The sequence below is a fragment of the Roseburia sp. TF10-5 genome, from assembly GCF_003462365.1.
GTDB classification, from domain to species: Bacteria; Bacillota; Clostridia; order Lachnospirales; family Lachnospiraceae; genus Roseburia; species Roseburia faecis.
This window is the reverse complement of the sequence record NZ_QTYW01000004.1, coordinates 1-230,686: the sequence shown is the minus strand read 5'-3', so window position 1 is coordinate 230,686 and position 230,686 is coordinate 1. Positions and strand designations below refer to the sequence as shown.

The following is a 230,686-nucleotide window of genomic DNA, read 5'->3' as shown; positions in this document are numbered from 1 at the left end:
CATCGGGCTGTGTACCGGCATCAGACGCGGAATCAGCTCCGGTATATATTTTTCCACATAGGTGACTACTGCCGGACACGGCTGGGAAATGCCCCCGAAAAATTTGTGTTCCGTAATGTATTTCAGATATCCCCAGGTTGTGATATCCGCACCGAACGATACACTGCAGATATGGTTGACTCCCTTACTCTTTAAATATCCCAGCACACGCTGGTATTCTTTGGGATAATTTGCCAGAAATGCCGGTGCCAGTATCACGGAAATTTTCTTTCCCGATGCAAGGTCTTCAAAGAAGCGGTCCGTATCATCATAATAGTCTCTCGCTTCATGTGGGCAGACATCAAAGCATTCCCCACATGCAATACATTTGTCCGGGTCTACCGTTACATAACCTTCCTGCGTTGCAATATTTGCCGTAAGTACAGGACAGCCCCGCACGCATTTGTTGCATCCGGTGCATAAATCATTTGTGTAAATCAGTTCCATAAACGCACTCCTTATTATGATTTTTGTATAAACCCCACCCCTATATGCTTATAATTTTATTACTTTTTACCATATTTGTCCAGTGTAACCTTGCTTTTTCCGTTATTTTTATCAAAACACAAATGGTTGTCTATGATTTTTTGCAGACTGGATTTATATTTTTTTCCCATTTTGGATATATACACACCGATAGATCGCACTATACTAGGATACAAAGAACTATTTTCACCAATTCGGAGGTTTTCCATGAAAAAAGCAGCTGTTATCCATGATCTGTCCGGTTTCGGAAAGTGTTCGCTCACGGCAGCGATTCCGGTATTATCCGCGCTGGGCGTGCAGTGTTGTCCGGTTGCAACAGCCGTACTGACCGGCCAGACCGGTTATCCCTGTTATCACTGTACCGATCTGACCGCTATGTTACCGGACTATATCGATGCCTGGGGGAAAAATAACGCACATTTTGATGCCATCTACAGCGGATTTCTGACCGGGGCGAAACAGATTTCGCAGGTGCTTGATTTCATCCGCTATTTTCGGGAAGAACATACGCTTCTTCTGGTTGACCCTGTTATGGGGGATGACGGAAATGCTTATCCGTTTTTTACTCCGGGGCTGTTAAATGGAATGAAAGAACTGACGCTTGAAGCAGACGTGATCACACCGAATCTGACGGAAGCCTGTCTGCTGGCAGACATCCCGGAAGATGCCTTACTTCATTGCAGGACAAACACGGATCTGCTAAAACTGGCAGAAGATGTGGCCCAGCGTCTGCAAAAAAAGGTACCACACCCCCAGGATGTCGTGATCACCGGTGTCAAATGCCGTGGCGAGAAACATCCCGTCATTTATAATATTGCTGCCACTGCAAATGGAATTTACCGGCACGAATCGCCGTTTTTTGACCGGAGTTTTTCCGGAACCGGGGATCTGTTTGCCTCTGTATTGTGTGGCTGCCGCACAAAGGGCATGTGCACGGAAGATGCGATTCTGCTTGCAGGGAAATTCTTATCCCACAGTATCGGGGATACCATGAAAGAAAATACACCGGGACGCGATGGCGTTAATTTCGAGAAATTTCTTATTGACCTGATTGCAGATTCAAACGTGTAAAAAATGGGAAACCCGGAAACGAATTTCGCAATTGACTAATCCATACGATAGAAAGAAGGAATTGTTATGGCAAAAATTTTATATGTGTATAATGATCAGGTATATGCAAATATCACAAATAAATGTGACTGCAACTGTACGTTCTGTATCCGTAAACAGTTTGATGGTGTGGGCGATGCGGATACCCTCTGGCACAAAGCAGAGCCTTCTTTAAGTGAAATTATTGCCGCAATTGATGCCTTTGATTTCACCGGCTACAAAGAATTTGTTTTCTGTGGCTATGGGGAACCGACCTGTGCACTGGAGAATCTGATCGCCAGTGCCAGATATGTCAAAGAAAAAACAGGTCTCCCGATCCGTGTCAATTCCAATGGTCTGGGAAACCTGTATTATAAACGTGACATTGTACCACAGCTGGCAGAAGTGGTAGACAGTATCTCCATCAGCTTAAATGAGGCAACTGCAGAAAAGTATGAAAAAGTAACCCGCCCATCCTTCCCTCATGCTTATGAGGCAATGCTTGATTTTGCAGAGGAATGCGGAAAACTTATCCCACACACCCAGCTGTCAATCGTGGATATTCTTCCGGAAGAAGACATTAAGGCGTGTCAGCGCATCGCTGACAGCCGCGGTGTCCATCTGAAAGTACGTCCATGGGAGCACAGTGCATAAAGAAGTTATCGGTTACTGTTCTCATGCTTACCTGTGAACACCAACGGCATTACAGCCCCAGCACATCAAGAAGGATCTGTTCATCTTTCTTTTGTTTCTGTGGATGCTGTAATTCCGCATCTGCCAGACGGGTACGGATATTCTGCATCCGCTGATCCAGATCTGCACTGATCTGTGCACATTCGCTCAGTTCCTGTGCCAGACGCTCGGTTTCATCTGCCGGAACATTCTTTTTGTACCGCACTTTGTGCTCCAGACTCGCCCAGAAATCCATGGCAATGGTGCGAAGCTGTACTTCAACTTTCATTTCCCGTTTCTCATTCTGTAAAAAAATCGGCACTGCAACGATCAGATGCAGGCTGCGGTATCCGTTTTCCTTCGGATGCTTGATATAATCTTTCTGTTCGATCAGACGGATATCATCCTGCTGAAGCAGGCAGTCCGCCAGCAGATAGATATCTTCCGGGAAAGAGCACACAACCCGGATTCCTGCTATATCATTGATGTTCTGTTCAATCGCCGAAAGCGTCAACGGAATATTTTTCCGGCGCACTTTGCGCACGATTCCGTCCAGCGATTTCACACGTGTCTTGATGGACTCGATCGGATTACGGTCATATTCCAGCGAAAATTGTTCGTTTAACACTTTAAACTTCGTTTCTACTTCCATGATTGCGCACTTGTAATATGCCATCAGCGTATCCAGCGGTTTTGTATTTTCCTGCACAAAATCCAAAAATTCATCAGACATCAGACGATTACGGACAAGGTTTTCCGCTGCCTGCTGCAGCTGCGCATTTACTACTTTACTTAATTCGTTCATATCTATTTCCTCTTTTTCTCCTGTAATTTTCTATATAAATAATTGTGAAATTCTTAGTTCCGGCGGACTCCCGTGTGGTGGCTCCGGCTGCGGCCTCTCCGATACGCACTCAATATCCAGAATCAAGAATTTGCAGAAAGTGACTGCGTGACTCCTTTGATGATTTGTGTTCGTTCAAGTTTCGACAGCGGCGCGGTTTGTGTCCGTCTGCCAAGGACGCGTCCGAAGGATTTCGTGTCTGCCTTAGCGGAGTGCTTCAAAATACTGTGCCCGCGGGTCGTGTTTGCGACCACATTTATTTAAGGTCATTCAAAAAAGTCCGTAGGGAGACATAACCGGGAGCGGGCGCCATAAAATTTTTGAAGTGCTCCGCTTAGGCAGACTAGAAATTCTGAGCGCATCCTTGGCAGACGGACACAAACCGCGCCGCTGTCGAAACATTGCCCGTACACAAAATTAGAGCCACGCAATCACTTTCGCAAATTCTAAGATTCTGTCTAATTCGTGCGTATCGGAGAGGCCGCAGCCGGAGCCACCACACGGGAGTCCGCCGGAGCACAAACTTTCCCAATTGTTTTAAATAAAAAGAACTTCACGGAAATAAATTTCCATGAAGCTCTCCGCACATGGACTTTCCTGTCTGGTTTCCACATGCCTATATTATAATGGATTCATCCGCAAAACGGAATAAATAAAGTCTGAACTTTTTCCGAATTTTATCTTAATCCTTGAACAGATCAGTAGAATAATAACGGTCTCCGCTGTCCGGAAGAAGGGCAACTACAGTCTTTCCCTTAAACTCCGGTCTTTTTGCCACTTCGATGGCTGCCTTTAATGCCGCTCCGGAAGAAATACCTACCAGCACGCCTTCCTCTTTTGCAATATATTTGGAATACTCGAAAGAGTCTTCATTGGAAACCGGGATTACTTCATCATAAACCTTGGTATCGAGTGTGTTTGGAATAAATCCGGCTCCGATACCCTGGATCTTATGTGGACCTGCCTTTCCGGTAGACAATACTGCAGATGTCTCTGGCTCTACGGCAACGATCTTTACATCCGGGTTTTTGGATTTTAAATACTCACCAACACCTGTGATGGTTCCGCCTGTACCGACACCGGCTACGAATGCATCGACTTTTCCATCCGTATCTTCCCAGATCTCCGGTCCGGTTGTCTTCTTGTGTGCTGCCGGGTTTGCAGGGTTCTCAAACTGCTCCGGAATGAAGCTGTCTGCGATCTCTTTGTGAAGTTCCTCTGCCTTTGCGATGGCTCCCTTCATACCCTTGCTTCCATCGGAAAGAACAAGTTCTGCACCATATGCCTTGATGATGTTGCGACGCTCAATACTCATGGTCTCCGGAAGAACGATGATCAGGCGGTATCCCTTTGCTGCTGCGATTGCCGCAAGTCCGATACCTGTGTTTCCGGATGTCGGCTCGATAATGGTGGAGCCCGGTTTTAATTTTCCGTCCTTCTCTGCCTGCTCAATCATCTCTTTTGCAATACGGTCCTTAACAGATCCTGCCGGGTTAAAGTACTCCAGCTTTGCAAGAAGTCTTGCCTCAAGGCCAAACTTCTTCTCGATGTGTTTGAACTCTACCAGTGGTGTGTGTCCGATCAGTTCCAATGTTCCTTCATAAATATTTGCCATTTTATTATCCTCCAATTTACTCTCTCTGATTTAATCCCTTATTTTCATACTTCTTTAGTAGGAATTATCTGTTGTTATGAATATACACCCTTTCCCAAACGCTGTCAACTACTTTTTACGATATTATTTTATACCTCTAAAAAAATACACGACACTCCTTATATTTTACTCCGCTTTGCCACAATTAAGACTCCAAAATTTTAACAGAGCCAGAAACTGCACAAAATTCGTAAAGTATTCTATAAGAAGCATCGTGTATTTTTATCTATATGTGTATAAAAAACCTTCCGACTTTATCACTCTTCATCCTCATCGTCATCATCGTCCGCATCCTCACCGAGCAAAGCCTCTTTTAAAGTTCTCCAGCCAAGGACTGCACACTTCACACGCGCCGGCATATGCGCGATATCGCGGAGTGCCGATGCCTCCTCAAGAGAATCAATCTCCTCCTCGCTGGCATCGCCTTTGATCATTTTCATAAAGATTTTCCCCATCCGCAGGGCCTCTTCTTTTTTCTTTCCGACAATCATGCCAAGCATGATATCTGCGGAAGCCTGGGAAATCGCGCATCCATCCCCGACAAATGCACCATCGGTAATCGTGTCGCCATCCGTCTTTAATTTCAGGAAAATATCATCCCCACAGCTCGGGTTGACACCCTCAAGCACAATATCCGCATCCGGCAGATCATGTTTAAACTCCGGGCGCACGTTGTGCTCGGTTAAGATTTCATTATAAAAACTTCTATTTTCCATATCCCATTCGCTCCCTTATACTTGCGATGCCTGCTACAAATTTGTCGGCTTCTTCTTCGGTATTGTAAAACATAAAGCTTGCCCTGGTGGCGGAGCTGATGCCCAGATAATTAAGCAGCGGCTGCGCACAGTGATGTCCGGCACGCACACAGATGCCATCGGCGATTAAAATCTCGCTCACATCGTGTGGATGCACGTCATCAATTGTAAATGTAAGAATTCCGGTGTGTTCTTCGACCCGGTCGGATCCAAGTACATGCACATGTGGAAGTTCTTTCAATCCGTCAAACGCACGCTTTGTCACAGCAAGTTCCCGCTCCTGCATCACATCAAAGCCAACAGACTGTGCATATTTTATGGCAGCATGCAGTGCTATGGCACCGGCAGCATTTACGGTTCCCGCCTCAAACTTGTGCGGAAGTTCTGCGTATTTTGCACTCTCACGGGTGACCGAATCGATCATTTCACCTCCAGAAAGAAATGGCGGCATCTTCTTTAACAATTTTTTCTTTCCATATAACACACCAATTCCCATCGGTCCGAAAATTTTATGTCCGGAAAATGCAAAGAAGTCTGCATCCAGATCCTGCACATTGACCGGCATATGCGGGGTGCTCTGTGCCCCGTCCACAACGATCACGGCATCTTTTTCATGCGCCATGGCCGCGATCTCTTTGATTGGATTGATCCTCCCAAGGACATTGGAAACCTGTGTGATTGCGACGATCTTCGTCTTTTCTGTAATCTGTTCCCGCACCTGATCCAGATCGAGAGATCCATCCGGGCGGCACTCGATAAACCGCAGTTTTGCTCCTGTCTGTCGGGCGACCATCTGCCATGGCAGAAGATTGCTGTGGTGCTCCATGATGGAGACAAGAATTTCGTCCCCTTCTTTTACATTGGTTAAACCATAACTGTACGCTACAAGGTTCATACTCTCGGTCGTGTTTCTTGTAAAAATAATTTCCCGCGCGGATTTGGCTCCGATAAAATCACGCACACCTTTTCTGGCATTTTCATACAGCTCGGTTGCCTCCACACTCAGCGGATAATTTCCACGCAGTGGATTTGCATTGTGTTTCAGGTAAAAATCGCGTTCTGCGTCAATGACACACTGTGGGCGCTGGGAAGTTGCGGCATTGTCGATATAGACCCATTTCTTTCCATCGCCCGCTCCTGCTTCGATTTCCGAAAGCAGCGGAAAGTCCTTGCGATAATCGGTCATGTTACACCTCCCCAAGTTCTTCATCGATCATTTTGGCGAAGCTCTCATCTTTTATGATCGCTTTCAGACGATCAATGTTGGCTCGTGCCATAATATTCTCGGCATGTTCTTTGTCGATGCCGCGGCTGGCAAAATAAAACATCGTATCCTCATCAAGTTCGCCGATGGTTGCGCCGTGATTTCCCACGACATTTTCCTCGGAGCATAAGATGACCGGAACGGTTTTATTTTCTACATCTTCTCCGAGCATCAGCACATTTTCCAGCTCATTTCCCACAGAATCGGAAGACCCGGTCTTAAAGTCGATCGTTCCACGGAAGATTTTCTTTGCCCCGTCACGCAAGGCACCTCCCACATTGATTTCACTTTCGGTATGTTTTCCAAAATGGTTGACCACTTCGTTCATGTCTATAATATGCGTATGTTGCCCGATATATCCGATATCGCTCTTAAAACTGCTGCCATCCCCATTTAAGTTGATGGTCGTATCGGAATAGATATCCCCTTTTCCGAGGTATACCTGCACCAGTTCCACACGCGCATTTTTTGCACATTCTCCCTGAATCTGATTGTAGACCAGAGAACTTTCCTGTGTATGCTGCAATTGTATGAGACGCACCGTTGCATTTTCCTCGACGGTCACGTTTGTCTTTACCGCAAGTTTTTCTGCTGTCTGATAATCCATAAATACAGTCACCTGCTTGTCTGCCGGTGCTGTAATGTTAATCGTTTTGCTGCTGTATGCGCTCTCTCCGGTAATGGAAAAACGCACTTCTTTTGCAGCACCAGCAGTCACGGTTTCCTCCGGAAGTTCTGTTGTATGTTCTTTGTCCCACGGAAGCTTGGTCTCGTTGACATGTAACCAATACCAGGTCTTCGATGGAAGTTTATTGATTGTCATTTCTGTCATTGTTCTCCTCCTAACCTATGCTTCCCTTCATCTCCAGCCGGATCAGGTTGTTCATCTCAACCGCGTACTCAACCGGAAGTTCCTTGGATACGTTGTCTGCAAATCCGCTGACTAAAAGTGCCCGGGCATCTTCTTCCGTCATGCCTCGTGACATCAGGTAAAAGACAGCATCGTCGCTGATGCTTCCGATCTTTGCCTCATGTCCCACGGCTGCATCTTTGGTACGGATGTCCATGGCCGGAATCGTATCCGAACGCGACTCGGAATCAAGCATCAGGGACTGACAGGATACTGCTGATTTTGATCCTTTGGCATCCTTTGCCACAACCACGCTGCTTCGGAAGGTACTGATTCCGCCGTCCTTGCTGATGGAACGGGTATTCATATAGGAGCTGGTGTTTGGTGCTGCGTGTACCACTTTGGCACCGGTATCCAGGTTCTGTCCGTGTCCGGCAAATGTGACACCGGTGAATTCCATTTTGGCACCCTCCCCCTTTAAAACGCTCATCGGATACAGGCAGCCCACATGGGAACCAAACGATCCGGAAACCCACTCGATCGTTCCGCCTTCCTCAACGGAGGCACGCTTGGTATTCAGGTTGTACATATTCTTGGACCAGTTCTCGATGGTGGAATAACGAAGCTTTGCATTTTTTTTGACGAACAGCTCCACGCAGCCTGCATGCAGGTTTGCTACGTTATATTTCGGAGCAGAACATCCCTCGATGAAATGAAGGCTTGCGCCCTCGTCCACGATGATCAGTGTATGCTCAAACTGACCGGCTCCTTTGGCATTCAACCGGAAATAAGACTGCAGCGGAATGGACACGTGCACGCCCTTTGGCACATAGACGAACGAACCACCGGACCATACGGCTCCGTGCAGTGCTGCAAACTTATGGTCATGCGGGGTGACAAGTTTCATGAAATACTTGTGTACCATGTCCGCATATTCTCCTTTTAAGGCACTTTCCATATCGGTGTAGACAACGCCCTGTGCGGCAACCTCGTCTTTGACATTGTGATATACCAGCTCGGAATCGTACTGGGCACCGACACCGGCTAAGGATTTCCGCTCGGCCTGCGGGATTCCCAGACGCTCAAATGTCTCTTTGATGTCTTCCGGCACATCCTTCCAGGATGCCTGCATTTTGGAATGTGGACGGACATAGGTGGCAATGTGATCCATGTCCAGTCCCTCAATTGACGGTCCCCAGTCCGGAACCGGCATCTCATTGTAAATCTGTAAGGACTCCAGTCGGAACTGCTGCATCCATGCCGGATCGCCCTTTTCTTTGGAAAGCTGCTCCACGATCTGTGGGGTCAGACCTTCTTTCATTCTGTATGCATCTTTTTCCTCATCGCGGATATCATAGATGCTGCGGTCGATATCTTCTACCTGACTCTTTTCTCTCATTTCGCACGCACCTTTCTTACTGTTCAAATTCCTCAAAACCGTTTTCGTTGATCTCATCTACTAAGGAAGCATCTCCGTTCTTTACGACTTTTCCTTCATCCATAACGTGGGTGACATCCACATGCAACGACTCTAAGATTCGTGTGCTGTGGGTGATAATCAGAAGGCTTCCTTTGCATTTTTCTTTGTAAAGCTGGATGCCCTTTGATACGGTACGGACGGCATCCACATCCAGTCCGGAGTCGGTCTCGTCAAGGATTGCAAGCTTTGGCTCTAACATAAGCATCTGCAAAATCTCTGCTTTTTTCTTCTCACCACCGGAAAAGCCGACATTTAAATCACGTTCTGCATAGGACTCGTCCATGGAAAGAAGTTTCATGGTCTCGGTCAGTTTTTTCTTGAAATCCCACAGACGGACACGCTTTCCGGTCTTCTGCTCGAGTGCATTACGGATAAATGCGCTCAATGTCACCCCCGGAACTTCCAGCGGATTCTGGAAGGAGAGGAAGATTCCCTTTTTGGCACGCTCATTCACCGGCATCTCTGTGATGTCCTCTCCGTCAAAGAAAATCTGTCCGGATGTGATGGCATATTTCGGATGCCCGGTGATGGCATAGCCCAGGGTGGATTTTCCGGTTCCGTTCGGTCCCATCAGAACATGCACTTCGTCTTTTCCAACTTCTAAATTTACTCCGTGTAATATTTCTTTATCTTCAACGTTTACGTGCAGATCTTTGATCTCTAATAAATTTTTTTCAGACATTTGTATTTCCTCCATATAAAACATGTTGTTTAACTTTCACAGGAATGTGTCTTCTGTGAAATCATATCCTCAAGGGTATGCTTCTCAAGGTAATCATTGATCACAGCTTCCAGTCCCTGCCAGAACGGAAGTGTGGTACACTCTGCGGTGCTCTCGCACTTTTTCCCACCTTCACACAGGCACGCCACCGGAGCTAAATTTCCTTCGATCAGTTGAAGGATCTCAATTACTTTATATTCCGACGGTTGTTTGATCAGACGGTAACCGCCACCCTTTCCGCTGGCACTCTCAAGCATCTTCCCTTTTGTCAGTATGGTCATAATACTTTCAAGATATTTCAGGGAAATGCCCTGCCTTGTGGCAATTTCTTTGACCGGAATGAATTCTCCGGAATTGTGCTGCGCAAGATCGACCATCACACGCAGTGCATATCTGCTTTTTGCGGATATCATCATATCGTTTTACCACCTCGTTTCATGAAATACGACCGCAGCGTATTCCGTGAGTTCTACGGTGTGATTATAAGCCCCACTCCCCTACTATGTAAATAGGGGAATGTGAAAAATCATGTTTTTCTTCCAATACAAATTGCTGTTTAACTGTGTGGTCTGGGATCTTTTGTTTTTCAGAGGGACGGATTTGCGGGGGATTGTTCTAAATATAAGTTTTTTCGATGCGACGGAAGAAGGGGGGACATTCTCTTTCTCCAGAAAAATTTACAAGTCAGCGCCGATGTTGATTTCAGGTTGATTTGACAAAGGTTTTACTTTTATGCTATTAACGTTACATGATGGAACTACGGCGCAGTTGTAAATTTGTTCTTCCGAAAGAAATGACCCCCTTCTTCCTGTAGATAGGAAAACTATAAGTAAAAGAATGATGTCCGCAAATCCTGTCTTTGGAACAAACATAAAGGCACCAGAACCTGCAGTTAAAGGGACGCCTCAAAAGCAGCTACGAATGCCATGAACTGGAATAAGTATAAAAATACCCTGTTAAATCACTTGATGATAAGACCTGGTCTCTATAGATGAAAAATTAAAGTATTAGGTGACGGTTTTCCAAAATTTTTATGCATGAAATCAGGAAATGTCACCTATATAGTAAAAATTGCTTCTCCACATACCGGTTTTTTCGAAAAAGTGGTATCTGGAGAAGCAATTTTTGATCTATAGAGACTTTCCGGTATCTGAATGTTAAATTTTCAATATATAGGTACCACAATGGTATCTTTTACATGAATTTTATTGGTATAGATACCACGATGGCATCTTTTACTGAATTTTATTGATATAGGTATCACGATGATCTTTCCTATGAATTTTGATTATATAGAACTCGTCCTTTATTTATAATTTGATAATACCCATTCATATAAATACTTCAATAGAACTATTGTTTCACAAAATACCATCAATGAAATTTCCATCTATAATTTCTGGTGCGCAAAAAACGGTATTTTCTATAAAATGAAAAAAGACCCACGAATCTCTCATGAGTCTTTCTCCATTTTAGTTTTTTTGCAAAATTTATTTATTTTTTACAGTGACTTTGCACTTATTTGTGATACCGTTAGATTTTACAGTAATGGTAACTTTTCCTGCTTTCTTTGCCTTGATCACACCCTTGGAAGATACGGCTGCGATCTTAGTATTCGAAGATTTGTAAGTTACTTTTCCAATGCTTCCCTTTACGCTTAACTTCGCAGTCTTACCTTTTTTCAGGGTTACTGTCTTTTTGTTTAAGGTTGGATTTTTAACGGTAATTTTTACCTGTCCACTTACACCGTTGTTAGTTGCGGTGATGATAACAGAGCCTTTCTTTACAGCGGTAACTTTACCGTTGGCATCTACTTTGGCTACCTTCGGGTTGCTGCTGGTGTAGGTTGTAATTCCGCTTCCGGATACGACATTTGCAAGGATATTGGTCTTACCCTTTACGTACAGTGTGGTATTTTCACTGACAACTGCAACTTTTGTGTCACGCTTGATATAGCTGATGGAAGAACCGTCCGGAGTCTCAAAAGTAAGGATGGTTGCCTCACCTTTCTTTGTGATGGCGTACTTGCTGGCCTTTGTAAGATCCTCTCTGTCGGTTGAGATGTATACACCACTGCTTGCATCTTCTTTTCCATCATTGTCATATGCATAAAATGTAAATGGACTCTCGGTATATGTTCCGGTTCCATTCGGATCAAAATACGTCACTCCGGTTCCGTCCGCTTTCAGTTCACAATACATTTTTGCGTTTTTATACTGCGGATTGCTGGCATATGCGGACATATCTGCATCCCAGACACCTGCTAAAACGCTCTGCTGTGCTGCGGTATCTGCATTCTTCATTTCTGCAAGATTTTCGGTACAGAATAAAGCGATGCAGTTTTGGATCATCTGCTCGTTTTTCTCTGTCAGTGCACTCTTTAAGATACCGGAGCCTACCCAGTTTGCATATTTTCCGGTGTTGAGTTTTAACAGTTCTGTCAGATCGCTGCCGTAACGGAATTCAATGTGATAGGTTGTTGCCGGAGTATCCGGGCAGAGGAATACATACTTAAACTCATCCTCGTTTTTGTCTGTGCTCTGGAATACATAACCTTCCATCACACCGCTGAGTGCATCTTTTTTCAAAAACTTATACGTATGGGAAACTTTTTTGCTGTCGCTTGTGGTAAATTCTACTTTGCCACCGTCCTGGAAAGAAACTTCCTTTACATCATTGATAAATCCACAGTAAAATGTATTTGGATCTGCTTTGTCACCGTAGGTCGTAGAACCCACGGAAGCCTTCAGCGTCTTTACGGCTTCTGCTGCAGCACTTCCTCCGACAACGGCTGCTGCGTCATCGTTCCAATACTTATTGTATTTTACATCAAATAATGCATCCTTGAACAACTGGATGTAATCGCCTTTTACTGCGGTAAATAATTTATCCGCCTTGGAGCTGTCGGACTCCTCTGTCGGGATCGTTGGTACACTTGTGTTGGTGCCTGCCGCCATAACCGGTGCTGCAGATGTTCCTGCTACCGTAATGGACAATAACAGTGCGAGTAATGCTTTGCGCATCTTTTTCATAATTCTTCTCCTTTCAAAGTTCCGCAGTTAGTCTGTTGTAACTGCTGTTAGTCTGTTTATTTTATGATAGTCTTTTCCCTATGTTATGTCAAGAAGGCAAAACAAAAATGGATATCATGTAAAAAAGGAGAGATACAAAATCATGATCTCTCCAAGAATTTTTATTTGGTTTCAATTGTTCCACCGCACAGCACATGATCGTCCTGATAAAAGACAGCAGCCTGGCCAGGCGTCATGGCACGCTGCGGTTCGTCAAACTGTGCCAACAGTGTTCCGTCCGGCTGCGGATACAGCGTACACGGTGCACCTGCATGCGAGTAGCGGATTTTACCGATAGCCTTGACCGGCCCGGTCAACTTTTCTTCTGCCATATAATTGATATTATCCACATGACAGTCACGAGAAAACAGGCTTTCGGACTTGCAAAGCACGACTTCGTTTGTCTGCGGACGAAGTTCCTTGACAAAAATAGGCGTAGATGAAGAAATGCCAAGACCCTTGCGCTGCCCGATCGTGTAATGAATCAGCCCGCGGTGCTGTCCCATAATGTTTCCTTCTTCATCGACAAAATTACCCGGTTTGCTTTCTTTTCCGGTCTCCTGTGTAATAAAAGAGGCATAATCATGATCCGGTACAAAACAGATATCCTGACTATCATGCTTTGTGGCAACCGGAAGCCCGATCTCCTCTGCGATCTGGCGGATATGAGGCTTATCATAATCTCCCACCGGCATCAGGGTACGGGAAAGCTGATCCTGTGTCAGATTGTAAAGTGCGTAGGTCTGATCCTTCGCCGCTGTAACGGAATTGCGGATCGTATAGCGGCCATTCGGCAGCTGCATGATACGCGCATAGTGTCCTGTGGCAATATAATCCGCACCAATCTCCAGTGATCGATGAAGCAGTGACTCCCACTTGACATAACGGTTGCAGGCGATACACGGATTTGGTGTACGCGCTTTTTCGTATTCTGACACAAAATAATCAATGACATATTTGTGGAAATCTTCCTTAAAATTCATCACATAATAAGGAATTTCCAGACGCTCCGCCACGCGGCGGGCATCCTCCACTGCAGAAAGTCCACAGCAGCCACCTTCCTGTGACTGCACAAAGACATCCTCATCCTGCCAGATCTGCATAGTGACACCGATTACATCGTATCCCTGTTCTTTTAACAGATAGGCCGCCACGGAGGAATCCACACCTCCGGACATGCCGACAACTACTTTTTCTTTCATTTAATACTCCTCTTCCGGAGCCTCTTCCTTCTCACTGATATCGTTGACCGGGCGCTCTAATCCCTCGATCTTGATATTGTGTTTCTCTGCATAATCCCATAAAGCAGCATGAATTGCTTCCTCTGCCAGCAGGGAGCAATGCACCTTCACTGGTGGAAGTCCGTCGAGTGCTTCCATAACGGCCTTGTTGGTTACCTGCAGTGCTTCCTGGATCGTCTTACCCTTTACAAGCTCGGTTGCCATACTGCTGGTTGCCACTGCTGCACCGCAGCCGAAAGTTTTAAATTTTGCCTCCTGGATGATGCCATTGTCATCAATATCCAGGTACATACGCATGATGTCTCCGCACTTTGCATTTCCAACAGTGCCAACACCACTTGGGTTCTCAATCTCTCCTACGTTTCTTGGGTTATTAAAATGGTCCATTACCTTTTCGCTGTACATTTTGTTTCTCTCCTTCTGCAAAATATTCTATCCGTTTTTCCGCACAAAATCCTCATACAGAGGAGACATGCTGCGCAGACGTTCGATAATTGCCTTCAATTTATCTACCGTATAATCAATCTCTTCCATGGTTGTCTTCTCGGAAAGTGTCAGACGAAGACTTCCATGTGCAATCTCGTGTGGCAGTCCGATTGCTAAAAGCACGTGTGACGGATCTAATGATCCGGATGTGCAGGCGCTTCCGCTGCTGCCACAAATGCCCGCCTGATCGAGAAGAATCAGCATGGATTCTCCCTCGATAAAACGGAAACAGAAGTTTGCATTATTTGGAAGACGGTCGGTACGGTCTCCGTTTAAGCGGGTGTACGGGATCTCTGCAAGCACACGCTCGATCAGATGATCACGCAGTTTTACTTCATACTCCGTGTTCTTTTCCATATTGGCAACTGCAAGTTCCGCTGCTTTTCCAATTCCAACGATACCCGGAACATTGTGTGTTCCGGCACGGCGCTGACGTTCCTGTGCACCTCCGTGAATGAAAGAACGGATCTTTACGCCTTTGCGGATATACATGACTCCGATTCCCTTTGGTCCGTTGATCTTGTGACCGCTGGCACTGAGCATGTCGATATTCATCTCATCCACGTTGATCGGCACATGTGCAAATGCCTGTACCGCATCGGTATGGAACAATACCCCGTGTTTCTTTGCAATCGCACCGATTTCCTTCAGTGGCTCGATGGTTCCGATCTCGTTGTTTGCTGCCATGACAGAGATGAGAATTGTATCCGGACGAATGGCTGCCTCAAGCTCGTCCAGCTTAATCTTACCATTTTCATCCACACCGACATAAGTCACTTCAAATCCGTGCAATTCCAGCCACTGTGCTGTGTGCAGGATCGCATGGTGCTCGATCGCGGATGTGATAATGTGCTTTCCCTTGCTGCTGTATGCCTCTGCGGTTGCTTTGAGTGCCCAGTTATCGGACTCGCTTCCGCCTCCGGTGAAATAAATTTCCTCGGTCTTTGCCCCGATCACATCTGCGATCTGCTTTCTTGCTTTTGCAACCGCACGCTCCGACTCTCCTGCAAAGCTGTAAATAGCTGCCGGATTACCGTAATGCTCCGTAAAATACGGGAGCATCGCATCAAGGACTTCCGGGTATACCTGTGTGGTAGCCGCATTGTCCAGATAGATTAATTTACTCATACTCTTCCTACTTTCTTCTTTGTTATATTACATAATCCCCATTTTTTTCTCTCTGCCAGTCAACCAGATCCTGCAATGTGATATGATCCACAACACTGCAGATGGCATCATTAATCTTTTTCCAGAGAATCAGGGTAACACAGTCTTCCCGTTTCTCACAGTTGACGTCGTCTCCCTCATCGAGACATGCAACCGGTGCCAGCGATCCCTCGGTCAGGCGGAGAATCATTCCAACGGTATACTCCTCCGGTGCTTTACGCAACAGATATCCCCCCTGTGCTCCACGCACACTGCGCACATAACCGGCGCGGTTCAATACGGAAATAATCTGCTCCAGATATTTGTCGGAAATCTCCTGACGTCTTGCAACATCTTTTAAACTGATCGGCGCTCCTGTGTTGTTCAATGCCAGATCCAGCATCAGTCTCATGGCATATCTGCCTTTTGTTGAAATCTTCATGATAATATATCTCTTCTTTCTTAAAAAAATGTACAGCATTTAAAACTTAGTATTCCTACTAAGTTACTATACATTGGTAAGATAAATTTGTCAATCTATTATCAATCGATATTTTTCCTGCTTTCTTTGCGCATTTGTTTCTGGCGGTACATATTCTGATCGGCAAGTGACAGATACTCATCTATAGTCTCTTCTCCCCCCGCAAACGTCAGCTCTACACCGATACTGATCATAATGTTTTCCTTGGTCAGCCGGCTCTGCACACGATCCGTGTACTGTTGTGCCTTTTTGGAAGTCGCATATGGGAAAAATCCGATGAACTCATCGCCTCCGTATCTGCATACATATCCCTGTTCCGGGCATTCTTCCTCAAGAACCTGTGCAATTCTTATCAGTACCTGATCTCCAAATTCATGTCCATATGTGTCATTCACAGATTTAAAATCATCCGCATCCACAAAGACAAGCGCACATGCTATTCCCTTTTCCTGATACTTTGCAAATGCCGGACGGATAATGTCCGTATACGCAATCCGGTTACAGATACCGGTCAGCGGGTCCCTGTTGTACAGCATCTGGAGTTTGTTTGCTGCATTCTCCAGCTGTTTTTGCTTAAACTGCGTTTCCAGTGTCTTTACAATCGTGCTGTGAATGTCATAATAATATGGATTATCATACAGAAAGCGTCCGTTTTTCATTACCAGATAACCAACCGACTGTTCCCGGAAATGAATCGGGGTAAACAGATAGGCATTCTGGCTTCCTGTTTCTTCCAGATGGCGGTTCAGTTCCCCGACACTGGCAAATGCCATTCTCTTATGGTTCTCAAATCCATCTGCCACCACAAGATTCTTTTCATCATAGCCTTCCACCGGAAAATCCGTATCCTCATCGGCCGCAAACAGCTTGCGGTCCACCACAAAATATACCCCGTCACATCTCAGTTTCTGGAAATAGTCAACAATATATTCAAAAATTTCCCGGAAACCATTGCACCTTGCCATCTGCGCTTCCAATTCCACGAGAAGGGAATCATCCTCATCTTTTTTGACTGCGGCGACAATCTTTTCCTTTATATATTCACGGTAATTTACCATGCCGTTATTCGGACAGCCACAACTTTCTCCGTAAATACAGGTAACCGGAATATAATTGCGTTCTTCCACCGGTTTTCCTTCCCAGATACGGAGCAGTACATCCACACAAAGCTTTCCGATCTCCTCCCGGTCCTGAAATACAGTCGTAATCTGCGGACGGAAATAGGCTGCCTTATCCAGATTATCAAAGCCCGTCACCAGAAAATCGTCCGGTACGCGGTACCCCCACTGTTCTGCCTCTGCACAGATTCCTGCCGCAATATTGTCATTTGCACAGACAAACACATCTGGAAGTTTCGAGCCGCTATGGACATACTCCCGCATATAGTTCACGCCTGTCTCATAGTCGTAATCCCCACATAAAATCGGATTGTCATCCAATGTCATTCCATATTTTTTCAGGCATTCGCAGTACGCAGCAACACGTTCAAAATTTCCGAAAGCATCTTCCGGGCCTCCGGCAAAAACAAATCTGCGGCATCCATGCACTTCGTATAAATGTGTCATAAGTTCACGGATCGGACGCCGGTTATCTGCGCCTACATAATAAAATCCGCTGATATACCAGTCCAGGGAAAGAACCGGAACCCCGCAATTCTGCAGGCGTTCTACAATCTTTTCTTTTTGCCGGACATCCACAATATTGCTTCCATCCAGTATAATTCCATCAAACGCTGACAGATCCGGCAGATTATAAATATTATATTCGCCCGTATTATGCAATGCATCTTTGCTCCAATTGCCATAACAATTGTACTGATACAAAGCAATATCCTCATCCAGTTCGCGAATTCTCCGAATGATTCCATCTACCCAGGCATACGTGATCATCCGGCGCCAGCCGTCTGATATCAATGCTATTTTTTTCAATTGTCCTCCCCCATATACCAATTCATGCCGATATGTTTAATTTATCACAAAAAACCAAAGGCTTCAATGCTGTTCTATACAAAAAACATGTATCCTTTGTGATTTTTCACTTTTTATGATATGATAGGAGTCTAGACTTTAGAAAAGAGGATATTTTATGGCAAAAGGAACTGCTGGGAAAAACTATTGGGCACTTCTTTTGATGATTCTCGCAGGTGTTGTACTGGGTGGCTTTATCGGTCAGCTTAGTGCCGGTGTTCCGGCTCTCCGCTGGCTGAATTACGGACAGACCTTTGGTCTTTCCAACCCACTGGTACTTGATCTGGGAATTCTGGTGCTCACATTTGGATTAACCATAAAAATAACGATCGCCGGCATCATCGGAATTGTGCTGGCGATCCTGATTTACCGATTTCTGTAACAGGTGCTTATTTCAGGAACCGCTCGAGACTGCGCATATGCTCCTTCATCGTCTCCCGTCCCATACGGTAGGCGGCAAGGAGTCTCTGCCGGTCTCTTTCTACTTTGCTGACTTCTATCTTTTTGGGCGGACGAATGACAAACAATTCCCCACGTTCTTCTTTTTCCCTGATATATTCCAGTTCTTCGTTGTAATGCTCATGCCGGTGTTCCATGGCATCAATCATCGCCGGATACCTGCGAAGCGATACTTTCGCCAGCGGCATCAGCTGATTCTTTTTTTTCACATAATCCCGCGGCTGCGTCAGAACCACTACCGTTTTATCAAACCCCAGTTCCTGCATTTTCTGCACCGGAATGGAATCTGCTACACCTCCATCAAGCAATTCATATCCATCCACGCAGACCGGCTTTGACACAATCGGCATGGATGCCGATGCTCTCATCCATTCCATTTCTTTCTTATCACACCGATCCACTTTTTTGTAAAGAGCTTTCCCGGTTTTGGCATCTGTCACCACCACGTAAAAATCCATCGGATTCTTGCGGTAAGTCTCATAATCAAACGGATCAAGATGCTCCGGGATATCATGATAACAGAACTGTTCCCCGAACATATCCCCTGTTTTCAAAAATGTACGCAGTCCCGCATACTGCGGTTTATTACAGTACGCTGCATTGTAACGAATGACGCGTCCCGGCTGATTGGACTTATAATTACAGCCAAACACAGCTCCTGCAGATACTCCCATTGCTCCGTCAAATATAATCTGATGCTCCATCATCACGTCGATGACTCCGGCGGTGAACATTCCGCGCATGGCTCCGCCTTCCATGACCAGTCCTTTTTTCATCATCGGATCCCTTCTTTAAATAAGCAATACTTTTTGATTCTATCATCTGTTTTGTATTCTAGCTTTCTTTCTCCATGATTTCAAGGGGCGAAACCATGATTCTACCTTAACATTTCCTTATTTTTACATAATCCCGCTTTCTTCTGCCCAAACTAATAAATATTTGTAGAGGAAAAGGAGTATGCCCTATGTATGGTTCACTATTTTATGTATTGCCCATTCTGGCAGTAATTGCAAAAACTGTTTTCCGCGCAGTCCTTCCCTTGCTGATCGGCTGTATGATTGCCTATGTAGTTAATATCCTTATGTGTTTTTACGAAAAAGGGTATGCAAGAATATGCCGTATGGCAGCCATTGCGCCCTTACAGCGTCCCCTATGTATGACACTCTCCTACCTTTCGCTTGTGCTTGTGATCCTGATCTTATGGTGGATGATCGTTCCTCAGCTGTTATCCTGCATCCGGATCATCGCAACCGATTTCCCCCAGGTTTTAGAATTACTGTGTGAGTGGGCAAACGAACATCTGCAAATGGATCTTGGCATGGGAAACGAAATCCGGGCATGGATGAATGAACCCTTTTGCTGGGATACACTGATTGCAAAAATCCCCCGTCTGGCAAAAGGCATGAAAACTTCCCTGGAGAAACTTGGCAGCTGGCTTTTAATTTTTCTGCCGGGACTGATGTTTTCTTTTTATCTGCTTGCTGCCAAAGAATCCCTCTTACGGATGGGCAGTTCCCTGATCGACCGGTGTTTCGGTGTTTTCCAAGGGAAAAAAATACGTTATGTACTGACGGTTCTCAATCAGTCCTTCCATCATTTTCTGGCAGGACAGACCATAGAGGCAGTAATCCTCGGTATGCTTTGTACCATCGGCATGTGGATTCTTCGGCTTCCCTATGCTGCCATGATCGGTTGTCTGGTAGGTGTAACCGCACTGCTACCGGTCATCGGAGCTTATATCGGTGCCGCAGCCGGTGCGTGTATGCTTCTTACGGTTTCCCCGGTAAAAGCACTGGTATTTCTTATCTTTTTAACAATTCTCCAGCAGATCGAAGGCAATTTTATCTATCCCCGTGTGGTCGGACATTCCATCGGGCTGCCCGGCATCTGGGTACTTGCCGCAGTCATTGTCGGCGGTGGGGCATTCGGTATCTGGGGAATCCTGTTTGCCGTGCCACTTGCAGCAGCCATCTACCGGCTGCTCCGTCCCTCAATCAATTAAAGCCGTGCAGCAACGCTGCACGGCTTCTTAAAAATAAGCAGAAATCAAATAGAGCTTACGCTCTCTGTGTTTTTTAAACTAAATGGAACCAGTTCATGTGTGGCCGGTTTGTTGAGATCAATCATGCCAAACAACAGATCGATACTTTTTCTGGCAATCTTTTCATACCCCTGACAAACCGTCACAATCTTTGGATTATAATAATCTGCAAGAAGTGTTCCGTCAAATCCGATCACCGAGATATCCTCCGGTACCCGCAGACCCGCATCAAAAATTGCGCGCATGGCACCAACTGCCATCACATCACTCATGGCAAAAACCGCTGTAATGGATCTTTTGGAAGCCAGCATCCGGTTCATGGCATTGTATGCACTCTCATATGAGAACCGCGCTACCGCATAACTTTCTTCCTCAAATTCACAGCCATGTTTTATAAAGCTGCGCTTCGCTCCTGCTTTACGGTATTTACTTGGGGAAGATAATGCCATATCTCCCCCGATAACAGCAATATCGCGATGTCCGTGATCAAACAGATAATCAACCGCCATCTCCGCAGCTGCCATATCATCTGTTGAAACAGATGCAAGATTCCGAAATCCCAGTTTATCCGCCCGATCTGTCACCAGCACACACGGAACATTGACCAGTTCAAATTCTTCATGAAAGTACTGTATATTACCTCCAAGGAACAAAATCCCCATTGGCTTATGTTCCCTGCACATCCGCACAGCCTCTTTCACTTCATCTGCATCTTCATCCAGATAATGCACCCGCAGGGAATAATCCGATCCCTCGATAGTATCCTGAATTACCTCTATGATATTTGTAAACAGCATATTCGAAGTACCTTTTACGAGAATCAGAATACTCTGGCTCACGGTCTGTTTTAAATGCTTGGCATTGTTATTTGGTACAAACTGGTAAGCTTCCACAATTCGCATAATGCGGTCACGGGCTTCTTCGCTGACATCTCTTCTTCCATTCAGGACACGGGAAACCGTACTGACAGAATATCCTGCCTCTTTCGCAATATCTACAATTGTCATTCCTTCACCTCGTATATACAGACGAAATGTCTATTTTCTAGCCCTTGACAGCACCTGCAAGAACTCCTTCTATTATATATTTCTGGCACGCAATATAAAAGATAATAATTGGCAGAATTGCAAGAACAAGTACCGCCATCATGGCACCCCAGTCGATCTGTCCATGACTCTGTTTCAGGAACTGGATTGCGATCGGAATGGTTTTATACTTATTAATATTCAACACCAGACTCGGCAGAAGGTAATCATTCCATACCCACATCGCCTCAAGGATTGCTACCGTTACCGTCGTTGGCTTTAAAATTGGAAAAACCACCTTAAAAAAGGTCTGTAATGGTGTACATCCATCAATCATTGCAGCTTCTTCAATTTCCAGGGAAATTCCCTTTACAAAGCCGGTAAACATGAAAACGGCCAGCCCCGCTCCAAATCCCAGATATACAACAATAATTCCAAGAGGATTGGACAGATGTAAAAGGTTTGCAAATTTTGATAACGTAAACATTACCATCTGGAATGGAACAATCATGGAAAACAGACACAGTACATAAATTGTTTTCGTCACTTTTGTATGGACTCTGGTAATATACCATGCACACATGGAGCAGCAGATAATAATCAATGCAACCGACCCTACTGTAATAAACAGGGAAATCCCAAAACTGTTCCAGAAATTTGTCTTACGGATACCGTTGGAATAGTTCAGCCAGCCACAGAATGCACGTTCAACACCATGGATAAATTTATCCCAGCCAGCGGAAAGCGGCTCTGTTCCAAGTGTAAACGGATGTCTGAAAATAAAGGCTTTTCTTTTAAAGGAATTTAAAAGGACTACCAGAATTGGTGCAATCCATAAAATGCTGATAACCGTAAATGCCAGTGTCCAGATCCAGCCATGTTTTGCCTGACGGACAGCACTTACCTGATTGTTATTCTTTTTAGCCATTAGTCCTGCACCTCCTTGCTTGTGGTCAGTTTATTCTGAATCAGCGCAATAACTGCAACCAGAATAAAGAAGATAACCGCTTTGGCCTGACCAACGCCCTGCCATCCGGTCGTGCCGTACATTGTGTCATAAATATTTAATGCCAGAAGCTGTGACATCTTAGCCGGATTACCACCGGTCAGAGCGAAGTTCTGATCAAATAACTTAAATCCATTGGTCAGCGTCAGGAATGTACAAATGGTGATCGTCGGCATCAGCATCGGAAGTGTTACATGCCGGAGCAGCTGCCAGGAATTTGCACCATCAATCTTTGCCGCCTCGATTAATTCTCCCGGAATATTCTGGATTCCTGCAATATAGATAATCATCATATATCCGATCTGCTGCCAGCATACTACAATAATCATACCCCAGAACGCATACCACTGTGTGGATACGATTGTCTTGGAGAAATTGGATAATACGCTGTTAAAAATCATCAGCCAGATATAACTGAGTACGATACCACCAATCAGGTTTGGCAGGAAAAATACGGTACGGAAAAGATTGGTACCCCTGATGCCTTTGGTAAGTGCCATCGCAATGAGAAATGAAATCACATTGATGATCAGCACCGATACAACCGTAAATAACGCTGTATACCATAATGAATGAATAAATGTTGTGTCTAACTTTCCGTTTACAAAAAAGATTCTCGAATAGTTCTGTAACCCTTTCCATTTCCAGTCTGTAACGGTTGTGAACTTACAAAAAGATAAGAAAATTCCATATACAAACGGTACAATAAATCCAATTGCAAATGCAATCATTGTCGGAAGCAGAAAAATCGGGAAATATTTTTTAATTGCTTTTTCCATAATACATTCCTTTCACTAACTGCAGCCCCTGCCAGTACCAGCCTGCACTGCAGGTGCTTCTTTAAAAAAAGGAGTAAGCGGCATGCCACTTACCCCTTTTCCCATCATCTTTGATTACTGTGCATCATCTTCATGGGCGATCTTCCACTGATTTGCCCATCCATCAACAAATGCGGTCTTTACAGCATCCCACTCACCTTCACCTGCGGTATAGGCAGTCAGGGCAGAAACAACATCCGCTCTCCAGTCATCTACGTTTGGAGTAGCATTGAAGCTCCATGCTACAGATGTTTTTCCGTCAGTCATTAACTTGTTTGCAGCCTGTGCAAATGCATTCTTTGTCTCGTAATCACCTGTAAATGTATCATATGGAGCAGTAAGTCCCATCTGATTTGTAATGGCATCACGTCCCTCGTCAGAAGTGATTACCCAGTTTAAGAACTCAAGTGTTGCATCAATATCTTCCTGAGATGCCTTTGCGTTCACTGCCCAGTAGTTCTCAGTACCAACACAAAGTCCTTCATTCTCATCATCTACACCAAAGTAAATTGGCATCATGGATAAGTCATCTGCTGTAACGGCATATCCGTTTTCCTCGTTTGTTAACGGAGAGAACTCCCAGTCACCATTCTGGTAGAAGACTGCCTCTCCCATACCAAACTCAGACTCTGCATTTAATGCACCGGAATTTAATGTCTTAGGATCTGCTGCGGAATCAGATACATACATATCCCATACGTTTTTGAAGTTATCAAGATAAGTTCCCTTAATGGACTCTTCCCCGGCTGTAAGGTCACATCCATCATCCTTGAACTCATAGTACAGTGGCATATTTGCAAGATGTCCGGAAAATCTCCAGGAAGATCCGTCATCCAGTCCTGCGGAAGCAAATGCCTCTGTCAGGTCAGTTCCAAGTTCCTTATTGATGTCATCAATACGGGAATTGATGTCATCTGCAACTTTCTTTAAAGTATCAAAGTTGTTAATCTCATCTACCGAAGAAACTACAGCACCATCCATGCCACAGTATCCTTCCAGAATTGTCTTGTTGTAGATCAGACCGTAGCACTCATAGCAGTTTGCAATGGCAGCTACCTTATCATCATAGTTGATTACAAGAGACTTATCTGTCAAGTGCTTGTAAAGTTCAGAGTCCTTCAGATCATATGTATAATCGTTCCATGTCTGTGCTGCGGAAGAATTTCCTACATTAAAGATGGTAGGTGCATCCGACTTTGCCATCTCGGACTGTAATGTTGTGTTGTACTGTCCGTCTGCTGCGGTAAGCACATTTACCTCTACACCTGTCTGATCGGTATAGGTCTCTGCCAGATTCTGCCAGGCTTCGTCTGTCTCTGGTTTAAAGTTTAACATGTAAACCTTTCCGGAACTCTTGCTGGTCTTGTCTCCACCCTGTGTGGATGTGCCGCCCTTATCGCTTCCGCATCCTGCGAATGCTGTGACAACCATTGCGGCAACCATTAATGCTGATACAATTTTCTTTTTCATATTTTCACCCTCCTGAAATAAATACGTTCGTAGCGTTACCGTCCATACGGCAACCCCTGGTTGAAAACGTTCACGGCAATGTTTCCGGTAACGTTTTCAGTAAGCAGAGTATACACCTTTTTTGCACGGTTCCGCAAGTGTTATTCTCATTTTTGTGAAATAAGTAGGTTTTTCTTTCTGTTTTTCATGCATATTGCACAATATATTTTTCTTTGCTTGACATATATAGGCTATCGATATATATTCCATGTATAGGCAGTCTATAATATGTGTATCTGGAGAACTTCCGGCTCTGGCGGGATTGCGGGCACTGGCTCCTGCATGCGGCTCCTGCGCCCGCAATCCAGCCAGAATACAAAGTCCTGCCAGACCACAAATTATCAAACACTTAAAGGAGGTTTATATACCATGAGTATTGACAAAAATCTCGTACAGGGAAGCATGGCACTTCTGCTGCTGCGCCTTCTGGAAACCAAAGACATGTACGGCTACGAAATGATTGAAGCACTTCGCAGCAAATCCAACAACGTCTTTGAACTGAAAGCCGGCACCCTGTACCCACTGCTTCACTCCCTGGAGAGCAAGGGCTATGTGCGGTCCTATGAGGATGCTTCTTCCGGGAAAAAACGCAGATATTACCAGCTGACAGAAGCCGGCCGGCATCATTCTTCCGAAAAAAAACAGGAATGGATGACCTATCAGGCTGCTGTAAGCAATGTGTTAAGTTTTGAAGGAGGAATCTGATATGGAGGAAAAAGAATATCTGCAGACCCTGGGCGAACAGATTTTAAACCCACATGCACGTACCCATGTGCTGGAAGAAATTCAGGAACACATTGACGAACAGATGCAGGATTATATAGATACAGGAATGTCTCCGGACGCAGCAGAAAAAGAAGCTGTCCGGCAGATGGGAGACCCGGTTGCAGCCGGCACGGAATTAAACCGGATCCACCGTCCCCGGTTTCCGGGTGTTTTGTTCGGCATTGCGGTGGCTCTTACATTATCCGGAATTTTCATGCAATATATCCTGTATGGTTCTGAACCACTTAACACCACCTATTCCAACACCGTGTTTATGCAGCATGCCGTTTTCTATCAGGTGATTGGCTTCGGCATTATTCTGTTTGGGATGTTCAGCAATTACATGTGTTTATCAAAATACAGCTGGTTTTTATACGGTCTGTTTTTGGGATTCGCGCTGCTCGCCTGCTTCTTTCCGGGCACGTTCTCTTTCTGGCAGACCCGTACCTTTAGCTATTATCTGTGTCTGCTGTATCCACTGTCCTATGCACTGCTGCTATACTCCAACCGGAAAAAAGGATGGAAAACCATTGTCTGGCTACATGTGCTGTCACTCCTGTTTTTCGGAGCGATCCTAAGCCACACCAGTGGTTTTGTATGGCCGCCGGTTCTGGCATTTGTTTTTCTGTCCGTCCTGCTGTCCGGAATCTGTATCCAAAAAAGGATTCTGCCCGGTTCCAAAAAGGTTCTCTGGTGCTGGACACTTCTTCCTTATATCGGAATCGCAGCTTTGGCAGGCAGCCTGTTTTTACGTCCGCAAACCTATCTGTATGACCGCCTGTTGACTGCACTCGGACTGCAGCATACTGACGACGGACCTGGCTTTACGAGACTTGCCCTGCAGTATGAACAGACACGTTTTTCCCTGTTCGGTGGAAGTTCTGTCAGTGACCGTCTTCCACGGGAAGAACTTTACTCTACCTATCTGCTGCACAGTATTTTTCTGTGGTTCGGCATTGCGGCCGGCATTTTAATCATCGCTGCACTTGCCTTTTTTGCGCTGTACAGCATGCACTGTGCGCTGCGGCAGAGCAACCGTCTGGCAATGCTGCTTGGTACTGCTGCCAGCGGAGTCCTTCTCCTTGAGCTGTTCAACTATGTACTGACGAACTTTGGCATCAATCTGTTTTATACCGCCTCTGTTCCGTTCTTATCTTACGGACTTACTGGCACAGTTGCCAATTCCATTCTGGTGGGGATTCTGCTGGGGATCATCCGGAACCGGAATGTGTTGTATGAAAAAGAATCCGGCCCAGCCGTGATTCCGGATACTGGAACGGTTTAAACAGCAAACGGCATAGCCTGTGATCCCTGCAATATGTACTGAATCACAGCTATGCCGTTTTTATCTTGTTTTATTTCCGTAGTAAAAGAAAAATCGGGTGAGCTGGCGGCTTCTTTGCCACCGGATCATCCGATTTTAGTATCTGCCTGTTACAAATCGCAGGAAGGATACCGGTTTGCGTCCGTAGCTCTTCGTCCGTTTCACGTAATCCTTGTAATACTGAACTACCTGAGCAAAGGACATGGTTGGATCGATTGCATACATCATCGATACACCTCCTTTTTTATTTTGGTGTGCGCCCTTCTCAATTATCTTATGTCATATGGGCTGATATGTTCGAAATGATTTTCTCATTTCTTGTATACATTATAACACCGTCTTTGGTAGTATTCAACAAAAATAACGTAAAATTTTTGTGCAAATCACATATTGCTTTTGTAAATATTGCTCATAAATAAATGTTCCCGCAACAATTCTTTCTGCGTCCTCTCTGCTGTCCAGAAAATATTATTGCCTGTGATTACAGCTTTTAGTGCAATTGGTTCCACACCCGCCTTTTTATATTCTGCCAGAAATGCATCCACCTGATCCGAATTCATTTCCGAAAAAATCAGCATTTCTGCCGGAAATTCCGGACCGTCATATTTTTTTGCCTCTCTGGTAAATCCCTGTATCTGCGCCAGCGTGCCCAGTTTCTGGGAATAATCCTTGCGGGCAACATCTATGATACGAATGCCTAATGTCCTGCATACATTCTGAATCACTGCGTATTTATCCCGGTTTATACGAAAAAGTAATATTGTCTGTGCCATAATTTTCTCCCTGCTGATCCGCTGCCTTACCTGTGTCTGTTTTCATCAGACTCCAAACTCCCTGTAATCCTCCGGCAAAAAACGATGGTAAATGATATGGATTCCCTCATCCTTAAAACAATAATAATAGGGATCTTCCTCATCCTCCGCAAACCGGAACATCCAGTCGAATTCCCCATTTTCGATCTTCTGACATTCCACATGGGACGAATGTTTACAGAACAGTTCCCGGATCTCCTGCATGGTACAGCCATGCCTGCCAACCAGTTCCACCAGTTCCCGGATAAATTCATCCGGCTTTTCATGCTCATGGACATATACACTTCCCTGTTCCGGAATATAAAAACAGAAACGCTCTTTTTTTGCCGTCACACCTACATCCCCGAGTTTTTCCTGCCAGGTTTCCGGCAGATGCTGCAGGCGATGAAGCATTTGTTCTTCTCCCTCCTGCACGTCAAAAAAGTGATTCAGAGAGGACAGGGGATAGTATAACCGGATGGCTTCTTTTCGAAATCCCAGTTTTGCCTGTTCCTCTTTGATCGTGTCCGTCAGACTTTTTTCCAGCCGCTCGTATCCCATCCTGTCCTCCTGTATCTATAGCTGCATGATAAAATCTGCTTTACCGATCCTGCAGCAGAATCTGCCGTGTCTTGGGATCATCCGGCGGCAGATTGCAGTGCAGGACATGAAATCCTCCGGTCTGTGACCCTTCAATCACATTGATTGCCCCATTGTAGAGTCTTGTCTTTCCGGTTCCGATCTCATGATTCGTAAGCCCTGCCAGAAGCACATTGATTGCCGCTCCATGGGATACCGCAGCCACTGCCTGATGCCCCGTTGCCGCAAGAAGCTCTATCGCACGCTCCATGCGTTTCTGCACATCGGCAAACGGCTCCATTCCTTCGACATGGTCGCCTGCCGCAAGTGCAAAATACTCTTTTTTATCTTTTACCAGTTGTCCGGAAAACGGACCAAGATCCCGCTCAATCAGCTCCTGCATCGGCTCTACACCGTCTCTGCTTAACCCGATCTGTGCAGCAATCTCCTCCCCTGTGCAGTGTGCACGTTTCAGTGGGCTTGTATACACAGCTTCTATCCCCAGTCCCTGCAGCGTCTGCCCACAGCGCACGGCCTGTGCAATTCCTGCCGCATTCAGTTCTATATCTTCCCTTCCCTGAAAACGGTTGATATGATTCCAGTCCGTTTCTCCGTGCCTGATTAAATATATTTTCATTTTTTATGTTTACCAGCCTCAAAAAATTTCTTTGTCTCATATACAACCACACCATTTAAAGCAAACAGCGCAATCATATTCGGCAGTGCCATCAGACCATTGAAAATATCGGCAATCGTCCAGACAGCACTTACCGTCATATACGGTCCGATAAATACTGCCAGAATATAAATCCAGCGGAACACCATTACTTTTTTCATATTTCCACCGGTCAGATATTCCAGACATCTCTCACTGTAATAATCCCATCCAAGAATCGTTGTAAAGGCAAAAAATACCAGACACATCATCAGGACAAAAGAAGATACCACATGAGGGAACGGAAGTCCGTTCTGGAACGCATATGTAGTAACCTGAACGCCCTCGAGTCCATCCACCTGCCATGCTCCGGTCAGTACAATGGAAAGTCCGGTCAGTGTACAGATCACAATCGTGTCAATAAATGTACCTGTCATGCTGACAAGTCCCTGACGCACCGGCTCATGTGTCTGTGCTGCTGCCGCTGCGATCGGCGCACTACCAAGTCCTGCCTCGTTTGAGAAAATGCCCCTTGCAACACCGTTTTGCATGGCAACAAACATACTGCCTACCACACCACCGGTGACTGCACGCGGATGAAATGCGCCCTGCACAACCGTAACAACCGCTGCAGGGACTTTTGTAATATTACAGATAATTAAAATCAATGCAAATACAAAATATGCAACCGCCATAAACGGAACAACAATCTGGCTGACACTTGCTATACGCTTGATTCCGCCAATCAGCACGGCACCCACACAAAATGCAAGGATCAGGGAAGCGATTACAACCGTCCAGGAATAAGTTCCGATTCCCGGAATTGCCACGGTATGAACCTTATTCGGGTCAAAAAAGTTCTGGATGGCACTGGCTATACCGTTCACCTGGCTGAATGTTCCGATTCCGAACAGACCTACACAGACTCCAAAAAAGGCAAAAATCTTTGCAAGCCATTTCCATTTCGATCCCATTCCCTGTTCAATATAGTAGAACGGACCACCCAGACTGTGTCCGTCTTTGTCAACTACACGGTATTTGATGGCAAGTAATCCTTCGGAAAATTTTGTTGCCATTCCGAAAAATGCCGCCACAATCATCCAGAACAATGCCCCCGGGCCGCCTGCGCATACCGCAGTTGCCACGCCGACAATGTTTCCCGTACCGATCGTCGCACTCAGTGCCGTACATAACGCCGCAAAACTGGAAATTTCTCCCTTGCCGCCCTCTTCATTTTTGATCATCCACTTGAGTGCCAGCGGAAGCCTGCGCATCTGCAGGACTCCCAGACGCACGGTCAGTAAGATACCACCGCAGAGAATCAATACCATAAGCGGAACTCCCCAGACGAAGTTGTCCACGGTCTTTAAAAATGCATTGATTGTTGTCCACATAATTTTTCTCCTTATTTTCCTTTTTCAAAAGGCTTTTCCTGCGTACAAATGTGCTTTGTACGCGCACATTAAAAATTATACGCAAAACAGGAAACAAGTGCAAGAAAAAAATCATTTTTGTCGGTGAAAACATAAAATTCTGTTGCTATTTTAAATCAGAAAAAATATACTATAAGAAAAACAGATCAGATTTAAGGGGGAATTTTCCATGAAAACATTCATCGGCACAGGTGTGGGACAGCCGGAAGCTGCCGTGCATCAGGCAGTACAGGGACTTACATCCCCAAGTGCAATTCTTTTTATGGCTTCTTATGAACATTTCAAAGAAACTGCCTCACGCTTAAAAGAACTTTTTCCGGATACTCCGTGTATCGGAACGATCGGAACCAAACTCGTAAACGGACAGGTGAATGATTCCGGTCTTGCGGTTCTTGGATTTTTTTCTGATGTGAAGATCCGCTGTGGTATCATCACCGAAGCCAGCCGTTGTCCGGTTGCGGGCACAACGCAGCTTCTGAAGCAGATTGCAGAGATTTCTCCCGGCACAGACGATACGGTATGCGTGGAATATTGTACCGGCTCCGAAGAAAAGCTGGTAACCACGTTTACATCCTGTCTGGAAACAAAGGGCATCCATCTGGCAGGAGGCACCGTTTTCGGTGTCCCGGACGGCAAACCTCCGGTCGTTGCATATAACGGAGAATTATATGAAGATGCCTGCGTCTATGCACTGATCAAAAATACAACCGGAAAAATACGTGTATACAAAGAAAACATCTATGAAAAAACATCGGTTCAGAGTCACTTTGCCACAAAAGTCGATGTGTCCCGTAAAGCACTCATCGAACTTGACGGCAGACCCGCCGCAGACGTATACAGCGCAGAACTTGGCATTCCCCGTGATAAAATCGTTGACAACGTACTGGTCAATCCTATGGGACGTGCGGTGGGCAATCAGGTTTTTATCTCTTCCATGAACGGAATGGATACAGACGGCACACTGACCAACTACAAACGAATCAATAAAAACGACTGCATTTATTTCTTAAGCCTCGGTGACTACAAAGCAACAGAACAGCAGACACGCCAGCAGATCCAGCAGGACGCATCCCATATTTCCCTGGTTTTATCCATTGACTGTATCTACCGGTATCTGCTCTACGAAAAAGAGGGATATTTTTCTACATATGCAAAAGACATGGCAGTTCTCGGACCACACCTTGGCATTGTCGGCGGTGGCGAACAGTATAATAACCAGCATGTAAACCAGACGATGGTCTGCGTGGTATTTGAATAGGAGGAACTTTTTATGTTTGGAAAAAAGAAAACCACAGGAGCCGCAACACCTGTTCCACAGGTTTCCAATAAAAAGAAAGTAGAAGATTATCTGACATCCATGTCTTTTCTCAGCCATTTTGTCATTGACAAAAAGGAATCTCTCGTTGAAGAAGAGATCAAGACCGTGCGTGAGATTGATAAAGTAAAAGACTCTTACACCGATGTCATTGAACACAATGCCTCGATCCGCGAAGCTGTTGATTCCCTTCAAAAAGAATTCGGAAAAATCGGAGAAATTTCCGGCCAATTTACGGATGTAATCACCGATGTGACCAGCGTATCCGATGATGCCATGCAGGATATCCGTGATCTGAAAGAAAGCTCTGCCAAAGTGGAAACGCAGTTCGCAGAGATTCATAAAATCTACGATGAGTTTCAGGCTCGCTTTGATGAAATCCGTGCTACCATGCAAAACATTGTCGGCATCGCAAACCAGACCAACCTGCTGGCATTAAATGCTTCCATCGAAGCGGCTCGTGCCGGTGAACACGGAAAAGGATTTGCCGTTGTTGCAGATGAAGTCACAAAACTTTCGATCGGCATCAAAGAACTGGTGGGTGATGTAAACAAAAGTATGGAAGGTTTGCAGACAAGCTCCGAAAATCTGACCCATTCTCTGCTGGATGTACGGGATGCACTGGATGCTTCCCGCACACAGATGGACACAACCGAAAATATCTTTTCCCATATCAATGATTCTGTGTCCGGCGTAGAAAATGTTCACCGCGGCATCAATGAGGTTGTGGAAAACTGCAGCGGACAGGTGGATCAGCTCCGGGAAGACATGGAAGCCCATGAAACCCGTTATGCCCAGGTTCAGTCCGATATTGACGGCTTAAAGAGCCTGATGACAGAAAAGGGATTTATCTATGAGGACATTTCCAATATGATGGAACAGGCTGATCCATTGATCGAAAATATCAAAACGGAATTAAACAAATAAATCTCATTATTCCCCATCTTCTGCCCAGAGCCGTGCGCACCGCACGGCTCTCTGCCATCCCCTGAGCAGCTTTTTGCGCTCCCCTGAGTCCATTACCGGTTCAAACCTTCGTCCCAGCTGCCAGTTTTCCCGGATTTCATCCCTGTCTTTCCAGTAACCTGCCGCAAGTCCTGCCAGATATGCCGCTCCGAGTGCTGTTGTCTCAATACATTCCGGTCGAAGTACTGCCGCATCAATGATATCTGCCTGAAACTGTACAAGCATGTTATTTGCACTGGCTCCTCCGTCCACACGCAGACCATTCAGCGTCACGCCGGCATCCTCTTCCATGGCGTGAATGACATCTTTCGCCTGATAGGCAATAGACTCTAATGTCGCACGGATAAAATGTTCCTTTTTGCATCCCCGTGTCAGCCCAACAATCGTTCCGCGCGCATACGGATTCCAATACGGTGCCCCCATGCCGGCAAATGCAGGAACAATATAAACACCATTGGAATCCGGGACTCTCTTGGCATATTCCTCGGACTGTCCTGCGGTACGGATCATACGCATCCCGTCCCTCAGCCACTGGATGGCCGCCCCTGCCACAAAAACACTTCCCTCAAGTGCATATTCCACTTCCCCTGCAGTACCCGCAGCAATGGTCGTAAGCAGTCCATGTCTGGAAATGATTGGTTCCTTTCCGGTATGCATCAAAAGAAAACAACCGGTTCCATAGGTATTTTTTACATCCCCTTTTTCAAAACAGCACTGTCCGAACAATGCTGCCTGCTGGTCTCCTGCCACACCCATCACAGGAATTTTACCGCCAAAAATCTGCTCCTGTGTCTCTCCGAAGAAACCACTCGACGGCCGCACTTCCGGCAGCATTTCTTTGGGAATGCGAAACAGCTCTAATATCTCTTCCTCCCAGCAGCATCTGTGTATGTCAAACAACATGGTTCTTGCCGCATTCGTATAATCCGTGACATGCACCGCCCCTTTGGTCAGATTCCAGATCAGCCATGTATCCACCGTGCCAAACAAGAGTTCCCCTTTTTCTGCAGCATCGCGCGCGCCTTTCACATGATCAAGAATCCATGCGATCTTGCTTGCGGAAAAATAAGCATCCGGCACCAGGCCTGTCCGCTTCTGCAGCATCGGTCCATATCCTTTTTCTTTCAGTTCATCAATCTGTTCTGCCGTGCGCCGGCACTGCCAGACGATCGCATTGTATACGGGTTCCCCGGTCTTTTTATCCCAGACGATTGTGGTTTCGCGCTGGTTTGTGATGCCAATAGCACGGATATTTTTGGATGATGCCCCGATATTCGCCATTGCCTCTATGGCAACCGACATCTGGGAGGACCAGATTTCCCTCGGATTCTGCTCTACCCAGCCCGGCTGCGGGTAAATCTGTGTAAATTCTTTCTGTGCCATCGTGACGATTTTTCCTGCATGATCAAACAGGATACAGCGGGAACTTGTCGTTCCCTGATCCAGTGCCATAATATATTCTTTCATAATCTGTAATCCCCCATATGATTTTCCTGTAGCTTTTCTTTTTTCTATTTTACTGCATATTCCCATTTATCACCAGTTCATTTTCTCGTCAATTGTGGTTTTAACAACATATTTTCCATTTGCTTTCTGATAAATTACTTCTTGCTTACAAAATAAAATCAAAGGAGTATCTTATTATGGAACATAAAATGTTTTGCTATCAGTGTCAGGAAACCGCAGGATGCAGCGGCTGTACCCAGATGGGTGTCTGCGGCAAAAAGCCGGAAGTAGCAGCTATGCAGGATCTGCTCGTCTATGTGAGCAAGGGATTATCCGCGGTCACAACCCAGCTGCGCAAAGAAGGAACAAAGGTTTCAGAAGAAACCAACCACTTGATCACCTGGAATCTGTTTACCACCATCACAAATGCCAACTTTGACAATGAGGCGATCATCGCACGGATTCATAACACTCTGTCCGTGCGCCGCACACTCATTTTACAGGTAAAAGATACCTCAGGTCTGCCGGAAGCTGCTTTCTGGGATATAAAAACAAAAGATGGCTCTGACGCATCGGATGATGTGCTCTTTGCCAAGGCAAAAGAGGCAGGGGTTCTCTCCACAAAAGACGAGGACATCCGCAGTCTGCGTGAACTGATCACTTACGGATTAAAAGGTTTGTCCGCTTACTCCAAGCACGCCAATGTACTGCTTTCGGATGATCCGGAAATTGATGCCTTCCTGCAGCGGGCACTCGCTGCAACACTGGATGATTCCCTCACAGCCGATGACCTGGTCGCACTCACACTGGAAACCGGAAACTATGGTGTCAGAGGCATGGCGATGCTCGATACTGCAAATACCAGTGCCTATGGCAATCCTGAAATTACCAGAGTGAATATCGGTGTGGGAAAAAATCCGGGAATTCTTGTCTCCGGTCATGATTTAAAAGATCTGGAAATGCTTCTGGAACAGACACAAGGAACCGGTGTAGATGTGTATACACACTCAGAAATGCTTCCTGCCCACTACTACCCGGCATTCAAAAAATATCCGAACTTTATCGGAAATTACGGAAATGCATGGTGGAAACAAAAAGAAGAATTTGAACGTTTCCACGGACCAATTCTGATGACGACCAACTGTATTGTTCCACCAAAGGACAGCTACAAAGACCGGCTGTACACCACCGGTGCTGCCGGCTATCCGGGATGCACACACATTGATGGCGAAATCGGTGCACAGAAGGATTTCTCGGCACTGATCGAACAGGCGAAACACTGTTCTGCTCCGGAAGAACTCGAGCACGGTGAAATCATTGGTGGCTTTGCCCACAATCAGGTACTTGCACTTGCCAGCCAGATTGTTGAGGCCGTCAACTCCGGCGCGATCAAAAAATTTGTCGTCATGGCAGGATGCGATGGACGGGCAAACTCCCGCAATTACTATACAGATTTTGCCAGAGCACTTCCAAAAGATGCGGTTATTTTGACTGCCGGCTGTGCCAAATACAAATATAATAAACTGAATCTCGGCGATATCAACGGAATACCGCGTGTCCTTGATGCCGGACAGTGTAACGATTCCTACTCTCTGGCTGTGATTGCCCTGAAACTGAAGGAAGTATTCGGTCTCGATGATATCAACGATCTGCCGATTGTCTACAACATTGCATGGTATGAGCAAAAAGCAGTGATTGTGCTGCTGGCACTGTTGGCACTGGGTGTAAAAAATATCCACCTGGGACCGACCCTTCCGGCATTCCTTTCCCCGAATGTGGCAAAGATCCTCACGGACACGTTTGGCATTGCCGGAATTGGTACCGTAGAAGATGATTTAAAACTGTTTTTTGGCAAATAATCCACAAAGTCTGTTTTTTGTCTGTTTTCCTTTGACAAACGGTATTTATGAGAGGTATGATTATTATACAATTTAACGATTTTGCATATTTGGCAGAAGGAGAACATTACATGAACGAAAAACAGTATTTACGAGCCAACAAGCGGGTATTTCTCGCTGTCACCATTATCTTTGCCTATATCACGCTGACCATGCTTGCTGCACTGGCGGCCAGCCACGGTGACCACTTTGTCCGGATTGTGATCCAGTGTATGGTTTCGGTCGGTGTGATTATCATTTCCGCATTGGGCTATCTGACCCGAAAGGAGACGCACACCTGTGCCATCATCCTGACAACCGCCATGATGGTCGGTTATGCAGCTGTTGCTTTACTAAATACCACGGAAGGGACATGGGCTTACGCGCTTCCCCTCGTTATTGCCGCCATGGTTTATCTGGATGAACGGCTTATGAAAATAATAAACAGCGTATTTCTGCTTGTAAATATCGTCCGTCTGCTGCTCGGTTTTGGCTCTCACGCATCTGCTGCACTGCCCAACAAGGTGCTGGCACTGTTTGTCCTGCTCCTTGTTGCATACGCTTCTATCAGTATTACACGGATGCTTGTATTTTTCTTTGATGAAAACATGACTGAGATTACAGAAGCTGCGGATAAGCAGAAGAAAAACCATGATCAGATGCTTCTCGTTGCCGAAAATATTTCCCGGCATTTTGGCGAAGCAATGACTGTGCTTGACAGTTTGGAAAACAGTATTGAGGTCAGCCACAGTTCTATTCAGGAAATTGCAGACAGCACCGAAAGCACCGCCGAAGCCATCCAGAAACAGGCGGTTATGTGTTCCAATATCCAAGGCAACACCGATGCGGCAGAAGCCGGCATCCACCAGATGATTAAAGCCGCACATGAAACAGATGCTACCGTAAAATCCGGTGCACAGGTCGTCCTGGAATTAAAGGAACAGGCACAGAACGTGGAAGAAGCCAGCAATGTCACGGTACAGGTCATCCAGAGCCTGACTTCAAAAGTCGAGGATGTCCAGAACTTTGTCGGATCCATTATTGAAATTTCCAACCAGACAAATCTGCTTGCCTTAAATGCTTCCATTGAGGCTGCGCGTGCCGGGGAAGCCGGAAAAGGGTTTGCTGTGGTGGCCGATGAAATCCGCCAGCTTTCCGAACAGACAAAAAATGCCTCTGCCAACATTACAGAAATTATCAACAAATTAAACGATGACACAAAACGTGCCAACGAAAGTATCGAAAACTCAGTTGCTTCCGTAGAAAAGCAGAACGAACTGATTGAAAATACACGGGAGAAATTCGGCAATGTCGGTGAAACCGTTGAACACCTGATGGAAGATATCCATACGGCAGAAGAAAATATCCAGAAAATCCTTGATTCCACCAATGTAATTTCCGATAATATTACCCACCTCTCTGCCACCGGTGAGGAAGTGGCTGCCTCTTCCACCGAAGGGCTGCGTATGGCAGATTCCACGGTGGACAATATGAAGGGCTGTAAAAAAGTTCTGGAGAATATTTACATACTTGCAGAAGATATGAAAGATTCCGTAGAGCACGAAAAACTCGGATAACTCTGTCTGCCAAAAAGCCGGACGCTGTTTACACAACGTCCGGCTTTTTATTGTTTACAGAAAATACAAAAGTGACAGGCAAACGGCCATGCCAAGGAATGCCATCCGGTACAACAGCACATTCGCACACCGGATATCTTCCGGTTTCACCGGACGCAGGGCATCCCCTATCGTCGGTTTCTTTACAGTCTTTCCAAAATAACTGGCATCCCCTGCCAGCTGGATGCCAAGGCTTCCCGCACAGGCACTCTCGGTCTGCGCAGAATTCGGGCTGGCATGTTTCCGGCTGTCCCTTCTCCAGATCTTCCATGCCCCGATCCCGCTAAAACGCTTCCCCGGAAGGAAGCTTGCCACGATCATAAGCAGTGCCGCCACGCGGGATGGGATGAAATTTACCACATCATCCAGCTTTGCCGCAAATCTTCCAAAATACAAGTTCTTTTCATTCTTATATCCCACCATGGAATCCATGGTATTCACCGCCTTATAGGCAAATCCAAGCACCGGTCCGCCGACTGCCAGATAAATCATCGGCGCAATCACACCGTCGGATGCATTTTCCGCAACGGTCTCAATTGCTGCCTTTGCCACACCTGTTTCATCCAGTTGTTCCGTATCACGCCCAACGATCATGGACACTGCCTTTCGCGCTGCCGGCAGATTCTGCTTTTGCAGCTGCTCATATACCTTCATGCTTTCCACTTTCAGACACTTTGTAGCAAGAATCTGATAGGTCATAATGGCTTCCACGGCACAGCCAATCGCCGGATGCAGCCCGTATGCCCCCTCAAGGATAACGGCGGTTACACCGGTTGTCCATGCGATAACAATCACAACCATCGCAAACCCGCGCAGAAATTTTTTTGTGTCTGACAGTTCCTTTTTATTCAGTTTTTCCAGTGATGCGATCAGATTACCAATCAGACGGATCGGATGGGGCAGCCAGTGCGGATCGCCAAACAACAGATCCAGCACAAACCCAAGAAACATCGCAAAGAAATGATAACTCATACTTTTTCTTTTAACTCCATTTTATTCTCTTGTAAAGACAGGCGCAGATGATAGCCCTCGGCATTTTTTACCTGATACGAAAAATAATCACCGCCACAGTAGTGCGAAAGCAGCGCCATGATCGTACCCCCGTGAACCACAGCCGCCACCGGAAGCGGCTCCTGTATCATACCGTTGTCTTCCGTTTCCTGGCACTTTGGACACGCTCTGTATGCCAGCTGCTGCCGGATCTGTTCCATAACCAGCTCCATCCCATCCACACATCTTGCGATAAAAGCCTCCCGGCTCTCACCTCCCGGAAATGCCAACGTTCCACCACTGTCAATCCATGCCTGATAGCGCGGATCTCCATTCAGCTGTGCATAATTCTTTCCTTCAAATTCTCCAAAATCCATTTCTCGCCATGGATCAATTTCGATCTGTGGAATTTGCGGAAATAAAATTTCTGCGGTCTGCCGGCAGCGAAGCATGGGACTTACAAATACATATGGCATATCCCATGTCCTGCATACCTGTGCCCATTGGTCTTTTCTTTTCTCCAGCTGCTGTCTGCCGTCCTCCGAAAGCGGTTCATCCGTCTGTCTGCCAATATACCGGTGTTCTACATTTCCCGGCGTCATTCCATGCCGGATCAGATACAGTTCTATTTGATTCTCTGTCCAATTCCACATACAATCCGTTCCACCCTTTCTGCTTTTGCTGCAATTTCACAGAGCAGCCGTCCCAGCCGCTCACGATATTCCCGCTCGAACGAATCCAGCGGCACAATTCCGCTGCCTACTTCATCGCAGATAATTACTGTATCCGGATGTTTTTCCAGATAAGCCATACTTTCTGCTTCCGGGGATGGAGACTTCGGGGCACTTTCCTGCAATTTCTCTCGAAACCATTCTTCAAAATTGTCCCAGATCCGTGCTTCCGCGATGCCCCGCACCTGTGTTACATATACTTTTTTCCCCTGAGCAGTGCCGCCAATGTATAATTCCATTAATGTACTCCCTATTGCTTGATATTTTATATTACCACGTTTCGACAAATTTATCTATTTATGCTATACTCCTTTTGTTTTCGCTCCCATTCTGGCAACAGAAGGGAGATATATTTTGTGGATTCTATCGTTTCATTCTTTGTTTCTGTCGTGGCAGGTATAGTCACCTATTATATCTGCAAATGATTAGACAGTAAACATTAGCGGCAATTAACCTGAATGGATGCTCGACCATACAAAATGAGAAGAACCCCCAGTAGCGGCAACTACTGGGGGTTCGTTTTTGGTGTACTTGTAAAAGTATCGCCTCATTCTTTGTTGATTGCATTATATCATACACAATCACCAATTTCAAGTATACCCCAATTCATCATCCTTTTTGCACCAGTAGCGCGACTTTTTCAAATCAACACTGACACGGCTGCCGCCACCGCCATTGCCCCCTCACACAGCGTCAGAAAATATCCCGCCGTATCTCCGGTGATTCCGCCAAATTCCCTGTAACTGCGCCAGCGATAGTAACCGAACACTGCAAATGCCGCCGCCACCGCCAGAATTCCCGCCAGAAGCGAAAGCCAGAGCATAAACAGTACACACAACAACGTCTGTGCATAAAGTGCCCCTTTTACCCCACGCTCATGTGCGGTACTCGCAAAATGATAGAGCATCCCATCCGTTTTTGCGGAACGGAAGGAGACCACGCTCAGGCCACTCAGACAGCGGGACAGGAAAAATCCACAGCAAAACACTTCCAGCGCACGGTAATCCACAACCTGGGAAAGGGCCGCCACATAAATCAACCCGAATTCCGCCAGCTTGATCACGGAAAAAGCTCCAATGTGGGAATCCTTTAAAATTTCCAGTTTTCGCTCTCTGGGCTGATACGAATGCAATGCATCCATGGTATCCATAAACCCATCCACATGGAAGCCCCCGGTGATAATAAGCGGGAGCGCAGCTGATATCAGAATAAATGCAAGCGTACTGATTCCCAATAACGCAGACAACCGAAACCATCCCCAGAGGATAGCACCGATCACTGCCCCGATCCACGGAAAAAAGCACATGCTGTAACGCATGTCTTCTTCTTTCCACACAAATTGTGGCATCGGAATTTTTGAATAGGTGGAAAACGCCACCGCGATTCCTCTAATGATGTGCATAACCTGCTTCCTTTCTCTCTTTTACCGGAACCGGAATACCTACAACGACTTCGGTCACCGTATCCGCCAACGCCGCTACTCCCGTATTGATGCGTCCGAGTGCACGGATATATGCCTGCGTTGTCGCATCATAGGAAATGCCATCCTCAAACACGTTATTACTGACGATCACCAACTCGTCCACTTTTGTGGAAAGGTTTTTGATTCCCTGCAATATGTGTCCGACAACCACATCTTCCGAAACGATGTCCGCACCGGAAAACATCTCATTTGCAACCAGATTGGACATACATTCCAGCAGGGCACAGCGAGGACGTTCCGTAACATTTTGCCCTGCGCGATCCGGTGGTTCCATGGCTTGCTGTGCTCTTTTCGAAAAATCTACTTCCCCGATATCCCGCGGCTGTTCAATCGTAACAAATCCTTTTCCCGCGCGAAGTCTCCGGTGTCTTGCAACTTTTTTTCCGCCCTCCGCATCGTACACCTGCATGGTTGCGATATAATATTTATTCGTTTTTCCATCCAGCAGATGCTCTGCGTAAGCCGATTTTCCGCTGCCGCTTCCGCCCAAAACCAAGGTGATCATTCTGTTTCCCCATACCGCTCGTACTGCGCAATTTCCATCGTATCAAATGTTGTCTGATCCTCATAGAGTGCCAGCGCCAGATCCAGAAGGGAAAACAGCATCACGGCCCCTGTGCCTTCCCCAAGCCCCAGTCCTGCATCAATAACCGGATGAAGTTTCAATTCCTCCGCGATCCATTTTGCCGCGGGTTCCTTGCTCAGATGGCTCGGCAGAACAAATTCCCGCACACCCGGCACGATCCGCTCCGCCACCAGTGCCGCGACCGATGAGATCAGCCCATCCAGAACGACCGGCACATGATACAGTGCTCCGCCGATGCATACACCTGCCATTCCCGCGATATCCAGACCGCCGAATGCCGCCAGCATGGAAAGTGCATGCGCTGACCGGATCTCTTTTTCATATTTCTCCAGTGCCTGCGCAATGACCTGCTGCTTGCGCAACAGCCCCGCGTCGTTTAATCCGGCACCACGTCCGGTCACTTCTTCTGCTGTGCGTCCGGTCAGTGCCGCCACAAGCATGCTGCTCGTCGTCGTATTTCCGATTCCCATCTCTCCGGTACCGATCAGCTGATAGCCTTTGTCTTTGCACTCCCGGACCAGATCAATTCCCACAGACAATGCCTGCAACGCTTCTTCCTCTGTCATTGCAGGTTCCTGCAGAAAATCGCGCGTGCCCTGCATCACTTTGCAGTCGCGCACCCCCGGCAGCGTTTCTTTTGTGTTGATTCCAATATCGACCGGGATCACATCCACACCGGCGCGGCGCGCCATTTTGCCAACCGAGCTCGCCTGCTGCCCCATGAATCCTGCAACCACCGCGGTCACTTCCTGTCCGGACTGGCTGACCCCTTCTGCGACAATACCGTTGTCTGCGCACATGGTGAGGATCACTTTTTTTTCAATGGAAAGGCTGCTGCTTCCTGTGATTGCGCCGATCTGCGCAAACATTGTCTCAAACTGCCCCAGACCATCCAGCGGTTTGGCAATTTTGTCCCAGCTTGCTTTTACCTGCGCGTAGATCTGTGCGTCCGGTGGAATGATTTTAAGTTTCTCCATTTCTTTTCCTGTAATCAAATATTTTCTCCTGTTGCAATTGTAAATTGCGCAAATGCAATTCCCTGTTTCTTGCTTCTTTCAGCCATGAAATGTATGATAAGAAAAAGGAGGTGCTGATATGAATAAAACCAAAATTGATAATCAAACTATCGCTCACATTCTTCTTGATTTAAGACAAAAACATCATCTTTCCCAGGAACAGCTTGCTCAAACATTAGGCGTTACTCGTCAGGCCGTATCGCGATGGGAAATGGGAATCTCTGTTCCAAACATCCATACCCTGCTCTTAATCAGTGAGCAATTCCATGTTCCAATTGACACAATGCTCAAAAAACCAGATGCTTCAGCAGAAAACCAAAATAAAATCCAAAATCCTGCTAAAAGAACTCCCTTTATTTTTATGACCATAACCGGAATTTTCCTGTTGTGTGTGCTTCCTTTTCTGGGTCAATGGGAACAATTCAAATATATGGATCTCTATGGTCGTGCATATGCCGATTCCTATCACTATATTTTCGAATACCCACTGTCCATTCTTCTGGTATTATCCATTGTCCTGATTTGTGTCGGGATCTATAACATTGTAAAAATCAAGAGGAAATCCGGCTCTCCTGCAAAATAGAGTATACATACTCCATATCCAGATGCTCCCGCAATCCCTGTGCGAGCTTGTCATACTGCTGTTCCTTAAATGCATGATAATCACCGCCAGCCTCCGGTTTCCATGACACCCTTTTTTTGTCGGCCAATGCCTGTACTATGCGCACGGCAATGTCTCCATCGTCAAAAATGCCGTGCACATAACTGCCGTATACGCCGGGTGCTTCGCTGCCTTTTTCCATGCGCTGCACCCCGTCGGTTCTGCCATCTGCCAGCTGTACCAGTGGCGTCTGATGTTCCCCGGTAGAAACCGTTGTCTTTCCCATATGAATCTCATAGCCGGAAAATTCCAATCCGGAAAGTGTGGAAAAAATACCGGTTACATTCTCAAATTTTCCACGTGTCTGCGTACGCATTTTTTCCGGCATCAGGGTCGTGTCGGTGTCGATCAGTTCCATACCACGCAGGGGTAGTGCCCCGTCGCGCTTTATGCGCTCCACGGCAATTGTATCCGGCTCATGAGAAATTGCTTCGCAATGAGCCGGATAGAGCGGTTCGCATAGCGAATTCTCATTCTCTACCCCATGTGGGTCCGAAATGGTACGCCCCAGCATCTGATAGCCACCGCAGATCCCCCAGACCGGGATATGCACCGCCAGCTTTTTGACCGCGGCTTCCAGACCGTTCTGCCGCATCCAGCGCAGATCACCCATCGTATTTTTGCTGCCCGGCAGAAAAATCATATCCGGCTGTCCCAGTTCCTGCACCGAAGAAACATAGCGCACGGACACACCCTCCAGCCGTTCAAACACGTTAAAATCCGTAAAATTGGAGATCCGTGGAAAACGGATCACTGCCAGATCTATCACGCCTACATCATGGTTGTCCAACTGACCGCTCAGACTGTCCTCATCCTCAATGGAAAGATGCATATATGGAACTACTCCGGCAACCTTCACGCCGCCGCGTTCCTCCAGCATCTCCACTCCCGGATCAAGGATTGTCTTATCCCCGCGGAATTTATTAATAATCAGACCCTTCACACGGGCTTTTTCATCCTCTTCTAAAAGCATCAAAGTTCCCAAAAGCTGCGCAAACACGCCGCCACGGTCGATATCCCCCACCAGAAGCACCGGTGCATCGACCAGTTTTGCCAGCCCCATATTGACAATATCATCCGATTTCAGATTGATCTCTGCCGGGCTTCCCGCCCCTTCCATCACAATAATGTCTGCCTGCTTTTCCAACTCCGAAAAAGCCTCGCAGATCGTCGGAACCAGCTTTTTCTTATACGCAAAATAATCCCGCGCCCGCATATTTCCGAGCACCTCACCCTTTACGATCACCTGTGATCCGACATCATTGGTCGGTTTCAACAGGATGGGATTCATAAGCACGGAAGGCTTCACACCCGCCGCTTCCGCCTGCATGACCTGCGCGCGCCCCATCTCCAGACCGTCTTCGGTGATGTAGGAGTTGAGTGCCATATTCTGTGATTTAAACGGTACCACGCGATAGCCATCCTGCGCAAAAATACGGCAAAGTCCTGCAACGATCAGGCTTTTTCCGGCATTTGACATCGTGCCCTGCACCATGATTACTTTTGCCATGTTTGTTTCCTTCCTGCTAACCAGCAATCACAACCCTGCAATCCTTCTTGAAGCATGCAATTCCATATTTGATAAAATTACGCATTCCGTCCTGCTTCAGCTTATCGACATATGATTTTTCTTCCATCTGTTTCAAAGCTTCGGCACATGCAGCATCCAGATCTCCATTCCCGGCATATTTCAGTTCTATCACAATTCCTGTTCTGTTGTTCGGCACCTCAACAAGAATATCGCTGTAGCCGGTTCCTGACTCTGCATTTGACTTTATAAGCCAGTTTGCTTTATATCCCAAAAGCCCAAGTAAAATGCCATGGTAAAAATTTTCTTTCTTTTCCTTTGCAACTGCTGTATCACGTATACTTATGGTATTCCAAAGATATTCTCCAAAGAGCTGCTCTATTTTTTCTGTATTTTTTTCTAAAAACGCATTGCAGAATTCTTCCAGTCTCTTACCGTCATTCGCGGACGTATCCCGGAACCATTCCCTGATTTTCTTGATAAAAAGATTTTTTATCTCTTTATTTGGAATTGCCAAACGTATCTTTCCATCCGCTGTACGCCCCTGTTTTGTCAGATATCCGGTCGTAAAAAGTACGCTCCACAGATTTCCAATGTTTTTATCAAGCTCATCATACGTAAGTTCCTGTGAAAGTTCCTTTTCAATACACTCTCCCGCGATCAGACGCTCAATTTCATCCTTGGTCTGCACATCCGCCTTATCAATCAATCTGCGGACGATCGCATTCCCACTCGAATTAGACCAGTAATCCTGTGGTTCAACCGTTTGATCATAGTTAAGTTCATCCACATAATTTATGACATCCCATGGACAGTACACATCCGCATTTCCAAAGTGATAGCCATCATACCATTCCTTTGTTTCCGGAAAATGTGAAGCCAGACCATACGACGCAAGAAGGTTTTTTACCTCATCATCTGTGAATCCAAACTGTTCATCAAATCTGGAATCCATAATAGAAAGTACCTTAAAATTATTCAATCCTGTAAATATACTTTCCTTCGATACTCGCAGACATCCCGTCAGAAATGCAAACTGTAAATAATCATTCGTCTTTAATGCCTGACCAAAAAGACCTCTGATCAGAGAAACCATTTCACGATAATATCCATTCTGATATGCTTTATCCAGAGGAACATCATACTCATCTATGATAATTACTACCTTTTTCCCGTGATGCTTATATAAAAGCTGTGACAGTTTACGGATGCTGTCTTCTATATTCTCATCCGTACCTGTAAGCATTTTAGCGAAATATGCCTTATCCTCGTCCGTAAGTGCATCACTTGTTTTGAGATAATAATGCCGGTCCATTTCATTGGCAAGAATCGTGCCGAGCATCCTCTTCGCATCCGCAAATGTCAGCCCCTCCACCCCTTTGAGCGTGAGAAATATCACTGGATACTTTCCCATGTACGCATCGCATAGTTCTTTATTCTTTGCAATATATAAGCCTTCAAACAGTGAAACATCTGCACCGATTTCAAAAAAACTTTTCAGCATGCTCATATTCAATGTCTTGCCAAAACGTCGCGGACGGGTGAACAGTGTTACTTCCCCCCAATTCATCAGAATCTGTTCTATAAGATTTGTCTTGTCAATATAATAAAATCCGTTCCTGCGTATTTTTTCAAAACTGTCAATTCCTACCGGTAATTTCAAAGTATTTACCATATGAACCTCCAACAAACAGATCATTTTGCCATATTTACATATAGTATAACTGATTGACAAGGTAATTACAATTTCCTTTCATTAAACGGTCACCGAAATACACTGTCATGATTTACTCTCCATTCCAAAAACATTTTCTTGAAAAGATCCCCATGTTCCGTTAAGATAATATTGTAACGAAAAACAATATATCAGGGAGGTAGTTATGAACTATACAATTGAAGGAGCACCAATGCCTGTCGTCATCTGTAACTTAGAGGGCGGCGAAACCATGCTTACGGAGAAGGGCGCAATGTCGTGGATGTCCCCAAATATGAAAATGGAAACCACAACAGGCGGTGGAATCGGAAAAATGTTCGGTCGTGCTTTTTCCGGTGAAAGCATGTTTATCAACCGCTACACCGCGCAGGGCGGCACCGGACTGATCGCATTTGCATCCAGCTTTCCCGGAGATATCCGTGCATTTGAAATCGCACCGGGGCAGGAGATTATCGCCCAGAAAAGTGCCTTTCTCGCATCAACTGCAGGCATGGAAATGTCTGTTTTTTTCCAAAAACGCATTGCCGGCGGTCTCTTCGGTGGAGAAGGATTTATCATGCAGCGTCTGTCTGGAAACGGCACCGTCTTTCTCGAATTTGACGGACACATCAAAGAATATGAACTTGCACCGGGACAACAGATTGTCGTTGATACCGGATATCTCGCGGCAATGACCGCCGGATGTACCATCGATATCCAGACTGTACCGGGTGTAAAGAATATGCTCTTTGGTGGGGAAGGGATCTTTAATACCGTTATCACCGGACCGGGACGTGTATGGCTGCAGAGCATGCCGGTTGCACAGCTCGCCGGAGCGATCAGCCCGTTTATTCCAAATAAAAATTAATCATTTTCGAAAAAATCCCGGAGCCGTTTCCCATGCTCCGGGATTTCATTTTATATCATTTTTCAAATTTTCCGAATCTCAAAACTGTTTTTTCCACGGGTTTTTACCTCATATAATACACTGTCTGCTTCCTTAAACAGTTTTTCATAAGGAACTTTCTCCGTCATATACACAGCACCCAGACTGAATCTGTTTTGACACCTCATTGTCATAATCCGAATACGACTGGTACTTCACCTCAATACCAGGATATTTCTTGTTAAACCCATCCAGGTACTGCTGCATATCCTGCTGGGAGATATTGGATGCTACCGAAATCGTTCCCCTGATTTCGTTTTTCTGCGCAGCATGTGCCACACTTCCAAAGTCTGCCGGAAACTGTAACAGCACAAGCAGCGTCAAAAGCACCGCCACCATACGCTTTTTCTTCCACTTTTTCGTCTTTCTCATCCTTCTTTTGCAGCCTTACCGCGCTTCATATGCCCTGGATACACGCTTATACTCTGCCGGTTCCGTAATCTGTTCCACAACGATATCTCCGTCTTCCGCATCACGGTATCGATACAGATACACACCTTCCTGAATCTCATCCTCCTCTATGAGAGACACTGCCATATAGTGCTTCTCTTCAACGGTAAAAGTATCCATGATGGCAAACTCTTTTTCCGTCCCATCCGAAACCGGAATACGGATTACTTCATACTCTTCCATAATATCTCTCCTTTATCGTGGCACTTTCGTAAACAGTGCAAATGCATTTTCCCGTGTGGTCTGCTCGACTTCCTCCACAGAAACGCCTTTGATCTCCGCAATTTTAGCAATCACATACGGAATATTACGTGAATCATTGCGCGTTCCCCGGTGTGGTTCCGGTGCCATATACGGGCAGTCGGTTTCGAGCACGATGCTCGAAAGAGGAATCATTTCCACGGTCTTTACCAGCTTTTTGGCATTTTTAAAAGTCACAACGCCGCCTACACCGATGAAATATCCCATCTTTACATATTCCTGTGCCATCTCCGGCGAATAGGAATAACAGTGGATCACGCCCTTTATGCCATCCTCATATGCCTTTTCCATGATCTTCATGGTATCCTCTGCTGCATCCCTGGAATGAATGATCACCGGAAGATCTGCCTGTTGTGCCAGTGCAAGCTGCCGTACAAACCAATACCTCTGCTTCGCCTGTATCTCCGGTTCCTTATCCCAGTAATAATCCAGTCCGATCTCACCCACGGCAACTGTCTTTTGCAGCGTTGTCTGCTGTCTGAGCCATGCATAAGTGTCCTCATTTAAATCATCCACGTCACTGGGATGTACGCCCACCGCAGCATAAAGAAAAGGGTATTCCTGCGCCAGCGAAAGTGTTGTCTTTGTCGTCGCAATGGAAGACCCTACATTAATCACCGGTGAAATGCCGCGCTGCGGTAAATCCGCAAGCAGCATCTCCCGGTCCGTATCAAATTTTGCATCATCGTAATGTGCATGTGTCTCAAAAATCATAAGAAGTGCCTTTCTATCAGATCAAGTTCCTCCATGATGATACAGTTCGGAAGTGTATCCGAAGCCACCATGCCCCGCACCTGGGCATAATCCATCCAGCGCACACTCTCAATTTCTTCGGTCTGCAGTTCAAATTCCTCTGCTTCCCGATCCAGCCAGAGCAGATAAACATTTGAAATCTGGTGATCATGAAATGGCTGTCTGTGAAATTCGCTGTCAACATCCTTATGCACCTGTCCGCAATAAATCAGATCCGACTCCTGCACTGTCACATTTAATTCTTCTTTCAACTCCCGAATTGCTGAAGGAATGTAATCATCCCCTGCCGGTATATGTCCGGCACTGGAAATATCATAGCAGCCCGGAAATGAATCTTTCTGCATACATCTCTTCTGTAATAAAAGCTGAATCCGTCCGTTCCTGTTGCGGGCAATCCAGACATGGGATGTGCGGTGCCGTACCCCTTCCCGGTGGGCCTCCGCGCGTTCTACGGTTTCACCGGTTGGTGTGCCGGTCTCATCTACAACATCAAGGATTTCCATATTTATGCCTCCTATTTCTACTTATCCGCCCCAGCCACTTACATGCGTCTAACAGATCTCAGCACCGCTTGGCATCGGTTTCTCCGGTGTCATCAGAGAAAGTGTACCGTTTTCATCCTCTGCACACAGCAGCATGCCCTCGGACAATACTCCGGCAAGTTTTGCCGGCTTTAAGTTCACAAGAACCATAACCTTCTTGCCAACCATCTCTTCCGGTGTGTAATCTTTACGGATACCGGATACAATCTGCTTTACAGTGTTTCCGATTTTTACCTGAGAGCAAAGCAGCTTCTTTGACTTTGCAACTGCCTCACAGGAGAGAATCTCTCCCACCTGGAACTGCATCTTCGTAAAATCATCAAATGTGATCTCTTCCTTCGGATCCATATCAATCACTGCTTCATCTGCTGTCTCTCCGCCATTTAATGCTTTCTGCTCTTTTTCATACTCTTCCTTCTGCTTTGCCTGAATGGCATCCACCTTTGGCTGGATCTCTTTTGCGTCAATTCTTGCAAAAAGGATCTCCGGGGCATCGGTTACTTTTGTTCCATCCGGATACAGGCCAAACTGATTGAGTTCATCAAAATCACGCAATGATGTCGATAGCTGTGCCACAATTTTTTCTGCGGTTTCCGGAAGGAACGGGTGCAGAAGACTTGCGCCAATCGTGATGGACTCGGTCAGATTGTAAAGAACCTCTGCCAGACGGTCTTTCTGTGCCTCGTCTTTTGCCAGTACCCACGGGGTTGTCTCATCAATATATTTATTGCAACGGCGGAACAGTGCAAATACTTCGGAAATTGCATCTGCCACACGAAGTTTTGCCATCTTCCCGGCAATACGGTCACGGGTTGCTGTCACAACAGCTTTCAGATCTGCATCCACTTCACCGGTGACTCCTGTGGATGTTACCACACCGCCAAAATATTTATTGCTCATGGAAACGGTACGGTTTACCAGATTTCCAAGAATATTTGCCAGATCAGAGTTGAAACGCTCAATGACCAGATCCCAGGTAATCACGCCATCATTCTCAAACGGCATCTCATGCAATACAAAATAGCGGGTAGCATCTACGCCAAACAGATCTACCATGTCATCCGCATAGATTACATTTCCCTTGGATTTGCTCATCTTATCCCCGCCCTGAAGCAGCCACGGGTGTCCAAATACCTGCTTTGGCAGTGGCAGATCCAGCGCCATCAGAAAGATTGGCCAGTAAATGGTATGGAAACGGACAATATCTTTTCCGATCAGATGCAGATCAGCCGGCCACAGCTTCTTAAACTGATCTGTGGAACCATCCGGATCATATCCAATCTTTGTGATATAGTTTGTCAGTGCATCCAGCCAGACATATACGACATGTTTCGGATCAAAATCTACCGGAATTCCCCAGCTGAAACTGGTACGTGATACGCACAGATCCTGCAGTCCCGGAAGCAGAAAGTTATTCATCATCTCATTCTTACGGGAAACCGGCTGAATGAAGTCCGGATGGGTATTGATATAATCAATGAGCCGGTCTGCATATTTACTCATCTTAAAGAAATAAGCTTCTTCTTTGGCAGGCTGCACTTCCCGTCCACAGTCCGGACATTTGCCGTCTACAAGCTGGGATTCTGTCCAGAAAGACTCACAAGGTGTACAATACATTCCCTCATAAGATCCCTTATAAATATCACCCTGATCATAAAGCTTTTTAAAAATCTTCTTTACACATTTCTCATGATCCTCATCCGTGGTACGGACAAAGTTATCATAAGAAGAATTCACAAGATCCCAGATCCGCTTTACCTCACCGGAAACCTGATCTACAAATTCTTTCGGTGAAATATCTGCTGCCTCTGCTTTTTCCTGAATCTTTTGTCCGTGTTCATCAGTTCCGGTCTGAAAATAGACATCATAGCCTTCGGCTCTCTTATAACGCGCAATTGCATCCGCAAGAATAATCTCGTACGTGTTTCCGATATGCGGCTTACCTGAAGTATAGGCAATCGCGGTTGTCATATAAAACTTCCCTTTATTTTCTGCCATGTCCTTGGCCTCCTTATCTCACATTCGCTCTCCCCATTTTACCGAATTCCACGCCATTTGTAAAGTATCCCCTATTCGTCCGTTTTTCTGTTTATTCAAGAATATTTTCTTATATTCCAAGAATTTCTTGCTGACCTGTTTTTCCGTAGACTAATATGCTTTTATCCAGTTTTTTCCAGTACAAAACTGCCAAAGATAAATGAGAAGGAGCACCAACATGAAAAATATACAAATCGGGGCAGCCTTAAAAACGATGCGAAAAAATCGTGGCTGGACGATCCATGACGTAGTTGTACAGCTGAATGACCTGTACAATATCGCAGTCGCCGAAAAAACCGTGTACGGATGGGAAAGCGATCAGGCCTATCCCCGCACGGAAACATTGCTGCTGCTCTGTGAACTGTATCAGAGTGACGCATTCACCGGAAATCTCCTGCACATTCCTGCAGACAAATCCTTCCCGATCACTGCAGATGAACGGCATGTCATCGAAATGTATCGCCGGCATCCGGAACTACAAAGCGCTGTAAAACGCGTGCTTGATGTTCCCGTCAAAAAACCTTCTGCAAATTAAAGTCCTGATATCCTGTCCCCTGTAAAAACTATTTTCCAAAATTCATCCTGTCACAGAAGTTTCTATCTCATACAGATATAAATCACATAAACCACATATAAAACCAGCATCACAATACCTTCTTTTCTGCTGATTTTTTCTTTTGTCCATGCAAACCCCCAGATCAACAGGCTCAAAACAATCAAAATCATAATATCTATGATGTTTTCCATCAAGAACGGCATCGGACTGATAACTCCCGCCAGACCAAGTACAAACAGAATATTAAAAATATTGGAGCCGATCGCATTTCCAAGTGCCATATCCACTTCATTTTTGCGGGCTGCAACAACAGATGTCACAAGTTCCGGAAGCGAGGTTCCAATTGAAACAATGGTCAGTCCTACCAGCGTCTGGCTCATTCCAATTTTCAATGCAATATTGCTGGCACTGTCTACAACGACATCCCCGCCAATCACAATACCAGCTACACCAACCACAAGGAACAACAGGCTTTTTGGCATCGACATTACTTTCTGTGCCTCTGCCGCTTCAATCTCTTCACTTTGCGGTTGCCCGCCTTCTTTTCCTGCTTTCAATGCCATACGAATCATTGTTCCGATAAATATGGCAAAAAACACCAGAAATACAGCACTGTCAAAACGTCCCAGTTTCATTCCCACACCACCGAGTACCAGAAGCAGCAACGCTGCAAACACGGAATATGGGAAATCACGTTTCAATGTAGCTTTCTGTACAGCAACCGGAGTCATTATGGCACAAAAACCGATGACCACCATCATATTAAAAATATTAGACCCGACCACATTACTGATTGCCAGCGTATTCTTATGCTGGATTGCTGCAACAACAGAAACCGCAGTCTCCGGAAGTGAGGTTCCCATGGCAACAATCGTCAGGCCAATAATGATGGCCGGAACATGAAACCGTTTTGCAATGCTGGAACTTCCCTCCACAAAAACATCTGCCCCTTTGACCAGGAAGAAAAATCCTGCGATCAAAAAAACAATTGCCAGCGGCATGGAACATGTTGAAATAAATTCTGTCATATCTTTTCCCTCTTTCTGTAAAATAATGTGTTAAAAGGCAATAATGCCAAGATGCTCCAACAATATTTTCAAACCTATGAGCATAAGTATTACCCCACCGGCAATCTCTGCCTTTTTCTTATAACGGGTACCGAAGAAATTACCGACAACCACTCCGATGATCGATAATACAAATGTCGTGCATCCGATAATCAGACAGGCTTCCATGATGGATACATTTAAAAAGGCAAATGTAATACCAACTGCAAGTGCATCGATACTGGTTGCAACTGCAAGAAGCAGCATCTCTTTATGATCCAGTGGCAGATCTTTTGCTCCAATTTCCTGCACGTCTTTATCACGAACCGCTTCAATCACCATCTTTCCACCGATAAACAGCAACAGGAAAAAGGCGATCCAGTGATCGACCGAAGTAATGTATTTCTGAAAGCGGATTCCCAGCGCCCAGCCGAGAAACGGCATCAGTGCCTGAAATCCTCCGAAATACAATCCAATCAGAAACGCATGTTTTTTGTTGATTTTTTCCATGCCAAGACCCTTGCAGACGGATACCGCAAATGCATCCATCGAGAGTCCGACACCAATCAGAAATAACTCGATTACCATTCTTATGTTCTCCTTTTGTGAGGGGATTCATACCTTACGCTTCTGTCCTGATATATCAAAAAGAGACCCAATGCGCACCAACGAAAACCGCGACTACAGCCACGTTTTTCCGGTGCACATGAGTCTCATTCTTTAAGGCTTGCCAGGTCCAAATGACCGGTATGTTGACAAGTCACACAATGTGCGAACTACTCCCTCACATACTTTTGTCTATGAATTAGGTAAACTATAACAAACGGTCTTTGAGTTAGTCAATACGAACTTCTTATTTGCTGATGACTTTTGCAAACTTCTTCTTACCACGCTTTACGACCTTTCCTTCTCCGGCAAACTCGTCGAGCGTGTAACTGGTACTGATGTCTGTAACTTTCTCACCGTCCACAGAGACTCCACCCTGCTGTACGGCACGACGTGCATCGGAACGACTCTCACACAGAGAAGCCTTTACAAGAACTGCCATGATATCGAGCTTGTCATTGTAGAGATCATCCGCAGTCACTTCAACGGTCGGCATATGTGCAGAAACTCCGCCGCCTGCAAACAGTGCATGGGATGCCTCTTTGGCTTTCTCTGCCTCTTCCTCACCGTGTACCAGTTTGGTCAGCTCATAAGCGAGAATCTCTTTTGCTTCATTCAGCTTGGCACCTTCCCATTTGTCCATCTCATCGATCTGCTCCAATGGCAGGAAGGTCAGCATGCGGATGCACTTTAACACATCGGAATCTGCCACATTTCTCCAGTACTGGAAGAAGTCAAACGGAGAAGTCTTGTTCGGATCAAGCCATACGGCACCGGACTGTGTTTTTCCCATCTTCTTTCCCTCAGAGTTTAAAAGCAGATTGATCGTCATGGCATAAGCATCTTTTCCAAGCTTCCGGCGGATCAGTTCCGTACCACCGAGCATGTTACTCCACTGGTCATCTCCACCGAATTCCATGTTACATCCATATTTCTGGTACAGTGTGTAGAAATCGTAGCTCTGCATGATCATGTAATTAAACTCCAGAAAGCTTAATCCTTTTTCCATACGCTGCTTGTAACATTCTGCTGTCAGCATGCGGTTTACGGAAAAATGGGCACCAACATCACGTAGTACATCAATGTAGTTTAAATCCATCAGCCAGTCGGCATTGTTTACCAGCATTGCCTTGCCTTCTCCGAAATCGATGAAACGGCTCATCTGCTTTTTGAAGCAGTCTACGTTGTGCTGAATGGTTTCTGGTGTCATCATCTGCCGCATATCGGTACGTCCGGATGGATCACCGATCATGGCTGTACCACCGCCGATCAGCGCGATTGGCTTGTTTCCTGCCATCTGCAGACGTTTCATCAGACACAGTGCCATAAAATGTCCCACATGCAGACTGTCAGCTGTCGGGTCAAAACCGATATAAAATACTGCTTTTCCATTGTTGATGAGTTCCTTGATTTCTTCCTCGTCGGTTACCTGTGCGATCAGACCGCGGGCAACCAGTTCGTCGTAAAGTGTCATTGGGTTTCCTCCTGTAATTTAACTTTTTTGATTTTTCTGGGACTTTATGTCCCTTTGCTCTATATCTATAAAAATCCAAATAAAAATCCCCTCGTCCTAATTATAAGGACGAGGGGGATCTCTCGTGTTACCACCTTAATTCGCATGCTGTTCACACAGCCTGCCTCCGCGAGTGCAGCTACACTCCAGTGCGTCTAACGGGCACTACTCCGTTACAGCCTACTTGCCTGCGCGTTCGGTGTAAAGCTCAGGGATGTATTCCCTGCGGTAAGGGGGGACCCAGCTTGCTGGGGGGATTCCTTATCGCCCGGTTTATGTTTGTTCCATAAGCCGTGGCAGGGGGGACCCAGCTTGCTGGGGGGATTCCTTATCGCCCGGCTTATGGTTTTTCCATAAATCCATCTGTGCTTTCCGTGTGCCTCTCATCTACCGGCTGCTTTCTGTTCGTTCCACACATTGGTACTTGTTCCCATCTTCGCTTTTCATTATAACTGGTTTTCATTATAAAAAGCCCGGTGCCATTTGTCAAATAATTTTTATTTTGTTTCATTTCCCTCTGCCGGAATCCAGATTCCATTCTTTCCCCATGGCTGGATCATGCATATATAGCGCTTCTCACCACTCTTTAAAAATGTAATCTGTAAACCAACTTTTGTTTGATCTTCCGACTCAGAATCCTTTTCCACGGAAACAAATTTTTCGTCTGAAGACAGATTCAACAGTTGCCGTGCTGCCTCTGTCGGCTCAGTCAATACACCGGCTGCTGTCATATTTTTATTCAGCATTTTACCCATGCCATTCACACGATAATCCATCTGCGAATCATTGATTCCCTGTGCATAAGCTGTATCAAATTCGTCCACCGATGAAATGCCATCCGTTTTCGCATCCAGACTATCCGCAAACTGATTAATCTCTTCCTTTGTGATCTGAAACTTTCCGTTCTTCTGTGTATAATGAATATTTTCAATCCATACACTCACATGCGGATCTGATGTCTCTGCATAATAAAGAATCTCTGCCGTCTGTACTTCCGGGTTGATCTCATGCAGCCAGTAACCATTCATCTCTTTTCCGGTTCCGCCAAAGAAATCTCCAAACGCTCCCCACGGCCATGGACTTGACCACCCAAATGACGGAGTATCCCCGTCCACCCACAAAAGCTGTGCTTTCTCTAAATCTGCCTGTGCCTCTTCCGTTGTCATTTTCATGATTTTTGCTGCGTCTCTGTCACAAAATGCCTGTGCCCATTCCCCGATGCTCTGCTCCGTTTTTGCATCCACCATATTTTCCTGCACCGGTTTTTGTGTACTTTCCACTGTCTCTGTCGGATTCACAGTCTTTATGCCGGACGGCTTCTGGTTTGTCAGGCAGCTTACCGCCACTATGACAATCAAAAGCGTTGCAATTGCGGCCACCCAGGTATGCGGTTTCTTAAAATTCAACACGTTTTTAATCCTCCTTCCTGCATCCCCCTCTCCAAAAGCAACCGGTGCAAATGAATACGGGTGTCTTTCCATCGCAAAGGACAGAAGGGATGCACTATACCCCTGCTTAATTTCATTTCCAAACTGGGCAAGTACCGCCTCATCGCAGCTCATCTCCATGTCTCTTGTCATATAGAAAAAAGCGATCCAGGCAAATGGATTCCACCAGTATACGGCAAGAAGCACAAATGCCACCATCTTCCACAGTGGATCGTATCTGCGGATATGCCAGCTTTCATGTGCAAGTATATACTGCTGTTCCTTTTTCTCCATCCGAAACGGGATATAAATCTGCGGGCGGAAAATTCCCAGAACAAACGGAGACGGAATACGATCACATTCCCATATTGTTACTTTCCGACGAATACTTCCCTCCGTCTGCTTGGCAGATGTTAAAAGAACTGCCGTCTGTACCATCTTCCGGCATTTTATATAGGAATAGATCCCATATGCCAAAAATAACAGCATCCCGGTCAGCCATACCAAAAACAACAGCGCACATATCTTCTGTGAAGTTGTAAGCGCAGTTGTCAGACCGGCTGCTGTATGTGTCGCCTGATCTGTAACGTGTGGTCCGGCAGCCGCCTGTGTCACCTGCTTTGTGACCGGCTGTGCATGCATCCCCGGCAATCCGGTACGGTACACAATTTTTGTCAGCTGTGATTTTCTTTTTACCAGTCGCACCAGATTAAACAGACTGAATCTGGAAGCAATGGGCAGATCAAATATCATACGAATTCCAACTATCCCCCATAATCCATAGGAATATTTCTTTGGACATTTCCGTAAAAACATGCGCACTGCAAGTACTGCAAGAATTACAACTGCCACAATTCCATTCCGTTGCAGAAACAACAAAAAAATGCCACCTGCCTTCTCCATCATCTGTCACCCCTCCTTATGCTCATCAATCATTTTTTTGAGCATTTTCGCTTCCTTTTTGGAAATTTTCTTACCCCCAAGAAATGCTGTGATAAACCCTGGCAGTGATCCGTCAAATGTGCGATCCACAAAATACCGGGATTCCTCTGCCTGCACCTGTTCCTTTGGAATTAAAACAGAAACCGTTGCATCCTCATTGGCAATGTATCCTTTTTCACACATTTTCCGTACAACCGTATAAGTCGTGGATTTTTTCCAGCCAAGCTGTTCCTGACATAACTTTACAAGTTCCCCGGAGTTGACGGGGGCATGCTCCCATACGACACACATAAACCGGTAATCACTGTCACATAATTTTATATATTCCATCTTTTTCTCCTCCATAGGTTTATAGCTATCAACCTGCCTTCAGTTTATTCTTATAAACCTCAAATGTCAAGGTCTATTTTTATAAACTGCGAGAAATGTCAGAAAAATACGATGGAAAATGTTTGAACTCACCTTTTTGAAAAGTTATAATAAACGCAAAAGGCGATTGTGAAATCGCCCGAAATAAATAACTCAAAAGGAGGACATGTTATCGTGGAAAAAGTACGTTACATGATTTCCGATGCCGCCGCACTGGCCGGTGTGGAAACCCATGTGTTGCGTTACTGGGAAGAAGAACTCGACCTGACCATCCCGCGAAACGAGATGGGACATCGATACTATACACGAGAAAACATACAGGAATTTCAAAAAATCAAAGAACTAAAAGAAAAAGGATATCAGCTAAAAGCAATCCGCATGATATTACATAATAAAAACCCCGAAGATGCCGGTGTTTCCGTGCCGGATTCTGCAGCACCTGGTCCATTGCCCGCATGTAACCGGGAACATCATCACACGGTTGTCGCCAAACCGAACCGACAGAATACAGATAAAACCGACTTACCTGTAAATACCCTTTCCGCGGAAGAACGCATGGCACAGTTCCGGGAACTGATGAGTGACATTGTAGGGCATGCGATTGCACAGAACAATGAAGCACTCACACTCGATATCAGCAAAGAAATCCGGGAAACCGTCCTGAAAGAAATGAACTATCTCATCCGGGAACAAAACGATATGACAGAAGAACGTTACCGCCGGTTGAGTGCAGAAATCCGTGGAAAATTACAAAAAAAACATTCGCTTTTTGCGAAGAAAGAGAAAAAAGGAAAAGAGAAAAAAGTCCACCGGGAAAAAGCAAACAAGGGAAACGTATTAAGCACGGTATAACCTGCTTTCCCATAGCCCCGGTTTCCATTTATAAAAATGGAAACCGGGGCATAGTCCAGCTAATTTTTGCAAGTTATACTAGTATACATTTCTTGGATGTAAACAATTATTTAATAAATATGCCACCTCATCAGCTGTAACCGCCAACAATTTATCCGGTGCATCACTCAACTCCAGTACCATAACAAATCTCTGACCACAATCATTGAATGTTACCCTCTTTAAAACGTTTTCTTCTTCATAGCCAACATATTTACTTTTATTGATTTCTATCAGCTTATCATTCAAAATTCCAAAACCATAAATAACAAGCATAGAAGAAAAATCAAATGTTAAACGCTTTGCAAAATCCGAATAAAAATTGAATATTGCCGGCATTTCACTGATTCCTCCCCGTTCCGTGATTGCGGAGCCCGGAATAATACGGAATTTCTCCGGTCGGAAATAATCAGATAACTTTACCAGCTCCAGATCATTTACTTTTTCTGTTGTCATTTTGTATCCTCCTTGATATGTGCATTATACCAGAATGTATATGCCAATCCATCGTTGTAATATCCAGTTAATGACGGATCAATCAAGTCCTGATTCGAAGCACTGAATAATGGACAAATTACTGTATCATCCGAAACCAGAATCTTTTCTGCTGCAAGAAGCTGTTCCTGACGACTTGCCTCATCAAGATTTTTATCAGATTCCTCAATCAGCTTATCATAATCTGCGTTACTCCAATTTACATCGTTCTGGGCATTACCCGTCTGATACATCTTAAGCCAGCTTGTAGGATCATTATAATCTGCATACCACTGCATTCTGGCCATCTGTAGCTTACCGCTTCGTCTCTCTTCAACATAAACTTCGTATTCCATAGCTTCCAATTTTACATCAACACCAAGTTCTTTCCATTCTGCCTGCAAAACCTGTGCTACATTTGCTTCGTAACTCATTGCCGGATATGTATAAGTAATTGTTGGAAGACCCTTGCCATCCGGATAACCTGCATCTGCAAGTAACTGTTTTGCTTTCTCTAAATTTTCCTCCAATAATTCATCCTGAAGCTCGCTCCATTTTGTTCCATCTGTTTTACTCTTATAATTTTTTCCAACAAATGTTGTTGCTGGTTCACATGATGTACCAACTACTGCTGCAATATCTTTACGATTCAATGCCAATGAAAAGGCCTGACGTACCCGGACATCATCAAATGGCTTCTCGTTAATATTAAATAAAATATAATTTGTCTGAGGTACCTCACGAATTCTCAAATCATCCTTACCTTCATAGGACTCCGCAATGTCACTTGGTGCCCCCTGCAAAATATTAATTTCTCCTGTCTGATAAGCAGATGCTTTTGCCTGATCATCATCCATAAATTTATCTGTAATTTTTAATACAGTTACTTTATCGGCATCTCTATAATACTCATTTTTTTCGAATGATACATGGTCACCATCCACATGCTCAGATAAGTGATATGGTCCATTACCTAAGTTCTGTTCCGGATTCATATCCCAGTCCTTATTATCATCTGTTGCATATTTGCAGTTTGATGGCATGTAGGTTGGAAGCTTACATAAATCAAGGAAATATGAGCACGGCTTCTCCAATGTAAATTTAATAGTTTTGTCATCAATACACTCAATGCCTACATCTGAGAAATCACATTCTCCATTAAAACATTTCTGTGCATTTTTAATGACAAATAAGAAATCAACATACCATGAACCATTATCCGGATTTAAAGCTCTTTTCATCGTATTTTCGAAATCTGCACTTGTTACATCGGATCCATCTGACCACTTTTCATCATCACGGATATAAAAAGTATACTCCGTTGCTTCATCGTTAACATCCCAATGATCTGCAGCTGCCGGCTGAATCTGACCATCTTCATCGTATGATACAAAACCTTCATAACATTCTGTCTGCACGCTGAAATACTCATATGCTGCGACTCCTGCCGGATCGTACTCTCCGCTTTCCGGCTGCACAGCTTCAACCAATTCTGTAATTTCTCCTTTATCATTTGTCTGTATGGTGCTACTGCTTCCGCCACCACCACATCCTGTAAGGCCACCGATTGCAACTACTGTTGATAATAATGCTGCCACCATTTTTCTTGTCTTTTTCATAAGCATTTCCTCCTTGTCTCCTGTGCCTTATTCGTGCTACTTTTATTCTGCTAAAATCTGCTCTGGCGTTTTACCCACTGCCTTATACTTTGCAAGATTTTCTGGAGAATACAAATTACATGCCACCTTACGATTGTCATACTCGTAAATTTCCGGCTTCTTTTGTCTGCATGATTCCGATGCATATCTGCATCGTCCAGCAAACGGACATCCCACTGGCGGATTCAGTGGACTTGGCACCTCACCTTTCAAAATAATGCGTTTTTTCTCTTTTGCCAGATGCGGATCTGCAATCGGTGCTGCTGAAATTAATGCTCTTGTATATGGATGTAATGGCTTTTTGTATACATCATCTGATGATCCAAGTTCTACCATATTTCCTAAATACATAACACCGATTTTATGGCTGATATGATATACCATCTCTAAGTCATGAGCGATAAACAGATAGCTGAATCCTCTCTCTCTTTGTAATTTTTCCAACAGATTGATGACCTGTGCCTGAATGGATACATCCAATGCTGATATTGGCTCGTCACACACAATAAATTCCGGACGTAATGCCAACGTTCTGGCAATTCCAATTCTCTGTCTCTGACCACCTGAAAATTCATGAGGATAACGTCGGATATGGTCAGGTTTAAGACCTACGGTTTCAATCAATTCCTGCACAATCGCTTTTCTTTCATGCGCCGTACCCATTTTATGAATAATCATTGGTTCCTCGATAATCTCACCCACTGTAAATCTTGGATTTAAAGATGCATACGGATCCTGAAAAATCATCTGCATTTTTTTTCTATAGGAAAACATTTTTTTATTACTAAGCTTTGTAATATCATTTCCTTCAAAAATAATCTGTCCACTTGTCGGCTCATGAACTTTTAAAATAGTTCTTCCCATGGAACTCTTCCCACAACCAGATTCTCCTACAATTCCTAAAGTTTCTCCTTTTTCCAAAGTAAAAGAAACTCCATTTACCGCATGTACTTCTTTTCCATGTCCTACGGGAAAATGCTTAGTCAGATTTCTTACCTCTAATAAAGGTGCTTCGTTACTCATATGCATCCTCTCCCTTCAATACTTCGTGCCAGCGATCCTTGCAATGCAGCCAGCATTTACATTTATGTTTCTCTCCAAATTCTGTCACAAGGGGAGAAGCCTTTGTACAAATTTCCATTGCCTCACTGCACCGGGATGCAAATGGGCACTGATCGCCAAGTTTTAACAAATCTGGTGGTGTACCCGGAATTGGTTTTAATGGTTCTCTATGATCTATATTTGAATTAGCAATACTGTTTAACAATCCTTTTGTATACGGATGCTTTGGATCATAGAATATTTCATCGGTAGTGCCTTCTTCCATAATATTTCCACCATACATAATGCTAATCCTGTCACATAAGGAAGCGACAACTCCAAGATCATGGGTAATAATAATGACTCCGGCATTACTTTCCCTTGTAATATCTTTTAATAAGTCGAGAATCTGTGCCTGAACAGTAACATCCAAAGCGGTTGTTGGCTCATCGGCAACAATCAATTTGGGATTACAAGCTAAAGCAATTGCAATAATGATTCTTTGTCTCATTCCACCGGAAAACTCAAATGGATACTGCTTTAACCGGGATTCCGGTGCCGGAATTCCAACCATTTTCATTAATTCGACAGCACGTTGTACCGCCTCTTTTTTCGAACACTTTGTATGAAAACGAATACCTTCCGTCATCTGTTTTTCAATCGTAACGATCGGATTTAAATAGGACATTGGATCCTGGAAAATCATACTGATATCATTTCCACGAATCTGATTCATTTTCTTTTCGTATTCCTTCTTCTCCTTCTTGGTTTTATATTTAATTGGTGAAATATCTTCTCCATCAAATATCATTTCACCAGCAGTAACGGTACCATTCGGAGCAAGCAATCCCATAAGTGAAAGCATACCAACGCTTTTTCCAGATCCAGATTCACCTACAATACCAAGAACCTCTCCCCGGTCTACCGTATAATTTATTCCGCGCAACGCTTTCACAACACCCTGTTCTGTTTGAAATTCTGTTTCTAATCCCTTAATTTCCAACAAACTCATACAAATCACCCCTTATCTTTTTCTCTTTGGATCAAGTGCTTTTTCTAATCCTTCACCTACAAAGTTGAAAGAGAAAATTGTAATACAGATTGCTATCATCGGATAAACGGTCTGCATTGGATATGTCATAATCAACTCTCTTGCATCCTGTGCTAATGTTCCCCAGCTGGCCATCGGTGCGGAAATACCTACGCCTAAGAAACTAAGCCAGGCCTCTGTAAAGATTGCCTGTGGGACCATCAGTGTAACGGTTACGATAATCTGTCCCATTGTATTAATCAGCAAATGCTTGAGTAATATTCTGCTTGAACTGGCTCCTAAAACAAATGCTGCCATTGTAAACTCCTGCTCTTTTAAACTCTTTACCTGCTGCCTTACAATTCGTGCCATATCAATCCAACAGGTAATGGAGATACCTAACATGATACTCACAACGCTGGCACCAAAGATTAACATGATTAAAACGATATATAACATAGAAGGAACCGAATAGATAATATCAACAACTCTCATCATGATCATATCTACTTTGCCACCAACATAACCGGCAATTCCTCCATAAATCGTTCCAACGATCAGATTAATAACAGCGGCCAGACATCCAACTGCCAATGAAATTCTAGCTCCAAACAGGATTCTCACAAAAATATCACGCCCCATTTTATCGGTTCCAAGCCAGTGATCAAAGCTAGGAGATGCATTTCGAAGAGCCATGTTCTGTTCATCATAGGAATACTTACAAAATGGTGGTCCGAAAATAGCCAGTAAAACAACAATAATTAAAACAATTGCACCTACAACAGCTCTTTTGTTTCCGATAAAGTCATGCCAGACAGATTGGAGAAATGTTCTACTCTCAACTGCAATAAACTCATCATTTTTTTCTTCGTCTTTTAACTTCCGAAATAATTTTTCTTCCATTGCTTCCATGAGTATTTCCTCCTTTTATAATGATTTTCTAACACGTGGATCTACAATTGCACAAATAAGATCCGATAATAAATTACAAACAATAATGATTGCACCTATGAAAATTGTGATTCCCATAACCACGGTATAATCATGATTTGTAATAGCTGATACAAATTCTTTACCAATTCCGGGAATTGTATAAATCTGTTCGATTACTACACTTCCTGTTAAAAGAAACGCTACCATTGGTCCCATATATGTAATTACCGGAAGCATCGCATTTTTTAAAATATGTCGAAACAGCAGTGTGGTTTTGCTAATACCTTTTGCTTTTGCCATTGTGATATAATCCTGTCTCATTACTTCTTCATAACTGTTCTGCGTCTGTCTTGCCACTGCTGATATTGGATATAGCCCCTGTGCGATTGCCGGTAAAACATAATGCATAGGAGAAGTAAGTCCTAATACCGGGAATATTCTAAGTTCTACACCAAATATAATAAGAAGTAATAACGCTACAATGAAGTTTGGAACACTTACACCAAGTGTTAATGCTGATAGCCAGATTCCTTTTGTAACATTGCTTTTTGATCTTGCCATCAGTATTCCTGATCCAATACCAACTACCAACACCAATACAAATGTAACTGCTCCAAGTTTCAATGTTGGAATCATTGTCTGGGCAATAATCGCATTTACGGATTTACCAATTTTCTTATAAGATGTTCCCATGTCTCCATGTAAAAGATTCTTGCAATAAATAAAAAACTGTTCTACCGGTGGTTTATCCAATCCATATGTTGCCTCCATTTTCTGAAGAACTTCTCCGGATACATTTTTGACTGCAATGGGCTTCCTGGCATTACTTTTGTCATTGCAAATGTGATGGCTACTAATACGATCAGAGTAAGTAATCCAATCAGTACACGTTTAATGATGTACTTTACCATATAGATCCATCTCCTTTCTTCGGTTCGAAAAATAAAAAACAGCAAAGATGCTTTTTATAGCACCTTTGCTGCATTTATCTCTCATGTAAAATTGTTAGCTTGCAGTAAGTGTTTTCTACACCTCTCTCACACAAGCATATTTTTATCATTTATCCAACATTAAGTCAACCAAATCACTTTCTTTTTGTAAAAATTCCAAAACTTCTTGTCCATTTTCCAAATTTTCAGTTAATATCTTGTGAATCGTTGACTTTTCCCCCAACATCACATATTCTTTCACTTATTAGATCAATAAAGGAGGTACTACTTATGAAAGTTGTTATAATTCCAGAACCGGTACTACAACCGGACATTACAAAAGAAGATATGGATATACGTTGGAAAGTCCTGCAGGATCTTCCAGAGGTAGATGAGCTTGTGATTCATCACTTCGATGGCTACCCTTCCAATGAAATGTTACATCCTGTAATTGGTGATGCAGACGCAGCCATCGGAATCTGGGTAAATGGCAATAATATAAATGAGGACTTTTTAAGTCAGCATCCGAATTTAAAATATGTTGCTACGCTTGGACATGGTTTCGGTGAATTTGATATTGATATGACAAGAAAAAAGAATATGGTAATCACAAACACCATATATGGAGCTCAAACAATTGCGGAATATGCCTGGGCACTCCTCATGGAAATCTGCCATCATGTAGAACGCCATTCGGAAAACGTAAAGAAAATCGATTGGGATCATGCTACTCTCAAAGATTATGAAACCTTTGGTGAAGTACTTACTCCTCAAATTGAGCTTTATGGTAAAACCTGTGGAATCTTCGGACTTGGTGCCATTGGATTTGCATTTGCCAAAATGGCTCAGGGATTTGGAATGCGTGTCATAAGTTATTCACGTCACAAGAAAACAGGTCCTAAATATGACTTTATTGAACAGGTTGACTTTGATACATTCTTGAAAGAAAGTGATGTTATATCCATTCATGCACCATTAACCCCTTCAACGGAAAATACCTTTGATGCGGAAGCATTTGCCAAAATGAAAGATGGTGTCATCTTAATCAACACCGCCAGGGGCGGATTAATCGTAGAGGAAGCTTTAGCCGATGCATTACGTTCTGGCAAGGTATATGGTGCTGGTCTTGATGTGATGCGTGATGAACCACCAAAGAAAGACAATCCACTATTCCATTTAAATAATACTTCTATTACAGCACATATTGCATGGTTAACAAGAGCCTCCCGTTTGAGAGCAATTGATATCGCAATTGAAAACTTCAAAGCATACTTGAATGGAACTCCAACCTCTGTAATCAATTAACAATAAGTCTATAAACTCATAAAAATACCGTGCTTCTATGATTTGTAATTTAATCATTGAAGCACGGTATTTTATTATGCTTATTTTGACACTCTATAATCCATTTAAATTACGGCACCCCTCTTCCATTTTCCACTCTTTAGACGCCATACATTTGCCACACACCGTGCTAGCCAGTCAATTGTCATTGCAATCCATACCCCCCATACACCTAAGCCCATCGGCTCCATCATTCCACCAATTACATAAGCCAAACCTATACGGAATACCCACATGATAACAATGGATGATACCATAACAAACTTAACATCACCCGCTGCCCGAAGTATTGCAGGAAGCGTCCATGCCGCTGGCCACATTACCATACAGCAGGCACTATGATACCAGATCAAAATACGTGCCAGATGATCTGCTTCCGGTGATAAATTGTACCAGCTTGCAATCGTTGGAGTCATAAAGATAATAACAATATTCAATCCCCACAGCATAACATACGCCCACTTCATCAATTTCTTTGAATAAGATTTTACTGCTTCATAATCTCCGGCACCCACACATTGACCTACCACAGTAGTAAGAGCAAGTCCCATTGCTGAAGCCGGAATTGTGGCTAATAACTCAATTGTACTTCCTGTTGCATTTGCAGCTATTGCAGCTGTTCCATAACTTGTAATCAAACTCTGTGTAAACAATTTACCAATCTGGAACATACCATTGTCAATACCACTTGGAATACCTATTCGAAGAATTTTGCCAATAATCTTACTATCCCATCCGAAGCGAAAATACTTGTCTATATGTAAATCGTACTTTTCATTCCGCAATAGAACAATTACAATCAGACCAGCAATAACTCGCGAAATCAAAGTTCCATATCCGACACCTGCAATTCCCATTCCGTACCCAAATACAAAAATTGCATTACAGAGAATATTAATCCCATTCATAATTGCTGACACAATCAAAGATGTCGATGCCTTTCCCATAGAACGCAGCAACGAAGATGCTCCATCATATATCGAAATAAAAGGAAATGAAAATCCCGTAATAAACAGATATGTAACTGCCTGCCCCATAACCTCTTGTTCTACCTTTCCATAGATCAGCGTTAAAATCTGCCTGTCAAACAGAATACATATTCCGGCTATGATTACTGAAAAAATAATACAAATTAAGATCAACTGATTTGCAACAACCTTTCCTGTCTCTTTCTTTTTTGCTCCTAATGCCTGAGATGCCACCACTGCACCTCCGGTTGCCAGTGCATTGAATACATAAATCAGTAAATTACTGATGGTATTTACTAACGACACACCCGAAACTGCCGTATCACCTGCACCTGATACCATAATCATATCCGCCATACCAACCGTAACTGCCAGAATCTGTTCTACTACCAGTGGCAAAACTAACTTTATTAAGTACTTTCTATTAAAAATAACTTTCATCTCTTGCATATGAACCTCCTATCTATCCCGTTTAAATAATGTTGATATGAAACATTTTTAAATGTAATTATGTCTCTTAGAAAAGTCAAACAAATTTAGTAAATTTATAAAAAAATGTAATTTTTTAAATTATATCTATTTTATTTTGTAAAATTTACATTGTTTTCCAATTTTTAAAGTATTAAAATGCACTTCATAGCAGTGGTAACCAAATAAAATACATTACCTCACACACGAACCCGTTAACCCAAATTTTTTACTAAAAAGGAGTGTTGATTTTATGCAGAAATATATTGAGTTATTAAGAAAACCTATGCAGGTAAAACCAGAAAGTTTGCGGGCCGCTCGTCAGAAAAGTAGTTCCACACCACCTCATGTATATCGCTTAAATTATAATGAAAGCCCTTATGGTCTTGGTCCTCTATCCGAGGAAGCTTTAGAAAAAGCAATAAAAACTCCATATGTTTATCCGGACTGGTTTTCCGTAGAATTAAAAACCAATATTGCAAAATTGTATGATCTGGATTTTGAGAACGTTGTTGTAGGACCTGGTTCCAGTGCAATGATTAATATGTTAGGAGAATTGTTTATCAACCCCGGTGATGAATTCATCTTCGGAGATCCAAGTTATGAAGCTTTCCGTGATGTTGCCAATGATTATGGTGCTGTAACGGTTCCGGTTCCGCTCGATGATGATATGAATTACGATTTGGATGCAATGCTTGCCGCAGTTACCGATAAGACAAAAATTCTTGTTGTTGTCAATCCAAATAATCCGACCGGCACCTTCATTGACTCAAAGAAATTAGAAGATTTTATTCGAAAAGTGCCAAAGCATGTGATTACGGTAATTGATGAGGCTTATCTGGAATTTGTCACAGACGAAAATTGTTACAGCATGTTGAAACTTATCAAAGAAGGCATCGACAAACCATTAGTTATTATGAAAACCTTTTCAAAGATATACGGAATGGCTGGTTTACGTGTCGGTTATGCGATTACAGATCCTGTTATGGCGGATCATTTTGGTAAATCAAGCAATGCATGGAATGTAAGTTTTATTGGTCAGAAAACTGCTGCCGCTGCCACATTAGATCAGGAACATGTTTCGATGGTCAAAAATATAAATGCCCAGGAACGTGATAAAGTCACCAAAGTCCTCCGTTCATTAAACTGTAAAGTATACGACTCCCAGACAAACTTTATTTTATTCAAAGCACCTATCGATAACATGGAAGTCTATGCAAAGCTGGAAGAACAAGATGTCTTGATTGGAGCACCTATCGGTATGAACCGTGTTAGTCTTGGAAAACCCGAAATGAACGAAAAATTTATCAAAATCATGAAAGAAATCCTTTCCTAAATGCATAATAAAAAGTGTGCGATTAACGCACACTTTTGCGCGTAAGCGCACACAATTTTTAAAAAAGTTTACACCTTGGATCTACTGCATGATCAGATTATGCAGCAGATAACTTCGAATTACAATTGCCATTTCTTCATTTGCTGTATTCTCCGGCAAATCAAGAAGCTGCTCTGCTTTTCGAATGCGATACCGCACCGTATTGCTATGCTGAAATAATTCTTCCGATGTTCTGGCATAATCCCCATTATTTTTTATATATGAAATTACTGTTTCTAATAAGTTTACATCATGAGAGGCATCATATTTCTGTAATACGAAAATACTGTCTTCCACTTCATGATATAGTATTGGATTATTTACAATTGACATGATATATTTGTAGACTCCAATCTTGGAGTAGGCCATATTATTATATTCCATAAACTGACTCACAACGTTCGCATTCTTTGCCTTCATAACAGATTCATTTAATCTCTCCAATGTCATCAGTTCATCACATATTCCAATATAAAAAGATTCCGGCTGAAATCCTGCATTTATCAAAATATCATACACATGGTTCACAATCTCCTGATAGGTTTCCGGTAGCTTTTCCTCCATATAAGAACAAATTAATACAACCCCATGCCCCATTTTTACAAAAGAATAATCGTGAATCTTTGTATCGCGATACTGCCGATACATTAATCTGTCAAAATATGTATGTATCTTTAAATTATTCAAAGTATCCCCGGACGATATACTTACCGTAATAATATTTGAATAAAAATTGGGATTAATCTCTAATGCTATTTTTTTAATCGTATTTGGTTGATGCTTTTCATTTAATATCGAATTCAATTTTTCTTCTGCAACAACATACTGCGCACGCGTCTTCATAGATTCATTTATGCAAATAATCAAGTCTTCCATAAACTGATCATAAAATGTAAGTAATGGAATATGATAAATTTTTGCCAGTTCAATAATATCCTGTGGCAGTTCCTTTTCCGGTGCTATTTTTATTGCAATTGCGGATACCTGTTTTTGAATCAATGTCTTTAATGTCCCATTTACTAATTCAGGATCTTTATCTGCAAAAAAATAAGAAAGTAAAACAAAATAGCCATATCCATATCCGTCATATTCGATTCTACTGCTTTCATATTCCAATATAACGGTAGCATTCACCAAATTATCCAGATATTTTTCGCCACAAATTATTTTAAAATCCTTAAATAATGCCAATTTCAATATTTCACTAATTTGTATCATACTATTCCCTCTTTTCCTCATCTTGAACACTTTACACAACTAAAACAAGGGCATTGATATCCTCTATCAACGCCCTTGTTGCCTAAGAAAAACAATAGCACAACTCCATATGCTTGTAAATAAAAATTTAAATACTTTTATTCTACAATGATTACTCTTTAAATTTAATTTATACTACTGAATTCAATATCATGTATGTGGGTTTCCCCAAAAAATTTCCAAATGTAACCGATCAATTTTTCGATTTCTAATGGTAATTTCAGCTGACGCATAGTATAATTACCATTGGTATTGTTATTTAGTAGCATAATTAATTATACCAAAAAATCGCTCAGACCTCACGGTCTGGGCGATTTTTCTGTCAGGGGAGTTTTTTTACAGCCCCTATTTTAATCAATCATATCATTCTGGAATTTTGATAAATGCTCATACGGCAAAATCAGCCGCCCCCGAAAAAGACCACATCCATCATTCATAAGGCTATTATTCACTGCCGTAAACATATTTACATCTACCCCTGACAGATCAAGATCCTGTAACAATCTACAACGCTCATAAGCCTCGTCAAAATAAATACAGCCGCCTTGTAAAATCGCATCTCTCCGTCCTCTGGAAGTTTCCTGTTTTTTTTCATAAAATAAATGATTCGCTACTCCAATTTCTGCAATATCATCCATCTCTTTTGTTCTAAGCTGCATTTCCATATAACACCGGGCACTGTTGTCAAAAAACGTTATATGAAGCGAACGATATGAATTTGTACTTTCCCCATCAATATAATCCCTGTAATATGGGCGCACAGCATCATCCAATAGTAAAGAATTACTTCTTTTAACCCCACCTGTCGGCTCTGCCGTAAATCCACGTTCTTCCAAAAATTGTGGCAATACATTGGCAATCCGATATAAATACCTGATCTCTTCCTTCTTACGATCCTGTTTTTGTTTCATATGACACCGTGGCATGGAAATCACAATACGGTACGCGATCAAATCGCGAAAACAGTTCAAACGCTCCTTGATTTCTGACACAGACGGATATGATCCATTCTTTTCATAATAATCGTATATGTATTCCACAATATATCCATTAAACTTTCCCTCTGCGCGAATCAACGACTTAATTCGTCCCTTGAAAGTAAAAGATAAATATGGATATTCCTGTGCCATATATTTATAAAACTCACGAATCTTCTGCGATTGCGAAGTCAGGAAATCATTGTGTTCCAAAAGTTTCATAATCTGTATCAAAAAGTTACAATGTACTAAATCCACTTCATTATGTTTCTGTACCGCCGAAATACGTAAATCCGCTATGTATTTTTTTAAAATGCGAAGAACTGTATCCCCCGAATATAAGTAATCATTCATTGTAATCATATTTTCCCCATCCTAAAAAGTCGCGGTGCCGAGGCACCGCGATCCGCAAGATTATGTAATTGCAAGCTGATGTTTTACTTTACTCATATCAGATTCTAACACCGTCACGCGAATGGCAAGCAATTCTTTTTCATCATCTACTTTTCGTGCTTCCCTCAAATTACGCACTAAATCACAATGCCCTTCTGCAATCCGTCTGATATTTACATTTGTTTCATTTTCAATTACCAGTTCCAAACCGGTAACCTTTTCATCCAGTACCGTAAACTTCTGATCCAATACCGTAAACTTCTGATCCAATACCGTAAACTTCTGATCCAATACCGTAAACTTCTGATCCAATACCGTTACCTTTTCATCCAGTACCGTAAACTTCTGATCCAGTTCCGTTACCTTTTCATCCAGTACCGTAAACTTCTGATCCAGTTCCGTTACCTTTTCATCCAGCTCCGTTACCTTCTGTTCCACTCCGGCTACTCTCTGATCCAGTTCCGTCACCTTCTGTTCCAGCTTCGTTACTTTCTGTTCCACGCTGGCTACTCTCTGATCCAGTTCCGTTACCTTCTGTTCCAGCTTCGTTACTTTCTGTTCCACGCTGGCTACTCTCTGATCCAGTTCCGTTACCTTCTGTTCCAGCTTCGTTACTTTCTGTTCCACGCTGGCTACTCTCTGATCCAGTTCCGTTACCTTCTGTTCCAGCTTCGTTACTTTCTGTTCCACGCTGGCTACTCTCTGATCCAGTTCCGTTACCTTCTGTTCCAGCTTCGTTACTTTCTGTTCCACGCTGGCTACTCTCTGATCCAGTTCCGTTACCTTCTGTTCCAGCTTCGTTACTTTCTGTTCCACGCTGGCTACTCTCTGATCCAGTTCCGTTACCTTCTGTTCCAGCTTCGTTACTTTCTGTTCCACGCTGGCTACTCTCTGATCCAGTTCCGTTACCTTCTGTTCCAGCTTCGTTACTTTCTGTTCCACGCTGGCTACTCTCTGATCCAGTTCCGTTACCTTCTGTTCCAGCTTCGTTACTTTCTGTTCCACGCTGGCTACTCTCTGATCCAGTTCCGTTACCTTCTGTTCCAGCTTCGTTACTTTCTGTTCCACGCTGGCTACTCTCTGATCCAGTTCCGTTACTTTCTGTTCCACACTGGCTACTCTCTGTTTTATTTCAGACATTCCACTTTTGAGTTCCCTGACATCACTCTCCAGTAAATCAAGCCTTGTGTATACAGGTTCAAATTTCTGATCTAACAACTGTGATAAAATCACAATATCTTCCTGTGTCATCCTTCTTTCACCTCCGATCTTTTTATTTTTCTTTCTCCAAACTTTTCCGATAGCTACTATGTTAACATCCTTTTTCTTATTTCGCAAGCAGATTATCTCTCATCATCATTTTTCTGTATGATTGGCTTTTTAACTGTAACATCTTAACGCTTTGAAATATTTGATTTGTAGAATATTTCCCAAAATCATAAACCTCAACATACGATGTATCAGCATCCTTTTATGCAAAAACAGCAGGAAACCCATGACCTCCATCATAAATTTTCTGTTCTTTATATAAAAATCAAATTCACCGATTGATAATGTTATATAGGAAATTATTATGGTGGAGAATGGTTGGATTCAGAAATATTTGAGGAATGGTAAGAAAAATGTTATGATAAATTTTAGTTTATAGATTTGCTTTTACATCAACAAAAGACATGTTAATCTATGTCTGTGAAATATCAGAATGCATCATAATGGATATGATAGAGTTTAATAAGCTCTGATAATAGGAGAAAGAGTAGAAACTATGATTTATATTGTAGACAACATCTCAAATTATTTAATATATTTGTTTATAATCTATTTTGGATTTAGGATCAGTCCAAGAAGAAATAAATTTCTTCTTGGCATATCTGCATTGATTGTGCTGTTTGCAGGAACTTTCAATGCATATTATGATGTCAATTCTCCGATTGTTTATATCGTTTGGAGTGTGCTTTCAATCTGTTTGTTTTTCGAGGATCGTTTAGGACATTTGATTGTATTAAGTGCTGCCCTCATGTATTTTACCGGAATCATTGATACATTTAGTGTCATGTTGATACAGGTTATAATGATAGGCGGGGGTATTAACAGTACAGATATCGCCTGGTGGATGGAACCCGCTTATTTGCTTTCGTTCCTAATATATCTTTTGGCATACCTGCGAATTCTGAAAAAATATGAAGTTTATATGTGCGACATAGAGTTCAAATACAAGTTCGCGCTTTTAATGCAGGGCAGCATTTTTCAAATATTTTACAACTTTGTTTTTGCTTTTTTTAATAAGAATCATACGATGTATGGTTGGGATGCCTATGCAGTATTTTTTATCAGTATCATGGGAGTAATCTATTCGATTTTTCTTACGCTTAGCCTTGCTGTTAAAAATATACTGTCAAACAGGCAGAACAAGGAACTTCAATCTTTTATGTATATGCAAAAACGGCAATATGAATATCAATTACAGCAGTCGGTAGCTGTACGGCATTTTAAACATGATTTGGTAAATCATATTGGCGTTCTTAGAGAGTTAATGAACGAAAAAAGGACAAAAGAAGCCAAAGAGTACATAGAAACTATCTGGAATATTCAAGATGAGTTTGATTTAAAGATTCATACAGGAGATAGTTTTCTCGATATTATTGTTAATTATTATTTGTATTTGGCGATAAAGGAAAATATAGAGTTTGTTGTTTATGGAAAGCTGACTGAAAAAATGCCTTTTGAGATGTTTGACATTACCACATTAATGGGAAATATATTGCAAAACGCTTTTGAAGCAACGATAAAAGCTGATGTTCCCAAAATACGTGTTGAACTTATAGAACATAAGGAAGAAATTTTTATTGTTGTCAGTAACAGTGTAGAAAAAAAAGTCAATACCAAAACAGACTTCTTTATAACATCAAAAAAAGATAATAAAAATCATGGTTTTGGTCTAAAAAATATCACTGCAACTGTTAAAAAGTATCATGGAGAATGTTATATGGAATCCATAACGGAAAATAAAGAAGCTTCTTTTAAAATCAGTATTGCTATACCAACTGCCAAAGCAAAGGAGAAAGAGGAATGAAAATAGGTATTGTAGAAGATGAAGCAGTATGGAGAGATAAGATACAGACGATGATCGAAAGATATTGCAGAGATAAAAATATTCCATTTCAAATCAATTCCTATAGTAGTGGAAAAGAATTTATGAAAAATCCCGATATTGACCTGTTATTTTTGGATATTGAACTTGCAGAGGGCGAAGATGGTTTTCAAATTGCGGAACAATTGATGCATTGTGGGAATAAAAGTAAAATTTGTTTTTTGACTTCTCATACGGAGCAGGCAAGGTTAGGATATAAAGTGAATGCCTTCAGATATATAGATAAAAGACATTTGGAAGAAATAGATGAAACACTTGATTCCTTCTTGAAAACAAAGATTCAGGACCAGATTATTTCTTGCAATGATACCGCTGGGATTCGCATAAATATAGACTTAAATGAACTTTTTCTTGTTGAAACATATGGAAGAAAGTTAAGATATCTTATGCTTAATGGAAAGGAACATTTTTGTGATGGACAGATATCAGAAGCTGCGCGAAGCTTATCCCAATTTGGATTCTTTCAGATACATCGGTCGTATATCGTCAATTTAAAATATATTGAAAAAGTAAACAGCCATGAAGTTATGCTTTGCAACGGATTAAAAGTAATTATTGGGAGAGCCCATAATAAAGCGTTTAAGAAGGCTTTTTTTGAATGGAGAATGTGGTTTGATAATTGATTTTATGTCATTTGCGCAAAAATAATGTCGTTTGTGCATGTAGTATTTTTTTATCCTTTTTGCTGTGATATAAATAAAGCATCAAAAATTATATGCGGAGGAGTTATCATCAATGAAAAAAGTAACATGGATATTGGCATTTGCGGTGGTAATGTGTATACTTTCATCATGCGGTCAAACAAAGAACTCGGAAAATACGCAGACAAATGTAATAAGTCGTACTACAGAAATTAACGATGACTCAAGTGAAGTTGAAGAGACACAGAGTGATGACGCTTCTGCTTCAGCTAATACTAATCCTATAAATGGTCATAAAGAAGATGAGCAATCAGTAATCAATGAAGTTCCAGAAACTCAGAATGATAATATTGAAGAAGAACAATCAACAACTGATGAAGCCAAACCTGATTTATATGAGGGTGAGTATTCGGACTATGATGTTAATGAGCCCTCATTAGAAATCAAAAAAAATAATGATGAAACATATCAAATTCAAATAAAAATATATAGGTTATTTTATTTAGATGATGGTGTGGGAAAGGTGACAGAAAAAGGATTGGAATTTGAAGCAACAGGTCCTAATGGAAATAAGGTTAATGGAGTAATAAGATTAGAAGAAGATATTGCAATGGTAACCTTTTTTAGCCAAGAATGGATAGATTTTGCAGGCCTGAGCAAATATAAATTTTATAAAACATCAAATGTACCTGACATTTATGTGTATGAATAAATTTAATTGTGCGACTAAAAGATAACGGGTTTGGGCTCGCTATCTTTTATGTCAATATATTTAAAAGTATGCTTTTCCTTTATCAGTAGGAGAAAATGATAAACAAATCGCGAAAATCCTTAGAAATAAACGAGTTCAAAATACTATATAATTAAAATATTATAAGAGCAGAGATTTCCTGCTGTTTTCTTCTTATTTCACATCTCCCCAGAATTCATTCCACTCACCGCCACCCATAGTGACAAAATATTTCAGCCAGATCTTCCACTGATCCATCTCTTCATCCGTCTCATGATCCTTAATCACCGAAAGCAGCCGATCCATCCGCACAATATAATCCGGATCTTTTGCGAAATGCTTTTCATCATAATAGCGTTTTAATTGATGTATTGCTGCAATTGTGGCTTTTTCCGTAAATCGTTCCTGTTCGGGCGCACAGTTATATTCCGGCACAGAATGAATGTAGTTCACACACGCACGATACCACTTTGTCATAGCTGTTCTAACACCTCATCTCCATACCGGGCACGGATCTGCTGTTCCAACAAAACAAACACTCCAATATACTGATCAAACTTTTTCATATAAAACAACCCCATCTTTCTCTATCTCGGATACCAATTCAGATGACATGTATTTATCATCCATATTGATAATATCCAGCTTTAAAAGCGACCACAGATCTTCATTTAAACTATCTGACAAACCTCCAAAATCTGCACATCCATAAATCGCCAGATCGATATCGCTTTTGGGCATATTAGTTCCACGCGCACGTGATCCAGATAATACTACTTTTTTTACCTGATATTTTTTTGAAATTTCCACTATCTGCTGATATACACTTTGTAAGTTACAGTCTTGATTCTCTTTCATTACAATCATTATTCCTGTTTTCTGTTATTTCAGTGATCTTATTATACGCCAGATTCTATAAGGAATGCAACCAGCCATTACTTTCCCACAAATGAAAAAAAGGATCCCTTACCATAGTAAAGTTCCCTTTTTCCCCTAGTTATAAATCTTCTTCAGTTTTTCTATATCAATTGCAAGTTCCCCGTCACCATCTTTTACTTTCGCAATGACCGGTATGCCTGTTAATTCCTCAATCATTCTTGCATTATCTTCCTGCATGATTCCACCCACGTAATGATTTAGGATCACTCCTTTTACACCCATTCCATGATTCCGGATATATTCTATCGTCAGAACAACCGCATTGATCGTACCAAGGCCGGCATCCGCTATCACCAGCGTATTCAGGTTCAGCGCCTTTACAATATCTTCCAACAAAATCTTATGTTCTTTGTCCCAGCGGATGGGACAGACAATACCGCCGCTTCCCTCTACCGTGACATAATCGAATTTGCTCTTTACCTTGTCAAAATCTTTTTTTATTTTCTCTGGATCAACTGGATTACCTTCTATTTGAGCAGCTAAATGAGGAGATACCGCATTTTGATACAAATATGATAGCAGACTGATATCTTCCTGTGTAATCCCGGCAATCTTTTTCACATATCCCGCATCACTATCACCTATGGATTTGGCTCCCGATAAAGCCGCTTTATAATACCCTGTACGGATTCCTGCATCTGCCAGTTTTTTTACGATCAATGCGGTAACATATGTTTTTCCGATATCTGTGCCGGTGCCTGTCACAAAAATTCCTTTTCCCATAATTTTAATCCATCCTTCCTATTCGTTCAGACAGAATCCATTTTTTCTCATTTTAAGTCCTACACCAGATGCCAGCAGACATAGCACAAAATCTCCAGGCATATCCAATGGGAAACAGGACAAAAAGATTACAGCAATTGTCGCCGGTGTATGTGCATAAAAATTTAAAATGATAAATTTATATACAATTCCAATGGCATAAGTCACAACAAAACCGGCCAGACAGGCAAGCAGATAATTCTTATAACTTGCTTTTAACTTTTCACATATTTTTCCGGTCACAAACGCGCTCGCAATAAATCCGACCAGATAACCAAAACTCGGTCGGAATATGTATCCAATTCCTCCACCTGCGGCAAAAATCGGAATTCCAATCAGCCCAAGCAATACATAACAGCCTACAGATATTGCGCCCTTATTTCCACCCAGAATCAATCCTGCAAGCAACACGAAGAAAAACTGAAGTGTAAAATAATCCATATAAGGAACCGGAATCTGAATAAAGGCGCCTACTGCAACTAAAGCGGTAAACATAGCGCACAATACCATACTTTTTGTCGATAATCGTTTCGTTTTCGTATTTTCCAAATTGTTAACCCTCCATTCAAGTTATTGTTAACAATTTAACGCATTTCTCTCTTATTGTCAACCTATCTTGTTCTATAAGTTGACATTTCAATAAGATATATGAAACCCGTTTGCGCAAAAAGATGCAGGGACGAAAATTTATCCCTGCACCCTTTTATAAATATGTCCGAAGATCCTGACACAAATCTTCTTCCAGTTTGATTAACTTTTTGGCAAATGTCTTTGCCTTATGATCCGCTGCCTGGTATTGGTTCAGATAGCGGCTGAGGGATTTTATGCCCATATCACAGCCATCTGTCATCAGCTCCGCAATCGTTGCATCCGAATCATTCATTGCAAGTTTCACATTAGTTTTGATCCAGGACATCCCCTGTGCCATTGGATTTGGTTCTTTTCCATCATCATGGAATTCTTCCAGCAGACTTTCCAGTTCTTTCTGAAGATCTTGATGCTGGTCCTTACAATTTTCCAGCATTTCTTTTAATTTTGTGTCATTTACCTTGTCGAGTACATCCGCAATCGATGCTGTACCCATCTTGATTCCTGCGTTGCATTCCCGTAGCAGCTTTATGGTATCCGGTTCAATCATGATCTGCCTCCTGATCGTTATACTTTTTATAAACAGTATTTCCGGATATCCTTTTTCTATTCATAAGAGATAACTATTCATCTTTTGTTTCGATCGGCACTTCCCGCTGCTCTACGGACGTTGAAAACACAATCTGCGTCTTTGTCCGCCCAAACTGCTGCAGCTCATTGATAAAATGATCCAGTTGTGCCGTAGACTCAAACAATGTCTCTATCAGCATGGAATAATCGCCCGTCACACAGTTACACTCGACAACATTTGGTATTTTTTCAATAAATGGGTAAAATACCGGTTTTTGTAATGGTTCCACCTCCAGGTTGATAAATGCCTTGATATGGTAATTGAGGTACAGTGGGTTTACCTTTGCCGAATAACCGGTAATTACGCCTTCATGTTCAAGTTTTTCAATTCTGGCAGACACCGATGGTGATGACAGAAATACCTGTGCGGCAATCTCCTTGAGCGGTGTACGGGCATTTTTCTGCAGAATCTGTATGATTTTTTTATCCACTTTATCCAGTTTTTTCATGATCTAAACCTCAATTTTTCTGTAAATACGCAAAAAAGGACACCTGCTTAGACGCCTGTGTCCTTCTTTTATCCGAATTTTAAATTATGAGGTCATTATAGCACATGTATTTCCATTTGCAATAAACGCGTTTGAATTTTACTTTATTTTATTATGTTTTTCCAGTATTTTCCTTATTTTTTTATGTTTAGTTAACCATTTTCCGGCTGTTTTTCCAAATACAACTTAAAGTATTTACCTTTGCCGCAAAGAGTGCTATCCTCGTCCCATTGAAAAAAGCGCGCGAGGATCAAACAACAATAGTAAAGGAAATAAAGGAGATTATCATTATGAAAGAGAAAGAATATATGCGTTTAGAATCTGATTCCATCGGAACCATGGAAGTCCCAGAAGATGCCTATTATGGCGTACAGGCTTTACGGGCCAAAGAAAATTTTCCGATTACCGGAACAAAATTACATCCTGTTTTCATTAAAAATCTTGCAAAAATCAAGCGGGCAGCTGCCATTACCAACCGAAAAGCCGGAAGATTGAAACCGGAAATTGCAAATGCAATTGAAGCCTCTGCAAACGAAGTCATCTGTGGCATGTTCGACAAAGATTTTATTGTCGATGGTATTCAGGGCGGAGCGGGAACAAGTGCCAATATGAACATGAATGAAGTCATTGCCAACCGAGCCATAGAAATGCTCTGTGGCAAAAAAGGCGATTATACGATTGTTCATCCAAATGACCACGTCAATATGGCACAATCCACCAATGATGTCATTCCAACCGCTGGTAAATTAACTGTTCTCGATCTTCTCAAACCTTTAGACAAAAGTCTTTCCCTTTTAACCGAAGCCTTATATGACAAGGCTGAAGAATTTGATCCTATTGTAAAAATCGGACGTACACAGCTGGAAGACGCTGTGCCGATGCGTCTGGGTCAGACGTTCCATTCTTATGCCACCATGATTTCCCGTGACCGTGACCGTCTTACAAAAGTCCGCACGGAAATGTATCCCGTAAACATGGGGGCAACCGCTATCGGCACAGCAATCAATACGTCCCCGTTTTATTTAGATAATATTGTGCCAACCCTTGGAAAGATCACCGGCTACCCGCTGACCCAGGCCGACGATCTGTTTGATGCCACCGAGAATCTGGACGGATTTGTACGCGTTTCCTCCTGCCTGAAAGCATGTGCGGTCAACTTATCCAAAATGTGTAATGACCTGCGTATCCTTGCAAGCGGGCCAAAAGCCGGGTTCGGTGAGATTACACTTCCGGCTATGCAGAATGGTTCTTCCATTATGCCCGGCAAAGTCAATCCGGTCATCCCGGAAGTTGTCTCACAGGTTGCGTTTCATATTATCGGTCACGACACGACCATCACTATAGCGGCAGAAGCCGGTCAGATGGAATTAAACGCTTTTGAACCGGTTGTTTTTTACAATCTTTTTGACTCCATTACCACACTGACACACGCAGTGAATACTCTGACCGCCAACTGCATCCTCGGCATCACCCCAAATGAAAAACGCTGCCGCGAACTTCTCGATGCAAGCGTCGGTATCACCACCGCCCTGTGTCCGTACATCGGCTACAAAAAAGCTGCAAGTCTGGCAAAAGAATCCTTAAAAACAGATATTCCAGTTAAAACTCTTGTATTGAAATACGGTCTGTTAAAAGAAAACGAACTGGATTCTATTCTCGATCCTTATGCAATGACCGAAGCCAGAACCAGACAGACACAGGCAAAAGCCGTATAATAAGATTTATCTTTTGTGCAAACTATGCTATAGTAATGGCATAAACCACTACACAAGGAGGTACTCATAATGGAAACAGTAACAGAAGTAGTTAAAAACATGGCCGGCGGAGATGGCGAAGTAACCATCAAACGCATCCTCGGAGAAAAAGAATTAAACGGAAAATGTGGTCTGTATGCACAGGTAACCATTCAGCCGGGATCTTCTCTTGGTTATCACGAACATAAAAATGAAAGCGAGACGTATTACATTCTTTCCGGTACCGCAGAATATAACGATAACGGAACCACACGCACTGTAAAAGCCGGAGATGTAACCTATACACCAGACGGATGCGGACACGCTTTAAAACCGATTGGCAATGAACCGGTTGTATTTATGGCTCTGATCATCTTTGATTAATTTATCTTAGAAACATACAAAAGGACCGGCTATCCCAAAAGGCAGCCGGTCTTAAAGCTGGCAGAATTCTTTCCCATATCTGAGGCGGGGCCAAACGTGGAAGATGGATGAATTAAATAAATGCAATCATATACAGCGGCAATGTAATGATACCATCTTCGCCCACACCGATATTTCCATCTGCAAATTTATACCCATAAGAAATATCTTTATGATTCTTCATAAGTGACTTTAAGGAATTTGCCCTCGTATTTCCGCCTTTTACTTCAATCGGAACTACCATTCCATCTTTTTGGATCACTACATCTATTTCTCTTTTCGTTGTCTCATTTTTATAAAAATATAACTGATATCCCTTTTTATACAGAGCATCTGTTATTGCATATTCATAGATACCGCCTTTGGAATTTCCCTCTAAAGTGTTTTCTACAATATGCTGTTTTAATGAAAAGTCCTTCATCGCCATCAACAATGATAAATCAGTTGTATAAGCCCGGAAAAAATCATCTCTTGCATAATCATCCAGATCAAATCTGACATCCGTCACAAGTTTACTTAAATGTACCATATCTGCACGAAGCAACCACTCAATACTTGAAAAATACTTTTGTGCTCGGCCTCCATGCTCAACTTCTTTATATTGAAATTTGTGGTTTTCTTTATCAAGCAGCTGCTTGGCAAGTGAAAGATAACATTTCTCTGCTTTTACCTTTTCTTCCGCAGTTGCATAATGTGCTATATCATACTGATATCCCAATAAGAGGCTCCTCTGTATCTTATCAACCTCTCTGAAATCCTTTGTATCTACATATTTCTGTACAGCTTCCGGCATACCACCTATTGCTATATACTGTCTGTAATAATTCATCATTTGGGAATGAATCGCCTCAGGTATCACGGTCTTTGATTCCAGATATCCGCAGAGGTTTCCGATCATGTCTTCAGAAATCCCCATTCCCCAGAGAAACTCTTCAAAATCAATCCCATACATTCTCAGATAATCAACATAACCGACCGGATAAGACGATGCACGTTTATAATCGATTCCAAGAAGCGAGCCCGACACAATAACATCATATCTGTTATCGATTGCCCAGAATTTAAGGGATGTGATTGCTTCCTGACACTCCTGAATCTCATCGAGAAAAATCAAAGTTTTCCCTGGCAGAATTTTCTTTTCAGGAAAGCGGAAACGCATAGCCATAACCATATTATCTACTGTAAGATCACCGGAAAAAATGTCAACGGCAGAAACCATCTGCTTAAAGTTGATTTCAAGCAGTTCCTCATAATTGTCTTCTGCAAACCGTTCAATAATATATGTTTTTCCTGTTTGCCTGGCTCCCTGTACAACAAGGCATTTTTTATTTTTTGTGTTAACCCAGTTTTTTATTGAAGCAATTGCTTTTCTTTTTAACATAATACCCCCATCAACAAAATTTCTTTCTACCAGTGCGTATTATCAACATTTTGGAAAGTAAAAATGTATTTGATGTCAACATTTTGCATTATTGTATCATTGCTATAGTTCTTAATCAAGTATAATATGCCATAATTTTATTCTTTCCCATAATAAACCAACTTAACATTATTAGATATTGTCACTATGTCATTACATAAAAAAGACCAACGATCCATCTTCTGAATCGTTGGTCAAATGTTGTGTCAAACTTGTGTCAACGCTACGTCTCCAAACGCTGAAACCCTTGGTATTACTAGGTCTACTCGCAAACGTATGGCATCATAGCCAGATGACGTGCTCTCTTGATAGCAACTGTAAGAGCTCTCTGATGCTTTGCACAGTTTCCTGTGATACGACGAGGAAGGATCTTTCCTCTCTCAGAGATGTATCTCTTTAACTTGTTGATATCTTTATAATCGATGACATTATCTTTGCCACAGAATACACATACTTTTTTTCTTCTACGCATTGGTCTTCTCTTCATGGAAGATCCTTCAGCTGTTTTATTGAAAGCCATGTTCTTTAACCTCCTATATGATGTTATGCTCTATGGAGCATTTAGTTGAATGGTAATTCTTCATCAATTCCATCCGGAATATTCATGAAGCCATCTCCGGCAGCTCCGCTTGGTGATGGAGCAGAAGGTGCACCGCCGAAATCAGCATTTCCACCAGCTGCATTTTTGCTCTCCGCAAATTCTACGTTCTCTGCCACAACATCTGTGGTGTAAACGCGCTGTCCATCCTTGTTTGTATAACTGCCTGTCTGGATATGACCCTCGAGAACGAACTTGGTTCCCTTGCGGCCAAATCTCTCCAAAAACTCTGCTGTCTTGCTAAATGCAACACAACTAATGAAATCCGCTGTCTGATCCTCATTGTTCCGGCGGAACCGACGGTCAACTGCCAGTGTAAATCTTGCAATCGCACTGGAACTCTCCCCCTGAGAGTAACGAACTTCTGCGTCTCTGGTTAATCTACCCATAAGAATGACTTTATTCATACAATCTCCTACTTTCTTATACTACTGCTCGTCTTTTCTAACGCATAAGAAACGAAGAACGTTGTCCATGATACGGACATCCTGCTCAAGCTTAGCCGGAGCATCCGATGCTGCGTCGAACTGGATGAAGTAGTAGAATGCTTCGCTCATCTTCTGAACGTCGTAAGCTAACTTCTTCTTACCCCATTCTTCAACTTCTGTAACAGTACCGCCTGCACGAGTGATATACTCTTTTGCTTTCTCAACGGTTGCTGTTCTCGCATCATCTTCGATCTTTGCACTGACAACGAGTGCTAATTCATACTTGTTCATGCGAAATGTTACCTCCTTTTGGTCTCTGGCTCACAGAACATAGCCTGTGAACAAGGAAAAAATAGTTATCACGAGGATATACTATACCATGTTTTATGCGGATTTTCAAGCCTTTTCTTTAACTTTATTTGAGTTTTTCCCAAGATTATGTTATAGTGGGTTCTGAACGGTATTCATACAGAAACTGTATCGACTGCGGTATATTTATGATGTATCGCCCCAAATGAATATGTGAGTCACCTTTACACAGGATTTCGACGGACACCTGTTACACAGGATCCGATCCATTTAATTACCAGAAGGAAGGTGGTAGCATGAAAACAGGAATCATAGGCGCAGGGCGCGTAGGCTGCTCCCTTGGAAAATATTTCCGGAGTAAAAACGCAGACCTTGTGGGATATTATGATACCAATGCCGCGGCCGCAAAAGAAGCCGCCGCGTTTACACAGACTGCCGGTTTCAATCAGGTGCAGCAACTGGTGCGTGAATCAGACATCCTCTTCATCACGACACCCGATTCGCTCCTTGTACCCGTATGGGAAGAAATCAAAGGCATGTCACACAGGAATCAGATTATATGTCATTGTAGTGGCGCACTTTCATCCGATTCATTTTCCGGAGCCAAAGAAGCAGGAATATCCTGCTGCTCGGTTCATCCCATGTTACCGTTCAGTAACAAATTTTCATCATACCAGCAATTGGAACATGCATTTTTTACCGTGGAAGGCCACCCACATGCCGTACAGGTCATCACCGACTTACTCACTTCCTATGGAAATGAAGTCTGCCGGATTGATGCCGCAGCCAAGCCAGAATATCATGCAGCTGCCAGCATCTTAAGCAATCAGGTGATCGCGGTACTTGATACGGGGTACCGGCTTCTCGAAGACTGCGGATTTTCCCGCGAAAAAGCCGTTGCGGCAACTGCTGCACTGGTCCGTCAGAACATCGAAAATGTGCTCTCGCAGGGCTGTGTCCATGCACTGACCGGTCCGATCGAGCGCGGGGATGTCTCAACCGTGGAAAAGCACTTACACTGTTTAAACGCAGAAGATGCCGCTTTGTACCGCATGCTCGGCACACGGCTTCTGGCAATTGCAGAAGGAAAAAATCCAGCACAGAATTATGAAAACATGAGACATGTTTTACTTGCTGATGAACAGGAAAAAGAAAATGGAGGATCTCATAAATGAAAAATACGGTTGTAACTTTTCAGGAAGCAAAAGAAAAGGGTGAAAAGCTTTCCATGCTGACCGCCTACGATTATTCTACTGCCAGACTTATTGATGAGGCAGGCGTCAATGCCATTCTCGTCGGCGATTCCCTCGGAATGGTCGTTTTAGGATACGAAGACACGCTCTCCGTCACCATGGAGGACATGATCCATCACAGCGCAGCGGTTGCCCGCGGCATCAAAGATACACTGCTCATCACCGACATGCCTTTTATGTCTTACCAGACTTCCGTCTATGACGCTGTTGTCAATGCCGGACGCCTGATGAAAGAAGGCCGTGCACAGGCAGTCAAGCTGGAAGGCGGAAAAGAAGTCTGCCCTCAGATCAAAGCCATCGTAGACGCTTCCATCCCTGTTTGTGCCCATCTCGGTCTGACCCCACAGTCTGTCAATGCCTTTGGCGGATTTAAGGTACAGGGAAAAGGCGAAGCTGCCGCACAGAAACTGCTTGATGATGCGCGTGCCATTGAGGAAGCCGGAGCTTTTGCCGTTGTCTTAGAATGTGTGCCGCAGGCCCTTGCCACAAAGATTACCGAGAGCATTCATATCCCGACCATCGGAATCGGTGCCGGTGCCGGATGCGACGGACAGGTACTTGTCTATCAGGATATGCTTGCCATGTATTCCAACATGAAACCGAAATTTGTCAAGCAGTTTGCACAGGTCGGTGAACAGATGCGTGAGGCATTCCGCACTTATAAAGAAGAAGTTGCTGCCGGAACGTTCCCTGGCCTGGAACATACCTTTAAGATGGATGAAACCGTCCTTGATAAATTATATTAAAACATTCATACGGAAGCATTCGCAATATTTTTGTCAAATAACAATAAAACCAAATTACAATGAAAATCAGGAGATCATAAAATGGAAATATATGGAGAAATCAGTAAAGTAAGGGCTGCCGTAAAGGCATGGAAAAAAGAAGGATTAACCGTCGGATTCGTACCTACTATGGGCTATCTGCATGAAGGACACAAAAGTCTGATCGACGCAGCCAGAAAAGAAAATGACCGTGTCGTTGTCAGTATTTTTGTAAACCCGATGCAGTTCGGACCAACCGAAGATCTGGAGAGTTATCCGCGCGACCTCAAAAAAGATGCTGCATTGTGCGAAGCTGCAGGTGTAGATATCATCTTTCATCCGGAACCGGAGGAAATGTATGCCGACGGCTTCTGTTCCTATGTGGATATGAATGGTCTTACCACCGAACTCTGTGGAAAAAGCCGTCCGATTCACTTCCGCGGCGTGCAGACCGTTGTATTGAAACTCTTCCACATTGTAACTCCGGACCGCGCATACTTTGGCCAGAAAGATGCCCAGCAGCTTGCCGTCATCCGTCGCATGGTCAAAGACTTAAATGTGGATACCCGGATCATCGGCTGCCCGATCATCCGTGAAGATGACGGACTGGCAAAGAGCTCCAGAAACACTTATTTAAACGCCGAAGAACGTCAGGCGGCACTTGTGTTAAACCGCAGTTTAAAAGCTGGAAAAGCCCTTGTGGATGCCGGAGAAACACGCGCTTGTGTCATCAAGTCTGCAATCACAGCAGAGATTGAAAAAGAGCCGCTTGCCAAGATTGATTACGTGGATGTCGTTGACTTTGACACCATTACTCCGGTCGAAAAACTCGAAGGTTCCATTCTTGTAGCCATTGCCGTATACATTGGCAAAACCAGACTGATCGATAACTTTATCGTGGAAAAATAGGAGATTACTCATGCAGTACAATATGTTAAAAGGAAAAATTCACCGGGCTGTGGTAAAACAGGCGGATCTCAACTATGTCGGCAGTATCACGGTCGATACCGATCTCTTAGAAGCTGCCGGAATTTTAGAATATGAACTGGTACAGATCGTCGATGTGGAAAACGGCAACCGCTTTGAAACTTATACTATCGCAGGGGAAGCCGGTTCCGGCATGATCTGTTTAAACGGTGCCGCTGCCCGTCAGGTCGCTGTGGGCGATCATGTCATTCTCATGTGCTATGCACAGATGACACCGGAAGAAGCAAAAGAACATCACCCGAAAGTTGTTTTTGTCGATGCGGATAATCACATTGCACGGGTCACCAACTATGAAAAACACGGAAAACTGACGGATGATTTTATCGGTGCATAAATGACAGCAGATTTCTATAGTAATTTGTCCGATGCTACGGTATAATAAATGTATTGAAAACGAAGGAGATTCCCTATGAAAATTGCCTTATGTGATGACGATGAGAAGGAATTGTCCAACATACGGTCGCTTTTGGACAGTTATCAGAAAACTCACAATATTCCGTTTACCTATCAAGAATATCACAGCAGCTGTGAACTTGCCCTTCGGGCATCAAAGGAACGATTCGACATTTATCTGCTAGACATCCTCATGCCACATATGACCGGCATGCAGCTTGCACGCGAAATCCGTACTTTCGACCATGCTGCCGATATTATTTTTCTTACAACCTCATCGGATTTTGCGGTGGAAAGTTATACGGTAAAGGCCACCAATTATCTGATGAAACCGGTATCCTCCAACGCTTTCTTTGCTGCCATGGATGACATCCTACGGGCAAAAACACAGGAACAGGGGCATTTTCTTGTACTAAAAAGCCGGATTGGCGTACATAAAGTTCCCCTGTCCGAACTGATCTATGTAGAAGCCCAGAACCGCAAAGTTATCTACTATACGAGTGGAAGGGAACAGATTGTCTGCACAGAACTGTTCTCGTCCGTATGCGACAGCCTGCTGCAACACCGGGAATTTATTCAGGTACACCGCTCGTTCCTTGTAAATATGAACTATATCCGCTCGATCGGCACAATGGATATGTGTCTTCACAACGGCACAAACATTCCGCTTGCACAGCGCAGGGTTGCCGATATCAAAAAACATTATCTCGCTTTCCAGATGGAGGAATGATTATGCCTGAACTTTCATCCGTTTTTTCTTTAGTTAATTATGCCTTTGTATTATTTTTCGGCATCGTGGCGGCACTGTATCTTGCCGACATCGGTTTTTGCGATCATAAGCGTGTCTATGTCCTGACGCTTTTTTTCTTTGGTATTGCCCAGCTTCTTTTTTATCTGATCATGGGGGAGTCGGTGCTTTACAAATGCTATCCGTTTCTGATCCATATCCCTTTGATTGCCTTAATTTTCCTGCGGTTTCACCGGAATCTGTCAATCTCTGTCATCTCCGTTTTGTCTGCATATCTGCTGTGCACGCCACGCAAATGGTTTGGCACCTTTGTTGCTTTCTTTTTTGACAGAAATCCCGTTGTATCGAACATTGCCTCCATCATTATTACCATTCCGCTTCTTGTTCTTGTGATCCGGTTTGTCTCACCGTATATCATCCGGCTGAAATATGAAAGCCGCACGACACTGCTTTTGTTTTTCCTGCTTCCGCTGGTATACTATGTCCTGGAATACACGTTTACTGTCTACACGGATCTGCTCTACACGGGCGGTGCAGTCGTTATTGACTTTATGGACAGTTTTCTTGTCGTATCCTTTTTTATTCTGTCTGTTCTCTCGCTTAAATTTTCAAGTGAAAAAAATAAAGCAGAACGGGAAAATATTCTGCTTACTACGGCTGCCACACAGGCACAGAAAGAAATTGCCCAGCTTTCCGCTTCCCAGCAGCAGGCAGCCATTTACCGGCATGACCTGCGACACCATATGAATTTCATCCAGAGTTGTCTGGATCAAAATAACCCAAAAGAAGCGACTTCCTACATCCACGAAATCTGTACCAATCTTGAACACAGTTCTGTCATTCGCTACTGTGTCAACGAATCGGTCAATCTGATTGTGTCCTCCTACGCCAATCAGGCTGCCGTAAACCACATTCCAATGCAGATTTCCATTACTGCGACCGAATTTTTCCGCTTTCAGATTACAGATCTGTGCAGTTTATTTGCCAATGCACTTGAAAACGCACTTCATGCCTGCCAGCAGATGAACCTGCAGTCCCAACGCTATATTTCACTTAAGGTATATGAGAAAAATACACAGTTATGTATCCAGATAAAAAACAGTTATGAACAACCTGTCGTTTTTGCAGATGATATTCCGATATCCCGTTCCGTCAACCACGGCATCGGCGTACAAAGCATGATCTCTGTTGTCGAAAAATACCATGGTGTCTATGGATTCTTTGCAGATCATGGGGAATTCCGGTTTCAGGCTTCCATGTAACATCTGATTTTCTGTCGATTCGTGAACTTTTTGTGTCCTCCCCGCAATTTTCATCAAATAAACACAACTTCATACGAAAATATCTCCAGATTGAAACGGAGGTTATTACCTATGGGAAAAAATAAAAAAGAAAAGCCGGAACTTACTTTAGAAAACTTAAACCGTGCCATCCGCACCTATCAGCAACTGGTTTTTCTGCAGAATATGAAGATCCTGCAGTCTGTTGCCAAGCAGGAAAATTTCCTTGATCCGGAAATTATCTGTAATCAGTCCGACTCATCAGTAATCAAAAACGCCTGAGGATTTGTTTTATGCAAAATTCTCAGACGTTTTTCCCTTTATAAAATCTTTTTTAAATCATGCCATCCCGCAGCACATCATGATCCCGCAGCAGCTTCTCAATCACCGTTCCTTTGATCTTACTAAGAAGTGGTTTCTTGATCACATTAAGCGGTCCAAGATTCATCTGCAGCGGAGACTTGCCATCCATCAGCTTTACGCTGCTGTCTAACAGTTCACGCACATCGTAGACACTGCCCCAGACTTCCGGCACACCACGATCCACACCGAGAAGTCCATAAACAGCTTCCATAGCGGTACGCACCGAATACTCGGTTGTAAATACCGTATCTCTCGGTGTCTCGGTGAACTGTCCGAGGAATGCAAAGTTAACACAGCCATCCGGAATGACATCCGGGCGGTCACCCCTGGTTCTTGGCATAAAGAATGCGGTGATATACGGCATCATGGTCGGTACGCAGACGGCACTGTGCTCTGCCAGATCTTCAATCTGATCTTCCGGCACACCCAGATGATACAGCCACTCCTCCGTGATTTCTTTACCGGTACACTCCTTCATTGGCTTCTTGATAAAATCACCCGGTACATCGGTAAACAAACCATATACCCATACGCAGACTTTATCTTTGTCCTGCTCCTTGAACTGTCCCTGACGGTTGATCGTCCAGCTTAACAGCCAGCTGGAATCCTTGCAGCTTACGATACCTCCGGTAACCGTCTTTCCGCTGCGCGGATCACGCTGGCAGATCTTCTCAATATATGGAAGAATCTTGTCATCCAATGTGGTAACGGTTGCCGACTCCCAATTGGTCTTTGTAATATCGGAACAGAATTTTTCCGGATGTCCGAACGCCGGATCCTGTTTTGCAATGTTCTTCCACAGACTCCAGCAGCCACTGGTCCGCACTTCGGCATCACCGTTTGGTGCATGGTTCTGATCGCCGTAAATCGTACCTTCGGTACAGCTTCCGTTTGTGACAAATACCAGATCATTTTCGGTCAGAACGATTCCGGTCTCTACACCTTTTACTTTGCAGTCAATGGCTTTTGCCACTTTCTTTCCATCTTTGATATCAAAAATAACGTTCGTTACTTCGGTATTGAACTGAAACTCCACACCAGCATCCTCAAGATATTTCTTCATCGGAAGAATCAGGGATTCGTACTGATTGTAGCGTGTAAATTTCAGTGCGGAAAAATCCGGCAAACCGGAAATATGGTGGATAAACCGCTGGAAATACAGTTTCATTTCCAGTGCACTGTGCCAGTTTTCAAATGCAAACATGGTGCGCCAATATAGCCAGAAGGTCGAGTCAAAAACTTCCTCATCAAACACATCCTCGATGGTCTTATCATACAGATCTTCATCCTTTGTCATAAACAGCTTCATAATTTCCATGCAGCCCTTCTGACTCAGATTAAATTTGCCATCGGTATGTGCATCCTCACCACGGTTTTCGGTTGCACGGCAAAGTGAATAGTTTGGATCTTCTTTGTTCAGCCAGTAATACTCGTCCAGCACGGATGCCCCTTCGATTTCCAGTGATGGAATGCTGCGGAACAGATCCCACAGACATTCAAAATGATTTTCCATCTCACGGCCACCGCGCATCACATAGCCGCGGGTCGGATCAAAGATACCGTCACAGGCACCACCTGCCACATCCATTGCCTCTAAAATATGAATATGGGAACCTGGCATCTGCCCGTCTCTTACGAGAAAACATGCCGTTGCAAGTGCTGCAAGTCCGCTTCCGACAATGTATGCATTTTTGTCATCGACTCCTTCCGGTTTCTTTGGCCGGGCAAATGCTTCATAGTTTCCGTTGGTGTAATAAATGCCTTTGCTGTTTTTTTCATATTTTCCGCGCTCGGTGTTGCGGTAATCAACCGGTGGTGCTGCCTTTGCAATCTTCTTTACTTTCTGCTGGCTGGTTTTCTGTGCAGCATATACAAGTCCTGCACCGGCTGCTGCAACTGCTGCAATTCCAAGTCCTAATTTCTTATTTTTATTTGACATAGAAAAACTCCTTTCTGATTTCTGGGATACTTCTCATTTAGTGTTTCTTCGTTACAGGTTTCTGATTCATTTCAAAATCAATTCCCATAAAATCATAAAACCTGTAACACGACAGATCATTTGTGGAACAAATACGATATGGTTATCTTACCATCTCTGTGAAAAGATACCATTTACAAAATGCCTGAAATGATAAAATTTTTATCATTTCAGGCATTTTGATTAATTTTTATTTCTGTTTAAAATTCTCAATCGACCGCGCAATATTCCCATCGAGTGCTGTCCCCATCATCATAACGATCTTATGGTAATCCTCCTGCATGCCCTTGTCGATCCAGTCAAGCATAATTCCCACAAATCCATATTTATAAAAATCTGCAATAAAGCGTTTATCTCCGTCTGCAATCGCAATGCCTTTGCATTTTTCTTCCACGACATTTACGATCAGTTCATACGTCAGCTTATACAGATACTGCTCCACTTTTTCGTGGGCAACCGCATGGTATACATTCATAATAAATGGCTTGTTTTCCAATACTGCCTCAAATATCTGCGCAATTCCCTCCAGCCACGTATCGTATGTCTTTTTGCCCTGCAACGCACGCTTTCCGTCCTCCACACATGCCCACTCCACCAGATCATAAATATCCTTAAAGTGATAATAAAACGTCATACGGCTGATGCCACAATGTTCCGTCAGATCATTGATCGTGATCCTGTCAATCGGTTTTGTCCGCAGGAGTTCTTTTAAGGATGCTTCAAGTGCAAGCTTGGTTGTATTTGCCATATCATTTCCTCCATCCGCCCTTCGTTATATTTATTGTAACGCAGCTGTATCACAGGGACAAATAAAGTTTTTCTAAATAGTCTAAAACTTTTAAAGTTCATTTAAGGAAGGCCTTCTATACTTCATGGTATCAAAAGAAAACAGGTGTTGCCGCCCAGTAAATATCAATCATTTACTGATGCGACAGCACCTATTTTCATTTCCAGCGTCACACTATAGTATTCTGTATCGGACGCTCTGCCTTTTATCCCTGCTGCCCTGCTGCCTGCCGGATCATATCCTCGACCACGATGTCATAAATTTCTCCGACCGTATTGCAGTATTCCAGAATTTTCCACGGCTCATTCGTGTGGAAATGAATCTTGACCAAATCCTCATCTCCAGCCGCAATCAGGCTGTTTCCCTCAAAATTTTCCGTGATGTAATCTGCGATCTCATCCTCGTCAAGATCCCTGTCTCTTCTGTCGATCAGTAACTGTGTATCATAACGATACGCAAACTGATCATCCTCTGCATCTATGGAATGTACTCCCATGGTTCTAATCCTCCTGTTATTTCACTGGAACAGCGGTGACAACTTTATGAAGTTCTTCCAGCTGTACCAGCAGCATTTTTCCAACAATGTAATTGTATGATATCTACTTTTTAAAGTCAAATTTAAAAACACATTGTATTAAATACCCAGCTCCAGCGAATCCGCAATATAGTAATCATATTTCTTTTTCCTGCAATACTTCTTAATCCTGCGGATCAGTTTATGGTCTGTCGTGTATTCCAGCAGATAAACATCCATTCCATCCGCTTTGCATGCCTGCAGATACTGGCAGAAATACTCCCGCTCCGTTTTTTTCTGCGTATGGAATGTTTTGGTTGTAAAATCAATCCTGCTCCACACCGACTCCTGGTTTACACCCGTCATAATATCCGCAGCAGAACCATAACGGGACTGATATGCCGTCACATAGATATCTCCTCCATTGACCACTACCGGCTTCCCCATTGCCCGGATTTTCTTTAAAATCACCGTCAGCCCATCAAAAATATCCTTTTTATGGGCATAATCATATACATCACAGTTATCAATAAAAAAGCCATCCACTCCCTTTTTCTTTAATTTTCCGGCTAATGTATCCATAAATTCCTGCCAGTCTTTATCCGCAACATTAACCCATTTTTCCTCTTCCCAGTTTTCATAATCCCCGATTGCCAGATGCTCGTATGTTTTATAATATGGCCGGAAATTTTCGACAGAGCCAATATTAAGATAGCTGTAAACTTTTGTACCGCCAGCATGTAATTTTCTGATATCTTTCTTCGAAAAATACTGTGCATCAATCACAACAATTTCGTAATTTTTTAATTTTGGAACTGCTGTACGGTCTGCATTTAAGAATACTCCATACTCGTATTTTTGTGCCTTCCTTCTATCGGCATTACATGATGCCGAAAGACACAATACTACCGTAACCAGCGACAAAATCCCCAAAAAGAAACAGGCATTTCTTTTTCTCCTGTTTTTACCTGATTTACATTTCATACTTCAAGAGCCTTCAAATCCCACGATTACCGGGATCAGGCATTCCCCATCATAAATTTTCACTGCTGTCCGTAATAAGCATTCGCACCGTGCTTGCGGAAGAAATGCTTATCGCGGATACAATCCGGTGCCGGCTGCACCTTCGGATTGATCAGTTCGGTACGGGTTGCCATCTTTGCAACTTCCTCTAAGACAACGGCATTGTGCACTGCCTCTGCCGCATCCTTGCCCCACGTAAACGGACCATGGTTCGTGCAGAGCACGCCAGGTGTGTAAACCGGGTTGATGCCTCTTGTCTCAAAGGTTTCAATAATGACTTTTCCGGTGTTGGTCTCGTATGCCTCGTCAATCTCTTCCGGTGTGAGGCTACGCGCACATGGAATCGGTCCAAAGAAATAATCCGCATGGGTCGTTCCGTAAAGCGGAATATCCCTTCCTGCCTGTGCCCAGGAAGTAGCCTCCGGAGAATGGGTATGTACGATACCGCCGATATCCGGATACTTTTTGTACAGTTCGAGATGGGTTGGTGTGTCGGATGATGGCTTCAAATCGCCCTCAATTTTATTTCCCTCTAAATCCATAACGACCATATCGTCCGGTGTCAGTTTATCGTAATCCACACCGCTTGGCTTGATGACAAAATAGCCACTCTCGCGGTCAATGCCGCTGACATTGCCCCATGTATAAGTAATCAAGCCTCTGCGCGGCAATTCCATGTTTGCCTCGTAAACCTGTTTTTTTAATTCTTCTAACATGCTTTCTGTCCTTTCTATATCCACAAAATCCGCCGCTGTAAACGACGGATTCTGCCTGTTTCTTATCTGTAACTATTATTTTATAAATGTTCTACTGCTGCACGCTCAATTGCAAGCCCTTCGTTGTAGCGTTTCAGGAACTGATCAAATCCTTCCACATCTGCCGGAACCGGGTTTTCAGTTACACCCTCCTGTCCGCCAAATACACGCTCATTCAGATAATCGGCAAGGCTCTCTCCTTCTTCTTTCTGTGCCATATAGGCAGCCAGAAGTGCGATACCCCATGCGCCGCCCTCTCCGGCTGTCTCCATAACGGAAACCGGTGTGTCGATGGCTGCTGCCATGATGCGCTGTCCGACTACCGGAGTCTTAAACAGACCACCGTGGCCGTACATCTTGTCGATCTGTACGCCTTCCTCTTTGAGCAGGATATCCAGACCATCCTTTAATGCTCCCAGTGCCGTAAACAAATGCACGCGCATGAAATTTGCAAGATTGAATTTTGCATCCGGTGTGCGGGCAAACAGAGGTCTTCCTTCATCAAATGCGGTAATTCCTTCTCCGGAAAAATAGTTGTATGCTAAAAGACCGCCACAATCTGCGTCACCTTCGAGTGCTTTGTTGTATAAAACGGAAAACAGCTCATTCTTGTCAATCTTCATGCCAAAACTGTTGGCAAACTCTTCAAACAGGTTGACCCATGCATTCAGATCGGATGTGCAGTTGTTGCAGTGTGCCATGGCAACCGCCTCTCCGGATGGCGTGGTCACCAGATCGATCTCCGTGTGCACATTCTTCAATGCCTTTTCCAGTACGATCATTGCAAATACGGAAGTACCTGCGGATACGTTTCCAGTGCGGACAGCTACACTGTTGGTCGCTGCCATGCCGGTTCCGGCATCACCTTCCGGCGGACATACCGGAATTCCTGCTTCCAGTTCGCCATCGGTATCGAGAATCCTTGCGCCCTCTGCGGTCAGCGTTCCGGCATTTTCTCCGGCAACAAGAACTTTTGGCAGAATGTCACGGAGTGACCAGTCAAAGCCGTATGGTTCTGCCAGCGCATCAAACTTATCGAGCATTGCTGCATCATAATCTTTTGTATTACTGTCGATTGGAAACATTCCGGATGCATCCCCCACGCCGAGCACCTTTTCCCCAGTCAGTTTCCAGTGGATAAATCCTGCAAGCGTGGTGAAAAATGCAATGTCTTTCACATGCTCCTCTTTGTTTAACATTGCCTGATACAGATGGGCAATGCTCCAACGCTGCGGAATGTTATAGGAAAATTCCTTTGTCAGTGCGGCTGCTGCTTCCTCTGTGATTGTATTACGCCATGTACGGAACGGCACGAGAAGCTCCCCAGCCTTATCAAATGCCAGATATCCGTGCATCATGGCGGAAAATCCAATCGCACTAATCTTTGTCAGCGTCACGCCATACTGCTCTTTTACGTCTTTTTTCAGATCCCGGTAGCAGTCCTGCAGACCACCCCAGATATCGTCCATAGTATAGGTCCAGATTCCATGGTCAAGGCGGTTTTCCCATTCATGACTGCCGGATGCGATTGGTGTATGGTTCGCATCGGTCAGTACCGCCTTGATACGTGTGGAGCCAAATTCAATTCCGAGAAATGTTTTCCCGGACACGATCTCGTCTTTTCTTTCCACTGTTTCTACCTCTCTTTCTGCCATAAACACCTGCCTTTGCATTTTACAAAAGCAGGTGTTACATATCTTTTATCTGTAGAATACCTCTCCAAGCATCAGATCACGCTTGAAATCACGAATCTTGGTATCTTTGTCAATGTATACAGCCTCAATGCCCATGGCTGCTGCCCAGTCACCCATCTGCTCTGCAGTCAGGTCGTAGGTAAATGCGGTGTGGTGTGCGCCGCCAGCAAGAATCCATGCCTCTGCGCCTGTATAAATATCCGGTTCCGGAGTCCAGAAGTTCGTTGCGGTCGGAAGCTTCGGCATTGGTTTTTCTGTCTTCTTGCACTCTACATCGTTGATGATGAGACGGAAACGGTTGCCCAGATCAATCAGAGAAGTTGCAATTCCGTGTCCTTCCTTGGATGTAAATACAAGTCTTGCAGGATCTTCTCTGTCGCCCATGGAAAGAGGCTGGCACTTGATGCTGATTGGACCGTCTGCGATGGACGGGCAGATCTCAAGCATGTGTGCTTCAAGAATTCCTTCTTTTCCTTTTACTAAATTGTAGGTGTAATCCTCGAGCATGGATGTTCCCTTTGCATCCTTCATGCCTGCGGTCATCACTTTCATGAGACGTACCATAGCTGCAACTTTCCAGTCACCTTCTGCGCCAAAGCCATAACCTTTTTCCATCAGTCTCTGGATGGCAAGTCCCGGAAGCTGTTTTAATGCGCCAAGATCGCCGAAGTGGGTAACAATTGCCTGATAATTCTTCTCCTGCAGGAAACGCTCAAATCCAAGTTCAATCTGCGCCTGTACGGCTACATGTTTCTTAAACTCTTCCGGATCTCTTCCCTCGAGTAAAATCTCATATTTGTCGTAGTATTCATCTACAAGTGCGTTTGTATCAGACTGGGATACGGCTGCAACAGACTCTGCGATCTCGTTTACCGGATAAGCATCTACTTCCCAGCCAAACTTGATCTGTGCTTCTACCTTATCGCCCTCGGTAACTGCTACGTTTCTCATGTTGTCTGCGACACGCATGACACGGATGTGGCTGCTCTCTACGATGCCGACCGCGGTGCGCATCCAGCTTGCGATCTTGTCAACGACTACCGGATCACTCCAGTGTCCGACAACGACCTTACGCTCCATACGCATACGGCTTACGATATGACCATACTCTCTGTCTCCGTGTGCCGACTGGTTTTCATTCATGAAATCCATATCAATGGTATCATATGGAAGTTCCTCATTGAACTGTGTATGTAAATGCATCAGAGGTTTGCGATACTCCTGCAGTCCAAGAATCCAGGACTTTGCAGGGGAGAACGTGTGCATCCAGGTGATTACACCGGCACATGTCTCATCGTTGTTAGCCTCGTTGAATGTCTTGCGGATCAGCTCATTGGTAATGAGTGTCGGTTTCCATACGATTTCATATGGCAAAACGCCTGTCTTGTTTAACTCATCTACAATCTGTTTGGAATGCTGGGCTACCTTTGCCAGGCATTCCTCTCCATACAGATCCTGTGATCCCGTGCAAAACCAAAATTTGTAATCCTTATTTAACAGCATACTCGTTCCTCCTTAGAATCAATGCTTTATATCGTTCGTTTTTATACTCTAAGTTTATAACTTGTATGCATGTATTTACAAGTTGTTTTTCATGCAAAAAATCAACAAAATTGTTGTCTTTTTTCGTTTTAATCCGGCACTGTTTTGGTCAGATTGCACAAGCCGTCACCGGTATTCCATGCAGGAATTTCCCTCAATAAGCATTGGCTGGATGAGAACACTCTCCCCTTCCTCTTTTTCTCCGTTCTGAATCATGGAAAGGAGCAGTTCTGCTGCCATGGCGCCAAGCTTTTCCTGCGGATGGTCAATGGTTGTCAGCCGAAGCCCCTGTTGATTCGCCAGCGAAGAATTATCATAACCGGTTACCGAAACATCTTCCGGAATACGCAGTCCTTCCTCCTGCAATGCACGGATGACAAGCTGTGCCGTCTGGTCGTTATAACAAACAACCGCATCCATCCGCCCACGAAGCGTTTTTCCTGCCATTTCACGGATTGCTTCATAGGGATGGATTTTACGGTCCTCCGTGTGAAACCACACTACTTTATCCGGATCATACAAAATTCCCGCCTCCTGCAGTGCACGGACATACCCTTTATGGCGGTTCTGTCCCTGCATGTCATCCGCCTTAAATACTCCCACGATATTTTTGTGCCCGTGATCCGTCAGATACTTTGTGATCATATATCCCCCCTGAAAATCATCCAGCAGCACATGCGGCTTGTCTTTCATCTGAGGGAAACATCCCTGGATAAACACGTATGGAATATGCGATTTTTCCAGTTGTTCGTACAAATTCATATGCCGGCAGAAAATCTGGCTTTTACTCGGTTCAATGATAACCCCGTCAATATCCTTGCTTAAAATTTCCTGCAGGCATTCCGCTTCCCGGGTCCGTGAATTTTTTGTATTTTTTAAGACAATGCTATATCCTGCACCGGTCAGCACATCATCAATTCCCTGTATCACACGGGGAAAAATATAGTCTGACAGATAGGTTGTTACGACAGCAATATTCTTTGACGGATGTGCGTGCCGCATCATTTCCGAACAGAATGTACCGCGCCCATGCTCTGCGTAAATATATCCTTCATTCTGTAAAATCGCCAATGCCTTGCGCACCGTCTGACGGCTGACCTGATACTGTGCGGAAAGCGTATTTTCCGATGGCAGTTTCTGCCCCGGTGCAATCTCCCCGGAGACGATCTGTAAACGCAGCTGTTCCGTCAGTTCCTGATATTTTGGTGTGTTTCCTCCTGTGATACTCTCCATAATGTATATCCCCTCTTAAAAAACAGATACAGCCTGTCCGGGCTTCTCTACTAAAGTTGTACCATGTATGTTTACTTGTACGGTCAGTGTAACACAGGTTTTTTCATATGTCACTAAAAGAATTGCACAAAAATACTGCCCTGCATTTTACATGTAAGGCAGCATTTTTTGAACTATCTATTTTTAATAATGAAGGGTTTTCCCTGCATTGCAGGCAATTGTTTTACTTTATCCAATACGAACCCACAGATTTTTTGTTCCGTTTCGCACCAGAATCTATCGTCACAGACATATGGTTCATCTGAATTATTGATCATAACCAGAACTTTTTCCTCTTTATTCTCCCGCAGGAAAGCATACAATCCTCCATCTTCCATCCAGATGCCACGATATCTGCCATTTTTCAATGCTTCATGCGTCTTCCGGAAGCTGATCCACTCTTTCAAATCCCCGGCAAAGGTGTCCGATGTGTCCCATCGCATCCCCTGGCGATACTGTGTCTCTGTTTTTCCATCCAGATAACATTCATCTCCATAAAAAACCGAAGGAATTCCATATCCCATGATTAGATAAAAACAGGCGAGCCTAAGTTTCCTGCGGTCTCCGCCACAATAACTCAGAAACCGCGGAATGTCATGCGAATCCAGAAAATTCATCTGTATCTCTGACACCTGTTGTGGATACCGGTAAATCATTTTGGTCATCTGTTCGTCAAACTCCCGCGCACACATTGTCCTTTTTGCAAAAAAATCTGTGCATAAATAGGAAAACCGGTAATTCATGGTAGAATCAAATTGATCGCCCAGCAGCCAGCACTGTGCATCCTCCCAGATTTCCCCTATAAGAAGTGCATCTTTTTTAACTGCTCTCACAGCCGCCCGGAAATGCCGCCAGAAGTCATGATTAATCTCATTTGCAACATCCAGCCGCCAGCCATCAATCCCAATCTCCTGTATCCAATACACTCCGACTTTAATCAAATATTGTTCGACTTTTGGATTTCCAGTATTTAGTTTCGGCATTTCTTTTACATAGGCAAAGGCTTCATAATTTGGGGGATCTTTATAGTCAACCGGTGCCTGCATCCCATAAAACCAATCAAGATATTCTGATTTTTCCCCATGGGCAAGAACATCCCGGAAAGCAAAGAAATCCGGTCCGCAATGGTTAAACACTCCATCAAACAAAACACGGATGCCCCGTGCATGGCAATCTTCCACCAGTTCTTTTGCTTCCTTTTTTGTTCCAAGGCATGGGTCTATGGAAAAATAATCTATGGTATCATACTTATGATACGAATTTGCGGCAAACACCGGATTTACATAAATACAATTAATTCCAAGCTGCTGCAGATAATCCAGATTCGCTTTTATCCCACTTAACGTGCCGCCCAGCCGGTTTCCCGAAATCGCTTTTTCCCCATTTTTTATCTCGATTTTCTGTTCATTCGGTTGTTTCTCCATGGTACGGTAACCGGTTGCAAAACTATCCGGGAAAATATGATACATCACCATATCTTTCGCCCATGACGGAATATGAAACATATCCTCTCTTCTTATATAGGGAAACTGGAAAAATTCTGTCCGGTTCTCCGGGATATCCCGGCTGAAATCGCGCTCATAATAATACTGTTCCTGTTTTCCATCCCAGAGCAGGAAATAATAGCACAACCGGCTGTATCTGTCATGAATAACAGTTTCAAAATAATCATACAAATCATCTTTTGCCGCACAAACCATCTCTTTTTCAAATGTTTCTATCTGTGGCTTAGGATCCACACGATCTCCATAAAACACTTTGCAACTTTTTAAATCCCCTTTTGCCGCCCGAAGCCGCAGGACAATTGTTCTTTCATCATATGCATATGCGAACTGCGACAGCGGTACATGTAAAACTGCTTCTTTTTTCATCCTTTTACTGCCCCTCCCGTAATTCCTTCTACATAAAACTTCTGCATGATAATAAACAAAATAGAAATAGGAATTGCCACAATCACACCACCCGCACAAAATACGGAAAAATAATCTCCCACAAGGGTTCTCTGCACCAGATTATATAATCCCATTGCTACCGTCCAGTCTGCCGGATTTTTTGAACGGATCATAAGTTTTGCCATCACAAAATCCATCCACGGATTCAGAAAAGCATTTATCACCGTATAAACAATGATCGGTTTCGACAATGGAATTACGATTTTTACGAGGATGGAAAGTTCCGATGCCCCCTCCAGTTTTGCGGATTCCCTCAGTGAAACCGGAATGGTATCAAAAAAGCCCTTACAAATGAGATATCCAAGTCCGGAACCCGCAGAATAAATAATAATTAACCCTGCCATGCTGTCTGTCAGCCCCAGTAATTTCATTACAAAATAAATGGCTATCATGGAAAGAACTCCCGGAAACATCCCAAGAATAATCGCAATACTCATCAATGGTTTACGTGCCGGAAACCGCATGCAACTCATTGCATACGCTACCATCAGCACAAATAATGTGGAAATTACACAGGTCGCTGCTCCAATAATCAGGGAATTCCGAAACCAGGCCGGAAAATTGGCAACGGTATCCGGCCGGAAAAACAACTGCATGTAATTGTCCAAAGACCATCTTTGCGGGAAAAAATGCATTGTATTAATGCCTTTGTATGAACTAAAAGAAGTTACCAGCAGCCATACAATTGGAATCAGCCATATAAATGCCAACAAAGCCAGCAGCATATGTTTTCCAACTATTTTTAACTGTTTTTTCATTTACTGAAATTCCTCCTCTTTATTCCCTGCAATCATCCTCGTAAATCCAATAAGTGTCAGCACGGCACAGATACAAAATACACAGATGCCGATAACAGATGCCATTTTATAATTGGAATAATCATTTGTCAGCCTGAACAGCCATGTAACCAGCAAATCTACTTCTTTTGCATTGGAATTTGCATAATTCATGTTGGATGTAACGTAATCTGTTGTAAGCAGGTAAATCACATTAAAGTTATTAATGTTGGCAATTAATGCTGTAAGCAGACTCGGGCCTGTCACAAACAACATATATGGCATCGTGATTTTCCAGAAAATCTGCCTCTCATTTGCCCCATCTATCTTCGCGCTTTCCATCTGTTCATGGGGAATATTCATCAGTATTCCCGTCGCACTCAGCATCTGGAACGGTACCCCTACCCAGATATTGATCAGCACAATCATGACATGCGCCCATCCCGGTTTTGTCAAAAACGGAATATAAGAAAGTCCTTTTCCCACAAGTCCGATCTGTCTGAGCAGATCCGTCAGGCCAGTCTTACTGCAGATACTGTTGACAATTCCATAATCCCCAAACATTTTTCCAACCAGAAGCAGGGTAACAAACTGCGGAATTGCAATTGTTATAACAAATAATGTCCGCCACATTTTCTTCCAGCGCACCTGACGGTCATTGATCAGCTTTGCAAGCATAATCCCGCCAAAATACGTTGAAAATGTTGCAAGAAGTGCCCAGAGTAACGTCCAGAACAAAATACGTATAAACGCATACCCAAACGTTACCGTGGCAGAAGATGTAAACAACTGGCGGAAGTTTTTTAGCCCTACCCAGGTAAACAGATAGGTAGGCGGCTGATGATCCATATCATAATTGGTAAATGCAACACATATCATAAAGATAATCGGAATCACATTTACCAGAATTACCCCCAAAACCGGCAGTGCCAGCAGGCTCACATGAAACTTCCGGTTTATCAGTTCCCGGCAGTCTTCCTTCATGGTATTAATATGTTCCCCATGTTCTTTCATCTGCTGCATCCGGAATACGGTTTTAAAATTTGACACGTATAATGCAACAAATGCTGCTATGATCAATATCCCAACCACTCCAAAAAGTAAAATCAGCAAGGAATTATCATAGTGATTTACCGTCTTTTGTAATGTTGTAAGATCCAGTGTTTCCTTTCTCTGCACGGTTCCTAATGTATTTAATTTTCTGATATACTGCCAGGATACCCTCCCTGTAAAGAGAAAAAAGAATACTTCCATCAATGTCATTAAAATTCCTTTTCCCCATCGGTCACAGGCACAATATCCGCTCCCCATCACAAGCAGGGACAGGCGGGTCCAGAGATTTCCCTGTACCCACGCTGTTTTTATTTCATTCCAATATCTTCTCATATGCATTCATTATTCGGATGCCGGCTGAGTAATACCTTCAACCGCTTTATCCAGCACACTCTGTGCATCCTTATAGGTACCTTCCACCAATGTTTCTCCCAGTGCAGCCGCCGGATCCCAGTAATTATTTCCTACCCGCTGCAAATCTGCGTATTTTGCCTGTTCTGTCAATGCCGCAAGTGCAGGTGCCGAAGTAATTTCTTCCGAAGCTGCTGCCTTTATATTTGAAGGTCCTTCTCCGGTTGCGATACCGATGGTTTTCTGGCTCTGTTCATTCGTCAGATACTCTGCCAGAAGCATCGCCCATCCGGTATTTTTAGAATATGCATTCACTCCGACAAACTTATATCCCGCATAAGATCCCATCTGTACCTGATCTCCATTTACCGTAAATGTAGGAAGTTTTGCGGCAGCATATCCATCACCATATGCTTCTTTAAACGCATTGCTTGCCCATGTTCCATTGACATCCGCAATCATCTCCCCATTTAATGCAAAAGCCTGTGCATCTTCATTCACACAATTTACCATCGCCTTGTTTTTACAAATATCCGTGATCGCAGCAGCAACATCTGCACCTTTGTATTTGGTATCCGCAGCATTCCAGTTACAGGTATTAGAGCCATCATCATTCCGATACATTTCAAGCCCTGCTCCCGCAAAAAATCCATACAAATACCATGCCCCGGATACTTCCATGCCGACTGTTTTGCCCTGTTTTTGCGCTGCAGCCAAAAGATTGTCCCAGGAAGCTACATCTTCCGGGGTAAGATAATTGGAATCATAATAAAGAAAATATCCATTGGAAGCGGTAAGAGGATATGCATACATAGTTTCATCCACGGAAGCCGCCTCCACTGCCTCTTTCTCATTTTCTTCTTTGGGATCATATGTAAATGTTGCATCAACACTCTGTAATGCCCCTGCTTTTTCCAGATCATATAACTGATCATCTGCAAATACAAATACGTCTGCCGCTTTTTCTACATCTGCAAGAACTTCATCCTTACAATTAGCTGTAGATACTGCACCGATTGTAATATCAAAATCTACCTGATCATACTGGTTTTTAAAATCTTCAACCAACTGCTTCATCGTTTTCTGGTAACTTTCTGTTTCATCACACCAAAGGTTTAATGTAACGGTTCCTTTTGTGGAAGCTATCAGATTTTTTACTGCATCTTCACTCGTTTTTTCCGTATTTTCACTTTTTTGTGTTTCCACCGTTTCTTCTGCTCCCCCACATCCGGCGAACGTTGTCATCACCATTGCCGCCGCCAGGGCAATTGCCACCATTCTTTTTTTCATGTTTTCTCCCTCCCAGGAAACTGCTTTCCTATATATTGCTATTATTTTGCGGTTTTCCGCTGTGACTGATTTTATTTTATTGATATTTTCCTATATTTTCAACGTTTTATCTTTATTTTCTATTGACTTTGTTAGGAAACCGCTATACTATCTTTTTAGTTTTATACATTTTTAAGGAGGAAAAAATATGGCTATAACAATATCCGATGTTGCAAATGAAGCCGGAGTGTCTAAATCCACAGTTTCAAAAGTTTTAAATCACTGGACGACCATTTCACCAAAAACTGTTGCACGCGTTCAGGCAGCCATTGATAAGCTGCACTATGTTCCCAACGCCCGTGCCGTTTCCTTTGCCAGACAGGCTGCCAAAAATATTGTTTACCTGACGGATCTCGGGCAGGGTACTGCCTATCAGAATCCCCATATGTTTGATATCATGTCCGGTGTCCATCATGAACTCACACGGCACCATTATACCCTTACTCTCGTGGATACCTCAGAAGAATCCTATCCGGGCGAACGTGCCATTCAGGAAATACAGCGCCGTTCTGCCGATGGACTGATTATCCATGGATCAGCGGTCAACGAAGTTCTGGCACAACATATCCTCAAAGACAACGTCCCACATATTATTATCGGCCATCCCAATTTCGAAAGCCGGCTCTGCTGGATAGACACCGATCACGCACTGGCAGGAGAATATGCCGCCGCCCATATGCTTGCATGTAACTATTACGATGTACTGTTTGTAGCGGGCCGGAAAAGTGACATTCTTTCCAGCCAGCGGCTGAAAGGATTTCTAAAAGGCATGTTAAACCAGAAACACCATATTCCAAACAAAAGGATCTGTTATACAAATGCAACCCGTCTCGGAGCCTACGAGACAGTTCTCCCTGTATTGCAGGATCGTGCCTCTCTTCCGCAGGCCATCGTCTGCGAAAACAGCACCCTCGCCCTTGGGGTTTCCCGCGCTATTACCGAATTATCCCTTTCCATTCCAAAAGACATGGGATTTCTTACATTTGATTGTTACCCTTATGCAGGCATCATTGATCCTGCCCCAACGGTCATTGACATCAACGTATATGATATGGGTATCCAGGCCGGAAATATGATGATCCGCAAACTGGAATATCCGGATCTGCTGATTCAGAGTTTTACCACACTCCCTATATTGATTCAGGGAAAAAGCACTGTACCCTGTTAACGAACTGTTTCTATAAAAAAATGCAGCGGACAATTTCTACGTCCACTGCATTTTTATAATAAAATTATTGTGTGCTACAGTCCAAGCACTTTTTTCTTTGCGGCCGCAAACTCTTCATCCGTAAGCGCACCTTCCGCATGAAGCTTTGTCAGCTGCGTCAGTTCTCCGGAAGTGGATTTTGCTTCTTCCGGCTGTTCTAAGTCTTCGGTGTCTTTTACATAGGATGCCTGAAATTCCCCATTGATCTCTGCAATCTCTTTCTCCCCACGGATATAGGCATCATACATATCAAACAGATCCATGCCGCTTCCTCCCACGCAGTCGTCCGGCTCCTGCCAGGAACGAATCAGTGCAATCCTTTCTTCCTTTGTCGTGTCTTTGATCAGATATCCACTCATGATAATATTTTCCTCCCTACCGGCGATATAACTTCGGATTCTTCTTTTTCATTTCCAGACCCTTTTTGTCATCTTCTTATCTATCTGTTTCCAGATTACATATCGTATATTCTACCATATTTGTTCTGTTTTTGATATACCCAATGTACTTTAGCCTGGTCAGCACTCATATTTGTTCATTGAAGCACCTGTTGCAAAAAAGAAAAGCCCTGCGGTATACAAAAACCGCAGGGCTTTTCTTGCTTAGTTTCTTTTAAAAATCGACATCCGTATCGTAGTAGCAGCACTTTAAGAGTTTCTCCATCTCCTCCTGACTTGGCTGTCTTGGATTGGAACCCGTGCATGCGTCAAGAATTGCATTGGCCGCAATCTCCGGAAGTCTCTCTAAGAATACCTCCTCCGGTACAAATCCCTGCTCGGTCGGGTAGCTGTCTGCACCATAGTTTTTAATGCAGTGCGGAATGTTCAGATCATCGTTCATCCTGCGCAGATGTGCGATCAGAAGCTCCACCTTTTCATCCAGTGTGTTTCCGCCAAGTTTCATGAAATCCGCAATCTCACCGTAACGTTTCTTTGCCGTCTCATCCTTTGCATTAAATGCGATAACCTTTGGCAGATACATTGCATTGGCTGCGCCGTGGATGATGTGTGCGCCATAATCCGCAAACGCTGCACCTGTCTTATGTGCCATGGAATGTACAATACCAAGAAGTGCATTGGAAAATGCCATACCAGCCAGACACTGTGCATTGTGCATGGAATCTCTCTTTTCCATATCCCCATTGTAAGACGGGATCAGGTCACTCTGGATCATCTTAATCGCATGCAGTGCAAGTGGATCGGTAAAATCGCAATTTGCGGTAGAAACATATGCCTCAATTGCATGTGTCATTGCATCCATTCCGGTATGCGCTACCAGTTTCTGTGGCATGGTCTCTGCCAGATCCGGATCTACGATTGCAACATCTGGTGTAATCTCAAAATCTGCGATCGGATATTTGATTCCTTTCTCATAGTCAGTAATAATGGAGAAAGCCGTTACCTCTGTTGCAGTTCCGGAAGTTGAAGAAATTGCACAGAAATGTGCCTTGTTGCGCAGTGCCGGAATACCAAATACTTTGCACATATCCTCAAAAGTGATGTCTGGATATTCATACTTAATCCACATCGCTTTTGCCGCATCAATCGGAGAACCACCACCCATGGCTACAATCCAGTCCGGCTCAAACTCCTGCATCACTGCTGCACCTTTCATAACAGTCTCAACAGACGGATCCGGCTCAATGCCCTCGAAAAGTTTTACTTCCATCCCGGCTTCCTTTAAATAATCTTCCGCCTTCTGAAGGAAACCAAACCGTTTCATCGAGCCGCCGCCCACGCAGATGATCGCTTTCTTTCCCTTGAATGTTTTCAGGGCTTCGAGTGCTCCCTTTCCATGGTATAAATCTCTCGGTAATGTAAATCTTGCCATATAAAAAAACCTCCATATACTATGTAAATCATTTCAGCTTTCACGGTTGTTTCCGGTGCTTTCCACAATGAAAATTTCAACGCCCGTCTTCCACTGTTCTGCCTTTATCACTAGACATATTGCACAAAAAATCGACCGTTGTACGCCTGCAACTATGCATTTATTCTACCATTAAAGGGAGAAAATTTCAATTCATATTTTTTACTCTCTGCTTCCATATAATGGGTCATCCTCTCCCACCGGTTCCTCGTCTATATATTTTGCAAACACTTTATAAAAAAAGAATGAACATACATATGCAAGTAAAGCAAATCCCATCAGAAGCAGCAGCACATCCGTAATGATACTGGTATATGCCATATAGCCTGCCGCCAGTACTATCACACTTACAAACAGCGTATATGGGAAAAAATGCGCAACCGCCATGGCGGCTGCATTTTTTATCTGCACACGCAAAGGATTTTCCAGTTTTGCAATCACCGGAAACAGCCATAAGAACACAATAAAAACCAAATAGCCTACGCATACACTCACCACTGTCATAAATACGGATATGAAAGCAGGTCCCACATTGCGCCAGAAAAACAAATCAATAAAAAGCAGGCACACAAAAAGTAAGCCTATCATTCCCGCCACAAAAGACTGTTTAAAATTCTGCTTAAACGATCGGAAAAAAGTCTGTATAACATACCCATCTCCATAGCGTACCGATCGCAATGAAACAGCATACAATGCTGTAATTGCCGGTCCGATCGTCACAACCGGAATACAGCACAGCAGAAAAATCAGATTCAGTAAAATCAAATCTGCCATCTTATTTAAAAAAGCAATCACCGGATTTTCTTTTGGCATACGCTGCCCCCCTTTACCATGTATAAATGTCTGTTCGTTATAATACTACAAAAGCAGTCCGCATCGCGCAAGCGATTTTTATGCGAACTGCTTTCTTATATTTTGTTGAGGATTAAAAAAGACAAATTTTATAATTTGTTACTTATTTGATACCGCTGATTGCAATGGACTCAATGATCATTCTCTGGAAAATAAAGAACAATGCCATTGTCGGAATCATTGCAATTACGGATGCTGCCATGATCAAAGCATAATCACTCTGAATTGCATAATAGGAATTGAAGGAACGGATAACCACCTGCAATGTCCAGTTCTTTTCGCTTCTCAAGAAAATAGTAGGTGCAAGATAATCATTCCAGATTCCCATAAACCACAACATCAGCTGCGTTGCCAGAGCCCCCTTCATCAATGGCATAAAAATCTGAAGAAACGTACGGAAATATCCACATCCATCCAATTTTGCTGCTTCCATCAGATCATCCGGAATTCCGATCAGGTTCTGTCGAAGGAAAAAGATAATACTGACATTTCCAAAGCATCCCGGAATAATAAGTGGAAGCAGAGTATTGGTCCAGCCCAGTTTGGTAAACATGACATACTGTGGAATCATGACAACCGCAAACGGAATCATAATGGTTGCCAGCAATGCCAGAAACAATGCATTTTTGCCACGAAATCTCATTTTTGCAAATCCGAATGCGGCGAGGGAGGAGGTAAATCCGCCAATAATCAATACCGGAATTGCAACCTTCAGAGAATTAAATATACCGTTTATGAACTGTCCCTTTTTTAATACTTCAGAATATTTTCCTATCAGAATCGGATCCGGAAGAATTGTTAATGTACCGGACAAAATCTGATTTTTTGTCATGAATGATGTCGCAATCATGTAAATTAACGGGAAAACCATTACAACTGCACCAAGAAGAAGTAATACAAAGATAATCCAGTTAAAAATTTTCTCTTTTTTTGATACAAGCCGGGAGCTTGCCAAATCTTTTTTTGAACTCATATGACTCCCTCCTAGTCCATGGTCTTCACCCATCTATCCTGACCCGCGAAATTAAGAGCCGTGATAATGAAGATGATGATTGCAAGAATAACTGCCAGTGCACATCCGTAGCCTAACTGTCCGTTTGAAAATGCTTTATCATACAAATAATAAACAACGGTTGCTGCACTATAGTTTGTTCCACCTTTATTCGTCATAACCTGTACTTCCACGAACACCTGGAAACCGCCAATCAGGCTGGTAATTAAAATATAAAACGTAACCGGCGAGACCAGTGGAACGGTAATATGACGAAATTTCTGCCATCCATTTGCTCCATCAATGGAAGCAGCTTCATAGTAGTTACGCGGAATGTTTTGCAATCCGGCAAGATAAAGAATAATAGAAGTTCCCAATCCTTTCCATACCATGAAGATGATTAAAGCTACTTTTACCCAGAACTCATCTCCCAGCCAGTTTGGACCATGATGTCCGGTCAAAAGTTTGATGATTGAATTAAATAATCCATAATCGTAATTATAAACCCATGCCCACAAAATAGACACGGCAACCAGTGAAGATACTACTGGTACATAATACATTGTCCGAAGCAGCCGGATTCCCGGAATCTTACGGTTCATTCCCATTGCCAGAAGCAGTCCAAGGATCATTCCGATTGGAATACCGATCAAATAAATAATGGTTGTAAGCAGAGATTTCCAGAATTTTTCATCATGAAAAATATTGATGTAATTCTGCAATCCACAGAAATTATCCACCAGAGAATTCATTCCCGTCCACTTGCTCATACTTGCAAACACTGCAAAGCAGATCGGATAAGCCATAAAAAGTAAAAATCCAAGGAAAGGCAGGGCGATGAACAGCCACGCAGTTCTTTCTTCTTTCTTCGCCATTGCCGACATCTTATGTTTCGGTTGTTTTGTTTTTCCGCTCATATGCCCACTCTTTTCCTGCGGACTGCCCCATGACAGGGGCAATCCGTTTTAATCTTAATTATTAGTTGCTGCGTTCTGTAATTCGATCGCGTTGTCCAGTGCTTCCTGCATCTTTGGCGCTACCTGTTTACAATAATCATCTACGGAAACTTCTCCGGTCAGAACATTCGGCATTCCTTCCAGGAAAGTATCCCACCATTCACTGTTGTAAGTGTAGGTTGTTTCCGTAAAGATTCCTTTATATTTGTCACTTCCCTCAATATATCCGAAAATAACATCTACATTGCTTGCATATGGAATTGTTCCATCATTTACTTTGTCTTTAAATGTTGTCTGTGCATAATCCATAATGTTTGGAATCTGTAAAGACTTACCGGATGTCTCGCCGCAAAGTTCTTTCTGTCCGTCCAGATCTGTTGATAAGGACTGTATTAACTCTGCACATAAATCCGGGTTCTTTGCCTGTGAAGAAACTGCGAAACCAACGGTTCCGAGCCATGCTGTGGACTTTCCGTCTCCGTTTGGTCCTACCGGCCATCCACATAAATCCCAATTGTATGGGAATGTTGCATCATCCATAAATGCTGCGACATCCCATGTACCGCATGCATAAAAAGCAACCTGTCCGTCCAGCCATCTCTGGTATCCGCCAAGCGCAGTATCCTGTTCTACCGTTGGCGTTACTTTATACTTTAATGTCAGATCCGTATAATACTGGAAAGCATCCTTAAAATTCTGATTTTCATCAATGACTACCTTTGTCTGATCATCATTTAAGAACTGACCACCATTGCCGTATACATAAGGAGTAAAACCAAATGCATTTGCATTTGCAACACCCCACTGATCAATTTCGCCATCACCGTCTTTATCCTTTGTCAGTTTCTGGCACACATCTGCAAATTCTTCCCATGTGTATGGATTTTCCGGATCCGGATACTCCAGTCCTGCTTCATCAAAAAGATCTTTGTTGTAGGCAAATGCAAAGCAGGATAAATCTTTTGGCAGGCAGTATAACGATCCTGAACCAATATTAGATCCATCATACATATATGCGCTCTTGATCGCCGGCCACAGATTGTCAACCGCAGTAGCATCTACGAGATCATCCAACGGCTGTACATATCCGTTATCTACATAACTTCTGACTGCTTCCGGTCCCACATAGAAAATGTCCGGAAGTTCTCCCGCTGTCATGGCAGCTGTCATCTTCGTTGCGTATTCATCCTGTGTTGTTACCTCAAAGTTTACTGTAGAAATCTCATCTGCATGCTCTTTTGTAAATTTATCAATTAGTTCCTGATAAACGGCTTTTTCGTGATCCTGTGCATAAATAAGAATATTGATCTCATTATCACCGGTTCCTTTCATCTCTGCAACGGAGCTTGCAGAGCCTTCTGTGTCTGATCCCCCATCACTCTTTTCAACTCCGCATCCTGCTACCATTGTTGCGAGCATTGCTGTACAAAGCAATGTTGATATGATTTTTTTCTTCATAGTTTCCTCTCCTTTTTAACCACCTTGATCATAATGAAATAAAATATAAGCTCCCCTGTTCGTTATTCTGACCATCTGATTCCGACGCGCCTTTAAAAATCATTCGGCAGATTAACTAATATTTTAAAATTTGTCAGGTCTTATTGGTTACATTATATAATTGCCCAATAAGTATGTCAACATGTTTTTTAGATTTTCCTAAAATATTTTATTTAATTGTTGTTATTTAGTGTTTTATAAATTATTTTCGTTTTTATTCTTTTTCTTTCACTCATGCGTTGACGCATTCCGGAAATGATACTATAATTTATAAAACAGAAATGAAACAACAAATAAAAAGGGGGTAATTTATGCTTCACATCACTTCACTGGATGATGGACTGGACATTTTTAAAGCACTTGGCTCCGATGTTCGGATTGAAATTATAAAACTGTTGATTGAAAACAAAGAAATGAACATGAACGAACTGGCAGCAAAACTGAACATTACGAACGGTGCTCTGACGGGACATATAAAAAAACTGGAGGCATGTGGAATTGTCAATACGTCCAATGATTCCAGCGGGCACGGAAACCAGAAAATCTGTACTCTGCATCTGGATAAAATTCTCATTGATCTGGACGCACCGGAAGAAGCGCAGAATGTTTACAATGCAGAACTTCAGGTCGGACATTACTGCAATTATGAAGTCTATCCGACCTGTGGGCTGGCTACCGCTTCCCATCTGATCGGTGAAGTGGATGATACGCGCTACTTTGCACATCCTGATCGCTACAATGCAGATATTCTCTGGTTTTCCAAAGGATTTGTGGAATATGAAATTCCAAACTTTATTCCAGGTTCCCAGAAAATCACGCAGATTTTAATCTCTGCCGAGCTCAGTTCCGAAGCCCCGGGAATCAATAACGTCTGGCCATCCGATATCAGTTTTTATTTAAATGATGTCTGCATCGGCACCTGGACATCCCCGGGAGATTTCGGAGATGTCCGCGGTATTTTCACTCCAGACTGGTGGTTTCCGAACTGGAACCAGTATGGATTGTTAAAAATGCTTGTGATCAATAAAAAGGGAACTTTCATTGACGGATTGCAGATTTCAGATGTCACCATCCGGGACTTTAATCTGGACTATCGCAGCAGCATGAAGCTGCGCATGGCAGTCAATGACAATGCAGAGCACGTTGGAGGACTCACGATTTTCGGTAAATCTTTCGGTAATTATGGACAGGATATTAAAGTCAGCATTAATTACGCACCAATTGAAGAATAATTTTATTAAAAAAGGCCTTTGCATGTTATTTCTCCATGCAAAAGCCTTTTTAACCAGCATCCATTATACCAGATTTCCGATTCTTTTCGCCCAGAATGCAACACCATCACTGCGCAGTCCGCACAACAGAATTGTTTCACACTTCCGCTGTGCATCCCAGCCACAATAAACCCGCACCTCCTCCGTATAAGGTCCATATGTAATCATGCCCCTGTGATCTGCAGTATACTCCCATTTTCCCTGAACAGAACAGTTCTCATAATATCCATCCGGTGCAAGTTTCATTGGCACAGAACAGGTAATTCCCTGCGGCAGTGCCGGCGCAAGCGTGATCCGCTCATAAAAACCGCATATCTGTTCTTTCGTTACCGGCTTTATCCCGTCTCCTGTATCTGTCTTCGCAAGGGGCTGTGCTGCCACAAACGGCCACCCATCCTCACTCCAGAAAATTTCACGTATCTGCATCTCAGACGGTTCTTCCTGTTGTGTAAAGTTTTTCCTGCGGATATGACATACAAGATACCACCGTCCGTTTACATCATGTAACACTGAATTATGCCCGGGACCCATATATGCCTGCCCTTCATTCCATTGATATCCACACATGGCGAGTAATCCTGTGCTGTTATCCTCATCCTCATCTGCAATCAGATCCTTTCCGTGGAAATCAATAAATGGTCCACAGATACTCCGGCTTCTTCCCACCCGGATATTGTAATCGGATTTTAAAGATCCGTAGGAAACAAACAGATAATAATAATTATTCTGCGCATTGTATACCATATACGGGCCTTCCATACTGCCGCTCTGCCACTTCGGGCGTCGTGCAATGCATACCCCGATTCCCTCTTCTTCAGCAAAACCTGTAGTCCTGTTCAGTTTTAATACATGGCAGCCACCCCAGAAAGAGCCATAAAGCATATACTGCTCCCCTGTTTTTGCATCCTCGATAATATTTGCATCAATTGCATTGGTAACACTCTGCGGAAATTTTTCTGTTGTTTTAAGCACACACCCTTTGGGTTCGAACGGACCTTCCGGTCGGTCTGCCACTGCCAGAAAAATACAGGACTGGCGTACACCCCAGCTGGAATTGGAGCAATACAGACGATATTCTTTTCCCACCTTTACGATATCCGGTGCCCAGATATCTTCACTGCCGGTCCATTCCACCGACTCCTGCGGCGGACGTTCCACAACTTTTCCGATTTCCTGCCAGTGCACCAGATCTTTTGATTTCTGGCATATAGCACCTGTACTGTATGTATAATAATTTCCACTAACCTCATCATAAAATATTGCCGGATCGTGTATCATGCGTCTCTCCTTCTTGTTCCCATTTTTCATAGGGACAGTTCTGTCCTTTTACCGCAGCACGAAGCTGCACATAGCATCCGCAGGCACGGCACATATGCTCCCCATACCATGTGCATTTCCCACAACATGCCAGACGCCTTGCATACGTCACATCTTCTGCCTGTTCTTCCGGCGTAAGCTGTGCAAGGTACCGCAAAAGATATTCCTCCAGACCGCTCCCGTATTGTTTTGCCAGTTCGCATTTTCTGCAATACCGTTCTGATTCTTCCATATGATCCTGTCCATTTTGCATTATTGCAGGCGCAGTTCCACCACACTGCATGGTGGAAGCATGATTTTTATCCCATCTGCACACTTTTTATATGCGGTAAACACTTCTTCTTTTACAAGTTCCGGCGCATCAAACGTATTATGTGCGTGCATCTCTGCCGAGACAACCTTTGCTTCCTTCACAGAATATATGTGTTCATCTCCGGCGATCACAATCTCTATTTCTTTTTCCTCATCCGCAGAAAGATTGTTTAATGTAACCGTAATGATATGCTCCGCATCCTCAGATACAGATTCCGTCACCTCCGGAACTTTCCATTCTCCTATACCGGTTTCGCCCACTCCTGTCAGTGTACTGTTCAAAAGCGTTGCACCCTGATGATGCCGGTACATATGGAATACATGATACGTCGGCGTCTTAATCATCTTTGGTCCTTCTGTGAGAATGACAGACTGCAATACATTTACCATCTGTGCAAGATTTGCCATCTTCACGCGATCGCAGTGCTTATTAAAGATATTCAGGGTGATCCCTGCAACCAGCGCATCCCTTACCGTGTTCTGCTGATATAAAAAGCCCGGATTGGTTCCCGGTTCAACTGTAAACCAACAGCCCCACTCATCCACGATCATTCCGATTTTTTTATCCGGATCGTACTGATCCATAATCTTTCCGTGGCGTTCCACAAGAGTTTCCATATAAAGTGCTTTTTTTAATGTCTTATACCACACTTCTTCATCAAAATCCGTTGCACTTCCCTTGATTTCCCAGCCTTCCGGATGCACATAATAATGCAGGGAAAGCCCATCCATAAATCCATGAAATTCAGGAACGGTGTGATCATGGGTTGTCTCTAATACCTTTCTTGTCCAGTCGTAATCATCCACATTTGCTCCGCCACAGATCTTTTGGATCGGTTTCTGCGGATCATAATTGCGCACATAGGTCTGATATCTGCGGTACTCATCTGCATAATACTGTGGCCGCATATTTCCCCCACATCCCCAGTTTTCATTTCCAACACCAAAATAATCAATGGTCCACGGCTCCTCATGTCCATTTTTTTTGCGCAGATCTGCCATCGGAGACACCCCGTTAAATGTCATATATTCAACCCATTCCGACATCTCCTGCACGGTTCCGCTTCCAAGATTTCCGTTAATGTAAGTTTTACATCCAAGCTGACGGCAAAGTTCAAAGAACTCATGCGTTCCGAAACTGTTGTCTTCTACCACACCACCCCAATGGGTATTAACCATTTTCTTCCGGTTCTCTTTCGGTCCGATTCCGTCTTTCCAGTGATATTCATCCGCAAAACATCCACCCGGCCAGCGCAATACCGGAATCTTAATCTCTTTGAGTGCTTCCACCACATCTGTACGCATCCCATTGACATTCGGGATTTCAGAGTTCTCACCCACATAGAGTCCTTCATAGATGCATCTGCCCAGATGCTCCGAGAAATGCCCGTAGATCTCCGGTGCAATGGTACCTTCTTTTTTATTTTTGTTGATCATTAACTTTGCCATATCTCTTTACTCCTTTTGGATATATTGTACGCCCCAGAGAGTTTCCTCGTTGTCTCCTGCAGCCGAAAAACAAAACACCGGATTTTCCGCTTCATCGGTCATTTCCATTAATACCCCTTTATAAACGACACCGTCCAGTGTAATGGTAATGTAATCTGTGCCTTCCTTTACCTCATATGTACCGCTTTTTTCTCCACCGGTTACTTTTCCATCCGCAAACGTATATGCCTCCGCTTCGCGAATCTTACTGCTGATATCTGTTCCATGGTTTACTACATAAAATGTACCGGATACATCCGATTTTTTGTACCCCTTTTCCGAGAGAGTTTCTCCCATTGTGGCAAATGGTGCTGCAACAAACCACCCATCCTCATTTGTGTACATCTGATGTACACGCGGTTCATGATACTCTGTGCCATCGTCAAACCGCTGATGATATGTAATGTAATATTTCCCGTCATCATCCTGAAATGTGGACTGACCGCCCGGTGCCATATAGGTATAATTTAAACTCGGGAATGTATAATTCCCCATCATTTTTAAACCATAATTGAAATGATCGTCCTGATCTTCCAGTGTATTTCCTGCCACATCCACATATGGTCCCGTTGGCTTTTCACTGCGAAACTGCCGAATCTGATACCCACCATCACTCTGCAGGTCTCCATAAGAAACAAACAGATAATAATAGCCGTTTTCTGCGTCATACTGGATATATGGACCCTCAGCAGAGTGATGTCCACCACCAATCAGCCGATATCCATAATACGGATCGGCATCCTTGTCATCCACCGGATAAATCGGGTATCCAGTGGTGGGATCAATCTCCAGCAGAAAGATACCACCTGACCATGAGCCGTAATTCATCCACATCCGCCCGTCTGCATCGGTAAAAATCGCCGGATCAATACAGTTTGGCCACTCCTTATTGTTGTATCCACCATATTCCAGATATCTGGAAATATCTGCATTTTTCCCGAGTACATCGTACAAATTCGTTTCGCTGATATTGCTTTTTCCATATCCGGAATATAAAATCGTATCCACATAAGTATACGGTCCCTCTATATTGTCTGCAGTTGCAAAACAGAGAGTCGATTTCACATAAGAAGATGTCGTACAGAAATACATGACATATTTCTTCATTGTCTCATTGTAAATTACATTTGATGCCCAGACAGAATACCCATTATCTGTGTTCTTTCCGACAAAATCAAAGGCAGCGTACGGCTCTGTCAGCAAATTGTCAAACAGTGTATTTGCTGCATCAACACCATTTGCAAAATAATTCCATTTACGCAGGTCCTGACACTTTGCCCCTACCATATGACTGCCGAACATATAATATGTATCGCCTTCCCTGATGATCTGCGGATCGTGACAGGATGCTGCAACCGTAAATCCGCCTTTTTTTATCTCATCTGCCGCAGCCTCCTTCCCAACGGAAGAACCGCCGGAGGCACAACCGGATGCAAGGCATGCCAGAAGCCCTGCAACGGTCAACACACGAACCATTTTTTTCTTAATCATACGCAAACACCGGCTTTCCGTTTTCATCCCATTGAACCTGCATTAGATGTGCATGACGGTTTGGATTATAGAGAGGATTTCCCTCTATCTCTGTTTCTGTGCGTGCATGGTATACCATGATATCATTTCCGTCTTCATCTTTGGTAAAAGAATTATGTCCCGGTCCGTAAATTCCTTTTTCATAACTGCTTTGTAATACCGGATGACGCTCCTTTCTCCAATTTAACGGATCCAGCAGATCCGTTCCGCTGGTTGCAGTAAGCATACCGACACAATAGGCAACCCCTGTGTCACTCGCCGAATATGTCAGGTACAGTTTATCCCCGTGATGAATCACTGCCGGTCCCTCATTTACCCAGAATCCCACACGTTCCCAATCATAATCCGGTGTTGTAAGAAGCACCTGCACCGTTGCCAGCTTGCACGGAGACTCCATTTTTGCAATATAAAGATTGGAAATCTGCTTGCCTACTCCAACCTTTTCTGCCCACACGTAGTAATAATCTCCGGCATCCTCAAATACGGTTGCGTCCAGAGAGAATGCTTCAAACGAGAATTCATCCCCATCTGCACGCTGCATTTTGCCTTTTTCCACCCATGCATCTGCCAATGGGTCCTGCCCCTGACATTCCAGCACATATGGACGGATTTTCCAGATATCCTCTTCTTCACCACCGGCAAAATAGATGTACCATTTTCCTTCCAGATAGTGCAGTTCCGGTGCCCAGATATGCTTGCTCATCGGACCACTCTCATGCTTTTTCCAAATGATCACTTCCTCTGCCTGTGGAAGATCTGCCAGTTTTTTTGCCCGGCGCAGTACAATGCTGTCATATGCCGGAACCGATGCCGTAAAATAATACCAGCCATCCTTTTCATACACATACGGATCTGCTCTCTGCAGAATCCAGGGTTCATTAAATTTCAGTCTCTTATCCATATGTTTTCTCCACTATATTTTATAATTTTATAAATTATTTTATTTATATTTAAAATTATATAGAGGATGAACATAAAATGCAACTATTTTAGATTTCTTTAAACAATTTTAGTTATGTTGAACAATATTGTGCATTTGTTTTTGTGGAAAAACCTGTATTTGACATTTCTCATTTTATGTAATATTATTTATTAGGTTTCTAACAATTAGAATACTAACAAAGGAGACTTTTTATTTTTATGAAAGAATCACTTCATTATCTTCTGATGTCCGACCATTTCCTGTTTCAGAAGAAAATGGGCGTGTGATATAAAAAACGGGAGGCTTTTGCCTCCCGTCATGTGTTTTTCTATAAAACAGCCTGCAAAACCAGCGATATAATCACAATCACCGCACATACCACACCGCTTATCCGCATCTTTCTGCTGACATCTTTTTTCTCACTTATCCGTTTGAGCCATCCCGTTGTATACAGTATGTTTGCAATAAGCGTGCCAAGCGTCCACGCATACAGATCCCGCTTCACACTTTCCCAAAACGGAGACACTGCCAGTCCACCTGCGTCCATGACCATTGCAATCAGTATTGTGATCACACCGGTAATCCCTATGATCCGTACCCGTTTTAAGAGCCTTGCGTTGTTTGTCTCTGTATAATCCGTTACTTTGATTACGGTTTCCTTTAATTCCTCATTCATCTGCTCGCTTTTCCTTTCTCCATCAATGATTTCCCGGATATCAACTTCATAAAAATCTGCAAGTTCCAACAGCATGCTGATATCGGGCATATTGCTTCCCGTCTCCCAGCGTGACACCGTGCGGCTTGTGATCTGAAATTTTTCCGCAAGCTGCTCCTGCGTCAGCTTCTTTTCATTGCGCAGTTGTTTTAAAAAATAACCTGTCTTTTTCTGATCCATAATGAAATCTCCTCTTGCTTTCCATCCATGTAAATCTGCTCCTCCTTTCACAGATTACAATACCTGTTTTTTCCGGCAAAAACCACGACATAAAGCGAGAACTGCCGTATTTTCTGCACCGGACATGAAATGTCTGCCCGGAAATCCCGTTTAATTACAAATCATACCTATCTCTTCTTTTTGCTGCCTCGTTATAAACCTGTTCATCCGTTCTGGCAGAAACAACAATAATTTTCATAACTTTGCCCACTCTCTCAACCTTATAGACAACCCGTATCCCCAAATCTCTGAACTTTATCTTCATAAGATTGGTAAGGTTTGTTCCACTTTTATTACCCAATGGTTTCCCATATCCACCTTCCCTCACTGACAACGGATTCTGGCTGACTTTTTTAATTCCATTTAACACCTGTATCTGAGCTGAATGGTCAAGTTTTTTCATATCCTTTTCCGCTTCCTCTAAAAACTCAATACTCCATATCATTCGATATCTGCATCCTCCGCTTCCAAAAGTTCTGCTTCACCGATGCCCAAATGTTTCATCACTGAATCATATGAAACAGTCTCTTTATTCCCGTTATCATCCAAACGTTTATTTGCTTCCAACAAAAGAAAATAATCTTCCTCAATCTCCGTTAATCTTGTATACTCTTCGGGTGACAGAATAATTGCAGAAGGCTGGTTATTTTTTAAAACAATCAGTTCTTTTTCGGAACGAAGTCTATCAAATATCTTTGCAGCCTGCCCTTTGTTAAATTGTGAAATTGGAACAAGACTCTGTAAAAAATCAGATGCAATTGCCATAACAGACACCTCCATTGTTTAATTTCACTTATATTATATGCAGGAACAAGCCAAGAATCAATATAAAAATTGTATTATTTTCTTTATAATTTTCATTATTATTTATTGTTCTTATTTCATGTTCACAGGACTATACACGGTATATGTATACATTCCATCCTCATTTTTCACAATAGAATCTCCATTGGGCGGTTCACTTTTTCTTGCCCTGTGACACAAATTTGCATATACTTATTTTATCAAATAACATCAGGAGAAACCCATGATCTATTTAAAAAATCCCCTGTGCCTTGGCATGGAAGAATCAGAATATAAAGAAATGCTCGCTCTGGGCGGTATGCGCCAGAAACATTTTGAAAAAAATCAAGTGATTTTGTCTGCCGGATGCACCACGCACGAGATCGGGCTGGTGCTGTCCGGAAGCGTTAATATTGAAAATCTCGACCTGTGGGGCAGCAAAAGCATTTTGAGCAACATCGGTGCCGGACAGGTTTTCGGGGAAACTTATGCATTTTCCCGCGAAACACTGATGGTCGATGCGGTTGCTGCCCAGCAGACCGATATTCTATTCTGGAATCTGGATATTCTCGTCCACACGCCGCATCCCGCAAGCACCTGGCAGCCAAAATTTATCCGGAATCTGCTACAGATCTCCCTGCGCAAAAATCTCGCGCTCTCCCAGCGGATTTTCTGTACAACCCCGAAAACGATCCGCGGGCGGCTGCTTGTCTATCTGTCAAACCAGGCGGCAAAAGCCGGCAGCAATCATTTTAAGATTCCGTTTGACCGACAGGGGCTGGCGGACTATCTGAATGTCGACCGCAGTGCGCTTTCCAAAGAGCTTGGCAAAATGCGGGACGAAGGAATTCTGACCACCCGGAAAAATGCGTTTACCCTGTACTGATTGTCTCATGAGCCGCTCCTTTATGTTTCATTTTCAAAGGCCTTTCACTAATAATACAAACGAAAAATCGGAAAGGTTACAAAAAAAGGAACCCTGTCCGGATATCTTTCCGGACAGGATTCCTTTTTATTATGTTCTCCTACTCTGCCAGCTTAAACCTGCCAACCAGATTTTTCAGTCCTTCCGACTGTGCGGAAAGCTCCTGGCTTGTTGCAGAAGTCTCTTCCGCAGCTGCGGAGTTGCTCTGTACGACACTGGAAATCTGCTCGATTCCCTGCTCGATCTGCTTTAACATATCTGCCTGCTCAGTAGAACTCTCGCTGGCGCCCTTTGCCGCATTCGCAAAATCATTCATGGATTCAAGAATCTTATTTAATGCAGCAACCGTCTTTTCTGTAATCTGGTTTCCGTTTTCAATTTCCTGCAGAGATTTTTCAATCAGATCGCGAGTATTGACTGCCGCCTGTGCACTATCACCCGCCAGTTTTCCGATCTGATCTGCCACAACCGCAAAACCTTTTCCGGCTTCCCCGGCACGTGCTGCCTCAATGGAAGCATTCAGGGACAACAGGTTGGTCTGACTTGCAATCTCCTCGATGGAACCGATGATGTTTTGGATTTCCTGTGAGGTACTGCTGATCCGCTCCATGGCATTGGTCAATGCCTGTAATTCTTCTCTGCTTTGATCTGCCTGTTCTACGGCAGTGCGTACCATCTGGTAAGCCCCGGAAGCGCTCTCTGCGCTGGATTCTGCAATTCCGCTGACACTCTCTACCGTTGCTGTCAGTTCTTCTATTGCACCTGCCTGATCGGTGGCACCTTCTGCCAAAGCCTGTGCCCCGCCTGCCAGCTGCCCGGAACCGGATGCCACCTGCTCAGATGCTTCATTAATCTGTGTCAGGGTATCACTCAGTTCATGTTTTAATTTGCTTATGGACTCATACTGCTGTCTGAAATTACCAATATAAATCTGTGCATTATTACTGGATACATTGAAATTTCCTTCTGCCATTTCTCCCAGAAGATAACTGGTATCCTGCACAATCACCTCCAGAGTTTTGCATGCCTGCCGGAAATTACCGGCAAGTTTTCCGAGTTCGTCTGGAGATTCATAATTTATTTCCACATCAAGCTGTCCTGCTTTCAGTTTCTCAGCTGCACCTTCCAGTTCCTGAATTGGCTTTAGCATAATTCCGGTAATGGTGGTCCGGATGACAGTGGAGAAAGCCACTGCTCCTGTTCCTATGAGAATCATCAGAATAATGCTCACAATTCCCGTTACCCTGGCAGATGTATACTGACTCTTTGCCTCTGCGGATGCCACTTTTCCGATATCAACCAATATATCCTGAAGTTTCTCTGTTGCATCATTATAATCGGAATTAAACAGTGCCAGAGCTTCGTCATTTTTATTCTGCTGCGCCAGTTCCATGAGCGCTACCCGCTGTTTTTTCAGTTCTTCTATCGCATCTTTTAATTCCGCAACTTCCTTTTTATCATGAAAAGACTTCTCCAGTGTGGTAACATTTTTTCCAACCTGATCTGCATACTGCTGTGCCGAATTAAGATAACTCTGTGTGGAAGCTGTATCATCGGTTGTCATCGACCACAAAATATATTTTCCCACAAGCTGTATATCTTTACGGATTTCCATCTGCAATGTGCTGTTAGCATATGCTTGCTTGTAAAACTTATAAGTATCCACATTCATCATTACAATGGAAACAAGCGAAACAACCATAGCAACAGCAAACGTTACAATGACTGTAGTAAATGCATACTTCAACTTCATTCCTACCTTCAGTTTTCGGTAAAACTCTTCCATTTTTTTTCGTCCTTCCATTTTCTCTGTTCCTTTCTTTATTCCGCTTTAAAACACTATTTTTATCATACGCCTTTTTTCCTCCCACTGCAATGTTTCTGTCGAAAATATGCGAATTTTATCTTTTTCCACACTCAGAACTCCCCCCCTGGTTTGTCCCCTTTGCATTCCAATAAAATGATGGTACAATGATGACATAGCACAAAACATCTGTTTTACATATATTGTTGGAAATGGAAATGAAATGGAAAAAGCACAGATTCGAATAATCCGAAGCAAAAGAAAAACCGTTGCACTGGAAATCCGTCCGGATTTATCGGTTCTGGTAAGGGCACCTTACTGGATGGCAGACTGGCAGATCCGTAAATTTGTCGATGAAAAATCAGACTGGCTGTATGCCCATCTCCGGGAAATGGAACAAAAACAAAAATTGGAAGCTGCACGCCCGAAAGCCGCACCTTTAAATCCCGGGGAATTGCAGGTGCTTGCAGATGAAGCACTGCGCGTAATTCCGGAACGGGTACAGTTTTATGCCCCGGTTGTCGGCGTGACCTATGGCAGGATCACCATACGAAACCAGCGTACACGCTGGGGAAGCTGCAGTGCAAAGGGCAATCTTAACTTTAACTGCCTGCTGATGAAAGCACCGCCGGAAGTGCTGGATTACGTGGTTGTCCATGAGCTGTGCCACCGGCTGGAGATGAACCATTCACCACGCTTCTGGGCACAGGTGGAGCGTGTGCTTCCAGACTATAAGGTTTCCCGCAAATGGTTACGGGAACATGGCAATGAGCTTATGGATTTAAACCCATAAGAAGGAGATACCGGTATTCCTGCATCTCCTTCCTGCTTTCATGTTATTTTTTACATGTAATATCGTTCTGTTCTCAATTACTTTCTATTGTATAAGTCCCCTCTTCAAAATTTACATGCAATTCGGCATATGCCCCGTCATATTCCCAGCGGATTTCCAGAGAACTCTCCTCTCCGGAGATTGTCACCTCTGCACCTTCCGAAAATGCCTTATGGGTATTCCTCATACGGATTAGCGCAAGCTGTTTTTGAACCACATCTTTTTTCAGTCCTTCCGCGATCTGATCAACGGAAAGATTTGTCCGGTTGATTTCCTTATGTCCGGATTCCCCCGCACGCTGCACCGCTTCATGGTCATTTTTTCCGGCAAACAGATCCAGATACCAGATCTGCGGTTTGCCCGGCATAAACATCTGAATTGCCCGCGCCAGAAGCATCTTCTGATCCGATTCCCCAAGTGCACTGTAATATGTGGCATTTACCTGATAATACAGATTCTTTTGTCCATGTAAATTTTTGACCATGCCCCCACGGGATACAATCCGGTCAATTAACGACTGGATCTCCTCTTTTGGAAGCAGTCCCTTTAAATCCAGAAGCGGGATGCCGTCGTGACAGCCGAGCATGTTGACCGTGGAGATCTTCTTTTCCACAATTTCCTTCGCCCATGCCGCAAGGTATGTTCCGCGCCTGTTCTCAATCGCATCAATGACCAGTCCCGGCAGGAAAAAGTCGTAGGTCGCATAGCCTTTTTCTGCAAGCGTCTGGTATATTTTTTCGTCATACGCTGCGTGGATCTCCGGCAAAAGCGTAAGTCCCAAAGGTTCTGCCAGCGCATGAATCTTCTGTAAAAGTTCCCATGTCTCCGGATCATTGAGGAAGTTTTTCTTTCCCGGTGTCTTCGGCGCATAGGCAAAGGCATCCAGCCGCACGATCGCCGCTCCGTAAGAAGCTATTTTCTCCAGTGTTTCACGATAAAACTCCCACACCTTTGGCGACTGGATGTTTACATCCATCTGTCCGAGATAGTGTCTGCCATGCACTTCCTGATAAAAGGTATTCCAGTACGGCACCTTTTTTCCATCCGGAAATTCCACCATCAGGATCGGCAGCCCGGGTTTGCGGAAAAACATCTGCTTCAGGCAGCTTTCCTCCGGCTGGATATAGCCTTCCTCCGTCATGGTTCCATGCCCTTCCCAGAAGCGGTTCCAGTCGATGAAGAAATCGCGGTACGCAGAAGCCTCCCCTTTTTCCACAAGATCCTGAAACTGTGGGGACTGTGCGGAAGCATGGTTTAAAATAAAATCCAGTTTCAAGTCAATCCCCATATTCTTTAACTGGTCAAGGTCTTCCCGGTTGGCAAGCTGCTCATTCAGGTCATAGTCGATCACGGAAAATCCCCGGTCGAGATCGGAATGATACAGGCTCGGCAGAATGTAAAAAGAAGAAAATACATCCTGCATTGCCTCAGTTTTTAGCAATGTTACAATATCTCCCAGATTTCCTCCAAGACTGTCGGGATATGCATTGAGCATCGGTTTATGGTTCATAAACTCTTCCGTCCTTTCCCACGATTAATCCTGCATTTTTGCGCTGCACTTCAAGTTTTTCCTGTTCCAGTTCTACCACGCGGCAGATAAACGGGCTTGCGGCATTCTCATCGCGGTTTCTGCGGATACGCCGCTCCCTGGTCTCCTCTGGGGAACTTTCCAGAAAGACGGGCAGATCCACACCATGTAAATCGTCACTGCCTCCGTGTGTCCACTCCAGAAGTAATACGGATATTCCGGAAAAATCGGTTTCTTCCGATGAAATCTCGCCATCTTCCCGTCCCATATGCCGCAATGTGATCGTATCTTTTCCCTCATGAAATGCCGCAAGCACTTCATTGATCCGGTCGAAGTCAATCTCTTTCTTTGTTCCGAGATATCCACGCAGTCCATCTTCCCCCGTTTCTTTATACACACGCATCCGTTCTTCATCATTGCGTTTTGGAATCCGGTGTGGATAATCATCGCCCGAGAGCAGATAACAACCAGTTCCGTCATTTAAAAAGTACTGCTGCAATGCCGTTGCGAGTGTTGTTTTTCCGGAACCGGAACCACCGTAAAGGCTGATGACCACTCGATTTTTGGCATTCCTGTCACACCATTTCTGCACTTTTTCATATAATGTTCCAGCCTCTTTCAGCTCTGTAAGAGAAAACTGATATGCCTCATATTCTCCGGTAAACGGCGGAAGCGGAATTCCCGCATGCATCAGTGCTGCACCGGAATACTGCCTGCCGCTCTGTTCTTCCAGATACACGGCATCCGGTTTTAACCCACGCAGGCGGACATAAACGGTCGCCTGATTTGCCTCTGCCATAAGACGCACTACGCTTACCAGTGCATGATCCTGTTGCTCTGAGACGGACATCCATGCCGCAATTTCATCCGTAAACGGATCCGACAGCCGCCAGTACGTTCCCTCGTTAATGAGCGTTTCATACTTCTTGTACGTTTTGATCTGCTCCCGGATCTGCTGTTTTTCCTCATCCGATAAAAGCGCCGGGTTTAATTCGTAACCGAAAGTTCCCGCCATCGCCGTCACCCCACGGGTATGGAAACTTGTCACCCGTCCGGTCTGGTGATTTGGCACCGCCGAAACATGCGCCCCCATCGCGGAAACCGGATAGAAAAACGAAGTTCCGTACTGGATTCTTGTGCGGTTGATCGCATCGGTATTGTCGCTGCACCAGATCTGTGGGGAATAATAAAGCATTCCTGCGTCAAACCTGCCGCCGCCACCGCTGCATCCCTCCAGCAGAAGATCCGGATAGCGGCTGCACAAACGCTCCATGAAATCATAGACACCAAGCACATAATCATAGGAAAGATTTCCGGCATAAACATCTGCCATGCTGCGGTTCATATCCCACTTGACATAATCAATTTTTCCCTGATCGAGCACGGCACAGATCTGGTCAAATACACAGTCGCGCACTTCTTTTCTGGAAAAATCAAGCAGTAGCTGGTTTCTCGAGCGCACCGGCTTTTTCCCGGGAATCCGGATTGCCCAATCCGGATGCGCCCGGTACAGATCACTGTCTTCATTGACCATCTCCGGCTCAATCCAGATGCCAAATTTCACGCCCTGCTCATGCACACGGGTAATAAGATCTGCCAGACTGCCCCCCAGTTTCTTTTCGTTGACCTGCCAGTCCCCAAGGGAAGAATTGTCATCATTTCTTTTCCCGAACCAACCGTCATCCATCACTACCATATCAATTCCAAGGGAAGCGGCTTCTTTTGCCAGATCCACAATCGTATCTCCCGTAAAATCGAAATAGGCTGCCTCCCAGCTGTTGATCAGCACCGGACGCTGCATATGGACATATTTGCTGCGGCATACATGGTTGCGGATGCAGTTATGATACTGCTGCGACAATGCAGACAATCCATCTGCCGAATAGGATAAAATGACTTCCGGCACCGTAAAGGTTTCTCCAGCCGCGAGCGGGTAGGAAAACAGTTCTTCATTTAATCCAAGAAGCAGGCGCGTCTGGTTGAACTGGTCTTTTTCCGCCTCACAGGAGAAATTGCCGCTGTATACAAACAGCATGCCATAGCAGCTGCCTGCCGTCTCTGTTGTCCCTTTTTCTGCCAGAATCACTGCCGGATTATACTGATGGCTGGATGTTCCCCTGCGGCTGCCAAACGCAATCGTTCCATGTCCCAGCGGGGTGCGCTCCAGATTGCGCTCCATGGCATGCTTTCCATAAAACCGCAGGACATCAAAATCTCCCTGTACAAAATCCAGACAGGCTGCCGCTGCCTTTTCGATCGTAATCTGTCCGGTTCCCGTATTTTTAATCCGGACACTCCTTGTAATGATATCGGTTTCTTCTAAAACGCCATACAGCAGATGCACTTCAACCTGTGCGTTTTCATCTGCAAGGACTATTTCCAGTGTCTGTGCTTCGTTTTCATCTGCCCAGACAGCCGGAAGTCCCTGTAACTGATACTTGCCGCTTCGGATCTCATAGCTCTTAAAAAGCAGATCTGCACTTTCCACCCCTTTTTCATTTTTGATATTCAGTGCAATATTGCGGTAATCTCCAGTGCCAAGGGACGGATACTCCTGTGGCAGCGCATCCAGCGAATAGGTGCGGTCCATGCCCGCTGCATAAGGATTTCCGGAAAATCCGCGGTCTGCATAGGTTAAGACATAATCCATGGAACTGTTTGTTTTTTCCCCATAGTACAGATGCAGCAGATATCCCAGTGGGTCGACCTGCATCTGATAGGTTGTATGCGCCGTATGCAGGGTAAATATTTTTTTATTTGGATTGTATATAATTGCCATAGAAGCCACCTCGTTTTATTTTTTATCCTTTGACTGCACCGTTTGCCACACCATTCAAAATCTGTTTCTGACAGATCATATAAAAGATCAGGATCGGGATCAGTGCCAGAATATAGGAGGCAAACGCCAGATTGTAATTGGTTCCAAACTGTGTCTGGAAGTTAAGCTGTGCAAGCGGCAGCGTATTCTGTCCGGTTCCGGACATGATCACAAGCGGTGTCATAACATCGTTCCATGTTCCAAGGGCTGTCAGAATCGCAACCGTCGCATGCATCGGTTTCATCATCGGGAATACCACTCTCCAGTAAGTCGTCCAGGTACTTGCCCCATCAATATCTGCTGCTTCTTCGAGTGCTTCCGGAATATTTTTTAAATATCCACTGTAAAGCAGGACATTCATTGGCATGTAAAATACCAGATACAACACGATGACACCGGCACGGTTTCCAAGTCCCATGTGTGCCGTCTGTTTTACCAGAGGCATCATTAAGATGGAAAATGGAACAAACATACCACTGACAATATACAGATAGATAAAACGGAAACTTTTTCTTCTTGCCATGCCCCGCCCGATCACATAGCCTGCAATCGAGTGGATCAGAATTGCCAGTACGATCGTTACCAGAGTGATCAGTAAACTGTTTCCAAGAGAACGCCAGAAATCGGTCACTTCCATTGCCTGACGGAAGTTTTCAAAACTCCATTGTTTCGGGAAAGAAAGTGCACCCGCCACATCGTTTGTCATCTCACTTGGTTTCTTAAACGCAATGATCGCTGCCATATACAGTGGAAAAAATACGGTAACCGTCCCCAAAATCAGAACAATCGTAAGTATCCGGTTTGTTTTCTGTTTTTCTTTCATCATAACTGCTCCTCCTTCTTATTCATGACTGTCATCTGGAAAAGTGAAATTGCCACAATCACAATAAAGAAAATAACTGCATTTGCACTCTGGAATCCAAACTGTCCGCCATCCATACCATTTTTATAAATCAGGTAAGAGATCGATTCGGTGCTCTGTGCCGGACCTCCCTTGGTCAAAGACATGATCTGGTCGAATACCATGAGAAAATTCTTTGTGCTCAATACCAGATTGATTGTTACAAACGGCATAACCAGTGGAAATGTTACTTTCCAGAACTGTTTCCATTTACTTGCTCCATCAAGCATACTCGCCTCGTAAACTTCCTCCGGGACGGTCTGCAGACCGGAAATATAAATAATGGTATTCATGGCAACTGCCTGCCATACACCAACAATCAGCACACCAATCCACGCGTATTTTTCACTTGCAAGAATACTGTTCTGTAAAAATCCAATATGGAACACATTTCCCACAGTTGGAAGAATGTAAGTAAAAATAAAACTAAAAATATAGCCGATGACAAGTCCTCCTAAAATATTCGGTACAAAGTAAATACCGCGCAGTGCACTTTTAAAACGGATTGCACTGTTTAATCCAACTGCCATGATCAGACTCAGCACATTTACCAGTATCGTTCCTGCCAGTGCATATTTAAACGTAAACAAATAGCTTTTTCCCACGCGGGAATCCGTAAACAGATCTGCATAGTTCCGGAATCCGACATAATCGTAAGTTCCATATCCTTTATAATTGGTAAAACTGTAAATCACACCTTTGATCATTGGAAGTGTATTGAATGCAAAAAATAAGATCACAACCGGTATGACAACCGCCCAGAATGTTTTGTCCCTGTTTGACATTTTCTTTTTCATTGTGCATCCTCCTGTTCTTTCTGATAATCCTGTACTTTCCGAATCAGATCCCGGTTGTAGCGTTTCCAGCCGGAATCAAATTTTTTCAAAAACTTTTCCTGTGCATTGTCGCTTGTATCCAGCAGGAACGTCTGGATCATGGCATCCACACTCATCTCACTCGGATAATGGTGATCCTGATAATCTGCCATGCGGTTATTTTCAATGTAAGGACGCATATCCTTGAGTGTTTCCGGAATTGCAAAATCCCCATCCTTGCAGGCAATTCCGCCCTGATCATCCAGATAAATCTGAATGGTTTCATCGTCATACAGATATTTTAAAACTTCATATGCTGCTTCTTTGTTTTTGCATGCTTTCATCACAGAAAACTGTAAATCAATTCCTGAATTTAATACATTGTCTGATTCCTCATCATTTGCAGGAAATGTAAAAGAGCCGATATTCATGTCCGGGTTGACCGATTTGATCTGCGGGATCGCATAGCTTCCGATCGGATACATGGCAGATTCCCCGCGGGCAAATGCTGTACATGCATCGTTATAACCGTATGCATACGGATTTTTTTCGGCGTAATCCAAAAGCGCACGCATCTTTTCTGCTACCGGTCCATACGTATCGGAAAATGTGGTATTTCCCATATTTACCTGATTGCAGGTATCCGAATCGGTAAGTCCGACTGCCAGCGCATTCCACGGAGCCAGACAGGTCCAGGTATCTTTAAAGCCCAGATACAGCGGAAGTGTTCCGCTTTGCTTTATTTCATCACACAGTGTGGTAAATTCCTGCCAGGTGGTCGGAACTTTCCAGCCATTTTCCTCAAACAGATCTTTGTTATATAAAATTCCTGCCGCGTTTGCCACATATGGAAGTGCATACGTGCCATCCTTTGGAATAAACTCCAGTTCCTTATCCATATCCAGATATGCCTGTTTTACGGTCTGGACTTCATCCAGATCGGAAATATCTTCAAACAGGTCTGCATCTAAAAAATTGGAGTAGTTGATATCTCCTCCGATTGCGATGATATCCGGATAATCCTCCCGGATAAAACGTGTCTTTAAAATGGTCATTGCTTCATTTGGAGATGAAATCGTCAAATGAATGTCATCATGTGTTTCATTGAACTGCTTTTCAATTTTTTCAAATGCCTTAACTGCTTCTGGTTTGTAGGAAACCACTTCAATCTCCGTTTTTCCATCCGCCCTTTTTTCGCTTCCGCATCCAGCAAGTCCTGTCATACACATACCAAGTGCAAGCACAGCCGCAAGACCACGGAAAATATTCCTTTTTGCCATATTCCTCTCTCCTTTTCTTAAATATATCCGCTTGCCTTTTTGATAATCTGATTATAACATACCTTTATGCGTCCTTAAATACCCATATTTTTTTAATTTTATACCTAAATGCAATATTTTGTGCTATAATAGATACTAATATCGCATTTTGGTATATACGGAGTGTTTTATGAGTAATACATTTTTTAATATTTTTCCAAATGAAAATTTTATTGATCTGTGCATGTATCAGTTTGGATACGAACAGTGTGATCCCGGTCATTCTTTCGGACCTGCAACACGCAACCACTATCTGTTTCACTATGTTCTTTCCGGAACCGGAACGCTTATGGCAGACAATGCAAAAGGGGATACACAGACCTATTCCGTAAAAAGCGGACAGGGATTTATGATTTTCCCGGGGCAGATCAATACTTACATTGCCGATGAACAGCTTCCATGGGAATATATGTGGATCGAATTTGACGGCTTACGTGTAAAAGAGGCTTTAAGTGTCACAGATTTGTGCAAAGACGCGCCCGTTTATCATTCCCATTCCAAAGAATTACGGGAAAAACTTGCCGATGAAATGCTTTATATCGTCAATCATCCGCAGGAATCCTCCTTCCATCTGATCGGGCATCTGTATCTGTTTTTGGATTATCTGCTGCAGTCGGCAAAATCAGCAACGCTGATCTCCAGTGGGCGCATGAGTGACTATTATATAAAAGAAGCGATCAATTATATGGAACAGAATTTTCAGAATACTATTTCGATTGAAGATATCGCTGCGGTATGTGGCATCAACCGGAGTTATTTCGGAAAAATCTTCCGCAACTCGACCGGTCGCTCCCCACAGGAATTTCTTATGAACTACCGCATGGTAAAGGCTACGGAATTATTAAAGCTGACTTCCTTATCCATTGCAGATGTCGGCTCTGCTGTCGGATACGAAAATCAGCTTCATTTTTCCCGTGCATTTAAAAATATTTATGGTGTTTCTCCGCGGGAATGGAGAAAACAGAACAAATAGCTTATGCTTCCTGCTTCTTTGCAGTAAACAGTTTCTTCAGACAGCTGAATGCAACCAGCACACCGAGAACCATCAGAAGAATAGCCACGATAAACTGCAGACCGTCTACCAGGAAAGTTGCCTGACCACCGGCAATATTGGAAACCAGTGCAATGGTCTTCTGGATCAGTGCGGTAAACGTAACTGCCAGCATAACAAACATCGGTATGTAAAGTGTCCAGCCGGTTCTTCCAGTTGTCTTTAAGAATACCGCAAGTGCAATCAGTACAAGTGCTGCAAGCAGCTGGTTCGCAGAACCAAACAGTGGCCAGATATTATTGTATCCGCCAAGAGTCAGTAAATAACCAAAGAATAAGGTAATAATTGTTGCAAAATATTTATTAGTCAGAACTTTCTGCCAGCCCGGCATCTTGGAAGTGTCAGTAGTATCCCCGTAAAACAGCTCCTGAAACGACATACGTCCGATCCGTGCAACAGAATCGAGAGAGGTCAGTGCCAGTGCAGATACACACATCGTCATAAATACGGTAGCAACCTGTACCGGAATACCGAATTTTTCGAAAAATCCTGCAACACCAGCAGAGAAAATAGAAAACGGAGTACCCTCCGGCTTTGTTCCGTTTACGGCAACCGCACCAACAACAACCAGTGCAATGACTCCGAGCAGTGACTCTACCACCATGGCACCATAACCGACCATCGGCATATCTTTCTCATTACTGATGGTCTTTGATGATGTTCCGGAAGAAACCAGACTGTGGAATCCGGATACCGCACCACAGGCAATCGTTACAAATAAGGTAGGGAACAGATAACTGCCATCTACATTAAATCCGCTAAATGCATTCAGCTTCATAGTCGGATGCTCTGCAATGACACCGACAACCGCACCAATGATCATGCCCAGCAGCATGAAAGTGGTCATGTAATCACGCGGCTCCATGAGCAGCCACATCGGCATGACAGAGGCAAGGAACAGATATGCCATAACAATATAGATCCAGGTACTCTTTGTCGCATACATTGGAAGTTTCATACCAATGATAAACATGACAACCAACAGGGCAATGGCAACCACTGCGCGAACCCACTCTTTCATTTTCCCGACCTTTTTCTGAATCAGGCCAAAGATGATGGCAACAACGATAAACAACATGGAAATGGATGCTGCTGCGGAATTCGCATAGCCTGTTGCCTTTGTCATCCCTTCCACACCTTTTCCGACAAACGTTCCGGCAACCATATCGGTAAAAGCTGCCATAACCAGAAGTGTAAACAGCCAGCAGAACAGCATAAATAATTTCCGGCCGGTTCTTCCGATGTATTTCTCGATGATCATTCCCATCGATTTTCCTTCATTTTTAACGGAAGCATACAGTGCTCCAAAATCCTGCACGGCTCCAAAAAACAGACCTCCGATCAGCAGCCATAACAATACCGGCACCCAGCCGAATACGGATGCCAGGATCGGTCCGGTGACAGGTCCCGCACCTGCAATGGAAGAAAACTGATGGGCAAACACTGTCAGTTTGGAGGAAGGAACATAATCCTGTCCATCTTCATGCGTATAAGCCGGAGTTTTTGCTTTCGGATCCAGCCCCCATTTGCTGGCAAGCCAGCGTCCGTATAACAGATAGCCGGCACCAAGTACTACAATTGCAATTAATACGATAACTAAACCATTCATTGTTTTTTCGCCATTTGGCGACTCCCTTCTTAATATTTGCAAAGAGAATGGAACAGGAATAAAAAACCTCCGTCACTATATACCTCTTATCAGTATATAAAGACGAAGGCTTATGTTATGCTTCCGCGTTACCACTTTATTTGCCGTATGAAACGACCACTCACTCTCATCTCAACAGACTCCCCTCTGCAGAAATAAGGTTCCTGATAACGGTAGAATACCGGTGAAGCTTACTGTCCTGACGGAATTCAGCCCACAGCTCACAGAGGATGGTCACCATATCTGTCTGTTGTCTCGCACCGCCCGACAACTCTCTGGAAAAAAGTATATTGTGATCGTATTCTGTTCTATGCATTTGCTCTATGACTCTTCGTTAACAAAAAACATAGCACTTGATTCGACAATTGTCAATACACCTTTCAACTATTTTCTCTTTTTTCTTGCAAGAACGACACTTTGGATCACCAGGAACAGACAAAGCATTGCTGCAATTGTGATGCCTGTCCACCATGCCTGATCCAGTCCGGCGGAGGAAACAATATTCTGAATCGTACTGAGGGAGAGTACACCGAAGAATGTTCCAATGATGTTTCCGACACCGCCGGTCAGGAGTGTTCCACCAATAATGGATGATGCAATCGCGTTCATTTCCATTCCGCTTGCATGTGTTGCCGCACCGGAACCGACATGCAGGAAATATACATAGCCTGCAATACCGGCGAGCAGCCCACTCAGCAGATGCGCAAGAAAACGTGTCTTTTTAACGTTAATTCCAAGCATAAGAGCACTCTGGCGGTTACCTCCAACCGCATAAAACGAACGGCCAAGCTTCGTCCAACGAAGCATGACAAACATAATCACAACGATCAGGATTGCCACAATCACACCGATTTCCACATATGCATTCACATATTTGCCAATACGGTTGACAGATCCCATTCCCGGAACAATTACACGGGTATCTTTCAATTTCACAAATGCCTCATTTTGTACATTGAACGGATCTGTATGTACGATAGAAGTCATACCTCTTGCAAAGAACATACCTGCAAGTGTTACGATAAATGGCTGAATATCCAGATACGCTACCAAAAATCCCTGTACCAGCCCAAATCCAAGACCAATGGCAAGTGCAATCAGGAGAGATACAAACACATTTCCGCCCTTGAAATCCAGATATACCGCGCAGCACATACTTACAAGTGCAACGACACCGCCGACTGAAATATCAATGCTTCCGGTAATCATAACCAGACTAAGTCCGCATGCTGTAATGATCAATGCGCCATTGGCGTTTAAAATATTAAAAAATGTCTGTGGTTTTAAAAATCCGCCGCCCTCAAAAATCATCGCGCCGATATACATCAGGAAAAATACAACGATGGTGATTGTCAAAAGCAGGTTGGCATCGGAAAGTGATACCTTTTTTAAGGATTTTGATTTCATATTAGCCTACCTCCTTTGCATTTCTTACTTTCATCTTCTGTGAAAAAGATGCAAATTTTTCCCGTACCACCGGAGCACTGATGACAACTAGGATAATAACAACAATTGCCTTATAAGCAGAGATTGCTTCGGATTTTACGTTGAACTTATACAGTGTTGTAGTTAAAAACTGAATGACATATGCACCCAGAATAGATGCCGGCAGATTAAATTTGCCACCGCTTAATGAATTTCCTCCAAGTGCTACTGCAAGGATCGCATCCATCTCAATATCTTTTGCAATAACAGAATAGTTAATTGTGGAAATACGACTTACTTTGATCAGTGCTGCCACTGCCACACAAAGTCCTAAAATAACAAAGCTCAAAAACTTGATAAATGCCGGATTTAATCCGTTTAATCGTGAAGAACTCTCATTAATACCGACTGCCTGCGTATACAAACCAAGGCTTGTAAATTTCATAACCAGTCCCATAACGATCATACATGCTACCGCAATAAAAAACGGAGTCGGAATTGGAATTCCCGGAATAAAACCACCAAAGTATCCAAACGACGGATCGCTGATTACCGGAAGTTCGTTATTGTTGATCCATGCTGCAATGGAACGCCCTGCAGTATAAAGAATCAGGGTTGCTACCATCGGCTGAATCTTAAATCCGGCAACAAGAATACCATTAAATGCACCAAAGAGCATAGCTACCACGCAGCTTACGAGAAAGGCTACAATGATTGGAGCCTGCAGATGATCCGGACGGGAATTTGTGCCGCAAAGTACACGAAGGATAACCGAACCGGCAATCGCGATACCTGCACCAACAGAAATATCCTGTCCTCCGGAAGCTGCTGTAACTAACGTCATACCGATTGCCAGAATGGCAAGTTCTGAGCCGTAGTCCAAAATTGTGATCAGATAACCGGATAATACATGATTTCCGGCGCTGTTTACGTCCAGTGTTATTTTATAGAACGATGGATCGGCGATCAGATTAAATACCGCCAGCAGCACCAGGGCCACGATCGGAATCAGAATCTGCTTTCCGCTGAACATATCCATAAAGTTCTTTTTTTGTAATGTTCTTGTTTTAGCCATTCTTTTTTTCACCTCCGGCAATGGTATCCATAATCTTGCTCTGCGTTAAGTCTTCACCTGAGATTTCGCCTACTTTCCTGCGATCGCGCATAACGATCAGACGGGAGCAGGTACGCAGCATTTCATCTGTTTCCGAAGAAATAAAGGTCACACTCATACCCTCGGATGCAAGCTTTAACACCAGCTTTTGAATTTCAATTTTTGTTCCGATATCAATGCCTCGCGTTGGCTCATCCAGGATCAGATATTCCGGATGTGTCAGAAGCCAGCGGGCAAGAATTACTTTCTGCTGATTTCCACCGGAGAGAGATTTAATCGGTGTATCCGCCGATGCCGTCTTGATTTCCAGCAGCTTGATATATTCGTCCGCAAATTTGTTTGCCTGCGCTTTGCTGAACGGACGGAAGAAACCGCGCAGCACCTGTGCTGCAAGAATGATATTATCGCGGACGGAGAGGTCTCCAACGATACCATCCACCTTTCGGTCTTCCGGCAGATAAGCAATTCCGTTTTTCATAGCATCTATAGGTTTTGTAATTTTGATTTCTTTTCCGTTCTTTTTGATCTTTCCACCAATGATACGGTCCGCACCAAAAATTGCACGCACACACTCACTTCGTCCAGATCCCAGCAGACCGGTAAATCCATTGACTTCTCCTTTTCTTATATAGAAATCAAATGGTTTGATGCCTGCGTTACTCTGTAACTGTTCCACTTCAAATACCGGTGGAACATTTTCATCCGCATGATATACCTGCGTCTCATCTTTGATCTGCGCCTCATCGTCCAGCTCTTTGCCCAGCATCTTTGCTACAAGCTGCACACGTGGAAGTTTTTCAATCTCGTATTCTCCCACCAGTTTGCCGTCCCGCAGCACGGTGATACGGTCACATACCTCATATACCTGATCCAGAAAGTGTGTAACAAAGATGATTCCTACACCTCTGGCTCTTAAGTCTTTCATTAACCCAAACAGCTTCTGCACTTCTTTATCGTCAAGAGAAGACGTCGGCTCGTCAAGGATAAGCACCTTACAATCCATGTCTACAGCCCTGGCAATGGCTACCATCTGCTGGATTGCAATGGAACAGTTTGCCAGCTGCTGTGTTGCTTTTGCCGGAATATCGAGTGATTGCAGAATTCTGTCTGCATCGGCGTTCATTTTTTTCCAGTTCTGCATTCTTCCTTTTGTTCGTCCGATAAACATGTTTTCTGCTACCGACAGATTCGGGCAAAGCGTAATTTCCTGATACACGGTACTGATTCCAAGATTCTGTGCATCCTGCGGCGAATGAATTGCCACTGCTTTGTCGTTTCCTTTGAGGAAAATTTCTCCCTCATCTTTTTCATATACGCCGGTCAGCACCTTAATCAATGTAGATTTTCCCGCGCCGTTTTCACCCATCAGCGCGTGAATTTCTCCTTCACGCAGGGAGAAATCAACCGCCTGCAATGCCTTTACCCCTGTAAAGTTTTTGTGGATATTTTTCATTTGTAATACAACATTTTCTTTCACCAGCTTATTCACCCCTTGCTTTTTTGGTTAGAAAACGCGGCGCTGCGTTTTCCTCATACGCGGCGCCGCGCCAAATGCTTCCTGTTTTGTTTAGATACCGTATTTATTTACATCATCCTCTGTGATGGTTGTTGCATCAAAACCTTTCTCATCCATGATGATGGTCTTCTCTGTGATTTCCTCATTGTTCTGTAATTTCTGGATAACATCGGCAATGTAAGAAGCCTGGAATGGATTACACTGTCCATCATAGTTCCAGTTCTGATCTAACAGTTCCTGTAATGCCCACTTGTTGCAGTCAAATCCCATAACGACAACGTCTTTGCCAACACCGTGAGAAATATTTGCTTTGTCAAGAGCGGCAACAGCACCCTTTGCCATATCATCGTTCTCTGCATAGATAACGTTGAATTTCTCTCCACTGTCGATAACGGACTGTACGATCTGCTGTGCTTTTTCTGCATTCCACTCTGCAGTCTGCTCATTTACAATGTTCCATCCTTCAGCTGCTGCTGTATCTGTTAATGCTCCGGATCTTCCTTTCTGTGCTGCAGATCCCATAACACCCTGAATGTGAATGATGTTATACTCATCAAGATTCTGTGCCTTTAACCAGTCACATGCAGTCTGTCCTTCTTTATCCATATCAGATACGATTGATGCTGCATACAGGCTTTCATCTGCATCGATAACACGGTCAAAAAGAATTACCTGTGTTCCTGCATCCTGTGCATCCTTTAATACGGAATCCCATCCGGATGTGTCTGCTGCGGAAAGAAGTAAGTAATCCACACCATCCTGAATGAATTTCTGTGCTGCTGTAATCTGTTCATCGTTCTTTAAGCTGTATGCAAATGATGCATCGTAACCGTTTTCTTTTGTAAACATGTTCTTCATGTCTTTATCGTTTGCGGTACGATATCCGGACTCGTTTGGATCATTGTTAATGATTCCGACCTTAATCAGATCTCCGCTCGAACCACTGCCGGCTGCTGATGTATCTCCGGCTCCGTCCTTTGTATCGGTAGCCCCGCAGGCTGCCAGTCCAAGTACCATCATTGTTGCTGTCAACATTGCTAAGATTCTTTTTTTCATACCCTTTTACCTCCCAATATGAAATCTTTTGTTTGCTTGTGCATTTACTATACCATTCGTATTTTTCTGTTTCAATCCGATTTATGCCTGTTTTAAACGGTTTGTAATATGTTTACAATACATATTTTATATGATATCATCTAAAAAGAATACAAATTTATTTTTATGTGGAAAGATCTTTGATTTGAGGTGGAAAATCTTTTGATTTATGGTATTTTCTGTAATTTCTGATGAGATTCTGTCTGAAATCTTATTGGTGAAAACGATAAATTTCTCTGGAAAAGTGGATTGTTTTTGAAAAAGGTAAAATTTTCTTTGATAAAAAAAATAATTACACGCCTGTTTCCATCAAAGAAAGGAAAAATTTTATGGCAATCAAATATAAATGGCTGGCAGGACGTCTGCGCGAACAATTACCGGATTATACAGCCAATGGAATTCACCGGCTTCCAACCGAAGCTGCCATCAGCCAGCGCTATAAAGTGAGCCGCCAGACCGTGCGGCAGGCACTGTCCGTTCTGGAACAGGAGGGATTAATCGAAAAAAGGCAGGGAAGCGGGTCCTATATCACGGGACGCAGCCGCGGAGAGGACCGGATCGACCTTCTGCTCTCCAGTGACTCTGCTTATTTGTATCCGATGCTTTTGCATGACATCAAAAAAACACTTGCAGCACAGGGCTTTTCCACGACTGTACACATCACGGAAAACACCTTTTCCACAGAACATACTCTTTTACAGAAGATTCTCCACCAGCCGCCACGCGCCCTGCTTGTGGAAGGTGTAAAAACCGCGCGCACGAACCCGAATCTGGATCTGTACCGTAAACTGCAGAAAAAGAAATGCCCTGTTCTCTTTTTACAGGAATCCTATCCGGAACTGACCAATTGTCCATGCGTCACCATGGATGACTTTGGCGGTGGCATTTTGCTCACCCGGCATCTGCTCGCCACCGGCCATACCCGCATCGGTGCGATCTTTCCTGCGGATATGCGTTCCGGACTTTTGCGCTGCCAGGGGATGCTGCATGCCCTGCGGGACACAGATGCACTTCCGGAAGATTCCCTGATATGCTGGTATTTTTCCGATGATCCGGACTATGGCATACAAAAAGCGATGCAGAAACTCATTTCTTCCTGCACCGCTATTGTCTGTTATAATGATACCATTGCCTATGCACTTTGCCGTGCTGTCTCAGACCTGCCACAGCCACCGGAGATTACGGTTGCCTCCTTTGACCACAGCTACCTGTGCCACTTTGGACACACAGAGTTTCTCTCCCTGACCCCGGCCGAAGCGCCTGGCAGCCGCGCCGCCGGGGTTCTCCTCCACCAGCTGCAGGGGATTTTAGTCTCTTCCACAGAAATTTCCTGGAAACTTTAAATACCGCTGCGGTATTCACGCGGACTGCACCCCTGCGTCTTTTTAAATACAAAACTGAAATAATGAGGATCTTTGTACCCCACCTGTGCGGCAATTTCCGATGTCGGAAGTTCCGTACTTTTCAGTAGCTTTTTTGCCTTTTCCATACGTTTTTCCGAAATATATTCGGTAAATGTCTTCTGCATATTCTGACTGAAGACAGAACTTAAATAATTAGCGCCCACCTGTACCTCGCACGCAACGGTACCCAGCGATAAATTCTCACTCGTGTAATGCTCATCAATATAAGCAAGTGCTTTTTTTAACGTTTTACTGCTCAGATTGGTGTTCTGTTCATCACGCAGATCGATTGCCGTCTGTAAAATACTCAGGAAATATTCAAATACCTCGTCCTGCTGCGCATGCACATTGGTTCCGTATTTGCCGATATGCGCCAGAAATTCTTCTTTTGTCACACCGTTTCGCTCCATAAACGCAATCGCCGTAAACCGGATATTAAGCACAACATAGTCACGGAATATCACGGAATGTATTACCTCGGATATGCTCTGCAGATAAGACTCTACAAAGTTGTATACTTCTTTGCTGCTTCCTTTTGCCAGAAATTCCGAGATAATTTCCGGTGACATTTTTGTTGCATCTACTTCCGCAATCTGCGTGTCATCCTGCGCCGGCAGATAACTTTTTAATGTCTCTTCCGAAAGTACATGCATTTGCGGATACAAAAAACGATATGCACCATAATGATTTACACGATCATAACACTCTTTCAGCATCGACAGCCGTTCCACAGGTGTTCCCACAACAACATACCAGTCTGCATTGGCGTTTTGTGACTCGCAGTTCATCTGGATCTGTGCAATCGCCCGCTGTGTATAATCTTCCATTTCCTCCGCATCGCATTTGACTAAAACCCCATAACAGTTGACGTTCCAGCGAAACAGGATATATTGCGGAAAACGCAGAAAATACTGCAGAATTTCTTCCTGCAGGTGCACAAAAGTATTCATCTCCCGCTCGGAACCATTCTCTTTTTCCTGCTGCACGTACAAAAACAGCAGATTGTAACACGATGCTGACAGATCCAGCGACCATTTGGCAGCTTCATCATAAATTTCTGTTACACAAAGCTCGCCTTCTAACACCTGCTCAAAGAAATGCCTTATGGAAAACTGCTCATATTCGTGCATTTCGTTTGCCAGTTTGCTCTGAAAATCTTCCTGCTCCTGCTCTGCCTCGATTTTTTCTTTTAATTCCTGCAGCACCTTGCGCAGACTCATTCTCGTAACCGGTTTCAGAATATACTGATCCACGCCAATGGAAATTGCTTCTCTCGCATATTCAAAATCATCATAACCGCTGATAATGAGTATCTTTGTCTTCGGGAATTCCTCCCGCACAATCCGGCTGAGTGACAGCCCGTCCATAAACGGCATCTTAATATCGGTAATCAGTACATCCGGACGTGTCTTTCGAATCAGCGGCAGTGCAACTTCACCGTCTGCTGCCTCCCCGACAAACCGATACCCATACTGTTCCCAGGGAATCCGGTCCCGCAGCCCCTCACGGATAACGGTCTCATCTTCCACCAAAAATACTTTTAACATTTGTTTTATCCCCTTTAATACACTCTGTCTCCCAAAACAGAAAGCACATTTTTTTGTGTATACACTTTTTCTTCTACATAATTAATTTTGTCTACCGGCTCACCGTCTCCCAGCCGGTTGATAATTTCCTGTATGTATGTTCCCTGCAACGGATTACATTCAATATCCACATTGATCACGCCGGACTTTACTTTTTCAAGTGCACTCCTCGTTCCGTCAAAAGAAATCAGCGTAATATCGCCTCCCGTCCCGGTCGTCTTTCCGGCCGCACGAATTGCCTCGATTGCACCAAACGTCATATCATCATTCTGCGATACAACCACATCAATATCTTTATATTTCTGCAGATATTTTTCCATCACTTCTCTGCCTTTTGCCGTGGTAAAATCAGCATCGTCGGAATCCAGAATTTCCCAGTTCGGATGCGTCTTTGCAATCTCTGCAAACCCTTTTGTGCGCCCTAACGTTGCAGATGCATTAGAAGTCCCCCGCAGTACCACGATATGTACCGTTTCCTTTTGATCAAATTTCTTCCCCTTCAGGTCTTCCTCCAGCCAGCGCGCGGCATTTCTTCCTTCTTCCGTAAAATCGGAACCGACCCACGCCGTATACAGCGATGGATCACAGCTGACATTCCGATCCATGACAATCACCGGAATATCAGCCTCTTTTGCTTCCTGCAGCACGGTTTCCCAGCCATCCTCCACAATGGGTGAAAAGACAATATAATCCACACGCTGCGAAATATAACTGCGAATTGCTTTAATCTGGTTTTCCTGTTTTTGCCTAGCATTGTTAAACAGTAAAAAATAACCGTTTTCTTTGCACAGTGCCTGTTGGATGGATGCCGAATTTGCGGTACGCCACATGGACTCGCTGCCAAGCTGTGACACCCCTACCACAATTTGATTCTGACTGGGAATCTCCTGCTCTGCCGTACTTTGAATATCTATCATTTTTCCACAACCTGCCAGAAAAAGCACCAGCATCAAACACCCGATGACCGGTATCCATCTGCCTTTCTTTTTCATGTTATCGCCTCCCCTGTTACGTTGTGCACCGCCGGAATCACGATCGTCACCTGCGTCCCTTCCCCCGGTCTGGATGCAATCTTTACCCCATATTCCGCGCCAAAATACATGTGCAGGCGTTCATTGACGTTTGCGAGTCCAAAGCCACGATCCGTCTGTTTGCATGGCTTTTCAATCTCTTTTTGCAAATCCTGCAGATCGGCTTCCTCCATCCCCACGCCGTCATCTGTCACCGTCAATATCAGCAGATCCTGTTTCTTTTCTCCACGGATACAGATCTGTCCTTTGGAGCGCTTGCATTTGATCCCATGATACAGTGCATTTTCTACGATTGGCTGCAATGTCATTTTAGGAATCTGATAGCCATAGAGCTCCGGATCTATTAAAATATGATATTCCATAATATCATGATAACGGGTCTCCTGAATCTGCAAATAACTCCTGACATGCTGTTCCTCCATGCGGATACTGATAAATTCCTGACCATGACTGAGTACAAGTCTGAAAAAATCAGACAGGGTAACAACCATTTCCGTTGCTTGTTCTGTCTCGTTACACTCAATCAGCCACACAATCGTATCCAGTGTGTTGTATAAAAAATGGGGATTAATCTGCTCCTGCAGCAGACGTAAATCTGCCTTCCGCATTTTCTGTTCATCCTCACGCACCTTATTCACCAGAATCTGTATATTTTCCGCCATATCGTTAAATCCGTGTGCAAGCACCGCCACTTCATCGTGCGATTTTACGTGTGTCCGCACAGCAAAATTTCCCTCCGAAATCTCTCCGGTCGCATTGTAAAGCTGTCTCAGCGGGCGTAATATTCCGGACGTAACAAAAAAACCTGCGCCCCCGACAACAATCCCCAGTGCCGCAAGAACTACAGCAAACACAATAACAAATGTGTGGATCTGCTGGTTTAAGGTGTTTGTCACAGCCTCCATGTAATTTGTCTGATAATAAATATAGTACTGAATGTCCTCCTGAATCAGTTCTGTCAGGATATAGATATTGTCATCCAGCTGCCGGATGTTCTCATCGTAGCGATCACCCTTTTTGACATTTTCTGCAATATCATCCACACGGTTTTTGAGTGTATCTACATTGCGCAGCAGACTATCCAGCCACATACGGCTTTCATAATCACTCGTCACATCCCGCAAACCGGTACAGCTCTTCTTCAGGTTCCGGATAAGCACATACGGGTCTTTAAGCGTCTCATCATTTGCAATGTTGTCCATCGAAACATATCCCACAACGACTTTGTAAAGACTTTCATCCATCTGTTCTTTGAATTGAATATTGTAGGTGTTTGCAATGGTAAGACGATCCACAATCTCATGATATGTCTGGTTGTAATTAGCTATGGAAATTAACAGATATACTGCAATCAGCAGAAATGGCAACATTGATACAGACAGCAATAACAGCAGCTTGCTCCGAATGGAAAACGCTACCTTCTTCGTTCTTCTTTTCTTTTTCATACCCCACCTTTATTTTGATATACCTCTCCCTGTCTCCTTGTTGATTATATACCCAATTATGCAAAAGGTCAAAACCCGTCTGCCTGGCTATTGACTTTTGTTTTTGCCCGGGATTATAATCGTGTTTGCCAGTAAACAGGATAAAAAGAAGGTTTTATAACTATGAAAATAAAGCAGAAAAATACAATTGATATGACCCACGGAACACTGTGGAATAAATTACTGATTTTTGCTCTGCCTCTGGCTGCCAGCAGCATCTTACAGCAATTATTTAATTCTGTGGATACCGCAGTAGTCGGCCGTTTTGCAAGCAGCCGTGCATTGGCGGCCGTGGGAAGCAACAGTTCGCTCATCGCACTGATGATTAATCTGTTCATCGGAATTTCGCTCGGTTCCAACGTAATTATTTCCCGCTACATCGGACAGAAAGCCGAAGAACATGTAAAAGCGGCAATTCACACCGCCATCGTTGTCGCTTTATGCAGCGGCATTTTCGTGCTTGTACTGGGGCAGTTCATTGCCAGACCGGTACTGACACTGATGGGAACTCCAAAAGATGTTATCGATCTGGCAGTTTTATATCTGCGGATCTATTTTCTCGGCATGCCATTTATCATGCTTTATGATTTTAGTTCCTCAATCCTGCGCAGCATCGGTGACAGCCGCCGCCCGCTGTATGCCCTGATTGTCGCCGGAATCATCAATACCGGACTGAACCTGATTCTTGTCATTGTATTTCATCTGGGAGTATCCGGTGTCGCAATTGCCACCGTTGTTTCTAATATTGTAAGTTCCGGTATTCTGTTTTATATTTTACTGCATGAACAGGAACCAATCCGTGTCAGCCTCTGTGGCTTGTCCATTGACTGGGGCGAACTGAAAAAAATCCTGATCATTGGCGTTCCTGCCGGCCTGCAGGGCATGGTCTTTTCCCTTGCCAACGTCTGCATCCAGAGTATGATTAACAGTTTTGGATCAAACGCTATCGCAGGATCTGCAGCTGCACTGAACTTTGAATTTTTTGCGTATTTTATGGTAAACGCATTTGCCCAGACTACCGTTACTTTTACGAGCCAGAATTACGGTGCCGGAGATTTTCAGCGGTGCAAAAAAGTATACCGTCTCTGCATGATTTTTTCCGTGATATTCTGCGGCCTGTTATCCGGTGTTTTTGTACTCGGCCGGGACTTTTTCGTTCGCCTGTACACAACCGATCCGAATGTCCTGACTTTTGCCGTACAACGCCTTCTGATCGTCACCACACTGGAACTTCTGACCTCCACTTACGAGATCAGCGGCGGTGCCATGCGTGGCTTTGGCCATTCCCTGACACCGGCTCTGATCACCGTGGTCGGCTCCTGCGTGCTGCGCCTCATCTGGATCAACACTGTCTGCCGTGCCGTACATGAATTCTGGGTTGTTATGATTATCTATCCGATTTCCTGGGTACTGACCGGTACAGTTATGATCACGGCATATCTGCTTCTGCGGCGGAAACTGATGCGTTAAGCATCGGAACGGGCAAATGCATTCTTCATCTGTCCACACAGTTCAAACAGAACTTTATCAAGTGTATCGGCGGCTTCTTTTTTTACCATATCTGCCACCGCATTGTTTGCTTCTGTCTTAAGTGCCATGCGCTTTCCTGCGTCGGTTTCTTTTTCCAGCAGCTTATCATAATGATTGATAATCTCATGTCCTTTAGACAGCACTTTCTCCTGATACCGCTCGACATGGAACACCGATTTCTTATAAGAGGCATCTGCCATCGCACCAATCATCCGGCTTACCCAGTAAAAATTATCTGTAGAAACTTCTGCTGTCGTATTGGCCACATATTCCGGAGTTTTCTCCACCTGTGCATAAAACGGCACCATGGCATTAAAGGCATTGGAACCATACGCAACCCATTCCAGTACATTGGCATCCTCTCCATGCTCCGGGCGGATATGTACCAGACCAACAAAATCATTGCGGTTGATACCGATGGAACGATACATGCCACGCTGCCCCGGATCTCCATACGCTCCATATGGATCGTAAGGCGTTCCCTGATAATGCGAGGAAAGCACATATTTCACATCTTCCACCGTAATCTTGCGCTCCGGTACCAGTGTCCATGGCAGATCATCGGACTCCGGTGTAAAATCCGCATCCGGTCCATCCCAGTTGTATGTGTGTGGATTCAGGCAGCGCAGCATATACCACGCACGCGGTGTATTGTACACATGATCTGCATCGTCATGGCTGCCAAAAGCTTCGCGCGGATTCAGAGTGCCATCCATGGATAGATTCAAGTGATGATCCGAAATAAACTCCCGCATATCTGCGGAACACATATGATTTTCCTGCATGGTAAATGCATCATCCAGATCAAATGCATCAATTCCAAGCTGATTTGGCATAACCACATACGCATCATCCGGCACACGGCGTGCAATCCAATGATGTCCGCCAATGGTCTCCATCCACCAGATTTCATTCTGATCGGAAAAGGCAATTCCATTCATTTCATAAGTGCCATAGGTTTCCAGAAGTTCTCCCAGCCGCTGAACACCCTCTCTTGCATTGTAGATATAAGGAAGTACTAACGATACAATATCTTCCTCTCCAATGCCGTTTTCCACCAGCGGATCTGCACCGAGTACACGTGGATTGGATGTGATTGTCTCGGTTGCCGTCATTCCGGTCCGTGCTTCATTGACTCCGCATGCACCCCAGATTCCTTTCCCTTCCACTGCATTTGGCATAGCCGTATAGCGAAGCGGATTTTCTGGAAGCGGAATTTCTACAGAAGAAAGTACCGCTTTGTATACACGTGGCTGCTCCTTTGGCTGCACCACAATCATTTTCTTTGGCGTAAAGTGATCATTTCCACCCGCATCATCATTTCTCGCAATCATGGTTGAACCATCATAGGTTGCATTTTTTCCTACTAATATCGTTGTACAAGGCATATTTTTTATCTCCTTTTTTCGTTATCACAATCCGGCGTTTGTCCTTCTACCTTAATTTTTGTGTCCGGGCATCGCTTCGACCGTAATGTCTTCCTTTCGTTTCACCTCAAATACCGGAATCCACGCGGTCTCCGTAACCGGGGCATAATGCAGATTTCCGGTTGTCAGACGGTTCTGCTTCTCTGGTTTCAATTTTCCCATAAGAAAAAATGAAATCGCCCCACTCACTTCGCTTTGGGAACCGTCCGGATTCTTTTTATAAATTTTTTCTGCCGGGGAATCGTCCTCGAGAGAAACGGCCGGATCATCGGGTGTCAGTTTGTAGCGCATGCTCTGCGCAAAACGTGGGTAACACATATCATTGTCCGGCATCCGTTCTGCCGGTATTTCTTCCTCTGCTATTTCCAGCACATCCAGCCGGTAGGTCTGCCCTGTGACCGGATGTGAAAAACGGATCTGATCGCCTGTGCGAAGAATAAAACTTTCTTCTCCATAGATTCTTTTTTCTTCTGCCTGCAATGTCAGCACAAGGTTTTGTATCTTACTGGCAGTTACCGGCTGCTTCCACATAAAATGAAAACGCCCGATCCACCAGAGGTATGCAGGGTCTAAACCATAATGCTGCCTGCAGGCTTCTGCCTCCGGATCCTGTTCCCATTCCAGCTTTTCCAGAATGTCTGACGGATACCAGCCCATCCCCATGGTTCCGTCACTTTGCAGTTCCTCCCCATTACAGGTAAGCAACACTGCCGGGCATTCACCAAGTGGGGATTCTTCCTCAATCTGCGACAGCTGCCGATCCGTAAGCCGGTCTTCGTCCGCCTCTTTCCATTTCTCATAAAACGCAAGGTACTGTTTTGATGCCACCTGCTTTGCCAGTTCCAGTACCAGCCCCTGTGGACAGGCAAAAACCGACAATGCTTTCCATCGTTCACTCTGGGAATTTTTATTTTCCCACACAATATCCTTTTGCAAAGGAATCTCTGCACCAGGTTCTTCTTGGGCCAGTTCTTCATAATTTTCATAATAAACGCGATACTCTTCTCTCATGGCAGTTCTGCCCTATCTGATATAGAATACGCGGTTTTCTTTTCTTGGAATAACATCCGGATAATCCCCGTCCACATAGCCGAGCGCACAGTGTCCGATTCCCTCATATTCATCCTCAATCCCAAGGGATGCAAGCAGTTCCCTGCCCCAGCTGCTTTCAAATTCCTCTTTCGCGCGGTGAATCCAGCAGCTGCCGATTCCCAGATCATGGGCTGCAAGCATGAGGTTTCCCATCACAAGACTGCCGTCATAGACATGTGTCGGCCAGTCTTTTTTTCCTAAAACGATGAGCATTGCCGGTGCGCCGTAAAACGGATCACCCTCACTTCCCATGATTTCTGCATTTTTCTTTGCGATTTCATCGCGCTTCTCTTTGTTTGTCACCTGAATGATGATGACATTCTGTGCGCCTCTGCCGTTTGCCGCATAGGTTCCCGCTTCAATGATCTGGTCTAAAATTTCCTGTGGGATGGCATCCGGTTTGAATTTTCGGATGCTTCTTCTGGTTTTCATTTCTTCTAATACGTTGCTCATTTTGGTTTCCTCCTGTCAGTCTTCTTTTGTTAATTGCTCAATCACACACGTATGTGTTTTTGTCTCTCTGTTGTAGTTGATTCCGGCAAGGAGCAGATTTCCCCGATACTCCTTTAAGGCATCTGTATAGTGCCGGTCTTTGATCTGCGCAATGGCTCCCTGTGCGGATTTTTCCCATTTCAGTTCAATCACAACCGCCGGTTTGTCTGCATGCATTTTTCTTGGAATAAAACACAGATCCGCGAACCCTTTTCCGGTCGGAAATTCCCTTATGATCGTGTAGTATTCCCGTGCAAAATAAAACGCCAGATTGATCGTACATGCCAGCGAATTTTCATTGTTGTACTGCAAAATGGAAATCTCACGATGCGCTTTATCAATGCCTGCTGCCACTGCCTCTTCGTCCTGCATCCATAACGCTTCCAGCAGATTTTTCGACGCTTCGACAGAATCAATCACCTCATGCCAGTCCATGGTACTGATTGCATTTACATATTCCTGTGACACTTCTTTGTTTGGAATCGACACCGTTTTGTCCATCCAGTGATAACTCAGATAACCCAGATGAACCAGGAGTGTCAGAACATCATCCCGGTTCTGGAATGTTGTCATATCATTGGAAAATGTCCCTGTATTGATTTCCACACGATCCCCGGCAAGCATCCGCACAATGGCATCTTTTAACCCGTCAAAATTCATCTGGATATAAATTTTTAATGCCTCATATGTTTCGGTCTGATTCCAGTAATTATCATACAGACCGCTTAACATTGCATCGACCACTGATTTCGGGCTGTACATGGAATAGATTTTGGGGTTTTCTCCGTCCATTGCGACAAGTTCATAGCCATCATACCACGCCTGCGCTTCTTCAAAATTGCGCTTGTATGTTGCGCACAATGCGTGCACTTCCTCTTCGGTAAAACCGAAAAACTCCGCCATCTCGCGTGGATTGGTCATGGAATATTCCGTAAACATGTTGAGTGCCGAATGCGAACCGTATTTTTTTATCGGTAAAATTCCGGTCATGTAGGCAAGTGCCACATATTCCTGATCTTTCATCCATACCCGCAGAAAATCCAGATATTTTTTTTGCGCCTCTTTATCCTGCTTGTACTCGCGGAACAGACAGTCCCATTCGTCGATCAGTATGATAAACGGGCACTTCGTATGTGCATATACGTCTTTCATCGCAAACACCAGACTGTCTTCTCCATCCATGACATAATCAGGATATCCTCTTTTCAGATCTGCAATCATGCGTTTTTGAAAAACCGCAAGCATTTCATCCATACTGTGCGTCATGCTTAAAAATTCCTGCATATTCACTTTCAGCACATCATATTGATTCCGGTATTTCTGATAAGTCTCTGCCTTTGCAATCTGCAGAGTATCAAACAACCGCGCCGTATCGACGCTCTGATCGTAATATGCTGCCAGCATATCCGTCGCCATAGATTTTCCAAATCGCCGCGGACGGCTGACACAAATATATTTCTGCCGTGTGTCAACAACCGCATTAACTTTTTCGATTAACCCAGTTTTATCTACATAAATTGCGGAATTTAAGCTCTCCTCAAAGCCTTTGCAGCCCGGATTCAGATAACTTCCCATGCCTGACACCTCCGTAATGTCATTCGTAACCATCCACCATTTTACCAACAAACCGTTACGACCAGATTCCTGTCTCTAGCATACCACAATCTCTTTGATTTTAATATATACTAATTTGTGCTATACTAAGTGCCAGTAATACATATTAAGAAAGAACTGATACACATGAAACGAATTGATTTTGAACACGGGTCCATCCCAAGCAACATCTTAAACGCAGCGATTCCCATGCTGGTGGCGCAGCTTTTAAGCCTGCTTTACAACATCATAGACCGCATTTATATAGCAAGAATCCCGCATATCGGCACAACCGCTCTCGGCGCGGTCGGCTTATGTTTTCCGATTATTGTGATCATCACGGCTTTCAGCAACCTGTTCGGCAGCGGCGGTGCTCCGCTTTTTTCCATCCGGCGAGGGGAAAATAATTCCCGGAAAGCTTCCGAAATTATGAATACCTCCTATACGATGGTCTGCGGCGGCGCAATTGTTTTAATGGTCATTGGATTTTTGTTTGCGCGCCCAATCCTGCGTCTGTTCGGCGCTTCCGAGTCTGCTCTGGTTTATGCATACCCGTACCTGATGATCTATCTAGTCGGCACACTTCCGTCCATGATATCCACCGGTATGAATTCGTTTATCAACGCGCAGGGATATGCCATGACCGGCATGACATCCGTTGCCATCGGCGCGGTGGCAAACTGCATTCTCGATCCGGTTTTCATCTTCGTCTTTTCGCTTGGAATCCGGGGTGCTGCAATTGCAACCGTGATTTCCCAGACACTCTCCGCCGCATTTGTCCTCTATTTTCTGAAAAAACGATCGGAGCTTAACGTACGGTTTCTGACCAGAAGCGAACTCTCCCGGTGCACGGAAACTGCCAAAAACATCATAAGCCTCGGAACCGCAGGATTTATTATGCAGCTTACCAACAGTCTGGTCAGCATCTGCTGCAACAATGTGCTCTCCGTGACCGGAGGCGATATCTATATCTCCGTGATGACAATCATCTCCAGCGTCCGGCAGCTTGTCGAGACACCAATTTATGCCATGAATGAGGGAAGTTCCCCGATTTTAAGCTACAATTACGGGGCACGCCGCCCGAAGCGTGTAAAACAGGCAATTGGTACAATGGCGGTTATGATCTTTGTGTATACCGCCGCCATGTGGTCGGTCATTATCGTTGCACCTCATTTCCTGATCGGGATTTTCAGTTCCGACAGCGAGCTGATCAAAGACGCGGTTCCTGCCTTAAAACTTTATTTTGCCGCATTTATTTTCATGGATCTGCAATACATCGGACAGACCACGTTTAAATCATTAAATAAAAAGAAGCAGGCGATTTTTTTCTCCCTGCTTCGTAAGGTATTTATTGTTGTGCCGCTGACCTACCTGCTCCCATATGCACTTGGCATGGGAACAAGAGGTGTGTTTATGGCGGAACCGGTCTCAAATGTGATCGGTGGAAGCCTGTGCTTTCTCACGATGCTTGCCACCGTGATTCCGGAATTAAATCATATGGAAAAACAAAAATAAGTTAATCTTCCATACCTGCGCGCAGCGCTGCTTCTTTTGCTTTTACGTCGGAAAGGAAATGCTCTTTTGCAAAGCCCATATCCTGCACCAGCTCCATGGTCCCGAGATATGTGCCTGTGGCATCCCGTACCGCCATATAGGTAACCAGCATGGTTTTTCCGTTTTTCTCCATCCAGATCGGCACTTTGTCGAGCGTCCCCTTCCGGAATTCCCCGATAATGTGCCGCACCTGCTGCTCCACTTTCGGGGGATGGCAGGAAAATACCTCGCGGTCGATCGCCATGCCCGGACGCTTGAAATCCTTTGGTCCTTCATTGAAAAAGCGGTTGATATTGTCCTCATCGACAAATGTGATCTCCATCGGAATCGTGTTGAGCATTGCGGTAAGCTGCGCAACGGTCAGGTGCCCGCCCGGCATGATGATTTCTCCATTTCTTACATCTTTACTGCAATTTTCTGTATGCAGATACTTCTCTGCCGCCTCCCAGGTCGCATTTTCCACACCAAAGCAGACCGGATAATCTTTCGAATCGCGGTAAATTCCAAACCACTCTTCCTCCGTGAAATTCAGGGCACAGTTCGGGAAGAAAATATTGGCTTCCTTGTAGATCATATCCTCCACGCGCTGCAACACAATGCGAAAACGTTCCAGCCAGTGATCTTCCGTCTTTTGAACCGGCAGCTGCTTTGCCAGTGCCGCCAGTTCATCCCTGATCTCATCATCGGTTGTCCACATCACATCCGACGGGCCGCTGATCCCGTATTTTACTTTCAGATGCGGATACAGAAGATCCCCTTTCTTTGCATAATGGATCGCAACTTCCCGCAGCTTTCCAAACCGCTCCGGTGAAAGGGTATTGGTTTCCTCTATTTCGTTCCTGCATTCCCGGATGACATTTTCCAACACTTCATTTTCGCGGGTAAACGTCTGCAGCGGATGTCCGGTGATTCCGGTTAAAGCCGCGGTAGCCGCCAGCTTTTTCTCTTTTACCGATGCCGCAACCGCTTTTTCCGCGTTAGCTATTTTTTCCTCACTCGTTGCACCGCGGAACAGTGCCGCATGGACATCACACAATTTCTGCACGGTCTCAAGTGGTGTGCCGCCCTGCAGAAGTTCCTGCTCCGCCTGCATGATCTCTGCCGGATCAACCTCTTTAAATTCTTTTGCGAAATCCGCCCTTACTTTTTCCAATTCTTCCCCGGCGCTCAGCCGCTCGAGATATGTTTTGATCTGTTCTACCCGTGTGTTGTGTTCCATGATTTTATCCTTTCCCATTTATATAGACTCTCTTACAAACAGTTTTTTCATTCTTCCGTTACACTATACACAAAAATGGGAAAAGAATATGTTGTTGCAACCACATTTTATTTTTTCACTGCAATATTTTTATGTCTCGCTTTTAATCAATTGAAATACAAATTTCTGGGAACTGCTGCCTGACTTTGGTGCATAAATCAGATGTTCTGTACTGATTGATTTAAGGTACGTTCCTTATTGGAACTTTCCTGACCTACGTACCTATTATATCAGTTTCAGACCGGTTTGGGTTTCGTACGACATGAAAGATATAGGCTTTGCCCGACTCCTGCAGCGGTTCACATCATTTACCACATCGCGTGCAGCACTTCTCCCTCTTTTATATTATTTGACGCACGTCAAATATAACTTCTAATATCATTTGACGCGTGTCAAATAATATGCATACTTCTTTTATTCACCAGTTCCACTCCGCTGTTTTCATGTTATAATGAAGCATGTCATCCGGCTCCGCCTGGTGACATGTAATACAACCATCAGATATCAGGAGGAGAGTATACATGAACGTTGTTATTGCCATCGATTCTTTTAAAGGAAGCATGACTTCCCTCGAAGCCGGGGAAAGTGCCTCTGCCGGAATCCGGCGCATATATCCGGATGCAGATATCGCCATCCGCCCACTTGCAGACGGTGGCGAAGGCACGGTGGACGCTTTGACGCTTGGCTGTGGCGGCACATGCACACAGGTATGCGTAACCGGGCCTCTTGAAAAACCGGTACTTTGCAGTTACGGCATTCTGGATGCTGGAAAAACTGCAGTCATAGAAATGTCCGGGGCTGCCGGAATTACACTCCTTTCCGAAACCGAACGGAATCCTTTGTATACAACGACCTACGGGGTTGGGGAAGTCATCAGAGACGCCATTACCAGAGGCTGCAGACATTTTATTATAGGAATCGGCGGAAGTGCTACAAACGATGGAGGAATCGGTATGCTGCAGGCACTGGGATTTGACCTGCTGGATCAGGAAGGGGTCCCGGTACGTCATGGTGCTCTGGGCTTAAGGGATCTGGCTGTGATTTCAGACTCCCATGTACTGCCGGAACTGAAAGAATGTACGTTTCGAATTGCCTGTGATGTAACAAATCCGCTCTGCGGTCCGCAGGGATGCAGTGCCGTTTTCGGTCCGCAAAAAGGCGCAGATTCTGCCATGATCCAGCAGATGGATCAGTGGCTTTCCTCCTATGCCGCACTCGCCGGAAAAAGCTTTCCGGAAACGAATCCCGCGCATGCAGGAGCCGGGGCTGCCGGTGGCCTTGGGTTTGCTTTTCTCACCTTTTTCCATGCCACTCTGGAATCCGGTGTAAACATCATTCTGGAAGAAACCCATCTTTCCGACTATATAAAAAATGCAGATATTGTCATCACCGGAGAAGGCTGTCTGGACGGTCAGACCGTCATGGGGAAAGCACCTGCCGGCGTTGCAAAGATTGCCAAAGAATTTCAAAAACCTGTGCTTGCATTTTCCGGCTGCGTGACGGAAGATGCAAAAGCCTGTCATGCAGCAGGAATTGATGCCTTTTTCCCGATTGTGCGGGGCGCAGTTTCGCTTGAAGAAGCCATGCAGACCGATCATGCAAAACAGAATATGACCGATACGGTGGAACAGGTATTTCGCATGCTTCGAACGTTTCAGAATACAAAATAATGAAGCAGATTGGTAAATTCCATAAACCAGTATAACACAAAATGAAACTGACATGGTGAACTGATTGAAATGCTTCTATATTTTTATTGGTTTAAAGGAGACACAACATGAATACCATTTACGCAGAATACAACATGTACCACAACAGCATTGACATTTATACAATATTTATTGTGTCAGGCACCATTGTTTTTTCATTCTCGGCATTGGAAGAACTTCTGCATATCTTCTGGTGAAAGAAGAACATTTCAGTTCCATTCCTCTGCCAGCAGGAAGTCACGAATATTGCGGTGTTTGATTCCATCTCGGCTCATATCCAGTTCGTCCATCGTTACAACGTATTTCGGGAAATTGTCACGAACACCGGCAAACGCCCCAAACTCACGCTGGATGGTTTCCTCCGAGGCAAGTAGATAGGAAACCTGAACATACAGCTTTTTCCCATGATCTTCACATACGAAGTCAATCTCCTTGTCAGAGACTTTCCCAACAGTCACAGAATAACCACGGCGCAGCAGCTCCATGTAGACAACATTTTCAAGGACAAGGTTAATGTCCTTCATGTTGCCACCGTACACGGCTTCCCGGACACCATGATCTGCAACATAGTATTTCTCGTTGACGGTCAGGATTTTCTTTCCCTGGAGGTCTTGGCGCTTCACCTGATAAAACAGGAATGCGTCCGTGCAGGCTTTGATGTAGTTCAGTACCGTTTCTGGTGAAACGGAGCGCCCTTCACTTTTCAGATACTTGGAAATGGCTGTGGAAGAAAAGGTAGTGCCGATGTTGGAAGTTATATAAGCAATAATTCTCTCCAGCATATCCACATCACGGATATTGTTTCGCTTGATAATATCTTTCAGCTCTACGGAGTTGAACAAGTCCCGCAAATACTGACGACTGGCGGCATCGTCGTAGCGAAGGTTGCTCAAATAGGGCATTCCTCCCAGCGTCAGATATTTTGTAAAGCATTGTCTTTCGTCTGCACCTTCGTAAACGGTGTGATACAGCTCCATAAACTCTCTGAATGAAAACGGGTAAATCACGAACTCCACATACCGTCCGGCAAGATAAGTGGCAAGCTCACCGGAAAGCAGCTTGGCGTTGGAACCGGTAATGTATATATCACAATCCAGCTCCACCCGGAAAGAGTTGATACATTTTTCCCAATCAGCCACCTCTTGGATTTCGTCGAAGAACAGATAAACCTTGCCGCTGATTTCTTTTGTTCTGCGAAGGATTTCATCATGCAATGCAACAGCCGTACAAAGGTGTGCATTGCTCATGTTCTCAAAATTCAGGGAAATAAACTGTTCTGGTTGGACCCCGTTTTGGGCAAGTTCCTCTTGGATCAGGTTCAGCATGACAGATTTTCCACTACGGCGAATCCCTGTCAGAACCTTTATCAGCTCATTTCCGATAAAAGGACGAATACGGCTCATATAAATTTCTCGTTTAATCATGTAGACCAGCCTCCCTTCTGAAACTGTCTATATGGTACCACGGCTATAACTGATTTTCAATACCGCAAATCAAGTTTTATCAGATATAATTGATAAAATACGAATTTCGACACAATCAGACAGTTATACCGAACGAAGTTGGGCTATGCGTTTTTATTGTGTCAGGCACCATTGTTTTCTGAATGTATATTTGGGTTGTCTTAATGGAACTGTGTCCTAAAATTTGTTGAACACAGCTTACATCTACACCTTCCTCAATTAAATAGGTATCCTCATTTCATAAAACCTCCATTGTCTTTATTATATAAACAACATACTATCGTTTTCAGTACTATTTTCAATAGAAAGTTCTTCCAAAATAAGGAAAGTCAAGGTGTGATACTTTCTAACAGAAATCTGCTAATTTTCTATACTCTATCAAATACAGAAAACCCTGTGAGAACATTTCTGATCCTACGCAGGGTTTTTCACTCATTATAAAATTTCTACTTTCCTTCTGCTACCAATCGTGCATATTTTTACGAATAAATATTCAGCAGTTCTTCCGGAGAAAACAATGTAATCCCAAAGGAAAGAAAATCCTTTTTATTCCTCGTCACAATCGCATCACACTGATTAGCCTTCGCACAGGTTGCAAGCAGGCAGTCTTCAAAATCAGATGCTCTCTGCAAATAAGCATTCAACACATCTTCGTTCGTCACTGTTAGCACTTTTGCTATGTCCAAAACGGAGCCAAGCGCCTTATAAGCCAGATCAACGCTGTGCAACTGGCGACGAATCAGATAAAAAATATCTGTTGCACTGGATGCGGAAAGAAATCCTTGAACCCTTTTATTCTCGCACAGATCCAAAACAGCCTTTGAATCCTTAAAAAAGGGTTCCCTCTCTGCCAGTACATCCAGAAAAATATTAGTATCAATCATCAACCGCATATTTAGCAAGCCTCTCTTCTCTCAGCATTTTTGCATCATAGTCATCTGCCAGTTTCCCTGCAAGCATTCCGCTGATAGATTCCACTGCGGAAACATTCGGATTTACCATTTTTGCAACTGTTTTTCCGTTCCGGGTAATAAAAATATCCTCAGAACGCAACATATCAAGATATTTACCAAAATTGGTTTTAAATTCCGTAGCCGTTACGATCATCTGAAAACCTCCCTTGCCTTTTGATATTTATATTATACTCGATTCTTGCAGTTTTATCAATTCATATCGCTCGGTTTTTCGCATATTTTTATATAAATCGTGCGATTATACTTAAAACATTCTTCTGTCCCTATAACCGCAAAAGATTCCTGCCAGATATATTCACTGCCTTATCGTGTAGATATCATCTACTAGAAATTCTACTCTTTTTTATCTGTATTAATCTTATTATGGGAGCCTTTCGTTAATCTGTGAATTGCACGGAATACAATATCTCCATTTTTTCCCAAAATATCACTTTTTATTGGAATCGTAACAGGATTGCAATCATTCACTCTGATATCCATTTCGGTAAAAGATACAGGTTTCTGTCAGGATTTCACCACTCTGTATAACCGGCCTTCCTACCATACATGATAACAACCGCTTGACAGATTCAGGTTCTCCAGCCATGCCTGCTGCTTTATTTCCGGTGTAATCGGATATGAGATTTCTCTCTCCAGATCATCCTCATGTGAATTTTTAAATAAATAATTTGTTGTCACATCAAAATAAACCTCTACTTTTTTGAACAGGTCCACTCTTTCATTGCTATAACATACAAGCAGAGGTATTAATTCGTAGAAGTTTTCCCTTCTATGAATCAATACCCCTGCAATGCTTCCTCATTCCAAGCAAAGAGCTAGCAACCATATTTTTAATACGAAATGTTGGTGCTTTAATCATTCATCAGATAACGACATTTCTTTTTGTACCATATATAACCGATAGTATAATCCATGATGCCTAAGAAGTTCTTCATGTATGCCTATATCCTCAATTTCATACATCACATATTTCCATTAACTACTTACGGATTGCGCACCTCCGTTTTTGCATCCAATATCCATATACAACGCAAGGGATATTCAGACAATTTTCAGAGCTGCCACCTCAATACCCGAATTCTGCATGAGTGTGTAATCAAAATTTTTCCTCAAAATTTTTGTATTCCATATTTGGAAAAGTTTTTGTACACAAGTGGCAGCAATATAATAGCCAGAATGCCATAAATAGTCATGACAAACGGTATTTGTCGAACAACAATAGGTCCTATTTGAAAAATGATCGGTACTTTTGCATACTCTATAATATTCATAAATACGCTTGGCATGATATTAAAAAATGTTTCAAAAACCGGTACAGCACGCCCTATAAACGGCATCATACAATATAAAAAGAAAGGAATACAAATTGCCAAATTTGCCGAATGCATTTTTACAGTTACCAGCATTGTTATCGCCGCTGAAAACAAACTAGCAATATATCCACACAGTAATATTAAAAAGTAATACTCACCATATGTCATACTATAAATGCTATACGGCTGATCTATCTGATAAGGTGTCAAGAATCCACTTGTACCCATAACCCCAAAGGAAACAATTGACAGTATTCCCATTCCAGTCCAATAAACAACTGTTGTCATAACAATACCTGTCAAAAGTTTATTCCTAGTTGCCTTAGATCTCCCGTATTTTGTAGAAAAAAACACAGCTTCGGCTTTGGTACGAAATTCATCGGCAAATATGCCCGCAGCCAAAAAACCAATTACAACTGCAAGTATGATTCCATATGTCTGAGCATACATAGCCATTGTATCCCAAGAATCTTTTGCCGCATAATCAAGCGGCATTTCTATCTCTTCGTACTTTCTTTTCAAGAACTCTTGCTGCTTTGAGCTTTTTCCGTAAGACTGAACCATTTTTTGGATATTTTCCTCATACGTTGAATAAAAGTTCTCTAACTCCTCATCAGACAGACGATATAACGCATTTTGATCATAACCAGAATCTGGTGTAAAAACATAAATTATAAAAGATAAAATATCATCATACGACTGCACCGTTTTCCCATACTCCGCATCCGGTATATCTTCGGGATAAATTTGTTCTAGGGTTTTCCGGTTCTCTACGACCTCTTTGATTTTTTCTACCGTCAATTTACCTTTCCACTTATTTCTATCAGCAGCAAGCCTACGTCCCGCTGTAATACCGGTATAAAGTTTTCCTTCTGCATCCCGATAACGCATACTACCGACAGCCAGGTAACTAATAATAATAGCAAGAAAAACCATAACGATAAGGATAATTTTATTGATTTTCTTGTGAAAAAACTTTTTTAATTCATATTTCATCATCATAATCTTCACCTGCTTTCTCTCCAAAATATAAAAGAAATGCATCTTCAAGGGTAGCATCCTGCCTTATTGCATTTCTTACAGGTGCTGTTTTAGAAATAATACGCAATTCTGCTCCCTCCGGAATAGTTTTTATATTCCCTACCAGATAATTCTGTAAATACCAATTAACTTCATTCTTTGGAACTACGCACTGGAAAACAGATTCATCCATAGATCGGACCAAATCTTCCGTACTCCCCGTATAAAAGAATTTCCCGTCTTTCATTAAAATGATTTCATTTGCTATAAACTCCACATCTGAAACAATATGTGTTGAAAGTAATACCAGACGGTTTTCTGATAATTCACTTATTAAATTTCGGAAGCGCACTCTTTCGTTTGGATCAAGCCCTGCCGTTGGCTCATCAAGCACTAATATTTTGGGATTATTCAGCATAGCCTGTGCAATTCCCACACGTCTTATCATTCCACCAGATAAAGTCCTCATTCTTCGTTTCTTATATTTAGACAATGCAACTTGCCGTAATAGCTGATCGATTCTCTGTTTTGCGACACTTTGGCGTATCCCTTTAATAGACGCAATATACATCAAATAATCATAAATACTCATATCCGGATAATATCCAAATTCCTGCGGAAGATAACCTAATATTCCTCGGTATGTCTCTCCTAATTCAAAAATATCCTTTCCATTCCATCTAATTTTTCCTTCTGTTGGCCTAATGATAGTACATAACATTCTCATCAGGGTTGTTTTTCCCGCCCCATTGACTCCTAAAAGACCATATACCCCTTTCTTCATAGTATAATTTACGCAATCTACTGCACGAAAAGACGAAAACTCTTTTGACACTTTATCAAATTCTAATCCCATTCGTTCGATCCTCCCAAACCAATTCATAATCTTGCTGCGATTTTCGTACACAAAAGACCAGATATCCAAAGGATATCAGAATCAGAACCAACCAAAGCGGTTCTACAATTGCATAATAGATAACATCATTCGCAACAATCATAGACCATACAATAACAAATGCCATACTTAAACATACTGAAACATATTCCATATCAAACCCTTTTTTACATAACAAGTGGAAGCAAACTCCACTTGAAATATTAAAGGGTATCAGAAAATTGATAGCAATACTGCTTAATGGAATTTGTATGGTAGCAAATACAAGTATAAAAAATACAGTAACCATCATCATATCCACAATCGCAAACAACAATAATCTTGCTGCGCATATCTGTCTTAAAGAATAGTAGGACGCCTTCTCTATTTCAAAGGCTGAAAATCTTCGGTTTTTCCAAATTTCTGGAATAATAAGAATAGAAAATAGTACTGAAAAAGCTCCCATAATCCTCCCTATGCTTTTCATACTTTCCAAATCATTTAATAAAATCCATAATATAAACAATGTTCCGCCTTGTAAAACCCACCACTTTTTCTTTATGAATTTACATTGTTCATATAAGAATTCAAAATAAGAAGAACATATACGTTGCTGGCATATATTTATTTTTTTACATTGACTAACTACATTCTGAACCGCTGGCTCTCTAACATAATGATCTTGTATAAGCTTTTTATAGTTTTTTATTTTTTTCTTATATAATTTCATTTTCACTACTCTCCCAGATATTCTGCCAATAATTTTTTTGCCTTACTTACTCGATACTTTACAAGCGATAGTTTTATATCTAATATTTGAGCAATCTCTTTCTGCTTTAGTCCTTGAAAGAAAAAAAGTATTGCTGTATCTTTAATTTCGTCCGGAAGATATTGTACAGCTTTTTCTATATCCAACCGGATTTCAACTCCCTTCATACTTTCTTCTATTATTTCTGGAAATTGTTCAACCAGAATTTCTTTCTTCTTAATGTAAAAGTTTTTTATTATATTTCCTGCAATTCGGTACAGATAATTTTTAGTTTTTCCATATTCTTTATATGTTTCTAAAGATGCAAAAAAATGTAAAAATGTTTCCTGGGTTAAATCTTCTGCATAATTTCTATCATGGGTGTGCAAAAGGCAATACTGATATATGGATGAATAATATTTTTTTATCAACTGTTCACTGGCATCACTTTTTCCATTTTTTATTTTCTGTAATAATAAGAAATCCGGTTCCGTCCCCGGTTTCATCCATCCCTTCCTCCCTTCATATGTGTTTCTATATAGTATAACAATCAACGGCAATAAAAAGTTAGTCTGGAATCATATTTTTTATTACCATTTAATTACTCCATATACTCTTCCAAACACATCCCAGTTTCTTTCATTTCGTTTGCAGCATCTTTTCCAACATAACGATAATGCCATGGTTCATTATTAATTCCAGTAATTTCTACTTTATCAGAAGGATATCTTTTGATAAATCCATACCTATATGCATTTTCATCAAGCCATTTATAAACTGATTCAGATGAACATTTCGTAGTGTCCGCATTAATATCAATACTTAATCCTAATTGATGCTCACTCGTACCTGGTTTTGCAACATATTTCTCTGCAAGGTTTCTTGCTTCCTTTTTCGAATATCCCTCCTCCATATAAGACATAATTTTTTCATCCATAATTTCCTGTTGTTCTTCTTGTGTCCGATATCCTTCTCTTACAAATAATGCCAAGCCATTAGCTCTTGCTGCGTTAAACATATCCTGCAAATCTGGATATATTCTTGAATCTACTTTTTCTCCATTCGATAATTCTGTAAGTTCTATATCATAATTATCTGGAATACGATAATTCTTATTAACGAGAATTAGATTCCAACCTTGAGAAGTATCTGCTTCGCTTGTACTGAAAAATTTCCACTTAGCATTTCCACTTAGCAACCAGATCTTACCTTGTTTTATAACGTTAATGCTACTTCCCAATGCTATAGATACCAACATAAGAAATAAGCTCAAAAATACAATTCTTTTTAAAGGACTTTTCCGATGTCTTTTCATTTGATTTTCCTCGTCTCAAATTTATCTTCTATTTTATATAACAAATGAAGTTCCCAAAAAGTTAGCAATCTCTAGTATTTTATCAAATTTAATTTTTACAAACTAAATCTTGATATCATTTTTCGTATTATTGATTCTCATTTCATATGTTCAAAATCCTTTTTCTACTATATAGCTTTCATTTATTGGTCTACAGCGCATGATTCTCTGCTATGCCGAATTTTAATCCCAAATTTATTGTGTCAGGCACCATTGTTTTTTATCACGATACAGCTAATCCGGTATGGATACGGAAAATGGATAAGCTGTGTAAAGAGTTTCCGGAGGTAATCCGGTTAAAGTCATGGACAGAAGTGAGTAAAACCTATATTTTACCCAAAAATCTTGTCAGAATTGGGAAGCCGAGAACATTAAGTGAAGCACAGCTTAGGCATTTGCGCGAACTGCAAAAAATGTAGAACTGAAAAACATTCCACTGCTGTTAAACTGCATTCCAAAGCAATTTTATTGTTATAGCAGAACGAAAATGATACAATACTTTTTCAGGAGGTGGTATTATGCTTCACATTGCAATTTGTGATGATGAAAAATATATGTCTGACAAAATTAAAATGATGGTGTCTGATTTTTTTTGCGAGAAAAACATGGAAGTTGTAATATCACAATTTTCAAACGGAAAAGAATTATTGAAATATGATAGGACGATAGATATTCTGTTTCTTGATATTCAAATGAAAGATATGAATGGTATGGAAACGGCAAGAAAGCTGCGCAACCGCAAATTTAAGGGAGTTCTGATTTTCATAACCATTCTAAAAGAAATGGTTTTCCAGTCTTTTGAAGTGCAGGCATTTGATTATTTGGTAAAACCGATAGAAGCAGGTTGTTTTGAAAAAACAATGGAACGTCTGTTAGTTTCCATGAAAAATGCCAGTGAATCGAGCTTGCTTGTCCAAAGAGGATATGAAAGCAGCATTATTCTCTTTGAAGAGATTGTGTTTTGTGAAGTTATTGACAGAAAAGTGTATTTGCATTTGACATCATCTGAAATCATTGATTTTTATGACCGAATTGAAACTTTGGAAACAAAACTGGACAGCAGGTTTTTCAGATGTCATAGGAGTTTTTTAATCAATCTGCAATATTTGAAAAGTTATAAAAATGGAATAGCATATATGGAAAACGGTATGGAGGTTCCTGTGTCACGATTGAGGAACAAAGAGTTTTCCAATGTGATTTTACAATATATGAAAGAATGGAGGTTATGAGATGGCTGAATATATGGATTTCTTTAGTAAATATATTATTGGAAGTATTCAAATGTTTACGGGAGCTTATTTTTTTACTGCATTTTTGCAAAAGAAAATAAAATCATATCTGTACATTTTATTTATGGCATTATGTATTATTGTAATAAAAGTCATTCCTAATGGCGGAATCATTGAGTTTTTAGTATATATTCTGCTGCTTATTGCAGGCGGAATTTTTGTCTGTCAAGCAGATTGGAAGCCAGTTCTTTTATATTCAGCATTGACAGTTGAAATCATGCAGTTTTGTTATGGGATTGTCAATTCATTAATTGCTATGCTGTATCCATTGATGCATTCATGGAATCAAAAAATTGTTGGCATGATATTTATGTTATCAGGAAATATTGCATCATTACTGTTAGCGGTAATTTGCTATCGTATAGTATATAAATTTTTTATGGACTCTGAAGGAATAAAAAAACAATATGTCCTTATGATTTTAACGCCAATACTGATGCTTTTTTTGATAGATGAATATATCAATTCTACAATTTATAGAAATGCCACAAATATCATAGATGAAAGTGGAATTACCATATATATCAATCATTATCAGATATTTATGATACAGCTTTTGGGAATGGCAAGCCTGTTCTGCATTTTGTTTGCTTATAAAAAACTATTGCAGAATTTCCACCTAAGTACTGAATTATCGCTTTTGGAACAAGAAGAGCATTCATTGAATCAGTATGTGGAGGAAGCTAAGGCACGTTATGAGGAAACGAAATCTTTCCGTCATGACATTAAAAATCATATTATGGTAGTGCGGGAATTATTACAAGATGGTAAGTCAGAACAGGCACTAAATTACATTGCAAATATGGAGGATATAGCAGGGAAATTGTCTTTTCCATGCGCTACAAATAATCCTGTAGTGGATATTTTGATAGAAAATAAATTGGGCATTGCAAAAAGTATGGAGGTTGATGTCAATTGTTCATTGACTTTGCCTTATCCATGCTTGGTGCGTGACATTGATTTTGCCATTATTTTATCAAATGCTTTGGATAATGCAATTCATGCCTGTAAAAATATGGATGGCAATGCACAAAAATATATTTGCATAAAGGGACATTTGCAGGGAGATTTCATTTTATTGGAAATTGAAAACAGCTTTCAAGGGAAAGGAACATTTAAAAAAGGAACGGGGTTGATAAATATCGCCACAGTAGTCGAGAAATATCATGGTGCAATGAACATTAAAACACAGGGTACATCGTTTGCTCTTAGTGTGATGCTTATCATTCCACAGCAATCAGAAAGCATTTCACAGCAAATCGGTTAAATACTGTTTTTGAATGACGAAAAAAATACTGTAGGAAGAAATTTAGGTAATAAAAATAAGGAGGATAATCAATATGTCAATGGAAATTAATGGAAAGTACGGTCAGTACGCAACTGATTACACTAAACGTTTGGAAGAAGAACGGGAAAAAGTGAAAGAAGCTGAAAAGGAACAGAATGGTGAAAAAATATCTGATAAACTTTCTGATTTACATGATGAGTACATTAGCAGCGAAAAATCGGGTGTCAAACCAAGTGGTCTGTATCGGTTGGGACAGGATGAGGATGGCAGAAAAAAAGTATTTTATGATGATCCTAAGAAAGCTGACAAGGCTGACGAAGATGGGAATCCTAAAGTAAATAATCCAGAGAAATCTGCTAAGGAATGCACTACCAATACAGATAAAGTTGACAGGGAAATTGAAAAACTTAAAGAAAAGCAACAGCAATTAAAACAGCAGATAAAATCGGCTTCGGGAGATGAAACGAAAGTCAAGGAATTGGAAAAGAAGCTGGCGCAGGTGGAAAGTAAGTTAAGTCAGAAAGATAACGATACATATAGGCGACAGAATGCTTCTGTTTCCGAATAGAATATAAATTGAAATAATGTGATTTATTGTGTCAGGCACCATTGTTTTTTATCAATCTCAATTCAACCTCAACAAAATTTATTTTTTTCACCTAAACGGAAATTCTGTACAAATCATTCGATATAACAAAACGACCTCTCAAAAACAGTCGACTTTTAAATTAACTGTTTTTTGAGAGATCGTTCATCAGATTCTTATAGCAATCCAGCAAATAATCTCATAAATAATTGTCCCAGTCGCAAATATGCACTTCGTCCGGTTTGATATTGGTCTGTCACATCACGACATTCTCCCATCGTTCTTATCAGATCATTTTTTATTTCCACAACTGCCTGACAATCTGCCATAAAACAGCCGTTTTCAAAATGGTGATATAAACTTCGATAATCCAGATTAATTGTTCCACAAGTTGCCATACAGTCATCTGCCACACTCATTTTTGCATGACAGAAACCAGGAGTCCACTCATAAACACGAACACCATGTTTAACTAATCCATGATAAAAAGAACGAGTTATATTATAAATGAATTTTTTATCAGGGATACCAGGTGTGATAATTCTTACGTCTACCCCTCGCTTAGCAGCCAGACATAACGCATGCGTCATTTCATCTGTTATGATTAGATATGGAGTCATAAACCAACAATATTTTTCAGCTTTATTTATCATACTGATATAAACTTCTTCTCCTACTTGCTCATTATCCATAGGGCTGTCTGCATAAGGTTGAACAAACCCAGTTTGCTGTGCCGCATAATCATAGTGGAAAAGGTATTTACTAAAATCAGAATCATTAGCATCCTTATCACTTACTGCATTCCACATTTCCAAAAATGTCACCGTAAGCGACTGAACAGCATCTCCTTCTAAACGAATACCTGTATCTTTCCACTGTCCATACGGGTGTGTGTAATTAAAATATTCGTTTGCTAGATTATATCCACCTGTAAATCCGACTTTTCCATCAATAACTGTTATTTTTCTATGATCACGATTATTCAAAAACAGATTTAAACCTGGCACAAACGGATTGAATACACGGCAATGAATTCCTATTGCCTCCATCTTTTTCACAAAATCTGTGTTAATAAAGCCTATAGAACCCATATCATCGTAGAATACTCTAACTTTCACACCTGCTTTTACTCGCTCTTCCAGAACATCTTGAATCTTATGCCATGCTTCAGCGTCTTCTATCGCATGATATTCCATAAAGATAAACTTCTGTGCTTTCTCCAAATCCTTAAGCTGTGCCTCTAATCCTTTCACTGCTTCATCAAAATACACAATATCCGTATTCTGATAGATTGGATACTGCGAATTTCTTTGTATATAACTTGCAATATTTCCTGCCTTCGGAATCGTTTCGTTTATTCTGCTTAAACACTCCTGATTATCGGAAAGCATTGGTAACAATTTGCTATCAATTTCTGCATATCGCTCACGCATTTTATGTGTGCCACCATTCAAACCAATCAATAAATACAGGCCTACACCCATAATTGGGAAAATTAAAATTAATATAACCCAAGGCATTTTCATAGAGGATGTCTTATTTGATGCGTACAATCCCAAAACCAAGATCCCACTCAAAATCCTTGTAAATAAATTTATGATTTCTGCATATTCATTCAAGCGTGTTACGATAGTAATAATAAAAATCACTTCCAGAAGAATGCAGATTATGGAAAAACACAGCCGTTTTACCCCATTTTTTGTTTTTGCTTTGCCCTCTAAAGTATCTTGTTTCATATATATTCCACCTTCCTACTTGCTCAGTTTTCTCCCTAAATTTCGTGTAACATACCAATTTTGTCTTTTATTCTCTGCATTTCATTATCTGCTTCAATGATAGCTTCGATAACCATCAGTTTTTCAAACCAGGTATCCATAGCTAGGATGAATCGACTTAAAATTCCAGGCTATTCGCATTCAACAAGAAATACTTCATTCCCATGATGACAAAACCTTCATCATTTCTCCAAGGCTTCTTACTGCCATTTACAATGACAATCTTCTTAAAAGAGTCTGGGATATTACGCAGAGAATTAAACTCCTGAGTCTGCTTTTCTTCCGAAATCATGTCATAAGCAACCTGAATGTAATACCTCTGGTTGCCTTGATTCACCACAAAGTTAACCTCCAGCTGCTTACGAACACGCTTGCCCTCTTTATCCTTATCGAAGATGTCCACGACACCCACATCAACATTGTAGCCACGGATCAGCAGCTCGTTATAAACAATGTTCTCCATGATATGCGTAGGTTCCTGCTGTCTGAAATTCAGACGGGCATTTCTCAGTCCCAGATCAGTAAAGTAGTATTTCAGATTTGCACCGATATACTTTCTTCCTTTAATATCGTATCGACTGGCTTTGGAAATCAAAAAGGCATCTGCCAAATCGTCAATATGGTTAGAGATGGTTTTATTGGAATAAGTCATCTGTCGCTCACTGGCGAAGGTATTAGCAATCTTTGAAGGATTGGTCGGTGCGCCGATTGCAGATGCAAGCACATCAACCAGAATGCCAATCTCATCTACGCTCTGAATCTTGTTTCTTTCAATAACATCCTTCAGATAAACATTTGCAAAGATGTTCTTCAGATAGTCCGCTTTCTGTCGTTCGCTCTGGAAACTTACGATCTGCGGCAATCCTCCGTAGGTCATGTAGTCATCCCAGGCATCATCATAATCGCCGTCATAGACAGAATAAAACTCTGCAAAGGAGAGGGGATAGATTCTAATCTCATCACCTCTGCCACGGAACTCGGTCACAATGTCGCTGGACAGGAACTTGGAATTACTTCCGGTGACATACACATCAATATTGCGCATGCGAAGCAGGCTGTTCAACACTTCCTCAAATTGTGGCATAAACTGCACTTCATCAAGAAGCAGATAGTATTTGCCATCGTCTTTCATGACATCTTTGATGTACTTGAAACACACCTTAGGATCTCTTAGTTCCTCATTTTCAATACCGTCCAATGCAATCTCAATAATATGATCAACATCAACGCCGTTCTCCAGTAAGTATCTCTTAAAGATGGTAAACAGCAAAAAGGATTTGCCACATCTACGAATGCCGGTAATCACCTTTATCATTCCATTATCTTTTCGCAGGATCAGCTGCTGTAGGTAAGCGTTTCTTTTAATCTCCATCGTTGCACTCCCTATTTCCGTATATCTGCACATTTTTTAGTAATGATATTCTATCACAAAACAAGTTAAATCTCAATATCCATTCCTATTTTATGATTCATATTTATTGTGTCAGACACCATTGTTTTTTATGAAATGTAATCATATGCTATCCGTTCCGCGCCACCTTTAACATATATATTTCCACATTTGTGAAATCCAAATCGCTCAATTGCTGTCTGCATAGAAATATTATCTTTGTGCGTATCAATGCGAATATAGTCTATCTGTTTTATGCAATATTCAAAACATGCTCTGGCAATTCCTTTTACTATTCCATTAGATGCCAACCGATGAATCGTCCCATAGAGTTTGTCATCTGTCCATTTTCCATTTTTAATAACCTGATAAGTTGGTTCTTCTCCAATAATAAAAGAAAATGTTCCCACAATCATTCCATTATTTACAATTACATAGCTGTTTCCTGCATCTATATCCGTTTTTAGTATCTCCTCGCCAGGGTATCCATCTCCCCATTGTGTTTTATTTCCATGTGCAGCCATGTACTCCTTAGCAGTTGTAAAAATAGCCATAATCTGCTTAATATCTTCTCTTGTGCTTTTTCTAATTTCCATATTTCCTTTACTCATAATTCCCCTCTCTATGTTCCGGATTTAAAGTTGACATTTCCTCCATTTTAACAGCAATGCTGAATTTGTGATTACAAGCACTGAGCCGGCATTATGTACCAATGCACCTATGACCGGATCAAGAGTGCCTGTGATTGCCAGAATGATAGCTATGAAATTAAGTCCCATGGAAAATGACATATTAATCTTTATTGTAGTCATCATTCGCTTGGAAAGTGCCAGTAAATGTGGCAATTCCTTTACCTCATCATCCACCAGGGCAATGTCTGCCGCATCCACAGCAATATCACTTCCTACACCGCCCATAGCAATGCCGACATCAGCCGCCTTTAAGGCTGGTGCATCGTTGATTCCATCCCCGATCATACAGACAGCTTCCTGTCTGTTCTGATATTCATTTATGTATTTTAACTTATCCTCCGGCAGACAGTTTGCTTGAATTTCGGAAATACCAAGCTGTCTTGCAATGGAAGCAGCCGCTTTTTCATTATCACCGGTAAGAAGTACCGGCTGTACATTTAATGCTTCTAATACCTTTATTGTACCAACACTCTCACTTCGTATCGTATCAGACAATACAACATCTGTCAGCGATCCCCACAATCTTTGCTTTTCCTGCATCCGCTGACTGAACAAGGCGTATCATACGCTGTATGGAACTGTCTTCTCCAACTTTTGTTGCACACATCTCAAAAGCACCAAACTGATTCACTGTGCCGGAAGATACCTCATCACCGACTGTCTTATCAACCGGAAGATATTCTCCTGTCATAACTGCCTGATTGACAGATGTCTGTCCTGAAATAATGACTCCATCTACTGGAATAGTCTCCCCCGGCAGTACCTTTAATACATCATGAAATAGGGGTATGGGTTATCAAGTGAGGACTAAAAAACAGTTACAGAGCATATTTAAAATGCCCTATAACTGCCTTTCGACTCTCATGCGTTGTTACATATTCGCAAACCGCTCTACTGCTTTTGTAAAATTCTCAATTGTCTTATCCGCATCTCCATGTTCGATTCCATCTCTGACACAATGCTTGATATGACCTTCCAATACAACCTTTCCACAACCATGCAAAGCTGATTTTGCTGCGTTTATCTGCGAAAGAACATCTTCACATGGAACATCTTCATCTATCATTCGATCTATCGCCTGAACCTGTCCGATAATTTTTTTTAATCTGCGATGCAGGTTATCCGCATCCATACATTGCTTCATTTGACACCTCCTGTAACCCCTACGGGTATACGTAAAATTATATAATCATCTATTCCTTCTGTCAATGTTGATACGCATGAAACGCAGCATGATGCGAATGGCTCCGCCTGGATAAACTGGAATCTGTCGATATCTTTATACCTAATCTGTTAGTAATCTATCTAGCAATATCTTCCTATTGTTTATAAACATCTCTGTAATTTGGTAATTTTCCGTTTCCTCATACTCACATAAATGTATACTTCCATCATCAAAACAATATATATCTGCATCTGGAATACCTAATAAAATAGGAGAATGTGTAACTATAAAAAACTGTGCCCCTTTCTTTGCACATTTATATATTTCCATTAACAATGTAAGTTGTCTCTGTGGTGACAATGCTGCTTCTGGCTCATCAAAAAGATATAAACCATTCGCTTGTAAATTATTCTGTGCCAATTCTAAGAAACTCTCTCCATGTGACTTTTCATGATATTTAGCCGAAGGATGTGCCATATCTGCATATTCTTCTTCTTGTGTTGCAACATTATAAAAGCTTTCAGCTCTAAGAAAATATCCCCACTTTTCTTTTCGATATCCTTTGGAAATTCTTATCGCATTGCATAATTCTGAATGTGTATCATGAGTAGAAAAAACATAGTTTCTTGTTCCCCCCTCAGGATTAAAACCATGTGCTACAGCAAGTGCCTCCAACAAAGTTGATTTACCACTGCCATTTTCTCCAACAAAAAAAGTGATTGATTTATTGAAATCAAGTTTTTCAACACCTTTAAAAGCCTCTATTTTCTTTAAATAACTATTGTTATCAATTCTATTCCAATCGAATATTACCCCTTGTATAAATTGCTCGTTCATTCAATCACCTTCCTATAAAGAGAGTACCTAATCTATATCTTCTTGTCTTACGGACAAGAAGCGTCCCTCGCTCTAAGGAGCTCCATTATATCTGCTTCCATGACAATCCGGACAAGGTATCTCCACATCCGGTAAAAACTGCACATCAAGGCTGATAACCCCCGTTCCATCGCAGGTCGGGCAACGCAGTTTTCCTGTATTGTAAGAAAAATCCCCTGCTTTATATCCTGCTTCCTTTGCATCAGGAAGCTTGGCATATACCTTCCTAAGTTCATCATGTACATTTGCATAAGTTGCCACCGTAGAACGCACATTGATTCCAATCGGAGCCGCATCAATCAGTTTCACCGAATTTTATTCTTCCTCCCACAGAATACATATAGTCAAAACGGTCATTCTCTACCATAAGAAATCTATCATCTTTCCAATGCTTTTTTATCATATAAAATTTGCGGGTAATGCTCACTAGCATAAATTCTTCCCAGCATAGGGACAAACAGGGTATCCTCCACGACTCCTAACTTGGACATAGCCAAACCTCCTGTTTTGACACATTACTTTCTGCCGACAAGCAGCCGGGAAGACTCCAGCATCATCATGGCAGCCCGACGGTGGGAGCCAAAAGCTTCCTCCTTCTTTACGCAAGTTTCCAATTCTGGCTTTCTGTCTGCAGTTTTACCATATGGGCATATACACCATTCTTTTCTTCCAGATCCTTTGGTGATCCTTCTTCTGCCACGGTGCCATCAGAAAGGACAACGATCTTATCCGCTCCGGCTACGGTACGCATTCTGTGGGCGATAACCAGAACCGTTTTATCTGCGATCAGACGAGAAAGGGCTGTCTGTATCAGAGTTTCATTTTCCACATCCAGGGAAGCAGTCGCTTCATCCAAAAGAATGATCGGCGCATTTTTCAGAAATGCACGGGCAATAGAGATACGCTGGCGCTCTCCGCCGGATAGTTCACAGCCATTTTCTCCGATATTGGTATGCCATCCATCCGGCAGTTTTTCCGCAAATTCATCCACATTGGCAAGTTTCGCAGCCGCAATGACCTGTTCATCTGTGGCGTCTTTGTTTCCAATTCGGATATTCTCCAGAATCGTATTGTCAAACAGTGTGACATCCTGGAATACGATGGAATACAGAGAAAGCAGTGTTTCCGGGTCTATTCGGGATACATCCATACCTCCCACGGTAATCTTTCCTCTGTTAATATCCCAGAACCTTGCAGCCAGCCGGGATACGGTTGTTTTCCCGCCGCCAGATGGGCCGACCAAAGCCGTAACCTCTCCCTGTTTTGCCGTAAAGGAAACATCTTTCAATACGGTTTCTCCGGTATTGTAGGCAAACCCAACATGGTCAAAGACAATATCATACCCCTGATTGGAAAGCCTGTCGCTACCCTGCTGGATGGGATGATCGAGAATTTCATTCATACGGGCAATGTTGGTTCGTGTACTGATGACTGCCGCAAGATTCTGGAGTGCGCCCTGCAGAGGGTCATACAAACGGGATACTACCAGAAGGAACATAAAGAATGTAAGCACGGAGAGGCTTCCTTGCATGAGTAGAACAACTCCCACCAGTGCAACCGTTGCAATACCAAGCTTCAGCACCAGTGACGCGGAAACCACAAAAGCAGCAAGACCAAATTCATTGAGGATGGAACGATGCTCCACAGCACGGATCTTCTTTTCCAGCCCTTTTAAATATGCCTGCTCCGCATTATTTGCTTTCAGGTCACGTACCGTTTCAATACACTCCTGTATCCCGTCTGCGCAGGCCATCTTTACATCCATGGCTTTCTGATTCAGATTTTCCTGAATCTTTGCGGAAAATCCCACAATCGCAAAGGCAACCGGCAGAACCCATAAGGCAGCCAGCGCCATTCTCCAGTCCGTAAAGAGCAGACCGATGGAAATCAGAATCGTAGAAATGATTGAACCTGCAAGCTCAGGGATAAAATGCGAAAAACTTTGTTCCAGGAAGGTGCAGTCCGCCATAATGGTACTGGTAAGATCGGCTAAATCCTTTTTCCCGAAAAAAGAAAGGGGGATTTTGCGCAGATGCTCTGCCAGAGTAATACGGCGGATGCCGCTTTCTTTGTAAGTGGCAAAATAGGTGGCATTGTATTGAAAGAAAGTGGTCAGCAGTATCAGGCCGATACACACCACGCAGCCTGCCACATAAAATGGAATTTTCCCACCGGGAACACCCCCGTTCATCAGATCGCTGACCAGGTAATATAAAAGTCCTACCGGGAACATAAAAGACAGATTCTGAAGGACACAGGCCAGGCATCCTTTGATCAGGTCTTTTGCCCCCTGTTCAGACAGGGCATATTTTTTCTGCAGTTTTTTGATCATATCACTGCACCTCCTTTGTTACCTTCCATTGCACGGAAGTCTGGTAATTTTTCCACATACGGCTGAAAATGCCGTCTTTTGCAAGCAATTCACGGCTGTTCCCGCACTCGGCAACCCGTCCGTCGCAAATGACAAAAATCTGATCCACATTTGTTACGGTAGAAAGCCTGTGGGCAATCATAATCACCGTCTTTCCCTCGGAAAGTCTTGAAAAAGCAGCCTGTACACGGCTTTCGTTATCCGGGTCAGCAAAGGCAGTGGCTTCATCCAGAATGATAATAGGAGCATTTTTCAGCATCACACGGGCAATGGCAATTCGCTGCTGCTCGCCGCCGGAAAGATAGACACCCTTTGTACCAATGACCGTATCCACACCCTGTGGGAGTTTTTCCAGAATATCATCGCATTGTGCGTGATGAAGGGCAACCAGAACTTCCTCACGGGTAGCTTCCGGTTTTCCCATACGCACATTTTCCAGAATGGACGCCTTGATCAGACGGCTGTTCTGAAATACGAAAGACACCGTATTCATGAGTTCCTCTTTCGGTATGTCTTTCACATTGACACCACCTATTTTGACCAATCCGCTCTGGGGATCAAAAAATCGGGAAATCAGGTTGGCAAGGGTTGTTTTACCACCGCCGGACGGGCCGACAAAAGCTACGGTTCGTCCTTCAGGAATGGTCAGTGAAATATCTTTTAATACTTCTTTTTCTCCATCATAGCTGAAATGAACCGATTTCAGTTCCACGGAAGCATTTTGCGGATGCATTGGGTGTTTGGTTTCCTCCAGAGGCTTCAAATGCAAAACGCTGTCAATTCTCTGTAAAGCGTCATCTACGATCATGGCATTTTCACTTTGGAACATGATGCGTGTCAGTGTAACAGAAATAACCGGCGTAATAATGATATAGAAAATGAGATCCAGTAAGAAACCGGAAGTCACACCGTCTTGTGTCAGCAACAGTCCTCCGGCGATCAGTGTGGCAAAAACTCCGTTGATCGCAGCTGTATAGAACATCATCGGTGTCCGAAGCTGCTTGGTATAGGCGATCACCCATACTTTATAGCGGTCAATGGAGTCTTTAAACTTCTTAAAGGAAAAGATCGTCTGACCAAAGGTTTTTACCACCGGAATTCCGCGGACATACTCTACCGCTTCATTGGACATATCATCCAGCGCATTCTGGTATTCTTTCATCTTTTCCTGCATCTGCTTTCCGGTCATTGCCATCATGATCAGAAACCCCAGCACAACCGGAACAAGGCTCAATAGTCCCAGTCTCCAGTCAAACACGAACAACAGCACCAAAAGACCGCAGGGGGTTGCAATGGCATTGGCTCTGTCGGGAAGCTGATGGGCGAGATAGGTTTCGGTGGCTGCGCTGGATTCGTTGACAATCTTGCGCAGTTTTCCGCTGCCAAAACTCTCGGCAAACCCAAGAGGCAACTTAACAATATGCTCCATGGTCTGGATACGCAGGTTTGTGGCAATACGAAATGCTCCCAAATGGGAACACATCAGCCCTGCTATGTAGACAAGCACCGCTATAACCGCAAACAATACTGCCATCCAGCCATTACCGGTCAGGCTCTGTGCCTGGCCAAAATTCGGTGCCACCTCCAATACTTCCTTGATCATTTTCCAGATGTAATAGAATGGCACCAGAGCAATCAGGGCACTGATGGCAGAAAGCACCCAGGAAGCATAGGTCAGGTACTTATGGCTGCCTGCAATTTCCAGCAGGCGTGATAAATTGGATTGTTTTTTCAAAAAAATTCCTCCTTTTCTTTGTGTCTATGATAAAGAGAACACGTCTATGTTCTTACAATATCCGAATTTAGGTTAGTTGTAGCTAACTGTCAAACAAAAATTATAAGGCATTACTGCCCCATAATTTTCATCCATCCTGCTGTATAAAAGGCGCGCATTTCTTTAACGTAGTTTTCGGCATCTTTTAGCGGCATTTCGTGGATGATCAATTCAAAAAAAGTATGAAACATTCCGGTGATCAGAATATGCTCCAGCGAAGGATCGATATGCGGAGAGGACCGTCCAAGCTGCCTTAAGACATCCTGATAGGCATGCGTCCCATCTACCTCAATCTCCACCATCTCATCAATTAGCCCGGCAAATTTTGTTCCTTCCGAACAGCAGAGGATCAGTTTACATTCCTCTAAATGTTCGTACGCATAATAGAGAATATCGTACATGCAGATTCCCGAAATATCACTCATGACTTCCGGCTGCTGGGCAGCTGGTAGTTCGGCGAACTCCTGCTGCGCTTTTATAAAACGGTTACGAATATATTCATAATGTTCACCAACGATGGCTTCAAAAAGTTCTTCTTTGCTTTTGTAATATCCGTAAAAGGCTCCGGTAGTCATTCCCACGGATTTCACAATATTCCGCAGAGAAGCGTCTTTATATCCTTTTTCTAAAAATTCCGCTTTCGCTGCCCGGTGGATATTTTCTAAAGTCGTTCCATTTCCGTTTATTTTGCACACCTCCTATATAACAGTGCTATATAACACCGTTATAATTTTAATCTCTAAAAATGATTTTGTCAAGAGCAACAAGAAATAGTTGCATAAAAACAGTAATCCAAATCCAGAGCTTCCATTTGCGCTCTGCTTTTCCATGGTTATATGCCATTTCCCTTACCTCCAATCTGATTTGTTTGAACATTCAGATTGGAAAGGGCGGAGAACGGCAGCCGATTCATTTATGTTTTCAATCGTTATGATTGTAATGTCAACACTTATGGGAAGCATTATGTAGCATCATAACCGTTTAAGCTTCACGGATTAAGGTTATTATCCGTTCCATCCAGCTGGGTGCCATTGTAGATTATGCAATTCTGTTTACTGAACGGTATAAAGAAAACAGACAGACGCTTAATAAAAAGGAAAGTATTGTGGAGACTGTTTCCAATGTTACGGTATCTGTACTGACTTCCGGAATTACAATGGCAACAGTTGGAACTCTGCTTGGAGTTATTTCTACCGCCGCAATCCAATAACCATGCATAAAAGCTGCATCATCAATCCTAAAACTAATTTTAAGGAATAACAAAATCAAGCCGAAGCAGACTCCTATCAAAACTATTTTTGCAGCTCTTTTCAAATTGAGTACCTCCATCATACTTTTTTGCAACTTGCTGGCGGCGAACGGTTTGCCAAAACCGTTTGCGGAAGACAAGTCCACAGGGGATAGACGCACAAGCAGCACAAGGGGGTGTAGCCACCTTGACGGAACGAAGTGACGAAACATTCTCGGTCGAGCAGTTTTCTTCTGCTGACCGGGAATGAAGCTCCGCAGGACGCACGATACTCTCGACAGGAGAGTATAGAAGTGCGCCCTTTAGTTCCTAAAGGGTTTTTATCAGTTCAACAAATCAAAAGTTACCGAAGCGCATCCCCTAATTGAAACAAGCCACTGCGGATACTTTCTCCAGCTCCACCAATAGCCTGCGCTATAATGATTGCGGCAACTATAATTGCCACTGCGGCAATAATCTTTCCAATCAAATATTGATATTCTTTCATTATGATTACCTCCATCTACAAGTATCGATTTTCTCAATTCTCAAAACTGAAATTTTTGTTTCATTGTTGACCTTGCCATTCGTTCTTTAACAATCGATATTCTAATCTGGTTTTCATTTTACCATCATGCCATTCCCAATCAAGGTGCTCTGCTTCTTTTATAAGTCCACATTTTATCATTACCTTTTCAGAACCAATATTTTCAGCCAAACATCCAGTTGTTACTCTATAAACATCATTTTCAGTAAAGGCATATTCTAACACTTTCTTAAAGGCTTCTGTAACATATCCTTCACTCCAGAATTTGGGATAAATAAAATAGCCTGCATGAACTATCTTTCCTCTAGGAGTATTATCAACCACTGTATAACCAACACTACCAACTTGTTCATGCGTTTCTTTCAATTCGATGTGAAAGAAATAAAACTTTCTATCCTCACACTTCATGTCAGCTAGTATATTTGCAAAATCCGCATTAGCTTCTTCTTGTGAAAATAATTGTATATCTTGCAAATAGTACATTGTCTCTTTATCGCTTTTCAATCTAAAATAATCATCTATATCTGCATCATTATATTCACGCAGTATAAGTCTATCAGTTGTCAATGCAGTTATCATATAATCTTACCTCCAACTTCAAATAAACGCGTGCTTTTATAGCTCGCCTCTCAAACGTGCTTCTATATCAGATGCCGTGTATAACACATCCGTTACAACTACCCTTTCGTCACGGATTGTGTAAAACACTGAATAATTATCGACGAGCATTCTACGCAACTCCATTCTCTTTTCCGGCTCAGAATCCATAATCCTAAATCGTTCTGGGAAAGTGTCTAATGTAAGTATTTCATCAGCAATGCGATTATATTGCTTCATTAATGCCTCTCTCTAAATGCCACAAACGCACTAGCTGCATCCTCAACATTTCCTTTCTCTATATCGGCATATCCTTTTTCTAACTTTTGATGAATCTGTGTAACAGACATCATATCTGCATTCACTGAATTAGCTGCTTTTGGTAATACAATAGAAAAGGGAATTCCTCCTACTAATGATATTTGTTTTAAATACATATCTATAGCAGTAGCCATTGGTATCCCTAATTGTGCCAATACACTTTCTGCATTTTCTTTTACATCTGGATTTACTCTTATATTTAATGTTGCTGTTTTTCCCATAGAATACACCTCCATCTTTCTTTTATTGTAACGTCTTTTGCGTTACAAATCAATCTATGAAATATATTTTCGATGCACTGATTGAAATGCTTCTGATTTTTGTAACAAATAATTGATTCAACGATAAGAAGAGATAAGTTACGATGAGAACAATATTTGCAGAATACAATCCACAACGCAACAGCATTGATGTGTATACCAGTGCTGGCTATATGCTCCGTATTGACTGTCAGGAAGCTGAGAAGGATTTATAACCCACACCCAGATCAGTCTGTTCATTAAACGCACTTGCCATTGATGAACCACTTGAATATGCAAAATTATATCTTGATGGAACGATGCAAATATGGGTGGATGCAGAGGACACTCTTTATTTATAATGTTAAATAATCCCCAAAAATTCTAAAATTTTTCGGGGATTATTTTTGACTTATATTTATTATTCAATTTAACTGATAATGATTCTCATATGAGATTTATCTTTAGAAATCATATCATCAATCACGCCAGTCTGCATCTGATTCCCATTTACATTCCGTAATCTGCATATTTGAAAATGTTGCCTTATATGAGCCTTCTGTCGGGCTACATGCATATATTCCATAAGTAATTTTTTCTGCACCTTCCCACATATGGAAAATACGCATTTGTCTGAAATTTATGCCATCCTCACTGCATTCAATACAGTAGTCACTGTCCCTTCGTGAAAAACGATACCACATACTTTTAATATCAGAGGATATGTCTGTTGTTGCCCAGTCAGAATATCCATGATTGGTTACAACGCTTCCCAATCGCTGTATTTTTTCATTCTCATATTCTATAGATGCCTTAAACCAATTATCACTATTTAAATACATAGCCACACCACACTGGTCAAAACGACAGGTACTCTCGAATTCTGTTTTAACAATAAAAGAAAAGTACTTGTCCGTTGTTTCAACTTGAAATACTGGAGCATTATCATTTTGAAAACCATAATAAGTGCGTGCCCATAAGTCGGTACCCCTTTCTGTAAGAATTACAACTTTATCCTCTCTAATTTGTACCTGCTTTGGTTGACGTATCCATTTAGGATTGTTTTTCAAAAATTCCATCTTTTTTCTCACTTTCTTTTTTATTTTAATAAGCAGCTATATTTAGTGCCTACTTTTCACTGTATTATAATTAGTAATTTTCTTTTGTCTTCTGCAAAGAATGACTCCTATAAGTAGCAACACTGGAAAAATAATTCCTGCCAAAATTCCCATCTTTAGGTTATCCCCAAAAGCTCCTGATACCATTCCAACCAATGTAGGACCTCCTGAACAACCTATATCTCCACCTAATGCCAGCAATGCAAACATGGCTGTTCCCCCTTGGGGCAAAGCTGCTGATGCCTTGCTGAAAGTTCCAGGCCACATGATTCCCACTGAAAGCCCACAGACAGCGCAGGCAATCAGATTTAATAGCGGAATCGAGAATAATGAAATCCCTAAATAGGATAAAATACATAAAAAACTACTATAAATCATAAAGTGTTCCAAATTGATACGGTCACCATACTTACCATAAAACAATCTTGATATTCCCATTAGAACCGCAAATGCCATCGGCCCTGCTAAGTCGCCGGCTGCCTTTGAAATTCCAAGACCTTTTTCTGCAAAAGCAGAGGCCCATTGACTTACTGCTTGCTCACTTGCTCCTGCACATATCATCATAATCAACAAAATCCAAAAAATTTTCATCCGTAACAATTCCTTTAATCCAAGTCCGGTATCTCCATCCTCAAGCAATGGTGCAATGGGAACCTTTGAAAAAACAAAAGCATTTCCAATTGGAATAACCGCCCAAATAATGGCTAATATTTTCCAGTTATCTATACCGACTACATAAAAGAACACGGTTGATATGAGTACAACTCCGGCGTGTCCCCAGCAATAAAAAGAATGCAACAGGCTCATTGCTTTTTCCTTATTGTCGGATGGACAAGCCTCAACAACTGGACTGACTAGGACTTCCAAAAGTCCACCACCTACCGCATAGATCATTACAGCAATCAAAATTCCAATAAAGGAAACTGGTAAAATCTCTGGTAAAACTGTAAGAAGGAATAATCCTGCCGCTGCTAGAACATGAGCTATAATCATTGATATCCGATATCCTATTTTATCAACAAATCTGACAGAAAGAAGATCAACCAGTAGTTGTATCCCAAAATTAAAAGTCACTAACAATGTAATTTTGGAAATTGGAATATGATAGCATTTCTGAAAAAACAAAAAAAGCAGTGGTGTAAAATTATTAACGATAGCTTGTACAATATAACCTACAAAACAGGCTGTAATTGTCTTATTATATTGGCTTTTCATTTTGTCCTCCTCTAATAAATGTGATTATATCGTAAACTTTATATCTAGTCATTGTATAAAATCATATATTTATGGTACAATATAACAAATTTTATTATTTATGAGGAAATATAGCATGGAGACTTTTAAGATAACTACAGATGAAACACTACGAGAAACCATCCAGCATGGCAACAATCGTTATCCATTTGCATACTATCCTGATAATATTTGGAAATTTGACTTCCATCGCATTGACTGGCATTGGCATCATGAATTAGAATTTCTTTATACTGCTGAAGGTACTGCGCTCTGCCTTATAGGTACAAGTAAAATAGAACTACATAAAGGTTGCGGCATATTTATCAATAGCGGTGTCCTGCATCGTTTTGAAGCACAAAGCAGTACATTTGCACCTAATATTGTTTTTTCGCCAACCCTATTAGCACCCGAAAACAGCCTCATTTACGAAAAATATATTCTTCCTGTGATAAGCTCGTCTGTTCCATATCAAGTTTTCAGTCCATCCAACACATTTGGAAAACAGGTGCTACAACTTTTGTCGCAAATTTGTACTATTCAGGAAACTAAACCGGATAATGAATTATGTACTATACAACTTTTATTTCAGCTTTGGAACATATTGCAAAAAAATATGGACTGGACTTCTGATTCTAACAGTATTCATCGATTAAATCACAAACAAGCAAGATTACAAGCTATGATGCAGTATATTCATGATCACTACATGGAAGAGATTACATTGGAGACGATTGCGGCATCGGCATCTATCAGCAAAAGTGGAGCTTTACACATTTTTCAAACTGGCATCCACTGTTCTCCGGTAGCATATCTAATTCAATACAGACTAGCACAGGCTGCTGAACAACTTTATATCACTCAAAAATCGGTTTCTTCCATTGCAGAAGAAACCGGATTTACAAGTTCCGGCTATTTCTGCCGGAAGTTTAGACAATATTATCATATGAGTCCAAATGAATACAGAAAGAAGAAAACAGAGGAAATTTCTTAATTTCTACTTTCTGTAATCATACAATATTTGGAGATGATGTTGTTTTTCGTTATATTATCTGTATCAATTATGCTGACAATATACTATTTATGCATCATATTTACAATATTCAAAAGATAAAAGAATTCTATATGCAAATGGATAGTTTTATATATTTTATCTATCTGTTTGCAATTTTAATAATAACTCCTTGTATCCCGCCAGCCTTTTATATACCACCTGATTGCAACATATACCAGTTGCACGAATAATAAGAGAAATAGCAGATTACCACAATGAATGTCTATACACACTCTACAAGAAAAGCCAAGCGGGAATCCGCAAAGTTACTTGATAAAGTGGCAGGCAATGACTAAATAAAACTTTCCCTTATTTCCCTTACGATTATCTCATAAGGGCAAAAATAAGGGAAAATACATATCATTTCACTAATGAATGGGCTGGAATGCCTGTAAAATTGGGAAAGTTAGCCAGATATTTCGGCAAACTTGAATTTTCAAATTAGTCTTTGCAAATAACCTTTGAACCTTCACCATCAATTACAATTCCCTGACGGTTGTTAATTGGGCATAGATTCAAATCCGAAAATTCAGTCATTATTTTCTCAGTAACTTTCTTAAATGGTGCTGTAAGATAATGCGGAAGAACATAGAAATCAATCAAATCAAGCCCTGCATCATCTTCTTGTGAGTAGTCCTCCGGCTTTTCATCCATTTGTTCAATATATTGGATAGTTGGAGCGCATATAATCGCACCCGCCGATTCACCGATCATCAGTTTTCCCTTTGCCAATTCTTTCTTCAATAACTCATCCGTTCCCGTTTTACGGAGCTGGTCCATAAGGAAGAAAGAATTTCCACCAGTAAAATATATCACATCCGCATCTTCAAAAACGGACTGTATCGTTAAATAAGCCTCCGTTGAAATATCAATTTCCGTTACGGCTGCTCCCAGTTTATTGAATAGCTTTCGAGCCGAGCCGACATAACCGGTATAGCCTTCACGCAGCGAAGCTGTGGGAATAAATGCGACTTTCTTGTTATCAATTTCTTCTTTTATCAAACTTCCTACACTTGAAAAGTGCGAACATAAAAACAGTTTCATCCATATCCTCCTTAATAAATTCCGATTGAGCTTTTCCTTATTGTTTCGAAATTTTTGGTGCCTAACACCATTAAACACATTTCACAAAACTCTTTTATTGTTGACTATATTTAACTGCTTTCACAACTGTCTCAACTCTTACTAAAAATCCAATAATAATAATAATTACAATTCCCAAAATTGTACCAACATTAATTTCAGATTGAAAACATATTACTTGATGTCGGAGTTGCATACACACGCATTATATCATATTTTTTTCCGCCTGTTGAATAAGTGCTATCCCTGATACCTTATTCTTTCAACCAGCGTTTCCTTTTTCAGATTACTGCTTAAAACGCAGGAAAGTACAATCTGCAACAGACCGACCAAAAAAATCATAATAAAAATTGGTACGATTGGAACATGATAGATATTCATTCCAAATATTCCATTATGTTTTGCATAGGAAAAAAGTGCATAGCCGAGCGGCAGACCAATGATAAGTGCTACACATATGGTGCCAACCGTAAAAATCAGTCCCTGTAACTGCAGACATAAATTTAATTGTTTATTTGTCATACCCACAGCCTGTAATATACCATATTCCTGCTTTTTTGTCGTAATATTCATGATCATGGTATTCGCCATATTCATAAACCCGATGAGTCCTACAATAGCCATAAACAGATAACAGCCAAGCTTCATCATGCTACTTGCAAATTCGGCAGATTGTAACTGCGCATGATAAGTATCCATTTTTATATGCGAAGTATTAGAAATCAAAGTATTCAGACTTTGTTCTACAGATGCCACATCTTTTTTATCACAGTCCACCCACAGATAGCCATAGGCTGTTCCTCTCGGATTCATGGAACGGTATACACCTTCCGGAATGACAAGATAAGTGTCCGCACTTACAAAAGATCCCGCAATCTTTCCCTGATAGGTATAGGTTCCACTTCCATTCTCAAAGTCAAATGCAATGGATTCACCCGGAGCATATCCATCTTGTTCCATCCACGTTGACCAGCCAAAGAAAATTTCACCATTCTTTACCGCCTGATCATAGTCCATAGAGCCAATATCCCCGTCCTGGCGCATAAAATCAAAATCCTTTTTACTCACAATAGCAGCCGGAAATCTTGTTCCATTCAGATTTACAGAGACAATCTCTCTCGTCATGACATCTGTCACTCCTGGAATGCTTTTGATTTCTTCAATCATTGAATCATTCAATGGATTATCCGTCAGAATCGTATCCAGATTATTCTCCGGATATCTTTCATCGTACTCAGCAGAATAGTCAAGCTGCAGTTCAAATTGTCCATGATTAACGGAAAGACGTGCTTCATGCTCCGTATCAATATTTCCTACATAATTAGAGATAATCACAAACAATGCGCAGGAAAGCCCCAGTGTGAGGATGGTACCAATGGTTCTTTTTGGATTACCCGTTATATTTGCCATTGCCATAGAAAACACGGTGACATTTTTTCTGCCATTTCGTTTTCCTTTTTTGTGTGTTTCTGCATTTTCTAAATACCGTGTTGCTTCGATAGGTGAAATCCGTGAAACAATTTTCATTGGTTTGCGCAGTGCCAAAGCAACGGTAAGAAATGATACGAAAATACATAGAAGTATAACAGGCAGGGAAAACAGTGGCACCTGCTGATTTTGGACTCCCATAGAGTCCGTCCCGGTTGATACAAGGTTTCCCTGTTCTACCAGCCAGTTAAAACCACATTTTGCAATCAGAAAACCAAGAAGCAACCCAACCGGTATGGAAGAAATTGTCAAAAACATACCCTCTCTGAAGATCAGTTGTTTCATCTGCTTTTTTGTCGCTCCCAGAGCCTTGATTTTTCCATACTCCTGTATCTTGTTGACAATACCGACCTGAAAAATATTATAAATGACCACAACAGAGAAAAGTACAATTGCAAGAATCAGAATTCCACATACCGCAATCGTTTCATAACTCGGCTGCAAGATCCATTGCAAATAGAGAGCATTGACTATAACGTTTTTTTCTTCGATTCCACAAGATGCTGCAATCTGCTTTATAACCGGTTCAATATTATTCATAGATACATTTGCAGAATCGTTTAACGTAAAATAGATATTATACTGTCTGTCATTCTCTGCGACGTGCTCATCATAAAACTCCTGTGACCCGAAAGCAACATAAGATGCCTCGATGGTATACTCATCCCGGTCATATAGGATTCCGCTGACAACAAATTCTTCCGGCTTATATTCTGACCGCATCCCTGCGCGGTAATCCAGTGTAACCGTATCTCCGACCTTTACATCATCATATCCCATTGCACGAAAAAATGCTCTTCCGGCGGCAATTTCCTGCATTTTTTCCGGATACTTTCCTTCCTTTAACTCATATTCCTTATTATAGGGAAGCATTTTTCTTGCAGTCTCATCCATGCAGACAAACCCGCCATTTTCATTGCCTTTAATTATGCCTTCTGTACACATAATTCCTATTGCATCTATTTCTGCACGGCGGCTTACTTCCTTTAACTGCGAGGCATCTGCTGCGACAAACAGACCATAATTGTTTCCATATGAGCCTGCCGCCTGACTTTTCTGCAAACGTATCATTCCATTTCCCACAGTACTGATAATCACAAGCAGCATCGTGGTCAGACATATGGACATCATAATCAGTATACTTCTTGTCTTGTTCTTTTTGTCATTGCTATATGCAATCCTGCTTATTGTCTTCATCTAAAATCCACCACCTGTCCATCCTCAATCACCAGAATACGGTCAGCGACCTGTGCAATTTCGTCATCATGGGTAATCATTACAATTGTCTGTCCATATTTTTTTGCTGTCATCTTAAGCAGGGCGATTACCTCATCACTGGTCTTAGAATCAAGATTTCCTGTCGGCTCATCTGCAAATATAATTTCCGGACGATTCACCAGTGCTCTTGCAATTGCTACTCTCTGCTGCTGTCCTCCGGATAACTGATTTGGCAGATTAGAAATCCGGTTTTCAATCCCCAGAGTTGCAATGATATCATTTACATACGCTTCATCCACTTTTCTTCCATCCAGCCCCAGTGGCAGTACAATATTTTCCCAGACATTAACAGATGAAACCAGATTAAATGCCTGAAAAACAAATCCGATTTTTCTTCTGCGGAAAACAGCAAGGGCATCTTCCTTCATCCTATATAAATCTTTCCCGGCTAAAGTAACACTGCCTTTTGTCGGGGTGTCTAGCCCTCCAAGCATATGAAGTAATGTACTTTTACCGGAACCTGACTTTCCAACAATTGCGACAAATTCTCCCTGCTCGATCTGAATGTCCACCTGATTGACCGCTTTGACCTGATTCTCACCCGCGCCATAAAACTTACAAAGCTGCTTGGTTTCTAATATCACACTCATGTGTTGCCTCCTTTTCATTCTGTAAAGCGTACCTTTTCAGCACGCTTTCTTTGCCTGTTTATAGTCATTTTTCATCCTACATCCAAATTGTATCAGGACAATCTTTCATTTCACTTTCAAAAAACGAGCAGAAGTCTTACAGAATTGTAAGATTTCTGCCCACTTAAAATTTAACCAACATATGGTAATTGAATCACAAACGTGCTTCCTTTTTTCTTTTTGCCGGAGGTTACCATGATTGTACCTGCGTGTTTTTCGATAATTTCTCTCGATAGAAAAAGTCCGATTCCTGTACCACTCTTTTCCATGACCTCCTTGGAACTTCCTCTGTAAAATCGTTGAAAAATTTTGTGATACTCATTCTGCGGAATACCAATTCCCTGATCCTCAATTTCCATTCTTACAAGATCGTTTCTTTTTTGTAACCGGATAAATATTTTTGAACCATCCGGGCTGTACTTGATTGCATTATCCAGAACGTTGATCACAGCTTCACCAAGCCATCTTTTATCCTGCATAACCATGCATGTTTCCAGCTCTTTTGCATAGTCAAAAACGAATTCCATTTCTTTCTCATCCGCTTTTGGATAAGTACAGTTCACAGCAGATATGACAGTATCCATAAGCGGAAGTTTTTTCTTATTAATCTGAATCAGTCCAGTTTCCATCTTGGATATTTCAAGAAGCGACTGCAATAATGTCTCCAGTCCATCCAGAGCACTCCGACAACGGATACGAAACTCCTCCTGTTCTGTGGCACTTAAGTCATTCTGCATCAGCACACTAAAACATGTATCCAAAGCTGCAACCGGTGTCTTTAACTGGTGAGAGATATCAGAAACCATTTCTTTCGTGCTCTCTTTTTCTTCCCGTGCTTCTTCCTTTAGCAACTGAATATGATGTCCGATTGCTTCAAGCTGGTCATTCAATTTTTCCAGTTCTGCATGATTTTCCGTTTTCAGTAAATCATCAAATTTATTTTCACGGAATCTGATCAGAATTTCTTCCAACTGGTCTAAAATTTTCTGATGACACGCATCTTCTTTTTTCTTCCAATAAAGTAAAAAAATCAAAAAAAGCACGCATATCACAGTACTTACAGCACCGGTCACCATAACCTGATGCCGGAATTGCGAATAAAATGCATTCCCTTTATTCCCCCAGTATCCATATTGCTCCAATAATCGCCTTCCCTGTTCGTTCGTTTCAATATCCTTATCCTTAAGCAATTCCGAAACAGCATCCAGCCCGGAAAATTCTTCCTTTGCAGCAATCTCTGTCATAAGATTCATTTTATATTTATAATCTTCATAAAACACATATGTGGTAAAGCAATTTAATATTGCAAACAATACTATGACAGGCAAAACCAAGGAGAGCGCTACTGTGATCTTCTTGCGATATCTCTTTGTCACTGCCTTACCTCCTGATTCCATATATACCCAAGACCTCTGATATTCTTTATATAGACCGGTGCAGCCGGATTGTCTTCGATTTTCTCACGGAGTCTTCTGATATTGACAGCGATTGTATTTTCATCCACAAAATCCCCTTCCAGATCAAACACATTTTCCAATATTTGTGTTTTTGAAAGAATCTGTTTCGGATTCTGAAGAAAAAATGTCAGCATTTTCAACTCCGTTTTTGTCAGACTGATTTCACGACTCTTTATCAGGACTTTCATTTCTCCTGCGATAAATACGATATCTCCCGAAATCATCTTTCCTGCTTCCGTTTTCTCCTGTCTGCGGCGGAAATGTGCTTCTATTTTCAAAAGAAGTACCGAAAGACTAAAGGGCTTTGTAATATAATCATCTGCCCCTGCTTCATATCCCATAACCTGATCCATCTCCTGATCTAGCGCTGTAAGGCAAATAATGTATGTATTATAATTGCATCTCATCCACCTTACAAATTCCAGTCCATTCCCATCTGGAAGATTCACATCACAAATGGTAACATCCACATTATGATCACTTGCAATTCTTTTCGCTTTTTTCACTGATTCTGCTGAAAAAACCTCATATCCGGATTTTTTCAGTGAGAATGTAATTCCACGATTTAAATTTTCATCATCTTCAACCACGAGTATATCTGGCATAGCATATGCACCTCTCTTTATTAACTATTTTTTCCAAGTATGATAGTATAGTTCTCTTCCCGACGCTGCAATCATTTGAGCGACCAGATTCTCATAAAGATATCCCAGATTTGCAGGTAATTTATCAGAAAGCAATTTTTTTCTTTCTCGTTGGATTCTTTTTTCCATGCAAAAATAATTGTTGTATCATCCCTATAAACTTGAACTTGCAAGTGCCTATAATTTACAAATCATAATATATTCCTCATCATTTTCATCAACAATTTCAAATCCTATCTTCCTATACATACGGACAGCATAATTCGTCTTTTGAACTGATAATGATGCTTGTTTATATTCTTCTATCCTGACTATCAGACCACTGTTCTTTTGTAAGATAAGTAAAGTGCTCCGTTCTAACATCTCCCATAAGTGCACAGGGTTTATTTTCTTCCGTATGATGATATTTGAATCCACATTTTTCCTGACAGCGTTTTGATTTTTCATTTCCGTCATAATATCCGCACCACATAGCACTACACCCCAAATCTAAAAAAGCATGCTTCTGTAAAGCTCGAACCGCTTCGGGAATCAAGCCCTGCCCCCAGTATGGAACACCTATCCAATATCCAATTTCTATTTCATCATCAGCTGCTTTTGTGTGCGACTGCGCTGGCGGAGTCAATCCGATACTTCCAATTGCAACATTATCTTCTCTTAAACACACTGCATATGTTTCATCTGCTGCCAAAACACTTTTGATGATTTCTCTGCTATTCTCTACACTTGTATGTACTGGCCATCCTGCTATAGGCCCCACCTCTGGATTTTTTGCATATTTATATAAACTCTCTGCATCATCCTCTTTCCAGGGACGAAGTATTAATCTCTCAGTTTCTAATGTCATAACCTACTCCTTTACCAACTGCTTTACAATACTGTTTTATTTCTCAGACAGCATCCTCTCCAGCTTTTTCTTTCCGGTCTCATAGTCTGTAAACACTATTCCCTCCATGCCAAGCTTTCTGCCACCCTCGATATTCTCCAGTCTGTCATCTATGAACACACATTCTTCCGGATTCAGATTATATTTATCAAACAGACACTGATAGATACCGGCATCAGGCTTTATCATCCCAACCATAGCTGAAATGACTTTGCCGTCAACAAGTGACACAAAACTAAGTTCACTGTGTGTATGAAGCTCGAAATATTCCTTTGGATAATTCGATAACAAATACACTTTATAGCCTCTGCTCTTTAACTCCTTAATCCAGTCTGCTGCATAGTCGAATGCCTTTACAACAAAAGCCTTTCCCTCTTTGAAAAATCTCCTGATATCCGCCTCATACTGTGGAGCCACCTTAACCATCTCATTAATTATCTCGTTCTCAGGAATTACACCACGGTCCAGCTCAACCCAGACAGGGTTTTCATATGTTGCATGGGCTAAAGCTGCTATTTTATTTTCTTCAATGCCAATCTCACGCATTGCCTCGTCCGGCTGGAACCTGACAAGCACGTTTCCTATATCAAATATTATGTTTTTAATCATTTATTTTTTCTCCTACAACCCTGCACCTCTTCCTGCAAAAAGCAATACCATATGCTAAAATATCACACCTGCCCTCATCGCGCAGAGCCTCATCATACCTCTTCTCCTTAATCTGCGCCATAGCAGCCTCACACGCTGCATCAAGGCTTATCATCTCTTTTGCATATTTCACTTCAATAACGATACCTGCATCCGGGTCCTCCGGCTTGATTAAAATATCACTGAAACCGTCTCCCGACTCACGATTTGACTTAATAAGCCAGCCCGGATTGCTTCCGCGAAGCAGACCGAGGAGCAGACCGTGATAGAAGTTCTCCTTCATATCATCAGAAGCCTTGGTATCAAGTATACTTATTATGCGGCTCATCACGATGTTAAGCTGTCTTGCAATCTGCTTCTCATCTTTATCAAGGATGGCTCTGGATAAAAGCTTCATGGTATCATCATCTTTTGCGACAACAGCCTTGAACCACTCCTGAATCTGGAGAACAAACACTTCACGCACCTCTTTATTTGGAATCACCAGCTTGTAGGCATAGCTCTCGCTGTCAGGCAGCCTGACCTCACCAGCCTTAGTCAGGTAGCCTGTTGTAAAAAGTACGCTCCACAGATTGTCTATAGTATTGTCAATCTCATCATAGGTCAAGTCAAGGCGGAGCTGTTTTTCAACAAAACCACCAGCCACGAGCTTTTCTATCTCATCTCTCGTAGTCTGGTCCGCCTTGTCCACAAAGCGCTTCACCATGTCATTGCCACTGCTGTTAATCCAGAATGCACTCGGCCTGGCTGATGGATCCAAAACCAGCTTCTTGGCAAAATTGATTACATCCCACGGACAATAAATGTCGGTATTACCGAAATGATAGCCATCATACCACTCCTTTACATCAGGGTATCGCTCAGACCTGTCATAATCTAAAAGCAGCTTCCTGACCTCATCATCAGTAAAACCAAACTGTTCATCATGCGCGATATCTACAATGGAATTGATTTCAAAATTGTTGAGACCTGTAAAAATACTCTCCTTGGATACACGTAGACAGCCTGTAAGTACGGCAAACTGCAGAAACTCATTAGTCTTGAGTGCCTGTCCAAAAAGCCCTCTGATGAGTGAAACCATCTCTTTATAGTAGCCATTCTGGAATGCCTTATCCAGAGGTACATCATATTCATCAATTAATATTACTGTCTTTTGTCCAAAATGCTTATATAATAATTGAGATAAAATCTGCAGACTCGATACAAGCACTTTTTCATCCATTACATTCGTTCCATCCTTCAATGCAATAATCGCCTTGTAGCGCTTTTTTTCATTTTCTGACAAATATTCACTATCTTCTAAAAAGCCGAATCTTTCTGCCTCTATTCCAATGAGCTCAGTAATACGATATCTAGCATCCTCATATTTCAATCCCTCCACGCTCTTTAATGACAGAAATATAACAGGATATTTTCCCATATGTTCTTCGCAAAGTGCCTTATTTTGCGCAATATATAAGCCATCAAACAATGACTCATCCGCACCGGTTTCAAAAAAGGCTTTAAGCATACGCATGTTCAGAGTTTTACCGAAACGACGTGGCCTCGTAAAAAGAGTGACCTCTCCACCGGTTTCAACCAATTGCTCTATGAGCTTTGTCTTGTCAATATAATAAAATCTGTTCCTTCTGATTTTTTCAAAACTATCAATTCCTACCGGCAGTTTTAAAGTGCATGCCATATGAACCTCCACAAAACGTATCAATCCGCTATACTTAGCTATAGTATAGCGGATTGATGGGCAAATTACAATTATTATTACCGTTGCAGCTTTTCCGTATTAATACCAAACTTGCTTGAAATCGTCGGAGAGACAGGGATTGACAATAAATCTTCCTGATTGCCAGCAAGGGAGGAATATATAATCTGTTTTCGTCCTTTCCGTTTTATTCCAGATAGGCGGTTGTGTTGATAAATTATTATATCTCCTAAAATTATCCTTTAAAACGGGAAACACAGGCTGTGCCCACCGTTATTTTTCTTGCAATCTTTACCAAATAGGGTATAATAATCTGAATAGTTGCATCTTTTATTAAGGGGGTTTTACAATGTTAAGCATTTTTATGAAAAAACTGACCGTCAACGAGGCCAAAAATAAAGTAACCACATCCGATAACGCAGTCCTCATTGACTGCCGTCCCAAAGAAGATTATGCGCACGGACATGTAGCCGGTGCCATCAATTTTCCAATCGAAAAAATCACGGAAGAACGTGTCTGCCGCCGGCTTCCGGACAAAACAACCGGACTGTATATTATCGGAAGTTATTACCACAAACCAAACGTTGCCATGAAGAAATTTAAAAAACTCGGCTACAAAAATCTTCACTTCAGCGGATTTATGGAAGAACATCACGGCATGCTGACACGTTAAGATAAACAGGAGACATAAAATGATAAAAACAAATGGATTTCGTGTTCTGGCGATGGTAATGACAACGCTATGGATGGTTACAATAATCCCGGTTACCGTTGTGCAGGCAGCAGACTTTCGTGGACAGGGATTTGATTTATCAAGCTATAATGGAACCGTAACCTGGGAACAGGTTGCAGAAGCAGACATGGATTTTGTAATGATCCGTACCGGAGAGGGCCGGGCACCGGATGTTGATACCCAATTTGCGGCAAATTATGATGGTGCTGTTTCTGCCGGGCTGAAAGTCGGTGTGTATCATGTGTGCTGCGTGCGGACTCCGAAAGAAGCCGTGGAAGAAGCAGAGTATTGTCTGGAGATTCTTGATGGAAGGGATCTGGATTATCCGGTTGCCTATGACATGGAGCGCAAGGGCACCTTTGCAGGTGGCAGGGAAAATACGACTGCGATTGCAAAGGCCTTTTGTGACACGATCGCCAATGCCGGTTACGTGCCGATGATTTATTCTTCCGCTTCCTTCCTGAACGAAAACTTTGACTGGAAAAAGTTGAAAAACTGTAAAGTCTGGGTTGCATCTTACAGTGATACCAGACCAAAGCTGCCGGTATCTGCAGACTTATGGCAGTATACAAAGAAAGGTTCACTGGAAGGTGCCAACACCGACAAAGGATATTGTGATCTGGTCTATTCCTATATGGAAGCAACAAGTATTAAGTTCACGAAACCCACACTTACCATGAAAAAAAATACGACCGCGCAGGCAACGGTCAAAATAAAACCGAATGGCTGCACGGATCGCAAATCTTTTACGTCTTCCAACCCAAAGGTTGTTGCGGTCAATAAAAAGACCGGTAAGCTGACCGCCAAAAAAGCAGGTAAGGCCACGATTACGGTAACAACCGGAAGTGGCAGGAAAGCGAAAATGAAAGTTGTTGTGAAGTAAATATGCCTGATTGCCCCATGTATCAAATGTGCGGATCATCCGGATCTTCTTCCCCGGATTCTATCGGCAGTGTTTCGTTCCCCGCAGTCTCTTTTGGCAGTGCTTCGTCCACTACAGCCTCTTCCGGCAGTGTCTCATCCCCTGCAGCCGTATCCGGCAACGTCTCGTCGGATACCTCTTCATCCACAATATCCTCTCTCTTTTGAAACCGCTCCAGAAACTGTTGTTTCCACGTTTCCCATTTCTGCAGTCTCTTCCCCTGTTTTTCTAAGCGCACTTCCTGTTTCTGTTGGATTTTCAACAGTTTTTCGGACTCTTTTTTCTGCAGACGATCCTGTCGCAGTTCCTCTTTTATCTGCTGCTTCTGATTCTTTTTCACCTGTTTCTTTGCAGACCGCTCGATACTGCGAATCATGCTTTTGGCATCTCCCACCCTGCGGCGTGCACTGCGGTACGGATCGTATAAAAAGTAAGAAGCCGTTGTCAGTGCAAGCAGGAAAAGTCCGACAGCCAGACAATAGGGCAGTGCACGTTCGTAATAAGAATAGTGCAGTTCACAACCAATAAACAGGATCAGCATCCCCGGAAAAATCAACGCAGAAAACACATCACAGACAAACTGCCAGAACTTCGGGCACTGTTTTTTATGTACCAGAATGGCTGCCTGTACTCCGGTAAAAAACATAAGTACAAGGCATGTCTGGGAAGCGATGCCATGCAGATACCCGGCAAACACACACAACGCCAGCGAAAAGAAAACCATTGCCAGTGCATAGCCCCTGCGGTACGCATAGCCGTATTCCCGCATGCCCTCCCGTTTGTCTGCGCTCAGGTCATGCATTTCATACACGCGGTCGTCCACACGCGCTTTCATATCTTCCCGGTATCTCCGCCCCTCTTTTGCATGCGCCATATTCTGATCCATGTCTTCATCGAGTTCCTGCAGCATCTGCTGCTCCCGCAGGATCTGCTGCAAAAGCTGATCTTCCTGCGCCCGGCGTTTTTCCAGTTCCTCCCGGATCCATGCCGCTTTCTGTATCTGAAGACTGTTTTTCGTCAGCGATTCCTCTTCTATCTGCTGTTCTCTTTCGATCTGATCACTCATGGTATTGTCCACCTTTCTTTTTCCATCATAAATGGAATACATTTATTTGTAAAGTTTTGTTCCAGTATTTCATATATTACAGAACTTTTCTTCTCTTAATGTTATAAATATTCCATGTATTACAGAACTTTTCTTTCATATTTTGTTTTAGTTTCCCTGTTTTTTGATATGCTAATGCATTAGAAAGATACTTTATAAAATACAAATTAGCAGGGAACTCTATGCATATAAATCTAAATGCCATGGGCACACGCATGAAAAGACGCAGAAAAGAATTAAAAATGAGTCAGGCAGAACTGGCAGAAAAAGTAAATGTTTCCAACAATCATATTTCTTCGATTGAAACCGGAAAACAGATTCCAAGCCTGACAACATTTGTAAAAATCTGTGAGCAGCTGGATACCACTCCTGATTTTCTTTTACTTGGAAGCCTACACACGGACAATCTCCCGAAAAATATTTATGATTCTCTTGCCTTGTGCAACAAAAAAGACCTTCCATTGATTCAGGATATTGTAGAAAATTTTGTTTCCAAGCGGGAGTAATAATTAAGGACTTTGCATGATGCAAAGCCCTCTTGCCACAGAGTCTTATTATCTGGCATAATCTGCTCCTGTCAGATAATAATGCTCCCAATCATATTTTCCATCCTCCGCCAGATCTTTTGCCGTCTCTGCAATATGATCTGCCCAAAGGCTCTCCGATAAATAATATTTATAATTTTCATATCCTCCGCCAACCGGATCATCCCAGGTACAATCAATATAATACCACTTTCCATCGACCTTAACCTGATTCCATGCATGCCCACCCCCATCTGCCGTACCGGACACAAACCTGCATTCAAGCCCGGCAGATATTGCCATCATATAAAAAGCAAACGCATAACTCTGGCAGACACCTTCTTTATGTAACAATACTCCACCAGCTCCATATGCCCAGTTTTCCGCGGTACTATAATCTCCATTATTGACATAATTGGCATGATAGATTAAATAATCATGAATGGCTTTTACTTTCTCTTCCTCGCCCATTCCGTCCTTCACTACCTGATCAACTGCTGCAAAGGCCGCATCAAATACAGCTTTTCCATCCTCTGTATATCCTCTTGCGTCTTTTTTTATCAGCGTATCTTTGACCGAATAACTGACACCAATTTTTTTGCTATATATCTCTTTTCCGGCAATAACAGTAAATGTATGATCTCCCGGAGTATAAACAATCTGATCCGGCAATGCACTGCCATCCATCTGAATTTCGATGCCTTTATTTTTTAACTGTTTATAATGGAATGATTTCCCCAAAAATTCCCATTGCAGAGAATCTGCATCATAGTTTACCCCAGCCTGAGAATTCTCTATTAATCCATCAAAAATCACATCTTTATCACAGATGTACATGGTAATATTTCTGGTAAACTGCCCATACGAATAATAAAGCGATCCACTTGCCTGATAACCATTATATTTCTTGAAATTACAATTTCCCCTGTGGTCAATTTCCTTAAAGGCACTATCAACATACAGCTTTACCTGACTTGTGTCATACTTATCGGATACTAACTTTAACTGAACCATCTGTCCGCCAAGAATCAGTTCCTGATTAAGTCTTACATCACTTTTCTTTTCCGGAACAACCGTGATCGTATAGCTTTTCTTTTTCGTACCGCTTTTTACCGTGATGGTTGTAACGCCCAGACGAAGGGCTTTTAATTTTCCCTTTGCATCTATGGAAGCCACCTTTGGATTCGTACTTGAATATTTACAATTTTTATATCCTGACGGTGCTTTCACCGCAACCGTCTTCCTGCATACAACCTTTGCTGACTTCGTAATATTTTGCACAGTGGCCGCATATGTCGTTTCCACTGTTGGTTTCACTGCGCTCATTGAAGTACATATAATTGTCAATGTAAGTACAAATGCCATGCACCGTTTCGTCCACCTGTTCATCTTTAAACTCCTCCATCTTTTCCTTTATCTGTTTTTTAATATTATTCTTGGGCTGATTTGATCGTCAGCCCAAGAAGTTCGTTAATGGAATCCGCCCCCTTTTATATCCATAAGGAGCATCACCACCACAATATTCTCCTGATTCCATTTTAATTTTCATTGCACTAGAACTCTTTGTAGACGCATCTTTCGCATACATATCATTTGCAAGGTTTGAAATCATAATTCCCAACATCTGGTTATCACATTCAGAACTAATACTATCATAATTAGTGTCTGCTGATTTTGAACCAGAAACGGTTTAATCAGCAGACACTATTTAGATATACATATTAATGGACACTAAGTTCATATCCCTTTTAGAAAAGACTTTTCAGTTACAAAGAATCTCAAATATCAATTTATTAGCTTTCGATCAATATACATTTAGAAATTTTCTGAATTATGTACAATATCATATTCTTTGCCCCATTCAACTGGTAAATACTCTATTTCCATTACTGGATCCCGCCCCTTTATCTGATCACTCCATAAATATACTTGAAGTTCAAGACTTGTAGCATAACCATAATCTGTAGAAAATTTAATAGATTGAAAAGAATTATCCTTACATTTCTTGATAAGAAGTTCTGCAAATTTTTCTTTATCTTCAATAGTATCTCTATTTGCAACAACAGTTAATGTTTCATCATGATTCATTTTCCTACTACTAATGACATCAGGTTCTCCCTCTATATGATTCTGTCTGCAGCCAGAAACTAAAAACACTACAAATACCAAGCATAAAATGCTATAATTTATTCTTCTCATGTTAAGTACCCTCTAACTCTTTTCTTAAAATATCTCCTTTTGATTTTTAAATGGTAAAAAAGGCGAAAATAATAGATTTTCCTACTATCTCCGCCTGTTTTTTCCCAATTTAAACATAACTATCCCCATATATTGAGAAATGATAACCATCATAATGGTTAACGCTATCAATGACACTGTATTGTATCTTTCTAAATAAGTGCATACAGCAGATACTACAATTATACCTGTCAAAACCTTCTTTGTAACACCTTTACAGTGCTTTCTTTCATATTGGTCTAATTCTCGATTAACATTTTCAACCGGTGCCACTTTCAATATTAAAATTGTTCCAATTAAAATAATTAGCCATGCTATAGTACATTTTAATGCATAATACTCATTGATAAGCAATATCATAGTCTGTACTGCAATAGAGCAAAAAAAACAACCAAGATAGCTTTTCAAATGTATACCACCAGCATAAGTACGTAATAACATGAAAACAACAGTGGATACAAAGAATTGTGGAATCATATGCATATATAAGGCTATAAATAAACTAACCAAAAAGCACCCTAGCATTTCAAGCCCTATTTGAAACCCATATTGATATATTGCATATGATTCCTCGGAAATTGCACCAGACTTAACAATATGATCTGTTATTTTTTCCGACAAAAACCTCATATTTATTTTCTCTTTAATCTTTTAAGTCCATCCGGTATTTTGGGCTGGTGAAAAATGTAGACACAGGCACTATCTGCAGAAAGTTGTCCAAGTTTTAGAGATGCTTTTGCTAATAATTTAGTGGGCTGAATTGTTCCATTTTTAGTCTTCATGTTTTATAAACTCCTTTCATTGTTTTATTAATACTTTATCATAAAATAGGCACCAATTTATTTTCATGTCATAATATCGAGTGTTCATGTAACTTTTTCTAATAAATATTATTTCATTTACATAGCGTACATTACTAGACAGATCACAAATAACTATAATAAATAAGCTGAGTATCATATTATGTTTTTTTAAATTTATTCAGATACCAATACCATAATGCCATCTCTTCTATTCTTTTCTTATATTTTGTCTTGTCTTCTATTGTGGTTATATAATCATACACACCAGATTTTAATACAGAATAGATTTCTTGTGGTGTTCCATCTATTATTGTTAAAATGGGAATGGACATTCCCATTTTACTCCTTACTTCTACAATTGGTAAAAATATACCTTCTAAAATTCTTACTCTATCAAAATGCATGATAACAATATTCGCAAATGGATAATGCACCTTTTGTAAATCACTATATTTCCACCAAGTTAATTCAAACCATCCTTTTGAAATTAATTTAGTCTTTTCAAACACACTTTTGCTATCACTAAATAATAATATTTCCACTCCACGCCCCCACTTTCTACCCTCTAGTCAGATTTAATCTACAATACCAAATTTCTTAAATATTATACTGATTAATACCGGACATTTATGTATTCCTTCCCACTGTTATGTTCCATACAGAACTACTCGAACCACAAAGCAATTAGGCATCGAATCATCAATGGCCATCGTCCCCTGATATTTTTCTACTGTTCTCCGAACAGAAGGAAGTCCTATGCCATGATTAACCGCATCTGACTTGGTCGTCCTCAGCACCTCTCCTTTACCTCTTATCAACTCACCTCTATAATTATTCTTTACCACTATTAGTAGATTCTTTTTATCATACTTAAGCTTAAACTGTATATACTTTTTTTGTTTTGCTTTATCAGCTGCTTCTACCGCATTTTCCAGTAGATTCCCCAGAATCAAGCTGATATCTGCCCCACGAAATGGCATATCCATCGGAACGTCTATCTCTATCTGAAACTCTATTCCTCTATCTTCAGCTGCTTTTTCCCAATAGCCAACAAGCGAATCTATTACTATGTTTCCGGTATTCACTGTATCGGATATATTCAATTTTCCTTCATCCATCACATCTCTTACAAATCGAATAATTTTCCCACACTCTCCTTTTTCTGCATATGCTAAAATAGACAGAAAATGATTCTTCATACTATGGCGTACATCTCTCATCTGTAATATTGAAAGTTCTGTTTCTTTTTGATGTCTTTCGCATAGATCCAATTGCTGTTCATATACCATATTAATATGTCTGACCTGTAAATCATCAGCCAACTTAATATATATGTAAAAAATCAGTATATTAATAGATAATATTATTACCGTAGAAATAAGGGAATGTACCTCCGCATATTTCCATTCTGTCCTGTAGGTTAAAATAAATACTGCGTTCATAATATACATACTGCCTATTGGAATAAGAATTAGCAGAATATTATGCTTAGGCGGAAGTTCTCTAACCTTTTCATTGGTAAATACCTTTTTCAAAGCAATAATCATGAAGAAAAAGAAAATCTTTGAGATGAGAGAACCAAGAGCTTGCATTTCACCAATATTTATATTATAGATCATGAACAGATCTCCAACTAATATTTCGGTCAGCATCCAGATGGCTACAAATGTAATTGCAAAAAAGCATTTCATCCAAATCCTTCCCTCGTATATGTTTGCTACTGCAAATATCGTTACCCCCATTGCGACACACAGATTCCAAGCTGATGGTAATATCCAAAAAATGTCCCAAATATCGAATTGCCACGCTAGAATTGCTGCCACTCCAATCAGAGCACGGATCTTTCCTTCCTTTCTTTGAAAAAATATACCAAAATAAAGGAAAAAAAGATAAACCGAAAATATTGCAAGTAATATTTCTAGGACTTCCATTATCCATCTATCTACCAACATAGAAAGTATCCTCCATTGTACAGTATTGTTCGCTAATACGTTTTCTCCTGTCCTCACTAATGGAGATTCTTTTTCCATTATCCATTACTACAAAATCATATCCCAAACCCTCTACATATTTATAGTTTACTAAATAAGACTGATGGACTCTCAAAAAAGCAGCTTTACTAATTTTAAGGCTCTGCTCTATCTCGTTCAACTTCCCATATAATTCAAAATCACCTTTTTGGGTAACTATCGATATTTTTCTTCTATTACTCTCAAAGTAGAGAATGTCCCGAATTGGAATCTTATGATTCATCCGTTGGTAGCTATACCGAAAATAACTATCATTACCACTAACCTCTTCATATGCCTCCAGGAAACATTTTTCCAATTTACTCTCTCCTACTGGTTTTACTAAAAAGCGGAATGGTCTTACAGCAAAAGATTCTTGCATATAACTTTCATGACTAGTAACATAAATAATCAGAATATTCTTATCCCATTCCCTGATTCTTCGTGCCACTGTTATTCCATCTTCTTTTCCCATTTCTATATCCAAAAAAATAATATCAAAGCAAGCACCCCTTTCTACCGATTCCGCCAATTTTTTTCCATCCCAGAAGACTTCTGTTTCTGACTGGATAAAATGTTTTCTTGCTATTTCTTGCAACATAGTTTCTAACTCGCCTGTTGTAGTAATATTATCATCACAGATTGCTATGTTTATCATTTTTCTTCTCTCTTCCTCTTCTCATCGTTTTTTTTAATAGCTTCCATCATCGTCCAGACCAATTCTTGATCGTATTCATCTAGCTTTTTATAGACTTCAATTAAATCATAGTATTCATCTATGGTTTCGTTCATTTTGATTTGCCCAGTCAAATCTCTTTTCACATCTGACAGTCCTAATAGATAATCTGTTGTCACATTGAAATATTTTGCCAATTCTTTTAGAACATCAACTTTAATAGTGGAAGTATCCCTCTCATATTTACTTAACATCTGTTGTGTTATTCCTAATTCAGCTGCTAAAATTGCCTGTATGAGTCCTCTCTTTTCTCGAAGCTTTTTAATACGGCTCTCCATAACTTCTACTCCTTAAATACATGATAATATCATGCTACCCGTTTTCTTTAAATGTGATACAAATAATAAGAGTATTGGTTTACTGTTATTTATTGTAATTTAATAAAGGCGCTGTAAAAAAAAACAGCTATAAGTTAGGGCATCTGTTCACGAGAGTGGGCAGATGTCTGTCTTTATCTTCAAAACTACGGAAAACTGTGAATTTTAGAGTACTTGAATAGACTCATCGTAAAATGAGCATTTTCCTCATATTTAACTTCTTTTGATCAGGCAGCTAGTGTCTGACGATTTATCTTATTATGATATTTGTACAGGTTAAAACCACACGAAATTAATGTAAATTCCAAAATAACGGCTTTTTCGCCCCATCTAAATAGCCTTTTATAAGTTCTGTCCCACTTGATTACTCCAAACGTTCCTTCGGCCTGAATACTTCGATTCATCCTAAGAAGTGCACCGTGTACAGATTCAAGATTGTCTATTACTTCATGGTGAATTGCTGTTAATTCTCTATTCAATCTGGCAGTGCAATTTCCTGATGTTCTCTTGCAACATTCACCTTTGTAAGGACAATTGGTGCAATCTTCACATTCATAGATTTCTTCTGTCCTACCATATTTATTTCCACGGACATGCTTATCATATTTGTACAAAAATCGTTTTCCATTTGGACATATGAGATTCCCTTTTTCATCGTGTTTAAAGTTATCCACTCTAAAAGGATTATTGTGATATTTACTATCCTTGGTTTCTTTGTCAAATATGGTAAACTTCATATATTTTTCCATGCCATGTCCTTCGCAGTAAAGATAGTTATTATATGAACCATAACCGGCATCTGCTACTGGGTATTTAGGATAGTGTCCATACGTAGCATTATATTTTTACATAAGAGGTACAAAGCACTCTATATCAGATGCATATGGTTTTGCATCTATTATCGCTATATATTCATCACATACAGCCGCCTGAAGATTATAAGCTGGTAGCAGTTGATCATTCCCCATGTAATCAGATTTGACTCTCATAAAGGTTGCATCATGGTCTGTTTTGGAATAACTATTTCTAGATTCACCACAGATTTCGATATGACGAGCATAATTCTTAAGTCTTTCGCAGTAACCAGACAAGGTTTCGTACTGTTTCTGATAGAGGCTTTTCCTGCGGCCTGTTCCATACACAAAACTCGATTTGTCAAGGCCTGTTATAGACTCATATTTATCCAACACAGTTTTAAGATATTCAATTGCATATTCTTCTCTTGTATCGAATTTTAAGCCGAATAGATTTAATACTTCAACATTCATCGAATCTATTAATTCAGAAATTCTAACAAACATCTTATCTCTGTTTTTAATACAAGATTTCTTCCAAACCCAGGTGTATTTATTAGCATTAGCCTCAATCTTTGTACCATCAATGTATGTATGATCCAGATCAACATGATCTTTTTCAAAGATGTATGCGTTGACATCGGCAAATATTTGTTCAATTGTATCAGTTAATTCATTACGAATAAAGTTACCGAACGGGGCAAAGGATGGAGCTTTCATTTCATCAAGAAGATTCATATATCGGATGTCCGTTCTACAGAGTTTTTCAATCTCTCGGAGAGAACGGAATCCGTGCTCCATAAAAGCGAAGAGTATTACTTTGAGTAACTTTTCTGCATCACATCTTGGACGACCTGTTTTGTAGCCTTTCTCTTCCACAAAATATCCTGATAGGTCAATGTGATCCATAACTTCACAAAAAGTATATACCGGATCAGAAATATCAATTAATTTTTCGATTTCTAATGGTAATTTCAGCTGACGAGCTGTATAATTGCCATTAGGTTTATTAATTAGTAGCATAATTAATTATACCAAAAAATCGCTTAAACCTCACGGTCTAAGCGATTTTTCTTTAAGGGGAGTTTTTTACAGCCCCTTTATTTTACTCATGTAACCATATAAAACTGGTTCCAGTAGAATAAATTTCTTGGTAAATGATCTCAGCCATCTCATCCTCAGATGCGTTACTATTCTTTCCACCTATCTCTCTTCCAACTTCATTATTATGTAAATCCATATCTCTATGAGCTGTTTTAGGATATCCATCAGCTTCGTTTCCTGTCACATCTTTGTCCTCATGTGCTGTCGCAAATAATTCTGCCTTTTCCTTTCCAATCAAAACTGTCATTTCAACATTCCAGATTCCATGACGAAAAGCATCACTTCTATCTCCTAATCCATTTGAACCAAATTTTGTGGCAGTCTGAGATGTTGCTATATCTTTTGCAGTATTCACTTTCAAAGCATCAAAAGGATATCGAATACATAATTTCTTTTCTGACTCTGTAAGAGCATTCCAAATATCAATAATACCTCTGCTAGAGCCTTTGATCTGAGGATGACGTTCGTTCATTATTTGCAAAATCATTTCCTCTTTATACTCCGGATGTTCCTCTTTGATACTTAAAATTTCACTAATAAGATTTTCAAACTCTGTTGATTGCATACTTGTCAAATTTAATTCCGATTGCTGAATTGTACTCGCCTGGACTGTAATCGGTGAAATTGTAGCTATAATAAGCATCATGCTTACTATTTTTATTATATTCTTCTTCATAAAAATTCTCCTTTTTATATTATCAATTGCATGTGGGTTTACTTTTCTCTTCTATGATGTGTTTGACTTTGTATGCTATATGATCACATATGTCTTTATTTTCAAATAGCACATGACACATATCGCAAGAACTAATAAATCGATTCCTCAATTTTTTCCTTTCATTCTCAGACAATAATTCTTGATATATATATGTCGTTCCTTTTTCTCTCAGCATACTACATATACTATTGTTATAAAAATTGTTTAACAAATCATCTACGCTATCATGGTATATATTACCTAAATATAATACTGACGACATTCCTGCCTCGGAACAGCACGGAAATACATTTCCATTAGGTAGAATTGTGAACGTATTCATGAATTCACATGCTCCATTTGGGAGTCCTTCCATATAAATGTATTCATCCTCTTTTATCCGTCTCGCCGCATGTCCTACAGGTACACAAGGTATTTCAACCAAATTACAATTTATCAGAGAATCTTCCAGCTTTTCCAGCACTCCTTTTAATCGTTTACTGTTTTTTGTTGATACGCAATTGACAATAATTTTAATATCAAGCTTTTTTGATATATCAACAATATTGGCAATAGATTGATATGGAACAAATTTTTCGTGAAAATCATCAACGCTTAATGTAAAGAAATTGACTCCTGATTTCTTGATTATTTCTAGTTTTTCAGATGCAGCATCATAATCATTTCCCCAGAATCCATTTGTAGTAAAAGTAACCCCTAAACCTAACTGTTTAATCTGTTCTATCAACCGTATAGCATCAGAAAAATATATAAAAGGTTCTCCTCCTGTTATTCCAACCATTCTTATTAATTCCTTTTTCTTCAGCTCTTTTATAACCATTAATGTTTTTTCTATATCAATTTTTTCATTAACTGTATTTGAACAGGATTGGCAGCATATATCGCAGTTTGCATTACATTTTCTGGTTAATACAACGCAAACACTTTGGAACCACATTTAATCGTCACCTCCATTGTCAAAGAAATTTTTCCAAAAATTCGAATCCATTTCCATCATAGTTACATAAATCTTAAACGCATTTTCAAATTGAATTTTTTGAATTTCACAGAGAACTCCCAAATAGTTGCCATATTGTTTAGCATCAGCATAGCAATATCCTCCACAAACTCTCCTCATTACACACTCTGCACATTTTTTAGAATAAGTATGGGATGTTATTCTCTCTTTCAATTGTATGCATTCTATTTCATCTACGGTTCCTAAGCATTCACTATTAAAACCGATCAATTTTTCACAATTATATAGTTCTTCATCAGGTGTGCAATATATTTTTTTGTACGAATAATAGCCGCACATTGGATAAAATTTATCCCAATTATCATACAAAGAACCTATAATACGTAAATAATTTCCAAAGAATTTTTCTTTCTTTGTCATCAAATTATCAACCATTTTCTTCTGAATCATTTCACAAGTTTTTCTTAATTCTATTAGATCATCCTCTCTAATTCGCAGTTTCTCGCTGTTCGTTAGAACAGCAATACAATCAACTTCATCAATTCCCGCTTCCCATAAAGATACTACCGAATTAAACAAACGTTTTACATTGCCTTGAGTCATCGTAATTCTTGCCAGCACTCGTACATTCAAATCTAATAAACGATGTAAATTCTGTACGACAATATCATAGCTATCTTGATTTCCCAGAAGTCTCCTATTTACATTTTGCGACTCTCTGTCCCCATCAATACTCAATGTAACTGTCACTTTATTAATTTTTAGTACTTCGAGAATTTCGCCGTTAATCAATGTACCATTTGTTATTACAAAATATCTGACTTTTTTATTTAACTGTTTCATCTTCTCATTTATATATTCAATCGCATACATAAAGCCAGATATATTTAATAGAGGTTCTCCTCCATAAAATTCAACTCGAACCAATGAGATTTCCTGCGGAATCTTACTTATCCACCAGTCAACAATCTTTTTTATAGTACTACAATCCATGATTTTTCTTGTTTTATTAAAACTTCCACCATTTTCATAGCAATAGATACATCTCATATTGCAATCTTGTGATAAAACAAGGCATAAATTCTGGAGTTCTACTTTTTCTCCCACTAGTTTTGCTTTTTGTTTTTTCCAGAGAATTAGATCCTCCTCATTAAATGGTTCTTCATGTATTATCTCGCTTAAATTTTCTGCTGCATCACCTGTGAATATGTCTCCGGATATATTATTGTAGTAATATACTTTTTTCCCAACTTTAAACTGGAAAATTTGATTATTATTAGTCATAAAATCTTTATTCCTTTACTTGTCGCAAATCTTCAAATATCTCAGGGTAATACATATATAACTTCGCATAAAACTTAAGTGCTTCATTAGTTATGATTTTAACGTGGTCGCACCAAAGCTTGCTATTTTTATTAATATCGCCAGTATTCATAAGCCTTACCTGCGCACATCCTGCAGCACAAATAGATTTACCCCAGCAAGCCTCGCATTCTTCATTAATTGGTTTTTTCAGATAGAATTTATTCCACTTTATGCCATTATATATATCACCAGTACAGTATTCTTCGTCCATTAACCTTTGACATTTATAAATTTCGCCCGTTGGATCAACCATAATCGTATACGGTGCATAATAACTACATCCAGTTAAATCCCAAACAGGAAAATTTATACAATCCACAATTTTAGTGAGGTTTCGCAAAACTTTCCATTGATCATGAATTACATTTTCGTACATCAGATCAGCTATTATTTTCACTTGTTCTTCGATAGTTACTAAGTCTTCTTCTGTTATCTTCAGTTTAGGATCATCTGTTGAAACCAAGTCATACTGTACTTGTCCAAATCCCATCTCCCATAAATCTTTTACAATATCTACTAAGTGTCCTACATCTTCATGCACCAAGGTTACTCTTGCAGTGAGGTTCTGTCTAATTTTCATAAGGTTTTTTACATTCTTATTGACAATATCAAAGCTCTTTGATCCGCCAGCTAAAGGTCTATTTTTATTTTGAATATGTCTTCCACCATCAATGCTAATGGTAACTGGAATTTTATTTTCAACTAAAAATTCTGCAAAGTCCTCATCAAGTAGAGTAGCATTCGATGTTATACTAAAATGTGGTCTAATATTATGTTTACTTAATAACTCTCTAACATATTTAACGGCAAACTTAATGCCTTTTTTATTGAGTAATGGCTCTCCTCCGAAGAAAATAACATAAATGTCTTTTGCATCCTTATTCAAGTACTTGTGCCAAAAGTCAATACAATCCTTAATTCTATCAATTGACATTATCCTCTTTGTTTTTCCATAATCGCCGCCATGCTCAAAACAGTAAATGCAGCGCATGTTGCAGTCATTAGAAACATTAAGCCATAAATTCAACAATACTTTTGAGTTTAGAAAGTCTTCCTCTTTAATATCTACTCCCTGATACAATGCAGGATCTTTATATCCTATAACTTTATTTTCATATGCCTTTTTTATATCCTCATACTCATGCTTAATTTCTTCGACTGTATAATCACAAGACAATTTCTCGCAGGCATATTCAAAAGTGCACGGAAGCATTTCAATTATCTTCTTTGTCAATTCCGTCTCTTCACAAAAATAACCGGTATCACCATCAATAAAAAACCGTCTTCCATCAACCACAAAGTGATGTGCATTTACCGCTGGATATAACTCATTTTTCATATTCATATTCCTCTTCTTTCCTTTTTATATATTCACTAATATAGTTACCTGATACACTTAGTCTATAAAACATATATAGCTGTAGTTTAAAAATATTTCTTTTGAAAATGCAATATAATGACTGGAATGACTCCTTGTTTTGCAAGACATCAGCAATACACTGCCCTCCGCACAAATAACGTGCCCAGCATTCTCCACATACAGCTGGTGTTTTAAGATCATCAAATATTGCTGGCGAATATGTCATATTTTCTATTTCTCCCATACAATATTTATCCCACATTAAAACATCACATGGATAAATCTTTCCATCTGGTCCGAAACAGCATTGATGGTATGGTACAGAACAACTACTCAATTTCGGCATTCGTTTTGCTAATGTCCAAATATTGTCCATAATAGGATACGCTGATATTGCTTTTCCCTGTTCAATTTTATTTACAACATATTCAGCCAACTGATTACATTCTTTATTTATTTCTTCAATTTGGTTTATGGTAAAATTGAATTCAGACTTATCGCTCTTTACAATATCAAAATGCACACATTCAAATCCCATTTCGTAACAGCTTTTAGCATATTCAAATAATTTATAATTATATGGTGTAAGCGTTATATGAACAGTGCTTTTGGGCCTCGTTCTAAAATAATCAAAGTTTTTTCGTATGTATTCCCATGAACCTTTTCCATTTTTCATTGGGCGTAGTAAATTTTGGATCTCTGGAAACTGACTATCCAAACTTAACATAATGTTAATCTGATGATGATCCAAGAATGCTTTCAAATCTTCATCTAGAATTGTGCCATTTGTTGTAATAAAAAAACGAACTTTCTTCTGTTTTTCTGCTGCTTTTTCTTCTGCATATCGTACAATATACTTGAAGCGCTCTATATTCATAAGTGGTTCGCCACCTATTATAGTTATGTAGAGCGTTTTTCGTTTAGCAGCGTTTTGGAACAAAAAGTCTATTGCCTGCTTAGCGTTATCTTCACTCATAGTTGCTTTTTTATTATGGGTTCCATCAATTGCGAAACAATATTGACATTGCATATTACATGCATTTACAGTATTAATTTCGATGCCTAAGAGTTTTTTTTCTTCTTCCCCTCCTTTTCCGGTGTTGTTCTTTATAAAATTAGCAAACATTTCATCTTGTTTAATAACGTCTTCAACTACCATCCGATACTCTTCTGGAATTGTGCCTCCTTGTTCTGCAATAAGAAATGCATTTTCAATTTCGGAATTAAACTTTATTAAACAAAGACTATTCTTAAAAAAAATAAACTGTTCTCCATTAACTTCAATCTTTTCCCATTGTCTCATAGCGTTTTTACAATAAACCTATTTAAAAGAAGGCTTGAATATTAAATATCCAAGCCTTCCTGCTCACTTTTGCTCACGTCATCATTTAGTCATTGTGACAAATGCCATGGCAGGAGCCGCCTGTACAGCCTTCCCCATCACAGATGTATGGGATAAAGCACGGATTAATAATAATGGAATCCGGCTTCTTTTCTGTAACATTAATAGGTTTTACCATAAATAGTGCCTCCTTTCTTTTTTTTATGTAAAAACCTTATAGGTTTTACACCAATTTTAAAGCTGAATAATTGAAGTACATATTCTCAAAATGCTTTTCCTGTGAGTAATAATTATTGCCAATTTATTTTGTAAAAACTCTTCTAATAAATCGCAAATTCTTTCCTCACTCTCTATATCTAGTGCCGATGTAGGCTCGTCTAATAATATTACAGGTTTGTTTTCCAAAATTACTCTTGCCAAATTAAGTTTTTGTTTTTCCCCACCAGACAAATTAGTCGTATTAGGATGGATATATGTATCTAATCCGTCTGATAGCTTCTTAATATCAAACATCAGTTTTGCTAAAATACTATACATTTTTTCATCTGCTATATTCCTATTGAACGGATCTAATATCTCTCTAACAGTACCAGACAACAGATTACTTTCTTGTGCCATTGTACTTATATTGTCATACAAATACTGAACATCTATATCATTAATGTCTATGCCATTAATATCTATTCTTCCCTTTGAGCATTTGCATTTCTTCATCAACAACCGAATCATTGTAGACTTTCCCATCCCATTTTCTCCTAGTATCCCTAATATCTGTCTATTAGATACCTGAAAGTTTACTTTCTTCAACAACTCTCCATCTATGTCATATGCAAAATCAACATTAGTAAACTTAATTGAATCAATATTTGTATCCAAACGCTTTCCATCCTGCTTTATTTCATCTTCTAATAGCTTATAAGCACGTTCGGAAATGGGGATACTTTTCTTAATTGCCATATATGCATCGCCTAAGTTAACAATAGGAGCATATAGTCTTTGAACAAAAATAGTAATAGTATATAATTGACCAGCGGTCATTTGACCTTTATCAATTTGAAATATTCCAATAATAATGGATATACAAATTATAATGTAATTATATACAGAACCAGCATATCTCCCTAGTGCCATTAGCTTTACAATAACGACAGCTTTTCTGGATAGACCCTCTATCTGTTCTACAAATTTTTTTCTCAATATGCCCCCTAAGCCTGCCATTGTGAAAGAGGTCATATTATTAAGTGTTTCATTCTTGAACGAAGCATTGATCTCCACATCCTTTCTTAATTCAACAGATTTTACTTCTGTTAGCTTACCAATTCTATTTTGGCACAAAGCCAATAGAAAGCACAATATCATGCTAACCAAACCAATACGTATATCGTACCAAATAAGAATTATTGTAATTCCAAGTACTAGGATCAAATTAACTAATAGATTTCCTAATATGGTAACCAGAACATTCTCCAACTGTGCCACATCTTCTCCCAGAACTTGTAAAACATCTCCTGCTTTCCAATTATTCCAAAAGTTCCAATCGCCATTAACACATTTTGAATAAACCTTCTTTTTAAATCCAAGCGAAAATTCCTGCTGTATTTTGTATATAACCACACTCTGTGTATATTGAAACAGAGCTGCAAGCATACCTGAACACAGCATCAAGAATAAGTAGGGCAAAACACTTGAGTATATATCTTTACCAAGCACAAGCTGATCTATAAGCTTTCCCATGTAATAAGGAAAAATCAGCGTCATAACCGAACTTCCAAGTATTACTACTATGCATTTAGTTTGTTTTAATAAAAACTTATCAATGGAACTTTTTATAACGTAAATAAGTTTTTTCATATCTCCTCCTGATGTTTTGTATTGTACTACAAAAAAACATCTTTTTCTTTTTCATGTAATTTTTACTAATATTGACGTAATATTTCCTGGATCGTACGCGTTTATCGCCCACATTGAAATGTATTAAGCCATAAAATATGCCTACATTATGATTTTGTCTTTAAATGTGCAAGCCACGACACCCTTGGTCTTGGCTGTATCCTTCCCACTACTAGGGCAGATTAGGGACTTTCACCCATTAGCGACGTGCGCCGCAAGGCGCACTAAAAAATGGGTAGTCCCAAAAGGAACTACCCATTTAAGTTAAGTATAGAAATTACTGTGTACTAATATTTTCAACTATTGACATTTCATGTAATCGTTTTGCTGGACTCTGTACTGCTAAAAATGAAGTCAATAAAACAATAGCAATTATTAATCCAATCGGAATGAAAGGAAAACTCCATGCGGTTTCCCAAATATTAGTAATTAAACTTACAAATACAACCCAATTCATAGGAATACCTATCACACATCCCAAAATCACACCGCTTATTGCGTAAGTCCCAGCTTCCGCAAATATCATTTTTCTAAGCTGACGATCACTCATACCTATTGCACGCATTGCTCCATACTCTTGCATTTTAGCTGCAACCCCCATACTAATTGTATTCATAATATGAAAAATAGTAATTGCAACAATAATAGTAAGAAATCCATAAACAAGCACAGAAAACGCACGATACATATTTCTTTGCTGTTGCACTTGTGCCAGGTTATTAGTAAATATTACATTATCACTTGTAAAAATATTTTCAATATCTTCTCCATCCTCCAGATGAGCACTATTTTTAAACTGCACATCAATAATTGTATAACCATTTTGTCCTGTTAATGCTGTAAACGTATCTTCAGAACAAAAAATTGTCTCTGTCCCCTCTACACGTGCTAATGGGCTATCTGATAAAATACCCGCCACCGTAACCGTATGTTCTTTATTATCAATAGATAAAGTAATATTGTCCCCAACTTGAATATCTGAATTTTCTTGTTTCACAAGCAAAACTTGATTTTCTTTCTGCATTACACTATCTATGGATCCTGATATTAAAGAGTCTGATGCCCATTCGAATTGGTTTTCTTCATATGAAATCAAATTTGCGTTATAGTTTTTTGTATCATGTTCCATTGAAATATCATAAGCGAACATTCGTCCGTATGCCCGTTTTACAGCATCATTCTGATTTACCTTATCTAATAGCGCTTTATCAATAGAACAGGTATTTGTTTCACTTGCTATAGATAAATCTGGTGTCCATGCTGGTGGTATAAAAGCGTTTTTCATAAAGTAAACTAGAGTAGTGAATGATAAGAACAATGTAATACATATAGCAAATGCACCAGTCATCAAAATGTAATTTCGTTTCCTTGCTTTTGCATGATGAATCCCCAATGCTGTTTCAATCTTAAACCATTTAGTATTTGCTGCTTTTCTAAAAGAAATCATTTGCCCCGTATTACCCGATACAGCCGTAAGCGGAGAAACCTTTGAAGCTCTTTTAGCTGGGGATCTAGCTGCCAGAAAGACAGTAATCAGCCCCAATATACTACTTGCAACAATACTTATCCAACTAATCCCTAATACCGGCATGTAAGAAAACCATTGCGGGCTAATCAATCGCATAATAGCCGATAAAATCCAAATAACAAATATTGAACATACAATTCCTATTGGTATTGCCGTCTTACACCAATACAATCCTTCATATCGAACAAGCCGCATAATTTGCTTCCTTGTTGCTCCTAAGCACCGTAGCATACCAAAAAATTCTATCCGTTGTGTAATGTTACTGTTTAAACTACTTGAAATCATTAAAACACATGTCAACATAACAACAACCGAAAGCATTAATGCCACTTGATAGATTTGATTAACACTTGTTTCTCCGGCTATTTGCCCCTGGACACTTAATAAAGGTATATTACCTTCCAGCTGATCATCAGATATATTATTTTGAGCTTTTATGTCTGCAATAGTGTTTGGAATATTACAATTCCGCGAAAAGCGAATCACAAGCTTTTCTTCATGATTGATGTTTGATGACTCTTTTAAATTGTCAAACCCTTCCGGTGTCAATACTGCAAGTTGTTTGTTTCCTTTGACTAATCTTGAAGCTTGCTCATCATCAAAAAAACCAACCACAGATAAATTAATCTGATTACCATCTGGAGTTTCTAAACTGATTGTTTGATTCAAGGAAATAGATGCACTATTTTTCAATGAATACGAAACCGCAATTTCATTTTCAGCATTTGGGTATTCACCTTCTGCAATATTATTCAAAAATACATCTTCAAATATATCCGCATTTTGTGAACAAATAGCGGTATTTTGTCCATTAACTGAGCATCCTTCATCTGAGGAAATAATATTTTGACAGCCAGAAATTTCCACTTCAGGACGTGATGAAATATAGGTTGCTGTTTTCGTATCAATCGAAGTAATTTCATAATGCCAGTTTCCATTTTCCTGCATTTCTTTTTGAGTAAGACCTTGCAAATACATGTCTGCAAGTCCAAACATAACCGCAACTAAAAAAACAGCAAGCGTAATACAAATCCGAGTCATCTTACTCTGCTTCCGATGGATCTTGGCAGATATAGGAACGAGGTTAAGATAATTTTTCATTTGTTGTTCCTCCTAAATCTGTAATTACACCATCGCTTACCCTAAAAACCTTATCTACGGAAGCTGTTAGATTGTTATTATGTGTAATCATTAATATAGTCTGTCTAAAATGACGAGATGCGTTTGTAAGCATATCCATAACGTCTCTACTATTTTTACTATCAAGGTTTCCAGTAGGCTCGTCAGCTAAAATTAATTTCGGTTTTGTAATTAGCGCCCTGCCAATAGCAACTCTCTGTTGCTGCCCACCTGATAACTGACTTGGCAAATGATGACGGCGTTCTGTAAGGCCAAGCAAGTCTAAAATCTCATCTACATCTTTCGAATTTGGTTTACGGTAGTCCAATAATAATGGAAACATAATATTTTGCTCCACATCCAATTCCGAAACAAGCTGAAATGATTGAAAAATAAAGCCAATATTTCTCCGTCTAAAAATTGTACGTTTTTCTTCTTTCATGGAAAACAAATTTTGCCGATCAATTAATATAGACCCGGATGTCGGTGTATCCAATGCACCTATACAATTTAGTAATGTACTCTTTCCTGATCCGGACTCTCCAACTACTGCAGCAAATTCACCTTTTTCAAGTGAAAAAGACACATTTTTTAAAGCATCTACTTTTGCCTCTCCTTTTCCATAAGTTTTACATAAATTTTCTACTCTTAAAATTTCCATACTTTCAACAACCTCCTTTCTACTAATGATAGCAAAAACAGCTTACATTTCAGTGAATTTAACCTTACGGTTTAGTAAGGAAAGATAACGTAAATGTAGTTCCCTGATGAAGAATGCTTTGTACCGAAATCAATCCATTTTGCCCCTCTATAATAGACTTTGCAAGAGATAGCCCTAGACCTATACCCTGCCTATCAAGAGAATATTTACTACGATAGAAGCGTTTAAAAATATGATGTATATCTTCCGGAGCAATCCCCATTCCATTATCAGTTATATAAATCCGCAGCATATTAGGAGCCTCTTCCCATGTAATACTAATAATTCCTCCTGCTTCTGTATGATCTAATGCATTTTTTACAAAATTACCAATTGCTTCACTTGTCCAATTCATATCACACAAAAAAGATAATTCAGGATTTCCATCCATTACAATTTTCTTATCTTCATTTTTTGCCCTTGTTGTAAGATCATTAACTCCATTTTCAACAACATCTTTCACAAGGCAACGCTTTTTCTCAAAAATAACATTTCCCGTGTCTAATCGGGTAATTTTTAGCATAGATTGGATTAACTGTTCCATTCTTTTTAATGCAATGCCTATTTTTTGTGAAAATTCTTCTACGGTTTCTTTGTTTTCCGGTTCATTTTCAATAATTTCCTGATACATCAAAAGAGCTGCCAATGGTGTTTTTAACTGATGTGAAATATCAGAAATGGTTTGTTTTAAAAATTCTTTTGTTTTCTGTTCTGTCTGATTTTTAGATTGCAGCATGGTGGCTAAATTTTCTACAGAAGCAAGTAGCTGATAAATTTCCCCTTCACTATGTTGCGGTAGATGACGAGAAAAATCACCGTCAGCCAAGCAATTTACAATATCATACGCTTCCTCATAAAGTTTACTCCTTTTTTTAAGAAAAATGAAAGTTCCTGTAAGTAAAATAACGGCAGATACAATAATACCAGATAATAAAAGATAACAAGAATGAATTTGGAATTCTGAAAGAAATGGAATCATACTACTACTTGTTTCTTTATTTATCCCAATCGAATTCAGCAATTCTGTTCCATTGGCATTTTTTGTTGTACTTGTGATAGCAGTTACAACTACTTCTTCCGGAACTTCTTGTTCCAAAAGAGAAGATGCAATATCTATATCATGTTCCAAATACATTAATCTTACTGCTGATACTTGTTTTTTGCAAAAGTATATGCCAAATGCAAAAAGAATAATCATAAATATAAACTGGAATATGAAATATCCTTTTATCTGTCTATCTCGAAAAAATTTCATATCTCCACCTCTTTCCATTTATACCCGAATCCTCTCACAGTTATCAAATGTTGTGGGTGTGAGGCGTCAATTTCAATTTTTTCGCGAAGCCGACGAATGTATACTGACAGAGTATTATCGTCAACATAATTTCCTGTATCATCCCATAATTCATGTAAGATATACTCCCTTGAAACAACGCGGTTAACATTCTTTACTAGCAAACACAGCAGACGATATTCTGCATTTGTTAACTCTATAATTTTCCCCTTCAAAAAAACACTACTCCCTAATAGATCAATTGAAATGTCTCCACATTCCAATACAGTCATTGTATCTTTGGTTGACATACTTGCCCTACGCTGCAAAGCACGTATACGCGAGAATAATTCTCCTAACTTAAATGGCTTTGTAACATAATCATCTCCTCCGCAGTCTAATCCTCGTATTACATTTACCTCTTCATCAGATGCAGTAAGGAATATAATCGGAATATACTTATTTCGTTTACGCACTCTTTCGCATATGTCAAAACCCGTTCCATCGGGCAAAGTAACATCAAGAATAATCAAGTCATATCGATCTATGTAAATTAATTGTTTTTTTGCATCTTCAACAGTACGAACAACTTCAACATCAAATTCCTGCTTTCTTAAAGAATATTTTAATCCGTCAATCAAGCTTATATCATCTTCCACTAATAAAATTTTATTCATATGTTTTTCCTTTCTGTCTAAATTTTCTCTGTACCCTACCATCAATTGGCTTTTCTGCATCTTTCGGTATCAACCACATACGACTAATCTTAGTCACTCCTGGTATTCGATTCTCTTTACATAACTTTTGCACTCGTCTTTCAGAAATACCCCATTTTTTAGCTGCTTCTGGAGCTGAAATAAACTCTATCATTTAACTTCACTTCCTCTTTTTATATTTTACACTTACTAATTATATACGGTTGAACGAACAAAAACAAGAAATAAAGTATAACATCATTTACAAACAGATGTGTTTGAATAAACCTCGACTCTCTTCAAATTTTCTTAGTTGCCTAAAATCATGATAAGATTTCCACTCTCCCTACACTTGAACTCTAGACATGTCATTTTTTACTAAGAAATTAACTTCTATCTCAAATATCTGCAACTTTATTCAATTAAAAAAAATGCTCACCGACATAATTCTCTGGCGATAAGCACTCCTACTTTAGCTTTCTTCCTTTTCTTCAGTATTATTTGTTTTAAAGATTTCAAAAATTTCCTCTATTGTTTTTCCTGACTCAAGCACAGATCTATATAACCTTTCTCTTTTCTGCTCTTCAATCTGTCGTTCAATTCTTATCTTCTCTCTCTTTAGATTTTTAAGTGTTTCCTCCGTAACTCTTATCTTTGCAATTACATTTGCCAGTTTATCATCCAGTGATATATTTTCTTTCTTATTTCTTCGCCTGGACATGAAAGATTCTTCCTGATTTTTAATCGTTATAACATTCAATCATTTTTTACGCACTAAAAAAGAATGTAGGAATCAACTTCCCACATCCTCATTAGTAGCTTGTCACTGTCGTATGCGACATTCGCAACAGCTCCTGTAATTTTGCGATCATGTAAATGATATAGACATAACCATCACTGTCGATCCAGCCATTTTTCTTGGATATGCTGATTCGATCAAGCAGAATTCCATAAAGGAGCTTTGCGTCTGTGGACAGGCTTGCAAACTCTTTTTCTGTGAACAGAGCTTTGGGTATCCGAAAAAAAGAAAACTGGTCAGATTCTTCTGCTCTGAAGTATTCAAAATCTGCCATAATTTATTTCCTATTCTTCCGCATTATTAAAATCACACCCTGATAATGTTTTCTCAATAACCTTCTCTTTTTCTCTAAGAGAAATATCTTTTCGTTTCCCCTTTTGGTATGGATCAGATTCAGTCAATCTCCAACTATATACCGACTTTCTCTTTCCAAATGAATCATTATATTTATAACGGTATCTTCCATCTTTATCCTGGCTCTCCCCAGTCGCTAACTTACGACCTTTGTTGTCTCTTCTAATTTCTGACAATCCGTATCTCTCCTTTTAATTTACTTTAGTTTTTAATCCAGTAATTTTCCATCTCTGTATGACCATTCAAGGTAGTCCGGATTCTGATAATATAAATCCGTATTAAATTCTGAAATTTTATCACTGATAAAAGAAGAAAAAATATTAATTAATTCCTGTACTTCTTCTCCCTGTTTTGCGCAGTCTTCAATCATAATACTATATAGTTTTCCAATATCAAGAAAACTTGGAATTGAATATTTACAATTCGATATCGTATCAAAATTTCCCTTTTTAATTTTGTAATAAGAAATTACTTCATCACTGACCTGCTCAAAGCTAAGACAATGATCCATTTCCGCATCATGTAGTAGTTTCTTAATACCTTCTTCACCGATGGCTTTAACGATATCACCTCTGTGATTCAAGGTCTCCCTTGCAATATACTCAATCAATGCACACACATAAAAATAATCATTTCTTTCTTTCGCTGTCATAAATTACCTCGCTTTTTATGAATGTCAAACAGTCAAGTGCAGACAATGTATGGAAACTGATCTGATGTGTGGGATACCTGAACTCAGCCAATGCCCAAAACTGCTTTCTGTTAATTCGTCCAGAGAGAAAATCATTTACATAATTCCAGACCGTATCATTCGCCATAGGTCCTTCCACAATATCATATATATGTGTTTTTCCACTCCTACATTTTGCAATAAAGTCCAACCACTCATCTGATATTTCTGAAAATTTTAAAATATTCAAATTTTTATTTGGCTTATATTCATAATAATTGATTATCGGTTCACCCATTCCTCGATTTGCCCATCTTATTGCCTGCTCCATATTATTGGTACAATAAAATCCCCATGAAAAATCTTTGGTATATTTTGCTTTTCTTATTTCAGGATATCTGACAATCTCCTTACTTGCATGATATAATTCCATACTTACTTACCTCATATAAAAATCTTCACGAAAAAATCGCTATACCGTTTATTACAGTATAACGATTTTTTATAAAAATTACAATTTTTGATTTTCTATCGCTGTGTATTTCCTTCATTCTGCTCTGAATCACTTAACATTGTAGCAATCCCGGAAATCTTAACCGTATCTATATCCGTATTTTCTATAAAAACACTCCGTATAAATTCTTTGTCGGATGTTTCAAATAACTGTCCCACCTCTCCATTTGCCTCAATATAGACCCGTTTATGCGCGGATGTCAGAATCCCCACACAAATTGTTTTGTCTGCGCGGATGTTATCGACCGTGATGCTGATTTTCTGTGGTTTTCCTTTAACCGCCCATTTGCATAACGTCTGTTTTGGAATCTCTGCGGAAAGTTTTATGCTATCCTCTATAATATCCTCAGGAAATGCATCCATAACTGCCTGTTTATAAACATCATACGGTTCTTCCTTTACCATATAACTGTGTCCGGCATCCGGATTTGTCTCTATTTGCGTCGCATAGCAGACCTGATTGTCCATAACCTCCATCTGTACATTCACTTTTTTCTGCTGTACAGTCTTTGCATAGATTTTTTGTACAGCTTTTTGTGTACCGATGCCGGCTCCACAGGTAAAGCATATACTGCCAAGAAAAACCAGAATAAAACTTGCCAAAACAGCCAGTGGTTTCATCTCTTTTTGTTTTCGGTACTGCTTCATCCGGCGGATACGCTCTTGTAAATGATTCTGCGCCCCAAACATGGAAAACGGAAATTCGAGAGGACGGGTCTCTTCCGTAAGCAGTTCAAGTGCTGCACGAAAATACTGTCCGACAGAAAAAACATTTTCGGAATCACGGCAGCATTCCATGTCGCATGCCATTTCCGACCAGAAATCCAGCCTGCGATTGAAAATATAGATCAGCGGATTATACCAGAATAAATCTTCCAGCACTCTGCCCACACATTTCAACGTCAGGATGTGCTGCCGCACATGTACAAACTCATGCGTAAGCACAATCTGCAGACTCTCCGGAGAAAAATCCCTCACCGGCAATACAATCCATTTATGAAATAACCCCAGCACCATCGGGGAATAAATACCATAGCAGCAATACACTTCTACATTTCCCCGGATCTTTAAACGCTCCTTTGTCCCCGCTGCAACGGGCTGCAGCCGTTTTTCCGCCGGCATCCGGTGCTTTTTTATGTAATGTTCCACCCGGTAATAACGAACCAGATGAAGCACAAGAACCGTTGCTGCACCAAGCAGCCAGACCACTCCCGCCACACACTCTATGTGCGCAATCACAGGTGTCAGTTCAAACAGGTGTCCCTTGATAAACAGTGCCTCCCCCATTTTGCGGTAATGCGTAACATACAACAGGAGAAACAGCCCCGGAAACAGCCAGAACGGTAACACCACAAGCAACAGCCCATATATATAGCGGTATTTTTTTAACCCATCCAAAACGCCTGCAACAACTGCATATACCGCAAATGCAATACTGCCTGTAAGTGCAGTAAACAGCCCCATGTAAAACAAATTATTGATCCAGTTCATCAATGCTCTTTCTCAACTCCTCTATTTCCTCTTTGGTAAGTTTATGATCTTTATAAAAAGCAGTTAAAAACTGTGCAACCGATCCACGGTTCCAGAATTTTACAAATTTGCGACTCTGCTCCTGCTGATAGGAAAGTTCCGGTATTATGATCTCATATGTGGCATTGCGTCCGCTCTGGTTCATCCTTAGAAAGCCCTTTTTCACCAGCTTTGCAATGTAAGTTGATACGGTCTGGGATTTCCAGTCTTTCCCGTATGTTTCGTTTGTCAGTTTCATAATTTCCTGTAGTGCCATTTCATGGGGATGATCCCAGATTGTTTTCATCACCATGGATTCCGCTGTAGTCAGTTCTTCCATATTTTCCCCTTTCATCGTTAACATTGATAATATTTTTGAGTATAAACTAAGATTATAGTTTTAGGTTATAGTGGGATAATAACATAAAGATATACAAATTACAACTATTTTACGCAAGTTTCAATATTTTACGACCAAAACAACATTTTTCTATCAATTTTGATAATTTTATTCTCTTGAAAACTTTCTGATTTTTTTATACTATATAGATAATGAATGTTACGAAAAAAAGTAATTTAATCACAATGATAACGGAGGAATAAGATGAAAAAAGTAACCGTTTTACTTATCCTTTCTTTGGCGATATGCCTTGCTGCTTGCGGGAAAAAAGTGAGTACACCTAATGAAATGTTAGATGTTGTGAAAGAAAAAGAAAATATATCTGCTGAAGTTGATATGATAGAGTGTGGCCGTATTGTAGATAATGATACTACCATAGTTGTCGGAATGACAGGGGAAAACGACAAAACATATCATTATTATGCAGCACAGTTTTCCAAAAATCAGGATGGAAAATATAAATATAAAAATGCCATTTCCTTGAATGATATAGGATGGCAATTAAGGTTAGGTAAACTGAATACCGGATATATCATAGTCTGCAATAATGAAAATGTTAGTACCATACAGGCTGTCATATCGCCACGAAATGGAGCTGATATAACCAAAAATATAGAAATTAATAATATTCCATTTGTATATTATTTGGACATGTCAAATATTCCATCTGATTATGATATACAATACAAGTTTTTAAATGAAAATGGAGAAGAAATTCAGTAAAATAGAAGGGTCTTTTAGTCAATGTTATTATGTAATCAGAACCACCGGCTGAGCCGGTGGTTTGTTCACGCCCTATAAAGGCTCATTTCCGGCGTTTGAGTCTAAAGACTCGTTGAATTGGGCGTCAGCCGCAATCCATTTACTTACCGAGCCCCCTGGGCTCTATTTAATGGTTTGCTTTTACTGGCTCACCCGTAAACGGGTCTATATACTCTTTTAACGTCATTTGATCATATTCTAAATCTTCTTTTAATTGATTTTGAATATACTCTTGAATTTTCTTTACATTCTTTCCTACGGTGTCAACATAATAACCTCTACACCAGAAATGTCGGTTTCCAAATTTATATTTCAAATTTGCATGTCTTTCAAATATCATTAGGACTTTGGTGCAAATACAATGTAATACTTACAGTTCCATTTTATATGTGATAAACTATTACTGTCCATTATGGATACCTCCTGTGATTAAATGCGGTTGGCGAACCTGCATTTACTATATCACTGGAGGTTTTTACTGTAAGCTAAAGCATTTTCAACCACTCGCATAGCAAGTGGTTTATTTGTTGAGCTTGGCTCAACATGCAAATTCCGCTTCATCTATTTGATCTCTGTTTTATGATAAGTACAATAAATAATTGGCAATAACGTCACACTTAAAATGGGGTATATTACCATCATAATTGGAATTGAACCAACAATTTTCCCACCAATTTGATACAAATTAAAAATATTGATAATCTCATTAATCTGCAATAGTTGATCAGGAAATACTCCTAATGTGCCCTTTAAGAAATGGAAATTTGATAAAAATAATGGTAAAACCAAAATAGCGAATGGAATTGTAACCGCCACTACTGCTGTGTGTGTTTTCGCTGATATAAGCATAGACAATAGCAAGCAAAACAATGTTCCAATATATCCCGATACAATCGTGAGTAAATATAATTGCATATAAGTAATATTGTAGAAGGACTTCCAGTACCAAAATCCCGTCTGTATCATAACATTTCCACCATCAAAACCAAGACAGCCTAATACAATGACTGAATATAAAGCAATAATCATCCAATAAATAGCCGTTACTACTATAAGCCCTGCTATAAGCTTAGCTCTCGTTCCCCTAACCCTTCCGTATTTTGTCGAGAAGAATATGGAATCCGCTTTCCAGCTAAATTCATTTGGAAAAATACCTGACACCAGGAATGCAGATACAAGCATAACTAACATAACAATTGTTTGCGCATAGTGTAATGCTGATTTCCAGCCATCATAATCTTCATAATATAATGGTGTTTTCATCTGATGATATCGTTCTAACAAAAAAGCTTTTTCTTTTTTATTAAATAAATCTTCGGTTTCTTCAGAACTTAGCCATTTTTCCAAACTTTTTTCTCGATTTTCATATAACTTACCAACCTCATCTTTCGATACAGAATCAATACGATAGTAGTTGAAATCTCGAAACTCACAAAATCCCATATTAATCATATCTTTAATTTCTGAAAAGCCTTGCACTTTGGAATCATGTAGCAAATTGGCTGTATAGTCCCCCTGACGAATTGGATATTCTTCATTTACCTTTCTGTATTCATCTATAACTGCCTGTAATGCTGCTTTATCCAAAACACCTTCCCATCTCTGCTTTTCTTTCCGCAGGTTTCTGGCTGCTGCTATTCCCGTGTGCGATACCCCTCGGTTGTCAATGTACGTGATATTTGTAATCGCAAAGTAACAGGATATAACAAGTGAGAATAACAACACGATCAGCGATATCCTGCTAATAGTTTTAGAAAAAATTTTTTTAATTTCAAAACATATCATTCCATCTCACCACCCTTTTCTCCAAAATAATATAGGAACACATCCTCTAATGTTGGCTCCACCACAGATGCTCCATGAATAGGCGGTTGATCAGCAATGATACGCAATTCCACCATTCCCCTCTCTGCCTTCATATTTGACACCTTAAACTGTTTCATCATTTTAGTTGCTTCTGCCTGCAATACTTCACACGCATATACATTTTCCTGCATAGAAGCAAGCATATGATCCAGATCTCCCTGTTGTACAATCTGTCCTTCCTTCATCAGCCAAATCTCATTTGCAATATATTCTACATCTGAAACGATATGCGTTGACAAAATAACAATTCTCTCCTCTGACAGCTCACTAATCAGATTACGAAAACGCACTCTTTCCGTGGGATCAAGTCCGGCTGTAGGCTCATCCAAAATAAGAATCTTTGGATTGTTTAGCATTGCTTGAGCAATTCCTGCTCTACGTTTCATACCGCCTGAGAGTTTTTTCATCTTTTTATTAACACTTTTGGCAAGACCAACCTGTTCTAATAATTCTTTTACTCTTTTACCTGCTATCATAGAACGGATTCCCTTTAAACTGGCAATATACATTAGATAATCCTTTACTGTAAAATCCGGATAAAATCCAAATTCCTGTGGTAAATATCCAAGTAAATTTCTGTACTCTCCATCCATTTTGAAAATATCTTTTCCATCACATAAAATCTTGCCACTTGTCGGTGGCAATAAGGTACAAATCATTCTCATGAGTGTCGTCTTACCTGCACCGTTCACCCCCAATAGTCCATATACACCATTGGTTATCGTTAAATTCAAATCATCTACTGCACAAAAATCGCCAAACTTTCTTGTAACATTAACCATTTGTAATTTCATAACAACTTACCTCCAAAAAACGATTACAACCATGTATCGTCTTATATACTGCACAAAACAAAAAACATATTGCAAATACGAACAGCATAATCCATATAGGAACAACAATATTGCCATAAATAGCATTATTCATCGTAATCCCCCACCATATGCCCCCCCATAAAAAACAACCTACTATAGATGTTGCTTCATTCAGCAGACTACAGTTTAACATTACAAAACAGATACCCGCTGCAATAACCATAGGGAATAAAAACTGTACTAACAAATCTGTAAACTGCATTTTCATATTGATACAGGCTACTGTTAAAAAGATTGTGAGCATAACTATATCAACAATCCCTATCAGGAATATCCTTGCGGAATAAATCTGTCTTAAAGAGAACAAACAAGTTACCTCTATTTGACAAGAGTTACTCTCCTTATTTCTCCAAAACTCAGGAATAATCATCACTATAAAAAACACTGAAGCAACTCCCAGCATTCTCATAAAATAAGTTGTGTCCTTCAGAGATGGCATAATTAGAAATACCAAAACAAGCAACATCGCCTGTAACATCCACCATCTCTTTCGAATCAACCGAAACTGTGAAAAAAGGAATTCTGTATAACTCATTGTATTTTCAGACTGTACTTCCATCACAATCTCCTTGGATTTCTGTATCGTTTCTAAAATCTTTTCTTCTCTCGGAGTAACACTATTTTCTCTTTTATATGTTTCCATCATCTTTTCCAGGTTCATGAGAATCCTCCTCTCCCAATAATCTTTTTAATTCTTCTTTTGCCCTTTTGTGTCGATACTTTACAAGTGGTAATCCAATCTGTAATATGTCTGCAATTTCCTTTAACTTAAAGTCTTGAAAATAGAACATTATAATAATTTCTTTTAGTTCTGGATTCATCTGTTCAAGTGCTTGTTTCACATATATTTGTTTTTCCTGCTTTGGGATACCACCATCTGAAATCAGTTTTCTTTCCAATACTTCCTTCTCTACACAATCTGCCTTCCATTTCTTTACGTGATTTTTACAAAGATTACCTGCTATCACATAAAGATAATTCTTTGCTTTTCCAATATGCTGATAGGATTGTATATTATTCATAAAGCGAAGAAAGGTTTCCTGTGTTAAATCTTCCGCTTCTGTTTGATCTAAACAATGATATTTACAATAAGACAAAATATCTCCATAATACTTCCGCACAAACTTATCAAAGGCTTGTTCATCCCCTTGTTTCATTTGCAAGATTAAAATAACATCATTCAAGTTGCCATCCTTCCTCATTTTGTAATGCATAAACGTTTATTCTAATATATATAACAACTGACTGACCAAAAAAGATAGTACAAGATGGGTATCAGATGCTTCTGATTCAATAGTATAGTCTTATTTTCGTCACCACCACGCTTGAAATATGCCCCGACTTGAGCTCACGAAAACTGAAATGAAATTGATTGAATAATTATTCTCCTGAGATTTTTCTGATTATTTTATGCTATATAGAAAACAAATATTTTTAGAATTGATTATGTAGATTGCGGTTTGAAATTTTCCAGATGGTTTACTGCATACCTACAACAAGGAACGCTCCCCGTTTGCAGTAATTCCACTGGAAAAGTAACCGCCTGTTTACTCCTCGATTCCGGCAAGTGCCGTCAGTTTTTCCTTTGTAAAATGATTAAAGACCGCAATCGTACGCCCTACAAGGATCACGGCAAGCACCGTTCCGATCCCGATCCCATGCAACCGCCCGGTGCAGACCAGGCTGATCACAATCGTAATTGTCACGTTGAGCATATCAAAACAGTTCTTCGTAAATCCGACACTTCTGTGAATACAATCCGCAATCGCCTGTACGATTCCATCGCCAGGATTAATAATCCTGCAATATAGATCAATACACGATAGATCATTGATTTTTTCATAGAATAATTTTCCTTTCTTCTATAACCTATTATGCACTTTTTTATTTTTTTTCAATGCCTGAGATTCCTTCTTGTTTTACTTGACATTTTGTATTGTTTGTATCATTATAACTAATACAAAATATTGTATGATATTTACGGAAGGAGAAAACATGGTAATTTCCATCAATGATGCCTCCGAGATTCCGATCTACCAGCAGATCCGCAATCAGATCGTGCTCGGCATTTCGGACGGGCGGCTTGCTCCGGGCGAACAACTTCCCACCGTGCGGGCACTGGCAGAGGAGATCGGTATCAACTCCATGACCGTCAGCAAAGCCTACACCCTCTTAAAGCAGGAGGGCTACATCTACACCGACCGCAGAAGCGGTGCCCGCGTGCGGCAGGAATTTGAAACGAATAAAGAATTGTCGGAAAAATCCCAGGAACTGCTGCGCCAGATCATTTCCGAAGCGAAAGTAAGCGGCATGACGCAGACAGAATTTTTCGACTTATGCAAACACATCTATAAGGGGTGATTGTTATGATTATGAATATTATCTTTTTTGCAACCATGTATCCAATCGTCTTTATCATACTGTTTTTATTTTCCACACAAAATAAGTATGAGAACGGACGCCTGTTTGCCGTAAACATGAAAAAAGAATGGATAAAAGATGCCACCGTCGCAGACATCCGGCAAAAATTTAAAAAGGAAATGCGTTACTACGCCATTCTCCTTGCGATTGTTCCATTTGTAAGTCTGCTGACCTCCCATATGTCCATTCAGCTTACCATCTGGATGTTCTGGCTTCTGGCAGCGATTTTTCTGCTTTCCCTGCCGATCATGCGTGCGAATCACCGGCTGAAAACATGGAAAACGCAAAACCATCTGTACGAAGACCGGCAGCCAGAACATTATGTGGAATTAAAACAGGCTGGCTCCGTAAGAAAAGTCCGGTTTCTCCCGTTTTTCCTGCCAAATATCATCAGTATCGCAAGTGCCCTGTTGCTGCTTCCAAAGTCCAGCGGGCTTGGGATTTCCTGTCTGATCGGTGCCTCCTGCGGGCTGGTCTTCTGGCTTGCAGCTGTATGGATAGACCGCCAGCCGGTTTCCGTCATCAGTACGGACAGTGACGTGAATATCAATTATGCACGCGCAAAGAAAAACCTCTGGAAGAACTTCTGGCTGATCTGCTGCTGGCTGAACACGGCACTGATCCTGTTTCTGGAGATCCTTACCCTGTCTGCCAGACACATGGGAATATGTTCCATCGCCGGCATGATTGTTTATACACTGCTTTTACTCCTGCTGTGCATTTTCTGCATGATAAAGCTGAAAAAAATTGACCGAAGCTATGCACAAAAACGAAATCTGACCAGCGATGAAAATGATGACAGAAACTGGATCGGCGGCATCCTCTACTACAATCCATCCGATCCCCATACGATGGTAGAACAGCGCGTCGGCATCGGGACAACGGTAAATATGGCCACATCCCTCGGAAAAGGACTTACTATTTTCAGTGCCATTATGATGCTTTCCTTCCCTCTGTTATGCATATGGCTGATTCAGGAGGAATTTACTCCCATTGATCTGGTGATCCAAAACCACACACTATGCGCACAGCATCTGAAAACAGATTATCAGATTCCGCTTAGTGAAATCAAAGATCCCACACTTCTTACCGCAAGTGATCTGCCAGACTGGACCAGAACATACGGCACCAGCATGGATACATTGGAAAAAGGCACATTTACCATCTCCGGAGGGGAGGATGTCAATGTTTTCTTAAATCCAGAAAATGATGCATTTCTCCAATTTTCCGCAAATGGGAAAACTTACTATATGGGCGGTGTAGACGATACCCAGACAAAGGGGATTTATGAAGAACTGCTGACCCATTAGGTCCGCAGTCTTTATTGGAAGGTCGCAAGACTTTTTATATCATACGTCCCCTGTATGACTGGATTTACTGATAAAAGAAGACATCTCTGTTCCAAAAAATTTAATGAACCGGTATATTCACAAAACGTCTGTTTCAGAATCTGTAGATGAAGAACTTCCGTTTGATTAAACCTTGTAAAAATGGTGGTTGATTTATTGACCATCGCGAAAAATTGAAAAACTTACACCATTACTTCACAAACTTTATTCAAATTTTATTTCAGGTAAACTTAAATAGGATGTGGGACATATGGAGCTTTTTCTTTCGACTATGTCCCACATTTTCCTTTTGTTGGGACATATGCAGATTTTCTTTTGACTATGTCCCACATTTTCCTTTTGTTGGGACATATGCAGATTTTCTTTCTGATTATGTCCCGTTTTTGGATTTCTGTGGGATGTTCCCTCGCCTTTTTTTTGCATATGTCCTGCTTTCGGATTTCTGTGGGAGGTTTCCTCGCCTTTTTTGCATATGTCCTGCTTTCGGATTTCTGTGGGAGGTTTCCTCGCCTTTTTTTGCATATGTCCTGCTTTCGGATTTCTGTGGGAGGTTTCCTTGCCTTTTTTGGCATATGTCCCACCTTTTAATACCGCCACAAAATCTTTATCAGATGATACTTATTTGTTTATCAACATACCCTGTATATAAATTTCCAGAGCAAAATACTCTCATTTTCCTGCCTTTCAGAATTATTTAAAATGATAAGTAATTAACTTTTGCACAATTGCAGTATCCAGCGGCTGCTCCATAGTCTCATATGTTGTAATCAGCCGATCTCCCGGATATATCCCATTTCTCGCATACATATGTAACTTATCCGCGGCATTCTTTGCATATTCAGGCAAGTCCATCTTCCCAAAATGTTCCCAGTAAATTTCTTTTCCTGTCAGCGGATGAAGAATTGTAAAATCCGGATAAAACACTGCCTTCCCGATTTTTAATTCACACTCATAACGGTATGCAATTTTTTCCATATATAAATTCATTGCAATCAATGCTTCTGACTTGGATCGTACATATTCATTTTTACAGCTTTTATACTTCAATTGTTCGGGATAATTGGGATTTTTAGGATAGGAAGTATCACTCCATATAAGTTCTTCCTGCGTAACCATCTGATAGAATGGACAGAGCAATTCCTGATACGCCGGATCTTCTGAAAGAAACCTGTCCGACTTTTTATTTTCACCAACTGCATGTCGTTGATAAAGTTCTAATGCATACAGTTCTTTTTTACACTCTGTCTGTTTTTCCAATAAGAATCTTTTGTATGCCAACTGCTGTGCATACTCTCTGTGTTTCTTTGGAATATACGTCTGTGTGTGACCGTCACTGTGAAACCATTTCACCCGGTTTCCATTGTGAACACAAATAATTTTTCCATCAGGAAGATGCAATAGTTCTTCACTGATTTGTTGTAATTCTTTCGTAAGCCTTCTCTTCTCCGAAAGAGTCTGATGATAAATTGTTATAAAAACCTCTCCTTTCTGTGCATTAATATGATAGGCGTTTGCGAAACGCCAAACACCGCATAAATACGGTATTTTTTGTTGTT

At 41.7% G+C, this 230,686-nt stretch carries 228 protein-coding genes, 7 pseudogenes and 1 other annotated feature (1 of these 236 cut by a window edge); of the genes and pseudogenes, 50 read left to right on the top strand and 185 right to left on the bottom strand.

Translation table 11 applies throughout. The features are described from left to right. Nucleotides 1–486, bottom strand: the 5' portion of a protein-coding gene (locus DXD06_RS06330) for a [Fe-Fe] hydrogenase large subunit C-terminal domain-containing protein (protein ID WP_117831057.1). The gene continues 1,437 nt to the left of window position 1, outside the view; the window shows 486 of its 1,923 coding nt (coding positions 1–486); the start codon lies at nt 484–486; the stop codon falls past the left edge of the window. Nucleotides 487–732: 246 nt separating this feature from the next. Between DXD06_RS06330 and DXD06_RS06325 the strand changes: the two genes are divergently transcribed. Continuing rightward, entirely contained in the window at nt 733–1,596 is an 864-nt protein-coding gene (locus tag DXD06_RS06325) for a pyridoxamine kinase (protein WP_055067155.1), read from the top strand. A gap of 66 nt (nt 1,597–1,662) precedes the next feature. Beyond that, complete coding sequence (locus tag DXD06_RS06320; RefSeq protein ID WP_055067156.1) at nt 1,663–2,268, top strand: TIGR04100 family radical SAM protein; 606 nt, start codon at nt 1,663–1,665, stop codon at nt 2,266–2,268. Nucleotides 2,269–2,317: 49 nt separating this feature from the next. On the opposite strand, the gene DXD06_RS06315 is transcribed toward DXD06_RS06320, so the two are convergent. From DXD06_RS06315 to DXD06_RS06250, 14 genes are all read right to left on the bottom strand, one after another. After that, nucleotides 2,318–3,091 carry a GTP pyrophosphokinase gene (locus tag DXD06_RS06315; protein ID WP_022046938.1) on the bottom strand — a complete coding sequence of 258 codons (774 nt, stop codon included), beginning with the start codon at nt 3,089–3,091 and terminating at the stop codon, nt 2,318–2,320. 721 nt (nt 3,092–3,812) lie between these two features. Beyond that, nucleotides 3,813–4,745, bottom strand: coding sequence for a cysteine synthase A (gene cysK / locus DXD06_RS06310; RefSeq protein WP_055260985.1), 933 nt, complete (start codon nt 4,743–4,745; stop codon nt 3,813–3,815). A gap of 296 nt (nt 4,746–5,041) precedes the next feature. Then, nucleotides 5,042–5,500 carry a Fe-S cluster assembly sulfur transfer protein SufU gene (sufU, locus tag DXD06_RS06305; protein WP_117831056.1) on the bottom strand — a complete coding sequence of 153 codons (459 nt, stop codon included), beginning with the start codon at nt 5,498–5,500 and terminating at the stop codon, nt 5,042–5,044. Beyond that, nucleotides 5,490–6,725, bottom strand: coding sequence for an aminotransferase class V-fold PLP-dependent enzyme (locus DXD06_RS06300; protein ID WP_117831055.1), 1,236 nt, complete (start codon nt 6,723–6,725; stop codon nt 5,490–5,492). The genes sufU and DXD06_RS06300 overlap by 11 nt, the downstream gene beginning before the upstream one ends. 1 nt (nt 6,726) lies before the next feature. Then, nucleotides 6,727–7,635, bottom strand: a complete 909-nt coding sequence (locus tag DXD06_RS06295) for a SufB/SufD family protein (protein WP_117831054.1) — start codon at nt 7,633–7,635, stop codon at nt 6,727–6,729. A 10-nt stretch (nt 7,636–7,645) separates the two neighbouring features. After that, nucleotides 7,646–9,052 (bottom strand): Fe-S cluster assembly protein SufB, encoded by a 1,407-nt coding sequence (sufB, locus tag DXD06_RS06290; protein ID WP_055260979.1) that lies wholly within the window; start codon nt 9,050–9,052, stop codon nt 7,646–7,648. A gap of 16 nt (nt 9,053–9,068) precedes the next feature. Then, complete coding sequence (gene sufC, locus DXD06_RS06285; RefSeq protein WP_055067160.1) at nt 9,069–9,815, bottom strand: Fe-S cluster assembly ATPase SufC; 747 nt, start codon at nt 9,813–9,815, stop codon at nt 9,069–9,071. Between the two features lie 29 nt (nt 9,816–9,844). Then, nucleotides 9,845–10,270: an RrF2 family transcriptional regulator gene (locus DXD06_RS06280; RefSeq protein ID WP_022046931.1), complete on the bottom strand. Its 426-nt coding sequence runs from the start codon at nt 10,268–10,270 to the stop codon at nt 9,845–9,847. Between the two features lie 1,074 nt (nt 10,271–11,344). Next, nucleotides 11,345–12,886: an Ig-like domain-containing protein gene (locus tag DXD06_RS06275; RefSeq protein WP_117831053.1), complete on the bottom strand. Its 1,542-nt coding sequence runs from the start codon at nt 12,884–12,886 to the stop codon at nt 11,345–11,347. A 161-nt stretch (nt 12,887–13,047) separates the two neighbouring features. Further along, on the bottom strand, nt 13,048–14,127 hold the full coding sequence (gene mnmA / locus DXD06_RS06270) for a tRNA 2-thiouridine(34) synthase MnmA (protein WP_117831052.1): 1,080 nt from the start codon (nt 14,125–14,127) through the stop codon (nt 13,048–13,050). Then, entirely contained in the window at nt 14,128–14,571 is a 444-nt protein-coding gene (gene nifU, locus DXD06_RS06265; RefSeq protein ID WP_022044805.1) for a Fe-S cluster assembly scaffold protein NifU, read from the bottom strand. 27 nt (nt 14,572–14,598) lie between these two features. Beyond that, nucleotides 14,599–15,780, bottom strand: coding sequence for a cysteine desulfurase NifS (gene nifS / locus DXD06_RS06260; RefSeq protein WP_117831051.1), 1,182 nt, complete (start codon nt 15,778–15,780; stop codon nt 14,599–14,601). Nucleotides 15,781–15,802: 22 nt separating this feature from the next. After that, nucleotides 15,803–16,240: an RrF2 family transcriptional regulator gene (locus tag DXD06_RS06255; protein WP_055260973.1), complete on the bottom strand. Its 438-nt coding sequence runs from the start codon at nt 16,238–16,240 to the stop codon at nt 15,803–15,805. A gap of 101 nt (nt 16,241–16,341) precedes the next feature. Beyond that, nucleotides 16,342–18,207, bottom strand: coding sequence for a diguanylate cyclase (locus DXD06_RS06250; protein WP_117831050.1), 1,866 nt, complete (start codon nt 18,205–18,207; stop codon nt 16,342–16,344). A gap of 157 nt (nt 18,208–18,364) precedes the next feature. Between DXD06_RS06250 and DXD06_RS06245 the strand changes: the two genes are divergently transcribed. After that, a complete protein-coding gene (locus DXD06_RS06245) occupies nt 18,365–18,628 on the top strand; it encodes a DUF4321 domain-containing protein (protein ID WP_055067167.1) in 264 nt (87 codons plus the stop codon). A gap of 7 nt (nt 18,629–18,635) precedes the next feature. Here DXD06_RS06245 and DXD06_RS06240 read toward each other — a convergent pair whose 3' ends face one another. Beyond that, nucleotides 18,636–19,484 (bottom strand): patatin-like phospholipase family protein, encoded by an 849-nt coding sequence (locus tag DXD06_RS06240; RefSeq protein ID WP_330418159.1) that lies wholly within the window; start codon nt 19,482–19,484, stop codon nt 18,636–18,638. Nucleotides 19,485–19,669: 185 nt separating this feature from the next. On the opposite strand from DXD06_RS06240, the gene DXD06_RS06235 reads away from it, so the two are divergent. Beyond that, nucleotides 19,670–20,707: an AI-2E family transporter gene (locus DXD06_RS06235; RefSeq protein ID WP_117831049.1), complete on the top strand. Its 1,038-nt coding sequence runs from the start codon at nt 19,670–19,672 to the stop codon at nt 20,705–20,707. A gap of 44 nt (nt 20,708–20,751) precedes the next feature. On the opposite strand, the gene DXD06_RS06230 is transcribed toward DXD06_RS06235, so the two are convergent. The 4 genes from DXD06_RS06230 to DXD06_RS06215 form a co-directional block, all read right to left on the bottom strand. After that, the gene (locus DXD06_RS06230; RefSeq protein WP_022044938.1) at nt 20,752–21,753 is read right to left on the bottom strand and encodes a LacI family DNA-binding transcriptional regulator; all 1,002 of its coding nucleotides are present in this window, start codon (nt 21,751–21,753) and stop codon (nt 20,752–20,754) included. Between the two features lie 37 nt (nt 21,754–21,790). Next, entirely contained in the window at nt 21,791–22,699 is a 909-nt protein-coding gene (locus tag DXD06_RS06225; RefSeq protein ID WP_022044939.1) for a carbohydrate ABC transporter permease, read from the bottom strand. Then, nucleotides 22,699–23,556 carry a carbohydrate ABC transporter permease gene (locus DXD06_RS06220; protein ID WP_117831048.1) on the bottom strand — a complete coding sequence of 286 codons (858 nt, stop codon included), beginning with the start codon at nt 23,554–23,556 and terminating at the stop codon, nt 22,699–22,701. Before DXD06_RS06220 ends, DXD06_RS06225 begins: the two co-directional genes overlap by 1 nt. A gap of 114 nt (nt 23,557–23,670) precedes the next feature. Then, a complete protein-coding gene (locus DXD06_RS06215; RefSeq protein WP_117831047.1) occupies nt 23,671–25,065 on the bottom strand; it encodes an ABC transporter substrate-binding protein in 1,395 nt (464 codons plus the stop codon). A gap of 408 nt (nt 25,066–25,473) precedes the next feature. Between DXD06_RS06215 and DXD06_RS06210 the strand changes: the two genes are divergently transcribed. Then, nucleotides 25,474–25,809, top strand: a complete 336-nt coding sequence (locus tag DXD06_RS06210; protein WP_117831046.1) for a PadR family transcriptional regulator — start codon at nt 25,474–25,476, stop codon at nt 25,807–25,809. A 1-nt stretch (nt 25,810) separates the two neighbouring features. Next, on the top strand, nt 25,811–27,154 hold the full coding sequence (locus DXD06_RS06205; RefSeq protein WP_117831045.1) for a permease prefix domain 1-containing protein: 1,344 nt from the start codon (nt 25,811–25,813) through the stop codon (nt 27,152–27,154). A 135-nt stretch (nt 27,155–27,289) separates the two neighbouring features. On the opposite strand, the gene DXD06_RS06200 is transcribed toward DXD06_RS06205, so the two are convergent. From DXD06_RS06200 to DXD06_RS06180, 5 genes are all read right to left on the bottom strand, one after another. Then, on the bottom strand, nt 27,290–27,421 hold the full coding sequence (locus DXD06_RS06200; protein ID WP_055260949.1) for a hypothetical protein: 132 nt from the start codon (nt 27,419–27,421) through the stop codon (nt 27,290–27,292). 155 nt (nt 27,422–27,576) lie between these two features. After that, nucleotides 27,577–27,966 carry a DUF3783 domain-containing protein gene (locus DXD06_RS06195; protein ID WP_022044945.1) on the bottom strand — a complete coding sequence of 130 codons (390 nt, stop codon included), beginning with the start codon at nt 27,964–27,966 and terminating at the stop codon, nt 27,577–27,579. A gap of 45 nt (nt 27,967–28,011) precedes the next feature. Continuing rightward, nucleotides 28,012–28,545 carry a DUF3877 family protein gene (locus tag DXD06_RS06190; RefSeq protein ID WP_022044946.1) on the bottom strand — a complete coding sequence of 178 codons (534 nt, stop codon included), beginning with the start codon at nt 28,543–28,545 and terminating at the stop codon, nt 28,012–28,014. A gap of 40 nt (nt 28,546–28,585) precedes the next feature. Continuing rightward, nucleotides 28,586–29,200, bottom strand: coding sequence for a histidine phosphatase family protein (locus tag DXD06_RS06185; RefSeq protein ID WP_117831044.1), 615 nt, complete (start codon nt 29,198–29,200; stop codon nt 28,586–28,588). Then, entirely contained in the window at nt 29,197–30,612 is a 1,416-nt protein-coding gene (locus DXD06_RS06180; protein WP_022044948.1) for an alanine/glycine:cation symporter family protein, read from the bottom strand. The genes DXD06_RS06185 and DXD06_RS06180 overlap by 4 nt, the downstream gene beginning before the upstream one ends. 208 nt (nt 30,613–30,820) lie before the next feature. Here DXD06_RS06180 and DXD06_RS06175 point away from each other — a divergent pair, with 208 nt between their 5' ends. Next, the gene (locus DXD06_RS06175; protein WP_117831043.1) at nt 30,821–31,909 is read left to right on the top strand and encodes an FIST signal transduction protein; all 1,089 of its coding nucleotides are present in this window, start codon (nt 30,821–30,823) and stop codon (nt 31,907–31,909) included. A gap of 12 nt (nt 31,910–31,921) precedes the next feature. Further along, a complete protein-coding gene (locus DXD06_RS06170; protein WP_117831042.1) occupies nt 31,922–32,893 on the top strand; it encodes a methyl-accepting chemotaxis protein in 972 nt (323 codons plus the stop codon). A 6-nt stretch (nt 32,894–32,899) separates the two neighbouring features. On the opposite strand, the gene glpK is transcribed toward DXD06_RS06170, so the two are convergent. Then, complete coding sequence (gene glpK / locus DXD06_RS06165; RefSeq protein ID WP_117831085.1) at nt 32,900–34,399, bottom strand: glycerol kinase GlpK; 1,500 nt, start codon at nt 34,397–34,399, stop codon at nt 32,900–32,902. A gap of 176 nt (nt 34,400–34,575) precedes the next feature. Here glpK and hcp point away from each other — a divergent pair, with 176 nt between their 5' ends. Together hcp and DXD06_RS06155 are read left to right on the top strand one after the other, a co-directional pair. Then, entirely contained in the window at nt 34,576–36,237 is a 1,662-nt protein-coding gene (hcp, locus tag DXD06_RS06160) for a hydroxylamine reductase (RefSeq protein ID WP_117831041.1), read from the top strand. 110 nt (nt 36,238–36,347) lie between these two features. Then, the gene (locus tag DXD06_RS06155; RefSeq protein ID WP_117831040.1) at nt 36,348–37,832 is read left to right on the top strand and encodes a methyl-accepting chemotaxis protein; all 1,485 of its coding nucleotides are present in this window, start codon (nt 36,348–36,350) and stop codon (nt 37,830–37,832) included. Between the two features lie 54 nt (nt 37,833–37,886). Here the strand turns inward: DXD06_RS06155 and cbiB are convergent, their stop codons facing one another. From cbiB to cobT, 6 genes are all read right to left on the bottom strand, one after another. After that, nucleotides 37,887–38,843, bottom strand: a complete 957-nt coding sequence (gene cbiB / locus DXD06_RS06150; protein ID WP_117831039.1) for an adenosylcobinamide-phosphate synthase CbiB — start codon at nt 38,841–38,843, stop codon at nt 37,887–37,889. Continuing rightward, entirely contained in the window at nt 38,840–39,514 is a 675-nt protein-coding gene (locus DXD06_RS06145) for a histidine phosphatase family protein (protein WP_117831038.1), read from the bottom strand. Before DXD06_RS06145 ends, cbiB begins: the two co-directional genes overlap by 4 nt. After that, nucleotides 39,487–39,831 carry a bifunctional adenosylcobinamide kinase/adenosylcobinamide-phosphate guanylyltransferase gene (locus DXD06_RS06140; protein ID WP_055067183.1) on the bottom strand — a complete coding sequence of 115 codons (345 nt, stop codon included), beginning with the start codon at nt 39,829–39,831 and terminating at the stop codon, nt 39,487–39,489. Before DXD06_RS06140 ends, DXD06_RS06145 begins: the two co-directional genes overlap by 28 nt. Nucleotides 39,832–40,232: 401 nt before the next feature. Continuing rightward, complete coding sequence (locus tag DXD06_RS06135) at nt 40,233–40,994, bottom strand: adenosylcobinamide-GDP ribazoletransferase (RefSeq protein ID WP_117831037.1); 762 nt, start codon at nt 40,992–40,994, stop codon at nt 40,233–40,235. After that, on the bottom strand, nt 40,981–41,580 hold the full coding sequence (locus DXD06_RS06130; protein WP_117831036.1) for a bifunctional adenosylcobinamide kinase/adenosylcobinamide-phosphate guanylyltransferase: 600 nt from the start codon (nt 41,578–41,580) through the stop codon (nt 40,981–40,983). The genes DXD06_RS06135 and DXD06_RS06130 overlap by 14 nt, the downstream gene beginning before the upstream one ends. After that, nucleotides 41,577–42,656: a nicotinate-nucleotide--dimethylbenzimidazole phosphoribosyltransferase gene (cobT, locus tag DXD06_RS06125; RefSeq protein WP_243000877.1), complete on the bottom strand. Its 1,080-nt coding sequence runs from the start codon at nt 42,654–42,656 to the stop codon at nt 41,577–41,579. Before cobT ends, DXD06_RS06130 begins: the two co-directional genes overlap by 4 nt. Before the next feature lie 100 nt (nt 42,657–42,756). Here cobT and DXD06_RS06120 point away from each other — a divergent pair, with 100 nt between their 5' ends. Then, the gene (locus DXD06_RS06120; protein WP_055260927.1) at nt 42,757–43,260 is read left to right on the top strand and encodes a helix-turn-helix domain-containing protein; all 504 of its coding nucleotides are present in this window, start codon (nt 42,757–42,759) and stop codon (nt 43,258–43,260) included. On the opposite strand, the gene DXD06_RS06115 is transcribed toward DXD06_RS06120, so the two are convergent. Both DXD06_RS06115 and DXD06_RS06110 read right to left on the bottom strand, forming a co-directional pair. Continuing rightward, a complete protein-coding gene (locus DXD06_RS06115) occupies nt 43,229–44,848 on the bottom strand; it encodes a cobyric acid synthase (RefSeq protein ID WP_117831035.1) in 1,620 nt (539 codons plus the stop codon). The genes DXD06_RS06120 and DXD06_RS06115 overlap by 32 nt on opposite strands. Nucleotides 44,849–44,864: 16 nt before the next feature. Next, nucleotides 44,865–46,541 (bottom strand): AAA family ATPase, encoded by a 1,677-nt coding sequence (locus tag DXD06_RS06110; protein ID WP_117831034.1) that lies wholly within the window; start codon nt 46,539–46,541, stop codon nt 44,865–44,867. A 205-nt stretch (nt 46,542–46,746) separates the two neighbouring features. Here DXD06_RS06110 and DXD06_RS06105 point away from each other — a divergent pair, with 205 nt between their 5' ends. Further along, on the top strand, nt 46,747–47,427 hold the full coding sequence (locus DXD06_RS06105; protein WP_117831033.1) for a TIGR00266 family protein: 681 nt from the start codon (nt 46,747–46,749) through the stop codon (nt 47,425–47,427). A gap of 144 nt (nt 47,428–47,571) precedes the next feature. On the opposite strand, the gene DXD06_RS06100 is transcribed toward DXD06_RS06105, so the two are convergent. Genes DXD06_RS06100 through metG form a run of 5 tightly spaced genes read right to left on the bottom strand, consistent with a single transcriptional unit; the run spans nt 47,572 to nt 51,509 of the window. Then, on the bottom strand, nt 47,572–47,877 hold the full coding sequence (locus DXD06_RS06100; protein WP_117831032.1) for an extracellular solute-binding protein: 306 nt from the start codon (nt 47,875–47,877) through the stop codon (nt 47,572–47,574). 15 nt (nt 47,878–47,892) lie between these two features. Then, entirely contained in the window at nt 47,893–48,138 is a 246-nt protein-coding gene (locus DXD06_RS06095) for a DUF1292 domain-containing protein (RefSeq protein ID WP_055067193.1), read from the bottom strand. Between the two features lie 12 nt (nt 48,139–48,150). Further along, entirely contained in the window at nt 48,151–48,930 is a 780-nt protein-coding gene (locus tag DXD06_RS06090) for a TatD family hydrolase (protein ID WP_117831031.1), read from the bottom strand. Further along, nucleotides 48,927–49,472, bottom strand: a complete 546-nt coding sequence (locus tag DXD06_RS06085; protein WP_117831030.1) for an NUDIX hydrolase — start codon at nt 49,470–49,472, stop codon at nt 48,927–48,929. Before DXD06_RS06085 ends, DXD06_RS06090 begins: the two co-directional genes overlap by 4 nt. A 48-nt stretch (nt 49,473–49,520) precedes the next feature. Then, nucleotides 49,521–51,509: a methionine--tRNA ligase gene (metG, locus tag DXD06_RS06080; protein WP_117831029.1), complete on the bottom strand. Its 1,989-nt coding sequence runs from the start codon at nt 51,507–51,509 to the stop codon at nt 49,521–49,523. A gap of 217 nt (nt 51,510–51,726) precedes the next feature. Between metG and DXD06_RS06075 the strand changes: the two genes are divergently transcribed. After that, on the top strand, nt 51,727–52,083 hold the full coding sequence (locus DXD06_RS06075; protein ID WP_022044971.1) for a hypothetical protein: 357 nt from the start codon (nt 51,727–51,729) through the stop codon (nt 52,081–52,083). 62 nt (nt 52,084–52,145) lie between these two features. Here the strand turns inward: DXD06_RS06075 and DXD06_RS06070 are convergent, their stop codons facing one another. From DXD06_RS06070 to DXD06_RS06050, 5 genes are all read right to left on the bottom strand, one after another. Beyond that, a complete protein-coding gene (locus tag DXD06_RS06070; protein WP_117831028.1) occupies nt 52,146–53,132 on the bottom strand; it encodes a calcium/sodium antiporter in 987 nt (328 codons plus the stop codon). 30 nt (nt 53,133–53,162) lie between these two features. Beyond that, nucleotides 53,163–53,744 carry a manganese efflux pump MntP gene (locus tag DXD06_RS06065; RefSeq protein ID WP_117831027.1) on the bottom strand — a complete coding sequence of 194 codons (582 nt, stop codon included), beginning with the start codon at nt 53,742–53,744 and terminating at the stop codon, nt 53,163–53,165. 259 nt (nt 53,745–54,003) lie between these two features. Beyond that, on the bottom strand, nt 54,004–55,230 hold the full coding sequence (tyrS, locus tag DXD06_RS06060; RefSeq protein WP_117831026.1) for a tyrosine--tRNA ligase: 1,227 nt from the start codon (nt 55,228–55,230) through the stop codon (nt 54,004–54,006). Nucleotides 55,231–55,766: 536 nt separating this feature from the next. Beyond that, nucleotides 55,767–57,602 (bottom strand): M56 family metallopeptidase, encoded by a 1,836-nt coding sequence (locus DXD06_RS06055; protein ID WP_117831025.1) that lies wholly within the window; start codon nt 57,600–57,602, stop codon nt 55,767–55,769. Nucleotides 57,603–57,605: 3 nt separating this feature from the next. After that, entirely contained in the window at nt 57,606–57,968 is a 363-nt protein-coding gene (locus DXD06_RS06050; protein ID WP_117831024.1) for a BlaI/MecI/CopY family transcriptional regulator, read from the bottom strand. A gap of 213 nt (nt 57,969–58,181) precedes the next feature. Here DXD06_RS06050 and DXD06_RS06045 point away from each other — a divergent pair, with 213 nt between their 5' ends. After that, nucleotides 58,182–58,859, top strand: a complete 678-nt coding sequence (locus DXD06_RS06045; protein WP_117831023.1) for a helix-turn-helix domain-containing protein — start codon at nt 58,182–58,184, stop codon at nt 58,857–58,859. A gap of 78 nt (nt 58,860–58,937) precedes the next feature. Here DXD06_RS06045 and DXD06_RS06040 read toward each other — a convergent pair whose 3' ends face one another. Genes DXD06_RS06040 through DXD06_RS17045 form a run of 7 tightly spaced genes read right to left on the bottom strand, consistent with a single transcriptional unit; the run spans nt 58,938 to nt 64,945 of the window. After that, nucleotides 58,938–59,354, bottom strand: coding sequence for a hypothetical protein (locus DXD06_RS06040; RefSeq protein ID WP_117831022.1), 417 nt, complete (start codon nt 59,352–59,354; stop codon nt 58,938–58,940). Further along, a complete protein-coding gene (locus DXD06_RS06035; RefSeq protein ID WP_158569494.1) occupies nt 59,351–60,991 on the bottom strand; it encodes a peptide ABC transporter substrate-binding protein in 1,641 nt (546 codons plus the stop codon). The genes DXD06_RS06040 and DXD06_RS06035 overlap by 4 nt, the downstream gene beginning before the upstream one ends. A gap of 42 nt (nt 60,992–61,033) precedes the next feature. After that, nucleotides 61,034–62,053, bottom strand: a complete 1,020-nt coding sequence (locus DXD06_RS06030) for an ABC transporter ATP-binding protein (RefSeq protein ID WP_117831020.1) — start codon at nt 62,051–62,053, stop codon at nt 61,034–61,036. After that, nucleotides 62,046–63,083: an ABC transporter ATP-binding protein gene (locus DXD06_RS06025; protein WP_117831019.1), complete on the bottom strand. Its 1,038-nt coding sequence runs from the start codon at nt 63,081–63,083 to the stop codon at nt 62,046–62,048. Before DXD06_RS06025 ends, DXD06_RS06030 begins: the two co-directional genes overlap by 8 nt. Before the next feature lie 12 nt (nt 63,084–63,095). Further along, nucleotides 63,096–64,013 carry an ABC transporter permease gene (locus tag DXD06_RS06020; protein WP_117831018.1) on the bottom strand — a complete coding sequence of 306 codons (918 nt, stop codon included), beginning with the start codon at nt 64,011–64,013 and terminating at the stop codon, nt 63,096–63,098. A gap of 15 nt (nt 64,014–64,028) precedes the next feature. Further along, entirely contained in the window at nt 64,029–64,787 is a 759-nt protein-coding gene (locus DXD06_RS06015) for an ABC transporter permease (RefSeq protein ID WP_158569493.1), read from the bottom strand. Beyond that, entirely contained in the window at nt 64,769–64,945 is a 177-nt protein-coding gene (locus DXD06_RS17045) for a hypothetical protein (protein ID WP_158569492.1), read from the bottom strand. Before DXD06_RS17045 ends, DXD06_RS06015 begins: the two co-directional genes overlap by 19 nt. Before the next feature lie 309 nt (nt 64,946–65,254). Between DXD06_RS17045 and DXD06_RS06010 the strand changes: the two genes are divergently transcribed. Beyond that, nucleotides 65,255–66,268, top strand: a complete 1,014-nt coding sequence (locus tag DXD06_RS06010; RefSeq protein ID WP_117831016.1) for a 2-hydroxyacid dehydrogenase — start codon at nt 65,255–65,257, stop codon at nt 66,266–66,268. Nucleotides 66,269–66,372: 104 nt separating this feature from the next. On the opposite strand, the gene DXD06_RS06005 is transcribed toward DXD06_RS06010, so the two are convergent. Further along, complete coding sequence (locus tag DXD06_RS06005; RefSeq protein ID WP_117831015.1) at nt 66,373–67,725, bottom strand: MATE family efflux transporter; 1,353 nt, start codon at nt 67,723–67,725, stop codon at nt 66,373–66,375. Nucleotides 67,726–67,996: 271 nt separating this feature from the next. Here DXD06_RS06005 and DXD06_RS06000 point away from each other — a divergent pair, with 271 nt between their 5' ends. Continuing rightward, on the top strand, nt 67,997–69,079 hold the full coding sequence (locus tag DXD06_RS06000) for a pyridoxal phosphate-dependent aminotransferase (protein WP_117831014.1): 1,083 nt from the start codon (nt 67,997–67,999) through the stop codon (nt 69,077–69,079). Nucleotides 69,080–69,160: 81 nt separating this feature from the next. Here DXD06_RS06000 and DXD06_RS05995 read toward each other — a convergent pair whose 3' ends face one another. The 3 genes from DXD06_RS05995 to DXD06_RS05980 all read right to left on the bottom strand — a co-directional run bounded on the left by DXD06_RS05995 (nt 69,161) and on the right by DXD06_RS05980 (nt 72,996). Next, nucleotides 69,161–70,336: a PucR family transcriptional regulator gene (locus DXD06_RS05995; RefSeq protein ID WP_158569491.1), complete on the bottom strand. Its 1,176-nt coding sequence runs from the start codon at nt 70,334–70,336 to the stop codon at nt 69,161–69,163. Between the two features lie 389 nt (nt 70,337–70,725). Next, entirely contained in the window at nt 70,726–71,715 is a 990-nt protein-coding gene (locus DXD06_RS05985) for a guanosine polyphosphate pyrophosphohydrolase (RefSeq protein WP_117831012.1), read from the bottom strand. Nucleotides 71,716–71,766: 51 nt separating this feature from the next. Next, nucleotides 71,767–72,996, bottom strand: a complete 1,230-nt coding sequence (locus tag DXD06_RS05980) for a tropomyosin (RefSeq protein WP_147343611.1) — start codon at nt 72,994–72,996, stop codon at nt 71,767–71,769. Between the two features lie 514 nt (nt 72,997–73,510). Between DXD06_RS05980 and DXD06_RS05975 the strand changes: the two genes are divergently transcribed. From DXD06_RS05975 to DXD06_RS05965, 3 genes are all read left to right on the top strand, one after another. After that, nucleotides 73,511–74,818, top strand: coding sequence for a sensor histidine kinase (locus tag DXD06_RS05975; protein ID WP_117831010.1), 1,308 nt, complete (start codon nt 73,511–73,513; stop codon nt 74,816–74,818). Then, nucleotides 74,815–75,519, top strand: a complete 705-nt coding sequence (locus DXD06_RS05970) for a LytR/AlgR family response regulator transcription factor (protein ID WP_117831009.1) — start codon at nt 74,815–74,817, stop codon at nt 75,517–75,519. The genes DXD06_RS05975 and DXD06_RS05970 overlap by 4 nt, the downstream gene beginning before the upstream one ends. Before the next feature lie 112 nt (nt 75,520–75,631). Then, the gene (locus tag DXD06_RS05965) at nt 75,632–76,249 is read left to right on the top strand and encodes a hypothetical protein (protein ID WP_117831008.1); all 618 of its coding nucleotides are present in this window, start codon (nt 75,632–75,634) and stop codon (nt 76,247–76,249) included. Between the two features lie 192 nt (nt 76,250–76,441). Here DXD06_RS05965 and DXD06_RS05960 read toward each other — a convergent pair whose 3' ends face one another. From DXD06_RS05960 to DXD06_RS05935, 6 genes are all read right to left on the bottom strand, one after another. Beyond that, nucleotides 76,442–76,744 carry a hypothetical protein gene (locus DXD06_RS05960; RefSeq protein ID WP_117831007.1) on the bottom strand — a complete coding sequence of 101 codons (303 nt, stop codon included), beginning with the start codon at nt 76,742–76,744 and terminating at the stop codon, nt 76,442–76,444. Between the two features lie 75 nt (nt 76,745–76,819). Further along, entirely contained in the window at nt 76,820–77,125 is a 306-nt protein-coding gene (locus DXD06_RS05955) for a nucleotidyltransferase family protein (protein ID WP_117831083.1), read from the bottom strand. Between the two features lie 135 nt (nt 77,126–77,260). Next, entirely contained in the window at nt 77,261–77,929 is a 669-nt protein-coding gene (bioD, locus tag DXD06_RS05950) for a dethiobiotin synthase (RefSeq protein ID WP_117831006.1), read from the bottom strand. A gap of 18 nt (nt 77,930–77,947) precedes the next feature. Next, nucleotides 77,948–78,517, bottom strand: coding sequence for a biotin transporter BioY (locus DXD06_RS05945; protein ID WP_330418157.1), 570 nt, complete (start codon nt 78,515–78,517; stop codon nt 77,948–77,950). Nucleotides 78,518–78,671: 154 nt separating this feature from the next. Continuing rightward, nucleotides 78,672–79,106 carry a DUF2383 domain-containing protein gene (locus tag DXD06_RS05940; protein ID WP_117831005.1) on the bottom strand — a complete coding sequence of 145 codons (435 nt, stop codon included), beginning with the start codon at nt 79,104–79,106 and terminating at the stop codon, nt 78,672–78,674. Between the two features lie 73 nt (nt 79,107–79,179). Then, nucleotides 79,180–79,626 (bottom strand): Lrp/AsnC family transcriptional regulator, encoded by a 447-nt coding sequence (locus tag DXD06_RS05935; RefSeq protein WP_117831081.1) that lies wholly within the window; start codon nt 79,624–79,626, stop codon nt 79,180–79,182. 338 nt (nt 79,627–79,964) lie between these two features. Here DXD06_RS05935 and DXD06_RS05930 point away from each other — a divergent pair, with 338 nt between their 5' ends. Together DXD06_RS05930 and DXD06_RS05925 are read left to right on the top strand one after the other, a co-directional pair. After that, entirely contained in the window at nt 79,965–81,389 is a 1,425-nt protein-coding gene (locus DXD06_RS05930) for an aspartate ammonia-lyase (protein ID WP_243000874.1), read from the top strand. Nucleotides 81,390–81,458: 69 nt separating this feature from the next. After that, entirely contained in the window at nt 81,459–81,791 is a 333-nt protein-coding gene (locus DXD06_RS05925; protein WP_022045288.1) for a cupin domain-containing protein, read from the top strand. A 112-nt stretch (nt 81,792–81,903) separates the two neighbouring features. Here DXD06_RS05925 and DXD06_RS05920 read toward each other — a convergent pair whose 3' ends face one another. The 4 genes from DXD06_RS05920 to rpsF all read right to left on the bottom strand — a co-directional run bounded on the left by DXD06_RS05920 (nt 81,904) and on the right by rpsF (nt 84,567). Continuing rightward, complete coding sequence (locus DXD06_RS05920; protein WP_022045287.1) at nt 81,904–83,211, bottom strand: ATP-binding protein; 1,308 nt, start codon at nt 83,209–83,211, stop codon at nt 81,904–81,906. Nucleotides 83,212–83,512: 301 nt separating this feature from the next. After that, a complete protein-coding gene (rpsR, locus tag DXD06_RS05915; protein ID WP_022045286.1) occupies nt 83,513–83,770 on the bottom strand; it encodes a 30S ribosomal protein S18 in 258 nt (85 codons plus the stop codon). Between the two features lie 41 nt (nt 83,771–83,811). Next, on the bottom strand, nt 83,812–84,255 hold the full coding sequence (locus DXD06_RS05910) for a single-stranded DNA-binding protein (RefSeq protein ID WP_055067209.1): 444 nt from the start codon (nt 84,253–84,255) through the stop codon (nt 83,812–83,814). 21 nt (nt 84,256–84,276) lie between these two features. Beyond that, nucleotides 84,277–84,567, bottom strand: a complete 291-nt coding sequence (rpsF, locus tag DXD06_RS05905; RefSeq protein ID WP_022045284.1) for a 30S ribosomal protein S6 — start codon at nt 84,565–84,567, stop codon at nt 84,277–84,279. Between the two features lie 314 nt (nt 84,568–84,881). Here rpsF and DXD06_RS05900 point away from each other — a divergent pair, with 314 nt between their 5' ends. The 7 genes from DXD06_RS05900 to DXD06_RS05870 all read left to right on the top strand — a co-directional run bounded on the left by DXD06_RS05900 (nt 84,882) and on the right by DXD06_RS05870 (nt 90,292). Continuing rightward, a complete protein-coding gene (locus tag DXD06_RS05900; RefSeq protein ID WP_117831004.1) occupies nt 84,882–85,760 on the top strand; it encodes a Rossmann-like and DUF2520 domain-containing protein in 879 nt (292 codons plus the stop codon). Then, entirely contained in the window at nt 85,757–86,584 is an 828-nt protein-coding gene (panB, locus tag DXD06_RS05895; RefSeq protein WP_117831003.1) for a 3-methyl-2-oxobutanoate hydroxymethyltransferase, read from the top strand. The genes DXD06_RS05900 and panB overlap by 4 nt, the downstream gene beginning before the upstream one ends. A gap of 81 nt (nt 86,585–86,665) precedes the next feature. Beyond that, nucleotides 86,666–87,511 (top strand): pantoate--beta-alanine ligase, encoded by an 846-nt coding sequence (panC, locus tag DXD06_RS05890; RefSeq protein WP_117831002.1) that lies wholly within the window; start codon nt 86,666–86,668, stop codon nt 87,509–87,511. A 10-nt stretch (nt 87,512–87,521) separates the two neighbouring features. Then, nucleotides 87,522–87,923: an aspartate 1-decarboxylase gene (gene panD, locus DXD06_RS05885; RefSeq protein ID WP_022045280.1), complete on the top strand. Its 402-nt coding sequence runs from the start codon at nt 87,522–87,524 to the stop codon at nt 87,921–87,923. 75 nt (nt 87,924–87,998) lie between these two features. Further along, a complete protein-coding gene (locus tag DXD06_RS05880; RefSeq protein WP_117831001.1) occupies nt 87,999–88,712 on the top strand; it encodes a LytR/AlgR family response regulator transcription factor in 714 nt (237 codons plus the stop codon). A gap of 2 nt (nt 88,713–88,714) precedes the next feature. Then, the gene (locus DXD06_RS05875; protein ID WP_158569490.1) at nt 88,715–89,992 is read left to right on the top strand and encodes a sensor histidine kinase; all 1,278 of its coding nucleotides are present in this window, start codon (nt 88,715–88,717) and stop codon (nt 89,990–89,992) included. 111 nt (nt 89,993–90,103) lie between these two features. Continuing rightward, nucleotides 90,104–90,292, top strand: coding sequence for a hypothetical protein (locus DXD06_RS05870; RefSeq protein WP_117830999.1), 189 nt, complete (start codon nt 90,104–90,106; stop codon nt 90,290–90,292). A gap of 52 nt (nt 90,293–90,344) precedes the next feature. Here the strand turns inward: DXD06_RS05870 and DXD06_RS05865 are convergent, their stop codons facing one another. From DXD06_RS05865 to DXD06_RS05810, 12 genes are all read right to left on the bottom strand, one after another. Further along, the gene (locus DXD06_RS05865; protein ID WP_117830998.1) at nt 90,345–92,312 is read right to left on the bottom strand and encodes an oleate hydratase; all 1,968 of its coding nucleotides are present in this window, start codon (nt 92,310–92,312) and stop codon (nt 90,345–90,347) included. A gap of 229 nt (nt 92,313–92,541) precedes the next feature. After that, the gene (locus DXD06_RS05860; protein WP_022046775.1) at nt 92,542–93,099 is read right to left on the bottom strand and encodes a TetR/AcrR family transcriptional regulator; all 558 of its coding nucleotides are present in this window, start codon (nt 93,097–93,099) and stop codon (nt 92,542–92,544) included. A gap of 244 nt (nt 93,100–93,343) precedes the next feature. Then, on the bottom strand, nt 93,344–93,634 hold the full coding sequence (locus tag DXD06_RS05855; protein ID WP_055066803.1) for a hypothetical protein: 291 nt from the start codon (nt 93,632–93,634) through the stop codon (nt 93,344–93,346). A gap of 138 nt (nt 93,635–93,772) precedes the next feature. Beyond that, nucleotides 93,773–94,636, bottom strand: a complete 864-nt coding sequence (locus DXD06_RS05850; RefSeq protein ID WP_117830997.1) for an endo alpha-1,4 polygalactosaminidase — start codon at nt 94,634–94,636, stop codon at nt 93,773–93,775. 59 nt (nt 94,637–94,695) lie between these two features. After that, on the bottom strand, nt 94,696–95,391 hold the full coding sequence (locus DXD06_RS05845) for an L-ribulose-5-phosphate 4-epimerase (RefSeq protein WP_117830996.1): 696 nt from the start codon (nt 95,389–95,391) through the stop codon (nt 94,696–94,698). A gap of 80 nt (nt 95,392–95,471) precedes the next feature. Beyond that, nucleotides 95,472–97,085 (bottom strand): xylulokinase, encoded by a 1,614-nt coding sequence (locus tag DXD06_RS05840; protein ID WP_117830995.1) that lies wholly within the window; start codon nt 97,083–97,085, stop codon nt 95,472–95,474. A 45-nt stretch (nt 97,086–97,130) separates the two neighbouring features. Continuing rightward, the gene (gene araA / locus DXD06_RS05835) at nt 97,131–98,627 is read right to left on the bottom strand and encodes an L-arabinose isomerase (RefSeq protein ID WP_117830994.1); all 1,497 of its coding nucleotides are present in this window, start codon (nt 98,625–98,627) and stop codon (nt 97,131–97,133) included. 165 nt (nt 98,628–98,792) lie between these two features. Further along, on the bottom strand, nt 98,793–99,899 hold the full coding sequence (locus tag DXD06_RS05830; RefSeq protein WP_117830993.1) for a GntR family transcriptional regulator: 1,107 nt from the start codon (nt 99,897–99,899) through the stop codon (nt 98,793–98,795). A 173-nt stretch (nt 99,900–100,072) separates the two neighbouring features. Then, a complete protein-coding gene (locus DXD06_RS05825) occupies nt 100,073–101,809 on the bottom strand; it encodes a glycoside hydrolase family 13 protein (protein WP_117830992.1) in 1,737 nt (578 codons plus the stop codon). Beyond that, complete coding sequence (locus DXD06_RS05820; protein ID WP_117830991.1) at nt 101,806–102,648, bottom strand: sugar ABC transporter permease; 843 nt, start codon at nt 102,646–102,648, stop codon at nt 101,806–101,808. Before DXD06_RS05820 ends, DXD06_RS05825 begins: the two co-directional genes overlap by 4 nt. Continuing rightward, nucleotides 102,649–104,052, bottom strand: coding sequence for a carbohydrate ABC transporter permease (locus DXD06_RS05815; RefSeq protein ID WP_117831079.1), 1,404 nt, complete (start codon nt 104,050–104,052; stop codon nt 102,649–102,651). A 9-nt stretch (nt 104,053–104,061) separates the two neighbouring features. After that, nucleotides 104,062–105,360, bottom strand: a complete 1,299-nt coding sequence (locus tag DXD06_RS05810) for an extracellular solute-binding protein (protein ID WP_117830990.1) — start codon at nt 105,358–105,360, stop codon at nt 104,062–104,064. 187 nt (nt 105,361–105,547) lie between these two features. On the opposite strand from DXD06_RS05810, the gene DXD06_RS05805 reads away from it, so the two are divergent. After that, nucleotides 105,548–106,567 carry a LacI family DNA-binding transcriptional regulator gene (locus tag DXD06_RS05805; protein ID WP_117830989.1) on the top strand — a complete coding sequence of 340 codons (1,020 nt, stop codon included), beginning with the start codon at nt 105,548–105,550 and terminating at the stop codon, nt 106,565–106,567. 74 nt (nt 106,568–106,641) lie between these two features. On the opposite strand, the gene DXD06_RS17040 is transcribed toward DXD06_RS05805, so the two are convergent. The 6 genes from DXD06_RS17040 to DXD06_RS05775 all read right to left on the bottom strand — a co-directional run bounded on the left by DXD06_RS17040 (nt 106,642) and on the right by DXD06_RS05775 (nt 112,732). After that, nucleotides 106,642–106,965, bottom strand: a complete 324-nt coding sequence (locus tag DXD06_RS17040; RefSeq protein WP_022046768.1) for an SHOCT domain-containing protein — start codon at nt 106,963–106,965, stop codon at nt 106,642–106,644. 253 nt (nt 106,966–107,218) lie between these two features. Continuing rightward, nucleotides 107,219–108,436 (bottom strand): iron-containing alcohol dehydrogenase, encoded by a 1,218-nt coding sequence (locus DXD06_RS05795; protein ID WP_117830988.1) that lies wholly within the window; start codon nt 108,434–108,436, stop codon nt 107,219–107,221. A 201-nt stretch (nt 108,437–108,637) separates the two neighbouring features. Then, nucleotides 108,638–109,288 (bottom strand): YesL family protein, encoded by a 651-nt coding sequence (locus DXD06_RS05790; protein WP_117830987.1) that lies wholly within the window; start codon nt 109,286–109,288, stop codon nt 108,638–108,640. A 142-nt stretch (nt 109,289–109,430) separates the two neighbouring features. Beyond that, nucleotides 109,431–110,300: a carbohydrate ABC transporter permease gene (locus DXD06_RS05785; protein ID WP_022046765.1), complete on the bottom strand. Its 870-nt coding sequence runs from the start codon at nt 110,298–110,300 to the stop codon at nt 109,431–109,433. Between the two features lie 11 nt (nt 110,301–110,311). Next, nucleotides 110,312–111,235 carry a carbohydrate ABC transporter permease gene (locus tag DXD06_RS05780; RefSeq protein WP_022046764.1) on the bottom strand — a complete coding sequence of 308 codons (924 nt, stop codon included), beginning with the start codon at nt 111,233–111,235 and terminating at the stop codon, nt 110,312–110,314. A 54-nt stretch (nt 111,236–111,289) separates the two neighbouring features. After that, the gene (locus DXD06_RS05775; RefSeq protein ID WP_055260866.1) at nt 111,290–112,732 is read right to left on the bottom strand and encodes an ABC transporter substrate-binding protein; all 1,443 of its coding nucleotides are present in this window, start codon (nt 112,730–112,732) and stop codon (nt 111,290–111,292) included. 350 nt (nt 112,733–113,082) lie between these two features. Here DXD06_RS05775 and DXD06_RS05770 point away from each other — a divergent pair, with 350 nt between their 5' ends. Then, nucleotides 113,083–114,003, top strand: a complete 921-nt coding sequence (locus tag DXD06_RS05770; protein ID WP_022046762.1) for an ArsR/SmtB family transcription factor — start codon at nt 113,083–113,085, stop codon at nt 114,001–114,003. Between the two features lie 63 nt (nt 114,004–114,066). On the opposite strand, the gene DXD06_RS05765 is transcribed toward DXD06_RS05770, so the two are convergent. The 8 genes from DXD06_RS05765 to DXD06_RS05730 form a co-directional block, all read right to left on the bottom strand. Then, nucleotides 114,067–115,320 (bottom strand): arabinan endo-1,5-alpha-L-arabinosidase, encoded by a 1,254-nt coding sequence (locus DXD06_RS05765; RefSeq protein ID WP_158569489.1) that lies wholly within the window; start codon nt 115,318–115,320, stop codon nt 114,067–114,069. Further along, the gene (locus tag DXD06_RS05760) at nt 115,292–115,591 is read right to left on the bottom strand and encodes a DUF6171 family protein (protein WP_147343610.1); all 300 of its coding nucleotides are present in this window, start codon (nt 115,589–115,591) and stop codon (nt 115,292–115,294) included. Before DXD06_RS05760 ends, DXD06_RS05765 begins: the two co-directional genes overlap by 29 nt. A 20-nt stretch (nt 115,592–115,611) precedes the next feature. After that, a complete protein-coding gene (locus tag DXD06_RS05755; protein ID WP_055260860.1) occupies nt 115,612–117,120 on the bottom strand; it encodes an alpha-N-arabinofuranosidase in 1,509 nt (502 codons plus the stop codon). 6 nt (nt 117,121–117,126) lie between these two features. Then, complete coding sequence (locus DXD06_RS05750) at nt 117,127–118,650, bottom strand: glycoside hydrolase family 43 protein (protein WP_158569488.1); 1,524 nt, start codon at nt 118,648–118,650, stop codon at nt 117,127–117,129. Continuing rightward, complete coding sequence (locus DXD06_RS05745; protein WP_117830983.1) at nt 118,643–119,590, bottom strand: glycoside hydrolase family 43 protein; 948 nt, start codon at nt 119,588–119,590, stop codon at nt 118,643–118,645. Before DXD06_RS05745 ends, DXD06_RS05750 begins: the two co-directional genes overlap by 8 nt. 349 nt (nt 119,591–119,939) lie before the next feature. Next, nucleotides 119,940–120,506 carry a helix-turn-helix domain-containing protein gene (locus DXD06_RS05740; protein WP_117830982.1) on the bottom strand — a complete coding sequence of 189 codons (567 nt, stop codon included), beginning with the start codon at nt 120,504–120,506 and terminating at the stop codon, nt 119,940–119,942. A 154-nt stretch (nt 120,507–120,660) separates the two neighbouring features. Further along, nucleotides 120,661–120,948 (bottom strand): type II toxin-antitoxin system RelE family toxin, encoded by a 288-nt coding sequence (locus DXD06_RS05735; RefSeq protein ID WP_330418155.1) that lies wholly within the window; start codon nt 120,946–120,948, stop codon nt 120,661–120,663. Between the two features lie 38 nt (nt 120,949–120,986). Next, entirely contained in the window at nt 120,987–121,310 is a 324-nt protein-coding gene (locus tag DXD06_RS05730; protein WP_117830980.1) for a type II toxin-antitoxin system Phd/YefM family antitoxin, read from the bottom strand. Nucleotides 121,311–121,572: 262 nt separating this feature from the next. Between DXD06_RS05730 and DXD06_RS05725 the strand changes: the two genes are divergently transcribed. Further along, a complete protein-coding gene (locus DXD06_RS05725) occupies nt 121,573–122,214 on the top strand; it encodes a Crp/Fnr family transcriptional regulator (RefSeq protein WP_117830979.1) in 642 nt (213 codons plus the stop codon). A 139-nt stretch (nt 122,215–122,353) separates the two neighbouring features. Here the strand turns inward: DXD06_RS05725 and DXD06_RS05720 are convergent, their stop codons facing one another. Continuing rightward, a complete protein-coding gene (locus DXD06_RS05720) occupies nt 122,354–124,057 on the bottom strand; it encodes a methyl-accepting chemotaxis protein (protein ID WP_117830978.1) in 1,704 nt (567 codons plus the stop codon). 223 nt (nt 124,058–124,280) lie between these two features. Between DXD06_RS05720 and DXD06_RS05715 the strand changes: the two genes are divergently transcribed. Further along, nucleotides 124,281–124,850 carry a M48 family metallopeptidase gene (locus DXD06_RS05715; protein WP_117830977.1) on the top strand — a complete coding sequence of 190 codons (570 nt, stop codon included), beginning with the start codon at nt 124,281–124,283 and terminating at the stop codon, nt 124,848–124,850. A gap of 73 nt (nt 124,851–124,923) precedes the next feature. Here DXD06_RS05715 and gtfA read toward each other — a convergent pair whose 3' ends face one another. The 5 genes from gtfA to DXD06_RS05690 are packed head-to-tail and all read right to left on the bottom strand — an operon-like array spanning nt 124,924 to nt 132,231. Continuing rightward, nucleotides 124,924–126,399 (bottom strand): sucrose phosphorylase, encoded by a 1,476-nt coding sequence (gtfA, locus tag DXD06_RS05710; RefSeq protein WP_117830976.1) that lies wholly within the window; start codon nt 126,397–126,399, stop codon nt 124,924–124,926. Then, the gene (locus DXD06_RS05705) at nt 126,389–129,196 is read right to left on the bottom strand and encodes an alpha-galactosidase (RefSeq protein ID WP_117830975.1); all 2,808 of its coding nucleotides are present in this window, start codon (nt 129,194–129,196) and stop codon (nt 126,389–126,391) included. Before DXD06_RS05705 ends, gtfA begins: the two co-directional genes overlap by 11 nt. 22 nt (nt 129,197–129,218) lie before the next feature. Further along, a complete protein-coding gene (locus tag DXD06_RS05700; RefSeq protein WP_022046748.1) occupies nt 129,219–130,061 on the bottom strand; it encodes a carbohydrate ABC transporter permease in 843 nt (280 codons plus the stop codon). Beyond that, nucleotides 130,058–130,933 (bottom strand): carbohydrate ABC transporter permease, encoded by an 876-nt coding sequence (locus DXD06_RS05695; RefSeq protein WP_117830974.1) that lies wholly within the window; start codon nt 130,931–130,933, stop codon nt 130,058–130,060. The genes DXD06_RS05700 and DXD06_RS05695 overlap by 4 nt, the downstream gene beginning before the upstream one ends. Beyond that, nucleotides 130,930–132,231 (bottom strand): ABC transporter substrate-binding protein, encoded by a 1,302-nt coding sequence (locus DXD06_RS05690; protein WP_117830973.1) that lies wholly within the window; start codon nt 132,229–132,231, stop codon nt 130,930–130,932. The genes DXD06_RS05695 and DXD06_RS05690 overlap by 4 nt, the downstream gene beginning before the upstream one ends. Nucleotides 132,232–132,400: 169 nt before the next feature. Between DXD06_RS05690 and DXD06_RS05685 the strand changes: the two genes are divergently transcribed. Then, nucleotides 132,401–133,243 carry an AraC family transcriptional regulator gene (locus DXD06_RS05685; RefSeq protein WP_055066823.1) on the top strand — a complete coding sequence of 281 codons (843 nt, stop codon included), beginning with the start codon at nt 132,401–132,403 and terminating at the stop codon, nt 133,241–133,243. Between the two features lies 1 nt (nt 133,244). Here DXD06_RS05685 and DXD06_RS05680 read toward each other — a convergent pair whose 3' ends face one another. The 5 genes from DXD06_RS05680 to DXD06_RS05655 form a co-directional block, all read right to left on the bottom strand. Further along, a complete protein-coding gene (locus DXD06_RS05680) occupies nt 133,245–134,930 on the bottom strand; it encodes a carbon starvation CstA family protein (protein ID WP_117830972.1) in 1,686 nt (561 codons plus the stop codon). A gap of 95 nt (nt 134,931–135,025) precedes the next feature. Next, nucleotides 135,026–135,289 (bottom strand) — a binding site (T-box leader). Between the two features lie 64 nt (nt 135,290–135,353). After that, the gene (locus tag DXD06_RS05670) at nt 135,354–136,376 is read right to left on the bottom strand and encodes an ABC transporter permease subunit (RefSeq protein WP_022044786.1); all 1,023 of its coding nucleotides are present in this window, start codon (nt 136,374–136,376) and stop codon (nt 135,354–135,356) included. A gap of 1 nt (nt 136,377) precedes the next feature. Next, entirely contained in the window at nt 136,378–137,469 is a 1,092-nt protein-coding gene (locus DXD06_RS05665; protein ID WP_117830970.1) for an ABC transporter permease, read from the bottom strand. Beyond that, complete coding sequence (locus DXD06_RS05660) at nt 137,462–138,961, bottom strand: sugar ABC transporter ATP-binding protein (RefSeq protein ID WP_022044788.1); 1,500 nt, start codon at nt 138,959–138,961, stop codon at nt 137,462–137,464. The genes DXD06_RS05665 and DXD06_RS05660 overlap by 8 nt, the downstream gene beginning before the upstream one ends. Nucleotides 138,962–139,075: 114 nt before the next feature. Beyond that, nucleotides 139,076–140,080 carry an ABC transporter substrate-binding protein gene (locus DXD06_RS05655; protein ID WP_055260838.1) on the bottom strand — a complete coding sequence of 335 codons (1,005 nt, stop codon included), beginning with the start codon at nt 140,078–140,080 and terminating at the stop codon, nt 139,076–139,078. Between the two features lie 368 nt (nt 140,081–140,448). Between DXD06_RS05655 and DXD06_RS05650 the strand changes: the two genes are divergently transcribed. Beyond that, nucleotides 140,449–141,462 (top strand): GntR family transcriptional regulator, encoded by a 1,014-nt coding sequence (locus tag DXD06_RS05650; protein ID WP_117830969.1) that lies wholly within the window; start codon nt 140,449–140,451, stop codon nt 141,460–141,462. Here DXD06_RS05650 and DXD06_RS05645 read toward each other — a convergent pair. The 3 genes from DXD06_RS05645 to DXD06_RS05635 are packed head-to-tail and all read right to left on the bottom strand — an operon-like array spanning nt 141,459 to nt 145,584. After that, nucleotides 141,459–143,069 carry a response regulator gene (locus DXD06_RS05645; protein WP_117830968.1) on the bottom strand — a complete coding sequence of 537 codons (1,611 nt, stop codon included), beginning with the start codon at nt 143,067–143,069 and terminating at the stop codon, nt 141,459–141,461. The genes DXD06_RS05650 and DXD06_RS05645 overlap by 4 nt on opposite strands. A 14-nt stretch (nt 143,070–143,083) precedes the next feature. Next, nucleotides 143,084–144,100, bottom strand: coding sequence for an ABC transporter substrate-binding protein (locus DXD06_RS05640; RefSeq protein WP_117830967.1), 1,017 nt, complete (start codon nt 144,098–144,100; stop codon nt 143,084–143,086). After that, nucleotides 144,097–145,584, bottom strand: a complete 1,488-nt coding sequence (locus DXD06_RS05635) for a sensor histidine kinase (protein ID WP_117830966.1) — start codon at nt 145,582–145,584, stop codon at nt 144,097–144,099. Before DXD06_RS05635 ends, DXD06_RS05640 begins: the two co-directional genes overlap by 4 nt. A gap of 162 nt (nt 145,585–145,746) precedes the next feature. Here DXD06_RS05635 and DXD06_RS05630 point away from each other — a divergent pair, with 162 nt between their 5' ends. Next, nucleotides 145,747–147,093, top strand: coding sequence for an MATE family efflux transporter (locus DXD06_RS05630; protein ID WP_117830965.1), 1,347 nt, complete (start codon nt 145,747–145,749; stop codon nt 147,091–147,093). On the opposite strand, the gene DXD06_RS05625 is transcribed toward DXD06_RS05630, so the two are convergent. Genes DXD06_RS05625 through DXD06_RS05610 form a run of 4 tightly spaced genes read right to left on the bottom strand, consistent with a single transcriptional unit; the run spans nt 147,090 to nt 151,739 of the window. Continuing rightward, nucleotides 147,090–148,541 carry a C69 family dipeptidase gene (locus DXD06_RS05625; RefSeq protein ID WP_117830964.1) on the bottom strand — a complete coding sequence of 484 codons (1,452 nt, stop codon included), beginning with the start codon at nt 148,539–148,541 and terminating at the stop codon, nt 147,090–147,092. The genes DXD06_RS05630 and DXD06_RS05625 overlap by 4 nt on opposite strands. A gap of 51 nt (nt 148,542–148,592) precedes the next feature. Next, complete coding sequence (locus DXD06_RS05620) at nt 148,593–149,591, bottom strand: hypothetical protein (RefSeq protein ID WP_117830963.1); 999 nt, start codon at nt 149,589–149,591, stop codon at nt 148,593–148,595. A gap of 12 nt (nt 149,592–149,603) precedes the next feature. Then, nucleotides 149,604–150,125, bottom strand: coding sequence for a nitroreductase (locus tag DXD06_RS05615; protein ID WP_055260828.1), 522 nt, complete (start codon nt 150,123–150,125; stop codon nt 149,604–149,606). Nucleotides 150,126–150,140: 15 nt separating this feature from the next. After that, nucleotides 150,141–151,739, bottom strand: coding sequence for an AAA family ATPase (locus tag DXD06_RS05610; RefSeq protein WP_022044798.1), 1,599 nt, complete (start codon nt 151,737–151,739; stop codon nt 150,141–150,143). 165 nt (nt 151,740–151,904) lie between these two features. On the opposite strand from DXD06_RS05610, the gene DXD06_RS05605 reads away from it, so the two are divergent. Continuing rightward, nucleotides 151,905–153,272, top strand: a complete 1,368-nt coding sequence (locus DXD06_RS05605) for an MATE family efflux transporter (protein WP_117830962.1) — start codon at nt 151,905–151,907, stop codon at nt 153,270–153,272. A gap of 1 nt (nt 153,273) precedes the next feature. Here the strand turns inward: DXD06_RS05605 and DXD06_RS05600 are convergent, their stop codons facing one another. Then, entirely contained in the window at nt 153,274–154,548 is a 1,275-nt protein-coding gene (locus tag DXD06_RS05600; protein WP_117830961.1) for a DUF438 domain-containing protein, read from the bottom strand. A gap of 542 nt (nt 154,549–155,090) precedes the next feature. On the opposite strand from DXD06_RS05600, the gene DXD06_RS05595 reads away from it, so the two are divergent. Both DXD06_RS05595 and DXD06_RS17700 read left to right on the top strand, forming a co-directional pair. After that, a complete protein-coding gene (locus tag DXD06_RS05595) occupies nt 155,091–156,239 on the top strand; it encodes a glycerate kinase family protein (protein WP_117830960.1) in 1,149 nt (382 codons plus the stop codon). Nucleotides 156,240–156,346: 107 nt separating this feature from the next. Beyond that, complete coding sequence (locus tag DXD06_RS17700) at nt 156,347–156,475, top strand: hypothetical protein (RefSeq protein ID WP_278308192.1); 129 nt, start codon at nt 156,347–156,349, stop codon at nt 156,473–156,475. A gap of 12 nt (nt 156,476–156,487) precedes the next feature. On the opposite strand, the gene DXD06_RS05590 is transcribed toward DXD06_RS17700, so the two are convergent. The 10 genes from DXD06_RS05590 to DXD06_RS05545 form a co-directional block, all read right to left on the bottom strand. Then, the gene (locus DXD06_RS05590; RefSeq protein WP_055066850.1) at nt 156,488–157,702 is read right to left on the bottom strand and encodes an ATP-binding protein; all 1,215 of its coding nucleotides are present in this window, start codon (nt 157,700–157,702) and stop codon (nt 156,488–156,490) included. A 115-nt stretch (nt 157,703–157,817) separates the two neighbouring features. Then, on the bottom strand, nt 157,818–157,961 hold the full coding sequence (locus DXD06_RS17955; RefSeq protein WP_278308195.1) for a tyrosine-type recombinase/integrase: 144 nt from the start codon (nt 157,959–157,961) through the stop codon (nt 157,818–157,820). A 259-nt stretch (nt 157,962–158,220) separates the two neighbouring features. Continuing rightward, the gene (locus DXD06_RS05580) at nt 158,221–158,634 is read right to left on the bottom strand and encodes a PIN domain-containing protein (RefSeq protein WP_117830959.1); all 414 of its coding nucleotides are present in this window, start codon (nt 158,632–158,634) and stop codon (nt 158,221–158,223) included. After that, nucleotides 158,618–158,848: a type II toxin-antitoxin system Phd/YefM family antitoxin gene (locus DXD06_RS05575; RefSeq protein WP_055260745.1), complete on the bottom strand. Its 231-nt coding sequence runs from the start codon at nt 158,846–158,848 to the stop codon at nt 158,618–158,620. The genes DXD06_RS05580 and DXD06_RS05575 overlap by 17 nt, the downstream gene beginning before the upstream one ends. Before the next feature lie 404 nt (nt 158,849–159,252). Further along, nucleotides 159,253–159,393: a hypothetical protein gene (locus DXD06_RS17035; RefSeq protein ID WP_158569487.1), complete on the bottom strand. Its 141-nt coding sequence runs from the start codon at nt 159,391–159,393 to the stop codon at nt 159,253–159,255. 431 nt (nt 159,394–159,824) lie between these two features. Further along, nucleotides 159,825–161,030, bottom strand: a complete 1,206-nt coding sequence (locus tag DXD06_RS05565; RefSeq protein WP_243000872.1) for an ABC transporter permease — start codon at nt 161,028–161,030, stop codon at nt 159,825–159,827. Continuing rightward, nucleotides 161,014–161,904 (bottom strand): ABC transporter ATP-binding protein, encoded by an 891-nt coding sequence (locus DXD06_RS05560; protein WP_055260741.1) that lies wholly within the window; start codon nt 161,902–161,904, stop codon nt 161,014–161,016. Before DXD06_RS05560 ends, DXD06_RS05565 begins: the two co-directional genes overlap by 17 nt. Further along, nucleotides 161,888–162,652: a hypothetical protein gene (locus tag DXD06_RS05555; protein ID WP_117830957.1), complete on the bottom strand. Its 765-nt coding sequence runs from the start codon at nt 162,650–162,652 to the stop codon at nt 161,888–161,890. The genes DXD06_RS05560 and DXD06_RS05555 overlap by 17 nt, the downstream gene beginning before the upstream one ends. A 5-nt stretch (nt 162,653–162,657) precedes the next feature. Further along, entirely contained in the window at nt 162,658–163,176 is a 519-nt protein-coding gene (locus DXD06_RS05550; RefSeq protein ID WP_117830956.1) for an RNA polymerase sigma factor, read from the bottom strand. Nucleotides 163,177–163,271: 95 nt separating this feature from the next. Beyond that, nucleotides 163,272–163,985, bottom strand: coding sequence for a M15 family metallopeptidase (locus tag DXD06_RS05545; RefSeq protein WP_117830955.1), 714 nt, complete (start codon nt 163,983–163,985; stop codon nt 163,272–163,274). 557 nt (nt 163,986–164,542) lie between these two features. Here DXD06_RS05545 and DXD06_RS05535 point away from each other — a divergent pair. The 3 genes from DXD06_RS05535 (at nt 164,543) to DXD06_RS05525 (ending at nt 167,169) form a co-directional block, all read left to right on the top strand. After that, nucleotides 164,543–165,253 carry a LytR/AlgR family response regulator transcription factor gene (locus tag DXD06_RS05535; RefSeq protein WP_117830953.1) on the top strand — a complete coding sequence of 237 codons (711 nt, stop codon included), beginning with the start codon at nt 164,543–164,545 and terminating at the stop codon, nt 165,251–165,253. Between the two features lies 1 nt (nt 165,254). Continuing rightward, nucleotides 165,255–166,580 carry a sensor histidine kinase gene (locus DXD06_RS05530; protein ID WP_117830952.1) on the top strand — a complete coding sequence of 442 codons (1,326 nt, stop codon included), beginning with the start codon at nt 165,255–165,257 and terminating at the stop codon, nt 166,578–166,580. A 73-nt stretch (nt 166,581–166,653) separates the two neighbouring features. Then, a complete protein-coding gene (locus DXD06_RS05525; RefSeq protein WP_117830951.1) occupies nt 166,654–167,169 on the top strand; it encodes a hypothetical protein in 516 nt (171 codons plus the stop codon). Between the two features lie 194 nt (nt 167,170–167,363). On the opposite strand, the gene cls is transcribed toward DXD06_RS05525, so the two are convergent. From cls to DXD06_RS05460, 12 genes and pseudogenes are all read right to left on the bottom strand, one after another. Further along, nucleotides 167,364–168,923 (bottom strand): cardiolipin synthase, encoded by a 1,560-nt coding sequence (gene cls / locus DXD06_RS05520; protein ID WP_055260798.1) that lies wholly within the window; start codon nt 168,921–168,923, stop codon nt 167,364–167,366. Nucleotides 168,924–169,080: 157 nt separating this feature from the next. Beyond that, a complete protein-coding gene (locus tag DXD06_RS05515; RefSeq protein WP_117830950.1) occupies nt 169,081–170,334 on the bottom strand; it encodes an ATP-binding protein in 1,254 nt (417 codons plus the stop codon). A gap of 128 nt (nt 170,335–170,462) precedes the next feature. Further along, a complete protein-coding gene (locus DXD06_RS05510) occupies nt 170,463–170,963 on the bottom strand; it encodes a GNAT family N-acetyltransferase (protein WP_243000870.1) in 501 nt (166 codons plus the stop codon). Nucleotides 170,964–170,987: 24 nt separating this feature from the next. Further along, nucleotides 170,988–171,566 carry an HAD-IC family P-type ATPase gene (locus DXD06_RS05505; protein ID WP_330418154.1) on the bottom strand — a complete coding sequence of 193 codons (579 nt, stop codon included), beginning with the start codon at nt 171,564–171,566 and terminating at the stop codon, nt 170,988–170,990. Then, nucleotides 171,532–171,768 carry a P-type ATPase gene (locus DXD06_RS17800; RefSeq protein WP_330418161.1) on the bottom strand — a complete coding sequence of 79 codons (237 nt, stop codon included), beginning with the start codon at nt 171,766–171,768 and terminating at the stop codon, nt 171,532–171,534. Before DXD06_RS17800 ends, DXD06_RS05505 begins: the two co-directional genes overlap by 35 nt. Nucleotides 171,769–171,915: 147 nt before the next feature. Then, on the bottom strand, nt 171,916–172,188 hold the full coding sequence (locus tag DXD06_RS05500; RefSeq protein WP_117830949.1) for a metal-sensing transcriptional repressor: 273 nt from the start codon (nt 172,186–172,188) through the stop codon (nt 171,916–171,918). 141 nt (nt 172,189–172,329) lie between these two features. Next, nucleotides 172,330–173,046 carry an AAA family ATPase gene (locus tag DXD06_RS05495; RefSeq protein WP_117830948.1) on the bottom strand — a complete coding sequence of 239 codons (717 nt, stop codon included), beginning with the start codon at nt 173,044–173,046 and terminating at the stop codon, nt 172,330–172,332. A gap of 87 nt (nt 173,047–173,133) precedes the next feature. Then, nucleotides 173,134–173,394: pseudogene (locus DXD06_RS05490) on the bottom strand (excinuclease ABC subunit UvrA); the annotation flags it as partial. A gap of 74 nt (nt 173,395–173,468) precedes the next feature. Next, a pseudogene (locus DXD06_RS17950) lies at nt 173,469–173,576 on the bottom strand (class I SAM-dependent methyltransferase); the annotation flags it as partial. A gap of 107 nt (nt 173,577–173,683) precedes the next feature. Further along, nucleotides 173,684–175,417 (bottom strand): ABC transporter ATP-binding protein, encoded by a 1,734-nt coding sequence (locus tag DXD06_RS05470; RefSeq protein WP_117830947.1) that lies wholly within the window; start codon nt 175,415–175,417, stop codon nt 173,684–173,686. Nucleotide 175,418: 1 nt separating this feature from the next. Further along, the gene (locus tag DXD06_RS05465) at nt 175,419–177,191 is read right to left on the bottom strand and encodes an ABC transporter ATP-binding protein (RefSeq protein WP_117830946.1); all 1,773 of its coding nucleotides are present in this window, start codon (nt 177,189–177,191) and stop codon (nt 175,419–175,421) included. Between the two features lie 110 nt (nt 177,192–177,301). Next, nucleotides 177,302–177,925: a TetR/AcrR family transcriptional regulator gene (locus DXD06_RS05460; protein ID WP_055066854.1), complete on the bottom strand. Its 624-nt coding sequence runs from the start codon at nt 177,923–177,925 to the stop codon at nt 177,302–177,304. A 299-nt stretch (nt 177,926–178,224) separates the two neighbouring features. On the opposite strand from DXD06_RS05460, the gene DXD06_RS17945 reads away from it, so the two are divergent. Beyond that, nucleotides 178,225–178,440 (top strand): MMPL family transporter, encoded by a 216-nt coding sequence (locus DXD06_RS17945; protein WP_117830945.1) that lies wholly within the window; start codon nt 178,225–178,227, stop codon nt 178,438–178,440. A gap of 382 nt (nt 178,441–178,822) precedes the next feature. Here DXD06_RS17945 and DXD06_RS17240 read toward each other — a convergent pair whose 3' ends face one another. The 4 genes from DXD06_RS17240 to DXD06_RS05430 are packed head-to-tail and all read right to left on the bottom strand — an operon-like array spanning nt 178,823 to nt 180,144. Next, complete coding sequence (locus DXD06_RS17240; protein WP_171029233.1) at nt 178,823–178,966, bottom strand: hypothetical protein; 144 nt, start codon at nt 178,964–178,966, stop codon at nt 178,823–178,825. A gap of 60 nt (nt 178,967–179,026) precedes the next feature. Continuing rightward, the gene (locus tag DXD06_RS05440; RefSeq protein ID WP_207745610.1) at nt 179,027–179,584 is read right to left on the bottom strand and encodes a GNAT family N-acetyltransferase; all 558 of its coding nucleotides are present in this window, start codon (nt 179,582–179,584) and stop codon (nt 179,027–179,029) included. 36 nt (nt 179,585–179,620) lie between these two features. Continuing rightward, nucleotides 179,621–179,842, bottom strand: a complete 222-nt coding sequence (locus DXD06_RS05435) for a type II toxin-antitoxin system RelE/ParE family toxin (protein WP_243000869.1) — start codon at nt 179,840–179,842, stop codon at nt 179,621–179,623. Beyond that, on the bottom strand, nt 179,842–180,144 hold the full coding sequence (locus DXD06_RS05430; RefSeq protein ID WP_015553867.1) for a type II toxin-antitoxin system RelB/DinJ family antitoxin: 303 nt from the start codon (nt 180,142–180,144) through the stop codon (nt 179,842–179,844). Before DXD06_RS05430 ends, DXD06_RS05435 begins: the two co-directional genes overlap by 1 nt. A 143-nt stretch (nt 180,145–180,287) precedes the next feature. On the opposite strand from DXD06_RS05430, the pseudogene DXD06_RS05425 reads away from it, so the two are divergent. Further along, nucleotides 180,288–180,524 (top strand): annotated as a pseudogene (locus DXD06_RS05425) (DUF6061 family protein). Nucleotides 180,525–180,641: 117 nt separating this feature from the next. Here the strand turns inward: DXD06_RS05425 and DXD06_RS05420 are convergent. Next, complete coding sequence (locus DXD06_RS05420; protein ID WP_117830944.1) at nt 180,642–181,241, bottom strand: DUF1349 domain-containing protein; 600 nt, start codon at nt 181,239–181,241, stop codon at nt 180,642–180,644. A 42-nt stretch (nt 181,242–181,283) separates the two neighbouring features. Further along, nucleotides 181,284–182,495, bottom strand: coding sequence for an MFS transporter (locus DXD06_RS05415; RefSeq protein ID WP_117830943.1), 1,212 nt, complete (start codon nt 182,493–182,495; stop codon nt 181,284–181,286). 115 nt (nt 182,496–182,610) lie between these two features. Between DXD06_RS05415 and DXD06_RS05410 the strand changes: the two genes are divergently transcribed. Further along, nucleotides 182,611–183,507 carry an AraC family transcriptional regulator gene (locus DXD06_RS05410; protein ID WP_015559398.1) on the top strand — a complete coding sequence of 299 codons (897 nt, stop codon included), beginning with the start codon at nt 182,611–182,613 and terminating at the stop codon, nt 183,505–183,507. A gap of 176 nt (nt 183,508–183,683) precedes the next feature. On the opposite strand, the gene DXD06_RS17440 is transcribed toward DXD06_RS05410, so the two are convergent. From DXD06_RS17440 to DXD06_RS05360, 10 genes and pseudogenes are all read right to left on the bottom strand, one after another. Further along, entirely contained in the window at nt 183,684–183,752 is a 69-nt protein-coding gene (locus DXD06_RS17440) for a hypothetical protein (RefSeq protein WP_237998137.1), read from the bottom strand. A gap of 256 nt (nt 183,753–184,008) precedes the next feature. Next, nucleotides 184,009–184,611 (bottom strand): Type 1 glutamine amidotransferase-like domain-containing protein, encoded by a 603-nt coding sequence (locus tag DXD06_RS05405; RefSeq protein ID WP_055039195.1) that lies wholly within the window; start codon nt 184,609–184,611, stop codon nt 184,009–184,011. Between the two features lie 279 nt (nt 184,612–184,890). Next, nucleotides 184,891–187,335, bottom strand: coding sequence for an ABC transporter permease (locus DXD06_RS05400; protein ID WP_117830942.1), 2,445 nt, complete (start codon nt 187,333–187,335; stop codon nt 184,891–184,893). Next, complete coding sequence (locus DXD06_RS05395; RefSeq protein WP_117830941.1) at nt 187,332–188,006, bottom strand: ABC transporter ATP-binding protein; 675 nt, start codon at nt 188,004–188,006, stop codon at nt 187,332–187,334. The genes DXD06_RS05400 and DXD06_RS05395 overlap by 4 nt, the downstream gene beginning before the upstream one ends. A gap of 170 nt (nt 188,007–188,176) precedes the next feature. Further along, a complete protein-coding gene (locus DXD06_RS05390) occupies nt 188,177–189,442 on the bottom strand; it encodes a sensor histidine kinase (protein ID WP_117830940.1) in 1,266 nt (421 codons plus the stop codon). Further along, nucleotides 189,418–190,107 (bottom strand): response regulator transcription factor, encoded by a 690-nt coding sequence (locus DXD06_RS05385; protein ID WP_117830939.1) that lies wholly within the window; start codon nt 190,105–190,107, stop codon nt 189,418–189,420. Before DXD06_RS05385 ends, DXD06_RS05390 begins: the two co-directional genes overlap by 25 nt. 216 nt (nt 190,108–190,323) lie before the next feature. Next, nucleotides 190,324–190,446, bottom strand: a pseudogene (locus tag DXD06_RS17940) (GNAT family N-acetyltransferase); the annotation flags it as partial. Further along, nucleotides 190,439–190,993, bottom strand: a complete 555-nt coding sequence (locus tag DXD06_RS05370) for a GNAT family N-acetyltransferase (RefSeq protein WP_117830938.1) — start codon at nt 190,991–190,993, stop codon at nt 190,439–190,441. The gene DXD06_RS05370 and the pseudogene DXD06_RS17940, both read right to left, overlap by 8 nt. Nucleotides 190,994–191,029: 36 nt before the next feature. After that, on the bottom strand, nt 191,030–191,641 hold the full coding sequence (locus tag DXD06_RS05365) for an HAD family hydrolase (RefSeq protein WP_117830937.1): 612 nt from the start codon (nt 191,639–191,641) through the stop codon (nt 191,030–191,032). After that, on the bottom strand, nt 191,634–193,361 hold the full coding sequence (locus DXD06_RS05360) for an AAA family ATPase (RefSeq protein ID WP_117830936.1): 1,728 nt from the start codon (nt 193,359–193,361) through the stop codon (nt 191,634–191,636). The genes DXD06_RS05365 and DXD06_RS05360 overlap by 8 nt, the downstream gene beginning before the upstream one ends. 367 nt (nt 193,362–193,728) lie before the next feature. Here DXD06_RS05360 and DXD06_RS05355 point away from each other — a divergent pair, with 367 nt between their 5' ends. Further along, nucleotides 193,729–194,052 carry a rhodanese-like domain-containing protein gene (locus DXD06_RS05355; RefSeq protein ID WP_022045799.1) on the top strand — a complete coding sequence of 108 codons (324 nt, stop codon included), beginning with the start codon at nt 193,729–193,731 and terminating at the stop codon, nt 194,050–194,052. A 19-nt stretch (nt 194,053–194,071) separates the two neighbouring features. Next, nucleotides 194,072–194,995: a GH25 family lysozyme gene (locus DXD06_RS05350; RefSeq protein WP_117830935.1), complete on the top strand. Its 924-nt coding sequence runs from the start codon at nt 194,072–194,074 to the stop codon at nt 194,993–194,995. A 22-nt stretch (nt 194,996–195,017) separates the two neighbouring features. Here the strand turns inward: DXD06_RS05350 and DXD06_RS05345 are convergent, their stop codons facing one another. Further along, on the bottom strand, nt 195,018–196,100 hold the full coding sequence (locus tag DXD06_RS05345) for a hypothetical protein (RefSeq protein ID WP_147343609.1): 1,083 nt from the start codon (nt 196,098–196,100) through the stop codon (nt 195,018–195,020). Between the two features lie 221 nt (nt 196,101–196,321). Here DXD06_RS05345 and DXD06_RS05340 point away from each other — a divergent pair, with 221 nt between their 5' ends. Continuing rightward, nucleotides 196,322–196,645 (top strand): helix-turn-helix domain-containing protein, encoded by a 324-nt coding sequence (locus DXD06_RS05340; RefSeq protein WP_022045802.1) that lies wholly within the window; start codon nt 196,322–196,324, stop codon nt 196,643–196,645. A gap of 48 nt (nt 196,646–196,693) precedes the next feature. On the opposite strand, the gene DXD06_RS05335 is transcribed toward DXD06_RS05340, so the two are convergent. The 28 genes and pseudogenes from DXD06_RS05335 to DXD06_RS05205 form a co-directional block, all read right to left on the bottom strand. Beyond that, nucleotides 196,694–198,052, bottom strand: coding sequence for a transglutaminase domain-containing protein (locus DXD06_RS05335; RefSeq protein WP_117830933.1), 1,359 nt, complete (start codon nt 198,050–198,052; stop codon nt 196,694–196,696). Between the two features lie 426 nt (nt 198,053–198,478). Then, nucleotides 198,479–198,862, bottom strand: coding sequence for a hypothetical protein (locus tag DXD06_RS05330; RefSeq protein WP_243000868.1), 384 nt, complete (start codon nt 198,860–198,862; stop codon nt 198,479–198,481). 84 nt (nt 198,863–198,946) lie between these two features. After that, nucleotides 198,947–199,531 (bottom strand): accessory gene regulator B family protein, encoded by a 585-nt coding sequence (locus DXD06_RS05325; RefSeq protein ID WP_117830932.1) that lies wholly within the window; start codon nt 199,529–199,531, stop codon nt 198,947–198,949. 2 nt (nt 199,532–199,533) lie between these two features. Further along, a complete protein-coding gene (locus tag DXD06_RS05320) occupies nt 199,534–199,683 on the bottom strand; it encodes a cyclic lactone autoinducer peptide (RefSeq protein WP_117830931.1) in 150 nt (49 codons plus the stop codon). A 179-nt stretch (nt 199,684–199,862) separates the two neighbouring features. Then, entirely contained in the window at nt 199,863–200,246 is a 384-nt protein-coding gene (locus DXD06_RS05315) for a hypothetical protein (RefSeq protein ID WP_117830930.1), read from the bottom strand. Nucleotides 200,247–200,351: 105 nt separating this feature from the next. After that, nucleotides 200,352–201,656 carry a sensor histidine kinase gene (locus DXD06_RS05310; RefSeq protein WP_117830929.1) on the bottom strand — a complete coding sequence of 435 codons (1,305 nt, stop codon included), beginning with the start codon at nt 201,654–201,656 and terminating at the stop codon, nt 200,352–200,354. Beyond that, a complete protein-coding gene (locus DXD06_RS05305; RefSeq protein WP_117830928.1) occupies nt 201,643–202,371 on the bottom strand; it encodes a LytR/AlgR family response regulator transcription factor in 729 nt (242 codons plus the stop codon). The genes DXD06_RS05310 and DXD06_RS05305 overlap by 14 nt, the downstream gene beginning before the upstream one ends. Continuing rightward, nucleotides 202,368–202,727, bottom strand: coding sequence for a helix-turn-helix domain-containing protein (locus DXD06_RS05300; protein ID WP_117830927.1), 360 nt, complete (start codon nt 202,725–202,727; stop codon nt 202,368–202,370). The genes DXD06_RS05305 and DXD06_RS05300 overlap by 4 nt, the downstream gene beginning before the upstream one ends. Before the next feature lie 266 nt (nt 202,728–202,993). Further along, nucleotides 202,994–204,583: pseudogene (locus tag DXD06_RS18090) on the bottom strand (transposase). A gap of 82 nt (nt 204,584–204,665) precedes the next feature. Further along, nucleotides 204,666–205,340 (bottom strand): DUF6973 domain-containing protein, encoded by a 675-nt coding sequence (locus tag DXD06_RS05290; protein WP_117830926.1) that lies wholly within the window; start codon nt 205,338–205,340, stop codon nt 204,666–204,668. 22 nt (nt 205,341–205,362) lie between these two features. Further along, nucleotides 205,363–206,319: a radical SAM/SPASM domain-containing protein gene (locus DXD06_RS05285; protein WP_117830925.1), complete on the bottom strand. Its 957-nt coding sequence runs from the start codon at nt 206,317–206,319 to the stop codon at nt 205,363–205,365. Then, nucleotides 206,320–207,624, bottom strand: a complete 1,305-nt coding sequence (locus DXD06_RS05280; RefSeq protein ID WP_117830924.1) for a radical SAM protein — start codon at nt 207,622–207,624, stop codon at nt 206,320–206,322. Nucleotides 207,625–207,631: 7 nt separating this feature from the next. Continuing rightward, nucleotides 207,632–209,044, bottom strand: a complete 1,413-nt coding sequence (locus tag DXD06_RS05275) for a radical SAM/SPASM domain-containing protein (RefSeq protein WP_158569486.1) — start codon at nt 209,042–209,044, stop codon at nt 207,632–207,634. Beyond that, the gene (locus DXD06_RS05270) at nt 209,034–210,368 is read right to left on the bottom strand and encodes a radical SAM/SPASM domain-containing protein (protein WP_117830922.1); all 1,335 of its coding nucleotides are present in this window, start codon (nt 210,366–210,368) and stop codon (nt 209,034–209,036) included. The genes DXD06_RS05275 and DXD06_RS05270 overlap by 11 nt, the downstream gene beginning before the upstream one ends. An 85-nt stretch (nt 210,369–210,453) precedes the next feature. After that, nucleotides 210,454–210,585 carry a hypothetical protein gene (locus DXD06_RS17695; RefSeq protein WP_278308191.1) on the bottom strand — a complete coding sequence of 44 codons (132 nt, stop codon included), beginning with the start codon at nt 210,583–210,585 and terminating at the stop codon, nt 210,454–210,456. A gap of 56 nt (nt 210,586–210,641) precedes the next feature. Beyond that, nucleotides 210,642–212,258, bottom strand: coding sequence for an ABC transporter ATP-binding protein (locus DXD06_RS05265; RefSeq protein ID WP_117830921.1), 1,617 nt, complete (start codon nt 212,256–212,258; stop codon nt 210,642–210,644). Between the two features lie 316 nt (nt 212,259–212,574). After that, nucleotides 212,575–214,926, bottom strand: coding sequence for an ABC transporter permease (locus DXD06_RS05260; protein ID WP_117830920.1), 2,352 nt, complete (start codon nt 214,924–214,926; stop codon nt 212,575–212,577). Then, on the bottom strand, nt 214,910–215,605 hold the full coding sequence (locus DXD06_RS05255; protein WP_117830919.1) for an ABC transporter ATP-binding protein: 696 nt from the start codon (nt 215,603–215,605) through the stop codon (nt 214,910–214,912). Before DXD06_RS05255 ends, DXD06_RS05260 begins: the two co-directional genes overlap by 17 nt. A gap of 64 nt (nt 215,606–215,669) precedes the next feature. Continuing rightward, on the bottom strand, nt 215,670–216,899 hold the full coding sequence (locus DXD06_RS05250) for a sensor histidine kinase (protein WP_117830918.1): 1,230 nt from the start codon (nt 216,897–216,899) through the stop codon (nt 215,670–215,672). Next, entirely contained in the window at nt 216,896–217,594 is a 699-nt protein-coding gene (locus DXD06_RS05245; protein WP_117830917.1) for a response regulator transcription factor, read from the bottom strand. The genes DXD06_RS05250 and DXD06_RS05245 overlap by 4 nt, the downstream gene beginning before the upstream one ends. Next, nucleotides 217,587–217,787, bottom strand: coding sequence for a helix-turn-helix domain-containing protein (locus tag DXD06_RS05240; protein ID WP_117830916.1), 201 nt, complete (start codon nt 217,785–217,787; stop codon nt 217,587–217,589). The genes DXD06_RS05245 and DXD06_RS05240 overlap by 8 nt, the downstream gene beginning before the upstream one ends. A gap of 297 nt (nt 217,788–218,084) precedes the next feature. Continuing rightward, nucleotides 218,085–218,333 carry a flagellar export protein FliJ gene (locus DXD06_RS05235; RefSeq protein ID WP_117830915.1) on the bottom strand — a complete coding sequence of 83 codons (249 nt, stop codon included), beginning with the start codon at nt 218,331–218,333 and terminating at the stop codon, nt 218,085–218,087. A gap of 91 nt (nt 218,334–218,424) precedes the next feature. Next, nucleotides 218,425–218,685, bottom strand: coding sequence for a replication initiator protein A (locus DXD06_RS05230; RefSeq protein WP_243000867.1), 261 nt, complete (start codon nt 218,683–218,685; stop codon nt 218,425–218,427). Between the two features lie 43 nt (nt 218,686–218,728). After that, nucleotides 218,729–218,941: pseudogene (locus DXD06_RS05225) on the bottom strand (integrase DNA-binding domain-containing protein); the annotation flags it as partial. Nucleotides 218,942–218,973: 32 nt separating this feature from the next. After that, nucleotides 218,974–219,417: a hypothetical protein gene (locus DXD06_RS05220; RefSeq protein WP_117830913.1), complete on the bottom strand. Its 444-nt coding sequence runs from the start codon at nt 219,415–219,417 to the stop codon at nt 218,974–218,976. Further along, on the bottom strand, nt 219,395–219,868 hold the full coding sequence (locus tag DXD06_RS05215) for a DUF3990 domain-containing protein (RefSeq protein ID WP_117830912.1): 474 nt from the start codon (nt 219,866–219,868) through the stop codon (nt 219,395–219,397). Before DXD06_RS05215 ends, DXD06_RS05220 begins: the two co-directional genes overlap by 23 nt. A gap of 95 nt (nt 219,869–219,963) precedes the next feature. Further along, nucleotides 219,964–221,439 carry a M56 family metallopeptidase gene (locus DXD06_RS05210; RefSeq protein ID WP_117830911.1) on the bottom strand — a complete coding sequence of 492 codons (1,476 nt, stop codon included), beginning with the start codon at nt 221,437–221,439 and terminating at the stop codon, nt 219,964–219,966. Continuing rightward, nucleotides 221,423–221,797, bottom strand: a complete 375-nt coding sequence (locus DXD06_RS05205) for a BlaI/MecI/CopY family transcriptional regulator (RefSeq protein ID WP_022046507.1) — start codon at nt 221,795–221,797, stop codon at nt 221,423–221,425. Before DXD06_RS05205 ends, DXD06_RS05210 begins: the two co-directional genes overlap by 17 nt. A 264-nt stretch (nt 221,798–222,061) precedes the next feature. Between DXD06_RS05205 and DXD06_RS05200 the strand changes: the two genes are divergently transcribed. Then, nucleotides 222,062–222,580: a hypothetical protein gene (locus DXD06_RS05200; protein WP_117830910.1), complete on the top strand. Its 519-nt coding sequence runs from the start codon at nt 222,062–222,064 to the stop codon at nt 222,578–222,580. Between the two features lie 166 nt (nt 222,581–222,746). Here DXD06_RS05200 and DXD06_RS05195 read toward each other — a convergent pair. From DXD06_RS05195 to DXD06_RS17235, 6 genes and pseudogenes are all read right to left on the bottom strand, one after another. Further along, nucleotides 222,747–223,030: pseudogene (locus tag DXD06_RS05195) on the bottom strand (transposase). Between the two features lie 150 nt (nt 223,031–223,180). Further along, the gene (locus DXD06_RS05190) at nt 223,181–224,206 is read right to left on the bottom strand and encodes an ABC transporter permease (protein WP_147343608.1); all 1,026 of its coding nucleotides are present in this window, start codon (nt 224,204–224,206) and stop codon (nt 223,181–223,183) included. A gap of 194 nt (nt 224,207–224,400) precedes the next feature. After that, nucleotides 224,401–225,279, bottom strand: coding sequence for an ABC transporter ATP-binding protein (locus DXD06_RS05185; protein ID WP_117830908.1), 879 nt, complete (start codon nt 225,277–225,279; stop codon nt 224,401–224,403). Next, on the bottom strand, nt 225,260–226,021 hold the full coding sequence (locus DXD06_RS05180) for a hypothetical protein (RefSeq protein ID WP_117830907.1): 762 nt from the start codon (nt 226,019–226,021) through the stop codon (nt 225,260–225,262). The genes DXD06_RS05185 and DXD06_RS05180 overlap by 20 nt, the downstream gene beginning before the upstream one ends. Further along, nucleotides 225,990–226,544 carry an RNA polymerase sigma factor gene (locus DXD06_RS05175; RefSeq protein ID WP_227249907.1) on the bottom strand — a complete coding sequence of 185 codons (555 nt, stop codon included), beginning with the start codon at nt 226,542–226,544 and terminating at the stop codon, nt 225,990–225,992. Before DXD06_RS05175 ends, DXD06_RS05180 begins: the two co-directional genes overlap by 32 nt. A 363-nt stretch (nt 226,545–226,907) precedes the next feature. Then, entirely contained in the window at nt 226,908–227,156 is a 249-nt protein-coding gene (locus DXD06_RS17235) for a DUF6198 family protein (RefSeq protein ID WP_278308194.1), read from the bottom strand. Between the two features lie 199 nt (nt 227,157–227,355). Between DXD06_RS17235 and DXD06_RS05170 the strand changes: the two genes are divergently transcribed. Both DXD06_RS05170 and DXD06_RS05165 read left to right on the top strand, forming a co-directional pair. Continuing rightward, nucleotides 227,356–227,721 (top strand): GntR family transcriptional regulator, encoded by a 366-nt coding sequence (locus DXD06_RS05170; RefSeq protein WP_117830906.1) that lies wholly within the window; start codon nt 227,356–227,358, stop codon nt 227,719–227,721. Nucleotides 227,722–227,726: 5 nt separating this feature from the next. Then, nucleotides 227,727–229,091: a DUF5808 domain-containing protein gene (locus tag DXD06_RS05165; RefSeq protein ID WP_117830905.1), complete on the top strand. Its 1,365-nt coding sequence runs from the start codon at nt 227,727–227,729 to the stop codon at nt 229,089–229,091. A 308-nt stretch (nt 229,092–229,399) separates the two neighbouring features. On the opposite strand, the gene DXD06_RS05160 is transcribed toward DXD06_RS05165, so the two are convergent. Both DXD06_RS05160 and DXD06_RS05155 read right to left on the bottom strand, forming a co-directional pair. After that, nucleotides 229,400–229,702, bottom strand: a complete 303-nt coding sequence (locus tag DXD06_RS05160) for a hypothetical protein (RefSeq protein ID WP_147343607.1) — start codon at nt 229,700–229,702, stop codon at nt 229,400–229,402. A 118-nt stretch (nt 229,703–229,820) separates the two neighbouring features. After that, the coding region (locus DXD06_RS05155) for a hypothetical protein (protein ID WP_117830903.1) at nt 229,821–230,686 on the bottom strand (866 nt) is incomplete at its 5' end.

Coding starts and splice junctions, on each gene's coding strand:
- DXD06_RS06325 (WP_055067155.1), top strand. CDS start 733: ATGAAAAAAGCAGCTGTTATCCATGATCTGTCCGGTTTCGGAAAGTGT.
- DXD06_RS06320 (WP_055067156.1), top strand. CDS start 1,663: ATGGCAAAAATTTTATATGTGTATAATGATCAGGTATATGCAAATATC.
- DXD06_RS06315 (WP_022046938.1), bottom strand. CDS start 3,091: ATGAACGAATTAAGTAAAGTAGTAAATGCGCAGCTGCAGCAGGCAGCG.
- cysK (WP_055260985.1), bottom strand. CDS start 4,745: ATGGCAAATATTTATGAAGGAACATTGGAACTGATCGGACACACACCA.
- sufU (WP_117831056.1), bottom strand. CDS start 5,500: ATGGAAAATAGAAGTTTTTATAATGAAATCTTAACCGAGCACAACGTG.
- DXD06_RS06300 (WP_117831055.1), bottom strand. CDS start 6,725: ATGACCGATTATCGCAAGGACTTTCCGCTGCTTTCGGAAATCGAAGCA.
- DXD06_RS06295 (WP_117831054.1), bottom strand. CDS start 7,635: ATGACAGAAATGACAATCAATAAACTTCCATCGAAGACCTGGTATTGG.
- sufB (WP_055260979.1), bottom strand. CDS start 9,052: ATGAGAGAAAAGAGTCAGGTAGAAGATATCGACCGCAGCATCTATGAT.
- sufC (WP_055067160.1), bottom strand. CDS start 9,815: ATGTCTGAAAAAAATTTATTAGAGATCAAAGATCTGCACGTAAACGTT.
- DXD06_RS06280 (WP_022046931.1), bottom strand. CDS start 10,270: ATGATGATATCCGCAAAAAGCAGATATGCACTGCGTGTGATGGTCGAT.
- DXD06_RS06275 (WP_117831053.1), bottom strand. CDS start 12,886: ATGAAAAAGATGCGCAAAGCATTACTCGCACTGTTATTGTCCATTACG.
- mnmA (WP_117831052.1), bottom strand. CDS start 14,127: ATGAAAGAAAAAGTAGTTGTCGGCATGTCCGGAGGTGTGGATTCCTCC.
- nifU (WP_022044805.1), bottom strand. CDS start 14,571: ATGTACAGCGAAAAGGTAATGGACCATTTTAATAACCCAAGAAACGTA.
- nifS (WP_117831051.1), bottom strand. CDS start 15,780: ATGAGTAAATTAATCTATCTGGACAATGCGGCTACCACACAGGTATAC.
- DXD06_RS06255 (WP_055260973.1), bottom strand. CDS start 16,240: ATGAAGATTTCAACAAAAGGCAGATATGCCATGAGACTGATGCTGGAT.
- DXD06_RS06245 (WP_055067167.1), top strand. CDS start 18,365: ATGGCAAAAGGAACTGCTGGGAAAAACTATTGGGCACTTCTTTTGATG.
- DXD06_RS06240 (WP_330418159.1), bottom strand. CDS start 19,484: ATGATGAAAAAAGGACTGGTCATGGAAGGCGGAGCCATGCGCGGAATG.
- DXD06_RS06235 (WP_117831049.1), top strand. CDS start 19,670: ATGTATGGTTCACTATTTTATGTATTGCCCATTCTGGCAGTAATTGCA.
- DXD06_RS06230 (WP_022044938.1), bottom strand. CDS start 21,753: ATGACAATTGTAGATATTGCGAAAGAGGCAGGATATTCTGTCAGTACG.
- DXD06_RS06225 (WP_022044939.1), bottom strand. CDS start 22,699: ATGGCTAAAAAGAATAACAATCAGGTAAGTGCTGTCCGTCAGGCAAAA.
- DXD06_RS06220 (WP_117831048.1), bottom strand. CDS start 23,556: ATGGAAAAAGCAATTAAAAAATATTTCCCGATTTTTCTGCTTCCGACA.
- DXD06_RS06215 (WP_117831047.1), bottom strand. CDS start 25,065: ATGAAAAAGAAAATTGTATCAGCATTAATGGTTGCCGCAATGGTTGTC.
- DXD06_RS06210 (WP_117831046.1), top strand. CDS start 25,474: ATGAGTATTGACAAAAATCTCGTACAGGGAAGCATGGCACTTCTGCTG.
- DXD06_RS06205 (WP_117831045.1), top strand. CDS start 25,811: ATGGAGGAAAAAGAATATCTGCAGACCCTGGGCGAACAGATTTTAAAC.
- DXD06_RS06200 (WP_055260949.1), bottom strand. CDS start 27,421: ATGATGTATGCAATCGATCCAACCATGTCCTTTGCTCAGGTAGTTCAG.
- DXD06_RS06195 (WP_022044945.1), bottom strand. CDS start 27,966: ATGGCACAGACAATATTACTTTTTCGTATAAACCGGGATAAATACGCA.
- DXD06_RS06190 (WP_022044946.1), bottom strand. CDS start 28,545: ATGGGATACGAGCGGCTGGAAAAAAGTCTGACGGACACGATCAAAGAG.
- DXD06_RS06185 (WP_117831044.1), bottom strand. CDS start 29,200: ATGAAAATATATTTAATCAGGCACGGAGAAACGGACTGGAATCATATC.
- DXD06_RS06180 (WP_022044948.1), bottom strand. CDS start 30,612: ATGTGGACAACAATCAATGCATTTTTAAAGACCGTGGACAACTTCGTC.
- DXD06_RS06175 (WP_117831043.1), top strand. CDS start 30,821: ATGAAAACATTCATCGGCACAGGTGTGGGACAGCCGGAAGCTGCCGTG.
- DXD06_RS06170 (WP_117831042.1), top strand. CDS start 31,922: ATGTTTGGAAAAAAGAAAACCACAGGAGCCGCAACACCTGTTCCACAG.
- glpK (WP_117831085.1), bottom strand. CDS start 34,399: ATGAAAGAATATATTATGGCACTGGATCAGGGAACGACAAGTTCCCGC.
- hcp (WP_117831041.1), top strand. CDS start 34,576: ATGGAACATAAAATGTTTTGCTATCAGTGTCAGGAAACCGCAGGATGC.
- DXD06_RS06155 (WP_117831040.1), top strand. CDS start 36,348: ATGAACGAAAAACAGTATTTACGAGCCAACAAGCGGGTATTTCTCGCT.
- cbiB (WP_117831039.1), bottom strand. CDS start 38,843: ATGAGTTATCATTTCTTTGCGATGTTTCTTGGGTTTGTGCTGGATCTG.
- DXD06_RS06145 (WP_117831038.1), bottom strand. CDS start 39,514: ATGTGGAATTGGACAGAGAATCAAATAGAACTGTATCTGATCCGGCAT.
- DXD06_RS06140 (WP_055067183.1), bottom strand. CDS start 39,831: ATGGAATTATACATTGGCGGCACTGCTCAGGGGAAAAAAGTATATGTA.
- DXD06_RS06135 (WP_117831037.1), bottom strand. CDS start 40,994: ATGCACATCATTAGAGGAATCGCGGTGGCGTTTTCCACCTATTCAAAA.
- DXD06_RS06130 (WP_117831036.1), bottom strand. CDS start 41,580: ATGATCACCTTGGTTTTGGGCGGAAGCGGCAGCGGAAAATCGGCTTAC.
- DXD06_RS06120 (WP_055260927.1), top strand. CDS start 42,757: ATGAATAAAACCAAAATTGATAATCAAACTATCGCTCACATTCTTCTT.
- DXD06_RS06115 (WP_117831035.1), bottom strand. CDS start 44,848: ATGGCAAAAGTAATCATGGTGCAGGGCACGATGTCAAATGCCGGAAAA.
- DXD06_RS06110 (WP_117831034.1), bottom strand. CDS start 46,541: ATGGTAAATACTTTGAAATTACCGGTAGGAATTGACAGTTTTGAAAAA.
- DXD06_RS06105 (WP_117831033.1), top strand. CDS start 46,747: ATGAACTATACAATTGAAGGAGCACCAATGCCTGTCGTCATCTGTAAC.
- DXD06_RS06100 (WP_117831032.1), bottom strand. CDS start 47,877: ATGAGAAAGACGAAAAAGTGGAAGAAAAAGCGTATGGTGGCGGTGCTT.
- DXD06_RS06095 (WP_055067193.1), bottom strand. CDS start 48,138: ATGGAAGAGTATGAAGTAATCCGTATTCCGGTTTCGGATGGGACGGAA.
- DXD06_RS06090 (WP_117831031.1), bottom strand. CDS start 48,930: ATGATTTTTGAGACACATGCACATTACGATGATGCAAAATTTGATACG.
- DXD06_RS06085 (WP_117831030.1), bottom strand. CDS start 49,472: ATGGAAATCCTTGATGTTGTAGATGAGACCGGCACACCAACCGGTGAA.
- metG (WP_117831029.1), bottom strand. CDS start 51,509: ATGGCAGAAAATAAAGGGAAGTTTTATATGACAACCGCGATTGCCTAT.
- DXD06_RS06075 (WP_022044971.1), top strand. CDS start 51,727: ATGAAAAATATACAAATCGGGGCAGCCTTAAAAACGATGCGAAAAAAT.
- DXD06_RS06070 (WP_117831028.1), bottom strand. CDS start 53,132: ATGACAGAATTTATTTCAACATGTTCCATGCCGCTGGCAATTGTTTTT.
- tyrS (WP_117831026.1), bottom strand. CDS start 55,230: ATGACACTTTACGACGAACTGGTTGCCCGCGGTCTGATCGCACAGGTA.
- DXD06_RS06055 (WP_117831025.1), bottom strand. CDS start 57,602: ATGATGGAGAAGGCAGGTGGCATTTTTTTGTTGTTTCTGCAACGGAAT.
- DXD06_RS06050 (WP_117831024.1), bottom strand. CDS start 57,968: ATGGAATATATAAAATTATGTGACAGTGATTACCGGTTTATGTGTGTC.
- DXD06_RS06040 (WP_117831022.1), bottom strand. CDS start 59,354: ATGACAACAGAAAAAGTAAATGATCTGGAGCTGGTAAAGTTATCTGAT.
- DXD06_RS06035 (WP_158569494.1), bottom strand. CDS start 60,991: ATGAAAAAGACAAGAAAAATGGTGGCAGCATTATTATCAACAGTAGTT.
- DXD06_RS06030 (WP_117831020.1), bottom strand. CDS start 62,053: ATGAGTAACGAAGCACCTTTATTAGAGGTAAGAAATCTGACTAAGCAT.
- DXD06_RS06025 (WP_117831019.1), bottom strand. CDS start 63,083: ATGAGTTTGTTGGAAATTAAGGGATTAGAAACAGAATTTCAAACAGAA.
- DXD06_RS06020 (WP_117831018.1), bottom strand. CDS start 64,013: ATGGAAGCAATGGAAGAAAAATTATTTCGGAAGTTAAAAGACGAAGAA.
- DXD06_RS17045 (WP_158569492.1), bottom strand. CDS start 64,945: ATGGTAAAGTACATCATTAAACGTGTACTGATTGGATTACTTACTCTG.
- DXD06_RS06010 (WP_117831016.1), top strand. CDS start 65,255: ATGAAAGTTGTTATAATTCCAGAACCGGTACTACAACCGGACATTACA.
- DXD06_RS06005 (WP_117831015.1), bottom strand. CDS start 67,725: ATGCAAGAGATGAAAGTTATTTTTAATAGAAAGTACTTAATAAAGTTA.
- DXD06_RS06000 (WP_117831014.1), top strand. CDS start 67,997: ATGCAGAAATATATTGAGTTATTAAGAAAACCTATGCAGGTAAAACCA.
- DXD06_RS05995 (WP_158569491.1), bottom strand. CDS start 70,336: ATGATACAAATTAGTGAAATATTGAAATTGGCATTATTTAAGGATTTT.
- DXD06_RS05985 (WP_117831012.1), bottom strand. CDS start 71,715: ATGATTACAATGAATGATTACTTATATTCGGGGGATACAGTTCTTCGC.
- DXD06_RS05980 (WP_147343611.1), bottom strand. CDS start 72,996: ATGACACAGGAAGATATTGTGATTTTATCACAGTTGTTAGATCAGAAA.
- DXD06_RS05975 (WP_117831010.1), top strand. CDS start 73,511: ATGATTTATATTGTAGACAACATCTCAAATTATTTAATATATTTGTTT.
- DXD06_RS05970 (WP_117831009.1), top strand. CDS start 74,815: ATGAAAATAGGTATTGTAGAAGATGAAGCAGTATGGAGAGATAAGATA.
- DXD06_RS05965 (WP_117831008.1), top strand. CDS start 75,632: ATGAAAAAAGTAACATGGATATTGGCATTTGCGGTGGTAATGTGTATA.
- DXD06_RS05960 (WP_117831007.1), bottom strand. CDS start 76,744: ATGACAAAGTGGTATCGTGCGTGTGTGAACTACATTCATTCTGTGCCG.
- DXD06_RS05955 (WP_117831083.1), bottom strand. CDS start 77,125: ATGAAAGAGAATCAAGACTGTAACTTACAAAGTGTATATCAGCAGATA.
- bioD (WP_117831006.1), bottom strand. CDS start 77,929: ATGGGAAAAGGAATTTTTGTGACAGGCACCGGCACAGATATCGGAAAA.
- DXD06_RS05940 (WP_117831005.1), bottom strand. CDS start 79,106: ATGATTGAACCGGATACCATAAAGCTGCTACGGGAATGCAACGCAGGA.
- DXD06_RS05930 (WP_243000874.1), top strand. CDS start 79,965: ATGAAAGAGAAAGAATATATGCGTTTAGAATCTGATTCCATCGGAACC.
- DXD06_RS05925 (WP_022045288.1), top strand. CDS start 81,459: ATGGAAACAGTAACAGAAGTAGTTAAAAACATGGCCGGCGGAGATGGC.
- DXD06_RS05920 (WP_022045287.1), bottom strand. CDS start 83,211: ATGTTAAAAAGAAAAGCAATTGCTTCAATAAAAAACTGGGTTAACACA.
- rpsR (WP_022045286.1), bottom strand. CDS start 83,770: ATGGCTTTCAATAAAACAGCTGAAGGATCTTCCATGAAGAGAAGACCA.
- DXD06_RS05910 (WP_055067209.1), bottom strand. CDS start 84,255: ATGAATAAAGTCATTCTTATGGGTAGATTAACCAGAGACGCAGAAGTT.
- rpsF (WP_022045284.1), bottom strand. CDS start 84,567: ATGAACAAGTATGAATTAGCACTCGTTGTCAGTGCAAAGATCGAAGAT.
- DXD06_RS05900 (WP_117831004.1), top strand. CDS start 84,882: ATGAAAACAGGAATCATAGGCGCAGGGCGCGTAGGCTGCTCCCTTGGA.
- panB (WP_117831003.1), top strand. CDS start 85,757: ATGAAAAATACGGTTGTAACTTTTCAGGAAGCAAAAGAAAAGGGTGAA.
- panC (WP_117831002.1), top strand. CDS start 86,666: ATGGAAATATATGGAGAAATCAGTAAAGTAAGGGCTGCCGTAAAGGCA.
- panD (WP_022045280.1), top strand. CDS start 87,522: ATGCAGTACAATATGTTAAAAGGAAAAATTCACCGGGCTGTGGTAAAA.
- DXD06_RS05880 (WP_117831001.1), top strand. CDS start 87,999: ATGAAAATTGCCTTATGTGATGACGATGAGAAGGAATTGTCCAACATA.
- DXD06_RS05875 (WP_158569490.1), top strand. CDS start 88,715: ATGCCTGAACTTTCATCCGTTTTTTCTTTAGTTAATTATGCCTTTGTA.
- DXD06_RS05870 (WP_117830999.1), top strand. CDS start 90,104: ATGGGAAAAAATAAAAAAGAAAAGCCGGAACTTACTTTAGAAAACTTA.
- DXD06_RS05865 (WP_117830998.1), bottom strand. CDS start 92,312: ATGTCAAATAAAAATAAGAAATTAGGACTTGGAATTGCAGCAGTTGCA.
- DXD06_RS05860 (WP_022046775.1), bottom strand. CDS start 93,099: ATGGCAAATACAACCAAGCTTGCACTTGAAGCATCCTTAAAAGAACTC.
- DXD06_RS05855 (WP_055066803.1), bottom strand. CDS start 93,634: ATGGGAGTACATTCCATAGATGCAGAGGATGATCAGTTTGCGTATCGT.
- DXD06_RS05850 (WP_117830997.1), bottom strand. CDS start 94,636: ATGAAATGTAAATCAGGTAAAAACAGGAGAAAAAGAAATGCCTGTTTC.
- DXD06_RS05845 (WP_117830996.1), bottom strand. CDS start 95,391: ATGTTAGAAGAATTAAAAAAACAGGTTTACGAGGCAAACATGGAATTG.
- DXD06_RS05840 (WP_117830995.1), bottom strand. CDS start 97,085: ATGGCAGAAAGAGAGGTAGAAACAGTGGAAAGAAAAGACGAGATCGTG.
- araA (WP_117830994.1), bottom strand. CDS start 98,627: ATGCTGTTAAATAAGGATTACAAATTTTGGTTTTGCACGGGATCACAG.
- DXD06_RS05830 (WP_117830993.1), bottom strand. CDS start 99,899: ATGGAGAGTATCACAGGAGGAAACACACCAAAATATCAGGAACTGACG.
- DXD06_RS05825 (WP_117830992.1), bottom strand. CDS start 101,809: ATGAAAAAAGAAGCAGTTTTACATGTACCGCTGTCGCAGTTCGCATAT.
- DXD06_RS05820 (WP_117830991.1), bottom strand. CDS start 102,648: ATGAAAAAACAGTTAAAAATAGTTGGAAAACATATGCTGCTGGCTTTG.
- DXD06_RS05815 (WP_117831079.1), bottom strand. CDS start 104,052: ATGAGAAGATATTGGAATGAAATAAAAACAGCGTGGGTACAGGGAAAT.
- DXD06_RS05810 (WP_117830990.1), bottom strand. CDS start 105,360: ATGAAAAAAAGAATGGTGGCAATTGCCCTGGCGGCGGCAATGGTGATG.
- DXD06_RS05805 (WP_117830989.1), top strand. CDS start 105,548: ATGGCTATAACAATATCCGATGTTGCAAATGAAGCCGGAGTGTCTAAA.
- DXD06_RS17040 (WP_022046768.1), bottom strand. CDS start 106,965: ATGAGTGGATATCTGATCAAAGACACGACAAAGGAAGAAAGGATTGCA.
- DXD06_RS05795 (WP_117830988.1), bottom strand. CDS start 108,436: ATGGCAAGATTTACATTACCGAGAGATTTATACCATGGAAAGGGAGCA.
- DXD06_RS05790 (WP_117830987.1), bottom strand. CDS start 109,288: ATGCCAAAAGAAAATCCGGTGATTGCTTTTTTAAATAAGATGGCAGAT.
- DXD06_RS05785 (WP_022046765.1), bottom strand. CDS start 110,300: ATGAGTTCAAAAAAAGATTTGGCAAGCTCCCGGCTTGTATCAAAAAAA.
- DXD06_RS05780 (WP_022046764.1), bottom strand. CDS start 111,235: ATGAGCGGAAAAACAAAACAACCGAAACATAAGATGTCGGCAATGGCG.
- DXD06_RS05775 (WP_055260866.1), bottom strand. CDS start 112,732: ATGAAGAAAAAAATCATATCAACATTGCTTTGTACAGCAATGCTCGCA.
- DXD06_RS05770 (WP_022046762.1), top strand. CDS start 113,083: ATGCTTCACATCACTTCACTGGATGATGGACTGGACATTTTTAAAGCA.
- DXD06_RS05765 (WP_158569489.1), bottom strand. CDS start 115,320: ATGATACACGATCCGGCAATATTTTATGATGAGGTTAGTGGAAATTAT.
- DXD06_RS05760 (WP_147343610.1), bottom strand. CDS start 115,591: ATGGAAGAATCAGAACGGTATTGCAGAAAATGCGAACTGGCAAAACAA.
- DXD06_RS05755 (WP_055260860.1), bottom strand. CDS start 117,120: ATGGCAAAGTTAATGATCAACAAAAATAAAAAAGAAGGTACCATTGCA.
- DXD06_RS05750 (WP_158569488.1), bottom strand. CDS start 118,650: ATGATTAAGAAAAAAATGGTTCGTGTGTTGACCGTTGCAGGGCTTCTG.
- DXD06_RS05745 (WP_117830983.1), bottom strand. CDS start 119,590: ATGGATAAGAGACTGAAATTTAATGAACCCTGGATTCTGCAGAGAGCA.
- DXD06_RS05740 (WP_117830982.1), bottom strand. CDS start 120,506: ATGGATCAGAAAAAGACAGGTTATTTTTTAAAACAACTGCGCAATGAA.
- DXD06_RS05735 (WP_330418155.1), bottom strand. CDS start 120,948: ATGAAAAAACTTGACCATTCAGCTCAGATACAGGTGTTAAATGGAATT.
- DXD06_RS05730 (WP_117830980.1), bottom strand. CDS start 121,310: ATGGCAATTGCATCTGATTTTTTACAGAGTCTTGTTCCAATTTCACAA.
- DXD06_RS05725 (WP_117830979.1), top strand. CDS start 121,573: ATGATCTATTTAAAAAATCCCCTGTGCCTTGGCATGGAAGAATCAGAA.
- DXD06_RS05720 (WP_117830978.1), bottom strand. CDS start 124,057: ATGGAAGGACGAAAAAAAATGGAAGAGTTTTACCGAAAACTGAAGGTA.
- DXD06_RS05715 (WP_117830977.1), top strand. CDS start 124,281: ATGGAAAAAGCACAGATTCGAATAATCCGAAGCAAAAGAAAAACCGTT.
- gtfA (WP_117830976.1), bottom strand. CDS start 126,399: ATGAACCATAAACCGATGCTCAATGCATATCCCGACAGTCTTGGAGGA.
- DXD06_RS05705 (WP_117830975.1), bottom strand. CDS start 129,196: ATGGCAATTATATACAATCCAAATAAAAAAATATTTACCCTGCATACG.
- DXD06_RS05700 (WP_022046748.1), bottom strand. CDS start 130,061: ATGATGAAAGAAAAACAGAAAACAAACCGGATACTTACGATTGTTCTG.
- DXD06_RS05695 (WP_117830974.1), bottom strand. CDS start 130,933: ATGAAAAAGAAAATGTCAAACAGGGACAAAACATTCTGGGCGGTTGTC.
- DXD06_RS05690 (WP_117830973.1), bottom strand. CDS start 132,231: ATGGCAAAAAGGAATATTTTCCGTGGTCTTGCGGCTGTGCTTGCACTT.
- DXD06_RS05685 (WP_055066823.1), top strand. CDS start 132,401: ATGAGTAATACATTTTTTAATATTTTTCCAAATGAAAATTTTATTGAT.
- DXD06_RS05680 (WP_117830972.1), bottom strand. CDS start 134,930: ATGAATGGTTTAGTTATCGTATTAATTGCAATTGTAGTACTTGGTGCC.
- DXD06_RS05670 (WP_022044786.1), bottom strand. CDS start 136,376: ATGAAATCAAAATCCTTAAAAAAGGTATCACTTTCCGATGCCAACCTG.
- DXD06_RS05665 (WP_117830970.1), bottom strand. CDS start 137,469: ATGGCTAAAACAAGAACATTACAAAAAAAGAACTTTATGGATATGTTC.
- DXD06_RS05660 (WP_022044788.1), bottom strand. CDS start 138,961: ATGAAAAATATCCACAAAAACTTTACAGGGGTAAAGGCATTGCAGGCG.
- DXD06_RS05655 (WP_055260838.1), bottom strand. CDS start 140,080: ATGAAAAAAAGAATCTTAGCAATGTTGACAGCAACAATGATGGTACTT.
- DXD06_RS05650 (WP_117830969.1), top strand. CDS start 140,449: ATGGCAATCAAATATAAATGGCTGGCAGGACGTCTGCGCGAACAATTA.
- DXD06_RS05645 (WP_117830968.1), bottom strand. CDS start 143,069: ATGTTAAAAGTATTTTTGGTGGAAGATGAGACCGTTATCCGTGAGGGG.
- DXD06_RS05640 (WP_117830967.1), bottom strand. CDS start 144,100: ATGAAAAAGAAAGGCAGATGGATACCGGTCATCGGGTGTTTGATGCTG.
- DXD06_RS05635 (WP_117830966.1), bottom strand. CDS start 145,584: ATGAAAAAGAAAAGAAGAACGAAGAAGGTAGCGTTTTCCATTCGGAGC.
- DXD06_RS05630 (WP_117830965.1), top strand. CDS start 145,747: ATGAAAATAAAGCAGAAAAATACAATTGATATGACCCACGGAACACTG.
- DXD06_RS05625 (WP_117830964.1), bottom strand. CDS start 148,541: ATGCCTTGTACAACGATATTAGTAGGAAAAAATGCAACCTATGATGGT.
- DXD06_RS05620 (WP_117830963.1), bottom strand. CDS start 149,591: ATGAGAGAAGAGTATCGCGTTTATTATGAAAATTATGAAGAACTGGCC.
- DXD06_RS05615 (WP_055260828.1), bottom strand. CDS start 150,125: ATGAGCAACGTATTAGAAGAAATGAAAACCAGAAGAAGCATCCGAAAA.
- DXD06_RS05610 (WP_022044798.1), bottom strand. CDS start 151,739: ATGGGAAGTTATCTGAATCCGGGCTGCAAAGGCTTTGAGGAGAGCTTA.
- DXD06_RS05605 (WP_117830962.1), top strand. CDS start 151,905: ATGAAACGAATTGATTTTGAACACGGGTCCATCCCAAGCAACATCTTA.
- DXD06_RS05600 (WP_117830961.1), bottom strand. CDS start 154,548: ATGGGAAAGGATAAAATCATGGAACACAACACACGGGTAGAACAGATC.
- DXD06_RS05595 (WP_117830960.1), top strand. CDS start 155,091: ATGAACGTTGTTATTGCCATCGATTCTTTTAAAGGAAGCATGACTTCC.
- DXD06_RS17700 (WP_278308192.1), top strand. CDS start 156,347: ATGAATACCATTTACGCAGAATACAACATGTACCACAACAGCATTGAC.
- DXD06_RS05590 (WP_055066850.1), bottom strand. CDS start 157,702: ATGATTAAACGAGAAATTTATATGAGCCGTATTCGTCCTTTTATCGGA.
- DXD06_RS05580 (WP_117830959.1), bottom strand. CDS start 158,634: ATGCGGTTGATGATTGATACTAATATTTTTCTGGATGTACTGGCAGAG.
- DXD06_RS05575 (WP_055260745.1), bottom strand. CDS start 158,848: ATGATCGTAACGGCTACGGAATTTAAAACCAATTTTGGTAAATATCTT.
- DXD06_RS05565 (WP_243000872.1), bottom strand. CDS start 161,030: ATGATGATGAAATATGAATTAAAAAAGTTTTTTCACAAGAAAATCAAT.
- DXD06_RS05560 (WP_055260741.1), bottom strand. CDS start 161,904: ATGGGATTAGAATTTGATAAAGTGTCAAAAGAGTTTTCGTCTTTTCGT.
- DXD06_RS05555 (WP_117830957.1), bottom strand. CDS start 162,652: ATGAAATTATATAAGAAAAAAATAAAAAACTATAAAAAGCTTATACAA.
- DXD06_RS05550 (WP_117830956.1), bottom strand. CDS start 163,176: ATGAAACCGGGGACGGAACCGGATTTCTTATTATTACAGAAAATAAAA.
- DXD06_RS05545 (WP_117830955.1), bottom strand. CDS start 163,985: ATGAAAAGACATCGGAAAAGTCCTTTAAAAAGAATTGTATTTTTGAGC.
- DXD06_RS05535 (WP_117830953.1), top strand. CDS start 164,543: ATGCTTCACATTGCAATTTGTGATGATGAAAAATATATGTCTGACAAA.
- DXD06_RS05530 (WP_117830952.1), top strand. CDS start 165,255: ATGGCTGAATATATGGATTTCTTTAGTAAATATATTATTGGAAGTATT.
- DXD06_RS05525 (WP_117830951.1), top strand. CDS start 166,654: ATGTCAATGGAAATTAATGGAAAGTACGGTCAGTACGCAACTGATTAC.
- cls (WP_055260798.1), bottom strand. CDS start 168,923: ATGAAACAAGATACTTTAGAGGGCAAAGCAAAAACAAAAAATGGGGTA.
- DXD06_RS05515 (WP_117830950.1), bottom strand. CDS start 170,334: ATGGAGATTAAAAGAAACGCTTACCTACAGCAGCTGATCCTGCGAAAA.
- DXD06_RS05510 (WP_243000870.1), bottom strand. CDS start 170,963: ATGAGTAAAGGAAATATGGAAATTAGAAAAAGCACAAGAGAAGATATT.
- DXD06_RS05500 (WP_117830949.1), bottom strand. CDS start 172,188: ATGAAGCAATGTATGGATGCGGATAACCTGCATCGCAGATTAAAAAAA.
- DXD06_RS05495 (WP_117830948.1), bottom strand. CDS start 173,046: ATGAACGAGCAATTTATACAAGGGGTAATATTCGATTGGAATAGAATT.
- DXD06_RS05470 (WP_117830947.1), bottom strand. CDS start 175,417: ATGATCAAAAAACTGCAGAAAAAATATGCCCTGTCTGAACAGGGGGCA.
- DXD06_RS17240 (WP_171029233.1), bottom strand. CDS start 178,966: ATGAAAGAATATCAATATTTGATTGGAAAGATTATTGCCGCAGTGGCA.
- DXD06_RS05440 (WP_207745610.1), bottom strand. CDS start 179,584: ATGATAACTGCATTGACAACTGATAGACTTATACTGCGTGAATATAAT.
- DXD06_RS05435 (WP_243000869.1), bottom strand. CDS start 179,842: ATGAAGCAATATAATCGCATTGCTGATGAAATACTTACATTAGACACT.
- DXD06_RS05430 (WP_015553867.1), bottom strand. CDS start 180,144: ATGGGAAAAACAGCAACATTAAATATAAGAGTAAATCCAGATGTAAAA.
- DXD06_RS05420 (WP_117830944.1), bottom strand. CDS start 181,241: ATGGAATTTTTGAAAAACAATCCTAAATGGATACGTCAACCAAAGCAG.
- DXD06_RS05415 (WP_117830943.1), bottom strand. CDS start 182,495: ATGAAAAGCCAATATAATAAGACAATTACAGCCTGTTTTGTAGGTTAT.
- DXD06_RS05410 (WP_015559398.1), top strand. CDS start 182,611: ATGGAGACTTTTAAGATAACTACAGATGAAACACTACGAGAAACCATC.
- DXD06_RS05405 (WP_055039195.1), bottom strand. CDS start 184,611: ATGAAACTGTTTTTATGTTCGCACTTTTCAAGTGTAGGAAGTTTGATA.
- DXD06_RS05400 (WP_117830942.1), bottom strand. CDS start 187,335: ATGAAGACAATAAGCAGGATTGCATATAGCAATGACAAAAAGAACAAG.
- DXD06_RS05395 (WP_117830941.1), bottom strand. CDS start 188,006: ATGAGTGTGATATTAGAAACCAAGCAGCTTTGTAAGTTTTATGGCGCG.
- DXD06_RS05390 (WP_117830940.1), bottom strand. CDS start 189,442: ATGGAATCAGGAGGTAAGGCAGTGACAAAGAGATATCGCAAGAAGATC.
- DXD06_RS05385 (WP_117830939.1), bottom strand. CDS start 190,107: ATGCCAGATATACTCGTGGTTGAAGATGATGAAAATTTAAATCGTGGA.
- DXD06_RS05370 (WP_117830938.1), bottom strand. CDS start 190,993: ATGACATTAGAAACTGAGAGATTAATACTTCGTCCCTGGAAAGAGGAT.
- DXD06_RS05365 (WP_117830937.1), bottom strand. CDS start 191,641: ATGATTAAAAACATAATATTTGATATAGGAAACGTGCTTGTCAGGTTC.
- DXD06_RS05360 (WP_117830936.1), bottom strand. CDS start 193,361: ATGGCATGCACTTTAAAACTGCCGGTAGGAATTGATAGTTTTGAAAAA.
- DXD06_RS05355 (WP_022045799.1), top strand. CDS start 193,729: ATGTTAAGCATTTTTATGAAAAAACTGACCGTCAACGAGGCCAAAAAT.
- DXD06_RS05350 (WP_117830935.1), top strand. CDS start 194,072: ATGATAAAAACAAATGGATTTCGTGTTCTGGCGATGGTAATGACAACG.
- DXD06_RS05345 (WP_147343609.1), bottom strand. CDS start 196,100: ATGAGTGATCAGATCGAAAGAGAACAGCAGATAGAAGAGGAATCGCTG.
- DXD06_RS05340 (WP_022045802.1), top strand. CDS start 196,322: ATGCATATAAATCTAAATGCCATGGGCACACGCATGAAAAGACGCAGA.
- DXD06_RS05335 (WP_117830933.1), bottom strand. CDS start 198,052: ATGAACAGGTGGACGAAACGGTGCATGGCATTTGTACTTACATTGACA.
- DXD06_RS05330 (WP_243000868.1), bottom strand. CDS start 198,862: ATGAGAAGAATAAATTATAGCATTTTATGCTTGGTATTTGTAGTGTTT.
- DXD06_RS05325 (WP_117830932.1), bottom strand. CDS start 199,531: ATGAGGTTTTTGTCGGAAAAAATAACAGATCATATTGTTAAGTCTGGT.
- DXD06_RS05320 (WP_117830931.1), bottom strand. CDS start 199,683: ATGAAGACTAAAAATGGAACAATTCAGCCCACTAAATTATTAGCAAAA.
- DXD06_RS05310 (WP_117830929.1), bottom strand. CDS start 201,656: ATGTTGGTAGATAGATGGATAATGGAAGTCCTAGAAATATTACTTGCA.
- DXD06_RS05305 (WP_117830928.1), bottom strand. CDS start 202,371: ATGATAAACATAGCAATCTGTGATGATAATATTACTACAACAGGCGAG.
- DXD06_RS05300 (WP_117830927.1), bottom strand. CDS start 202,727: ATGGAGAGCCGTATTAAAAAGCTTCGAGAAAAGAGAGGACTCATACAG.
- DXD06_RS05290 (WP_117830926.1), bottom strand. CDS start 205,340: ATGAAGAAGAATATAATAAAAATAGTAAGCATGATGCTTATTATAGCT.
- DXD06_RS05285 (WP_117830925.1), bottom strand. CDS start 206,319: ATGTGGTTCCAAAGTGTTTGCGTTGTATTAACCAGAAAATGTAATGCA.
- DXD06_RS05280 (WP_117830924.1), bottom strand. CDS start 207,624: ATGACTAATAATAATCAAATTTTCCAGTTTAAAGTTGGGAAAAAAGTA.
- DXD06_RS05275 (WP_158569486.1), bottom strand. CDS start 209,044: ATGAAAAATGAGTTATATCCAGCGGTAAATGCACATCACTTTGTGGTT.
- DXD06_RS05270 (WP_117830922.1), bottom strand. CDS start 210,368: ATGAGACAATGGGAAAAGATTGAAGTTAATGGAGAACAGTTTATTTTT.
- DXD06_RS17695 (WP_278308191.1), bottom strand. CDS start 210,585: ATGGTAAAACCTATTAATGTTACAGAAAAGAAGCCGGATTCCATTATT.
- DXD06_RS05265 (WP_117830921.1), bottom strand. CDS start 212,258: ATGAAAAAACTTATTTACGTTATAAAAAGTTCCATTGATAAGTTTTTA.
- DXD06_RS05260 (WP_117830920.1), bottom strand. CDS start 214,926: ATGAAAAATTATCTTAACCTCGTTCCTATATCTGCCAAGATCCATCGG.
- DXD06_RS05255 (WP_117830919.1), bottom strand. CDS start 215,605: ATGGAAATTTTAAGAGTAGAAAATTTATGTAAAACTTATGGAAAAGGA.
- DXD06_RS05250 (WP_117830918.1), bottom strand. CDS start 216,899: ATGAAATTTTTTCGAGATAGACAGATAAAAGGATATTTCATATTCCAG.
- DXD06_RS05245 (WP_117830917.1), bottom strand. CDS start 217,594: ATGAATAAAATTTTATTAGTGGAAGATGATATAAGCTTGATTGACGGA.
- DXD06_RS05240 (WP_117830916.1), bottom strand. CDS start 217,787: ATGATAGAGTTTATTTCAGCTCCAGAAGCAGCTAAAAAATGGGGTATT.
- DXD06_RS05235 (WP_117830915.1), bottom strand. CDS start 218,333: ATGTCCAGGCGAAGAAATAAGAAAGAAAATATATCACTGGATGATAAA.
- DXD06_RS05230 (WP_243000867.1), bottom strand. CDS start 218,685: ATGGCAGATTTTGAATACTTCAGAGCAGAAGAATCTGACCAGTTTTCT.
- DXD06_RS05220 (WP_117830913.1), bottom strand. CDS start 219,417: ATGACAGCGAAAGAAAGAAATGATTATTTTTATGTGTGTGCATTGATT.
- DXD06_RS05215 (WP_117830912.1), bottom strand. CDS start 219,868: ATGGAATTATATCATGCAAGTAAGGAGATTGTCAGATATCCTGAAATA.
- DXD06_RS05210 (WP_117830911.1), bottom strand. CDS start 221,439: ATGAACTGGATCAATAATTTGTTTTACATGGGGCTGTTTACTGCACTT.
- DXD06_RS05205 (WP_022046507.1), bottom strand. CDS start 221,797: ATGGAAGAACTGACTACAGCGGAATCCATGGTGATGAAAACAATCTGG.
- DXD06_RS05200 (WP_117830910.1), top strand. CDS start 222,062: ATGAAAAAAGTAACCGTTTTACTTATCCTTTCTTTGGCGATATGCCTT.
- DXD06_RS05185 (WP_117830908.1), bottom strand. CDS start 225,279: ATGAAATTACAAATGGTTAATGTTACAAGAAAGTTTGGCGATTTTTGT.
- DXD06_RS05180 (WP_117830907.1), bottom strand. CDS start 226,021: ATGAACCTGGAAAAGATGATGGAAACATATAAAAGAGAAAATAGTGTT.
- DXD06_RS05170 (WP_117830906.1), top strand. CDS start 227,356: ATGGTAATTTCCATCAATGATGCCTCCGAGATTCCGATCTACCAGCAG.
- DXD06_RS05165 (WP_117830905.1), top strand. CDS start 227,727: ATGATTATGAATATTATCTTTTTTGCAACCATGTATCCAATCGTCTTT.
- DXD06_RS05160 (WP_147343607.1), bottom strand. CDS start 229,702: ATGCCAAAAAAGGCAAGGAAACCTCCCACAGAAATCCGAAAGCAGGAC.